Origin of the sequence: Demequina ureilytica, from assembly GCF_048553575.1 — a bacterium.
Classification (GTDB): Bacteria; Actinomycetota; Actinomycetes; order Actinomycetales; family Demequinaceae; genus Demequina.
Map to the genome: position 1 here is coordinate 339,096 of NZ_JBLZIE010000002.1, position 183,743 is coordinate 522,838.

159 protein-coding genes, 4 tRNA genes, 1 other RNA gene, 1 pseudogene and 1 riboswitch (1 of these 166 only partly in view) are annotated in these 183,743 nt (G+C 67.7%); of the genes and pseudogenes, 64 read left to right on the forward strand and 101 right to left on the reverse strand.

Annotated elements, in window-relative coordinates; all coding sequences use genetic code 11:
* On the forward strand, positions 1 to 33 hold the 3' end of the coding sequence (locus tag ACNI3K_RS08340; RefSeq protein ID WP_419391420.1) for an acyl-CoA thioesterase. 846 nt of this gene lie to the left of the window's left edge; only the last 33 of its 879 coding nucleotides appear in the window; its start codon lies beyond the left edge, outside the window; it ends in the stop codon at positions 31 to 33.
* Between the two features lie 16 nt (positions 34 to 49).
* Here ACNI3K_RS08340 and ACNI3K_RS08345 read toward each other — a convergent pair whose 3' ends face one another.
* From ACNI3K_RS08345 to ACNI3K_RS08355, 3 genes are all read right to left on the reverse strand, one after another.
* Complete coding sequence (locus tag ACNI3K_RS08345; protein ID WP_419391421.1) at positions 50 to 1,573, reverse strand: sugar transferase; 1,524 nt, start codon at positions 1,571 to 1,573, stop codon at positions 50 to 52.
* Between the two features lie 71 nt (positions 1,574 to 1,644).
* Complete coding sequence (locus ACNI3K_RS08350) at positions 1,645 to 2,898, reverse strand: glycosyltransferase (RefSeq protein ID WP_419391422.1); 1,254 nt, start codon at positions 2,896 to 2,898, stop codon at positions 1,645 to 1,647.
* Between the two features lie 185 nt (positions 2,899 to 3,083).
* Entirely contained in the window at positions 3,084 to 4,478 is a 1,395-nt protein-coding gene (locus ACNI3K_RS08355; protein ID WP_419391423.1) for a hypothetical protein, read from the reverse strand.
* Between the two features lie 71 nt (positions 4,479 to 4,549).
* Between ACNI3K_RS08355 and ACNI3K_RS08360 the strand changes: the two genes are divergently transcribed.
* The 5 genes from ACNI3K_RS08360 (at position 4,550) to ACNI3K_RS08380 (ending at position 10,454) form a co-directional block, all read left to right on the forward strand.
* Positions 4,550 to 5,212 carry a YveK family protein gene (locus tag ACNI3K_RS08360; protein ID WP_419391424.1) on the forward strand — a complete coding sequence of 221 codons (663 nt, stop codon included), beginning with the start codon at positions 4,550 to 4,552 and terminating at the stop codon, positions 5,210 to 5,212.
* Between the two features lie 131 nt (positions 5,213 to 5,343).
* Positions 5,344 to 6,438, forward strand: a complete 1,095-nt coding sequence (locus ACNI3K_RS08365) for a glycosyltransferase (RefSeq protein ID WP_419391425.1) — start codon at positions 5,344 to 5,346, stop codon at positions 6,436 to 6,438.
* A complete protein-coding gene (locus ACNI3K_RS08370) occupies positions 6,435 to 7,451 on the forward strand; it encodes a glycosyltransferase family 4 protein (RefSeq protein ID WP_419391426.1) in 1,017 nt (338 codons plus the stop codon). Before ACNI3K_RS08365 ends, ACNI3K_RS08370 begins: the two co-directional genes overlap by 4 nt.
* The gene (locus ACNI3K_RS08375; protein WP_419391427.1) at positions 7,448 to 8,326 is read left to right on the forward strand and encodes a glycosyltransferase family 2 protein; all 879 of its coding nucleotides are present in this window, start codon (positions 7,448 to 7,450) and stop codon (positions 8,324 to 8,326) included. Before ACNI3K_RS08370 ends, ACNI3K_RS08375 begins: the two co-directional genes overlap by 4 nt.
* 19 nt (positions 8,327 to 8,345) lie before the next feature.
* Entirely contained in the window at positions 8,346 to 10,454 is a 2,109-nt protein-coding gene (locus tag ACNI3K_RS08380) for a glycoside hydrolase family 16 protein (RefSeq protein WP_419391428.1), read from the forward strand.
* Positions 10,455 to 10,464: 10 nt separating this feature from the next.
* Here the strand turns inward: ACNI3K_RS08380 and ACNI3K_RS08385 are convergent, their stop codons facing one another.
* A complete protein-coding gene (locus ACNI3K_RS08385) occupies positions 10,465 to 11,490 on the reverse strand; it encodes a glycosyltransferase family 2 protein (protein ID WP_419391429.1) in 1,026 nt (341 codons plus the stop codon).
* Positions 11,491 to 11,633: 143 nt separating this feature from the next.
* On the opposite strand from ACNI3K_RS08385, the gene ACNI3K_RS08390 reads away from it, so the two are divergent.
* Complete coding sequence (locus ACNI3K_RS08390; RefSeq protein WP_419391430.1) at positions 11,634 to 12,962, forward strand: oligosaccharide flippase family protein; 1,329 nt, start codon at positions 11,634 to 11,636, stop codon at positions 12,960 to 12,962.
* Positions 12,963 to 13,026: 64 nt separating this feature from the next.
* Here the strand turns inward: ACNI3K_RS08390 and ACNI3K_RS08395 are convergent, their stop codons facing one another.
* The 3 genes from ACNI3K_RS08395 to ACNI3K_RS08405 are packed head-to-tail and all read right to left on the reverse strand — an operon-like array spanning position 13,027 to position 16,080.
* Positions 13,027 to 14,022, reverse strand: coding sequence for a sulfotransferase (locus tag ACNI3K_RS08395; protein ID WP_419391431.1), 996 nt, complete (start codon positions 14,020 to 14,022; stop codon positions 13,027 to 13,029).
* Positions 14,019 to 15,014: a DUF6473 family protein gene (locus ACNI3K_RS08400; RefSeq protein ID WP_419391432.1), complete on the reverse strand. Its 996-nt coding sequence runs from the start codon at positions 15,012 to 15,014 to the stop codon at positions 14,019 to 14,021. The genes ACNI3K_RS08395 and ACNI3K_RS08400 overlap by 4 nt, the downstream gene beginning before the upstream one ends.
* 1 nt (position 15,015) lies before the next feature.
* Positions 15,016 to 16,080: a glycosyltransferase family protein gene (locus ACNI3K_RS08405; protein WP_419391433.1), complete on the reverse strand. Its 1,065-nt coding sequence runs from the start codon at positions 16,078 to 16,080 to the stop codon at positions 15,016 to 15,018.
* Positions 16,081 to 16,247: 167 nt separating this feature from the next.
* On the opposite strand from ACNI3K_RS08405, the gene ACNI3K_RS08410 reads away from it, so the two are divergent.
* The 4 genes from ACNI3K_RS08410 (at position 16,248) to ACNI3K_RS08425 (ending at position 20,933) form a co-directional block, all read left to right on the forward strand.
* Positions 16,248 to 17,306: a glycosyltransferase family 2 protein gene (locus ACNI3K_RS08410; RefSeq protein WP_419391434.1), complete on the forward strand. Its 1,059-nt coding sequence runs from the start codon at positions 16,248 to 16,250 to the stop codon at positions 17,304 to 17,306.
* Between the two features lie 338 nt (positions 17,307 to 17,644).
* Entirely contained in the window at positions 17,645 to 18,919 is a 1,275-nt protein-coding gene (locus ACNI3K_RS08415) for a quaternary amine ABC transporter ATP-binding protein (protein ID WP_419391435.1), read from the forward strand.
* Positions 18,919 to 19,863, forward strand: coding sequence for an ABC transporter permease (locus ACNI3K_RS08420; protein ID WP_419391436.1), 945 nt, complete (start codon positions 18,919 to 18,921; stop codon positions 19,861 to 19,863). Before ACNI3K_RS08415 ends, ACNI3K_RS08420 begins: the two co-directional genes overlap by 1 nt.
* Before the next feature lie 140 nt (positions 19,864 to 20,003).
* On the forward strand, positions 20,004 to 20,933 hold the full coding sequence (locus ACNI3K_RS08425; protein WP_419391437.1) for a glycine betaine ABC transporter substrate-binding protein: 930 nt from the start codon (positions 20,004 to 20,006) through the stop codon (positions 20,931 to 20,933).
* A gap of 260 nt (positions 20,934 to 21,193) precedes the next feature.
* Here the strand turns inward: ACNI3K_RS08425 and ACNI3K_RS08430 are convergent.
* The 8 genes and pseudogenes from ACNI3K_RS08430 to ACNI3K_RS08465 form a co-directional block, all read right to left on the reverse strand.
* A pseudogene (locus ACNI3K_RS08430) lies at positions 21,194 to 21,674 on the reverse strand (acyl-CoA thioesterase).
* 222 nt (positions 21,675 to 21,896) lie between these two features.
* Positions 21,897 to 23,579 (reverse strand): energy-dependent translational throttle protein EttA, encoded by a 1,683-nt coding sequence (gene ettA, locus ACNI3K_RS08435; RefSeq protein ID WP_419391438.1) that lies wholly within the window; start codon positions 23,577 to 23,579, stop codon positions 21,897 to 21,899.
* A gap of 157 nt (positions 23,580 to 23,736) precedes the next feature.
* Positions 23,737 to 24,264, reverse strand: coding sequence for a single-stranded DNA-binding protein (locus ACNI3K_RS08440; RefSeq protein WP_419391439.1), 528 nt, complete (start codon positions 24,262 to 24,264; stop codon positions 23,737 to 23,739).
* Positions 24,265 to 24,437: 173 nt separating this feature from the next.
* Complete coding sequence (locus tag ACNI3K_RS08445; protein WP_419391440.1) at positions 24,438 to 27,365, reverse strand: S-layer homology domain-containing protein; 2,928 nt, start codon at positions 27,363 to 27,365, stop codon at positions 24,438 to 24,440.
* A gap of 73 nt (positions 27,366 to 27,438) precedes the next feature.
* On the reverse strand, positions 27,439 to 28,923 hold the full coding sequence (locus tag ACNI3K_RS08450; protein ID WP_419391441.1) for an RICIN domain-containing protein: 1,485 nt from the start codon (positions 28,921 to 28,923) through the stop codon (positions 27,439 to 27,441).
* Between the two features lie 317 nt (positions 28,924 to 29,240).
* Complete coding sequence (proC, locus tag ACNI3K_RS08455; protein ID WP_419391442.1) at positions 29,241 to 30,068, reverse strand: pyrroline-5-carboxylate reductase; 828 nt, start codon at positions 30,066 to 30,068, stop codon at positions 29,241 to 29,243.
* On the reverse strand, positions 30,065 to 31,411 hold the full coding sequence (locus tag ACNI3K_RS08460) for a GTPase (RefSeq protein WP_419391443.1): 1,347 nt from the start codon (positions 31,409 to 31,411) through the stop codon (positions 30,065 to 30,067). The genes proC and ACNI3K_RS08460 overlap by 4 nt, the downstream gene beginning before the upstream one ends.
* Positions 31,408 to 32,997 carry a zeta toxin family protein gene (locus ACNI3K_RS08465; RefSeq protein WP_419391444.1) on the reverse strand — a complete coding sequence of 530 codons (1,590 nt, stop codon included), beginning with the start codon at positions 32,995 to 32,997 and terminating at the stop codon, positions 31,408 to 31,410. The genes ACNI3K_RS08460 and ACNI3K_RS08465 overlap by 4 nt, the downstream gene beginning before the upstream one ends.
* 199 nt (positions 32,998 to 33,196) lie before the next feature.
* Between ACNI3K_RS08465 and ACNI3K_RS08470 the strand changes: the two genes are divergently transcribed.
* Positions 33,197 to 33,269, forward strand: a tRNA-Arg gene (locus ACNI3K_RS08470).
* 91 nt (positions 33,270 to 33,360) lie between these two features.
* Here the strand turns inward: ACNI3K_RS08470 and ACNI3K_RS08475 are convergent.
* Positions 33,361 to 34,785, reverse strand: coding sequence for an FAD-dependent oxidoreductase (locus ACNI3K_RS08475; RefSeq protein ID WP_419391445.1), 1,425 nt, complete (start codon positions 34,783 to 34,785; stop codon positions 33,361 to 33,363).
* Between the two features lie 83 nt (positions 34,786 to 34,868).
* Here ACNI3K_RS08475 and ACNI3K_RS08480 point away from each other — a divergent pair, with 83 nt between their 5' ends.
* Together ACNI3K_RS08480 and ACNI3K_RS08485 are read left to right on the forward strand one after the other, a co-directional pair.
* A complete protein-coding gene (locus ACNI3K_RS08480) occupies positions 34,869 to 35,231 on the forward strand; it encodes an ArsR/SmtB family transcription factor (RefSeq protein WP_419391446.1) in 363 nt (120 codons plus the stop codon).
* Positions 35,232 to 35,357: 126 nt separating this feature from the next.
* The gene (locus ACNI3K_RS08485) at positions 35,358 to 36,074 is read left to right on the forward strand and encodes a GTP pyrophosphokinase (RefSeq protein ID WP_419391447.1); all 717 of its coding nucleotides are present in this window, start codon (positions 35,358 to 35,360) and stop codon (positions 36,072 to 36,074) included.
* A gap of 45 nt (positions 36,075 to 36,119) precedes the next feature.
* Here the strand turns inward: ACNI3K_RS08485 and ACNI3K_RS08490 are convergent, their stop codons facing one another.
* The 6 genes from ACNI3K_RS08490 to ACNI3K_RS08515 form a co-directional block, all read right to left on the reverse strand.
* Positions 36,120 to 37,145, reverse strand: coding sequence for a LacI family DNA-binding transcriptional regulator (locus tag ACNI3K_RS08490; RefSeq protein ID WP_419391448.1), 1,026 nt, complete (start codon positions 37,143 to 37,145; stop codon positions 36,120 to 36,122).
* A gap of 10 nt (positions 37,146 to 37,155) precedes the next feature.
* Complete coding sequence (locus ACNI3K_RS08495) at positions 37,156 to 38,673, reverse strand: sugar ABC transporter ATP-binding protein (protein WP_419391449.1); 1,518 nt, start codon at positions 38,671 to 38,673, stop codon at positions 37,156 to 37,158.
* A gap of 62 nt (positions 38,674 to 38,735) precedes the next feature.
* Positions 38,736 to 39,755: an ABC transporter permease subunit gene (locus tag ACNI3K_RS08500; RefSeq protein ID WP_419391450.1), complete on the reverse strand. Its 1,020-nt coding sequence runs from the start codon at positions 39,753 to 39,755 to the stop codon at positions 38,736 to 38,738.
* Positions 39,752 to 40,798: an ABC transporter permease gene (locus ACNI3K_RS08505; RefSeq protein WP_419391451.1), complete on the reverse strand. Its 1,047-nt coding sequence runs from the start codon at positions 40,796 to 40,798 to the stop codon at positions 39,752 to 39,754. Before ACNI3K_RS08505 ends, ACNI3K_RS08500 begins: the two co-directional genes overlap by 4 nt.
* Positions 40,795 to 42,333, reverse strand: coding sequence for a sugar ABC transporter ATP-binding protein (locus tag ACNI3K_RS08510; RefSeq protein ID WP_419391452.1), 1,539 nt, complete (start codon positions 42,331 to 42,333; stop codon positions 40,795 to 40,797). The genes ACNI3K_RS08505 and ACNI3K_RS08510 overlap by 4 nt, the downstream gene beginning before the upstream one ends.
* 123 nt (positions 42,334 to 42,456) lie before the next feature.
* Positions 42,457 to 43,467 (reverse strand): ABC transporter substrate-binding protein, encoded by a 1,011-nt coding sequence (locus ACNI3K_RS08515; RefSeq protein WP_419391453.1) that lies wholly within the window; start codon positions 43,465 to 43,467, stop codon positions 42,457 to 42,459.
* Between the two features lie 362 nt (positions 43,468 to 43,829).
* Between ACNI3K_RS08515 and ACNI3K_RS08520 the strand changes: the two genes are divergently transcribed.
* The gene (locus tag ACNI3K_RS08520; protein WP_419391454.1) at positions 43,830 to 44,924 is read left to right on the forward strand and encodes an NADH:flavin oxidoreductase/NADH oxidase; all 1,095 of its coding nucleotides are present in this window, start codon (positions 43,830 to 43,832) and stop codon (positions 44,922 to 44,924) included.
* Positions 44,925 to 44,982: 58 nt separating this feature from the next.
* On the opposite strand, the gene ACNI3K_RS08525 is transcribed toward ACNI3K_RS08520, so the two are convergent.
* From ACNI3K_RS08525 to ACNI3K_RS08550, 6 genes are all read right to left on the reverse strand, one after another.
* Complete coding sequence (locus ACNI3K_RS08525; RefSeq protein ID WP_419391455.1) at positions 44,983 to 47,175, reverse strand: FtsX-like permease family protein; 2,193 nt, start codon at positions 47,173 to 47,175, stop codon at positions 44,983 to 44,985.
* Positions 47,172 to 47,858 carry an ABC transporter ATP-binding protein gene (locus ACNI3K_RS08530; RefSeq protein ID WP_419391456.1) on the reverse strand — a complete coding sequence of 229 codons (687 nt, stop codon included), beginning with the start codon at positions 47,856 to 47,858 and terminating at the stop codon, positions 47,172 to 47,174. The genes ACNI3K_RS08525 and ACNI3K_RS08530 overlap by 4 nt, the downstream gene beginning before the upstream one ends.
* Complete coding sequence (locus ACNI3K_RS08535; protein ID WP_419391457.1) at positions 47,851 to 48,381, reverse strand: PadR family transcriptional regulator; 531 nt, start codon at positions 48,379 to 48,381, stop codon at positions 47,851 to 47,853. The genes ACNI3K_RS08530 and ACNI3K_RS08535 overlap by 8 nt, the downstream gene beginning before the upstream one ends.
* Positions 48,382 to 48,519: 138 nt before the next feature.
* Positions 48,520 to 49,287: an ABC transporter permease gene (locus ACNI3K_RS08540; protein ID WP_419391458.1), complete on the reverse strand. Its 768-nt coding sequence runs from the start codon at positions 49,285 to 49,287 to the stop codon at positions 48,520 to 48,522.
* On the reverse strand, positions 49,284 to 50,174 hold the full coding sequence (locus ACNI3K_RS08545) for an ABC transporter ATP-binding protein (protein WP_419391459.1): 891 nt from the start codon (positions 50,172 to 50,174) through the stop codon (positions 49,284 to 49,286). Before ACNI3K_RS08545 ends, ACNI3K_RS08540 begins: the two co-directional genes overlap by 4 nt.
* Positions 50,171 to 50,527 (reverse strand): GntR family transcriptional regulator, encoded by a 357-nt coding sequence (locus tag ACNI3K_RS08550; protein WP_419391460.1) that lies wholly within the window; start codon positions 50,525 to 50,527, stop codon positions 50,171 to 50,173. The genes ACNI3K_RS08545 and ACNI3K_RS08550 overlap by 4 nt, the downstream gene beginning before the upstream one ends.
* Positions 50,528 to 50,673: 146 nt before the next feature.
* Between ACNI3K_RS08550 and orn the strand changes: the two genes are divergently transcribed.
* The 3 genes from orn to ACNI3K_RS08565 all read left to right on the forward strand — a co-directional run bounded on the left by orn (position 50,674) and on the right by ACNI3K_RS08565 (position 52,355).
* Positions 50,674 to 51,279, forward strand: coding sequence for an oligoribonuclease (gene orn / locus ACNI3K_RS08555; RefSeq protein ID WP_419391461.1), 606 nt, complete (start codon positions 50,674 to 50,676; stop codon positions 51,277 to 51,279).
* Positions 51,280 to 51,355: 76 nt separating this feature from the next.
* Positions 51,356 to 51,428 (forward strand) — tRNA-His (locus ACNI3K_RS08560).
* Between the two features lie 141 nt (positions 51,429 to 51,569).
* Positions 51,570 to 52,355 (forward strand): DUF4126 domain-containing protein, encoded by a 786-nt coding sequence (locus tag ACNI3K_RS08565; protein ID WP_419391462.1) that lies wholly within the window; start codon positions 51,570 to 51,572, stop codon positions 52,353 to 52,355.
* Positions 52,356 to 52,402: 47 nt separating this feature from the next.
* Here the strand turns inward: ACNI3K_RS08565 and ACNI3K_RS08570 are convergent, their stop codons facing one another.
* Positions 52,403 to 53,155 (reverse strand): ABC transporter ATP-binding protein, encoded by a 753-nt coding sequence (locus tag ACNI3K_RS08570; RefSeq protein ID WP_419391463.1) that lies wholly within the window; start codon positions 53,153 to 53,155, stop codon positions 52,403 to 52,405.
* Between the two features lie 61 nt (positions 53,156 to 53,216).
* Between ACNI3K_RS08570 and ACNI3K_RS08575 the strand changes: the two genes are divergently transcribed.
* From ACNI3K_RS08575 to ACNI3K_RS08585, 3 genes are all read left to right on the forward strand, one after another.
* On the forward strand, positions 53,217 to 53,882 hold the full coding sequence (locus ACNI3K_RS08575; protein ID WP_419391464.1) for an ABC transporter permease: 666 nt from the start codon (positions 53,217 to 53,219) through the stop codon (positions 53,880 to 53,882).
* Complete coding sequence (locus tag ACNI3K_RS08580; protein WP_419391465.1) at positions 53,879 to 54,610, forward strand: ABC transporter permease; 732 nt, start codon at positions 53,879 to 53,881, stop codon at positions 54,608 to 54,610. The genes ACNI3K_RS08575 and ACNI3K_RS08580 overlap by 4 nt, the downstream gene beginning before the upstream one ends.
* 133 nt (positions 54,611 to 54,743) lie before the next feature.
* Positions 54,744 to 55,745, forward strand: coding sequence for a glycine betaine ABC transporter substrate-binding protein (locus ACNI3K_RS08585; protein WP_419391466.1), 1,002 nt, complete (start codon positions 54,744 to 54,746; stop codon positions 55,743 to 55,745).
* Between the two features lie 56 nt (positions 55,746 to 55,801).
* On the opposite strand, the gene ACNI3K_RS08590 is transcribed toward ACNI3K_RS08585, so the two are convergent.
* Positions 55,802 to 55,877: transfer RNA gene (locus ACNI3K_RS08590), tRNA-Lys, on the reverse strand.
* Positions 55,878 to 55,998: 121 nt separating this feature from the next.
* Between ACNI3K_RS08590 and bcp the strand changes: the two genes are divergently transcribed.
* The 3 genes from bcp (at position 55,999) to ACNI3K_RS08605 (ending at position 57,043) form a co-directional block, all read left to right on the forward strand.
* A complete protein-coding gene (gene bcp, locus ACNI3K_RS08595; protein ID WP_419391467.1) occupies positions 55,999 to 56,469 on the forward strand; it encodes a thioredoxin-dependent thiol peroxidase in 471 nt (156 codons plus the stop codon).
* 39 nt (positions 56,470 to 56,508) lie between these two features.
* Positions 56,509 to 56,590: transfer RNA gene (locus ACNI3K_RS08600), tRNA-Leu, on the forward strand.
* A gap of 111 nt (positions 56,591 to 56,701) precedes the next feature.
* Positions 56,702 to 57,043 (forward strand): TraR/DksA family transcriptional regulator, encoded by a 342-nt coding sequence (locus tag ACNI3K_RS08605; RefSeq protein ID WP_419391635.1) that lies wholly within the window; start codon positions 56,702 to 56,704, stop codon positions 57,041 to 57,043.
* 72 nt (positions 57,044 to 57,115) lie between these two features.
* On the opposite strand, the gene trxA is transcribed toward ACNI3K_RS08605, so the two are convergent.
* The gene (gene trxA, locus ACNI3K_RS08610) at positions 57,116 to 57,496 is read right to left on the reverse strand and encodes a thioredoxin (protein WP_419391468.1); all 381 of its coding nucleotides are present in this window, start codon (positions 57,494 to 57,496) and stop codon (positions 57,116 to 57,118) included.
* Positions 57,497 to 57,622: 126 nt separating this feature from the next.
* Here trxA and ACNI3K_RS08615 point away from each other — a divergent pair, with 126 nt between their 5' ends.
* The gene (locus ACNI3K_RS08615) at positions 57,623 to 58,165 is read left to right on the forward strand and encodes a DUF4916 domain-containing protein (protein ID WP_419391469.1); all 543 of its coding nucleotides are present in this window, start codon (positions 57,623 to 57,625) and stop codon (positions 58,163 to 58,165) included.
* A 275-nt stretch (positions 58,166 to 58,440) separates the two neighbouring features.
* Here ACNI3K_RS08615 and rdgB read toward each other — a convergent pair whose 3' ends face one another.
* The 10 genes from rdgB to ACNI3K_RS08665 all read right to left on the reverse strand — a co-directional run bounded on the left by rdgB (position 58,441) and on the right by ACNI3K_RS08665 (position 66,092).
* Entirely contained in the window at positions 58,441 to 59,061 is a 621-nt protein-coding gene (gene rdgB, locus ACNI3K_RS08620; RefSeq protein WP_419391470.1) for an RdgB/HAM1 family non-canonical purine NTP pyrophosphatase, read from the reverse strand.
* Between the two features lies 1 nt (position 59,062).
* Positions 59,063 to 59,812, reverse strand: a complete 750-nt coding sequence (gene rph / locus ACNI3K_RS08625; RefSeq protein WP_419391471.1) for a ribonuclease PH — start codon at positions 59,810 to 59,812, stop codon at positions 59,063 to 59,065.
* A gap of 49 nt (positions 59,813 to 59,861) precedes the next feature.
* Positions 59,862 to 60,632: an MBL fold metallo-hydrolase gene (locus ACNI3K_RS08630; protein WP_419391472.1), complete on the reverse strand. Its 771-nt coding sequence runs from the start codon at positions 60,630 to 60,632 to the stop codon at positions 59,862 to 59,864.
* A complete protein-coding gene (gene murI / locus ACNI3K_RS08635; protein WP_419391473.1) occupies positions 60,629 to 61,429 on the reverse strand; it encodes a glutamate racemase in 801 nt (266 codons plus the stop codon). Before murI ends, ACNI3K_RS08630 begins: the two co-directional genes overlap by 4 nt.
* Positions 61,422 to 62,063, reverse strand: a complete 642-nt coding sequence (locus ACNI3K_RS08640) for a DUF2017 family protein (protein ID WP_419391474.1) — start codon at positions 62,061 to 62,063, stop codon at positions 61,422 to 61,424. The genes murI and ACNI3K_RS08640 overlap by 8 nt, the downstream gene beginning before the upstream one ends.
* The gene (clpS, locus tag ACNI3K_RS08645) at positions 62,060 to 62,347 is read right to left on the reverse strand and encodes an ATP-dependent Clp protease adapter ClpS (RefSeq protein WP_419391475.1); all 288 of its coding nucleotides are present in this window, start codon (positions 62,345 to 62,347) and stop codon (positions 62,060 to 62,062) included. The genes ACNI3K_RS08640 and clpS overlap by 4 nt, the downstream gene beginning before the upstream one ends.
* 72 nt (positions 62,348 to 62,419) lie before the next feature.
* Entirely contained in the window at positions 62,420 to 62,710 is a 291-nt protein-coding gene (locus tag ACNI3K_RS08650) for a DUF3039 domain-containing protein (protein WP_419391476.1), read from the reverse strand.
* An 81-nt stretch (positions 62,711 to 62,791) separates the two neighbouring features.
* Positions 62,792 to 64,375, reverse strand: coding sequence for a hypothetical protein (locus tag ACNI3K_RS08655; RefSeq protein ID WP_419391477.1), 1,584 nt, complete (start codon positions 64,373 to 64,375; stop codon positions 62,792 to 62,794).
* The gene (locus ACNI3K_RS08660) at positions 64,357 to 65,130 is read right to left on the reverse strand and encodes an ABC transporter ATP-binding protein (RefSeq protein ID WP_419391478.1); all 774 of its coding nucleotides are present in this window, start codon (positions 65,128 to 65,130) and stop codon (positions 64,357 to 64,359) included. The genes ACNI3K_RS08655 and ACNI3K_RS08660 overlap by 19 nt, the downstream gene beginning before the upstream one ends.
* Positions 65,127 to 66,092, reverse strand: coding sequence for a calcium/sodium antiporter (locus ACNI3K_RS08665; RefSeq protein WP_419391479.1), 966 nt, complete (start codon positions 66,090 to 66,092; stop codon positions 65,127 to 65,129). Before ACNI3K_RS08665 ends, ACNI3K_RS08660 begins: the two co-directional genes overlap by 4 nt.
* Positions 66,093 to 66,251: 159 nt before the next feature.
* Here ACNI3K_RS08665 and ACNI3K_RS08670 point away from each other — a divergent pair, with 159 nt between their 5' ends.
* Both ACNI3K_RS08670 and ACNI3K_RS08675 read left to right on the forward strand, forming a co-directional pair.
* Positions 66,252 to 67,328, forward strand: a complete 1,077-nt coding sequence (locus tag ACNI3K_RS08670; protein WP_419391480.1) for a fatty acid desaturase family protein — start codon at positions 66,252 to 66,254, stop codon at positions 67,326 to 67,328.
* A 61-nt stretch (positions 67,329 to 67,389) separates the two neighbouring features.
* Positions 67,390 to 68,442, forward strand: a complete 1,053-nt coding sequence (locus ACNI3K_RS08675) for a DUF389 domain-containing protein (RefSeq protein WP_419391481.1) — start codon at positions 67,390 to 67,392, stop codon at positions 68,440 to 68,442.
* A gap of 28 nt (positions 68,443 to 68,470) precedes the next feature.
* Here the strand turns inward: ACNI3K_RS08675 and araA are convergent, their stop codons facing one another.
* The 4 genes from araA to ACNI3K_RS08695 form a co-directional block, all read right to left on the reverse strand.
* Positions 68,471 to 69,994, reverse strand: coding sequence for an L-arabinose isomerase (gene araA, locus ACNI3K_RS08680; protein ID WP_419391482.1), 1,524 nt, complete (start codon positions 69,992 to 69,994; stop codon positions 68,471 to 68,473).
* The gene (locus ACNI3K_RS08685) at positions 69,991 to 70,713 is read right to left on the reverse strand and encodes an L-ribulose-5-phosphate 4-epimerase (protein ID WP_419391483.1); all 723 of its coding nucleotides are present in this window, start codon (positions 70,711 to 70,713) and stop codon (positions 69,991 to 69,993) included. The genes araA and ACNI3K_RS08685 overlap by 4 nt, the downstream gene beginning before the upstream one ends.
* Before the next feature lie 562 nt (positions 70,714 to 71,275).
* Positions 71,276 to 71,643: a transfer-messenger RNA gene (gene ssrA, locus ACNI3K_RS08690) on the reverse strand.
* 80 nt (positions 71,644 to 71,723) lie between these two features.
* A complete protein-coding gene (locus ACNI3K_RS08695) occupies positions 71,724 to 72,284 on the reverse strand; it encodes a TetR/AcrR family transcriptional regulator (RefSeq protein WP_419391484.1) in 561 nt (186 codons plus the stop codon).
* Between the two features lie 137 nt (positions 72,285 to 72,421).
* On the opposite strand from ACNI3K_RS08695, the gene ACNI3K_RS08700 reads away from it, so the two are divergent.
* Positions 72,422 to 75,010, forward strand: a complete 2,589-nt coding sequence (locus ACNI3K_RS08700; RefSeq protein WP_419391485.1) for an MMPL family transporter — start codon at positions 72,422 to 72,424, stop codon at positions 75,008 to 75,010.
* A 116-nt stretch (positions 75,011 to 75,126) separates the two neighbouring features.
* Positions 75,127 to 76,116 carry a serine hydrolase domain-containing protein gene (locus ACNI3K_RS08705; protein WP_419391486.1) on the forward strand — a complete coding sequence of 330 codons (990 nt, stop codon included), beginning with the start codon at positions 75,127 to 75,129 and terminating at the stop codon, positions 76,114 to 76,116.
* A gap of 33 nt (positions 76,117 to 76,149) precedes the next feature.
* Here ACNI3K_RS08705 and ACNI3K_RS08710 read toward each other — a convergent pair whose 3' ends face one another.
* From ACNI3K_RS08710 to ftsE, 5 genes are all read right to left on the reverse strand, one after another.
* A complete protein-coding gene (locus ACNI3K_RS08710) occupies positions 76,150 to 78,069 on the reverse strand; it encodes a DUF2207 domain-containing protein (RefSeq protein WP_419391487.1) in 1,920 nt (639 codons plus the stop codon).
* Between the two features lie 43 nt (positions 78,070 to 78,112).
* Positions 78,113 to 78,577 carry an SsrA-binding protein SmpB gene (gene smpB / locus ACNI3K_RS08715; protein WP_419391488.1) on the reverse strand — a complete coding sequence of 155 codons (465 nt, stop codon included), beginning with the start codon at positions 78,575 to 78,577 and terminating at the stop codon, positions 78,113 to 78,115.
* A 76-nt stretch (positions 78,578 to 78,653) separates the two neighbouring features.
* On the reverse strand, positions 78,654 to 80,021 hold the full coding sequence (locus tag ACNI3K_RS08720) for a peptidoglycan DD-metalloendopeptidase family protein (protein WP_419391489.1): 1,368 nt from the start codon (positions 80,019 to 80,021) through the stop codon (positions 78,654 to 78,656).
* Positions 80,018 to 80,929, reverse strand: a complete 912-nt coding sequence (ftsX, locus tag ACNI3K_RS08725) for a permease-like cell division protein FtsX (protein WP_419391490.1) — start codon at positions 80,927 to 80,929, stop codon at positions 80,018 to 80,020. Before ftsX ends, ACNI3K_RS08720 begins: the two co-directional genes overlap by 4 nt.
* Before the next feature lie 10 nt (positions 80,930 to 80,939).
* Positions 80,940 to 81,632, reverse strand: a complete 693-nt coding sequence (gene ftsE, locus ACNI3K_RS08730) for a cell division ATP-binding protein FtsE (RefSeq protein WP_419391491.1) — start codon at positions 81,630 to 81,632, stop codon at positions 80,940 to 80,942.
* Between the two features lie 184 nt (positions 81,633 to 81,816).
* Here ftsE and ACNI3K_RS08735 point away from each other — a divergent pair, with 184 nt between their 5' ends.
* Positions 81,817 to 82,239, forward strand: a complete 423-nt coding sequence (locus ACNI3K_RS08735) for a hypothetical protein (protein WP_419391492.1) — start codon at positions 81,817 to 81,819, stop codon at positions 82,237 to 82,239.
* An 18-nt stretch (positions 82,240 to 82,257) separates the two neighbouring features.
* Here ACNI3K_RS08735 and prfB read toward each other — a convergent pair whose 3' ends face one another.
* The 10 genes from prfB to pflB form a co-directional block, all read right to left on the reverse strand.
* Positions 82,258 to 83,367, reverse strand: coding sequence for a peptide chain release factor 2 (gene prfB, locus ACNI3K_RS08740; protein ID WP_419391493.1), 1,110 nt, complete (start codon positions 83,365 to 83,367; stop codon positions 82,258 to 82,260).
* A 78-nt stretch (positions 83,368 to 83,445) separates the two neighbouring features.
* On the reverse strand, positions 83,446 to 84,081 hold the full coding sequence (locus ACNI3K_RS08745; RefSeq protein ID WP_419391494.1) for a hypothetical protein: 636 nt from the start codon (positions 84,079 to 84,081) through the stop codon (positions 83,446 to 83,448).
* Between the two features lie 42 nt (positions 84,082 to 84,123).
* Positions 84,124 to 84,657 (reverse strand): hypothetical protein, encoded by a 534-nt coding sequence (locus tag ACNI3K_RS08750; RefSeq protein ID WP_419391495.1) that lies wholly within the window; start codon positions 84,655 to 84,657, stop codon positions 84,124 to 84,126.
* A 154-nt stretch (positions 84,658 to 84,811) separates the two neighbouring features.
* Positions 84,812 to 85,015, reverse strand: a complete 204-nt coding sequence (locus ACNI3K_RS08755; RefSeq protein WP_419391496.1) for a hypothetical protein — start codon at positions 85,013 to 85,015, stop codon at positions 84,812 to 84,814.
* Between the two features lie 204 nt (positions 85,016 to 85,219).
* Complete coding sequence (adhE, locus tag ACNI3K_RS08760) at positions 85,220 to 87,946, reverse strand: bifunctional acetaldehyde-CoA/alcohol dehydrogenase (RefSeq protein ID WP_419391497.1); 2,727 nt, start codon at positions 87,944 to 87,946, stop codon at positions 85,220 to 85,222.
* 278 nt (positions 87,947 to 88,224) lie between these two features.
* Positions 88,225 to 88,356 (reverse strand): MFS transporter small subunit, encoded by a 132-nt coding sequence (locus ACNI3K_RS08765; protein WP_419391498.1) that lies wholly within the window; start codon positions 88,354 to 88,356, stop codon positions 88,225 to 88,227.
* Positions 88,357 to 88,358: 2 nt separating this feature from the next.
* The gene (locus ACNI3K_RS08770) at positions 88,359 to 89,756 is read right to left on the reverse strand and encodes an L-lactate MFS transporter (RefSeq protein ID WP_419391499.1); all 1,398 of its coding nucleotides are present in this window, start codon (positions 89,754 to 89,756) and stop codon (positions 88,359 to 88,361) included.
* A gap of 112 nt (positions 89,757 to 89,868) precedes the next feature.
* Positions 89,869 to 90,303, reverse strand: coding sequence for a rhodanese-like domain-containing protein (locus tag ACNI3K_RS08775; RefSeq protein ID WP_419391500.1), 435 nt, complete (start codon positions 90,301 to 90,303; stop codon positions 89,869 to 89,871).
* 43 nt (positions 90,304 to 90,346) lie between these two features.
* The gene (gene pflA, locus ACNI3K_RS08780; protein WP_419391501.1) at positions 90,347 to 91,174 is read right to left on the reverse strand and encodes a pyruvate formate-lyase-activating protein; all 828 of its coding nucleotides are present in this window, start codon (positions 91,172 to 91,174) and stop codon (positions 90,347 to 90,349) included.
* A 90-nt stretch (positions 91,175 to 91,264) separates the two neighbouring features.
* The gene (gene pflB, locus ACNI3K_RS08785; RefSeq protein ID WP_419391502.1) at positions 91,265 to 93,541 is read right to left on the reverse strand and encodes a formate C-acetyltransferase; all 2,277 of its coding nucleotides are present in this window, start codon (positions 93,539 to 93,541) and stop codon (positions 91,265 to 91,267) included.
* A 231-nt stretch (positions 93,542 to 93,772) separates the two neighbouring features.
* Here pflB and ACNI3K_RS08790 point away from each other — a divergent pair, with 231 nt between their 5' ends.
* On the forward strand, positions 93,773 to 95,158 hold the full coding sequence (locus ACNI3K_RS08790; RefSeq protein ID WP_419391503.1) for a glycosyl hydrolase 2 galactose-binding domain-containing protein: 1,386 nt from the start codon (positions 93,773 to 93,775) through the stop codon (positions 95,156 to 95,158).
* A gap of 2 nt (positions 95,159 to 95,160) precedes the next feature.
* Here the strand turns inward: ACNI3K_RS08790 and ACNI3K_RS08795 are convergent, their stop codons facing one another.
* From ACNI3K_RS08795 to ACNI3K_RS08810, 4 genes are read right to left on the reverse strand one after another with little or no spacing between them, the layout of a single operon-like run.
* A complete protein-coding gene (locus tag ACNI3K_RS08795; RefSeq protein WP_419391504.1) occupies positions 95,161 to 95,619 on the reverse strand; it encodes a pilus assembly protein TadG-related protein in 459 nt (152 codons plus the stop codon).
* Positions 95,616 to 96,092, reverse strand: coding sequence for a pilus assembly protein (locus ACNI3K_RS08800; RefSeq protein ID WP_419391505.1), 477 nt, complete (start codon positions 96,090 to 96,092; stop codon positions 95,616 to 95,618). Before ACNI3K_RS08800 ends, ACNI3K_RS08795 begins: the two co-directional genes overlap by 4 nt.
* Positions 96,085 to 96,483: a TadE family protein gene (locus tag ACNI3K_RS08805; protein ID WP_419391506.1), complete on the reverse strand. Its 399-nt coding sequence runs from the start codon at positions 96,481 to 96,483 to the stop codon at positions 96,085 to 96,087. Before ACNI3K_RS08805 ends, ACNI3K_RS08800 begins: the two co-directional genes overlap by 8 nt.
* Positions 96,455 to 96,616 (reverse strand): hypothetical protein, encoded by a 162-nt coding sequence (locus ACNI3K_RS08810; RefSeq protein WP_419391507.1) that lies wholly within the window; start codon positions 96,614 to 96,616, stop codon positions 96,455 to 96,457. The genes ACNI3K_RS08805 and ACNI3K_RS08810 overlap by 29 nt, the downstream gene beginning before the upstream one ends.
* 310 nt (positions 96,617 to 96,926) lie before the next feature.
* Between ACNI3K_RS08810 and ACNI3K_RS08815 the strand changes: the two genes are divergently transcribed.
* From ACNI3K_RS08815 to ACNI3K_RS08825, 3 genes are all read left to right on the forward strand, one after another.
* Positions 96,927 to 98,354 (forward strand): recombinase family protein, encoded by a 1,428-nt coding sequence (locus tag ACNI3K_RS08815; RefSeq protein ID WP_419391508.1) that lies wholly within the window; start codon positions 96,927 to 96,929, stop codon positions 98,352 to 98,354.
* 1,172 nt (positions 98,355 to 99,526) lie between these two features.
* The gene (locus ACNI3K_RS08820) at positions 99,527 to 99,709 is read left to right on the forward strand and encodes a hypothetical protein (RefSeq protein ID WP_419391509.1); all 183 of its coding nucleotides are present in this window, start codon (positions 99,527 to 99,529) and stop codon (positions 99,707 to 99,709) included.
* Positions 99,710 to 99,775: 66 nt separating this feature from the next.
* Positions 99,776 to 100,915, forward strand: coding sequence for a hypothetical protein (locus ACNI3K_RS08825; protein WP_419391510.1), 1,140 nt, complete (start codon positions 99,776 to 99,778; stop codon positions 100,913 to 100,915).
* Here ACNI3K_RS08825 and ACNI3K_RS08830 read toward each other — a convergent pair.
* The 4 genes from ACNI3K_RS08830 to ACNI3K_RS08845 all read right to left on the reverse strand — a co-directional run bounded on the left by ACNI3K_RS08830 (position 100,876) and on the right by ACNI3K_RS08845 (position 106,852).
* Positions 100,876 to 101,508: a hypothetical protein gene (locus ACNI3K_RS08830; RefSeq protein ID WP_419391511.1), complete on the reverse strand. Its 633-nt coding sequence runs from the start codon at positions 101,506 to 101,508 to the stop codon at positions 100,876 to 100,878. The genes ACNI3K_RS08825 and ACNI3K_RS08830 overlap by 40 nt on opposite strands.
* A gap of 213 nt (positions 101,509 to 101,721) precedes the next feature.
* Positions 101,722 to 102,474: a hypothetical protein gene (locus ACNI3K_RS08835; RefSeq protein WP_419391512.1), complete on the reverse strand. Its 753-nt coding sequence runs from the start codon at positions 102,472 to 102,474 to the stop codon at positions 101,722 to 101,724.
* 211 nt (positions 102,475 to 102,685) lie between these two features.
* Positions 102,686 to 103,492, reverse strand: a complete 807-nt coding sequence (locus ACNI3K_RS08840) for a hypothetical protein (protein ID WP_419391513.1) — start codon at positions 103,490 to 103,492, stop codon at positions 102,686 to 102,688.
* A 582-nt stretch (positions 103,493 to 104,074) separates the two neighbouring features.
* Positions 104,075 to 106,852 (reverse strand): DNA methyltransferase, encoded by a 2,778-nt coding sequence (locus tag ACNI3K_RS08845; protein WP_419391514.1) that lies wholly within the window; start codon positions 106,850 to 106,852, stop codon positions 104,075 to 104,077.
* A 254-nt stretch (positions 106,853 to 107,106) separates the two neighbouring features.
* Here ACNI3K_RS08845 and ACNI3K_RS08850 point away from each other — a divergent pair, with 254 nt between their 5' ends.
* Together ACNI3K_RS08850 and ACNI3K_RS08855 are read left to right on the forward strand one after the other, a co-directional pair.
* Positions 107,107 to 108,480: an S-layer homology domain-containing protein gene (locus ACNI3K_RS08850; protein ID WP_419391515.1), complete on the forward strand. Its 1,374-nt coding sequence runs from the start codon at positions 107,107 to 107,109 to the stop codon at positions 108,478 to 108,480.
* Between the two features lie 188 nt (positions 108,481 to 108,668).
* Positions 108,669 to 108,866 carry a hypothetical protein gene (locus ACNI3K_RS08855; protein ID WP_419391516.1) on the forward strand — a complete coding sequence of 66 codons (198 nt, stop codon included), beginning with the start codon at positions 108,669 to 108,671 and terminating at the stop codon, positions 108,864 to 108,866.
* 161 nt (positions 108,867 to 109,027) lie between these two features.
* On the opposite strand, the gene ACNI3K_RS08860 is transcribed toward ACNI3K_RS08855, so the two are convergent.
* From ACNI3K_RS08860 to ACNI3K_RS08870, 3 genes are all read right to left on the reverse strand, one after another.
* The gene (locus ACNI3K_RS08860) at positions 109,028 to 110,557 is read right to left on the reverse strand and encodes a replication initiator (protein ID WP_419391636.1); all 1,530 of its coding nucleotides are present in this window, start codon (positions 110,555 to 110,557) and stop codon (positions 109,028 to 109,030) included.
* A gap of 653 nt (positions 110,558 to 111,210) precedes the next feature.
* Entirely contained in the window at positions 111,211 to 111,792 is a 582-nt protein-coding gene (locus tag ACNI3K_RS08865) for a recombinase family protein (protein ID WP_419391517.1), read from the reverse strand.
* Positions 111,793 to 111,957: 165 nt separating this feature from the next.
* On the reverse strand, positions 111,958 to 113,064 hold the full coding sequence (locus ACNI3K_RS08870) for a hypothetical protein (protein ID WP_419391518.1): 1,107 nt from the start codon (positions 113,062 to 113,064) through the stop codon (positions 111,958 to 111,960).
* Positions 113,065 to 114,003: 939 nt separating this feature from the next.
* Here ACNI3K_RS08870 and ACNI3K_RS08875 point away from each other — a divergent pair.
* From ACNI3K_RS08875 to ACNI3K_RS08895, 5 genes are all read left to right on the forward strand, one after another.
* A complete protein-coding gene (locus ACNI3K_RS08875; RefSeq protein WP_419391519.1) occupies positions 114,004 to 114,606 on the forward strand; it encodes a hypothetical protein in 603 nt (200 codons plus the stop codon).
* Positions 114,607 to 115,188: 582 nt separating this feature from the next.
* Positions 115,189 to 116,589 (forward strand): 3'-5' exonuclease, encoded by a 1,401-nt coding sequence (locus ACNI3K_RS08880; RefSeq protein ID WP_419391637.1) that lies wholly within the window; start codon positions 115,189 to 115,191, stop codon positions 116,587 to 116,589.
* Complete coding sequence (locus ACNI3K_RS08885; RefSeq protein WP_419391520.1) at positions 116,586 to 117,287, forward strand: DarT ssDNA thymidine ADP-ribosyltransferase family protein; 702 nt, start codon at positions 116,586 to 116,588, stop codon at positions 117,285 to 117,287. The genes ACNI3K_RS08880 and ACNI3K_RS08885 overlap by 4 nt, the downstream gene beginning before the upstream one ends.
* Positions 117,284 to 119,299 carry an ADP-ribosylglycohydrolase family protein gene (locus tag ACNI3K_RS08890; RefSeq protein ID WP_419391521.1) on the forward strand — a complete coding sequence of 672 codons (2,016 nt, stop codon included), beginning with the start codon at positions 117,284 to 117,286 and terminating at the stop codon, positions 119,297 to 119,299. The genes ACNI3K_RS08885 and ACNI3K_RS08890 overlap by 4 nt, the downstream gene beginning before the upstream one ends.
* 201 nt (positions 119,300 to 119,500) lie before the next feature.
* Entirely contained in the window at positions 119,501 to 120,823 is a 1,323-nt protein-coding gene (locus tag ACNI3K_RS08895) for an ApeA N-terminal domain 1-containing protein (RefSeq protein WP_419391522.1), read from the forward strand.
* A 561-nt stretch (positions 120,824 to 121,384) separates the two neighbouring features.
* Here ACNI3K_RS08895 and ACNI3K_RS08900 read toward each other — a convergent pair.
* The 4 genes from ACNI3K_RS08900 to ACNI3K_RS08915 form a co-directional block, all read right to left on the reverse strand.
* Complete coding sequence (locus ACNI3K_RS08900; RefSeq protein WP_419391523.1) at positions 121,385 to 122,287, reverse strand: type II secretion system F family protein; 903 nt, start codon at positions 122,285 to 122,287, stop codon at positions 121,385 to 121,387.
* Complete coding sequence (locus tag ACNI3K_RS08905; protein ID WP_419391524.1) at positions 122,284 to 123,144, reverse strand: type II secretion system F family protein; 861 nt, start codon at positions 123,142 to 123,144, stop codon at positions 122,284 to 122,286. The genes ACNI3K_RS08900 and ACNI3K_RS08905 overlap by 4 nt, the downstream gene beginning before the upstream one ends.
* Before the next feature lies 1 nt (position 123,145).
* Entirely contained in the window at positions 123,146 to 124,375 is a 1,230-nt protein-coding gene (locus ACNI3K_RS08910) for a TadA family conjugal transfer-associated ATPase (RefSeq protein WP_419391525.1), read from the reverse strand.
* A gap of 63 nt (positions 124,376 to 124,438) precedes the next feature.
* Positions 124,439 to 124,636 (reverse strand): hypothetical protein, encoded by a 198-nt coding sequence (locus ACNI3K_RS08915; RefSeq protein WP_419391526.1) that lies wholly within the window; start codon positions 124,634 to 124,636, stop codon positions 124,439 to 124,441.
* Between the two features lie 240 nt (positions 124,637 to 124,876).
* Here ACNI3K_RS08915 and ACNI3K_RS08920 point away from each other — a divergent pair, with 240 nt between their 5' ends.
* Positions 124,877 to 125,422 carry a hypothetical protein gene (locus ACNI3K_RS08920; protein ID WP_419391527.1) on the forward strand — a complete coding sequence of 182 codons (546 nt, stop codon included), beginning with the start codon at positions 124,877 to 124,879 and terminating at the stop codon, positions 125,420 to 125,422.
* A 44-nt stretch (positions 125,423 to 125,466) separates the two neighbouring features.
* Here the strand turns inward: ACNI3K_RS08920 and ACNI3K_RS08925 are convergent, their stop codons facing one another.
* Positions 125,467 to 125,745, reverse strand: coding sequence for a helix-turn-helix transcriptional regulator (locus ACNI3K_RS08925; RefSeq protein WP_419391528.1), 279 nt, complete (start codon positions 125,743 to 125,745; stop codon positions 125,467 to 125,469).
* 105 nt (positions 125,746 to 125,850) lie between these two features.
* On the opposite strand from ACNI3K_RS08925, the gene ACNI3K_RS08930 reads away from it, so the two are divergent.
* From ACNI3K_RS08930 to ACNI3K_RS08965, 8 genes are all read left to right on the forward strand, one after another.
* Complete coding sequence (locus tag ACNI3K_RS08930; RefSeq protein ID WP_419391529.1) at positions 125,851 to 126,813, forward strand: sodium-dependent bicarbonate transport family permease; 963 nt, start codon at positions 125,851 to 125,853, stop codon at positions 126,811 to 126,813.
* 188 nt (positions 126,814 to 127,001) lie between these two features.
* On the forward strand, positions 127,002 to 127,700 hold the full coding sequence (locus ACNI3K_RS08935; RefSeq protein ID WP_419391530.1) for an SOS response-associated peptidase: 699 nt from the start codon (positions 127,002 to 127,004) through the stop codon (positions 127,698 to 127,700).
* Positions 127,701 to 127,737: 37 nt separating this feature from the next.
* Positions 127,738 to 128,277, forward strand: coding sequence for an SRPBCC domain-containing protein (locus tag ACNI3K_RS08940; protein ID WP_419391531.1), 540 nt, complete (start codon positions 127,738 to 127,740; stop codon positions 128,275 to 128,277).
* Between the two features lie 172 nt (positions 128,278 to 128,449).
* Entirely contained in the window at positions 128,450 to 129,658 is a 1,209-nt protein-coding gene (locus ACNI3K_RS08945) for a PTS transporter subunit EIIC (RefSeq protein ID WP_419391532.1), read from the forward strand.
* Positions 129,659 to 129,694: 36 nt separating this feature from the next.
* Positions 129,695 to 130,003: a PTS lactose transporter subunit IIB gene (locus ACNI3K_RS08950; RefSeq protein ID WP_419391533.1), complete on the forward strand. Its 309-nt coding sequence runs from the start codon at positions 129,695 to 129,697 to the stop codon at positions 130,001 to 130,003.
* Complete coding sequence (locus tag ACNI3K_RS08955) at positions 129,993 to 130,451, forward strand: PTS mannitol transporter subunit IIA (protein WP_419391534.1); 459 nt, start codon at positions 129,993 to 129,995, stop codon at positions 130,449 to 130,451. The genes ACNI3K_RS08950 and ACNI3K_RS08955 overlap by 11 nt, the downstream gene beginning before the upstream one ends.
* Positions 130,448 to 131,488: a zinc-dependent dehydrogenase gene (locus ACNI3K_RS08960; protein ID WP_419391535.1), complete on the forward strand. Its 1,041-nt coding sequence runs from the start codon at positions 130,448 to 130,450 to the stop codon at positions 131,486 to 131,488. Before ACNI3K_RS08955 ends, ACNI3K_RS08960 begins: the two co-directional genes overlap by 4 nt.
* A gap of 43 nt (positions 131,489 to 131,531) precedes the next feature.
* A complete protein-coding gene (locus ACNI3K_RS08965; RefSeq protein WP_419391536.1) occupies positions 131,532 to 132,293 on the forward strand; it encodes a DeoR/GlpR family DNA-binding transcription regulator in 762 nt (253 codons plus the stop codon).
* A gap of 215 nt (positions 132,294 to 132,508) precedes the next feature.
* On the opposite strand, the gene ptsP is transcribed toward ACNI3K_RS08965, so the two are convergent.
* The 6 genes from ptsP to ACNI3K_RS08995 form a co-directional block, all read right to left on the reverse strand.
* On the reverse strand, positions 132,509 to 134,191 hold the full coding sequence (gene ptsP, locus ACNI3K_RS08970) for a phosphoenolpyruvate--protein phosphotransferase (RefSeq protein WP_419391537.1): 1,683 nt from the start codon (positions 134,189 to 134,191) through the stop codon (positions 132,509 to 132,511).
* A 13-nt stretch (positions 134,192 to 134,204) separates the two neighbouring features.
* Complete coding sequence (locus ACNI3K_RS08975; RefSeq protein ID WP_419391538.1) at positions 134,205 to 134,474, reverse strand: HPr family phosphocarrier protein; 270 nt, start codon at positions 134,472 to 134,474, stop codon at positions 134,205 to 134,207.
* Between the two features lie 28 nt (positions 134,475 to 134,502).
* Positions 134,503 to 136,578: a PTS fructose transporter subunit IIABC gene (locus tag ACNI3K_RS08980; RefSeq protein WP_419391539.1), complete on the reverse strand. Its 2,076-nt coding sequence runs from the start codon at positions 136,576 to 136,578 to the stop codon at positions 134,503 to 134,505.
* 17 nt (positions 136,579 to 136,595) lie between these two features.
* A complete protein-coding gene (gene pfkB, locus ACNI3K_RS08985; protein WP_419391540.1) occupies positions 136,596 to 137,543 on the reverse strand; it encodes a 1-phosphofructokinase in 948 nt (315 codons plus the stop codon).
* Positions 137,540 to 138,301 carry a DeoR/GlpR family DNA-binding transcription regulator gene (locus ACNI3K_RS08990; RefSeq protein WP_419391541.1) on the reverse strand — a complete coding sequence of 254 codons (762 nt, stop codon included), beginning with the start codon at positions 138,299 to 138,301 and terminating at the stop codon, positions 137,540 to 137,542. Before ACNI3K_RS08990 ends, pfkB begins: the two co-directional genes overlap by 4 nt.
* A 406-nt stretch (positions 138,302 to 138,707) precedes the next feature.
* Positions 138,708 to 140,234, reverse strand: a complete 1,527-nt coding sequence (locus ACNI3K_RS08995; RefSeq protein WP_419391542.1) for a histidine kinase N-terminal 7TM domain-containing diguanylate cyclase — start codon at positions 140,232 to 140,234, stop codon at positions 138,708 to 138,710.
* A gap of 288 nt (positions 140,235 to 140,522) precedes the next feature.
* Between ACNI3K_RS08995 and ACNI3K_RS09000 the strand changes: the two genes are divergently transcribed.
* The gene (locus ACNI3K_RS09000; protein WP_419391543.1) at positions 140,523 to 141,233 is read left to right on the forward strand and encodes a LytR/AlgR family response regulator transcription factor; all 711 of its coding nucleotides are present in this window, start codon (positions 140,523 to 140,525) and stop codon (positions 141,231 to 141,233) included.
* A gap of 16 nt (positions 141,234 to 141,249) precedes the next feature.
* Entirely contained in the window at positions 141,250 to 142,581 is a 1,332-nt protein-coding gene (locus ACNI3K_RS09005; RefSeq protein ID WP_419391544.1) for an ATP-binding protein, read from the forward strand.
* Positions 142,582 to 142,666: 85 nt separating this feature from the next.
* On the opposite strand, the gene ACNI3K_RS09010 is transcribed toward ACNI3K_RS09005, so the two are convergent.
* The 7 genes from ACNI3K_RS09010 to ACNI3K_RS09040 form a co-directional block, all read right to left on the reverse strand.
* Positions 142,667 to 143,686, reverse strand: coding sequence for a glycosyltransferase family 2 protein (locus ACNI3K_RS09010; RefSeq protein ID WP_419391545.1), 1,020 nt, complete (start codon positions 143,684 to 143,686; stop codon positions 142,667 to 142,669).
* Positions 143,687 to 143,696: 10 nt separating this feature from the next.
* Positions 143,697 to 144,389 carry a GtrA domain-containing protein gene (locus tag ACNI3K_RS09015; RefSeq protein ID WP_419391546.1) on the reverse strand — a complete coding sequence of 231 codons (693 nt, stop codon included), beginning with the start codon at positions 144,387 to 144,389 and terminating at the stop codon, positions 143,697 to 143,699.
* A 9-nt stretch (positions 144,390 to 144,398) separates the two neighbouring features.
* The gene (locus ACNI3K_RS09020) at positions 144,399 to 146,816 is read right to left on the reverse strand and encodes a glycoside hydrolase family 3 C-terminal domain-containing protein (RefSeq protein WP_419391547.1); all 2,418 of its coding nucleotides are present in this window, start codon (positions 146,814 to 146,816) and stop codon (positions 144,399 to 144,401) included.
* Between the two features lie 140 nt (positions 146,817 to 146,956).
* Positions 146,957 to 149,950, reverse strand: a complete 2,994-nt coding sequence (locus tag ACNI3K_RS09025) for a glycoside hydrolase family 3 C-terminal domain-containing protein (RefSeq protein WP_419391548.1) — start codon at positions 149,948 to 149,950, stop codon at positions 146,957 to 146,959.
* 253 nt (positions 149,951 to 150,203) lie between these two features.
* Positions 150,204 to 150,617 (reverse strand): hypothetical protein, encoded by a 414-nt coding sequence (locus ACNI3K_RS09030; RefSeq protein ID WP_419391549.1) that lies wholly within the window; start codon positions 150,615 to 150,617, stop codon positions 150,204 to 150,206.
* Positions 150,618 to 150,765: 148 nt separating this feature from the next.
* Positions 150,766 to 153,144, reverse strand: a complete 2,379-nt coding sequence (locus tag ACNI3K_RS09035) for a glycoside hydrolase family 3 N-terminal domain-containing protein (RefSeq protein WP_419391550.1) — start codon at positions 153,142 to 153,144, stop codon at positions 150,766 to 150,768.
* Positions 153,145 to 153,503: 359 nt separating this feature from the next.
* Complete coding sequence (locus ACNI3K_RS09040; protein ID WP_419391551.1) at positions 153,504 to 154,361, reverse strand: biotin--[acetyl-CoA-carboxylase] ligase; 858 nt, start codon at positions 154,359 to 154,361, stop codon at positions 153,504 to 153,506.
* A gap of 55 nt (positions 154,362 to 154,416) precedes the next feature.
* Between ACNI3K_RS09040 and ACNI3K_RS09045 the strand changes: the two genes are divergently transcribed.
* The 4 genes from ACNI3K_RS09045 (at position 154,417) to ACNI3K_RS09060 (ending at position 157,420) form a co-directional block, all read left to right on the forward strand.
* Entirely contained in the window at positions 154,417 to 155,988 is a 1,572-nt protein-coding gene (locus ACNI3K_RS09045; protein WP_419391638.1) for an acyl-CoA carboxylase subunit beta, read from the forward strand.
* On the forward strand, positions 155,985 to 156,224 hold the full coding sequence (locus tag ACNI3K_RS09050; protein ID WP_419391552.1) for an acyl-CoA carboxylase subunit epsilon: 240 nt from the start codon (positions 155,985 to 155,987) through the stop codon (positions 156,222 to 156,224). Before ACNI3K_RS09045 ends, ACNI3K_RS09050 begins: the two co-directional genes overlap by 4 nt.
* Positions 156,203 to 156,811 (forward strand): SanA/YdcF family protein, encoded by a 609-nt coding sequence (locus ACNI3K_RS09055; protein ID WP_419391553.1) that lies wholly within the window; start codon positions 156,203 to 156,205, stop codon positions 156,809 to 156,811. Before ACNI3K_RS09050 ends, ACNI3K_RS09055 begins: the two co-directional genes overlap by 22 nt.
* Before the next feature lie 87 nt (positions 156,812 to 156,898).
* The gene (locus ACNI3K_RS09060) at positions 156,899 to 157,420 is read left to right on the forward strand and encodes a MarR family winged helix-turn-helix transcriptional regulator (RefSeq protein WP_419391554.1); all 522 of its coding nucleotides are present in this window, start codon (positions 156,899 to 156,901) and stop codon (positions 157,418 to 157,420) included.
* On the opposite strand, the gene ACNI3K_RS09065 is transcribed toward ACNI3K_RS09060, so the two are convergent.
* Positions 157,417 to 157,893 (reverse strand): MarR family winged helix-turn-helix transcriptional regulator, encoded by a 477-nt coding sequence (locus ACNI3K_RS09065; RefSeq protein WP_419391555.1) that lies wholly within the window; start codon positions 157,891 to 157,893, stop codon positions 157,417 to 157,419. The two genes, ACNI3K_RS09060 and ACNI3K_RS09065, sit on opposite strands and share 4 nt — an antisense overlap.
* 171 nt (positions 157,894 to 158,064) lie before the next feature.
* Between ACNI3K_RS09065 and ACNI3K_RS09070 the strand changes: the two genes are divergently transcribed.
* Complete coding sequence (locus tag ACNI3K_RS09070) at positions 158,065 to 159,756, forward strand: MFS transporter (protein ID WP_419391556.1); 1,692 nt, start codon at positions 158,065 to 158,067, stop codon at positions 159,754 to 159,756.
* A gap of 12 nt (positions 159,757 to 159,768) precedes the next feature.
* Here the strand turns inward: ACNI3K_RS09070 and arfA are convergent, their stop codons facing one another.
* Positions 159,769 to 161,277 (reverse strand): arabinosylfuranosidase ArfA, encoded by a 1,509-nt coding sequence (gene arfA / locus ACNI3K_RS09075; protein WP_419391557.1) that lies wholly within the window; start codon positions 161,275 to 161,277, stop codon positions 159,769 to 159,771.
* Between the two features lie 151 nt (positions 161,278 to 161,428).
* Here arfA and ACNI3K_RS09080 point away from each other — a divergent pair, with 151 nt between their 5' ends.
* The 3 genes from ACNI3K_RS09080 to ACNI3K_RS09090 all read left to right on the forward strand — a co-directional run bounded on the left by ACNI3K_RS09080 (position 161,429) and on the right by ACNI3K_RS09090 (position 166,176).
* Positions 161,429 to 162,103: a Maf family protein gene (locus ACNI3K_RS09080; protein WP_419391558.1), complete on the forward strand. Its 675-nt coding sequence runs from the start codon at positions 161,429 to 161,431 to the stop codon at positions 162,101 to 162,103.
* Between the two features lie 159 nt (positions 162,104 to 162,262).
* Entirely contained in the window at positions 162,263 to 164,056 is a 1,794-nt protein-coding gene (locus ACNI3K_RS09085) for an acetyl/propionyl/methylcrotonyl-CoA carboxylase subunit alpha (protein WP_419391559.1), read from the forward strand.
* Between the two features lie 29 nt (positions 164,057 to 164,085).
* A complete protein-coding gene (locus tag ACNI3K_RS09090; RefSeq protein ID WP_419391560.1) occupies positions 164,086 to 166,176 on the forward strand; it encodes an endonuclease/exonuclease/phosphatase family protein in 2,091 nt (696 codons plus the stop codon).
* A gap of 10 nt (positions 166,177 to 166,186) precedes the next feature.
* Here ACNI3K_RS09090 and ACNI3K_RS09095 read toward each other — a convergent pair whose 3' ends face one another.
* On the reverse strand, positions 166,187 to 167,587 hold the full coding sequence (locus tag ACNI3K_RS09095; RefSeq protein ID WP_419391561.1) for an NAD(P)H-quinone dehydrogenase: 1,401 nt from the start codon (positions 167,585 to 167,587) through the stop codon (positions 166,187 to 166,189).
* 115 nt (positions 167,588 to 167,702) lie between these two features.
* On the opposite strand from ACNI3K_RS09095, the gene ACNI3K_RS09100 reads away from it, so the two are divergent.
* Together ACNI3K_RS09100 and ACNI3K_RS09105 are read left to right on the forward strand one after the other, a co-directional pair.
* Positions 167,703 to 168,503, forward strand: coding sequence for a purine-nucleoside phosphorylase (locus tag ACNI3K_RS09100; RefSeq protein WP_419391562.1), 801 nt, complete (start codon positions 167,703 to 167,705; stop codon positions 168,501 to 168,503).
* A complete protein-coding gene (locus ACNI3K_RS09105; protein ID WP_419391563.1) occupies positions 168,500 to 170,215 on the forward strand; it encodes a phospho-sugar mutase in 1,716 nt (571 codons plus the stop codon). The genes ACNI3K_RS09100 and ACNI3K_RS09105 overlap by 4 nt, the downstream gene beginning before the upstream one ends.
* A gap of 58 nt (positions 170,216 to 170,273) precedes the next feature.
* Here ACNI3K_RS09105 and ACNI3K_RS09110 read toward each other — a convergent pair whose 3' ends face one another.
* Positions 170,274 to 172,625, reverse strand: a complete 2,352-nt coding sequence (locus ACNI3K_RS09110) for an ATP-binding cassette domain-containing protein (protein WP_419391564.1) — start codon at positions 172,623 to 172,625, stop codon at positions 170,274 to 170,276.
* A gap of 256 nt (positions 172,626 to 172,881) precedes the next feature.
* On the reverse strand, positions 172,882 to 173,580 hold the full coding sequence (gene deoC, locus ACNI3K_RS09115; RefSeq protein WP_419391565.1) for a deoxyribose-phosphate aldolase: 699 nt from the start codon (positions 173,578 to 173,580) through the stop codon (positions 172,882 to 172,884).
* A gap of 89 nt (positions 173,581 to 173,669) precedes the next feature.
* Positions 173,670 to 173,733, forward strand: a riboswitch (guanidine-III (ykkC-III) riboswitch).
* 11 nt (positions 173,734 to 173,744) lie between these two features.
* On the opposite strand from deoC, the gene ACNI3K_RS09120 reads away from it, so the two are divergent.
* The gene (locus tag ACNI3K_RS09120) at positions 173,745 to 174,059 is read left to right on the forward strand and encodes a DMT family transporter (protein WP_419391566.1); all 315 of its coding nucleotides are present in this window, start codon (positions 173,745 to 173,747) and stop codon (positions 174,057 to 174,059) included.
* A 71-nt stretch (positions 174,060 to 174,130) separates the two neighbouring features.
* Here the strand turns inward: ACNI3K_RS09120 and ACNI3K_RS09125 are convergent, their stop codons facing one another.
* Positions 174,131 to 175,198, reverse strand: a complete 1,068-nt coding sequence (locus tag ACNI3K_RS09125; RefSeq protein ID WP_419391567.1) for an adenosine deaminase — start codon at positions 175,196 to 175,198, stop codon at positions 174,131 to 174,133.
* Positions 175,199 to 175,353: 155 nt separating this feature from the next.
* Here ACNI3K_RS09125 and ACNI3K_RS09130 point away from each other — a divergent pair, with 155 nt between their 5' ends.
* Complete coding sequence (locus tag ACNI3K_RS09130) at positions 175,354 to 176,862, forward strand: phosphatase PAP2 family protein (protein WP_419391568.1); 1,509 nt, start codon at positions 175,354 to 175,356, stop codon at positions 176,860 to 176,862.
* 34 nt (positions 176,863 to 176,896) lie between these two features.
* Here ACNI3K_RS09130 and ACNI3K_RS09135 read toward each other — a convergent pair whose 3' ends face one another.
* The 6 genes from ACNI3K_RS09135 to ACNI3K_RS09160 are packed head-to-tail and all read right to left on the reverse strand — an operon-like array spanning position 176,897 to position 183,664.
* The gene (locus ACNI3K_RS09135) at positions 176,897 to 177,910 is read right to left on the reverse strand and encodes a hypothetical protein (RefSeq protein WP_419391569.1); all 1,014 of its coding nucleotides are present in this window, start codon (positions 177,908 to 177,910) and stop codon (positions 176,897 to 176,899) included.
* A gap of 2 nt (positions 177,911 to 177,912) precedes the next feature.
* Positions 177,913 to 179,223, reverse strand: coding sequence for a thymidine phosphorylase (locus tag ACNI3K_RS09140; protein WP_419391570.1), 1,311 nt, complete (start codon positions 179,221 to 179,223; stop codon positions 177,913 to 177,915).
* Positions 179,220 to 179,621: a cytidine deaminase gene (locus ACNI3K_RS09145; RefSeq protein WP_419391571.1), complete on the reverse strand. Its 402-nt coding sequence runs from the start codon at positions 179,619 to 179,621 to the stop codon at positions 179,220 to 179,222. The genes ACNI3K_RS09140 and ACNI3K_RS09145 overlap by 4 nt, the downstream gene beginning before the upstream one ends.
* A gap of 7 nt (positions 179,622 to 179,628) precedes the next feature.
* Positions 179,629 to 180,924 carry an ABC transporter permease gene (locus ACNI3K_RS09150; protein ID WP_419391572.1) on the reverse strand — a complete coding sequence of 432 codons (1,296 nt, stop codon included), beginning with the start codon at positions 180,922 to 180,924 and terminating at the stop codon, positions 179,629 to 179,631.
* Positions 180,921 to 182,147 (reverse strand): ABC transporter permease, encoded by a 1,227-nt coding sequence (locus ACNI3K_RS09155; RefSeq protein ID WP_419391573.1) that lies wholly within the window; start codon positions 182,145 to 182,147, stop codon positions 180,921 to 180,923. Before ACNI3K_RS09155 ends, ACNI3K_RS09150 begins: the two co-directional genes overlap by 4 nt.
* Positions 182,144 to 183,664 carry an ABC transporter ATP-binding protein gene (locus ACNI3K_RS09160; protein WP_419391574.1) on the reverse strand — a complete coding sequence of 507 codons (1,521 nt, stop codon included), beginning with the start codon at positions 183,662 to 183,664 and terminating at the stop codon, positions 182,144 to 182,146. The genes ACNI3K_RS09155 and ACNI3K_RS09160 overlap by 4 nt, the downstream gene beginning before the upstream one ends.
* Positions 183,665 to 183,743 lie beyond the last annotated feature (79 nt).

Sequence of the window (183,743 nt, forward strand, 5' to 3'; positions counted from 1 at the left end):
TCTCAGGAGGGCATGATCCGCATGCCCTCCTGAGGGCGGGACGACTGCGTCAGCCCGCGCTGTCACCCGGGGCGACGACCGCCTTCACCGTCCGCAGCAGGATGATGATGTCGGAGATCAGCGACCAGTTCTCCACGTAGTACAGGTCGAGCCGCACTGACTGCTCCCAGTCAAGGGTGCTGCGTCCGCTCACCTGCCACAGGCCGGTCATCCCGGGCCTGGCCAGCAGCCGGCGTCGTGCCGTGTTGGTGTAGAGCGCCACCTCCTGCGCGATCTGCGGACGGGGACCGACCAGACTCATCGATCCTCCGAGGACGTTGAACAACTGCGGGAGCTCGTCCAGCGAGTACTTGCGCAGCACCCGTCCCACGGGCGTGATCCGCGGATCGTCCTTCACCTTGAACAAGGGCTGTTCCGCCGTCCCCTGCTTCGCGAGCAGGTCCGCGAGCTCTGCGTCGGCGCCGACCCGCATGGACCGGAACTTCAACATCTCGAACGTCGAGCCGTAGTGTCCGATCCGCTCCTGCCGGTACAGCACCGGGCCGGGGCTCGACATCCGCACGAGCACGGCGAGAGCGAGCAGCACCGGAGAGAACAGCACGATCAGCGTGGAGGCCGCGATGATGTCGAAGGCACGCTTGAAGAGCCGCTGGTCCCGGCCCAGACGCGGAGTCTCGACGTGGATGAGCGGGAGTCCGCATGCGGGCCGGGTGCGGATCCTCGGTCCGGCGACGTCCGTGATGTTCGGCGCCAGCATCAGGTGCTCGCGACCGGGTTCGAGGCTCCAGCTGATCTCCTTCACCCGCTCCGGCGACAGGTCGTCCGTGCCGGTCACGATCACCGTGTCGGCACCGCACGAGACCATCGCTGATCGGACGTCGGCCACCAGCGAGTTCGCGTTGTCGGACGTCATGCACGCCCCGACTACGCGGTAGCCAGCCGCGGGCGCCCGCTCGAGCTCGCCGTGAATCTGACGCACCGAGGACTCGGAGCCCACGAGCAGCACGTGCGTACTCCAGCCCCCGCGGCGCCGCTGGGCCTTGAGCCACTGACGCCACAGCGCGCGCTCAAACAGCAGGGTGGCGAAGCCGGCCGGCATCGCGACCGCGATGAGGCCCTGGATAGACGGGTGGGGCGAGAAGACCGCGACGACAGCAATGGCCGCGACGACAGTGATGGTCGCCTGCCACATTCGTCTGAACTCCGTGGCCCCCGCACCGGTCACCCGATGGCTGCGAGTGTCCTCCATCGTGAGGCCCATCAGCCAGGCCGCGATCAGCGCCACGCTCGACACCACGGTGCGGAGGTCCACCTCCGCCATCCACAGCGCCATGGTGCCGGCCACGGTGGCCGTGACCACCGCCGAATCGGTCAGCTGGAGGATCCGCTTGTACCGGCGGCTCCAATGCGGGACCTCCGATGAGCCGCCCCTGTGACGCGCGCGCGTGCCGCCGCCGCCAGCAGCGGCGCCCGGGCTGCCCGCCCCGGCACCAGGTCTCGCGATCGCGAGGCCCCCATCGCGTCTGTCTCCGACCCCCGCCTCGAACGGATGTATGGGTTCTGTCGTAGTCACGTGTCTATCCCCCCCAGCTGTGTTGTGACACTCGCCGCCCGCGCCCTGATGGCGAGGCGTACGTCGGCTGATTAGCGCGCGATGTCCCCTTCCCTCGCTCGAGTCCCGATGGGTCGCTTGCGCCGATCGGCGACGTCCCGATGAACGGTGGTTGCCGGCCGCGCCAGCCTTCGGATGCGCCGTCGCGGCACTGCCTCGCGATACACCGCCGCGTACTCGGCGGCGGCCCGTGACGTGGCAAGCCATGCCGTGCCGCGGGCGGACTCGCTCCGAGCACGAGCGAGCTCCGTCGGATCCGCCATCAGGCTTCGCAGGGCTGCGGCCATCGCGTCCGGATCACCCGGCGGCACCAACCGGCCTGCGGCTCCGTGCTCGAGGATCTCGGGGACGCCCCCGACCGCGGTCGCCACGACCGCGCAGCCCGCGGCGCGGGCCTCCGAGACGTTGAGGCCGAACGGCTCGGCCAGTGCGGCGCTTGCGAAGATCTCGGACTGCTCGAGCTGCACCCACGGTGTCAGCGACGGGCCGAGGAAGTGAACCGAGTCCGTCAGCCCTGCCGCGCCTGCCTGCGCCTCAAGCACGTCTCGATCAGGGCCCCAACCCACGATATTCAGGTGCCACTGCGGGTAGTCGCCGGCGACGAGTTCGAAGGCCCGGATCAGGTCGTGGACGCCCTTGCGGCCGTGGAGGCCGGAGACGGCCACGATCCCTGGGCGGCGGAGCAGACCGAGGTCGTCGGGTGGCAGCTCTTCTCGGGCCGAGCCGATCGTGCCGTTGAGCACCACCCGGAGCTTGCGCTCGGGCACTCCCCGCTCGATCAGCAGTGCGCGCTCGGCTTCGCTCACGGCGACCATGACCTTGCCCGCCCTCATCAGCCACCAATGGGCATCGAACGAATTGTGCACCGTCGTCACAGTCGTGACACTCGTCACACGGCTCACGGCCCACGCCGCGACCGCAGAGGACATCATGTGTGCGTGGATGACATCCGCGTCCGTCTCCCGCACGAGCGACAGGAGGCGACTCACCGCCTGCGTGAACGATGCCACCGAGGTCGGCTCTGGCTGCTCGACCACCCGTACACCGTGGCCGCGCAAGAGTTCGTCATACGCCCCGGGCGCCGCCGCGAACCACACGTCCATTCCGGAATCGGCCTGGCAGCAGGCGAGATCCACCGCGACGTGGACACTGCCATTGCCCCGCTTGCCATGCTTGAGTGCGTGGATCACGCGCAGCGGGCGCTCCGAGCGCATGCCGGCCGCGTCGGCCGGCGCCGCTTGCGCGCCGCCGGCCTTCGCCCCCCCGGGCACTGTCCTCTTCCTCACGGTGACCCCCCCACACATCGCGACTGCTGTCTCGCGAAGCCGCTACGCGCCCCCTGTGTGACCTAGGTCACATTCCGGGAATATGGTACAGACGCTACTACGGCAGCCGTTTCGCGCAAGTTAAATGCTGGCAACCAGCGTGCGACGACGGAATGAACCGTCTGTAGACCCGCCGGAGGAGCGAGTCAGCGACGCGCGCGTGCCGGTCCGGCCTGAGCGTGAGGCAGTCGCACGCGCGAAGGTGAGCCAAGCGCGCGCACCCGGCCCGCGCGTCGGGCGGTGGAGGCCGGGCCCCTCGGCCGCGACTGCGCCACGCCATGAGCGAGAATCCCAAGGCCCAGCCACAGGATCCCCGACGAGTCCGAGAGGTCAGGGCTCGCGATGACCTTCCCGATCACGGCGGCGACGAGCGCCCACACCACGGGTGCGTGGGAGTGCAGTCTCAGCGCGGGGAGCGTGATCGCCAGCAGCGCCGCGACGAACAGGATCATGCCGATGACCCCCACCGCGCCGAGCAGGGTGAACACGAGAGAGGACGCCCGGACCGAACCCAACCCGATGCCCAGGCCCCAGGTCCGCATGAAGATGTCGAAAGATCGCGCATCGGACGTGGAGCGATCATCGAAGGAGGTCGACTCGAGCTTCTCGTCGACCTCCGCCGTGAACAAACCGACGAGCACGGGCAGCGCCAGCACGGCGCCCGCGATCACCCCGAGCGCCCCGACCGCGTTCGCACGCGACACGCGCAGATCGAGCCGCACCAGCCGCCATGCCATCACCGCGACTGCCAGCACGACCAGAACGGCGCCAGCCACGAGGAACGTGGTCGACGTCGAGACGAGCCCCAGGAAGATCGCGGCGGCCGCGAGCGCCACCGCTGCGACCCGGCGGGCTCCCCGAGTCTGCGAGGCCAGCGACACGCCGTAGGCCGCGGCCGCTATCGCCGAGCCGGCCAGGCCCGCCGGCTCGGAATGAATCCCCCGGAACCGCGGCACGCCACCGGGCGCCTGCTCGATGTAGAGAAACGACGGAGAGTTCGCGAACACCCCCTCGGGAAACGGGACGCCGGCGTGGATCGCCAGGTAGCGCCACAGCGCGAGCGCAATCCCCACTCCTAGCGGGATCGCCAGCAAGGACGGGGCCGTCGTGCGGGACCGCGCCAGGATGACGATGATCACGATCCCGAGTCCGAGGTAAAGCAGTTGGGCGATGTTCGACGAGTTCACGACGCCGGGAATCAGTGCCCAACGTCCCTCCGTCACGGTCTCCATCCCGGCGAACGCAAGCGGCGCGAGCAGCACCACCAGCGCTGACCACGCCAGCAGGACCAGAAGCAGCGTCACGCCGGGGATCTCGGCCAGACGCGGCGCGCCGGGCGCGCCCGAGCGCGCGAGCCACTGCAGGGCGAGCAGCGCCGCGCCTCCGAGCGCGACGGCATAGAAGGTCGGGAGCGCCTCGCCGCCGGCAACCACGGCGGCGCCGGCCGGTGTGATCGCGCCGATGGCCAGTGCACGCTCATACCTGCCGCTGACGATTCCGTAGACGACGGCGAGGGCCGTCGTGACCATGAGGAACGCCATGGTCGGTACGCTAGCGTGCACAACAGGCTCTCCGTCAGGGTTCTCGGAGCCTTGCTCGTCGGGAGGTGACGATGGATCTGAGGGATCTGACCCGTTTCGCGCTGGCCGGGTGGAAGTGGATCGCGCTGTGCGTGGCCCTGGGAGTGGGTCTCGCCGTCGCCTACCTCGGCTCCACACCGTCCGTGTACCAGGCGAGCGCGGCCGTGGTGGTGCTGGCCAATGGGCCCCAGTCGATCACCGAGGCGGAGCAGGGCGTCAACATGAGCGCACAGCTCGCCAACACCGTGGCGACGATCATCGACTCCCCCGCGGTGCTCGAATCGGTCAGCACGGAGTCGCTGTCCGTCGGCGAGCTGCTCGATATGACCGCTGCGCAGGCGCCACCACAGACGTCCTCCATCGAGATCGTCGTCGAATCGACGAACCCCGAGGTCGCCGCGTCAGTGGCGAACGGAGTCGCTGCCAGCGCCACAGAGATCGTTCCCGAGATGCTGGGCGACGACGGCGAGGAGGGCAAGCTGCCCGTCATCATCGAGGTCATCCGCCCGGCCACGGAGCCGGGCTCGCCTTTCTCCCCGAACGCCCAGGGCGTCATGGTGATCGGGACGGCGCTCGGTCTGTGCGCCGGACTGGCGATCGCGATCGGCCTTGGCGCCGCGAAGCCTCGACAGCGTGCGCGCCGCGTCATGATCCGGCGTTCTCGTCGCAACACGAAGGACACGATGCTCAGGTAGCGTCGACCTACGCGACCCGGCCACGTTCGGCCGAGGAGCAACCCCGGGGGGCACGGGGAGTGGCAATGGGGGGCTGTCATGCAGGGAAGCAGTACACGTATCGCGGTGACACCGGGGCTGTGGGTGCGCGCATGAGCGGCGTCCTGGTGCACGAGTGGATCGCCCAGTCGGGCGGGAGCGAGAACGTGCTCGAGGCCATGAGCACCATCTACCCGGACGCGGACATCGTTTGCCTGTGGAACGACTCGACCGGCCGGTTCGACCCTCAGCGGCTTCACGAGACCTGGCTCGCGCGCACCCCGCTGCGTCAGAGCAAGGCCGCCGCCCTGCCCCTGATGCCGCCCACCTGGAGGCGTCTGCGAACCGAGGAACACGAGTGGGCACTCATCAGCTCGCACCTGTTCGCACACCACGCGTACTCCGCTCAACCCGAGGTAGAGCGGTTCGTCTACGTCCACACTCCCGCGCGCTACATCTGGAGCCCTGAGCTAGACGCACGCGGGGCGGGGTTGCCGGTGCGAGCCGCCTCCGCATCGTTCAAGCGCATCGACCGCCGCCGCGCACGTGAGGGCGCGTGCTTCGCAGCGAACAGCGCCTTCGTGCGCGGCCGCATCCGCGCCGCGTGGGGGATCGATGCCCGTGTGATCCATCCCCCAGTCGAAGTCGAGGCCATCCAGGAGCGCGACTGGCCGTCCGAACTGGACGAGGCGGATCGGGCAACGCTGGACGCACTGCCGGACTCGTTCGTGCTCGGCGCATCCCGGTTCATCCCGTACAAGCGGCTAGACCTCGTGATCCGGACGGGCGAGGTGGCGAACATGCCCGTCGTGCTCGCGGGCAAGGGACCCGAGCACGCGCGCCTGCGCCAGGCGGCGTCAGCGGCATCCGTCGACGTGCGGTTCGTGCTTGCGCCGTCCGATGCGCTCCTGAGGGCGCTCTACTCCCGCGCGAGCCTGTTCGTGTTCCCCGCCATCGAGGACTTCGGCATCATGCCGGTCGAGGCGATGGCGGCGGGAACCCCGGTGCTCGCCCAGAGGGTCGGCGGCGCCGCCGAGAGCGTCCTACCCGGGATCTCGGGCGCGCTCACGGCGTTCGAGTCAGATGCGGACATCGCTCGCGCCCTGTCCGACGCGCTGGCCGTCGAGCGGTCGACGGTGAGGGCTCACGCCCTGCGCTTTTCACGGTCGCGCTTCGACGGCGAGATCCGGGAGTGGGTGGGGCGGTGACGGACGTGATGGTGAACGGAGCATTCCGGGGGCAGCGGGTGACCGGCCAGCAGCGATACGCCACGGAGATCGCTGACCGGCTGCTCTCACTTCCAGGCATCGAGGAGGCTCAGCCGAGCGGCCGGTGGTCGGGCACCTCCGCGCGTGAATGGGCCTGGACTCTCGCGCGCCTGCCGGGGCTCGCGCGCGGGTCGACGCTCGTCTCGTTGACCTCCCGCGCGCCGCTGGGGACCCGACAGGTGCTCGCCGTCCACGACCTCTTCGTCCTCACGCATCCGCAGTGGTACTCGCGCCGCTACGTCGCCACTCACGCGCCGGCCCTCCGGGCGCAGATCAAGGCCGCACACGCGGTGGTCGCCGTGAGCGAGCCCGCCGCCGCGCAGATCGAGGCGCATTTCGGGGTGGACGTCGTGGTCGCACCCAACGCCCCGAGCCAGGTCTTTCTCGACGGCGGACACACGGGAGACGCCGTGCTGGACAGGATCAAGGTGGCGGCAGGCAACTACCTGCTGGCCGTGGGCAGTCTCGACCCCCGCAAGAACCTGGCGCGCCTCGCCGCCGCCTACGGACGTCTGACCGCCGCTGAGCGCGCTGACACTCCCCTCGTCGTAGTGGGCGCGGGCGCCGGAATCTACCGGAGCGCCGATTTCGACTGGCCCGACGGCATGATCGGTGCCGGCTACGTCTCAGACGACGAGCTCGTCACTCTCTACCGGGAGTCCACAGCCGTGGTGTTCCCGTCACTCGCGGAAGGCTTCGGGCTGCCGCTCGTCGAGGCCGCTGCGGCAGGAGCACGCGCACTTGTCATCTCCGACATCCCGGTGTTCCGGTGGATCTGTGGCGAGGGCGCGGAGTACGTGGACCCCCGGTCTGAGGACTCGATCCTCCACGGCCTGCGCGCCGGGATCGAAGGTCACTCCCCCGCGATCGACATCGATGGAACCCGTTTCGACTGGGACGCCTCGGCGGCCGTGGTCGCGCAGGCGTGCGGGCACTCCGGAGGCACACGATGACCACGCTGCGCACCGCCGTCGTGCTCGCATCGGCCGGGCGCCCTGCCCTCCTCGCCGCCGTGATGAACGACGTCGATGGGCAGACGCACGCACCCGCCCAGCGCATCGTGTCCGTGCCGGATGCCGACAGCCTTCCGGCCGAGACCCGCGGGTGGACCACCGTGACCGGCACGCGCGGCCTCGCCGCACAGCGCAACTCCGGGCTCGACGCCGTCGACCCGGACATCGACGTGGTGGTGTTCTTTGACGACGACGCGGTGGTGCGCGCCGACTACCTCGAGCGTGCGGTGGAAGCCTTCGAGAGATCCCCCGAGGTCGTGGCGTTGACGGGGCGGGTGTTGCTCGACGGCGCCGCGCACTCCTCGGGCGAGGTGTCGGTGGAGGATGCCGACGCGGCACTCGCGGCGTCCTGGGAAAGGCCCACGACAGGTTCCATCGCACGACGGCGCACGCTGTACGGCTGCAACTTCGCGGTGAGGCGTTCGCTCGCCCAGGACGTGCGGTTCGACGAGCGCCTTCCCCTGTACTCGTGGCTCGAGGACCACGACTTCGCGCGCCGAATGCTGCCGCACGGTTCCCTCGTGACTGCGGACGATTGCGTGATCGTCCACCGCGGCGCCACCTCGGGAGGGCGTACCAACCACGTCCGGCTCGGGTACTCGCAGTTCATGAATCCCGTCTACCTCGCCCGCAAAGGGAGCTTTCCGCTGTGGCTGTCCGCGTGGGAGATTTTCAGGCCGGTGTCACGCAACGTCGTCTTGGCCGCCGTGGGACCACAGTCGCATTGGCGCCGCGAGCGCGTGCGCGGGAATCTGCTCGCGCTGCGGGATGCTGCGCGCATGCGAATCAAACCCGAGCGCATCATTGACCTGTGAGGAAGGGGGCCGGACCAGGATGAGGATTCGCACCGTGATCATCACCGCCGTTGCGGCGGCGGTGACCATCGCCCTCGTGGCGATGGTGCTGATCGTCAATCGTGCCGCTCCCGCGTCCGTGCCCGACATCGCGGTGACAGCCTCGTCGACCGATGCGGGCACGCGCGCGAGCGAGCTCGTGACGGCGGCCATCGCGACGCCCGCGCCGTCCCCGACCCCGGCGCCGGGCGTAGTCCCCTCGGTCGCTCCCGCCCCCAGCCCCGGCGTCGAGTCCTCGTCGCCCTCGTCAGGCGCAGCGACGTGGCGCTCCGACGGCGAGACCGAAGGGGCGTGGGTGACGCTCGAGTGGGACATTCCTACCCCGGTCAACCGCATCCGTGTGGACGGGGCCGAGGACGGCTTCGTGACGGCGCTCGTGACCTTCGACGACGGCAGTAATGTCCTCCTCACCCCAGATCTCAGCGGCAACGTCCTGGTGAACATCCCCGAGCGCGAGGCAAGCGAGGCGACGCTCACGTTCATTGAGGCGGCCGAAGGTGCGGATTCCGTCGGGCTCCGGGCATTTGTGATCGACGACTCCGGCGAGGACGTGGACGCGGTGCAGACGTCAGCGGTGACCGGATCGGACGGCTCGGGCGACCACCAAGCGGTGACGGACGGCGACCTCGCTGCCGGTGACGTGGGGCAGACATGGCGTCCGCAGGAGTCGCCGGCGTGGCTCGGGCACACGTGGCCGCGCCCGGTCACGGTGTCGAGCGTCCAGGTCGCCGGAGGGGTGTACGGCTTGTCCACGCCGGCGACCCTGGTGTTCAGCGACGGCAGCTCGGTGCCGGTGGCCGGGATCGGCCCCGGAGTGCAGCCGGTCACCACGGTGGCGTTTACGCCCCGCACGGTGTCGTGGGTGAGGCTCGAGTTGGAGTCGACCGCCATGGCGGTGGCCGAGTTCGCGGTCTACGGCCCCGGCACCACTCCCCCGTCGTGGCCGGCGGAGGAGGGCGTCGAGGTCGCGCCACCGGCTCCGCAGGACTGCGGGAGCACCGGCACGCCAATCGGCCAGCCACAGGACTCGGCCCTTGCCCTGGTGTGCCCCGCTCCGGGCGCCCAGGTGGGGCCGGAGGCCACGGTCGTCGTCAGCGGGCCCGCCGGCCAGCTACTGACGGCCTCTGCGTGGGTGTCCGACGGCGACGGCGAGGGGATCGAGGAGATCGAGAGGATGGTCGTGGGTGACGACGGCCTCGCCAGGCTGGAGATCGAGACGTCACAGCTGCTCTCGGGGCCCTTCGCCATCCGGCTCGAGGTGCCCGGGTCCGACGTCCCGCTCTACGTCCAGCTGTTCAACACGGGCGGCGTCGACGCCCCTGCGGACGGCCACGCACCCGAAGGCATGACCCTCCAGTTCGAGGACGACTTCGACGACCCCTTGTCGGTGACCTGGAACGGGCGCAGCGCCCGCTACGCAGGAACCAAGCCCGCTGGCGGGAGCGGATCCGAGTTCGGCGGTGCCGTCTTCATGGATCCGGCGCGCGATCGCGAGCTCCTCGCGACCCTCGAAGGAAGCTTGCGGATCCGCGTCGAGCCGCTCGGCGGAGTCGATCCGTGGGGATGGGACCGCACGTTCGCGAGCGGGCTGCTGTCCTCGACGAGGGTGGGCGGTTCGGGCTTCTCGGCCCAGTACGGCTACTTCGAGGCCAGGATGCTGGGCCCGGCGGGCCGGGGCACGTGGCCCGCGTTCTGGATGCTCGACACCGAGTCCGCGATCCATCCCGAGGGCCCGTCGGGCGAGGTGGACGCCGTCGAGTTGTACGGCCACCAGACCAGCAGCACCTGCCACACGCTCCACAACTGGCCCGTCGTGGAGCGCGAGGGCGTGGGCCCGCACTGCTCCGAACACCTGGGGCAGGGCGACTGGGCGCTCGAGTGGCACACGTTCGGCGTCAAGATCCGCCCCGGTGGCGCCGACTTCTTCATCGACGGCGAGCACGTCAAGTCCGAGGAAGGACTGTTGAGGGATGACCTTCCGTACTACTTCATGCTCAATCTGGCCGTCGACGGCGGCTGGCCGGTCATGCTCGACCCCACGGGCGGCACGGCAGACCTGTACGTCGACTGGGTGCGGGTGTACTCATGACGAGCCGAACTCACCCGGGCGCGACCGCCGCAGCGCGGCGAAGGAACCCGGTCCCTCCTTGCCGGAACCGCGCGGCGATCAGACGCCGGGCGAGCGGCCTCGGCGCCATCAGGGTCGCGAGCGACCATCCCGACACCATCACCCGGTGCGCGATGCCCTCGGGGCCGGGCGCGAACGGCGCGCTGAGCGCATTGCGGAACATCCGCCAGGCGGAGTCCGTCGGGATCGGTCGCTCGTGCGGGCGGAGCCGACGATGAGCGACGCGCAGCTGCAGAAGGTGGCGCCCCCGGAAAAGGGGCCGCAGATCGTCCAGCTCGGACCCCGAGACCTCGAGAGCAAACAGGTGACGTCGATAGGCCTGATCGATCTGCTGCGCGAACCGGCCCTCGTCCGAGAGCAGGAAGCTGCGGTTCTCGCCGTGCTGTCGGTAGCGCACCAGGGGCGTGGACAGCGTGACGACGTCGCCGAGAAACGGCGCGGCGGCGAGGGTCGAGGAGTCGGTGTCCTCACCGCACCGGCCGTCCAGCGGGAAGAGCCGCTCGAGGAACTCGCGCGAGTACGCGTTGCCGGAGCCTGGGGGCGTGGGGTAGGCGCTCGTGGCGCGCATCCACGTGCGGATCTGGTCCGGCGTCGGCACACGGTCGAAGGCGGGGAACACGCCACCGGCGGGATTGCCGTGCCTGTCGATGCGAGTCATCGGAAACTGAACCTTGCTGATGCCCGGCCCCCACGCATCGGCGATGTGCTGAGCAACCGAAGGCTCCAGCACGTCGTCGGAGTCCAGGAAGATCACCACGTCGCCCGTCGAGGCGGCGAAGCCCGTGTTGCACGCGACGCGCGGACCGGCGTTGTCCTGGAAGATCGCGGTGATGCGGGTGCCGTAGCTCTCGATGACGTCTCGCGAGCCGTCGGTGGAGCCGTCGTCGACCACCACCACCTCGACATCCGGCCAGCGGACCGCCAAGGCGCTGTCGATGGCCGCCCCCACGAACGCCTCGTAGTTGAAGTTCGGCATGACGACACTCAGTCGACGCATCGGGCCCCCCTCGATGGTGAACGGACCGCGTCCGGGCGCCCCGAGGAGCGTCGCAGTCCGTCGTGCCAGCAGTCTATTCCGCTCCTCGCGCTGGCGTGGGTCACCGGCTCGAGCGATCCACGCCGAGGGGAGGAGAGAATCTCGTGACCACCACATCGCAGGCGGGGCCGAGCTACCGGCGGGCCACGCTGATGATGACCGCAACGAGCATGCTCGTCCCCCTGGGCGGTCTGGTCACCGCGCCGGTGCTCGCCCAGGGACTCGGGACCGACGGGCGCGGAGAGTTCGCGGCGGCGCTCGCGCCCGCATCGCTCATCGTCGGTGTCGCGACCCTCGGCTTGCCGGAGGCGTTGACCTACTTCCTTGCCAAGCGACCCAGCATCACGCGGCGGGCGCTGCTGTGGAGCTCGCTCGCCACGGTAGGCCTCGGCGTGTTGAGCGTCCTCGTCGTCTGGTGGGCGCTGCCGTTCCTGTCCGCCGGCGACCCCGAGTTGGCACGCCTCATCCTGCTCGCGACGATCTGGAACGTGCCCGCGCTCGTCGTCGGGCTCATGCGCGGTGCTGCCGTCGGCCGGCAGATGTGGGGAGTCGTCGCGTGGGAACGGATCGCGATGACCGTTCTGCGCGTCGGGGCGCTCGTGGGCCTGCTCGCGCTGGACCGGCTCACCGTCGAGACCGCCGTGATCGTCGGCATCGCCATGCCCATCGTCTCCGGGCTGGTGTACGTCGGGCTGCTCGCGCGCCCACCTCGCGACGAGGACCAAGAGGTGGAGGATCCACGCGTGGTCGGGCCGATGTTCCGGTACGGATCCGTGGTGTGGCTGGGCGGCATTGCCACCATGGTGATCGCCCGCCTGGCCTCGCTGCTGATGCTGCCGCTGTCAGACGCCGAGCAACTGGGCCTGTACGCCGTCGCGACCACCATCGCGGACGTCCCGCTGCTGGTGGCGATGGCGATCCAGGGAACCCTGTTCGGGGTGAGCAGCAAGACCACGGACCCGTCACGTGTCACCACGACCGCGCGCCTGACGCTCATCATCGGCGCCGCGGGATGCGTCGTGATGGCGGGCACGCTCCCCCTGTGGCTGGGACCGCTGTTCGGCGAGGGGTTCGTCGATGCGACGGCGCCCACGATCATGCTGCTGGTGTGCGCGCTCATCGTGATACCGGGCCTCATGGCGTCGAGCGGTCTCGGCGCGTGGGGCCGGCCGGGCCTCAGATCTGCCGCTCTCATCGTGTCGCTGGTGGTGAACGTCGTCGCGTTCCTGCTGCTGGTGCCGACCTACGGTGCAGTGGGAGCCGCGTGGGCCGGAATCGCCAGCACCACCGCGCTCACCGCCTTCGCGGTCGTCACCGCTGCGCGCGTCATGCACGTGCCCGTGAGCGACTTCCTCGTCCCGCGGCGCGCCGACGTGGTGCGGTGCTGGACAGAGCTCACGAACGTGGTGCGCCGCGTCAGCCGCCGCGCATGATGCGGTCGCGCCTGGCCGCCTGCACCTGGCGCGGCCAGGCGGGAGGGGAGGGGTCCGTCTGTGATCACCGCACTCGTGCGAGACGCAGGGGTTCGGGCAGCGCCGCAGGCGGAGTCCACGCGAGACCGTAGAGCCTCTCCCACCAGGGGCCCGCCTCGGCCTCGATGCGGTCCGCGTCGTGAGGATCGAGTCGCTGCCGCCATGCTCCGGCGACGGCTCGGCTGTCGCGTTGGAGCGCGTGCTGGCGGTGCTGCGTGGGATCGACCTGCGTGGCCGTGGAATCGGCCTTCACCTTGCGCGCGATCCGCTCCGTCCAGTCCAGCCCGAGGTAGTCGAACAGGCCGGTGAACTGGGGAATCGGCTCGTTGCACACGTTCTCGTGCGAGAGATACAGCCAGTCCGGGTGCTCCTCGTGCAGCATCAGCGCTGCCTGCGCGAAGATCTGCCATTGCAGGATGAGACTTCCCAGGCGATCGTCGGGGTTGGCACGATGTCGAGCGATCTCCTTGTCAAGAGGCCCGGTGAAGCGGTCGCGGAGCCCGGGCTGCCGGAGCAGGCTGTCGACCTCGTCGGGCCATCCCAGCTTGAGGTAACTGCTGATCATTCCCGCCGGGTGCCGCACCATCATCACCACGAGCGCATCGTGGCGCGCCGCGAGCCATTCCGCGGCAAAGAAGGCGAGCGGATCCTTGAAGAGCGTGCGCCGGGCACTCAGGTAGCGCATCGGCGCTGTGGAAGCCTCGTGCACCGCCAGGTGCGCGGGCAGCTCGGAGCGAAAGCCGGTGCCCAGTCGCAGGGCCCTGGCGCTTGCGCGCACCCGGCCGCGCAGCCTTCCCATCTGCACCAACGCGGAGACATCGGGGACCGCGTCGACCGCGGCCGCGGGGTCGATGTAGGCGTAGCGTTCTGCCAGGTCCAGCGGGTGCGGCGCCTCGTCGTTGAACGGTTCGTAGAGATAGAAGACCTCGCGAGAGCTGCCCACCGTGGACCCCACCCAGGTGGTTCCCGAGCGCGGGCACCCGGTGACGACGATGGGGCGGCCTTCCGTGCGCTCGCTCACACCGCGCCTCCCGTCTTGGGCAGCGTTCGTACGGCCGATGCGCGGGCGAGGGCACGGCGCACAGGCGCGGCGAGTGCGCGGGCGGTGTCCTCGTGCATCTCGGGCGAGGGGTAGTAGGCGTTCTCCGCGCGCTCCTCGGCAAGGTCCTGACGGTCGCGGCCGAAGTCCACTCGCACCGGTGCGCCCGTGAAGCGGCTGACCAGTGGCTGAGGCGATCCGCGCCGGGTCGTGGAGTCGACGTAGTCGCCAGCGAGCGGGCGGATGGCGCGCACCATGGACCGGTTCACGAGCTGGGGATAGTCACCGAACATGGCGTTGACGTCGTCGTACCGCTGCCACCACCACCGGGCTCGGTCGGTGCGATGCCAGCCCGGTCGCCGTCGCGACATCCATAGGAGAGCGGTGGGCGCCGTGATGCTCGCGAACAACTCGCGATAGCTGTCGATCCAGTTGCGCCGAGTCTCCGCAAGCACACGTCTCACCTCCGGCGGTCCCTTGACGATCCTCACCGCCTTACGCACGGGACCGGGCAACCACGCCAACCGTGCATCCGCCTCCGCCAGCAGCGATCCGTAGGCGTGCGCGGCCGCCACCCTGTCCCCCGTCGAGCGGTCCGTGAGGTACTCGAGCCCGCCACTGGCGAAGCGCGAGTTGTCCTCGCTGCGCGCGGACATCACCTGGACCACCACCAGCGCGGCATCGTTGATGACGGCGAGCAGCTCGGGATGACGTGTGAAGAATCGCGGCCCGGCGCCCCCGTAGCCGAGGTTGACGACCGGCATGCCCCACTGCTCCTCGAGCAGCGCGGGGTAGGGCCGCTCGCAGAAACAGCCAAAGGTCTGCGCGGCACCCAGGCAGACGATGTACTGGCCCGGCCTCAATGCTGCCGGCTCGGGTCCCCGAAACCACAGACCGGATCGATGGTCCTGGTACAGCCGGTAGTCGACGATCTCCCAGTCCCGATCCTGATATCCCGACAGGTGCTCGACCACGTCAGACCTCCTCGCTTCGCGCGGCATGAGCAGTGGCCGGGTCTGGCCCCTCGATGGTGACTCCGAGGAAGCGCCCGTACGCCTCGCGGCATGCAGCATCGCCGAACTCGGCAATCGCCTGGGGCGTCAGGTCGACCGTACGCATGGTCGACCACTCGCGTGCCAGCTCGTTCACGCGCGGGCCGATGTCCGCATCGTCCGCGAATGACACGATGCCAGTCATGCGCCGCTGTGCCCACGCGATGAACGGAGTCTCGCGCGCGAGCACCAGTCGCACGTGCCCCACGCCGGCGAAGAAGGCGCCGCTCACGAGGTTTGCCCCCGCTCGATGAGGCAGGAGCAGCACGTCTCGCGCGCCGAGGGTCGCGAAGAACTCGTCGTCGCTGAGAAAGCGGTCGTCGATGGTGACGGCGCCTTCCAGAGCGCGCCTCGCGACGATGGCGCGCAGCCTGGCGATGTAGGCGGGATCCCCGGTTCCCGCGATCAGCAGCGGCACGTCAGGCGGCCAGCCCTCAAGCACGGCATCGAGGCACTTGTAAGGGCGGATCGCTCCCATCGCGGCGATGGAAGGCACGCTGTGCGAGGACAGAGGCGGCGAGCCGGTGGGCTCCGCGTACAGCGGGTGCGGCAGATACGTCGCGCCGTACCGGGCGGCGAAACTCGGATCGTGGACCACGCGCGAGTCAGCGACGCGGCGCAGGAGGCGAATGGCTCGGGTGGACAGCCATCGCAAGGAGTCCTTGACGTCGTGCACATCGTGATCGTGGACCACGTAGACCACTCGCGCGCGGGCGAGAGCGAGCGTGACCACGTAGACCGCGAACTGAGCGGCGCCAAGAACGCTGACTCGGCGCTGCGCCTTCCCCTTCTTGAACAGCCTGTTCTCGAGCCAGTGGACGAGCACCACGTTGCGAGAGTTGGTCAGCCCCCAGCATCGCCCCTTGAGTAGCGCCCCGAGCGACAACGGTCGGACTTCACAGCCGAGTCCACGCAGCACCTCCTGCTGGCGCGCGATGTACGGGTTCTCGGTGTTCGAGAACGGGCTAACGAAGACGATTGGATGCACGAGCGCCTACCTCCCGGTCCCCCACTCAGGCGGTGCACGTGGCGCGCCCGGAGCGCACCCGTGAGCCCACATTATCGAGCGCACGCCACTTGGTCGAGAGCGGACGCGGCGCCCGCCCACGATGGGCCCCTTGGCGAGCCCCGGAGGCGACCCGTACATTGATCGGCATGGGGGGACAGTTGCAGACGGACGCGCACGAACGCGTCTCGGCGAGCTGGGCCCAGATCGTGCGCCATGGGGTGGTCGAATTCTCAGCGGCGACGGTGCGACGGTTCTGGAAGGCCCGCGAAGTGAGCGCGGTGCGCATCCGGCCATCCCTCGCGCACGCCCGCCTGGTCGCGGTCATCGTCGCGCAGAACGAGGCGCCCCGCTTCCCGTACCTGATCGACTACTACCGCCGCGCGGGAGTCGAGCACTTCATCGTCATCGACAATGAATCGACGGACGGGCTGCAGGACTACCTCATGGATCACGAGGACGTGACGGTCTATGCGGCGCATGGGGCGTACGGGAGCGCGCGCTACGGCAACGACTGGATCAATCACGTCGCCGGACGGCACTGCCACGGCAAGTGGGTGCTCTACGTGGACGCCGACGAGATGCTCGTGGTGGCGGGGCCATCACGGAACCTGCCGGAGGTGTGCGACGCCCTCGAGCGCCAGGGCCGGCGCTCTCTCCACACCCTCTTGCTCGACGTGTACAGCGACCGGCCCGCATCGGGCAACATCGTCGAGCCCGGAGCCGATCCGCTCGACACCTGTTCTCTCTACGACACCGCGGGCTATCAGGGTTTCTTCGACCCCGTGTCCCTCACCACGTGGATCAAGGGAGGGCCCCGCGCACGGCTGTTCTTCGACGACATCCACGACGGCCCGGCGCTCAACAAGACCCCGCTCGTGCGCTGGAAGCGTTGGTATGCGCTCGCACAGTCGTCGCACCGGCTCGTGCCTCGCGCGCTCAACCGTCAGTCAGAGCACCTCGAGGGCGCGCTGCTCCACTTCAAGTTCACGTCGATCAACGCGTCGAAGTTCACCGATCCAGGCAATGTCGCGCGCCATACCGCGGAGTACTCTGCATACTCCGAGATCGACTCCGTGGATTTCGTCGGACCGGCGACTTCGACCTACGAGAGCGTCGACGATCTTGTCTCGAATGGGCTCGTTGCACCCCTGGACCCATCACTTGAGTCTGAGAAAACGCGGCCTTTACCAAACCGTGACACTTGACGCTTCAACTGCGAGCTACCAGGGCCTTCTCTAAGCCCGCCCCGTCACGATGGCACCCTTCTCGCACCAGGCACTTGAGTTGCCCCGGCGGGGTTGATAGCGTCAAGTAGCCGTTTCGGGGTCCGCGTCAGTCACGACCGAAGCGCCAATGACAAGCCCAGGCCTCGTGGCTGCGCCCAATCGTGGAGCGCGCCGTGGTGGCGAGCAATGGCGGCGGCACCTCGTCGAAGCCATGCGGGCCCGTGACTGCCGTAAGACGGCTGCGAGCCTCCTCGTCACAAAAGGGACCGCAATCTACTCCCGTGTCACCGACAACGCACGGGGAGCTGAGGTAACCAGTGAACGACAGCATCGCATTGAGCGCTGACGGACTGTACAAGGTCTTCGGCCGGAACGCCGATGACGCAGTGCGCCGCCTTCGCGACGGCTCTTCCCGCGACGACCTCGGCGGCGCGACCGCCGCCGTCATCGACGCCTCCTTTGAGGTGAAGCGCGGCGAGATCTTCGTGGTCATGGGGCTCTCCGGCTCCGGCAAATCCACCCTTATTCGCATGCTCAACGGACTGTTCACTGCCACGGCAGGTTCAGTGGAGATCGGCGGCGACTCCGTGACGGGTGCGAGCACCTCACAGCTGCGCGACCTGCGTCGCCACCGCGTGTCGATGGTGTTCCAGCACTTCGCTCTCCTGCCCCACCGCACGGTGATCGACAACGTCGCGTACGGACTCGAGATCCAGGGCAAGTCGAAGGACGAACGGCTGGCTCGCGCCGCTGAGATCACCAAGGTCGTCGGACTCGCCGGCTGGGAGGAGAAGCACCCCTCGGAGCTCTCCGGTGGCATGCAGCAGCGCGTCGGCCTCGCCCGCGCCCTCGCCGCAGACACCGACGTGCTGCTCATGGATGAGGCCTTCTCCGCTCTCGACCCGCTGATCCGCCGCGAGATGCAGGACCAGCTTCTCGAGCTGCAGGCCGAACTGAACAAGACCATCGTCTTCATCACCCACGACCTCAACGAGGCCATGTACATCGGCGACCGCATCGCAGTGATGCGCGACGGCCGGATCGTGCAGATCGGCTCACCCGAGGACATCCTCACGAACCCCGCCAACGAGTACGTCGAGCAGTTCGTGCAGGACGTGGATCGCACCAAGGTGCTGACCGCCGAGTCCGTGATGCGCAAGCCCCGCGTGGTGATCCACGAGAGCGGCGGACCACACGCGGCACTCGCCACCATGCGCGACGAGCAGATGTCCGCCGCCTACGTGACCAAGCGCGACCGCTCCCTCGTGGGCTGGGTCCGCGATCGTGACGTGCTGGATCTGGTGCGCAAGGGTGAGAAGTCCCTCACCCCCGCCATCCAGACGGACCACGGCGCCGTCCAGAAGGACACCGCCCTGGCGGACCTGTTCATTCCTTCCCTCGAGGCCGCGCTACCACTGGCGGTGACCGACGAGCGCGATCGGCTCGTGGGAGTGATCCCGCGGGTGACCCTGCTGGCCACGCTGGGCGGAGAGCCCGAGGCCGCGAGCAGTGCGATCCCGCGCGTGGATCCGATACCGACCGAGGTGGTCGATAAGGCCCTCGGCTCGACCACGACGATGGGAGGTGTGTGATGGAATTCCGTCTCCCCGCAGGCAACTGGATCGACGCCTTCTTCGAGTGGATCGAAGCCACGCTGCCCTGGTTGTTCGAGGCGTTGCGCCAGATGTTCATCTGGATGTTCGACGCTGTCGACTTCGTGTTCGCCACTCCGTCGGAGTGGATCGTCATCGCGGTCATCACGGCGCTGGCTCTGCTCGCTCGTGGGTGGAAGTTCGCGATCGGCGCCGCCCTCGGGCTGCTGTTCATCGTCAGCGTGAACCAGTGGGACAACGCGGTCGATTCTCTCGCGCTCGTCATCGTGGCCGCACTGTTGGCCGTCGCCATTTCGATCCCGCTCGGGATCTGGGCGGCACGTAACGACACCGTCTCGGCCATCCTGAAGCCGATCATGGACTTCCTCCAGACCTTGCCAGCATTCGTCTACCTGATCCCCGCCCTCGCGCTGTTCCGCATCGGCGTCGCCCCCGGCATCTTCGCCACGCTAGTGTTCGCGCTGGCACCCGGGGTCCGACTGACCGAGCTGGGCATCCGCGGCGTCGACAAGGAAGTGGTGGAGGCCGGCCAGGCCTTCGGCGCCTCCCCGCGCCGCATCCTGCGCCAGATTCAGATACCTCTCGCGATGCCGTCGATCATGGCGGGAATCAATCAGATCATCATGTTGTCGCTGTCCATGGTGGTCATCGCGGGCCTCGTCGGCGCAGGTGGCTTGGGTGGCGACGTCGCGCAGGCAATCTCGGCGCTGGACGTGGGGCTTGGATTCGAAGCCGGCCTCTCCGTGGTCATCCTCGCGATCCTGCTCGATCGGTTCACGGCCTCCTTCGGCCAGCGCATGGGGCTTTACTCCCGGTTGGCCAAACTCCGCAAGGACAAGAAGGCCGCAGACGAGCAGGCGCGTCTCGACGCCCAGCAGGCCATCGACCGCGGCGCCGTGCGCGAGCCTGGCACCGCAATCTGACTCAACCCCCGCATCGGCGAGAGGCCGACGCAACCGACAAGACCTCGCGACCGTCACCCACGGTTGCGCGCATCGGGCCGTCTCACACGGCCAGGGATGCTCACGGCGGCGGAGACACCGCACGCCGGGAAAGGAAAAACATGTTCAAGCGCACTTCTGCCGCTTTCGCGGTGACTGCAGCTTCGGGCCTGGTTCTCGCCGGCTGCGCGTCGGCCGACGACGAGGCCACCGAGGAGCCCACCGACGAGACCACCGCCGCAGGCGAGACCTCGGATGCTCCTGAGGCAGGCGGCGACCTCACCCTGGCCGTCTTCAACGGCTGGGACGAGTCGCTCGCGACCTCCCTGCTGTGGGAGGCCGTGCTCGAGGATGAGGGCTACAACGTCGAGCTCGAGTACGCCGACCCCGCCGTCGTCTTCCAGGGCGTCGCGGATGGCGACTACGACATCGTGACCGACGTGTGGCTGCCCCTCACTCACGAGGCCTACATCGAGGAGTTCGGTGACGACATGGAGGAGCTCGGCGCTTGGTTCGACTCTGCCGCGCTCACCATCGCCGTGAACTCGGACGCGCCGATCGACTCGCTCGCTGAGCTTGCCGAGAACGCCGACGAGTTCGACAACCGCATCGTCGGCATCGAGCCCGGCGCCGGTCTGACCTCGACCACGCAGGATTCGGCCATTCCGACCTACGGCCTCGAGGGCATGGAGTTCATCACCTCCTCGACGCCGGCCATGCTCCAGGAGCTGGAGACCGCACTCGAGAACGACGAGAACATCGTCGTGACGCTGTGGGAGCCGCACTGGGCCTACGGCGCATACGACATCAAGAACCTCGAGGACCCTGAGGGCGCCATGGGCGAGGCCGAGGAGATCGTGACCTACGGTCGCACCGGCATCACCGAGGACTTCCCGCAGGTCGCCGAGTGGTTCAGCAACTTCACGATGGACTCCGAGGCGCTGTACGACCTCGAGAACGAGTTGAACGCCGCTGACGAGGGCGACTACGAGCAGGTTGTGGCCGACTGGATCGCCGCGAACCAGGAGTGGGTCGACTCGCTCACCGCGTAAGTCTCACCTGCTTCATCAAGAGCGCCGGCTGCCCCTCGGGGTGGCCGGCGCTTCTGCGTCCCCACCCCTCCCTGTCCGGCACTCATTGTCGGTCTGACGCGTTCGCGACCCCCTGTCCGGCACTCACTGTCGGTCTGACGCGTTCGCGACCCACTGTCCCCCTGTCCCTCCTTAGCGCGCCCATCGGCGGTCAGTGTCGGTTCGGAGGGGTTAGCGAATGTGCAGGCGGACCGTGAGTGTCGCTAGGCCCTGACCTCGGATCAGCGCTTGCGGAACTGCACAGGCTCCTCAACGTGTGGAGCCCAGGCCGCTCGCTCGGCGTCGTTCAGCCGGCGCGGCCGCTCGGAAGCCGCGTCGATCAGCACCAGCGTCGTCGACGCCCGCGCAAAGACCTGCTGCTCCGCTCCCCCGAGCGGCGAGAACACTTCGTAGCAGATCTCGATGCTCGCTCCCCCGAGCCGGCCGATCCACAGCTGCACGTCGAGGGGGCGGCGCAGGAACGGCACGGGTGCGAGGTACTCGATCTGCTATCCAGCGATGAGGGTGATGGTGTCCGCCCCTGGGCCGCCGTGGATGACCGCTGTGGAGGCGACGTCGTCGCCCTCCTCCGCGGCCGCATCGGCCCAGAAGACGCGGATGCGCGCTTCCTCGAGAAGCCTCAGCATCTCCGCATTGTTCACGTGTCCGTACGGCGTCGGGATCGGACCAGCGCAGCGAGATGGGGACGTGGATGCGGCTCATGGCGCCACGGTAGCGGCCACACGACATCCAGGGCCCGCCAGCACGCGCCGAGCACCGGAAACCGACAGCCACTCACCACAGCGACGCTAAGGCGGAGTAGGGGTCAGTGAGTGCCGGACGGCGAGTCCAAACATCCCACAGGCGACAATGAGTGCCGGACAGGGTGTAGCGGGGACGACGAAGCCCCCGGCACCAGCAGGTACCGGGGGCTGTCGAGACACGCTAGTCGCGCGTGAGCTTGCGGTACGTCACACGGTGCGGGCGGGCCGCGTCGGCGCCCAGGCGGTCGACCTTGTTGGCCTCGTACTCCTCGAAGTTGCCCTCGAACCAGTACCAATTCGCCGGGTTCTCGTCGGTGCCCTCATAAGCGAGGATGTGCGTCGTGACACGGTCGAGGAACCACCGGTCGTGCGACACCACCACGGCGCAACCCGGAAACTCCAGCAGCGCGTTCTCCAGCGAACCGAGAGTCTCGACATCCAGGTCGTTGGTCGGCTCGTCGAGAAGCAGGACGTTGCCGCCCTCCTTGAGCGTAAGAGCCAAGTTCAGCCGGTTGCGCTCTCCACCGGACAGCACTCCGGCGGCCTTCTGCTGGTCGGGGCCCTTGAAGCCGAATGCACCCACATACGCACGCGAAGGCATCTCGACGTTGCCGACCTGGATGTAGTCCAGACCGTCTGAGACGACCTCGAAGAGGGACTTCGTCGGGTCGATGCCGCCGCGGCTCTGGTCCACATAGCTGACCTTCACCGTGTCGCCGATCTTCAAATCGCCCTCGTCCAGCGGCTCCAGGCCGACGATGGTCTTGAACAGCGTGGTCTTTCCCACGCCGTTGGGACCGATCACGCCGACGATGCCGTTGCGTGGCAGCGAGAACGACAACCCATCGATGAGCGTACGGTCCCCGAACCCCTTCTTCAGGTTCGTGGCCTCCAACACTACGTTGCCCAGACGCGGGCCCGGGGGAATCTGAATCTCTTCGAAGTCGAGCTTCTTGGTGCGGTCGGCCTCCGCTGCCATCTCCTCGTAGCGGCCCAAACGTGCCTTGGACTTGGTGCGCTTGCCCTTGGCGTTCGAGCGCACCCACTCGAGCTCTTCCTTGAGGCGCTTGGAGAGCTTGGCGTCCTTCTTGCCCTGAACCGCCAGGCGCTCCTGCTTCTTCTCGAGATAGACGGAGTAATTGCCCTCATAGGGGTAGAGACGGCCGCGGTCGACCTCACAGATCCACTGCGCCACATGATCGAGGAAGTACCGGTCGTGCGTCACGGCCATGACTGCGCCCGAGTACTTGGCGAGGTGCTGCTCGAGCCACAGCACCGACTCGGCGTCCAGGTGGTTGGTGGGCTCGTCGAGCAGCAGCAGGTCTGGCTTCTCCAGCAGCAGCTTGCACAGCGCGACACGCCTGCGCTCACCACCGGAAAGCACGGTCACGTCAGCATCGGGCGGCGGGCAGCGCAGGGCGTCCATCGCCTGCTCGAGCTGGCTGTCGAGGTCCCACGCGTCGGCGTGGTCGAGCTCCTCCTGGAGCGTTCCCATCTCGGTCAGCAGGGTGTCGTAATCCGCGTCCGGGTTCGCCATCTCTTCAGAGATCGCGTTGAAGCGGTCGAGCTTGCCCTTGATCTCGGCGACACCCTCTTCGACGTTGCCGAGGACGGTCTTCTCTTCATTCAGCGGCGGCTCCTGCAGCAGAATGCCCACCGAGTACCCGGCGCTCAGCTTCGCCTCTCCGTTGGAGGGCTGCTCGAGACCCGCCATGATCTTGAGGATCGTCGACTTGCCGGCGCCGTTGGGGCCGACCATGCCGATCTTCGCGCCCGGGTAGAACGACATCGTGACGTCATCGAGGATGACCTTGTCGCCGTGCGCCTTGCGCGTCTTGTACATCGTGTAGATGAACTCTGCCACTGCTACTCCGTGAGGTTGTGGGGCGGCGCCAATGCGCCTGCTGACATACCGATCCCAGCCTACGCGGTATGGGCTGTCGGTCTCACGGAACCCCCGCTGGGATGTGAGGCAGAGACCCGCACGCCGGCGAGGGGTGGCCGGCGCGCGGGCTGTCCGGTCACACCAAGGCGGCCGGCCGCTCGTCGGCCTCTTCGACGTCGTCCTCGTCCCCGTCGCCCGGAGCGATGTCGCCGGGCGCGATGTCGTCGTCCAGCCCCTCGTCGACATCCTCGACCGGTTCGGTCCCCTCGCCGGCCGGCTCCTCGTCGCCGCCAGTGACCGTCGCCCGCGTGAAGGACGCGATGCCCTTGGTCAGGTCGTGGCCGACGCACGTCGCGTCGATCTGCAGCCCCCAATGCGTCACCTTCTGGGCATCGGTCCACTCGTTGGTGCGCAGCCGTCCCTCGACGATCACCGGCTGGCCAGTGCGCACCGACTCGGCGACGAGCCGCGCGCTGTCACGGAACACGCGCACCGTGAACCACTCGGTGTTGGCGTCGGTCCACGTGTTGGCGTTGCGATCGAAGTACCGGGACGTCTGCGCCAATCGGAAGGTGCACATCGGCATGCCCTCGCCGTCTCGCGTCACCACGTATCTGGGGTCGGTGGCGACCCATCCGGTCACCGTCATGGTCAGATCCTTCATGCTTCCTCCTCGACTCGTGCCGCGGTCTGCGGCTGAGCCCAGGCTCGCGCCGTATCGTCCCCAGCGCATTGCCGATGCGCGGGCAGGGTGGGCGACGCGGGCGCGCTTTTGCCTGGGGACGCCCAACGGCCCCGACGCCTCCATCAGGAAGCACCGGGGCCGTCGTGAAGTGATCAGCCGTGCACGCGGTACAGGAAAGCGGCGATCGCGTCACGCGTCACTGGTCGGAACGGACGGTAGGTCCCGTCGCTCCACCCTGTCGTGACCCCCTCCTCGACCATCCACGCGATGGCCGCGTGGTGCTCATTCGACGTGGTGGACACGTCGGAGAGCTCCTTCAAAGCCGCCTCCTCATCCGTCACCGCCGGCTCACCTTGGGAGCGATGCAGGAACGCGGCGATCGCGTCGCGAGTCACGGGCTCGAAGGGGCGGAACGTGCCGTCGCTCCATCCCGTCGTGATCCCCTGTTCGACCATCCACGCGATGGCTGCGTGGTGCTCGCTGTAATGCGAGTCGCGCGGGTCGGCGGACACGTCAGAGAACGCGGACAGCGCCTTCGCCTCGTCCTCCACCGCAGGCTCTCCAGCCGCGCGATACAGGAACGCCGCAATCGCGTCCCTGGTGGCGTTGGCGTAGGGCCGGAACTCTGCGGTGCCGTCGATGTCCCAACCCGTGCTGATCCCCTGAGCTGCCATCCACGCAATGGCCGCGTGGTGCTCGTTGTACGAGGACGAACCGGCCTGGTCCGAGACGTCGGCGAATTCGACAGGAAGCGGCGCGCTCGCGATCGTGAACGCGACCGTGGCCGGGATTCCGTCTCGGGTGCCGAGCGCCTGGGTCACGGATAGCTCGTACGACCCCTCCCCCTCGATGGGCTCGTCGAACGTGACGGTCCAGTCGCCCTCGCGGTCAACCGTCGTGCTGGCGAGCGCCTGAGCGCCGTCCGCCACTCGTACCTCGGCACCGGGATAGCCGGTGCCCGCGAGCGAAGCCACCTCGGTGTCGGAGGCCAGCTCGCCCTCGGGCGCATCCGTCACGGACAGGTTGTCTCCGCCCGCGTCGATGTCGACTCGCTGGATGAGGAACTCGGAGGTGTCCAGCGCGTGGTCGACGATACGGGTCTCGCCCACGCAGCCGTTCCAGCCGTTGTTGGCCTCGTCGTAGTTCCAGTTGGATCCGATGACCCACGGATAGCCGTCGTTGAAGGTCATGCCGTCGTGGTCGACGGCGTTGCGGAGCACAGGCACCCCGTCCACGTACATGATCGTCGTGTGCGCAGCCGGGTCGTTGACGACGGCCACGTGGTACCAGTTGCCGGTCATGATCTCGCCCGACCACAGCGACGTGGTGTTCGACCACGGCGTCCCCTCGGACGTGCCCCACTGCATCTCGCGCAGGTTCGACACCGAGAAGAACGCCGGACCCATCTCGTAGTCGTAGCGCTCCCAAGTGATGGGCAACGTCGAGCGGCGTCCGGTGCGGGTGAGCCAGCCACCCCATTGGTTGTCGTCCACGTTCCACTCCTCGGAGAGGTACACGAACGACTCGACGGTGTAGCCATCCTCGAACTCTGCCTTGGTGACAGGCACCTCGTAGTCGGTGGTGATGTAGTTCAAGCGGCCGGTCTGGCGCGACGTCTCGTCGAAGCAGATCGCGCCCATGTCCGCAGATAGGTATGAGGTGTTGTCACGCGTGATAGTGACGTCATCGACCTCGGCGGGCGCATTGATCTGGTCGAGCGGGAGGCGGTGCATGGGGTTCGCGCCCGTCTCATCGGGCACTGTGCCACCCTCGGGCAGCACACCCTCCTCGATAGCGCCGAACCGCCAGTGGGCGAGGGTGCCGTCCACGGTCACGTAGTCCCCGCGGCTGCCCGCGGCCACCAGGGAGCTTCCCCCGTCGCCGCCTTCCCAACCCTCGGACACGATCTCCTTGGAGCGCTCCGACAGGTCGCCCCACTCACTGTCGCCAGGACCGAAGTCAGGGGCAAAGCCCTTGAACCGTTCTTGGAAGTCGATGTCGAGCGTGAAGTCCGCATCCTCGCCGGTCAAGACCGGGGTGTCCGAGGGTGTGATCGAGGCAGCCTCCTTCACGGTCACCCAGGGCGAGATGGTGGCGAAGTCGATGACTCCTGCGTCGAGGTCGAACTCCATCATCCCCATGATCCCGTTGCCACCATCGGCGGCCATCTGCGAATCGAGCAGCAGCTGGTGCACGTCGTTGCCGGCGTCGTTGACGAGCACCCGGCGGGTCTGTCCATGGAAGTGGCCGCTCAGCGTGACGAAGATCTGATCATTGGCACGGATCAGCTCCTCCCACATCTCCTGCCCGAACCAGAAATCGGCCGCGGCACCTGTCGACTTGTCGACGTCGACGATCGCGTGACCGGTCAGGATGGTCGGCAAGGTCGGGTGAGCGTCGAGCACGCCCTGCGCCCAGTCCCAGGTATCGGCCGATGCGAGCCAGCCCAGCGCCAGCACCAGGAACTCCTGGCCTTCGGCCTCGAACACGTAGGCATTCGAGTATCCGTTCTGGTAGGAGGCGACCCACGTCGCGCCGTCATCAACACGACTGGCGGGGAAGTGAGTGAGGTAGTTCGCGGCGTTGGCCTCGGAGCTACGCACGCCCATGTTGGCGACGTCATGGTTGCCGGGCAGAATCGAGAAGTCGACCCCGCCGTCCTCGAGACGTGAGATGGCACGGTCCGCTGCCGTCCACTCAGCGGCGACGCCCTGTTGGTCGACGACGTCTCCCAAGTGCAGGGCGAAGGCGGTGTTGAGCTCCTCGTCATGCTCGGCAACCCACGCGGTCTGGACCTCGAAAGGGTCGGTCCCGTACTTGGGGAAGAACTGGTCCGCGGAGTAGCGCGAGTAGAACTGTGTGTCGGGGAGCACCGCGACGGTGAACCGCGAACCGGTGTCCTCTTCGGACGCCTCGGCGGACATCGGGGCGGACGCGGCCGGCACCAGCTCATCGAGGGGCGCGCTGGAAATCGAATCGGCCACGGCGGGGGTCAGGATGCCTGCGGCTCCGACAGCGGCGCCGGCAAGCATCGCCGTCCAGCCGCGCGCCGCACGGGTAGTGGTCAGTGAGGTCAGCATGTCGTAGTCGTCTCGTCTCGTGTCGCCAGGGGTGAAGTCGTCGTGAACGCGCTCGAGGCGCCGGGGCCGCGGCTCATGGCGCCACCGGTCCCCAGGCTTCGAGCTCGGAGAGCCGCATCCAGCTCGCGTCGGACTTGTGCTCGAACACCGCCCGGAAGCCGGTGGCGAGCACGGGGTCGAAGTCGGTCTCCAGCGCCAGCCGGTCACCGCCGTTCTCAAGAGTGCCCACGGACGTGTCCACCCAGCCGCCGCTCATCGTGCGGTACTGGAAGGTGACCGCACCGACGTTGTTCGACCCCGCTGGCTCGTGGATCGCGGCGCCATCGAGCTGGCGCGGCTGGTCGAAGTAGAACGCCACCCAGTTGGGGTTGATGCGGTTGACCGCTCCCCCGCTGCGCCAGTCGCCGAATCCCTCGGCATCGACGTCACCGTCGGTGAGCCCGGGCTCCGGGTCGGTGCCAGAGAAGCTCCAACCCCGGACGTTGGTGTCTGCCAGGAAGTTCGAGCGCGCCGGCTCGGCGAGGGCGATCTCCAGCGTTGCCTCGAAACCGAGGCCGGCCACACCCTGCACCGTGACTGTGCCCGGCTCCGCGAGCATCTCGGTCGTGACCGCGTCCCAGTCCCAGCGAACGTCTGCGGCGACGGTCGTCTCCGAGCCGCTCACCCGGCGCTCGACCCGCGTCGGGGCGTCCAGCTTCAGTGCCTCGACGCGCACGCCGGCGTAGCTGGAAAGCGTGGCCGGCACGGCGTCGCCCACCGTGCCCACGGTGTACTCCGCGTCAATGACGACCTCTTCCCCAAGCATGCCCACTGAGGTGCCGGTGAAGGCGACGATGCCGTCCTCTTCCCAGACCGCATCGGACGGCGCCTCCCACTCGATGTCCTCAAGCGAGACGGAAGCTCCCCAGCCGTACGTGCCGGTGACGGACACAGGCAGTTCGGGCACCTCACCGGGCGAGACCAAGCCGCCCACCGCATCGGCCGTCGCCACCGTGGGGTGGACCCGCCAGGACTGGTTGGTCCCGAAGTCGTTGTCGTTGTACGTCGCGATCCGCGCGCCTTCTGCGGTCGACCAGTCGTACAGGTCAAGCGCCTGGTCGATGCCGTCCAGAGGGGCGCCGTTGACCACCTTGGACACGGAGCCGTTGCTCGTCACGGTCCACGTGGCGAGCGGAAGCTCGGCGGCCTCCGCCACGGGGATGTCGAGCACCTCCAGCCCGCGCTCGCCGTCGATCCTCGCGAGCACCCGGCCCTCGGCGTTCGCGAGCACGTACGTGTCGTCCTCGACCGGGTGCATGGCGATCGCCTGCGACAGCACTGCGTCGCCGTCGGCGCCGATGCTGCGGCTCTCGAGCGGCCACGTCGCGTCCGCAATCGTGGCTGCCTTCCCGGGAGCGTGGACGCTCTCGACCACGACGGTGGCGACGCCCTCGGCGGCGCTCGGGGCCAGCGGCGCCGATCCATCGTCGGACCCGGCGGCGCTGAGGCCGACGCCGACGAGCGAGGCCAGCGCGGCGGATACGCCCGCGGCGCGCGCGAAGCGCTTCGATAGTTGCATGAGATTCCCGTCTCCTCGTGCGAGCCGCCCGCGCGGCTTGCACCGGCGTCAGGGAACTCGCGCCATCACAAGTGCGCCGCAACCGCTCCCCCGGAGGGTGGGATTGCGGTGTCGACGAGGGGAACGCTAGGTGGCATCGCACGGTGGCGCAAAGCGCAAGGTTACGAAGAAGTGTCCGTTTACCTGGGAATTCACATGCCGCTGATGTGGTATTCACGGCGCCGCAGAAGGCTGCCCACATGAAGGTCTGGTGGCCGCCGTCACGAAAGTTTCATCTGCTGGTCATGGTCCGGCGCGGGCGATCCACGCGAAGGGGGTCAGCCCCGGCCGAGTTCCCCGGCCCGTGCCGTCGCGGCGCGCACGCCTGCGGCCAGCGCATCGTTCAGTCCGTGATCGGAGAAGGCCGCGAGCGCCGCGGCGGTGGAGCCGCCGGGGCTCGTGACCTCGTCCCGAAGGTCGCCTACATCGCGGCCGGTGGAGTCCAGGTACGCCATCGCTCCGCCAACCATCGCCGGCACCATGCGCGCGGCCTGATCCGCCGACAGCCCCTGCTCGACGGCTGCAGCAGACAGCGCCTCGATGACGGCGTAGACGTATGCGGGCCCGGACCCGACGACCGCGGAGAACGCGTCGATCAGCTCTTCGTCCATCTGTTCGACCGCGCCTGTCGGAGCGAAGAGCTCCTGCACCCTCGCGTCAGTCCCGGCCGGCGCACCGGGGGCGACGGCGAAGGCGGTCACGCCCCTGCCGACTGCCACCGGGGTGTTCGGCATGGCGCGCACCACCGCCGCGTGAGACGGGAGGGCCGGGGCGAGGTCTGCCAACCGCACCCCGCCTGCGACGGACACGGCGAGCGCGCCCGGAGCCAGCGCATCGGCGATGTCACGAGCGAGCCCGAGGATCGCGTGCGGCTTCACACCGAGGATCACCACGTCGGCGCCTTCCACCGCGCGCGTGTTCGCGTCAGGATCCTCGGACACGGCAGCGTGAGAGACGTGATCGAGACCGTCGATCCAGGACGGACGCGACGAGCCCGTCGTCAGCCTCAGCTCCGGCGCAGGCTCCACCGAGGCCCACCGCCGGGCCAGCGCGCCCGCCATGTTCCCCGCACCAAGCACCGCGATGACGGGCGCAGCGGCGCTCATGCGCTGTCCTCCTGGTCCAGCTCCGTGAGCTCATCGAGCGCCCGGTAGGCCTGATGGATCGTCTCGGTCGGCTCCAGCACGGCGGGCAGCACCTCGTGGCGCACCGCCCCGCGCCCTACTTCGAGAGTGCGCTTGCGCGCGGCCGATGCGGCGGCAGCCTTCCCGAACAGCGCGCGCCAGCCCCGCACCGGTTCGGTTCCCGGCCACGGCGCGTCGGCCAGCGCCTCTTCGATGCGTCGTGCCAGGTCCTCCGCGTCCTCGACAGCCTCGGACACCACCTGTCGCCATGCGGCTGGCAGGCCTTCGGTCGCGGCGTCGATCCAGTCGAGCCGCTCGCGCTCGACCGTGTGCACGGGGGCGCGCCACTCGGACGCCAGCTCCCCGTGGGCGCCGCGCGCCCGCGCCGCCGCCGCATCCGCCCTCGCATCGACGCCTGCCGCGCGCGCGAGAGCGCGCACCAGCTCGTCCACGTCCGGAAGCTGCGGGTCAGCGTCCTTGGCGAGAGCTCCCGCGAGGGCACGGCCTGCGCTGACGAGGTCGGAACGCACCGCCTCCGCCGCCACCGTTCGCGCAGACACGGCGCCCGCGAGCTCGGCCCGCAGAATGTCGAGCCCCTGCCCGGTGCGCGCGGACACCGGCATCACGGGCACCTGGGTCATGCCGTCCACCGCGAGCAGGCGCTGCAGATCGCGCGCGACCGCCCACGCGTCCTCGGTCGACAGTCGGTCCACGTGATTCAGCACCACTAGCGACGGCCTGTCACGTTCGGAGGCGGCACGCAGATAGAACTGGTGGAGAGCGTGGTCGGCGTACTTCTGCGGGTCGACCACCCACAGCAGCAAGTCGGCCATGGGCACGATCCGGTCCACGATCGTGCGGTTGGCGGCGTTGATCGAGTCGTGGTCGGGCAGGTCGAGCAGCACCATGCCGGACAACGTCACCTCGTCCTCGGAGTCGAGCTGGTCGATCTCGCGTCGCAGCCGGCGGTCGGGGGCGACCTCGAGCCAGTCCAGCAGCGTGTCCGCCGGGTCGCCCCAGACTGCCGCACTCACGTGCGATGTCGTGGGTCGGGCCACTCCGGGCACCGCGAACTCGCGGCCCACGATCGAGTTGAACAGGCTCGACTTTCCCGATCCGGTGCCGCCCGCGAGAGCGACCACCGTGTGGTCCACTCCCATCGCGAGCCGCTGGTCGCAGCGCTCGATGGTCGCGTGCACCCCTTCGCGCACCGCGCGCGGGATGGCCTCAGAGGCCCACTCCATCGACGACCGCAGCCGCGCCACGCGCTCGAGAAGCAGCGTGGTCTCGGAGGGCGGTTCGACGTGCTCGAACTGGACGCTCACATCAGGCCCCGGAGCTCGGCCCGGCGCAGGCGCACGGCCGACGACGCCTCGGGCAGCAGCGACGTCACGTCGGTGGGGCGCATCATGTCCAGCGCCTCGCGGTTGATGCAGTAGCGGCGGGCGCCCGTGAGCTCGGCCCGAGCCAGGTGCAGCGCGTCGCTCAGGCTCGGAGTCACGAGCGTGCCGAGCAGCATGCGCGCGGGCTCGACGCCCAGCGCGGCCGATGCGAGGGTGGCGGCCAGCCCGTCGTCACCGATGACCTCGGCTCCCCGGGAAGATCCCGGCAGCCGCGTCACCTGCTCGCGGACCTTCGCGAGCCAGGCGCGCGTGGCGTCGGCGGCACGGCGTTCGCGCATCACCCGCGCATCGCGCGGATCGCGCTGGTCGGCAAGCCACCGCCCGGGCGACTCTTCACCATGAGACAGCGCCTCCACCATGGCCTCCGACGCGGAGTCCGCGGCGCGCGCCAGGGTGGCCTCGACGGCCTCGATCACCTCGATCTCAATGACTCGCAGCGCCTCATCGCGGAGCTCGCGCGCGCTACGCCGCTTGACCCACGCGCTGTTGCGCAGCTTGTGCAGCGGGCCGCCCTCGTCGCACGCGGTCTCCCAGCGGGCCTCAAGCGACCCGGTCGGGATCTCCTGATACCAGGCGTCGCCCCCTACCGCCTCGGCCCGGGCCGCGCATCGGCGCACCTCCGAGCGCACCTCCTTGGCGGCGGCGGCCTGATCGTCCATCCGCTCGGCGAGCGTCTCGAGCCACTCCTTGAGCGACTCCGTCGCGCCGTGCATGGTGCGCTCCACGATGGCGGACGCGGATGCCGCTGCGACGCCTTCGAGCCACCGGCCCAGCCCGCCCACGACGTCCTTGGGCAGCCGTGCGCCGCCCTCGGTGTCCTCGGGGATGACGAACAGCGGCAGCGACTCGAGGCCTTCGTTCGCCAGCCGGTCGACGAGCTCGCGCCGCACCTGCGCGGCGACGTCGACAGTCACGCGGTTCAGCACCATTGCGATCGAGGCTCCCCGCTCGGCGCCGCGTCGCAGCGCCTCCCACGGCACCGCGTCGCCGTAGCGGGCGGCGGTGGTGACGAAGATCCACAGGTCGGCCGCCTCGAGCAGCTGCTCCGCGACGTCGCGGTTCTCGCCGCGCACGGAGTCGAGGTCGGGCGAGTCGATCAGGGCCAGCCCGCGCGGCACGGCCTCGGTGGACACCACCTTGGCGTCGTGCGCGATCGAGCTCAGGACGTCAGCGTCCAGGGGGTGGTGGAACACGTGCGGCACCTTGGTGGTGGGCCGCAGCACTCCCGACGCGGTGAGCTGCTCGTCGAGCAGCGCGTTCACCACGGTGGACTTGCCCGCTCCGGTCGAGCCGGCCACGACGACGATCGCAGGCGATGCCTCCTCGCGGACGCGCGGGATCAGGTGGTGGTCGAGCTGGTCGAGCATGTGAGCGCGCAGCTCGCGCGTGCTCTCAGCATCTCCGAGCGGGATCGGCAGCTCTAGCCCCGCGACGACGTCTCGCGTGTCCACCAGAGCGTCGAGGAGCGCGCCGGGATGCGACCACGTCTTGATTGGCCGGATCGTCATGCCGGTACGGTCCCTCCTCCTCGCGCAGGCGTGCCGCGAGCGCACTGATCAGGGTACCGTGCCGCAGTCCCCGCTCCTGCCTCGTCCGCCCTGGTTGCGGCCCGCTCCGCATGGCGACCCGGCCGATGCGCCGGCCGGGTCGCTGCGGAGCCTCGCCTGGGTGCCAGTACGCTGGGTAACCGCGCCCCGCGCGCGCCGCGCCCCCGTAGCTCAATGGATAGAGCAACGGCCTTCTAATCCGTAGGTTGCAGGTTCGAGTCCTGCCGGGGGCACTCAAGATCTCGCCCCCTCCTGTCCGGCACTCACGGTCGCCTATGGCGCACATCGGACTCCTGTCCGGCGCTCACCGCCGGGCGGGATCGCCTAGCTGCAGCAGGCGTCCACTGAACCGCTCACCTCGCTCAGCTGGAGCAGTGTCGTTGACGAGGGCACACTGATGAGCTCGACCCCGAGCTCGCCGCTGCGGCCGTGCGCGACCCCGGTGGCGAAGCCCACTGCGGCGGGACTCTTGCTCCCGGGCGTCGAGCAGCACACTCCGGTCTCGGGCAGCGAGAGCTCGACGCGGCGCGCCGCCTCGTGGTCGCCCGCAATCGCGGCCACGACGGACCGCACCTGCTCGTACCCGGTGGCCAGGAGGAAGGTGGGCGCTCTTCCGTAGCTCTTCATCCCGACCATGTAGAAGTCCTTCTCCGGGTGGGACAGGACATCGGCCCCGTGGGGTTCGACGGTCCCGCAGCTGTGGAAGTTGGGGTCGATGAGTGGCGCGAGGCGAGACGGGGACTCCGTTGTCGAGTCGAGGTCAAGCTGCAACTCGCGGGTCATCTCGAGGTCCGGCCGGAAGCCGGTAGCCGCAGCCACGGTGTCCACCGTCACGGACTGGGGGCCGTCCGACCCCGTCGCGGACACCGTCACACGGCCGCCAGGTGCGGGCGTGAGGGAAGACACGGCGAAGTTGCGCAGCAGCGTGATGGCTCCGGCCTCGACGGCTGCCCTGAGCCGGTCACCGAGCGCGCCCCGCTCGGGGAGCTCGTCGGCCGCGCCGGCGCCATACAGTCGCTGCGGCGAGTCCCCGCGGATCGCCCATACGATCTCCGTTCCTGGCACCTCCTCCGCGAGATCGACCAACGCCAGCAGCGTGTTCGCCGCGGAGTGGCCGAGACCAGCGACCAGCGCGCGCTTGCCTGCGAACCTCGCCCGGTCCCTGCCGAGCGCGTCCGGCAGCCCTCCAGCCAGCCACTGCAACGCTTCTCGCTCTCCGACGGCCGGGATGCCCATCGCGCCCAGCGGGTTCGGCGTGCGCCACGTGCCCGAGGCATCGATGACCGCACGGGCGGTGACGTCCTCGGTGCCGGCCTCGGTCTGCAACCGCACCACGAAGGGCAGCCGTTCACGTCCGATGGTGCGGGTCTTGTCCAGGCCCGCACGAGTGACACTGAGCACCCGCGCGCCGTAGCGGATGCGGCCGGCCAGTTCCGGCAGCTGCGACAAGGGCTCCAGATAGCGCTCGACGAGGTCACCACCGGTGGGCACCTCGTCACCTGCGGGCTCCTGCCATCCGTGCCTTGCGAGCAGCCGGCGGGCAGCGGCGTCGGTATCGAACCGCCATGGGGAGAACAGGGGGATGTGCGCCCACTCGCGCACGGAGGACCCCGCCTGGTCTCCAGTCTCGATCACGAGCGGGTCGAGACCACGCTCGAGGGCGTGAGCGGCCGCCGCGAGCCCCACGGGCCCTGCGCCGATGATCACGACCGGTGAATCCTGCACGATCGGTGCATCGTTGGGTGTCATCTCTTCTTCTCCTTTGTGAGCAACTAGGTCATTAATAACAGTAGTTGCTGTTGATAGCAAGAGGAGCATGGCATACTGATGTCATGGACACCATGATCGGCGTAGCACTGCAACGAGACTCCGCACCCGAACGGCTCGTCGAGCGGGCGCGTGCGCTGGCCCCCGTACTGCGAGCACTGGGCGACCCGACCCGCCTGCAGCTCGCACTACTCCTGGCCGAGGCACCCCATACCGTTCGCGAGCTGACGGATGCGACCGGCCTGAGCCAGACGCTGGTGAGCCATCACCTTGCTCCCCTGCGGGACCACGGGCTGGTGACCGTCACGCCTCGCGGGCGGTCCAATGTCTACACACTGTGCTGCGAGTCGGTGGCGGCGCCCGTCCAGCTGCTCGCCACGCTGGCTGCGAGCTCGCCCGAGGGCGAAGCCGCCTGCTGCTCCCGGTGATCGGTCGTCCGAGTCTCGCAACGCGCCTCCAGCATGAGGTGCGCTCCGCTGGGACGTTACTGCCGCATCGGACGTTGACCGAACGGTACCCAAGCAATCCCGCGTCCCCAGGCTGGAGGCAGCACCGTGCACGGTGAAGGAGACCCAGAAGCCGAAGGCTCCGGTCCCGGGGGAGGCGATGACGCGCCGAGCGTTGCTCCCCACGTGCGCGAGGACCTCGCGCGCCTGCGTGACCTCTACCAGTTCGGCATCGACGAGGTGCTGACCAAGGTCGACATCCTCCGCCGCGAATTCGAGCGCAGCCACGATTACAGCCCCATCGAGCACGTCCGCTCGCGCCTCAAGAGCGTCGACAGCATGGTCGCCAAGGCCCAGCGTCTCGGGTGCGAACCGACCGCCGACGGCGTGCGCACAGCAATTTCGGACATCGCGGGCATCCGCATCACCGCCACCTTCGTCTCCGACCTCTACTGGGTGGCGGACATGCTCGCCCACCAGCCCGACCTCACCGTGGTGACCGTCAAGGACTACGTCGCGCACCCCAAGCCCAACGGGTATCGGTCCCTGCACCTGATTGTGCGGGTGCCGGTCTTCCTCTCAGCCACGACCGAGCACATCACCGTCGAGCTGCAGATCCGCACCATGGCGATGGACTTCTGGGCCAGCATCGAGCACAAGCTCTTCTACAAGTACCGCCACGACATGCCCCAGGCGCTCGCCAACGAGCTCGCTGATGCCGCGCGCCTGGCGGCGACGCTGGACGAACGGATGGGCACTCTCCGGGACGAGGTGCGGCCGATGCCGGTGCAGCTCAGCGACGACGCGACACTCAGCGCCGGATAGCGAGCCGACACCGCGCGGAGGCGACAATGAGTGCCGGACGGGGTGCTACGGCTCGTCGTGGCTGACGTCGCGGGTCGACTCGCGCACCATGAGCTTGGTGGGCAGTGGAGTATCCGCCGATTCGTCGGTCCCCTCCTCGAGCGACACCAGCACCTTCTGCATCATCATCTGGCCGAGCGCGACGAAGTCCTGCCGCACGGTCGTGAGCGGCGGGTCGAGGTACGCCGCCTCCGGGAGGTCGTCGAAGCCCACCAGGCTCACGTCCTCAGGCACCGACAGCCCGCGCCGACGCAGCGCCGACATCAGGCCGATGGCCATCTGGTCGTTGCCCACGAACACGGACGACCCCCGGGAGATCTCCATATCGGTGCCGATTACGTATCCGGACTCAGCGGTCCAGTCACCGTGTGGCACCGCGGAGGCGTCGAGGCGACGCGCGGCGAGTTCGTCGCGCCAGCCGCGTAGGCGCTCGATCGCATCCGTCGACTGCTCGGGACCGGCGAGGTGGAGGATCCGGGTGTGGCCACGTTCGGCCAGGTGGCGCACGGCGGCGCGCGCGCCGCGGTACTGATCGATCGACACGAGCTGAGGGCCCCGGCGCGCCGTGGACGCGGCGACGACAAGCGGGACACCCACGTCGAGGCCGCGCACCATCTCGAGCACCTCGGCGTCGTTGACGACCATCACCAGCGCATCGACCCGCTGCCGCAACAGCCCCTCGACCGCGCGCTTGGCAGTCTCGGGATCGCGCTCGCCCGTGGAGACCGTGTCGACGCTGTAGCGAGAGTCGCGCGCGGCCCTGTTGAAATGCATCGCGATCGAGCTCGGCCCGTAGTCCACAGAGCCCGAGGTGATCAGGCCGATGGTGCGCGTCCGCCGCGTCACCAGCGCCCGCGCCGCCGGCGAAGGGCTGTAGCGCAGCTGCTTCATCGCCTGCTCGACGCGCTCCTTCGTGGCCGGGCGCACGTTCGGCATGCCGTTAATGACGCGCGACACCGTCTGATGCGAGACACCAGCGAGGCGCGCGACATCGAAGATGTTCGCCGCGCGGGCTGGCTTGTCTTGCGCCACTGGGATCCCCTCAGGCTTCCGGTAGATCCGGCTGTGCCACCAGGGCCAGCAGAGAATCAGCGTTCAGGGTGTCCGCGGCCACCGTCTCAGCCACGCGCCCGTCCCGAAGCACGGCCACTCGGTCGCCGACGCGCAGCACTTCATCCAACTCGGCCGAGATGAACACCACCGCGAGCCCGTTGTCCGCGAGCTCTCCGACCAGGTTCTGGATCTCGACCTTGGCACCGACGTCGATTCCCCGGGTGGGCTCATCGAGCACTAGAACTCGTGGGGACAAGGCGAGCAGCCGCGCGAGCATGACCTTCTGCTGATTGCCGCCACTGAGCTTCTTGACCAGCGTGTCCGGATTCGCCGGCCGGATGCCCAGCGCCTCGATCCAGCTCGCGGCGAGCTCGCGTTGGCGCGCGGAGGGGATGCGCCGCATGGCACCTTGCTGCGCCTGCACGGAGAGCACGATGTTGTCCCGGATCGACAGCTCGGGCAGCAGGCCTTCGGTCCGACGGTTCTCGGACGAGTAGACAACGCCCAGCTGGAGTGCGCGGCGCGGTGAGTCGAGCCGAACATCGCGGTTCTCGATGCGGATGACTCCTGACTGCGGCCGGTCGACTCCCGTGAGCACACGGGCGAGCTCGGTGCGGCCCGACCCGAGCAGTCCCGCGATTCCCAGCACCTCTCCCGCGGCGACGTCGACGTCCGCATCCGCGATTCCCGGGGCATTCGTGACGCCGCGGGCGCTCAGGAACGGGTCGGGCGGCAGGTCCGGCTCCATCACTCGTTCGCGAGCAGCAAAGTCGGCGACGTCCCGTCCGAGCATCTTCTGCACGAGGTCGATCCGCAGCAGATCCGTCGTGCGGTACTCGCCCACCAGCGCACCATCCCTCAGCACCGTGACGCGATCACAGATCTCGTACACCTGATCAAGGAAGTGGCTGACGAAGAGGATGGCGACGCCCCGCTGCTTCAGGTCTCGGATCACGCGGAACAGCTCGGCGACCTCGTCGGTGTCGAGGCTGGACGTCGGCTCGTCGAGCACAAGCACACGCAGGTCCATCGAGATGGCACGCGCGATGGCCACAAGTTGCTGCACCGCCAGCGAGTGGCTGCCCAGGACGGATGCGGGGTCGATGTTGAGGCCCAGCCCCTCGAGCACCTCGCGGGCGTGGCGACGCATCGCCCCGTTGTCGATCAGGCCGTGACGGCGAGGTTCGCGCCCCAGAAAAATGTTCTCCGCCACCGACACGTTGGGGAGCAGGTCGACCTCTTGGTAGACGGTCGAGACCCCTGCTGCCTGCGCAGCGGCGGGGGTGGCGAAGGCCACCTGCTCGCCCTCGATGCGGAGGGTGCCGTCCGCGAGCGGCAGCACCCCAGTGATGGCCTTGATGAGCGTGGACTTGCCCGCGCCGTTCTCGCCCATGAGGGAGTGCACCTCGCCTGGAAACATGCGGAAGTCCACTCTGTCCAGGGCGGTGAACGCGCCAAAGAGCACTGTCGCACTCTCGAGCTCTACGAGCGGCTTCGCCCCGTCCACGGAGCCATCCTGGCACGGCGGACGGGGCGAAACCACCTCGTGGGGTCGGTAAGGGCCCTTGGTCACCGAGATTTGTCGGAGCGGGCCACGATCGCGCGTTGCACCACGATGAACACCAGCAGCAGAGCACCCACGATGATGTGGGTCCACGACTGCTCGGCTCCCATGAAGGAGATGATCGTCTTGATGGTGCCGTAGACGAACACGCCGATCATCGATCCGAGGACGTAGCCCCGGCCGCCGCTCAGCAGAGTTCCACCGATAACGACGATGGCGATCACGTCAAGCTCGGTACCGATGCCGTTTCGCGGGTACCCGGCGTTCGTGTACGCCGTAAGCACCAGGCCCGCCAGGCCGCCGCAGAGGCCACTGATCACGTAGACCATCACCTTGGTGCGGGCGACGTTCAAGCCCATCAGGCGCGCCGACTGCTCGGAGCCGCCCACGGCGTAGACCGTGCGACCAAACCTGGTGAAGTGCATGACCAGCGCGCCGATGGCGACAGTCAGCAGTGCGATGATGCCGGTCGGCGTGATGTACCAGCCTCCCAGCGACAGGCGCGTTCCCTGAAGCCATGCCATGACCGGGTCGTCGACCCGGATTGAGGACAGGCTCACCACGTAGGCCAGCCCGCGTCCCAGGAACAGCCCCGCCAGCGACGCGATGAATGGCTGCACGTTGAAGTACTGGATGAGCACGCCGATGAGCAGGCCGATCGCCGCACCGGAAAGAAGCATGGCGGGGACCGCGATCACGACTGGTGTGCCGCCTGCGATGAGGCTCGCACCGAAGATGCCGGTGAAGGCCATGACGGAGCCGACCGAGAGGTCGATGCCCGCCGTCACGATCACGAAGGTCATGCCCACCGCGAGGATCATCAGGTACGCGTTGTCCAGCAGCAGTGCGGACATGTTGCGACCGGTCAGGAAGTTGCCGAAGTAGATCTCGGCCCCGACCAACAGCGCGATGAGGATGGCGATAGCCGCGAAGGTCGGAAGCACCGAGGCGTAGCGGCTCGTGAAGGTGCCGAAGAAGCCCTTCGAGGTCGTGTCATCTGTGATGGGGGTGTCGATGGCGCTCATGCCGCGACCTCCTTCCGGTCGTCGGAGTCCTGCTTCTGGCCCCGCCCGAACCGCTGTCCTATCGAGCGGCCGAACTTATGGACTCGGGGAGCCTGAAGGAGCACCACGATGATGACCACAACGGCGAAGAACACCGGGCTCTGCGCAGGTGGGACGCCGAGGAACAGGATGGCTGAGTCGAGCGCCTCCACCGTCAGGACGCCGATCACGGTGCCAGCGATGGAGAACTTGCCGCCCATGAGCGACGTTCCGCCGAGCACGACCGCGAGAATTGCGTACAGCTCGATGAGATAACCCGCAGAGTTGGCGTCGGCGGCCATCGTGTTGGACGCATAGATCACGCCCGCGATGCCTGCGAGCACACCCGAGGCGATGTACGCGCTCCAGATGATGCCGCGCGAGCGCACGCCGGCGAGCCGGCTGGCCTCAGGGTTGATGCCCACCGACTCGGTGAGCATGCCCAGCGCGGTCCGTCGCTCGAGGACGCTGACGATGATCACGGCGGCGACCCAGATGAAGAAGGCGACAGGCAGGATCACCAGGTAGCCGTTCGAGATGAACTTGTAGGGCGCGCTGTTCACGGTGGTGATGAAGCCGCCCGTGATCAGCAGAGCCACACCGCGCCCAGCGAGCATGAGCACGAGTGTCGCAATGATCGGTTGTATGCCTAGCACCGAGACCAGGAAACCGTTCCACACGCCGAGCACGAGCCCCACCAGAACCGCCACGAGGACGGCGACGATCACGGTGCCGAGATCTCCGGGATTGCCCGATCGGTCGAGGATCGTCAGCGCCACGGCGCCCGAGACTGCCATGATGGCGCCCACCGACAGGTCGATGCCGCGAGTGGCGATCACGAGCGTCATGCCGAGTGCCACGAGCATCAGCGGAGCGCTCTCCCGCAGGATGTTGATCGGGTTGCCGTACAGCTGGCCATCCTGAAAACGCATGCGAATGAAGTTCGGGTTCGCGATGGTGTTCACGATGATCAGCGTCACAAGCGCGGCCGCTGGCCAGAACAGGCGGTGTCTGAAGATTGTCACTTGGACACCCTTCCTTCGCCGGAGTTGGCGATGTAGTCAACGAGTCCGTCGAAGTCGACCGACTGGGCGTCGAGCTCACCGATGGCCTTGCGATCACGCAAAACGACCACGCGCTGAGCGATGCGCAGCACCTCTTCGAGCTCGGACGAGATGAAGATCACGGACAGGCCCTTCTCGGACAGCTCCGCGACCTTGCGCTGGATGTCGGCCTTGGCGCCCACGTCGATGCCACGGGTGGGCTCGTCAAGGATCAGCAGCTCAGGAGCCGTGGCCAGCCAGCGTGCGAGCAGCACCTTCTGCTGATTTCCGCCGGAGAGGTTGCCGATCGGCACGTTCGGGTCTGCGGGACGGACACCAAGCGCGCTCATGTACTCGCTCACGACGGCGTCCTGTTCGGCCTTCGACACGCGCTTGAGCCAGCCACGCCGGGCCTGGATGCCGAGGATCATGTTCTCGGCCACGGTGAGATCGGCGACCACGCCCTCGGCGCGACGGTCCTCGGATGAGAACGCGATGCCGTGATCGATGGCGTGCCGCGGATTGTGAATGCGCGCCGACTTGCCAGCGACCGAGATCTCGCCGGTCTCAGCGCGGTCGGCCCCGTAGAGCAGACGCACGAGCTCAGTGCGGCCGGAGCCGAGCAGGCCTGCGAGGCCCACCACTTCGCCGTCATAGACCTCAAGGTCGGCAGGCGACAGCATGCCGCGCTTGCCGAGGCCCGTGGCCTTCACCACGGGCGTCCCGCTGCGGTCCACCTGGCGGTTGGCGCGATCGGAGATCGCTGCCAGGTCGTCGAGCTCGCGGCCGATCATCTCGGCCACCAGAGCGTCCTTGGGGAACTCGGCGGCGAGGTGCTCGCCCACGAACTGACCATTGCGCAGCACGGTGATGCGGTCGGAGATCTCATAGACCTGCTCGAGGAAGTGGCTGACGAACAGGATCGCCACTCCCCTGTCGCGGAGGTCGCGGATGACCCCGAACAACTGCTCGACCTCGCCACGGTCAAGGCTCGAGGTGGGCTCGTCGAGGATGAGCACCTTCGCATCGAGAACCATGGCGCGAGCGATGGCGATCAGCTGCTGGATGGCGATCGAGTGGCTGCCGAGCTCGGCTCGCGAGTCGAGCTTGAGACCAAGATTGCTCAGGTGGCGCTCGGCTTCAGCGTGAGTGCCGCGCCAGTCGATTCCGGTGCGCCCGCGCTTCTCGTGGCCGAGCATGACGTTCTCGCCCACGGACAGATTGGTGCAGAGGTTGACCTCTTGGTACACGGTGGAGATGCCCGCCTCTTGGGCGTCGGCCGTGGCCTCGAACCTGCGCTTGGTGCCGTTGACGACGATGGTGCCGCTGTCAATCTGGTACACGCCGGTGAGGGCTTTGATGAGAGTGGATTTGCCGGCCCCGTTCTCACCCATGAGCGAGTGGACCTCGCCCGGGATAAGCCGGAAGTCGACGCTGTCAAGCGCCAGCACTCCAGGGAATGCGATCGTGATGCCGCGCATCTCGACGATGGGCTGGACTTCAGTGTCCGCGGGCATTGGATATGGACCTCTTCGTCTCGTGGGTGGACCCGACGGGGGACCGGCGCGAGCCGGCCCCCCGACGGGAATCACAGGGACATGCTGTCAGATGACGTCAGTCACCGGACGGATGCCGTGCGATCAGTAAGCGCGCGAGTCGATGACCTCGGCGGCCTGCTCCTGCGTGAAGGACTGGTCCTCCACGTAGTTGACGGGCTCGAGGTCATCGCCGTTGACTGCTGCACGCACGAGCTCGGCAGCCTTCTCACCGAGCATGGGGTTGCACTCGACGATGAAGTTGATCTTGCCGTCGACGAGCGCCTGCATGCCGTCCTTGACCGCGTCGATCGTGACGATCTTGATGTCTTCGCCGGGCACTGCGCCTGCGGCCTCGATTGCCTCGATGGCACCCAGGCCCATGTCGTCGTTGTGTGCGTAGACAAGGTCGATGCCGTCGACGCCGTAGTTGGAGATGTAGCCCTCCATGACGGAGCGTCCGCCATCGCGGGTGAAGTCACCGGTCTGCGAGTCGATGGTCTCGATGGACGAGCCCTCGATGGCCTCGTTGAAGCCCTCGGCGCGGTCGTTGGCCGGAGCCGAACCGGTGGTGCCCTCGAGCACAACCATGTTGGTGGGCTCGTCGCCGAACTCCTCGACTGCCCACTCGCCTGCCTTGACGCCCTCAGCCTTGAAGTCCAGGCCGACCCATGCTGCGTACAGGTCCGGGGAAGCGGTGACGGTGCGGTCCTCGAGAATCACGGGGATGCCTGCGTCCTGCGCCTCCTGGAGCACGTCGTCCCAGCCGTCTTCCACCACGGGGGCGATGACGATGGCGTCGACGCCCTGGTTGATGAAGTTACGCACGGCCGAGATCTGCGCGGCGGGGTCGTTGTCCGCTGCGTTGAAGACCAGCTCGAAGCCGTTCTCCTCGGAGAACGCCTCCTGCATGGACTCGGTGTTGGCGGAACGCCAGCCCGACTCTGCACCGGTCTGTGCGAAGCCGACCGTCAGCATGTCGCTGGTCTCTTCGGTTTCGGTTCCACCGGTAGCAGCGTCGTCGGGCGTCTCAGCCTCGCCGTCGCTCGAGCAGCCGGCCATGGTCAGCGCCGCAGCACCTGCGAATGCGATGGTGGACAAGAACTTTTTCCTCATACCAAGAACCTCCTCGTTCTGGTCCGGCGTCAATGCCGGATGGGGGGTAGTTTCCCTCCGTGCCGCGATGCGGCCCGTGGTGTGAATATTAGCGCTAACATTCGGGGCCCCCGCAACCACCACGCGTCACGATTGAGTAACGAAGGCCCCTCCCCTCACGAACGGGGCCCGTGGTCGTGCTCCTTAGGCGGCTACGGAATGTGAGGGCTCACCTGTGAGCCCTCGCCTTGGAGGCCGATGCTGAGACCGGGCGAAGCCAGGTGCCGCATCGGCCCGGGGTGGGACAGGCTCGCACACGGTAGTGGAATCCCTGGCACGCCGAACGCGTTCTGCGGAGGTCTCCTCCACATGAAAGGTCCTCCATGACTCCCCCGTCCCTGTTCACCCCGCTGGTCCTGCGCGGCACCACCCTCCGCAACCGCCTGTGGGTCGCTCCGATGTGCCAGTACTCGGTCGAGGACCGCGACGGGGTGCCGACGGACTGGCACCTGGTCCACCTTGGCAGCATGGCACGCGGCGGGGCCGGTCTGGTCATGGCCGAGGCGACGGCCGTGCTGCCTGAGGGCCGCATCTCGCCGTGGGACACGGGCCTGTGGAACGACGAGCAGCGGGACGCCTGGGCGCGCATCGTCGCCTTTCTCCACTCGCAGGGCGCTGCCGCGGGCATCCAGCTCGCCCACGCGGGACGTAAGGCGTCGACCCACCGGGGTCGAGAGGGCCGCGGCGCCGTTACGCCCGAGGAGGGAGGCTGGGACCCGTTGGGGCCGTCGGCGCTTGCCTTCTCGGGGCTGGCGGACCCCTTGCCCATGAGCCACAGCCAGATCGCCGATGCGGTCGCTGCCTTTGGCGCGGCGGCCCGCCGCGCGCTCGACGCCGGATTCGACGTCCTCGAGCTGCACGCCGCGCACGGCTATCTGCTCCACGAGTTCCTGTCGCCGCTCAGCAATGACCGCACCGACGAGTACGGCGGATCGCTGGAGAACCGCGCCCGGATCGTCCTCGAAGCCCTCACCGAGGTCCGTCGCGTCGCGGGCGAGGACGTGCCGGTACTGGTGCGGCTGTCCGCGACCGACTGGATGGAGCCCGACGGCTGGACTCTCGAAGACACCGTGACGCTGTCGCGCTGGCTGCGCGAGGCTGGGGCCGATCTCATCGACATCTCGTCCGGAGGAAATGTGCCGGACGCCCGGATCACGGTGGGCCCTGGCTACCAGGTGCCGTTCGCAGCCGAGGTGCGCGAGCGCGCCGACGTGCCGACCAGCGCCGTGGGACTCGTGACGGATCCCGAGCTCGCCCAGCACATTGTGTCGACCGGCCAGGCCGATGCGGTGATGGCGGGGCGTGAGTTCATGCGGGACCCGCACTTCGCGCTGCGTGCCGCCCACGAGCTGGGTGTGCCACTCGACTACTGGCCCGAGCAGTACGAACGCGGCACGTTCGCGGATCGGCCCGCCTGAGTGAGGCACACGGGGGTGCCCGGCGGTGATGGCTACCGCCGGGCACCGCGTGCGGGTCTCACTCGAATCGAGTGACCTCCGTCTGGGTGGCCCGCCGCACGGTCCCGAACGACCCCGTGACGGCCACAGCCGCTATTGAGAGAGAGGCGGCGATCGCGAGCCAATAGCGGCCGTCGGGCCAGCCGACCGACGCGCCGTTGCCGAACCCGGTGATCAACGCCCACGCGACCGCAAAGCCCAGCCCGGCCGAGGCCAGGAGCGTCGCCGCGAGCGGGATGACCGCCTCGATCGCGATGGTCGCGCGCAACTGCCGCATCGGCATGCCAGCGAGACGCAGCAGCCCGAAGGTCCGCCGCCGGTCGAGGGCGGCCGCGATCGTGGCCACGGCGAGCGACAGTCCAGAGATGCCGACCGCGATCCCCATGCCGAGGTATGCCATCACGGCCAGCTCGCTCAGGAGCTGACCCATGCCAGCGTCACCGTAGTCCTCGCGCGTGATCGGCGACAGGACGGTGCCCTCTTGCACGGACAGTGCGGTGCGTGCCCGCTCGACCGACGGCGTCTCACCGTCTGTGACGGCGACGACGTAGGCGACGCGATCCGTGGTGGCGCTGGGTGCCGCCACCGGGTCGTCCACCGCGATGGTCTCGTTCGCGCCGCTGTCCGCCAGCATGCCGAACAGGTCGATGGCGACACCGGGGGAATCGGGAACGCCCACGGCGCCGAGGGTCCGCGCATCCTCTGCCGACATGATCGCACCTTCGACCTCCTCGGCAACGGGCCGGTAGCCGACCACCACGGCCTCGACGCCCTCCACGGATGCGAGTGCTGCTCGCGCGGCGTCTGCGTCGAGGTCGTCCATGGTGGAGGCCAGCACCGCCTCCGGCACGAGCAGCCCTGCACGGTCGCGGGGCTCCAAGATGTCCTGAATGGAGCTCACGGATCCGGCGAAGACGCTGACGAGGAACACGGCGACCACCAGTCCCGCGACCGTGCGGAAGGTCGCCCTGGGGTGGCGCTCGAGGCGACCCGCAGCGACCACCGCGGCGGCGCTGCGCGCCATCGACCGGAATGCGGTGGAGGCCACCCGGGTCACCCACGGACCCGCGATCACGATGCCGACGGCGATCATGGCGAAGCCCAGCAGGAACCCGTACGAGCCCACCTCGGCGAGGTCGCGCCGCTCGGCGGCGATCCAGGTGGAGGCCGAGAACAGGGCGATGCCCACCGCGAGGGTGGTGGTCCTCCACGCCGTGACCGGCTTCTCAGCACGCTCGCGGGTCGCTCCCGGGGCACCGATGTCGTCGCTGTACGCACGCCACCAAGCCGTGGCCGCGCTGAGCGCCGCGATCCCCAGCACGACTCCTGCGGTCCACGCCCACGATGGCGTGAGATCGGCCGCATACGACGTGGTGCCGTTGAGCAGCATCTGCGTCGCGGCAGGCCGCAGCGCCGCCGCCACCGCGAGCCCGAGGGCGCCGCCGACCAGCGCTGTCAACGCCATCTCCCAGGCCGACAGCCACGCGACGGCGCGCTTCCCGGCACCGATCAGCCGCACCGTGGCGAGGCGGTCGCGGCGCTCGGCCGCTCCCAGTTGGCTGACGATCGATATCAGGAGCACGATGGGCACGAGAATGGCAATGGCACCGAGCGCGAGCACCATCTGGAACGTGAGCGAGGAGCTGTAGCGCAGGTCTGTGGGGAATCCCTCGATGATTCGGGTGCCGGGCAGCGGCGCGACGGAATCCCAGGGGGCCCCGGCGAGCACCACCAGATGACTGGGGCCGCTGAGCATCTCACGAGGCAGCTCCCCCACGCGCTGGCCGTAGCGGTCCTCGAGCTGGTCGGCGGGGACCGACTCGATCAGCTCGATCATCGCTGGCGAGGCGTAGTACTCCCCCGGACCGGGGACGGGCATGTCGTGGGGCAACGTGAGATCCGTGTGGACCGCAGCGGCCATGCGCAGCACCGTCGCCGTCGTGCCTTCGAAGTAGTCCTGGGTGGACGCCGCGAGCATCGTCGTGGAGGTGGGCTCGGGGACGACGAGTTCGTCGCTAGCGTCGTACTCGAGCCACTGTCCTTCGGGGTCCGTCCACGCCGCCCGGGCATCGCGATCAGGCATGTGCAGAAACGCCCCCAGCAGGATCAGCAGCAGGCCCACCCCGAGGGCGACGCCTGCAACGATCGCACCCAAGCGGCGGTAGGCAGCTCCACCATGCAACAGCAGCAGGCGGGAGGCGGCCGGCTTCACATCGGCACCTGGACGCTTGCGCCGGACAGCAGCCCGTCCCGCACGATGACCTCGCGGTCGGCGTATGCGGCGGTCCGTGCATCGTGAGTGATGAGGACGACGGTCGTGCCGGACTCGCGCACGACGTCGAGCATCGCCGTCAGCACACTCTCTGAGCTGACGGAGTCGAGAGAGCCGGTGGGCTCGTCCGCGAACAGCACCAGCGGACGGGTGACAAGGGCGCGCGCGATCGCCACCCGCTGTGCCTGGCCGCCGGACATCGATCCGGGCGACTTGTCGACCTGGTCGCCGAGGCCCAGCCGCTCGAGCCATGCGATCGCCTGTGCGTTCGCGGCCCTGCGCGACCGTCCTGCCATCAGCAGGGGCAGTGCCACGTTGTCCGTGGCGGTCAGGTCAGGAAGAAGCTGGCCGAACTGGAACACGAAGCCGATGCGCTGCAAGCGCACCTTGGCCCGCGCATCGGCGCTGAGGGCGGTGAGGTCCGTGCCGTCCATGACGACGGTGCCCGAATCCGGGGTGATCACTCCAGCGAGGCAGTGCACTAGCGTCGACTTGCCGGAGCCCGATGGCCCCATCACAGCAAGCACTTCGCCGCGCTCGACGGTGAGGTCGATGCCGCGCAGCGCGGACGTGGGGCCGAAGGACTTGGTCAGTCCGGTGGCGGTGATGATCGGGTCAGCCATGGCGGCGGATCTCCTTGTCGATGTCGGTGAGCCGGGCGCTCGTGAGGTCGATCCAACGCAGGTCGGCCTCGATCTGGAACAGGGCGTGGTCGATCGCGAGGCGGTCGAGCAGCGACGCCGACGCCTTCGCGGTGGTGAGCTCGCGCATGCGGGCCAGGTGCGCGTGGCGTTGGATGTCCAGCAGCGCGTCGGCATCGTCGTGGAGGACGAGCGCGAGGATGGTCTTTGCGAAGAGGTTGGACTGCAGGGTGGGCGACGGGGTGTCCGGCTCTCGCAACCACTCCGCGAGCCGCTCGCGGCCCTCTGCGGTGACTGCGTAGCGCTTGCGGTCGGGGCCGGCGCCGGGCTCCTGGCCGAGCTGCTCGATGAGGCCGTCACGGATCATCCGAGACAGCGTCGCGTAGATCTGGCCGAAGGCGATCGCCTTCGCGGAGCCGAAGATCGAGTCGTAGCGGGTCTTGAGGTCGTAGCCGTGGGTGGGCCCCGTGCTCATCAGGCCCAGCAGGGCGAGTGATCTGTCCATGTCGACACTATACCTCGGGTGTATACCCTGAGTGTCTATAGGGGATGACCCTGAATTTGCCTCATTGGCAGCACAGCAAAACGGCCGATGCGCACCTCCCGGGAGGTGCACATCGGCCGCGCTTGCGGGTGTGCGCGCTCAGCCGCGCGGCGTCGACCTCCGCAGGAACAGGTGGCCGACCACCCCGCACACCAGCGTGACCGGAGCGGTCCACGCCGCGATCGCCACCAACGAGGTGCCGGTAAGGAACTCCCCCACATCACCCCAGGAATCGGTCGTGGTGACGAGCCACCCGGCACCGACCAGCAGCGCCGCCAAGCCGATGAAGAAGGCGTAGAGCCCGTACGGCCCCCACCGGACCCACACAGTGGCAACGGCGGCGCCGAGGAAGAAGAACAGCAGCATCGCCATGAGGTACAGGAACCACACCGTCATAAGAGATTCGCCTGCGAGCCCCCACGGCGCGAAGAACGTCGCTCCCAGGCCCCAGCCGTCCGTGGCGCGCTCGACCGCCGCGATCGCAGTGACCCCCGTCGAGTACAGCAGCGACAGCAGCACGAAGTACAGGACGGAGCCCAGGTAGTAGTCGCGGCGCGTGACGGAGAATCCGAGCGCGAACTTGAACGTGAGGTTCATCGCCTGCACCGCCACCACCATCATGAACACGACGATCCATGAGATGCCGCCGTTGTACTGGAACGCGTCGGGCTCGAGGTTCTCGACTCCACCCGCCGCGTTGGCGACCATCAGCCAGATCGCGAGGTTGACCGCGAAGATGGCCGCGGTGATCACCCACGGCACCACCAGTGTGGGCACCGGGTTGGCGACGTGCAGCCTCACCACGTCCCAGATGCGAGCGGGAGCGCCGGCGGCCGTTGGCGCGGGCGCGATGTCGGTGGTGGTCATGCGCTCTTCTCCTCAAAATCAGTCCCTCCGCCGGTGCGGCTGACGACGAGTCCCTGCAGTGACACCGGGCTCGCCTCGAGACCGGCCGACGCGGCGGCGCGGCGATCCTCCGCGCTCAGTCCTGACACGGTGACCGAGGCAAGCCCGCCCATGTTGGTGCGATCGAGCACGTCCCGGCCGCTGGCGAATGCCTCGACATCCGCGATGCGACCCACGAGCGTGGTCGCGGATGCCCTGAGCTCGTCCGCATCCGCGTCGATCACGATCCGCCCCTCGTCGATGACGAGCACGCGCTGGAGCAGGTTGGCGGCCTCGTCGATGAGGTGCGTCGAGAGCACGACCGTCCGCGGGTGAGCGGAGTAGTCCTCAAGCAGCAGGTCGTAGAAGCGCTGCCGAGCGACGGCGTCGAGGCCCGCGTAGGGCTCGTCCAGAAAGGTAAGCTCGGCTCGCGACGCGAGCCCGACGATCACGCCGATCGCGCTGCGCTGACCGCGCGACATCTTCTTCATGGGCCGGTCGAGCGGCGCCTTGAACGCATGGACGAGCCGCTGCGCGAAGTCCGCATCCCAGTTATCGAAGAACCAGGGCGCGGCACGCAGCACGTGCTTGCCCTTGAATCCATCCGGGTACACCTGGGACTCCTTGATGAAGCACACCCGGCGCAGGGCCGGAGCATTCTCCACAGGGCTCTCGCCGAAGATGCGCACGGCTCCCGATGTCGCGAACTCCTGACCCGTGAGCAGCTGCATCATCGTCGTCTTGCCTGCGCCGTTGCGGCCCAGCAAACCGTGGATCCCGCCCTCCTCGAGGGAGAACGTCGCCTCCTGCACCGCGTGCACCTTCCCGAACCTCTTGGTGAGCCTGTCCACCTCAACGATGGCTGTCATCGCTCCATCTCCTTCCTGATCATGTCCTGTACGTCCTTCACACTTATGCCGAGCCCCACCGCGCGCTCCGCCACCGGGCGCACGTGGAGTTCGGCGAATTCGGCCCGCCGGTCTGCGAGTAGCCGCGGCCGCGCGCCTGCACTCACGAACATGCCGATGCCTCGGCGCTTGTAGAGAATCCCTGCGTCCACCAGCAAGGTGACGCCCTTGAGCGCCGTGGCCGGGTTGATGCGGTGGAACTGTGCGAGCTCGTTGATCGATGGCACCTGCGACTCCTCCGGCATCGAGCCGTCGAGGATCTGCCCCTCGAGGCTCTCCGCGATCTGCAGGAAGATCGGCCGTCCGTCGTCCACCGTTGTCGCCCTCCACTCGTCGTCGTGCTCGTTGGTTAGTTACTTAACCAACTAACCAACCATGCTGCAGGACTGCTGTCAAGTGCTGGCGCCGCATCGGCCCGAAAATGCCTGGGAAGCTGCACCATCGCCGTACAGTGGGCGCCATGGCTGATATCCCCCTGGTCTGGATCGACTGCGAGATGACTGGCCTCGACACGGCGGCAGATGCCCTGGTCGAGGTCGCCTGCCTGGTCACCGACTCCGAGCTGAACGTGCTGGGCGACGGCGTGCAGGTGGTCATCAAGCCGTCCGATGAGGCGTTGGCGCAGATGAACGACTTCGTGACGCAGATGCACACCGATTCCGGGCTGCTACCCGTGCTGGCAGCCGGGGTCACCATGGCCGAGGCGCAGCGCCTGGTGCTCGAGTACGTCAAGGAGTTCGTGCCCATTGCGGGCAAGTCGCCGTTGGCGGGCAACACCGTGGGCATGGACCGCCTGTTCCTCGAGCGCGACATGCCAGAGTTGATGGCGCACCTCCACTACCGCGTGGTCGACGTCAGCTCTCTCAAGGAGCTCGTGCGCCGCTGGTACCCCCGCGTGTTCTTCAACGCCCCGGCCAAGACCGGCGGGCACCGCGCGCTGGGCGACATCCAGGATTCGATCCGCGAGCTGCGGTACTACCGCGAGACGGTGCTGGTCGAGATGCCGGGGCCGGACTCCGACGCGGCGAAGGCCGCAGCGGCGAAGGTGTCCCCCGCCGCAGAGTAAGCCCCGCCGGGCGGGCCGTCGTCTGCCGGCTCTACGGCTTGGTATGATCTTCGCTGGCCCACTTCGTGGGCCGATGGTGGCTATAGCTCAGGTGGTAGAGCACCTCGTTGTGGTCGAGGGGGTCGCGGGTTCAAGTCCCGTTAGCCACCCGCAGGACAGAAGGGCCGCTCCTCGCCGAGCGGCCCTTTTGCTTTTCCGGGTGGCACCGGTCGGCGGCGAGAACCCGGCGCAACGGGCTATCGTTGACCGGTCACCCACGCGCACCTCTCGTGCGCGGAACGGAGGTACGGATGCTCGCAGCGCTCACCGGCGCAGGCCTGTCCGCAGCGGCAGGTCTCAACGCGTTCATCCCACTGGTGCTCGTGGGCGTGTTCGCACGCTTCACGGAGTTCATCCAGCTCCCCGCGCACCTCGAGTGGCTGCAGTCATGGCCCGCGATCATCATCTCGCTCGGGCTGCTGGTGGCCGAGCTCATCATCGACAAGATCCCTGGAGTGGATCACGTCAACGACCTCATCCAAACCGCCGTGCGGCCCGTCGTCGGCGGCATCATCTTCGCGGCCACCGCCGCATCGACCGTCGTCGACGAGTCGAACTTCTGGCAGGACAACCCACTGATCGCCGGTGTGGTTGGGGCGATCATCGCGCTCTTGACCCACGTTGCCAAGGCCGCATCGCGTCCGGCAGTGAATGCCTCGACCGGCGGCACCGGCGCTCCCCTGGCCTCCTTCGCGGAGGACGCGATCTCGGTGGCGCTGGTTCTCATCGCCATCTTCGTGCCCGTGCTCGTCGTGTTCGTCTTCCTCTTCATGGGGATCGCGGTGTACCGGATCGTCACGACAGGCCGGCGCCGGCGCCGGCACCGGGAGATGCGCCAAGCAGAGGAACGTCTCGAGCGCGAGTCTCAAGAGGCCGAGGGCGGAATGGTCGCGTGGTGGAGATCCAAGTGGCGCGAGCCGCGTCGCCTGTCGCGCTCGGCGCGCCACGCATGGATCGAGGGCAAGGATGGCGGCCCAGGGTCTGACGCGAGCGCCGACAGCGCCCAGACACCCGGCTCACCACAAAGTCCCAAGTAGGCGGAATCAACAGGTCCAGCCCGCGCATCGGCCAGCGGGCCTCAGAACTAGCCGGCGATCGCGCCGAAGTCGGCGAGGAAGTCCTTGACGAACTCGTTCGCGGGGCTGGTGGTCACCTCATCGGGCGTGCCGATCTGTTCGATGGCGCCGCCCTCGGAGAACACCGCGATGCGGTCGGCGAGGATCACGGCCTCGCGAATGTCGTGGGTGACCATCATCACGGTTAGCCCCAGCTGACGCTGCAGATCACGGAACTCCTGCTGGAGGCTGCGCCGGCGCTGCGGATCTACGGCGCCGAAGGGCTCATCCATCAGCAGCACGGGTGGCTCGACCGCGAGCGCCCGGGCCACGCCCACGCGCTGGCGCTCGCCGCCCGAGAGCTCGTGCGGGTAGCGGCCCCCGTAGGTCGAGTGGGGCAGGCCCACCAGGTCGAGCAGCTCCTCAGTGCGGCGCTGCCTGCGGTCCTTGTCCCACCGCAGCAGGCTCGGGACGGTGCCGACATTCTGCGCCACGGTGCGATGCGGGAACAGCCCCACGTGCTGGATCATGTAGCCGATCGAGCGCCGTAGCTGCACGGCGTCCTGGCTCATGACGTCGGAGCCGTCGACGGTGATGGTGCCGGAAGTGGGCTCCACCAGCCGGTTGACCATGCGCAGCGTCGTCGACTTCCCGCAGCCGGACGGCCCCACCAGGCACATGATCTCGCCCGGCGCGACCTCGAGGCTGAGGTCCTTCACCGCCACAGTGCCGTCCGGGTACTCCTTGCGGACGTGCTCGAAGGTGATCCCGGCGTGATCCATCCCGCCACGTTACCGTGCGGGCGGCTGGTCGCCGGGGTCCGCGCCCTGTAGGTTCTCTGAAATGGACGCGCCCGAGAATCCGTGGCTCTCCTTGGATTACCTCGAGCGCAACTGGGACGAGGTGTCCGAGCAGCTCTTCATCCACACCACTCTCACCCTTCAAGCATTGGCGATCGCCGTGGCCATCGCGTTCCCGCTGGCGGTGATCGCGCGGCGCATGCCGCGCCTGTCGGCACCCATCATGGGCGTCAGCGGCGTGCTGTACACGATCCCGTCCTTCGCGCTGTTCGGGCTACTGGCCCCGTTCACCGGGATCGGCCGCACCACCGTGCTGATCGGCCTGGTGGCGTATGCGCTGCTGGTGCTCGTACGCAACATTGTGGTGGGGCTGCAGGGCGTGGACCGAGACGTCACCGACGCGGCGCGCGGCATGGGCTACACGCCCACCCGGCTGCTGTTCCAGGTCGAGCTCCCCAACGCCCTGCCGTCGATCATCGCCGGCCTGCGGATCGCCGCCGTCAGCACCGTCGCTCTCGTGACCGTGGGGGTGGTCGTGGGCTACGGCGGCCTGGGCCAGCTCATGTTCCGGGGCCTGCAGTCCGACTATCGTGCCCAGATCATGACGGCGACCCTGCTGTGCCTGGCCCTTGCGCTGGTGCTGGACCTGCTGCTCGCGCTCGCTGGGCGTCTTGCGATGCCGTGGGCGCGACGAGGGGCGTCCGCGTGAGCACGCTGAGCGAGGCATGGGAGTACCTCACGACGGCCGAGAACTGGACGGGGGCGAGCGGCATCACCACGCCCACCTTCGACGGCGGATGGCGGTTCGCTCAGGACTCGATCATCGCGCTCACGCTCGAGCACCTGTGGATGAGCTTCGCCGCGGTCATGCTCGCCGTGGCCGTCGCGCTGCCGCTGGGCGTTTTCCTCGGTCACGTGCGCAAGGGCGGCGCCGCGACGGTGGTGACGTCGAACGTCAGCCGCGCCGTCCCTACCCTCGCGCTTCTCACGCTGTTCGCGGCCTCGGCCATCGGGTTCGGCAACAACGCCGTGATCCTGGCCGCCGCCATCTTCGCATTCCCGCCGATCCTGTCCAACGCCTTCACGGGCATGGCGGATGTCGATCCCGACATTCGTGAGGCGGCGCTCGGGCAGGGGATGACTCGCTTCCAGGTGGCTACGCGTGTCGAGCTGCCCCTGGCAGTGCCCCTGATCGCCGCCGGACTGCGCACCGCAGCCGTGCAGACCGTCGCGACCGTGCCGCTCGCGGCGCTCGTGGCCGGTGGCGGCATGGGCGTCATCATCAACACCGGTCTGGCGACGCAGCGCTACGGGCAGGTGCTGGCCGGGGCCGTGCTGGTGGCCGCCGTCGCGCTGGCGACCGATGCCGTGATGGCCCGGCTCCAGCATGCGGCGACCGCCGCTCCGCTGCGCGAGGCGGCGACTTCCGCCGCCTGAGCCCGCGCATCGGCCATATTCACCCTCGCGCTCAGGCAAACCTGCGCCTAGCCTGGTAGACACCGGCTGGCGGGAACAACCCCGGCCACCGGGTGGTTGCTCATCCTGATTGACCCCGACACGAGGAGCACACATGCGCACCCGCAATGCCACTTTGGCGGCCCTAGCCGTCGCATCGCTGACACTGGCCGGCTGCAGTTCCGGCTCCAGCGACGACCCCACGCCCGCCGAGACCACGGAGCCGACCACCGGCACCACGGCGACCACCACAGCACAGGAGTGCCTTCCTGTCCCCGGAGAGCAGCTGGTGGTGCTCGAGGACGACATGATGCTCCAGAACTCCGACAACATCATCCCGGCGCTCAATGCCGACATCGCGTCTGACGACGTGATCGCGGCGCTCGACGCCGTCTCCGCCGAGCTCGACACGGAGGGGCTCATCGAGCTCAACAGCGCGGTCGACATCGACCGCCAGACCTCGGAGGAAGTGGCCGAGGCCTGGGTGGACGAGTCGGGCATCACGGTGGAGGAGACCGGCGACGGCAGCTCCATCACCGTGGGCGCCGCGAACTTCACCGAGAACATCACTCTCGCCGAGATCTACGCCGAGGTTCTCTCCGACGCGGGCTACGACACCGAGGTGCGCGAGATCGGAAACCGTGAGACCTATCTCCCCGCACTCACCAGCGGTGAGATCGACATCGTCCCCGAGTACGCCGCCACGTTCGCGGAGTTCCTCGACGGAGACATCGACAACGTCGTGGCCTCGGGCGACATCTCCGAGACCGTCGCGGCGCTGGAGCCGCTGGCCGAGGAGCAGGGTCTGGTCGTGGGTGCTGCGGCTGATGCGCAGGACCAGAACGCCTTCGCCGTCACCCAGGGCTTCATCGACGAGTACGGCGTCACCACGCTCTCCGAGCTCGCCGAATCGTGCGGGCCGATCGTGCTGGGAGGCCCTCCCGAGTGCCCCGAGCGCCCGTTCTGCCAGCCCGGCCTGGAGAGCACCTACGGCATCGAGATCGCGGAGTTCCGTGCCCTCGACGCCGGCGGACCGCTGAGCAAGACCGCGATCACCACCGGTGAGGTGGCCGTGGGCCTGGTGTTCTCGTCGGATGGAGCTCTCGCGAGCAGCTGACACCCCGCTTGACACACAGAAGGCCCGGTCCCTCGCGGGACCGGGCCTTCTGACGTTGGTACACCCCCCGGGACTCGAACCCGGAACCCACTGATTAAGAGTCAGTTGCTCTGCCAATTGAGCTAGAGGTGCTCGCGACGCGAGCGGACAGGCCGCGCGGTGCGAAAGACAACTTTAGCAGGCTGGGGCGAGCGAAGCGAAATCGGGCCGGAGCAGGAATGGTCCACGGCCGCATCGGCGTTAGGTTGTCATCATGACTGACAACCGACTCGCCGCAGGCGACACCGCACCCGACTTCACCGCCGCCACCGATCAGGGCTCGTTCACGCTCTCCGATCACCGTGGCCGGCACGTCATCCTGTACTTCTACCCCGCCGCGATGACGCCGGGCTGCACCACGGAGGCCTGCGACTTCCGCGACTCGCTCGACGCCCTCAGGGCCGCCGGATACGAGGTGGTGGGGGTCTCCAAGGACGAGCCGGCCAAGTTGGCTGAGTTCCGGGAGCAGGAAGGGCTAACGTTCACGCTCGTCTCCGACCCTGACCGCGCGGTCCAGGACGCCTACGGCGCGTGGGGCATCAAGAAGCTGTACGGCAAGGAGGTCGAGGGCTCGATCCGCTCGACTGTGGTGATCGGGCCCGACGGCACCGTCGAGCTCGCGCAGTACAACGTCAAGGCCACCGGCCACGTCGCGAAGCTCCGCCGGGACTTGGGGCTCGACTGACCCTCGACACCTAGACGGCCCGCGTATCCTGGTGGCCGCGCGCGAGTGGCGGAATTGGCAGACGCGCTGGATTTAGGTTCCAGTGTCCTCGGACGTGGGGGTTCAAGTCCCCCCTCGCGCACTTCTCTGGCGTTGTCGTCACCCGGGCCCCGTGAGGGGAGCGGGTGACGACTCCGCTGGACGCTCGGGCAGTTTTCGGGGCGTGGAGGCGCCCGGAGAGGCTGGAATCGTGATGGCACCCGAACAGCTCCATGCGTTGCTGAGACGCCACCAGGAGCGTATAGACGCACGCGTCTCCGAGCTCACCGCCGAGATGGACGCCCTGACCCGTACCCGCCGAGGCGAGTTCGACGACGACGAGCACGACCCCGAGGGCGCAACCTTGTCATCCCAGTGGTCGATGCTGGCCGGACTTCTCGAGTCCGCCCGGGAGGACGCGCGGCAGGCGGACGCAGCTGTGCGGCGCCTTGACGCGGGAGAGTACGGGATCTGCGCGGCCTGTCACCGTGCCATTCCGCCCGCGCAACTCGAGGCCCGGCCTGTGCGCCAGCGCTGCGTGGCCTGCTCTCGCTGACCGCACGCCTCGCGCGCCGGAACATGCGAAGAGCCCCGCACCCATGTGGGGTCCGGGGCTCTTGCACACAGGTCAGTGCGCGTGCTGCTCCTCAGTCTGCTGAGCGGCCACGTCGGCACGGACCTTATCCATGTCGAGGTCCTCGACGGCCTTGACCAGGTTCTGCAGGTCAGGTCCCGCGAGCGCGCCCGCCTGGTTGTAGACCATGATGCCGTCACGGAACGCCATCAGCGTGGGAATCGCGGTGATGCCGAACTGGGCACCCAGCGCCTGCTGGTCCTCGGTGTCGACCTTCGCGTGGGTGATCTCGGGCTTCTCTTCCGCCGACTGCTCAAAGATCGGGGCGAAGCGCTTGCAAGGACCGCACCACTCGGCCCAGAAGTCCACGAGGACGATCCCGTCCTTCGTGACGGTCTGCTCGAAGTTCTCGGTTGTCAATTCAACGGTACCCATGGGGTTCCTTCCTCTTGTCGCTGCGTGTCCCCTTAACGCGAGTCCGTAGGGGGGTATTCCTTTTCTAGGCTCCCACGCTCCGGCGCGGTTGCTGATGAGGCCACGACGACACGGTAGAAAGGAGGCATGACAGACATGGCAGAGATGCCACCCGAGCCTTCCGGGTGGCTGTCCGAGCGCGAGTTGCAGCACGTCCGTGGCGAGCTGCCGCTGCTCTACATCAACGCGGTGCCCGTGCGGGTCGACGCAGCGGGCGAGGTGACCGAGGTGGGGCTGCTGCTGCGAGCCGACGAGGGCGCGATCTCGCGTGCGCTCGTGGCTGGCCGCGTGCTTTTCCACGAGCGCATTCGTGACGCGCTGATCCGCAACCTCGAGAAGGACCTGGGCACCGTGGCGCTACCGCGCATCCCGACGTCGCCGACACCGTTCGCGGTGGCGGAGTACTTCCCGACGGAGGGGTTCGGCGCGTTCCATGACGCCCGGCAGCACGCTGTCGCACTGGCCTTTGTGGTCGTCGTCGACGGTGACTGCGAGCCGAGCCAGAACGCGCTCGACATCGTGTGGCTCAGCCCCGAGGAGGCCGCGAGCGATGACGTCGCGGGCGACATGACAGGCGGTCAGCACAGCCTGCTGCGCCGCGCGCTTGCCCACTGCGGCGTGCTCAACTAGCTGGCCTCGGGTCCGGCCGATGCGACGGCTGAGTCCGCGCGCACTCGACTTGCCGCGGCGCACCCCGGCCGGCCCGCGCATCAGCCGTCCTGGACGCCGGGCCGACCGACGAGACGGACCAACTCTGCCGGGCAAGACCCGCTGAACGGTGCGGGTCGCGCCCGCGCTCAGTTCATCCGTCCACTCGGCCGATGCGGGGGCGGGGTGGTGCGCGGCCTCGCCACGTCGCCGGCCGGCAGTCCGCGCCATATCAGGCACAGGCCGCGGTGGGACGATCAGGCGCGCGGTTCGGACAGCACTGCGGCCACGTGCGGCGCCATCGCCCGGAACGCCGCGCCACGGTGCGACAGCTCGTTCTTGCGCTCAGGCGCGAGCTGCGCGTTGGTCACGCTCTGACCATCGGCCACGAACGCCGGGTCGTATCCGAAACCCCCGGCCCCACGCGCCTCGCGCACCACCGTGCCACGCATGTGGCCCACCTCGACGAACTCGCGTCCGTCGGGGGTCACGAACGCTGCGGCGCAGACGAAGGACGCGGTGCGGTGCTCGTCGGGCACGTCCGCGATCTGGTCGAGGAGCAGCGCGAGGTTCGCGGCGTCGTCGCCGTGGGACCCCGCCCACCGGGCGGAGAACACTCCCGGCGCGCCGCCGAGCACGTCGACCGCGATGCCCGAGTCGTCGGCGAGGGCGGGCACACCCGTCGAGGCCGCGAGCGCCCGCGCCTTGATGAGCGCGTTGGCCTCGAACGTGACGCCGTCCTCGACGGGCGACGGCGCGTCCAGGTCCAGCGCCGATGCGACCTCGTCCCGGTGCACATGCGGCAGCAGCGGCGCGAGGATCGCCCAGATCTCTTCAACCTTGTGGGCGTTGCGGGTGGCGATCGCGAGGCGGGTCATGTCAGCCCGCCGCCTTGTCAACATCCAGCGCCCGGGCCTGCAGGCGGGCCAGGTCGGCGTTGCCGGCGGTCGCGAGCGCAAGCAGCTCGTCGAGCTCTGCCTTGCTGAACGTCTTGCCCTCGGCGGTGCCCTGCACCTCGACGAACCCGCCGTCGCCGGTCATCACCACGTTCATGTCCGTCTCCGCGCGCACGTCCTCCTCGTACGGGAGGTCGAGCATGGGCGTGCCGTCGATGATGCCCACCGAGATCGCAGACACGGAGCCCGACAGCGGCCGCGCGCCGGGCTTGATGGCGCCGTTCGCGCGGCCCCAGGCGATCGCATCTGCCAGCGCGACGTAGGCGCCGGTGATCGCGGCGGTGCGGGTGCCGCCGTCCGCCTGCAGCACGTCGCAGTCGAGCACGATGGTGTTCTCGCCCAGGCCCTTGACGTCGATCACGGCGCGCAGCGAGCGGCCGATCAGGCGGCTGATCTCGTGCGTGCGGCCGCCGATCTTGCCCCGCACCGACTCTCGGTCGTTGCGGGTGTTGGTGCTGCGCGGCAGCATCGCGTACTCGGCGGTCACCCAGCCCTCGCCTGAGCCCTTCTTCCAGCGCGGCACTCCCGCCGTGAACGAGGCGGCGCACAGCACGCGCGTGCCGCCGAACGTCACCAGGCACGAACCCTCCGCGGAGTCGAGCCACGAGCGCTCGAAGGTGACGGGGCGGAGCTGGTCAGGAGTGCGCCCATCGGCGCGAGTGAGGGAGGTCATGTCCCCGAGCCTAACGGCGGGCGCGGGCCGAGCGAAGCGCAGCTGCGGCTCAGAAGCCGTGCACGTGGCCCGGCTTCGCCAGGCATGCCAGCGGCACGTGGCGGCGCACAGCGTTGAGGGTGGGGTGCGGGTCCACCCACGACGCAATGTGCGTGACGATCAGGCCGGAGACGCCGGCCTCTGCGGCCATGCGGCCCAACTGGTCGGCCGTCATGTGGACGCCTTCGGGGTTGACCTCGCGCGTGCCCCAGCCGGCCTCGCCCAGGATCAGTCCCGCGCGAGCTGCCAGCGCGTCCACCTCGTCGCAGCGGTCGGTGTCGCCGGTGAAGAGCAGGTGCGAGTCCCCCACGGAGATCAGGTACGCGAGGGCGGGTACGGGGTGGCGGGCGCGTGCGGCGGTGATGGTGAACGGGCCCAGGCGTGCCACGTCGCCGTGCGCGAGCGGGGAGAAGTCGAACACGTCCATGTCCGCGCCGTCGGGGTCGCCCGCGACCTCGTGGACACGTCGATCGAGACCCTCAGGCCCGAGCAGCGGGATGAGCGGCAGACCCTCGTCGCGGGTGGGTCCATAGCGACGCAGCACGGACAGCGCGCCGAGATCGGCGCAGTGGTCGGGATGGCCGTGGGACACCAGCACACCGTCGGCACGCGCCGGGTCGCAGTATCTCTGAAGCGGCCCGATGGCCCCCGAACCCAGGTCCATGATGAGCCGCCACATGCGCCCCTCGTCGTCCTCGGCCTCGAGCAGGTAGCAGGACGCCGGAGAGTGCGGTCCCGCGGTGGAGCCCGCGCACCCCACGATGGTGAGCCGGATCGTCACAGCGCCTCCACCCGCGAGACCACCGGCCCGAGGAATCGCTGTGCGAGCGCCTCGAACCGCGCGCTCTCACCGGTTGCGAAGAACCGGTGATCCGCCCGGGCGCCGGAGCCGCGTTCGAGGCCCTGCGCGGTGAGCGCGCGGTAGACGTCGATCGCTGTCTCGGTGGCGGAGTCGACGAGGGTCACGTCCGGCCCCATCACGTACCCGATCGCGCCCTGCAGCATCGGGTAGTGGGTGCAGCCCAGGATGAGGGTGTCGACGTCTGCCGCCTCGAGCGGGGCGAGATACTCCCGCGCGACCTCGATGACCTCGGGCCCCGCCGTGATGCCGGCCTCGACCAGATCGACGAACCGTGGGCAGGCCTGCGAGTGCAGCGCGACGTCCGGGGCCGCGGCCAAAGCGTCGTCATACGCTCCTGAGGTGATGGTCGCCGTGGTGCCCACCACGCCGATCCGCCCGGACTTGGTGAGGGATACCGCTCGGCGGACGGCCGGGACGATCACCTCGACGACGGGCACTCCTCGCTCCTGTGAGAAACGCTCGCGGGCGTCGCGGAGCACGGCGGCCGATGCGGTGTTGCACGCGATCACCAGCATCTTCACGCCGTCCTCGACCAGGGAATCCATGATCGACAGGGCATGCCTGCGCACGTCGGAGATAGGCAGCGGACCGTAGGGCCCGTACCTGGTATCCCCCACGTAATGGATGGACTCGTGCGGCAGCTGGTCCATGATCGCTCGGGCGACCGTCAGACCCCCGACCCCGGAGTCGAACACCCCGATGGGTGCGTCACTCACGTTCGTCCTCCTCCATCGCGAACTGCACCAGCGACTCCTGCAGCCACGTCAGCGCCTGGTAGAGCATGCCGAGCCAGATCCGCTCGGGGTCCACGTCCAGATCATCCTCCGCGTCCGTCACGATCGCGTGGGTCGCAAGGTCGATCTCATCGTGCAGGCGCTCGGCGTCCTCGTCGCTGTCGAGCCGCAGTCGCGATGCGAGCACCAGCCTGACGTCTGTGAGCGCGGCGGCCGTCGACATCGCGTCGGCGGCGGGCACGGCCCATTCGGGGCCGTCCTCGCTCAGCTGCGCCCACATGGTCCGGAGGCGCTCCACCTTGAGGTTGCGCAGGTCGCCCTCGGTGAGCCGGCGGAATTCATCGGCGACGTCACGGTCGTCCTTCGACGCCGACGGCAACAGGCGCAGCACCGCTGGGTCATCCGGCTCCGACAGGGACTCCTCGAGGCCTCTGAGGTGACGGAAGATCTCGTCCGCCTCGTCGAGCCCGGCCTCGCGGTCGATCGGCGAGTCCATCCCGAACTGCTCTCCGCCAAGCAGGAGCCCGACGTCGGCGATGATGCGCGCGATGACCATGCGCTCCTCCTCGTCGAGCTCTGCCACAGCGGCCTCGCCGCGCGCGGCGAACCCCTTCACTCGCCGCTCCTGCTGAGCGTCGCCCACAGTCCGTAGCCGTGCATGGCCTGCACGTCGACCTCCATCTTCTCGCGTCCGCCGGAGCTGACCACGGAGCGGCCCTTCTCATGGACCTCGCGCATGCGCGCCTCGGCCTCGGGGCGCGAAAAGCCGAAGTAGGTCTGGAACACGTGGGTGACGTAGCTCATGAGGTTGACGGGGTCATTCCACACGATGGTGACCCACACATCGTCCGTGCGGGTTGCCACAGCACCTTCGCGCTCAAGTTCTCCCTGCGTGGACACTCCTCCAGCCTAGGGCCGATGCGCGCGCCGGGTGGGGAGGCCGGGCGTCGCCACGGCGTTCCTCGCCTGGGGTCAGTCCTCCCCGTCGTCGCCGCTGCCGAACCGGCCGTCGATGATGTCCTTGCAGGCCGGGCACACGGGGAACTTGTTCGGGTCGCGGCCGGGAATCCACACCTTGCCGCACAGCGCGATCACGGGGTCGCCCGACATGGCGGACTCCATGATCTTCTCCTTGCGCACGTAGTGCGCGAAGCGCTCCGCGTCACCCGGCTCAGAGAGTTCGCGGGTGTCGACGCGCTCGATGGTCGCGGTGCCGCCCTGCGGGGAGCCGGGCTCCGACTGGGGGTCGAGGGTCTCGCTCATGCCCACCATCCTACGACGCCGGCCGTGCCGCGAGAAGGGCGGCAGGGGCCAGGACCCTCCACACCATGACGATCCGCACCATCACGAGACGGCCGCAAGCAGCCGGCCGGCGCGCCGGTCGAAGAGCGCCCCCGCCGCCCGCAGCCCCGCGACGGCGCCCGCCGTGCCGAGCCCCACCCCGGCGACGAGCGCGAGCCAGCCCCAGCGCGCATCGGCCGTCAGGGACAGCACGAACGCGATGGTCACCAGCGGGAGCGCTGCCGCCATGGCTACGCCGGACACGAGTTGGGCGACGAGGCTCGCGCCGACCGACCCGACCTCCGCCCCGAAAGGGTTCTCCCCTGGGCCGGGAGCGCGGTAGGGCAGCAGCACGGAGGTCACCGCGGAGATGCCCAGCGTCACACCCAACGCTCCCACGCACGCGCCCACGAGGCCTGGGGTCGCGTACCACTGATCGGTCCACGCGAGCACGGCGACTGCGGCGAGGCCGACGAGTGGCACGGACCACACCAGCACCGCCTGCGTGCGTCCCCGCATCGCGGCGCGGCCGATGCGGCCCGCGACGATGTCGACGTGGAGCGCGGTCGAGTCGTAGGCGACGTCGTTGTGACGGCCCCAGCCGATCGAGGCCGCGAGCATCACGGGCGCAGCGAGCGCCCAGCGCTCGTCGAGGCCGAGGATCGGCACCACGAGCACGAAGAACACGACGGGCAGCGTGACGACTCCGATCGCGCTCACGATGTAGCGGGCGTCCGTCCGCCAGTAGACGAGCGACCTCGCACGCACTGCCGAAGCGACGCCGTCGCCGCGGCCGCCGCCGCGCGCGTCGAGGATCGCGTCGCCGCGGCGCCTCGTGCCGGCGCCCCTGAAGGTCGGGTGCACGAGGGTGAAGGCGACATTGGCCCGCCAGGCCTCGTGCACGACGACCACGGTCAGCGCAAGTAGGGCCAAGCGCCATACCGCCCCCGCGGGGTCGCCCTGCGCGAGCGCCCCGGGCGCGGCCATGCCCGCGCCCACCGGGGTGCGGCCAAGCCACTCGAGGATCACCGGTACCTCGTAAGCGAGCGCCGAGTCGAGCCCCGACCGGAAGGTGATCCACGCGGCCGGGGCGAGCAGCACGAACGCCACGGCCGCTCCAACGAGGGCACCCAGTCGCGCGCGCCGGGAGGACAGCAGCCGTCCGGACCACGCGACACACACCCGTGCGCTCACGGTCATCAGCGCGACCGTCAGCAGTCCGCCCACACTCGCGACGGCGAGCACCGCGGTGCTCTCGTAGCGCCACGCGCCGGCCAAGATCAGGAACACCGCCACGAAGAACAGCGTGGGGAGCGTGAGCGCCGCCGCGATGGTCAGCCCCGGCATCAGCCGACGCGCGGACACTCCCAGACTCGCGAACCGGCCGGGATCCAGGGTGTCCTCGAGGCCGGTCACGAGCAGCGGCACCGTCACCCAGCCCACGGCGCACACCGCGGCGAAGGCCACGAGGATCGTGGCGCGCGAATCCGACGTCTCGAAGGACAGGAACCGCTGCACCCAGAACGTCGCGGGGATCAGCGACAGCGACCACACCGCGCCCCCGACGAGCAGCAACGCGCGCCACCACTCGCGCCGCAGCTGGTGACGCACGACGCGAAACTTGAGCCCTAGGACTGCCGCAACCACGTCAGATCCCGCCCATCGGCCCCGCCACCCACGAGCCCCACGAACCGCTCCTCGAGATCCACTCCCCCGCGCACCTCATCGACGGTGCCGGCGGCAAGGATTCGCCCGCCGCCCACCACCGCGACGTGGTCGCAGAGCCGCTCGACGAGAGCCATCACATGGGACGACAGCACCACGGTGCCGCCGGTGTCCACGAACGACTGCAGGATGCGCCGGATCGCACCCGCGCTGACGGGGTCCACGGCCTCGAACGGCTCGTCGAGCACCAGCACTCGGGGCGCGTGCACGAGAGCGCACGCGAGCCCGATCTTCTTGGTCATGCCGGCGGAGAAGTCCGTGACGAGCGTGGAGCCCGCCGCGCTCAGGTCGAGTGCCGCGAGCAGGTCGTCACGCCGTTCGCGGACCACGTCCCGGGGCATCCCCCGCAGCAGGCCTGCGTAGCTGATCAGCTCGGCACCGGTGAGCCGGTCGAAGGTGTGCAGGCCGTCGGGCAGCACGCCGATCATCGGCTTGGCCTCGTCCGGCCGCGTCCACAGGTCGATCCCGTGCACCGAGACGGAGCCGGAGTCGGGCTCGAGCAAGCCAGTGGCCATCGACAGCGTGGTGGTCTTGCCAGCACCGTTGGGGCCCACCACTCCGTAGAAGCTGTGCGTGGGGATGTCGAGGTCGATGCCGTCCACCGCGAGGGTGGCGCCGAAGCGCTTGGTCAGCCCGCGCAGCGACAGCGCGGTCGCGCGCTCGTCGGTCGCGGTCACGTGGGGTTCAGCACGAGGTAGGCGGTGTAACCCAGCCATACAGCTAAGAACACGGCCCCCTCAACGCGGTTGATGCGGCCGTTGCGGTGCAGCCTGAATCCGAAGACCAGCAGCAGCACGGTCATCAGCATCACCATCGACAGGTCCCGATAGAGCAGGTCGGTGCCCACCGCAGCCGGGGCGATGAGCCCCGCGATGCCCACCACACCCAGGGTGTTGAAGAGGTTCGAGCCGATGATGTTGCCCAGCGCGAGGTCGTTCTCGCCCTTGCGGGCGGCCGCGAGCGACGAGGCCAGCTCGGGGGCAGAGGTGCCGATCGCGACGACTGTCAGGCCGATCACGAGATCGGACCAGCCGAGCTCGGTCGCGATCTCGGTCGCTCCCCACACCAGCAGGCGCGAGGAGAGCACGAGCAGCACCAGCCCCACGCTCAGCCAGATCCATGCGGCGCGCTTGGACAGCCCCCGCGACTCGGTCTCCTGGTCCACGTCGTGGGCGTAGTTCTCGTCGGGCTCCTGCCGGGATTGCAGGATCGACCATGTCAGCAGCACGACCAGCAGCAGCACCAGCACGCCCGCGTCGCCACGAGAGAGCTGGCCGTCGCTCATCAGCAGCCACGCGACGAGCGTCACCACGATCAGCAGCGGCATCTCCTTGCGAAGTATGCCCCGCCTCACGACGACGGGCAGGATGAGCGCCGTCACGGCCAGCACGAGCCCGATGTTTACGATGTTCGAGCCGAACGCGTTGCCGAGCGCGATCTCCGGAGACCCCTGCGCGGCCGCGAACGAGGACACCACGATCTCCGGGGCAGACGTGCCGAACCCGATCACGATCATGCCGATCAGCAGCGGTGCCATTCCCAAGAACTTCGCGACGGTCGCCGCGCCCATCACGAACTTCTCCGCGCTCCAGGCGAGGATTCCGAGCCCGACGAGCGTGGCGAGGGCGGGAACAATCATGGGCACGACAGTACCGGCGCGAGGCGACTTGACGCGGCGAAATCCCCCGCGTGGGGGGTGCCTCTCAACCTACGGTCGCGTAGGGTAGGTGCATCAATGTGTTCAGTTTCCGCTCGGACGCGCTCGACAGCCGTACCGACGACCGACCCCTGGAGTGACATGACGGAAACGCCGCGCAGTGCGCCCGCCCAGATCCCCAGCAATCCCATCACGCACCGATTCGCGGAGATTGCCGCGACGGTCCGCGACACCGGGCTGCTGTCTCGCGCCTACGGCTTCTACGCCACCTTCGGGGCCGCGCTGGCGCTCGCACTGGGTGGAGTCATCGCCGCGTTCATCCTGGTGGGCGAATCGTGGTGGCAGCTGGCTGTCGCCGCCGCCTTCGGGATCGTCCTCACCCAGTTCGCGTTCCTCGGGCACGAGGCGTCGCACAAGGCCGTGTTCGTGTCCGGCAATGCCAACGACCGCCTCGGCCGCATCCTCAGCACCATTGTGGTCGGCATTAGCCACCAGTGGTGGATGTCCAAGCACTCGCGTCACCACGCCAACCCCAACAAGCGCGGCGCGGACCCCGACATCGAGCAGGACACCATCACGTTCGTCGAAGAGGACGCCGCGAAGACCAAGGGAGTCGTCCGCTGGATCAATCAGCGTCAGGGATGGCTATTCTTCCCGCTGCTGACGTTCGAAGGCCTGAACCTCCACTACCGGTCCGTCGCATCCCTGGTCACTCAGGGCTCGCGCCGCCAGAAGTGGATGGAGCTGCCGATGATCGCGCTGCACTTCGGCCTGTACCTGGTGCCGCTGTTCCTGATGCTCCCGCTCGGCATGGCGTTCGCCTTCCTCGGAGTGCAGATGGCCGTCTTCGGCGTCTACATGGGTGCCTCGTTCGCTCCGAACCACAAGGGCATGATGATCGTCCCCGACGACGTCAAGATGGACTTCTTCTCCAAGCAGGTGCTCACGAGCCGCAACATCCGTGGCGGCTGGGGCATGAACATCTTCATGGGCGGGCTGAACTACCAGATCGAGCACCACCTGTTCCCCAACATGTCGCGCCCCAACTTGGCCCGCACGCGCATGATCGTTCGCGAGTATTGCGACACGCACAACGTTCCTTACACGGAGACGGGTCTGATGGAGTCCTACGGGATCGTCATCGAGTACCTGAACCGCGTGGGACTCGCCGCGAGGGACCCGTTCGACTGCCCCGAGCGCTCCGCGATGGGCCGCTGACCCGTCACGGCTCCGACGCATCTGCCGCGCACAGCGCGGGCAGTGCGGACACACTGGGACCATGTCCTTCCTGAGCGACTTCCGCGCCTCGTCTGACTCCGTGGCGCGGATGCGCCGAGACGTGCTGTTCGAGCACGACGACAACGCCAGGCGCTACTCGAAGTTCTGGGCGCTGATGCTCCTGTCAGGCGCACTCGCCGCCGCCGCAGTCCTGACCGAATCGCTCGCCGCCCTCATCGGCGCGATGATTGTCTCTCCCTTCATCACCCCCATCACGGCCGTGATGCTCGCCGCAGTGCTGAGCCAGCGCACCAACCTGCTGCGCTCGGTGGGGCAGGTGCTCGCCGGCGCGGCCGCCGTGATCGCCATCGGGTTCCTGCTCGGGCTGCTCTGGGAGGCGCCGGTCACGGCGGAGACCAACTCTCTCGTGGCGGCCCGGGTGGTGCCGATAGCGTTCGACATCGTCGTGGGTGCGCTGACCGGCGTGATCGCGGCGGTCGCACTGGTGCGCGAGGACATCTCCAACTCGGTTCCGGGCGTCGCCATCGCCGTCACCCTGATCTCCGCTCTCGCCGTGACCGGGACGCTCCTCGAGTCCGGTCAGTACTCCCAGGCGTGGGCGGCCTTTATGCTCTTCGGCGCGAACGCCAGCGCGACCGTCGCGGCGGGCACGGTCACCATGGCGGTGTGCGGCGTGAGGGCGTCGCTGGGCTTTCCGCTCGACAAAGGCTCCATAGACGCGGAAGACGACGATCCTCGCCGCGTGGACCGAGGGCCATGGAGCCGCGTCATCACGCTGGGAGTCATGGCGCTCGTGATCGCGGCACCGCTGATCGCCTCGGCGATCCATCTCACGGCCACGCAGGGCACGCAGGACACAGCGCACGAGGTGGCCCGCGAATGGGCGCTGGGCCACGACCTCGAGTTCGTGGGAATCGATGCCACGGGCGAGCACCTCACCATGAGCTTCGAAGGCCCCGCCCCTTTCCCTGCGACGGAGGATCTCGCCACCGCGCTCGAGGCGCGGGGACTGGACCCTGCCCAGGTCGAGGTGCGGCTGATGCCCGTCACCACACACATGCTGCGTGACGGGTCAGCCGCCCCCGACCGGTGAGGAACTGCGCCTACAAGCCCTGCGCTCGCTACAGACCCTGTGCCAGGCGGTAGTAGGCGGCGTTCGCGCGCATCTCGGCGGCGAAGCCGGTCAACGTGGTGGACTCGTCGATGACCAGCAGCTCGACCTCGGTCATGGTCGCGAAGTCGCGGAACACCTCGACCCCGACCTGGTTCGACATCACCGTGTGGTGAGCGGCGCCCGCCTGGATCCACGCGGTGGCCGAGGTCTGGAAGTCGGGCTGCGGCTTCCACACGGCGTGACCCACCGGCAGGTTCGGCATCGCGGACGGCAGCGCGACGTTCTCGACGACGTTGGCCACCAGGCGGAACCGTTCCCGCATGTCGCTCATGGCGACGACGATGGCGTCTCCAGCATCGGCCGTGAAGACCAGGCGAACCGGGTCCTCCTTGCCGCCGATGCCGAGCTCGGCCACCGTGAGGCGCGCCTTCTCGCTCGACAGCGCCGGGTTCACCTCAAGCATGTGGGCGCCGAGGATCAGCTCGTTGCCGGGCTCGAGGTGGTACGTGTAGTCCTCCATGAGGCTCGCGCCACCGGGAAGGCCCGCGCCCATCACGGCGGCGGTGCGCACCAGGATCGCGGTCTTCCAGTCGCCCTCGGCGCCGAACCCGTAGCCGTCGGCCATGAGTCGCTGCACCGCGAGGCCAGGCAGCTGTCGCAGCTCGCCCAGGTCCTCGAACGTGGTGGTGAAGGCCGTGAAGCCGCCCTCCTCCAGGAAGGACCGCAGGCCCAGCTCGATGGCGGCACCGTAGCGAAGGGAGTCCTCACGCTCGCCGCCAGGCCGCAGGTTCTCGTCGACGTCGTACAGGTCGACATACTCGGCCACCAGTGCGTCGATGTCCGCGTCGGACTGCGCGTGAACCACCTCGGCGAGCTCGTTGACTCCCCAGGTATTGACCTGGACGCCCAGCTTGATCTCGGCCTCGGTCTTGTCACCCTCGGTGACAGCGACGTTGCGCATGTTGTCGCCGAACCGCGCGAGGCGCAGGTTCTGCGTCGCAAAGCGGCCCGCGGCCGCGCGCACCCAGGTCCCCACGCGCTCCTGCGTGGCGGGGTGCGAGGCGTGTCCGGCCACCGTCGTGCGGGGGATGGACATGCGGGTCTCGATGTAGCCGAACTCGCGGTCGCCGTGCGCGGCCTGGTTCAGGTTCATGAAGTCCATGTCGATCTTGTCCCACGGCAGGCCCACGTTCGCCTGGGTGTGCAGGTGCAGCAGCGGCTTGTCGAGGGCGCCGAGACCCGCGATCCACATCTTGGCCGGGCTGAAGGTGTGCATCCACGCGATGATGCCGATCACCTTGTCGTTGGCGTTGGCCTCGAGCATCGCCTGGCGGATGCCGTCGCGAGACTTCACGACCGGCTTCCACACGATCCGCGCGGGAACCGCAGCGGCTCCATCCAGCGTCGCGGCGACCTGCTGCGACTGCTCGGCCACCTGGCGGAGCGTCTCGTCCCCGTAGAGATCCTGGCTCCCCGTGAGGAACCAGACTTCGTACTCGGAAAGGTCGGGAATGACTGAACGAGTGCTCACTTCGATTCTCCTTCTGCGGGCTTCTCGCCGCGCTGTCCATAGACATTCTGATAGCGATCGAAGAGGGCATCGATCTTGTCCTGAGGAAGGGGAATGAGTTCCCCGCCCTGACGTGCAATGTGGGTGGTGCGAGCCACGTCCTCGCACATGACGGCAGCCTTGACCGCGGCCTTGGCGTCCTTGCCGATGGTGAACACGCCGTGGTTCTGCATCAGTACCGCGGGCGAGCGGTGGCCCTCGAGAGTGGCGACGATTCCCCGACCGATGCTGTCGTCTCCGATGATCGCGAACGGCCCCACGGGCACGGGTCCACCGAACTCGTCTGCCATCCCGGTGATGTGGCACGGGATCTCCTCGCCGCGCGCCGCCCACGCGGTGGCGTAGGTGGAATGGGTGTGCACCACTCCGCCCACCTGCGCCATGTTGCGGTACACGTAGGCGTGCGCCGCGGTGTCGGATGACGGGTTGCGCTCCGAGCCCGGCGATCCCGGGACGGCCTCGCCGTCGAGAGTGCACAGGATCATGTTCTCGGGGGCGAGCTCGTCGTAGCTCACGCCGGAGGGCTTGATGACGAACAGCTCCTCCCCGGGCACGCGGCCTGAGACATTGCCGCCGGTCCACACGACGAGCTCGTACCGCGTGAGCTCGCTATGCAGACGGGACACATCCGCCCGGATGCGATCGATGGATTCCTGAACGGCGGAGCTGAACTGGCTCACTGGAGTGCCTCCTGGCGGGACTGCTGTGTGCGATTTATGGCGCCGCGAAAGCCGCCTTCTGAGCATGCACGCGGACGAGAGTTCCTACGGTACAGGCCGGCGACATTGTTGACCGGGACGGAGGTCACAGCGGCGGTCACCGATGCGCATTCACGGTTCGCGTTGTCGAGCCCGGATGCGTTGGGCGCGCCATCAGGGGGCGCACCTCCGTGGGGCGTCATGGCGTGAACGTTAACAGCGAAGGGCGGATCGGGCAACGCGACACACGCATGGCAGTCAAGGTCCCGACAGGCGCATGCAGATGGCGCGCGCCGATGGTCTCCTCCACCGGCGTCCCCGGATCGGGCTGATGCTGCTGGAGCAGATCGATCCGAGCCGTCTGCAGCCGCTGGAGCCACACTTCGCACGCGACGTGGACGCCGGCGCACAGGGTGAAGGGGGGGTCCGAAGGCGCGCTGTTCCACAGTCGCCGCGCTGGCCCGACCAGGTCGGGATGCACGAAAGGCCGCCGCTCTCCGGCGAAGGAGAACGGCGGCCTTTCGGTCACCCACCAGGGATGAAAACGTGGAGATGGCGGGAATCGAACCCGCGTCCGCGTGTACGACGTCAGGTATTCTCCGGGCGCAGTCTGAATGATCATTATCTCGGACCCGCACTGTCTTCAGACAAACTGTGCGATAGCCCCAGCCACCTAAGAGTCCCCCACCCCCCGGTGACGAGGAGGTGGAGCAAGTTCCCTAAATGACGCCAGGGACCAGGACGGGAACAAGCCTGGGCTGACGGACTTCTACGCTCGCTTAAGCAGCGAGGGCGAAGTCGGTGCGCTTGGAATCGGCACCTATTGGTTTGCCACGATCGTTAACGAGATAACGTGACGTCCTCGGCCCGCTTCCCCTGAGGAAAGCACACACGTCGAAACCGATCATCCCCTGTGCAGTTGTCCCTCTAGTGTACGCCCGTACCCCCGTATGTATCAACGACCGATGCGGTCGCTGGGCAGGTCGGCCCGGTCACCTAGTGCCGTACGGGTCGGGCGGCCCCATGATGATGCGCCACACCCACAGCGCCGCGTCGCCCACCGGTGCACGCGGCTCCCGATCAAGCCATGCGCCGATGACCCCCACGATGGACCCCGTGACACCTGCGGCGATCACGTCGATGGGGACGTCGCGATCGCGCTCGGCCACCGTTTGCGCCGAGTCGTAGATGGCGTCGTGGATGTGCTGACGCAGCCGGGCGAGCACCACTCCGGAGCCGGGCTCCGTGAAGACCCGCCGGTAGAGCTCGGCATGAGCGTCGATGTGCGTGAGGAACGTGACGAGCACCTGAGGGGGCTCGCGCGACCACTCGTCGATGCAGCGCAGCTGCGCGCCCGCCTCCTGTGCCACCAGGTCGAGGGCGTCCGCGAGCAGCGTCTCCTTGTCCGAGTAGTGCTGGTAGAAGGTGCTGCGATTGACGCCAGCGCGCTGGGCAATGTCGCTGATCGAGACGTGATCCACGCCGCGCTCGCGCGCGAGCGCGAACAGCGCCTCCTGCAGGCTGCGGCGAGTTCTCGCGATGCGTGCGTCCACCACGTGATTGTGCACCCTGGTGCGCGCCTTCACCAACTGATAACCGACACCTGTCGTGTAAATCGCGGATGCGGGTTACACTTTCCGCAGGCATCGTCGCCGCTCACTCGTCCCCTTCCCTGAGAAAGGCACTAGACGTGGCCAACCTCCTCTTCCGCCTCGGCCGTGGCTCCGCTGCGAGGCCATTCGTCGCGATCGTCGCATGGCTGGTGGCGCTCGCAGCCGCCGCTGGCGCGTTCCTCACCTTCGGTGGCACCCTCACCGACAGCTTCACCATTCCGGGCACCGAGACTCAACGGGTCTCCGACCAGCTCTCGGAGGAGATCTCCGGGCTTGACGGCGCCTCCGCCCGCGTGGTGTTCGAATCCGAGGACGGCTCCGCGCTCGACGAGCAGCAGCAGACACGGATCAGTGAGGCCCTCACTGAGGCGACCGACATCGACTCCGTGTCCAACGTCGTCGATCCGTTCGCGACCGCCGCAGAACGCGCCGAACAGGTCGCCCAGCTCGAGTCGGGTGCCGACGAGATCGACAGCGCACGCGCTGAGATCGCGGCCGGGCAGGAGCAGATCGATTCCGGGCTCGCTGAGCTAGAGGCCGGTCAGGCACAGCTCGACGAGGCCCAGGCGCAGCTCGACGCCGCCATCCAGCAGGCACAGGACGCGGGCGCCTACGAGCAGCAGCAAGAGCAGTTCGAGGCGCAGCAGGCCGAGCTCGACGAGCAGCAGGCGCAGATCGACGCGGGCCTCGAGGAGATCGCCGCGCAGCAGGCAGAGCTCGACGCAGGCCTGGCCGAGCTGGAGACGCAGGCAACGCAGGTCGAGCTCGGGCGGCAGCTCGCCGAGGACGCCTCTGGTATTCGCACGGTGTCCGAGGACGGATCCACCGCGCTGGGTGTGGTGCAGTTCTCCGCCAGCGGATTCGACCTGTCCCAGGAGGACAAGGACGGCGTCATCGAGACGATCGAGTCGGCACCCATCGACGGTGTCGACGTGTACTTCTCCGCCGAGATCGCCACGTCGGTGGACGGCATTCTCGGCATCGGCGAGATCATCGGCGTGATTCTCGCGCTCATCGTGCTGCTCGTGATGATGCGCACGTGGCTCCCGGCCATCCAGCCCATCGTGACGTCGGTCATCGGCGTGGGCGTGGGTGTCGCGACCGCGTTGGCCTTCTCCGACGTCACCGAGATGTCCTCCGTGACCCCCGTGCTGGGCGTCATGCTGGGGCTCGCCGTGGGCATCGACTACTCCTTGTTCATCGTCAACCGCCACCGCAAGCAGCTCAAGCAGGGCATGGACGTCCTCGAGTCGGTGGGGCTCGCGAACGGCACCTCCGGCAACGCGGTGGTGTTCGCGGGATCGACCGTGCTGATCGCGCTGCTCGCGCTCAACGTGACCGGGATCCCGTTTCTGGGCGTGATGGGATCAGTGGCCGCATTCTGCGTGGCGATCGCGGTGCTCGTCGCCGTCTCCCTTACCCCGGCGCTGCTCGGCCTGACCGGCATGAAGGCGATCTCCAAACGCTCCCGCGACCGCATCGGCCACCCCGAGGAGGCCGTGCGCCCCGTGACGCCTATGCGCACCGGTCGCGCGGTGCTCGCTCTCGTCGTCGCCGCCGTGGCGCTTGCCGTGATCGCGATCCCGTCCGCCTCCATGCGACTCGGACTTCCCGACGGCACCCAGGAGCCCCAGGACTCGACCCAGTTCCAGGCGTACACGACCATCGACGAGCGGTTCGGCGAGGGCCTGAACGGCACGCTGCTAGTCACGGCCGACCTCCCCGAGGCCGTGTCGGAGCAGGGCGTGCTCGCCGCGCAGGTGGCGATCCAGGATGCGATCACCGCCCAGAGCGACGTGGTGGCAGCCGCGCCAGCGGGCGTCTCCGACGATCGTGACTTCATGGCCTTCCAGGTCATCCCCAGAGAGGGCCCGTCCAGCGAATCCACGGAGGAGCTGGTGAACGCGCTTCGCGCGCTGTCGCCGCTCGATGTCGAGGTCGATGGCGCGGACCTGAGCGACACAGTTATCGGCGTGGCCGGCTCGGCCTCGGGCAACATCGATGTCTCCGAGAAGCTCGACGAGGCGCTGCCGCTGTACCTCGCGGTCGTGGTCGGGCTGTCCCTCATCATCCTCATCGTGGTGTTCCGCTCGCTGCTCGTGCCGTTGATCGCCACCGCGGGGTTCGTGCTGTCGTTGTTCGCCTCGTTCGGCGTGATCACGGCCGTGTACCAGTGGGGATGGCTGTCCGACATCTTCGGCGTCCACTCCCCGGGGCCGGTCCTCAGCTTCCTGCCGATCCTGCTGACCGGAATCCTGTTCGGTCTCGCGATGGACTATCAGCTGTTCCTCACCTCGGGCATGCGAGAGGCGTACGTCCATGGCGCGAACGCGCGCCAAGCCGTCGTCGCCGGCCTGCACAACGGCCGCGCCGTGGTGACGGCGGCGGCGATCATCATGGCCTCCGTCTTCGGCGGGTTCGTGTTCTCGCACATCGCGATGATCCAGCCCATGGGGCTGGGGCTCGCGACCGGGGTGCTGCTGGATGCGTTCGTGGTGCGCATGGTGATCGTGCCCGCCCTGATCCATGTCGCCGGCGAGCGCGCGTGGTGGCTGCCGGCTTGGCTCGATCGGATCCTGCCGAACGTGGACGTCGAGGGCTCGGCCCTCGAGCGCTCGCACCCGGTCACGGCCAGCGGCACCGCGGACACCTCACCGCGCGACTGACCCCATTCGCTCGAAGTCCGTCGGGGGCGCCACTGAGGCGTCCCCGACGGACCTCCACCCCAGACCGTCCTCGCGGACGATGCCACGGGCTCGCTGGCCCGCCTAGCGTGGTCCGCATGGCAGCCGACCGCGTGACCACCCACCTGGAAGCGACCCGTTCCCGCCTCTACGGCAGGCACGAGCGGATCCTGATCGCCGCCGTGGCCGACGGCGAGGGCACGCACCACACGTATGGCGCACCTGAGGACGTCGATGCGGAGATCGGCTCTGTCTCCAAGGGGCTCACTGGCCTGCTCTACCGGGACGCCGTGGAGCGCGGGCACGTCACTCCCGACACCACCCTGGGCGATGCGCTCGAGCGGCCCGAGGGCGCCTACGCAAAGGTCACGCTGGGGGCCTTGGCGACCCACGCATCGGGCCTGCCGCCCCAGCCGCCTTACGGGGGCCCTCGCACGCTCATGCGCCGCACCTGGCGCATGTGGCGTCACGGCGAGAACCCGTACGGCGAGTCTCTCGACGCGCTGCTGGACGAGGCCGCCGACGTGCGGCTCGGCCGGCCCCGGTTTGCGTACTCGAACCTGGGCTACGAGTTGCTCGGCGCCGCTCTCGCGCGCACGGCCGGGACGTCCTACGAGCAACTGCTGCGCACGCGGATCGCCGAGCCCCTCGGAATGACCGGCGTCTCCGTGCCCGCGACGCCCGCATGCCTATCGCCTCTCGCGCTGCGTGGGCGTTCCAAGGGCGGCCGGCCGCACGAGCCCTGGACGGGAGAGGCCATCGGTCCCGCTGGCGGGGTCCGCGCGACAGCAGGAGATCTCGAGGCGCTGCTGACCGGTCTGCTCGAAAACCGCGCCCCCGGGGTCTCCGCGCTTGACCCGGTGGCCGAGGCTGCCGGCAAGTCGCGCATCGGCGCCGCCTGGCTCACCACTCCGGTGGGCGGCTCGTCGGTGACGTGGCACAACGGTCGCACCGGCGGCTTCGCCTCGTGGGTCGGCGTCGACCGCGATGCCGGGGTGGGGCTCGCGATCGTGTCCGCCACGGCGGCGAGCCTGGACCGGGAGGGTTTCAGGGCTCTGGCGCGGCTGCGCGACGGGGCGAGCGGCTAGGTCGCGCCCGCGCCGATCACAGCCCCGCTGGCCTCACCAGCCGCCGCCACCGCCGCCAAAGCTGCCGCCTCCCGAGAAGCCGCCGCCGGAGGAGAACCCCGAGCCGCCGCTCGTCCCCGCCGCCGGCGTCGAGATGGCAGAGTCCGTCAGCGACGTGAAGTCCTGCATCTGAGTCCCGAAGCTCTGGTGGTAGAGCCAGAACCCGGCGCCGTAGTGGGCGCCGTACCAGGTGGGCGACGGCACGTCGTAGCCCTCCCGCGCCAGGGCCGCGAACTTCTCGGACCACTTGTCGGCAATCCCGAAGGCGATCGCGTAGGGCAGGTACTGGCTGAAGATGTCATGCCCCTCCTCGAAGCGCAGCCGGTGCCCGTCCGCGGTCTCCAGGAACAGCTTGAAGCCCTTGGTCTGGGCGAGAATCCGGGTGCCCTCGGCGGTCCGGGCGGAGGCCTTGCCTGTCAGTGCCAGCATCACGATCGACACGATCACGAGCGGCAGCCCCACCAGTGCCCACCTGCTGTTGGCGGCGAGCACGATCGTGGCGATCACGCCGGCGACGAGACCGCACACGCCGATCACGGCCCATGCCACGCGGGCCGACTGCGGGTTCCGATGGAACCAGCCCCGGTCCGTGACGTCTGCGTACATCTCCTTCTGCACCTTCGCGAGGTCGGCCGCGAAGGTGGCCTTCAGGTCCGTGAGAGTCACCTCAGAACGGTCAAGGAAGATCGCGTCGAACAGCGTGCGCCCATAGGCCGGCATCGCGTCGTCCCCGTCGCGGAGTTTCACCAGTGTGTAGTCCTCGGGCTCCTGCTCGTCTCCCACCGGGTCGATGCGCAGGTAGCCGCGCACCGCCTGATCCACGATGGTGGCCGTCACGTCACGGACGTCGGCTTTCTCGTCGAGGAGGGTGCCGAGCTGGCCTGGGCGCAGGCCCGCAGGCGGCTCGAACTGGACCGCGACGGGCTGTCCGCCGGCCACCGGGCGCGTGGCCCCATCGGCTCCTGACACCGGGCCGAGGCCCGGGGTGAGGCCCGCATACTGCCGGTCCACCGCGGTGCGGCGGAAGTACAGCGCCAGCGCGCCAAGCCCGGCGGCGAGCATCGCGAGGGCGATTCCCACGGTCCACGGCGTGATCGCGAAGGCCCGCACGATGTCGTTCTCGATGCGCGTGTTCTGCGTGGTGTCGAAGGACCCACTCGGGTACAGGGCTGCCACCGACACCGGTTCGCCCGGATCAAGGTCGCCGGCCTCGAAGGTGACCGACTCGCTCGGCTCGCCCACCGCCTCACAACCGTCACGGCTGCCCTGCGGGCCCGCGAAGCACGCGACCTCGGTGGCGGCGATCGGGGACTCCACAGTGATCGACACGTCACGGATGGGCGTCTCCCAGCCGCTGCCGATGGCGTCCCAGTAGAACTCGTCGCCTGCGAGCGCCTCGTCAGTCTCGCTGGCCTCCGTGGCGTCCATCGCGCGCGCCACCGAGTACGTGATCACGTAGGTCTGGACGCCCGAGACGTCGTCGACGTCCTCGTCCCCGATCCTCACCACCAGCGAGCCGCCCTGCGAGTCGACGTCGAGCTCATCGGGCGCACCCGACGGGCTGGTGGCCGTGATGTCCGTGACGTCGAAGAGCCGCTCGTAGCCGTCCTCAATGGGCTGCGCGGTGGGAAGGGTGAAGACCACCCCGTGCCCGGGCTCGTCGCCGAAGTCGAAGTCGATCTCGGTGCGCACGTCCACCGACCCGTCCTCGTGGAGTGCGTACGTCGCATCCCACTGGAGCACTTCGCGTCCCGGGTGGTCGTCCGGTCCAACGACGTCACCGGCCGATGCGGCCGCGGGCAAGGCGGACACGGCAAGCGCGAGCGCACTGGCGCACGCGACGGTCGCGGCGCGCAGGAGGGCGACGGGGGTAGCCGCGGGGCGCGCGGCGGTGAAGACGGCGAGGGAGGGCATGCCTCCATTGTGCCGAGGCTCGGCGCCGCCCGTGACCGAGTTCTTACGTGTTGCGACGCAGGCTCATGGCCCGCTGCGCCTCACGATCGTCCTGCTTCTGGCGCAGCGTCTGACGCTTGTCGTACAGCTTCTTACCTCGTCCGATGCCGATCTCGACCTTGGCGCGACCCTTCACGAAGTACAGCCGCAAGGGCACGATGGTGAAGCCCTTCTCACGGGTCTTGATCATCAGCTCGTCGAGTTCGGTGTGATGCAGCAGCAGCTTGCGACGGCGGCGAGGCGCGTGATTGGTCCAGGTCCCCTGGGTGTACTCGGGGATGTGGATGTTCTCGAGCCAGGCCTCGTTGTTGTCGACGTAGATGTATCCCTCGCCGATGGCTGCGCGGCCTTGGCGCAACGCCTTGACCTCTGTGCCCTGCAGGACGATCCCGGCCTCGTAGGTCTTGTCGATGAAGTAGTCGTGGGTGGCCGACCTGTTGGTCGCGACGATCTTCTGCTCGTCTACCATGACTCACCTCCTCGATCTTCCGTACGCTTGTCGACACGGACGTTCGAGTATAGAGGCCCCGCCCCGGGGACGGTTGTCACGGGAAGTTCGGAAGCAGCGTCTCCGGGTTGACGACGTTGCCGCTCACGTACACCTCGAAGTGCAGGTGGCATGCGGTCGAGGAGCCGGTGTTGCCCGAGTAGCCGATCAGGTCGCCCCGCGCCACACGCTGACCGCCGCCGACGGCGAAACGAGAGAAGTGGTTGTAGTTGGTGATCACGGACTTGCCGCCGATGATCCCGTGGTCGATGAGCACCTGATTGCCATAGCCGGCCTTGTAGGTCGCCCACTCCACGGTTCCCGCAGCCGACGCGTAGATCGGCGTGCCGCAGTAGGCGCGCAGGTCAGTGCCGGCGTGCAGGCGGGCGTAGCCGTAGATCGGGTGGATGCGGGTGCCGAACGAGGACGTCTTGTAGGGCACCTTGGTGGGGAACGCCAGCGCCCCCTTGGTGAGCTTGTCGCTCGGCGCCGCCGCCTCGTTCCGGGCCCGGGCCGCTGCGGCCTTTCTGGCCGCCTCGCGCTCCTCCGCCTCGCGCTTCTTCGAGTACAGGTCCAGGACCTGATTGCGCAGCTGCTGCTGGAGCTCCTCGTTCTCCGCCTGTTGAGCCATGAACGCGGAGCGCTGCGACTCGAGATAGTCCCTCAGCTCCTGCTGCTCGTCGAGCAGCGCCTGCACCTCGTCGCGCGCCTCCTCAGCGACGTCGCGCGCCGCCTGGAGGGTGATGACCAGCGCATCCGCCTCGGCCTTCAGTTCGACGATGTACTCGCGCACCGCCTCTTGACGCGCTCCCCTGTTGCGGTTGACCGCGGCGATCTCCTCGAGCTCGCCCAGCGCGTTGCTCTGCACCCGCGCCGCGGACTGCTGTGCCGTGTATTCGTCGATGAAGTCCTGGGTATCAGAGGATCCGAACACGATCGCCAAGCCGGCGGACTCGTCGTTGCCCTTGTACGTCTCGCGTGCGATCGCCGCGACGAGCGCCTCGAGGTTCGCGGTGCGCTCGTCGTCCTCGGCGATCTGTTCGCTAATGGCGCGATCCTGGGCCTCGGCGGCGATCAGCTTGTCGGCCACGATGCCCTGCTCGATGATCGCGGACTCGACCTCGCGCTCCGCCTCTTCGAGCTGGGCCTGCAGCACGGGGAGCTCCTCCTCGAGCGCGCGAAGCTTCGCGTCTGCCTCGACGATTCGGGCGTCGGTGTTCTCGAGCTCGTGCTGCAGCTCCTCGGCGCGCCTCTCGGCCGCCTCACGCTCACGCTCGGTCTCGTCGATCTTGTCCTGGTAGTCGTCGGACGACTCCTGCTGGAAGCCCTGCGGCACGAGGGCCGAGGCCCCGACGGCGTAGCCGCCGAGGATGGCGGCGGCCAGCATCGCGACGATGAGAAGAGACAGGCGGCGGGTGGCGGTCATGCGCGCGTGTACCTCCCGAGCGTGGCAAGCGAGGCGAGGGCCGCAAGGCCCACCGCGATGGCAAGAAGCCACGGAGCCACTGTCCAGACGTCGTCGCGACCCACGTAGTCGACCCACGCGATCGACCCGTGCAGCCAGTCCTCGATGAAGTAGCGCGCGGCGAGCCACAGACCAGCGATGGCCATGACGGCACCCAGCGTCGCCGCAACAGCGCCCTCGAGCATGAAAGGCATCTGTATCAGGCTCTTCGATGAACCGACCATGCGCATAATCGTAGTCTCACGCCGGCGGCTGAGCGCACTCAGCCTGATGGTGGTGGTGATGAGCAGCACGGCGGCGAGCATCATCACCGCGGCCAGGCCGGCCGCGATGAATGTCGCGACGCCGAGGAACCGGAACAACTCGTCGAACACCTCGCGCTGGTCGTTGACCTCCTCGACGCCCGGCAGGCCCTCGGTGGCGTCGGCGACCACCTGGAACTGCTCGGGGTCGGTGAGCTTGACGCGGAACACGGGCCCCAGGTCGGCGGGCTCGAGCTGCGAGTACACGCCGGTCTCGTCCGCGCCCACGATGTTCTCGAACACCTCTTCGCGCGTCTCGTAATAGACCTCGTCGACGATCTCCGCGACGGAGCCCTCCTCAAGCACGGAGCGGATGTCCTCCTCCTGGTCCGGCGACACCGGTCCGGCCGCGCACTGCTCGTAGAGCGAGTTCTCGGGGCACAGGAAGATCGACACCTCGACCTCGCCGTACCAGGCATCGCGCAGCTGCTGCACCTGCATCTGGGTCAGCGCGGCGGCGCCCACGAACGTGAGCGACACGAACGTGACGAGGACGACGGACAGCGCCATCGTCGAGTTGCGGCGCAGGCCGCTCGCGACCTCGCCCAGGATGAATCGAATTCTCATGACGCGCGCCTCACACCGTCTCCAGGCCGTATACGCCGCGGTCCTGGTCGCGCACGAGCCGGCCGCCCTTGAGCTCGATCACGCGCTTGCGCATCTGGTCCACGATCTCGTCGTCGTGCGTCGCCATCAACACCGTGGTGCCCGTGCGGTTGATTCGGTCCAGCAGCCGCATGATGCCCACGGACGTGCCGGGGTCGAGGTTTCCGGTGGGCTCGTCGCACAGCAGGATCGGCGGGTGGTTGACGAAGGCGCGGGCGATCGCGACGCGCTGCTGCTCGCCACCGGAGAGCTCGTGCGGCATGCGCCGCTCCTTGCCCGCTAGTCCCACCAGTTCGAGCATCTCGGGCACGTTGGTCTGAATGTCGCGCTTGGACTTGCCGATCACCTGGAGCGCGAACGCGACATTCTGGTAGACGGTCTTGTTGGGCAGCAGGCGGAAGTCCTGGAACACCGCGCCGATCTCGCGGCGCAGGTGAGGCACGCGCCAGCTCGACAGGCGGTTGAGGTGACGCCCGGCGACGAACACGTCGCCCGCGGTCGAGCGCTCCTCGCGCAGGATGAGCTTGAGAAAGGTCGACTTGCCGGAGCCCGAGGAGCCCACGAGGAAGACGAAGTCGCCTCGCTCGATCTCCACGGAGACGTTGTCGAGAGCAGGCCTCGCTCCACGCGTGTAGACCTTGCTGACGTTATCGAGTCGAATCATGCCACCGGACGCGAGGGGTCGGACTCGCGCTCCCTGCAGGGTAAGAAGCCCCGCATGCCCCTCACAGTAGGCGCGCCGATGCGCTCCGTGCGACATGAATCACACACGCTCGGTCCGGTCGATCGCTCGCGCCCGGAGAAACCTCCCGGATACCATCGAAACACCTGAGGATGGGAGGGCCGAGATGACCGATCAGGCGTCCATGACGGCGCCCCCGCTGGCGCCGGAGGTGGAGGCGGCCATCGCCGACTATCCCCGCCCTGTCAGCGACCGCATCGTCGAACTGCGCGGCCTCGTGTGGGAGGTCGCCGCCGCGGAGCCCGCGATTGGACGAGTGATCGAGACTCTGAAGTGGGGGCAGCCCAGCTATCTCCCGGCGCAACCCCGCACCGGGACAACCGTGCGGATCGACCGCATCGGCCCCGGCGCTGATGTGGGAGTGTTCACGCACTGTCAGACCAGCCTCGTCGAAGAGTTTCGCGCGGCCCATGGCGACCTGCTCGAGCACGACGGCACCCGCGCACTCGTGGTCCCTGCGGAGGGCCCGTATCCGGCACGGGAGCTGCGCGAGCACATCCGTTCAGCGCTGCTCTATCACCGGCGCTGACTCGCCGGCCCGCGGCCCTCAGTCCGCGTCGACCTGCTGACGGCGCCAGCGGATGCCAGCGTCGATGAACCCGTCGATGTCTCCGTCGAACACGGCTTGGGGATTGCCCACCTCGTGCCCGGTGCGCAGGTCCTTCACGAGCTGCTGGCCGTAGAGGAAGTACGAGCGCATCTGGTCGCCCCAGCTCGCCTTGATGTCACCGGCGAGCTCCTTCTTCTGCGCTGCCTCCTCCTGCTTCTTGAGCAGCAGCAGCCGGGACTGAAGCACGCGCATGGCGGCCGCCCGGTTCTGGATCTGGCTCTTCTCGTCCTGCATCGACACGACGAGCCCCGTCGGCAGGTGGGTGATGCGCACCGCCGAGTCGGTGGTGTTGACGGACTGACCGCCCGGGCCCGAGGAGCGGAACACGTCGACCTTGATGTCCGTCTCGGGCACCTCGATGTGGTCGGTGCCCTCGATGAGCGGGATCACCTCGACGGCGGCGAAGCTGGTCTGGCGCTTGTCCGCGGACCCGAACGGGCTGATGCGCGCGAGCCGGTGGGTGCCGGCCTCGACCGACATGATGCCGAAGGCGTACGGGGCCTGGATCTCGAACGTGGCCGACTTGATGCCCGCGCCCTCCGCGTACGAGGTGTCAAGCACCTTGGTCGAGTAGCCGTGGCGCTCGGCCCACCGCAGATACATGCGCAGCAGCATCTCGGCGAAGTCGGTGGCGTCGTCCCCACCCGCGCCGGAGCGGATCGTGACGACGGCGTTGCGCTCGTCCCACTCCCCCGTCATCAGGGTGCGGACCTCCATGGCCGACAGGTCGGCATGGAGCTTCAGGAACTCGGCGTCCGCCTCGGCAAGAGTCTCGGCGTCGTCGCCCTCGACGGCCATCTCCACGAGCACCTCGAGATCGTCGATCCGGTCCCGGAACGACGTCAATCGGTCGAGCTCGGCCTTGGTGTTGCTGAGCTTCTGGGTCACCGCCTGCGCGTTGTCCTGGTCATCCCATAGGTCGGGCGACTGCGCCTGGTCCTCGAGCTCCGCGAGTTGCGCGCGCAGCGAGTCCGGATCGGTGACGGCCTCGATCTGGTCGAAGGTCGTACGCAGTGCTGAGATCTCTGCAGGAAAGTCGGTAGCCACGACGGTCCAGTCTAGTGGCGGCGGCGACCGGGGGTGGGTCCGCCGCTCATGGCGGTCCGTCGGGAGCGAGACGCAACATCAGCAGAAGAACTCGAAGCGGCCCGGCTCCGTAGCTGAGTCGACGTCTCCCCCGAGGTGGAATGCGAAGACCCCCTCACCAGAGGCACCCGAGGCGTCGTAGCTCGCATCGGACAGGGATCCGACGCTGAATCCTTGAACCTCGCTCATCGCCGACCATTGGCCACCTTCGCCGGCGTCGAACGTCACTGTCACGAGGTCCGGCGGATTATCGGCCTCCCCCACTCCGAAGACACCGGCGATGGTCACCATGCCGGAATAGGGGCCGGTCGCATCTGCGCCGTACTCGAAGCCTCCGTCGTTGCGGCTACACTCCATCGACTCGGCCTCGTAGCGCACGTCGCCGAACTCGACGTAGCTCACTTGCCCCGAGCCGTCGTCCGCGCCGGCTTCAGCGCTCGGATCGGCCGCTGCGGCACTGGAGGGGGTGGGTTCAGGTTCGGCTGAGGTCGAACTCTCCGACGACGGTGTCGACGTGGCCTCGACTGGTGGGCTCGGGCTCTCGTCGACGGCGGAGCCACCCTCACCGACACCACCCGCGTTGTCTGTCCCGCACGCAACTATCGCGAGCGCCAACGCGGCCACGCCCGCTGATCTGAGGGTGAGGCCGATGATGTGGTCAGTGGGGTGCGACATGTCGTCCTCAGTGTAGGGCGGGCGGGTGAAAGGTCGTGCGGCTTAGGGCCCGGTGCAGACGAGGTCGAAGGTACCCTCTGCCGTCTCTCCCAGGTCGTCTTCAAAGACGGCGGAGCCGCTCGCGGTGCCCGCCTCCTCATCCACGTCGAGGCTGAGGAACTCCCCGTAGTCGCCGTTCGAGTCCGTACGCCACGTGGTCCCGTCGATCGAGAAAGAGATGCTGTCCACGGGGTCGCCCGCGCCAAACGCGGCAGTGATGGGGCCCGGGTCGGCGGCCCCGGTCATCGCTAGGGCCACCACGTCGCCCCCACGCGAGCAGAGAATCGTGTACTCGTGGGTGGTGCCCGCGAGGACTACCGTGCTGTTGTCGGGTAGCCCCTCGCCCTCGGACTCCGAGCCCTCGTCGTCGTCCGCGCCTCCTGAGCCGGGTTCAGCGTCCGTCTCGGTCTCGGCGCTGGTCTCGATTTGCAAGAAGCCCTCATCGCTGTCTTCTCCGTCGTCGCCCGCGCTGCACCCGCTCAGCAGGAGAGCCGCAGAAGCGAGTGCAATCGTGGTGGCTGAGGTGCGAAATGCCATGCTCGTGCGCTCCATCCGGTAGGAAGTCGTGCCAGAGCGTCCGCCCTGGCCCGCCACCCTTCCGGGTATGCGCCTGCACCGCAACCCCTTCTTCCACACGAAGAAAGCCCCGCCCCTCGTGGCACGGGGACGGGGCCTAGGGCGCACGCGGAGGCTAGTCCTCCTCGTTCGTCTCCTCTTCGAGTTCGTCGGCACCTTCCTCGACGCCCTCTTCGATGTCCTCGGCGCCCTCCGAGATCTCCGCGGTGGTCTCGTCGACCACGTCTCCGGCGTCCGTGTCATCGCCGCACCCTGTGAGGCCGAGGGTCAGGACCCCGGCTCCTATGAGAACGGCTGCGTGCTTGCGAATAGCGATCATGCTGCACTCCTCTCGTGGGTTCATAGGCGACAACCGCATCGGCCGTACCCGCATTCCACGAGGCAGGCGGCCCATGCGGCACGCACGAGAGCCCCGGTGCGTGGAAGACGCGCCGGGGCTGTCGTTCGCGCCGGCTGTGTCCTGACCGGCGACGGTTAAGGGTTTGCGCTCGCGGGGCGGGCTACCGCCCCGCGAGCGACCCGGTTACTTACTGGCCTTGCGAGACCGCGACTTCTTGGCGGGAGCCTCGGAGTCGTCGGGGGCGGAGGCCTCCGTGACCGCGCGGCCCTTCACCTCTTCGTACTTGATGCCGTAGTAGGCGGCCTCCATCATGACCTTCATGTCTGCGAGCATCGGCACGCGCGGGTTGGCCGGCGCGCACTGGTCCTCGTAGGCGTTCATGGCGAGGGTGTCCAACGAGGACATGAACTCCGCCTCGTCGACGCCGACCTGCTGGAAGGAGCGCTCGATGCCCAGCTTGTCGCGCAGCTCCTCGACAGCCACGGCGTAGGCCTCGACGGCCTCCTCCGGGGTGGAGTGTGCGAGACCGAGCATCTTCGCGATCTCCTGGAACCGCTCCGGGGCAACGTAGGTCTCGTACTTGGGCCATGAGGTGGGCTTGGTGGGAACGCGGCCGTTGTAGCGGATCACGTGCGGCAGGTAGATGGCGTTGGTGCGGCCGTGCGCGACGTGGAACATCGAGCCGGTGGTGTGGCTCATCGCGTGGACGAGTCCCAAGAACGCGTTGCCGAACGCCATGCCGGCGATCGTCGCGGCGTTGTGCATCTTCTCGCGCGCCTTCACCGCGGTGCCACCCACGGTGACGGACTCCTCGATGTTCTCGAACACCAGGCGGATCGCCTGCAGCGCGAGGCCATCGGTGAAGTCGTTCGCGTAGACCGACACGTAGGCCTCGGTGGCGTGGGTGAGGGCGTCCATGCCGGAGTCGGCCGCGACGCGCGACGGCAGGTTCGCCGTCAGCACGGGGTCGATGATTGCCACGGTGGGCGTGAGCGCGTAGTCGGCCAGCGGGTACTTGCGCCCGGTGTCCGTGTCGGTGATGACCGCGAACGGCGTCACCTCGGCGCCGGTGCCCGACGTGGTCGGGATGCAGACCAGCTGCGCGAGCTCTCCCAGCTTGGGGAAGGTGAACGCGCGCTTGCGCACGTCGAAGAACTTCTCCTTGAGGTCGGAGAACACGACCTCGGGGTGCTCGTACATGAGCCACATGACCTTCGCGGCGTCCATGGGGGAACCGCCGCCGACGGCGATCAGGGTGTCGGGCTTGAATGCGCGGAGCACCTCGGCGCCGGCCTTGACCGTGTTGATGGACGGCTCGGGCTCGACGTTGTCGATGATCTGCACGGACACGCCGTTGCCACGACGGTGGAGGACGTCCAGGATCTTGTCGACCACGCCGATGCGGGTCATGGTCGCGTCGGTGATGATCGTGACGCGCTCGACGTTCGGCATGTCCCGCAGGTACTGGATCGCGTTGGGCTCGAAGTACGTCTTCGCGGGCACCTTGAACCACTGCATGTTGTTGTTCCTCCGGGCGATGCGCTTGACGTTGATCAGGTTGAGCGCCGTGACGTTGGAGCTCACGGAGTTCTTGCCGTACGAGCCACAGCCCAGCGTCAGCGACGGCATGAGCGCGTTGTAGATGTCGCCGATCCCGCCCTGGCTGGAGGGGGAGTTGGTGATCACGCGTACGGCCTTGACGCGGTGGCCGAACTCCTGGATCAGCTCCTGGTCCTCGGCGTGGATCGCAGCGGAGTGGCCCAGCCCGTGGAACTCGACCATCTGCTCGGCGAGCGTGACGCCCTGCTCCGTGCTCTCGGCACGCAGGACGGCCAGCACGGGGGCCAGCTTCTCGCGCGTCAGAGGCTCGGCCTCGCCCACGTGGGACACCTCGGCGAGGATGATCGAGGTCTCTTCCGGGACCTCGAAGCCCGCCTGTGCGGCGATCCAGTTGGGAGACTTGCCGACGATGTTGGGGTTGAGCTTGGCGCCGGCGCAGTTCTCGCCGCCCGCCTGCACTCCGAAGATCAGCTCCTCGAGCATGACCTTCTCCTCCGGCGTCACGCGGTAGGCGTGCAGGCGGTCGAACTCCGTCAATGCCTGGTCGTAGATCGACGCGTCGAGGATGACGGCCTGCTCCGACGCACACACCATGCCGAAGTCGAAGGCCTTGGAGACCACGATGTCGTTGATGGCGCGCTTGACGTTCGCCGATTCGTGAACGTAGGCGGGGACGTTGCCCGCACCCACGCCCAGCGCGGGCTTGCCGCAGCTGTACGCGGCCTTGACCATCGCGTTGCCGCCGGTCGCGAGGATCATCGCGACGCCGTCGTGGTTCATGAGTGCGCTGGTGGCCTCGAGAGAGGGCGCCTCGACCCACTGAATGCAGTTCTCGGGGGCGCCGGCCGCGATCGCCGCGTCCCGCACGATGCGCGCGGCGGCCACGGAGCACTTCTGAGCGCTCGGGTGGAACGAGAACACGATGGGGTTGCGGGTCTTCAGCGCGATGAGCGACTTGAAGATCGCGGTCGAGGTGGGGTTGGTGACCGGAGTGAGGCCAGCGACCACGCCCACGGGCTCGGCGATCTCGGTGATGCCAAGGATCGGGTCCTCGTTGATGACGCCCACGGTCTTCATGGTGGCCATCGAGTGCGTGACGTGCTCGCACGCGAAGATGTTCTTCACGGCCTTGTCCTCGAACACTCCGCGGCCGGTCTCCTCGACGGCCATCACGGCGAGGGCACCATGCTGGTTCAGCGCCGCGACAGACGCCTTCTTCACGATCAGGTTCACATCGTCCTGCGTGAGCGATGAGTAGGCCGCGAGCGCCTGGTGGGCGCCTGCGACAAGGCGGTCGATCTCGTCGGAGACCACGGTGGTGGTGGTCGCTGACTCGGTGGTGGCGGTCATCTCGATTCCTTCCGGGCGAGGACGCGGGGTGCGCCCTGATGGTTAGACGCTATGCCCGCGAATCACGGTTTCTCAGGGGCGTTGGTCCCGGGGACCTAGGGCCCACGGCCGATGCGGGGGCGAGCTGGCACGGGGCGCGAAAAGGGCGGCACCTCCGCCGAGGAGGTGCCGCCCTGGCGACCGCATCGCCGCCTGCCTCCTGGAGGGACATGAGTGCAGGATTGGAGCAATTCCTGGCACCCATGTCCCTCCAGCGCGCTGGGGGTAGGTGCGGGACGTTAGCCGGTGAAGAGCGCCGCGGCCTTGATGGCCGTCTGCGTCACGCCGTACACGAGGCCGGAGCCCACGACCACCCACAGCCCGAGGGCCAGGGGGTTGGTGCGGGGCGAAGCCGTCTTCTTGTCGGTCATGATCATCCCTTCGTCTCGGCGAGCGTGGGCAGCTCAGCTGCATCCGTGGAGGCGTCCTGGCTGGCGTCGAGGTCTTGTACCGGCGCGGCATCGGTGTTCTCGTGCCACTTCGCGGCGACGGGCTTGACCAACAGGTTCGCGATGAAGCCCACCACCAGCACGCCCACCATGATGAGGAGCGACGGCCGGTACAGGTCCCCGCCCTCGAGGCCCTGAGCCTCCAGATTGTCGAGCACCGAGTTGACGATCAGCGGTCCGGCCACGCCGGCGGCGGACCACGCGGTCAGCAGTCGCCCGTGGATGGCGCCCACCTCGAACTCGCCGAACACGTCCTTCAGGTAGGCCGGGATGGTGGCGAAGCCGCCGCCGTAGAAACTGATGATCAGCACCGCAAGCGCAACGAACAGCACCATGGCCGAAGGACCGGCGAGCGCGATGGTCACGTAAGCCACGGCACCCACACCGAGGTACATGACGTAGGTGAGCTTGCGGCCCAGCACGTCGGACAGGCTCGACCAGCCGATGCGGCCGGCCATGTTGGCGAGCGACAGCAGCCCCACGAACCCGGCAGCTGCTGCGGCGGTGATGGCGGGGAAGAAGTCCTCAACCATGGGCTTGGCGTTCTCCAAGATGCCGATCCCGGCGGTGACGTTGGTGAACAGCACCACCCACAGCAGCCAGAAGGAGGGGGTCTTGATGGCGTTCGTAGCGCTCACCTGGCCGCCACTCGAGACCTTGGACCGGTGCGCGGAGGGCTCGTAGCCGTCGGGCTTCCAGCCCTTGGGGGGCACCCGCACCACGACGGCACCAGCCAGCATCAGCAGGAAGTAGATCCCGCCGAGCGTGAGGAAGGCCGGCACGAGCGCATCGGCCGGCGTGTCCGCGTAGTTGCTGAGCAGGAACTGCGAAAGCGGCGCGGCGACCATCGCGCCACCGCCGAATCCCATGATCGCGAGTCCCGTCGCGAGTCCCGGGCGGTCCGGGAACCACTTGATGAGCGTCGAGACGGGCGAGATGTATCCCATGCCGAGCCCGATGCCGCCGAGGACGCCGTAGCCGAGGTAGACCAGCCACAGCTGACCCATCGAGACGCCCAGCGAGGCCACGGCGAAGCCGCCGGCCCATGCGAAGGCGGCCAGCACCATCGCGGCCCGCGGGCCGGTGCGCTCCATCCAGCGGCCACCGAAGGCCGCGGACAGGCCGAGCATCACGATCGAGATCGAGAAGATCATGCCGATCTGCGTGTGGCTCGCGTCGAAGCGCTCGATCAGCGCATCCTTGAAGACGCTGAAGGCGTAGACCTGGCCGATGCTCAGGTGCACGGCGAGTGCCGCGGGCGGCACCATCCAGCGGTTGTATCCGGGCGGAGCAACCGTGCTCTCGCGACTCAGAGTGGACATCATCGTTCTCCCTCCGGGGAACTGGTTCGATGCCCACTATCGTTCCGGCCCTGTGGACCCTTTCCCAGGGACCTAGGTCACCCGAAAGAGGGGGCCTGGAGGGAGGGGAGGTCTACCCGGTCGCGATGTCACCGGTCTCGACGTCACCGGTCCAGGCGCCGATGCCGCCCTCGAGCCCGATGGTCTCGGTCAGCCCGGCCGTGGTCATCTGGTCGATGGCTAAGCGGGAGCGGTTCGCGGACTGGCAGTAGACCGCATAGGCGCCGTCCGCATCCAGCTCAGCGACCGCATCGGCAAAGGTAGGAGACGAGACGTCGATGTTGATCGCGCCGGGCAGGTGGCCCTCCGCGAACTCGCCCGGGGTGCGCACGTCGATGACGGTGACACCGTCTCCGTCGGCGGCCTGCGCAAAGGCCTCGCTGTCCACGTGTGTGCCGTCGAAGACGGGCGGCCCTTCGGTGCCAGCGTCCTGACCGGTCGAGCATGCGGACAGGACGAGGGCGGCAAGCACGCCCAGCACGGACGCGCGCAGAGTGCGAATGTTCATGTAGTCGATCATACCCCTAGGGGTATCAAGCCGCACACGGGTGTCAGGCCACCGTCACCGGTAGCCCATGCGACTCCAGCTGACCCTTGACGCGCGCGATGAGCTCATCCGACGGGGGCTTGGCGTCCGCCAACAGGTACGGCTCCCCCGTCGCTTCCCACTTGTACTGGCCCATCTGGTGGAACGGCAGGATCTCCATCCGTTCCACGCCGTCGAGGGTGGAGACGAAGGCGCCGATCGCGTCCACGTTGTCCTCGGCGTCCGTGAGCCCCGGGACGAGCACGAACCGCACCCACATCTTCTTGCCCAGGCGCGACAGCCGCTCGGCGAAATCCAGGGTGGGCTGCAGCGGCCGGCCAGTGACCTGCTTGTAGGTCTCCGGCAGCCCTGATTTGATGTCGAGCAGCACCAGGTCGATGTCGTCGAGGTCCTCGTCACTCAGTCGCGAGCCCAGCAGGCCCGCGGTGTCGAGGGCCGTGTGAATGCCGAGTTCATGTGCTTGGTGGAACACGTGGGTGACGAACTTCGACTGCAGCAGGGGCTCGCCGCCGGAGATCGTGAGCCCGCCACCGGTCACGTCCATGACCTTCTGGTAGCGCGTGAGGCGCTGCATCACCTCGTCGACGGTGTGGCGCACACCGTTCTTCATGCGCCACGTGTCGGGGTTGTGGCAGTACTGGCAGCGCATGCCGCAGCCGGCCATGAACACGGTCATGCGGGTACCGGGGCCGTCGGCGCCAATCACGAGGTCCCACGAGTGCACGGACCCTGCGGTGTGGTCGACGATCCTCTCGGAGGCGGCCATCTCTGCGTCCGCTACGTCCATGGGTGGTCCGGGCTTGAGTTCGACCGATACGGGGCTGTCGGTCATCGTGCACCTCCAAAGGCGCGAGTGAGGGGACTATTGCGGTCGAGGTGCACCGTCCGGGTGTCGGGACGGTGCACCCCGCCTGTCAGCGGCTCAGAGGCCGCCGTGGAAGGTGCGCGACAGCACGTCGAGCTGCTGCTCGCGGGTGAGCCGCACAAAGTTGACGGCGTATCCGGAGACCCGGATGGTCAGCTGAGGGTACTTCTCCGGGTGCTCCATGGCGTCTTCGAGAGTCTCGCGGTTCAGCACGTTGACGTTCATGTGGAATCCGTGAGAGATCGAGTACGCGTCGAGCACGCCCACCAGGTTCTGAATCTGCTCTGGCTTGTCGCGGCCCAGGCCCGCGGGCACCACCGTGGTGGTGAGAGAGATGCCGTCCTCGGCGTCGGCATACGGCAGCTTCGCTACCGACAGCGCCGAGGCGACGATGCCGTGAGTGTCGCGACCGTTCATCGGGTTCGCACCGGGTGCGAACGGCTCGCCCAGCCGGCGGCCATCAGGCGTATTGCCGGTGGCCTTGCCGTAGACCACGTTCGAGGTGATGGTCAGCACCGACTGCGTGTGCTTGGCACCGCGGTACGTGGGCTGCTCGCGCACCTTCGACATGAAGCGCTCCACCAAGTCGACCGCGATGTCGTCGACCCGGTCGTCGTCGTTGCCGAACGTGGGGAACTCGCCCTCCACTTCGTAATCGACGGCGAGGCCGGTCTCGTCCCGAATGGGGCGAACAGTCGCGTACTTCATGGCACTGAGCGAATCGGCCGCGACGGACAGGCCGGCGATTCCGCACGCCATGGTGCGCAGGATCGACCCGTCGTGCAGCGCCATCTCGAGGCGTTCGTAGGCGTACTTGTCGTGCATGTAGTGGATGCAGTTGAGCGCGTCCACGTAGGTCTCGGCGAGCCAGTCGAGCAGCCCGTCGAACGCATCGAGCGTCTCGTCGAAGCCGAGCACCTCGCCCATGAGCGGCGCGCTCACCGGCGCGACCTGTGCGCCCGAGATCTCGTCGCGACCGCCGTTGATCGCGTACAGCAGCGCCTTGGCCAAGTTGACTCGCGCTCCGAAGAACTGCATCTGCTTGCCAACCTCCATGGCGGACACGCAACACGCAATGGCGGCGTCGTCCCCACACTGGGAGCGGATCAGCTCGTCGGTCTCGTACTGGATCGCGGACGTGTCGATCGATACCTGCGCACAGAAGTCCTTGAACCCCTGGGGCAGCTTCTCTGACCAGAACACCGTGAGGTTCGGCTCAGGAGCCGGGCCCAAGTTGTACAGGGTCTGCAGGAACCGGAACGAGGTCTTGGTGACTAGCGGGCGGCCGTCGTCGCCGATGCCGCCGATGGACTCGGTGACCCACGTCGGGTCGCCCGAGAACAGCGCGTCGTACTCCGGGGTGCGCAGGAACCGCACGATGCGGAGCTTGATGACGAAGTCGTCCACGACCTCTTGGATCTCGGACTCGTCGAGAGTGCCCTCTGCCAGGTCACGCGCGGCGAAGACGTCCAAGAACGTCGAGGTGCGACCCAGCGACATCGCGGCGCCGTTCTGCTCCTTGACCGCGCCCAGGTAGGCGAAGTAGAGCCACTGCACGGCCTCACGGAAGTTGCTGGCCGGGCCAGAGATGTCGTAGCCGTAGCTGGCGGCCATCTGCTTGAGCTCACCCAGCGCGCGTACCTGCTCGGCGTTCTCCTCGCGGTCACGGATCACGTCTTCGGTGGAACGTCCCATGTCGAGGATGCCGCGCTCGGCCTTCTTGGCCGCGATGAGCGCGTCCACGCCATACAGCGCCACCCGGCGGTAGTCGCCGATGATCCGGCCGCGCCCATAGGCGTCGGGCAGGCCGGTGACGATGTGCGAGCGGCGAGCCGCGCGGACGTTCGGCGGGTAGACGTCGAACACGCCGGCGTTGTGGGTCTTGCGGTAGTCGGTGAAGATCTTCTCGAGCTGCGGGTCGACCTCGTAGCCGTAGGTCTCGAGGGCGTTGGCGACCATGCGCCAGCCGCCGAAGGGCATGATGGCGCGCTTGAGTGGCGCATCGGTCTGCATCCCCACGATGACGTCCTCACCCTCGACCACATAGCCGGGTGCGTGGGCGGTGATCGACGAGGGGGTCGTCGCGTCGACGTCGTAGACGCCCTTCTCGCGCTCCTGGGGGAACAGCGCAGTGATGGACTCCCAGGCGCGAACGGTGCGCTCGGTGGGGCCCTCAAGGAACGAGGAGTCGCCCTCGTACGGGGTGTAGTTGGCCTGGATGAAGCCACGCACGTCGATGCCGTCGGACCACGGCCCGCGCGCGAACGAGCGCCATTCGGCCTCGTGTGCGGCGGAGTCGGCGGCTGCTGTGGTGGGGATGTCGGTGGCGGTCATGATGAGTCCTCCCTGGTGGGGCCCGTTCCGTGGGTCACGGTCCGAACCGAGCCATGTACTGCACCGTGGCGTCCTGGTCGGGTGCCATCGGCGATAGTTCGACGCTATGCCCGCGCATCGGCCCTGGCCTGGGACCTACGGCCCTCACCGGACAGGTCTGCAGCGACCGGGGAACCCGTGCGAGACTGTCGCTCGTCCCCCCGTCCGCGTCGATCCTTCCCGGAGCCGCCGTTGTCAGCCGTCACCTTCGTCTCCAATCCCATCCACGAGGGCTGGACCCTGACGCATACCGGTGGCGACGCCCCGTCCGACGTGGAGCGCGTGTCGATCCCCGCTCATGTCCCCGGCTCCGTGCCGCTGGACCTGGACCGCGCCGGGCTGCTGCCGGACGGCCCTCGCGAGGACGGCACGGCCGCTGACTGGATGAACTGGTGCGAGTGGCGCTACGCCACCCAGTTCGCGGCCACACCCGCGACGCCGGGCGAGCGTGTGGACGTGGTCTTCGACGGCCTCGACACCGTCGCCACGGTCAAGCTGAACGACATGGAGATCGCGCGCACCAAGAACATGCACCGGTCCTACCGGTTCGATGTGCGCGAACTGGTGGTCGGCGGCGCGAACGAGCTCACCGTGGACTTCGTGTCCGCTCTCGCGTATGCGCGCGGGGTCGACGCCGATGCGCGCCGCGGGGACGTCACGCGCGCCTACCGAGGAGTGCGCAAGATGGCGTGGGGGTTCGGACCATTTGGAGCCAAGGCCGCGCACACCGCTGGCATCTGGGGCGGCGTGCGGATCGAACGCTGGCGCGTGGCGCGGCTCGACGAGGTGCGCCCGCTGGTCACTCTCGACGGCGACTCTGGGCGTGTCCAGGTGCATGTGCGCGTGGAGCGCGCCGCGGGAGAGCCGCTGACCGTCTACGCCTCCCTCGCGGGCGCGGAGTCCAGCGCCCAGATCCCGCCGGGCGAGGTGTCGGGCGTCGTGACCGTCGAGGCGCCGAACATCGAGGCCTGGTGGCCTCACGGCCACGGCCCGGCGCGGCTGTACGACCTGGTCGTGGACCTGCACTCGACCGACGAGCGCCTGGACACGCACGCGCGTCGGATCGGGTTTCGCTCGGCCGTCCTCACGGGAGCGGTCAATGCGGCCGATGCGGGGGTAGAGATCCCGGATACGCCTCAGGTCTCCCCTCGCACCGAGCGGGTGAGCGTCACGGTCAATAGTCAGCCGCTCGACCTGCAGGTCGAGCGGTGGATGCCGCTCGACACGGTCCTGTCCCGGATCGCCGCCGAGGATGTGCGCGCACGGATCGAGCAGATGCGCGACGCCGGGGCGGGCGTGATTCATGTCGACGGCGTGGGCGTCTACGAGTCCCCCTTGTTCTACCAGACGTGCGACGAGCTGGGCCTATTCGTAGTGCAGGATCCTCCGTTCGTCGGCGACGGCTATCGCGCCGGTGCGCCGGTCCAGGGCGAGGCCATCGAGGAGACCCGCGAGCACGTGGCGCGGCTCGCGCCACACCCGTCGCTGCTCACCTACGGCACCGTCGAGGACCGCGCGTACGGGTCACTGGTGTCGGGCATCATCGCGGTGCTGGACCACGACCGGCTCACCACCTAGCGCTAGCCTGCGCGGGCACGACCCTCCGCGGCGAGCAGGATGCCGTCGCGGAACGCCGCGAGCGCCGTGACGTCGAACAGCGGCCACACCCGCCGCGTGACGGCGACGCTCGCCGTGCCGTCGGCCGACGCGCTCACCTCGGCAACCGCCACCCCGTCCACCCACGGTCGCGGATCGGCGGCGAGCCACGCGGCCGCTGCGTCCCGCATTGCGCCCTCGTCCAGCGAGACGTCCCCGCCGGTCGACGAGTAGTAACTGCCGGCATCGACCTCATCCGCAGCCGCGAGCGCGAGCTCGTCCGCAAGCGACGCCAGCCGCATCCGATCCACGTGCAGCTGGGTCGCCGCCGCCATGACCAGAAGCGCGACCACGGCGATGACCACCCAGCCGAGCGTCAGCAGCGTGACGTTGCCATCATCGGCCTGCGAGCGTGATCGCAGTTCCCGCAACCATCGGCTCATGGGGCGAACCCTTCGACGGGAGAGCGGCCGACCGCGGTCACCTCGACCGCGAGCGGCACCACCTCGACGACCACTCCCGGCACGCCCGCGAGCGGCACATCGACCCGCACCTCGGCGGTGATGGCTGAGCCGGGCTCGAAGCACGGGTCCGAGTCGCAGGCGAGACCGACGGTCGGGTCGCCGCGCACGGCGAAGTCCTCCAAAGCCATCGCCACCGCCGCCTCCGCGCGCGCGACCGAGGCAGCCCGAGCATCGGCCGGCGAGGCCCCGCTCTCCAGAGCGTCGAGGCCCGCGACCACCGCACCCCGCGCGGCTGCGCGGCTCGCCCCTTCTACGGCGAACGCGGCAGCCTGCAGTTGCGAGGCTGCGACGACCACGTAGATGACGGGCACCAGGATCATCACCGTGACTCCGAGGAACTCCACCAGGGCTGCGCCGGAATCATCGCCCCGCGGGCGCTCCCGCCTAGCCACGGCCGGCCTCGTCGAACGCGCGCGCTTCGACCCGCATGGTGCCCGGCCCCCACATGCCCACCAGCGGCACGTCGGCCTCGATCGTGACGACCACGACGTCGGCACCGTCCGAAGAAGAGTGGTCCGCTGTCGCAACGATCTCCGTCGCCCCAAGCGCCGATCGCGCCATCTCCTCGCTGCGCGCGACGCCGTCGGCAAGCGTTCGGTCTGCGCGCGCGGCGTGACGCGCCCCCTCGTACGCGCTGGAGGTCAGCGTGTTGCGCACGTGCAGAGCGAGCACGAGCTGGAGCACCGCGAGCCCGATGAGCACCACCAGGGTGCCCACGAGCACGAACTCGACCGCAGCGGATCCCTGCTCGCGGTCAACCGCCCGTGACGGATTCGATCGCATCGGTGAACAAGCCCTCGAGCGCTGGCCCCGCGAGTGCCCAGATCGCGGCCACCAGCCCCGCGGTCATGAGCGTGATGAGCACCCAGCCGGGCACATCGCCACGCTCCGGATCGTCATCGGTCAGTCTCGTCATCAATTGTTGGATCACGCTGTCCCCCTTTTGTCGTGCTGCATGGCGCCATCGTTTAACCCCCGAGGTCGATCGCGACCAAACCGGGGAAGACTGCGAAGACAAACTTCGTAACAGGGTAGGTTTTATCCTGCCTGGTACATTTGCGCTGGACGCCCCTGCCGCAAAGCCGAACCCGTCACTCGGGTGCCTTTGGCCCGCTTCCCCCTCCCGCGGACCGCACACCTGGTGCAGGTTCGGCCCGATCCGGAAGGTCTACCTGCCTACCCCCTTTGAACTCTGTTGGTTGCGGCTTGCCGGTAGGGTCGGCGGCGTGACGAGCCAACAACAACGCGCAGCGATCTACGCGCGCATTTCGTCAGACCTCTCTCAAGAGGCTGCCGGCGTACGTCGGCAGATCGAGGCGTGCCGAGAACTTGCAGCGCAGGAGAACTACGAGATCGTCAACGTCTACCAGGACAACGACATCTCGGCGATGAACGCCCGCAAGTTACGTCCCGGCTTTGAAGGGCTCATGGCGGAGGTTACGAGAGGCAGGCTTGACGCAGTCCTCGTCTGGCAGACCTCGCGGCTGGTGCGCTCGCGCCCCGACCGCGCAAGAGTGATCGAGACATTCCGCGAGGCATCCACGTCAATCGTTCCGGTCAAGGGCCCGCGTATGGACCTCACATCGGCCTACGGGCGACTAATCACCGATCTGATGACAACCTTCGACACAGCCGAGTCGGAGGTAAAGAGCGAGCGAGTCATCGCGGCAGCTGCGCAACGCGCCGCGGATGGACGTCCCGCATCGAAATTGGGCTTTGGTTGGCGCAAGGGCGCAGATGGCGCGTATGAGGTCGATCCCGGCGAAGCCGAAGTGGTGAAGCGCATCATTAACGACGTGCGCGCTGAGGTGCCATTGCGCGCGATTTGCAGGGCACTGAACGCCGAGAAAGTGCCCCTGCCGCGTTCGGGCGTAGCTTGGCAACCGGTAACGGTGCGATCGCTCGTGCTTCGTGCATCGAACGTCGCACAGCGGGTCCACCACATTGGTCGCCCCACCGAAGTCTTCTACGAAGCGCGTTGGCCGCCGCTCGTGGATACCAGGGCTTGGGAAGAGGCGTGTGCGGTCCTCAAGTCCCCCGACCGATTCACCCGTGTCCAGCGGGGCGCGCCGCGCAAGTGGCTCTTGTCGTACGGCGTGGGCGTCTGCGGCGTCTGCGATGGCCCCCTGCGGGGGAAGGCCATGAAGGACGGTCGCACACCCGCCAGGCCCACCTACCAATGCGATCGCCGCGGATGTGTTTCGCGCGGGTTGCTTCAGGTGGACGAGAGCGTGAGGGCTGCGGTGATTGCACGGCTCAGCCAGCCAGATGTCGTGGCAGGAGTAGAAGCCGCGCTGGCTCGCCGGCAAGACGACGACGGAGCCGCCGCATCCAAACTCAAGAATGTAGAAGTCAAACTCGAAGACGCCGCAGTGTTGTACTCCAATGGCACGATCACTGCCCTGCAGCTTGCGACGATCTCAGACAGCCTGGTGCCCGAACGAAACCGGCTCGCCGCGCTCATGCCTACGAGCGCGCCGAGCGGGCTGTCTGCCGTACTCGCGGCAGCGGGAGGAATCGAGGCGGTGTGGGACGTTGCGACCGTCGTGGAGCGGCATGCCCTGCTCGAAGAACTCGGTGCTTGCGTCACGATTTTGCCAACGGGCGGAGGCCGCTTCAAGCCCGCAACGCTCACGGTCGAGTTCGCGTTCTAGTCGAGATTTGCAGTGCCCACAACCAGGACAGAGCGAAGCTCGCGCACAATGCACAGTCTCGTCGAGTCCGTAGGAGAGGGGCACTAAAGCGGCGCGTGCCCGTTCCCAACGGAATGACAGACTCAGAGAGTCGATCGGCCCTGAACCGGCAGCAAGTCCGCACCAATATGCGCCGGACGCGTGGACATCAGCGGGTCACGAGGTGAGATGCCCGAAGCGCCGTCACCGCGTAAGTCCGCTCCGCGTCTGTCTTGATCCGGCTGTGGCGCGCGTAAACGCCCTGTCGGCGAAACGCACGAGCCGACCATGGTGGAGCGTCGCGCCTGTCACGGTCTAAGCGGCTTGGTCCTCCCGTTGCCGCGATTCAACACGCTCAATTAGGTCAACTATGGTTTCAGCTAGACGCGCGACGCGCGCGTCCGGGTGTACAGCGACGTTGTTGTCGTCCATTTTGGTGCTTCACGCTCCGCGTGAGGCGGGTGCCGTCATCCGCTGGCAACCCGGCGCGATACCGCACGCCTGCCGTGTTGGGGCCATCCATGGCATCCCCGACTAGCGTGCGCGGCCAAGAACCGGTGTCTGCTTGCCACAGCATCCGGCGAGCCGACGCGTTGAGCCGCTCCGCAGCTCAACATCGCGTCAACTTCTAGCCAACGGTAGCCGCACGTCGTCCTTGCGCTCTGGAACTACACGCGGCGCGTATTCATACGTCCTTCTTCTTCGTCACGGTCCGAACAGGGCGTTCAATGCGGCGTGGATACCTTGCACCCGGGCAGATCGCCCTGCCAGTCCGCTGTCCCGGACTGCGACGAGATTTGGGAGTGCAGATGGTCGATCCATACGCCTTCGTAAGACGGCTTGCCCTCTTGTGGCCACAGGGTCGCGGGCTGGTCCAGGATGCTCCGAGTCCTTTGACCATGGGCTCGACCGATGTCCCTCGCACCCCAGTCTCGGCTGGGACGCCGTCGGTCCGCCAGGCAATCGGCGGTGACCCGCGAGTCGCGGCTGTTCTGGGAATCTTGGCCGGTGACACGGCGAAAGAATCGCTAGTCGCGGCCCGCGACTCATGCACAGTTTCTGCAGCGGAGCTCTCCGCCTTCGCGAGAGGTGGCCGCCGAGTGATCGCGCAAGCGCGCCCACGGCTTCACGAGCGCGGTATCGAGGTCGACGGGATGACCACCGTTGTCGAATCGTTGCTCGCCGGCCACGCAGACATCTCAATGGCAGCACAGCGCCTGGGAACAAACCGCAAGATGCTTATCCGCTACAAAGCGCGCTACATCGCCGCCGGCCGTATTGAACTCAACAGTACTTTCGGTCCAAGTGCCGGGGTGACGAGTTCTCCGAGTGCCTAAAGGATGCCCGCCGCTGTGGGATGTCAGTCCTGCACGGGACGATCTTCGCGGACAGGGAGGTGGCGGATGGGTGAGCGTCTAGTGGTGGCACCCGGGGAGCTCGATGGTGCGTGGGCGGGAGCCGACATCATTGTTCCTGGCTTGCCGTCTCGGGTGAGGTGGACGGTGCGTTCGGACGCCACCCTTGCCGCGCTGGAGCAAGCGTCGAGAGCGATCGGCCGTGTCGAAGGTGCCTTCAGAAACACGTCTAGCTCGATCGGGGGCATCTACTACGCGCTAGCGATATCCGCCGCATCATCGGCTTCGCTGGTCGACGGGAAGGTGCAATGGTCGCGGGTGCGCCAGCATTTCTTGCACGATCACCGGGACGTGAAGGGCCTTTCGGGCGATGCGCTTGCGGCGGCACTGCTGCGGCAATCAGTGGGTCTGGGTAACGCGACGGCACATGGCCACCGCGACCCCGTGCGGCGGTACCAAGGGGCGTTGGATGCGTGGCCGTCTGCGATCGGATCGGAGGGGCCGTTGCCGCGGCGGTTCGCCAGAGAACTGGCGGCAGACCTCGCCTCCTGGGTGCCCCACGGAAGCGAACCCCCGATGGCCAGGGCCGCGCTCGCGATGATGACGGTTGCTGCTGTCGACCCCGATTGCGGGTCAACGGGAATCGCGGCACGCATGCTGTTCTCAACCGTGCTTGAGGACGCCAAGGGTGTGGAGGAATGGATGTGCCCGCCCATCTCGTGGGGTTTCCTCGCGGAACCTAAGGATTCGTGGCAAAGGGTTGCGTCTGTCTTGGCCGTCGAAGGTGAGCCGGACCCGCATGCTGTGGATCGTGCGCTCGGCGAGGTTTTTCTCGCGGTCGCGCGAAGCGGCGCAGCGTCGCGCTACATGGTCGAACACGCAGGGCGGTACGCGATCGAGCAGGCTGGTGGCCGCCACAGCAAGACCTTTACGCCCAGGCAGAAGCTCCTGATCGACGCGCTGGTGGGGTTGCCCGCGCTCACTGCCGGTCAGGCGGCCAGGGTGTCGGGGCTTACGGAACGTGGGGTGCAACGGTCACTCAAGGTGCTTGTGGCGGCAGAGATCGCTGAAGTGCGCCGCACGCGCAAGGGCGAGGAGTTCTTTGTCGCGACACGGCCGATGACGATGTGGCTCGATGCCGTGAACTGCTACCCGCTACCGGGCGAGCCTTGGCCAAAGGTGCAGTAGATCCACGCTCTGGTGGCGAGGTCCATGAATCTGGTCGCATCCCCGACGCGGCGCAGGTCCTCTAGTGCCTGCCGGTAGTACTCAGAGATGAGTGTGTGCCGCGGGTACAGCATGTCGTCAGTCTCGTTGATGGGGGTGGCTGTTCCGAGGCTCAGCATGGGCCGTGGGAGGCCGTGAGCCACGACGACGCCGGCCGCCCAAGTCCGGGCGAGAGTGTCGTCCGTGCCGCCTGCGATGGCGGCGGCCGCGAATGCGTACGCGCGCTCCACCACGCAGACGATTCTCGGATCCGGAGCGAGATGGCCGGGGAGATGTGGAAAGCCTCCGTTGGCCAGATTTCGCAGTGCCAGATCTCGAACGTGTCCGTGGATCCGGCGTATCTCGCGCACTCGGCTGATGAGGACTTCGCGCGAAAGCGTTTTCGGCTCGACCGACGAGTTGATGAGACTGTGTGGAAGGCAGAGATCTGCGAACTGCACGGCAGTCGCGTCGATCTCGAGGTCGACCGCGATGTAGGTGTCCCACTGGCGTCGGCGCACATGCATGGCGTCCGCGCGTCTCCACAAGGCAACGAACGCCGCCGGGTCGAGCACGGTGGTCGCATGGGTGCCGCGCAGTCCGAGGCGGCGGCGCACGCCGAGGGTGTCGTACCGAACTGTCTGCGCACCCGCAGGGGGCAGATGCCGCGCCGGGTGTAGGTCATCGCCTGACCTCAGTGCTGGGCCGGGTGCGCCCCAGAGCAACGGAGAGCATGCCTCTGTGTCGAGCTCGGGTGGCGTGGCGGTTGATGTCGTCATGCGCGACTCCTAGTCGATGTTCGGGTAGAGCCGGAGGGCGACGGTGACGGGCATCGCGTCCAACGCCGGGAAAGGGTCCTCTGGACGCTCGGATGTGACCAGTAGGTCGTGCAAGTGCTGTTGTGCGTCCGCGTTGTCGAGAGCGACACCGGCCTCGTCGTGGGCCCAGTGCGCCCAAGCCTCGTCTCGATCCAACTGCTGCCCATCCCGCCAGTACTCGGCGTATTTCCCGGGGGCAAAGACTGCTGCGCCCTGGCGGCGATGCAGGCGGCCCTCGTTCCAAAATTGCGCCTCTTCGCCCCACGACACCGCTGGAGCGTTGTCACGGTGCAGCAGGCCGCGGTCATTCGTGTGGGCCCAGTGCTCTGGGTCGCGGTAGATCGCTGGTAGGCCGCCGCCACGGCGCACACGGCCGCCAGTCGCCCACACCTTTAGGTCCGGCGCGATCAGGGCTGGTCGGTCGCGATCGGCTCGACCGAGGCGTCCGTGGCGGTCGAGCCAGCGGACATGCGTCCACGGCTGTGCAGACTGTCCCCAGCTCCCGTAGGGAAGTCCACGGTCATCCTCGAATCGATATGCACCGCTGGGCGTGGGGTGCAGCAGGCCGGCGCTGAGCGCGCACCGCCGGCACTGGTCTCGTTCGTGGTCAACGGTGTGGAGGCCCCTCACCGAGCACCCGAAACTGTCGAACCGAGCGGGGTCCAGAATCCGGGCGAGGTAACGCGCAGTTCCAAGCGCAAGGTCTTGGCGGCTTAGGCTCATGCGAATCATCGGCCGTCCCGTACCGTTAGCCGGCCACGCGGGAACGCGGCAGCCCGCGCGCCGGCCGGCCGGGACCGCGCCCGGTGACCGCCTCGTCGGCGTCCGTTCGCTTGTCTGCTCACGCCTCGTGTCTCCTGTCGTCGTGCCACGGGTAGTTGATACGCGACCCGGACAGCCTGTTCTGCGCTCTGGAGTCGCTCCACCAGGGCTCCTAGTTGGGGTGGAGGCGTAGCTGTACGGCCAGCGCAATGGGGTCGATTTCTTGACGTGCAACATCGACGGCACCCGCGTCGACAAGGGCGCTCCACGCCTCCGCGTTGTCCGGAGCCAACGTCGGACGATCTGCGGCTTCGGTGTAGTGGCGCAACACGCTCCAGCGGCTACGCACGTCATCAAACTTCTGGCCGCGGAGGAAGTACTCTCCATTGGTGGCTTTGAAGCCGTCCATTGAGACAAAGGGTTCGCGGGCAGGCCCGTCAATTCGGTGCAAAGCGCCGCGCTGCCAGTACTCGTCAGGTCCCGATGCCCAACCTGCGTACGGACGCGGATACTGAATTGCGGGACCGCTCGTACGGTTTCGGACGCCGTTGCTCCAGAATTCAAGAGTGCCGTCAGCGTGCACTCTTGCTGGGCCGTCTTCCCTGGAGAGCCGCCCGTTGATGTACCACTCCTCGACGGCCTGCTCACTCTCAGGGAGCCCACTCAACCGGTGACGTCGCCGCACCGGCCGGCCTCGATGGTCGCGCGTGGCGAGCCCATCGACATCGGGCTCCACGTACAAGACCTCGCCAGGTTCGCGCGCTATACGTGCTGGAGCGCCCTCGCGGTGGAGATCTCCGCCAAACCACCATTCCTCGACGCCGTCGTCATAGACAACAGGGGGCAGGCCGCCGAGGCGTTCAAGGTCGCCAGCAGCGTTGCAATAGAAACGCACACCAAAGAGCGGGGAGTATCTAGAACCATCACCACACTCCTCGCGCAGCGCATCTCGGTTCCATATGGCAATCGCTGCTTGCACCCCACGCCCCCAATCGCTCCGTCTGTGGACGACACTAGGAGCCAGGGCTGACACGGCTTCGAAGGCATGAGTTCCGTGAGTTCGAGCGCGCGCGAGCCGACACAGGTCCATTCAGGTGTGAACCTCAGCGCCGTTTACACGCGCTCGGGTCGCCCCTGGCCTCGTCGTGTGCAATCTCGTCACCGTTGCTACGCCCGACACCATGCGCAAGTCGCGGTCTCGCACCAGCGCTAGGGAATCTACCTTCTCCGCTCGCGGCTCGAGCGCAGGGAGAGGGCTGAATCCGCGCTGATCGCGGTTCTAGCGGACTGCTATCTCGTCGGCGCGGTACTTGCCGATCAGACCGAGTAGCGAGCCGAGACAAAGCGCTACATCGGACTCAGGGTCCTCGCCCGCTACCGACCCGGTTCCGTCGCAGACACTGACGCCGAACATGTAGTTGTCGCTCCACTCGCACTCACCGCTGCGCGCAAGGAACCGCCACACCACATCCCGGGGTTTGGCTCTCGAGTTGGCGGAGGTGACCATTGCCGAAACCGAGGCCGGTAGCCGTTCCTGCAGTCGCAGCCGGCGTTGGCGACACTATTTGCGCCGACGGCCCTTCGGAACACTCAGTTGCTCGGCGGCGGTCAGTTTCGCGTACGAGGCGAACAGAGCCTTCAGACGTGCCTCGTTGTCGGTGTTGCCGCTGAGGCCGAACACGACGTCGACCGCCTTGTCGAGTTTCCGGTGTGCGGTGAGTAGCGCCGGGTCCATCGCGAGTGGTTGGTAGTGGTCGGCGAGCGAACGGCCGGGGTGTAGCGCCCGGGCCGCAAGCACTGCCTTGCCGCCCGCAATGATCGCTGCGCGCTGGTCAGTGTTTGGCTGCGGCAGTGGAAAGGTGTTCCAGGTAAGGGTGTTCGAGAATCGCAGGTCCGATTTGATGCGACCGCCGACTGCCTTCTGCCAAGCGATGAAGCCGGCGGACGAGAGCAAAGCGAAGGCGTAGCCGTCTGGGTCAGAGCACTGGAAGTTGGCGTCACCGTTGATCACTTCGGTGTTGAGGTGCGCTACAGGGAAATAGTTGCGTGACTGGCTCACGTGGCGCGGGATGGCCACGTATCCGCCTTGGGGTAGTCGAATCTCCTGAAACAGATGAGGTGTCCCAGCAGACTGCTTTGTGCTGGCCTTGTTGGACTTCTCCCGCATGGCACGCACACCCTCGAGCCGGCGCGTCAGCTCCGCGGAGGCCGGCACGTCGGCGGGGTCCAGATCGCGCAACCAAAGGCACCACCGGTCAATCCCCTGAACGAGCTCCTTTGCTCCTACGAATCGCCGGAGGTACTTCGCCGCCACGGCATCACGGCGCACGTTATCAATCTCGTCCGCGGAGACGAGCAAGTACCCGTCGTCGGTGGGCTTTGACCCATACTCAACAGGCGGCAACGCGGCAATTGGCCTGCGCCGAGGTAGGACAAGGGCGTTCGCACCGTCTGCCAGATACGCATTGATCCGATCTCGCACCTCGACTCGCTGCGCGGGCCCGCGGATATCTTCGTAGTCGAACAGCGTGGCCGGTCGGCGGGGGTGCCTATCGAAACCGACAATCGTGCAGTGTACGGCCGCGGCGCTTGGTGCCTCGGAGGTCCAAGCGAACGTGCGGTGGGCGAACTTGATGCGCCATTCTTGTTGGAACAGGTAGCCGAACAGAGTGGGAGCCTGTTCGCCTTGGGTGATGGAGTTGGTGGATACGAACGCAAACTCACCCGCATAGTCGTCACGCTCGAGCAACGCAGCGGCTTTGACATACCAGGCAGTCACGTAGTCGAGGTGACTCGCGTGGTTGCCTCCCCAGGCCAGTGCGAGGTCCTCAGTCTGGTCGACGGTGCGCGTGGACTTCCCGAGGAACGGCGGGTTGCCGAGGACGTACAGGTGTTTGGTGGGCGCGACTACTCGCTCCCAGTCGGTGCGGATCGCGTTGCCGACGTACATCGTGTCGACCTTCGTCAGCGGGAGGGTGTCCGGGCCCTCGCCGAGCGCGAGAGCCATCGCTTGATTGGCTTGGTGCTCGGCCAGGTGGAGTGCAGTGCGAGCGATCGCAGCTGGCCACTCCTCGATCTCGATGCCATGGAAGTGGTCGAGGGTGACGGGGAGCTGCTCTTCGAGGAAGAACATCTGGTTGGCCTCTTGCTTGCCGCCGAGCGCCTGCAGTCGCTCGAGAATCTCCAAGTCCAAGCGCCGCATCTCGCGGTAGGAGATGACGAGGAAGTTGCCACAGCCTGCGGCGGGGTCGAGGAAGCGTAGCTCACCCATCTGCTTGCGAAGTGCCCGTAGCTTGGATGCGTTGTGGAAACTCTCGTCGAACCGGCTGCGCAAGTCGTCTAGAAACATGGGGCCAATGAGCTTGAGGATGTTGCTCTCGGTCGTGTAGTGCTCGCCCAATTCGCGACGGGCCTTCTTGTCCTTCACGGCCTGGAACAGTGAGCCGAAGATGGCGGGACTGATCTCGGCCCAGTTGAACGCGCAGCACTGCAGCAGCACCGAGCGCATCGACGAGCTGAATGACGGTATCGACAGTTGCTCCTCGAAGATCCCGCCGTTGACGTAAGGGAAGCGTTGGATCAGTTCGTCGAGGTGCCTGTTACGGGCGTCAATAGGGCGATTCATCGCCTGGTAAAGCTGAGCAAGCGCGCTACCGAGGTCGGAGCCGTCAGGGTTGGTACGCATCTCGATGAACTCGAGGAACTGGTCACGCTCCCAGACCGCTGCATCGTCGGCGTAGAGCGCGAACAGCGTGCGCACCATGAACACTGAGGCTTCGTGGTCCGTGAAACCGGAACCCTCGAGCTCGCCCCAGAGGTCCGCCATGAGTTGAGCGGCGCGTATCGACGCCTTCTCTTGCTCGGCGGAGCCGAAAGTCCGGGTGCCGTAGCCGGCGAGGAATGCTAGGTCGTCGGCGTGACTCGGCATGTCGTCGAGATCGAACTCGACTGCGTCAGCGAGAGGGCGCTCGAGATCGAGGATGCGGAAGCGCCTGAAGTCGGACGTGATGACGTAACGCGGCATCTCGACGTCGGTAAGGCCCTCAAGGTAGTCGGTGGCCTGAATTTCCGCGCTCGCGAGATTCTTGCCAGCGGACTTCATCTCAATGACCGCTAGGCCGGGGATGAGAGCGTCGATGTAGCCCTGTTTGCCAGTCGACTGGCGTTGCGCACGGTACTCGTAGAGACCGGCTCGGTTGTCTGTGATGCCAAAAACGTTGAGCAGCTCCCGCACGAATGTCTGCGCCTCACCGCGCTCGTACCCTTCAGCATCCCGCCACGCTCTGGCGAATGCTGCGGCGTTCTTGCGGATCTGCTGGAGCGATGGGGCTTTGGGCATGGACGCGAGGCTATCGGTTATGTGCAGGCGCAGGGACGTGGCGATTTATTAGTGAAAGTTCGTCTCGACGCCCGACGCTGCCTCAAGCGCCCTATGGCGCACCAGGGCCATGCTGCGGTAGGCGCTTCCTCGCTCGGGCACAGAGACTTGGCGGGCGACGGAGGGCACGCTGCGGCCGCCGAACGTCGGGCGCTACGATTAGGTGCCATCCAACGCTGAGGGGCGATACCGTGCGCGGTCAACGATTGACATCGATGCTGGCGCTGAGCGCGCTGGCCTTCACTCTTGCGGTGGCGGCGGCACCTGCCGCAAGCGCGGCCACGATGACCGCCGCTGGGGTGCTCGCTGAGCTACCCGTACGGGCAGAGACGCAGACCACGACGTACAACCGCGACGACTTCGACCACTGGATCGACGCCGACTTCGACGGATGCAACACCCGGTACGAGGTCCTGATCGATGAGGCAGTCGCCGCGCCGTCGGTGAGCGCAGGATGCTTCCTCACCGGTGGCCAGTGGGAATCGTTGTTCGACGGTGTCACCACGACCGACCCCTCGACGTTCGATGTGGACCACATGGTGCCGCTGAAAGAGGCGTGGATCTCCGGCGCGTACGGCTGGACCTCCAAGCAGCGCGAGAACTTTGCGAACGACCTTGGTGTGGACTACGCGCTGATCGCCGTCTCCGCCTCGTCAAACCGCTCCAAGTCCGCTCAGGACCCCGCGAACTGGCTGCCCCCGGCTGCCTCGTACCGCTGCACGTATGCGCAGGAGTGGGTGCTCACGAAGTACCGGTGGTCATTGTCGATCGACTCGGCAGAGAAGGCCGCCCTCGAGTCGCTAATGTCCGGTTCGTGCGGGTCCACCTCGGTGACGCTGCCTACCGTCATGGTGACCGACACGACCCCGACCCACTCGTTCGACGACATCAAGTCCAGTTCGCCGTTCTATGACGAGATCATGTGGCTGGCGAGTGAGCGCATCTCGACCGGCTACACGGACGGAACCTTCAAGCCTTACTCGCCGGTGACCCGCGATGCGATGGCGGCGTTCATGTACCGGCTTGCAGGAGAGCCGACGTTCAACCCGCCCAAGGTGTCACCCTTCAAGGACATCACCACAAGATCGAGCTTCTACAAAGAGATCACGTGGCTGGCGAACACGGGCGTGACCACCGGCTACAAAGATGGGACGTATAGGCCTTTCCAGCCCGTCACCCGTGACGCGATGGCGGCGTTCATGTACCGCCTTGCAGGCGAGCCGTCGTTCTCGGCCCCGTCGAGGTCACCGTTCAAGGACATCACGACCAGGTCGAGCTTCTACAAGGAGATCAACTGGCTTGCCGACGAGGGCATCTCTACGGGCTGGAGTGACGGCACCTACCGGCCTTTCCAGTCCATCGAGCGCAACGCGATGGCCGCGTTCATGCACCGCTTCGACGGCACCGTCGGGGTCGGCTCCAACCTCTACCCATCGAACCCAGGCAACATCAAGAACTGTTCTGATTTCGACACGTGGCGTGAGGCGCAGAACTGGCACGACCGCTACTACCCGTATTACGGAGACGTCGCAGGCCTTGATGGTGACGGCGACGGGTACGCCTGCACATCGCTGCCCGGTGCACCGTAGGGCCGCCTCGTGGGCGTTCCCCGTCAAGGAGCCCTCGCATACGTCCCCTTGGGTCGACTTCGAGGCCTTGCGCGAAGTCGGCGCACCAACCCGCAGTTCCCCAACGTCGACGGGGCCCGCACGCTTCGGCCCGCTCGGCGATACCTAGCCGCCGGGTCACGGCGCATCCACTTCTGCAAGGTCATCGGATGGATACCGAAGTCGTGGGCGAACTGCTCGAGCGTGACTCCGCTTTCACGACCGCGGGCCACGCGGACCACGTCGTCTCGGAACTCTTGGGGATAGGGCTTGGGCACAACAACATCCTTCCAGGCAGCCCCGAAGAGCAAGCCAGATCAGATGTCACCTACTGCTGCGGCAGACCCGGCTGCCCGGAGGCGGCTTGACGTCACTGAACGTGTCGGCAGGTCGTGTCAACACCCGCGACAATCAAGCGACCTCACGTGAGCGGCCGCTGTCGGCGCTCGGCCGCAGAACCAACGCCTATCGGACACGGTGAAACCACCTATGGGCACTCGCGCGGCGGGGCAACCCCGGCGGCAAGGCACTACGGAGGGCGGTCCGAGCGGAATCGCCCGCTCTCGCGCAATCGGTGCCAGCGGGCCTCCGAGAAGCCCCGGTCTCGGCGACCACGACGGACCGACGACTCGACCGTTTGACCGCGCCGTGCGCTGAGCTCAGATCTGTTCGTCAATTGCTCGTGAGCGAACGGATCCACCGTCATCGCCGAAGGTAGTTCGCGCACGGTGGAGTTGAAGAGGCTGCGCCACGTTCGGCACGGCGCGGGCTCCGAACCCTGGGCGGCTCGCGCGGCGAACTCGCGCCGTTGCTCATGGAGTCGCTTGCGCGTGAGCCCGCCCACGCTCCACCCGTCCGTTTTGCCCGACACCTGGCGCGGAACACCCCAATGCGTGTGGTGGTAACCAGCGCAATGACCAGTCGTGGGTTCGCAGTCCGAGCATGGCGAAGTGTTCGCCGCCTCGCCTAAGCGGGACCAGTGGCTCGATGCTCGTCCGCGACGATCCGGGGTCAGTCGGCGCAGGGCACCTGCCATGTAGGCCGCGGTGTTGCGCGCACTTTGGCGAACGGTCGCGGCGAGTTCGGGCGGGTCGAGGATTTCGCCAGGCCCCTGGGCCTCCGAGACCAAGTCGTGAACGACGACATCCGCGAACGCGATCGCTGTGCCTTCTCGTGTCTTGATGCCGCGCCTGGCAAAGGCGCTCTCAATGGTTTCCGCTGTGAGCCCGGAATCCCCAGGGCATCGCAGGAGGGCGTGGAGGTGAAGAGCACCACGAGCCTGCAGGTCGAGCACATGAAGCATCGCGAAGGCGCTCTCGTCGCGCTTGAGGGAGCGACGGACGCTCTTGACCAGCGCCCGCACGTGACCGTTAAACAGCGCTTGACCGGCGTAGTCATACTCATCCTCCGCCAGTGGCACGCCGACGAGGTCCCGATCGCGTTCCTCGCAGTGCTCGACCCCACACGCGCACAGTGCGCTCCCGTGCATGGCTTGAGGAACCTCGTGCAGAGGCCCGTAGCTCGGTCCAGTGGCTGTGATCCAGAAGAACTGGCTCTCATCGTCGGCAGCGTCGATGCCAGCGGCCGCGATCTCCATGGTGTCGCGGAAGTAGACGTTTGCACAGTGTGTGCAGCGCTCATCGCTCCGGGACCCGCACGCGACTGCTACGAACTCATCGTCTGCGCTCCGGCGAGTCGTGATCGGGCGACTACAACGCGAGCGGTCGAGTACCGGCTCAGGTACTTCGTCCTCGGCGATTTGATCTGCGGGCTCTGGTGAGAGGCGTGCCCCCTCGGCCGCAATCTCCCAGGCTCCAACACTCTCGTGGTTCTGATTCGCTATAAGAGATGAGAGGTAGGGCCCCCGCTGATCATCTTGTTTCCGCGGCCGCGCTAGCGACCGGTGCGACGCACCAGGCTGCACATCGAAACCGAGCGCGAGCCACGCGGTGCGGCGGCGTGAAGTGCAGCACACACAAGTGGCTGCACTCACTGATGCACCTGCCCTTTGTCGACCTGTTCGGAGCCGCGGACCCCGAGAATTTCCTGCTCTACCCATCGACCGGCGCACGCACCCGGATAGGATTTCGAGTGCCCGATCTTGGCCGTCTTCTCTCCGAGGGATAGGCAGAAGCTCGCGCAGGTCCGAGGGCACCTAGCACCGTCGAACTTCAGTCGTCGCAATCGCCACCGCCGACACCGCCATCTGCCCCATGGCGGCATCGCGTGCTGCTGCATGGTCGCTGGCACGCGAGGGCGCGACAAGTGGGTCAACCTACGGGGACGGTTGTTAGGAGTTTGCTTGCGGAATCTTGGCTTCCGAGGTGACACGCACCTGATGTCCGCGGTCACGTGGGTTCGTTGAGCCCGAGGTGCACCTGGCCGTCACGCAAGAGTTGCGTCAACCAGGGGTCCGCATGGGCGGCTCACGCGCGTCGTCGTCGGCAGCATAAGAACCGCGACCATTGCGTGCGGTGCGAGGGCCGCGGCGTGAGCGCGGCCCGAGGCACGTACACCAAGTGTGGGCAACCTATAGGGAGGGGCGCAGGCCAGCAGTAGGGGGCACTTTTGCCCCAAAACACGCTCAAATCCGGACAGTTCCAAGCACAACGAAACCGCGTTGCTCTCTTCACCCGTCTTGGCCGCGAAAAGCGGCCGTCTCCGGTCCTAGTCGGCTTCCTCGGAGCACCTCAGACGCGGACGGAGGTGCCACTACTTGGCCGCATACGTGCCCGCGCCCTTCAATGCTGTGTAAACGGTTTGCCTGGAGACCCCCAACTCTCTCGCGACACGAGCGAGCGGAACTCCGAGCCCGTAGATCTTCTCGCGGGCATCATCCACCTGCTCCACGGAGAGTTTCGGGCTGCGGTCGTACACGCCGCGCGCCTTCGCCAGCGCAATGCCCTCGGCCTGGCGATCTCTTGTGTTCGCGATTTCGAGCTCGGCGAGGGCCCCGAGAAGCGTAGTTAGAAATTTGCCATGGGCCGAGTCGGTGTTGAGGCCAGGGCTATCGACGAACTCGACATTGATACCGTCGGCACGGAACTGCTCGATCAGCTTGAGAAGGTCCACAGTCGATCGTGCGAGTCGGTCCGCGCTCTTCACTCGGACTGTGTCGCCATCACGCACGTAGGAGAGCAATGCTTGTAGTTGGCTACGCTCCGTGGATCGTCCGCTCGCCTTGTCGATGAAGAGTGTGTCCACGTCGCCGAGGGCTGCGAGTTGCCGAGCTTCGTTCTGTTCCGCAGTACTCACGCGTGCATAGCCAACGAGTTTCCCGTTGTGTCCAGTCATATCTAAGACCTCCGGACACATTCGTACACCGATGCTCTGACACACCCTGATTGACGCGGGCCCTCCATCGGCCTCGCGCTGTCCACGGGGGTACGCCTGCTTGGACGGTGTGGACCTGCCAACCCGCGCTGAGCCAAGTACCGCCCCTAGGCGCAAATGACTTCGCTAGTCCTTCGACACACGGAAATGGCGGTCCTCAAACCTGGCGATCCATCGCCGCATCGCGGGCAAGTGCGGTACGAGGGAGACGGCCAAGCGTAGGGCCCCGTACACGAGACCAGCACCCACGAATGTTGCGACGGTCGCAACTATGTGGTCGGAGAGGGTAACGAGGAGGCTGGCCTCGAGGCTAACTGTTGGAGAAACAAGGACGAAGCCGACTATCGATACACCCGCGGCGATGAGCGCGAAGCGTGCAGCGGTCGGTCGGCGACGCTCGACTTCGAGAAACGCACGGAACGGGCTGGACTCGTTCACCGGCTCCTTGCGCCAGTAGTAAATCAAGAACGATTCACCCCTTCTGCGCGAAAGTCGACGCCCCAGATAGTTCTCCCACACGTGGCGCTCCAGAGGGCGAACATAGCGCGGCTCAGGGCTCTTACGCTGCTCCTTTAGGCGCGAAGACACTACGACGAAGAAGTTCACTTGGGCGAGGGGTATGGCGAGCCGCTCAAAGTTGACTTCCGGCCTCAGCACCGGGAGGTCTCGGAACTCATGAACCCTTAGGTCAGCGATAGCAAACGAACGCCTTTGACCGATCCGCTGCCAGGACCAGGCTCGGCCGGTGTCGGCGACCCTGAACCTCACGCGAAGGTAGTACTCCTCACCCTCCTCCACTGGCTGCTCTGAAACCACTGAATAAACCGTGTAGGCCTGACTGTTCTCTCCAACGGCGAAGACCTCTGAGGTCTTCATGTCGATTTCGAGCAGGCTCACGCGTCCGTCCCCGTCGTCATACTCGTATACAGACGAGGATGTCTTTCTGGGCGCGTCAGCACTGTTGCCAAATACAAGATTTGCGGTGCGGGCATCGCCATAGAAACGATGCGCTAGGTCGGTCACCGAGTCTTCGATGCGGAATGGAACACCGAGCCGTAAGCCAAGCTTTTCGCGGGACTGCACAGAAGACGTGATGGCAACCTTGAGGCCAATGTCGCAGAACACGACTCGGCGGCCGGGGAAGCCAGGCAGGATCCAGAGGTTTGCGTCGAACTTGAGCACATCGAACTTCGGGGAATCGGACCCGGCCGCGAGAACACTGAAGAACCCCACAAGTCACCTATGAGACAAGGACTCTTTGGCGAAGGATCAACTCAGGGTCAAATCCGGAGGCTATATACCATTCGGGACGCCACTCAAGAACGACCTCGTCCTTCGCCTCGCCGTACCGATCAAGGTCCACCGCGACGGTTCTGAATCCGCGCCTCGAGAACAACGGCAATAATTCTTCAACGCGCTCGCGCCGAACCGTGACGCACGTGGTCTCCAGGCGCGACCGAAGCCACGACGAGATCCGCGAATCGAGTAGAGCAGTCCCTACTCCCGCCCGTCGAGATCGTGGAGCGACCCAGAAGGTAGCGAGTTTCAGTCGCCCAGCACCCTTTGCCGCTTCAGATACGAGCGCGATAGGCTGCCTCGCCCCCACCCACGGCAACGCGACAAAAGCGGTGGGAGGTCCAGCAACTGAAGCTTCGAGTTTGAGCCTCAACTTGAACCAGCCGTCGGGGTACAACTCGTCTACGACTTTGCCCACGGTAGGCGCGAGACGCGAGATGTCCGAAGCGATCACCGGACGCAGCAACAGGGACCCCGTCGGCGTGGCGGGGTCCACATTGGCGTGGAGATTGGCCTCGTTCATCTGCAACAGAGCGTAGACCATGGGCGGCGGAACACTCGTTGAACCGCGCGATCAGGCATATCGGTTGCCATATTCATTCGCGAGATTTAGGAGGTCACCGCCCTCACCAGTCTGACTCGAGTTCGAAGGCGAGCCGAACTAGGCTCGGAACCGGCCCGTCCGCTTTGTATCGCCCGGTGTACTCGCCTGTCGGCACTTCCCGTGGAGGGGAGAGCTCGCGCAGCCAGGCGTGGCGGTGCGACCAGCGCCGTCCGTTGCGTGTCGGGCGAGACGGGGAACCGTCACCGCGCACGGGAGCTCTTGACCCCTGACAGTCACTGCTGTACTCAGCGATCTCGTGGAAGAATGGATACATGACGACCGCGCCAGCGAGTTCACGGCGACCCCCTAATGATGTTGAGCACGTAAGACTGTTTCTTGAGTCCGTCGCTGAGTACCGGGAACTGGCCGAAGCGTTCCCCCTGCCGGCAACCGAAGAGACCATTCCTGCCCCTGCGCATGACCATGCGCGCAAGTGGGCGAGAGTGGTGCGCGCCGCCTCGCTACGCAAGTTCGTTTTGGGCGAGGGTGACAACGTGTACCTTCCCCGTGTGGTCGGGGCGGCACACCGCCTTGCAAAGAGTCATATTGTTCTCCCGCGCCAAGACCAGATGCGCGACTCGCTAAGCACGGGCCTGGCAATGCGCTACTACGGCCTTGAACGGTCTCCTGATGATGTGCTGGATGACTTCTTGAACGGAACCCTTCTCCATACCGACTACGGCAGAAGAGCACGACAGACGGGTGTAAAAGGGTTCGAGATTGAGTCGTCACTTCATGAGTGGACCTCGGCTGCTGAGCAGGTCTTGACGACGATCCACCGGATGGTCGCGCAGGCAGTCGTGGAAGGGCGGCTAGCTGGGATGCACCCCGACGAAGCCCCGTCACGGGAGTTGTGGCCCCCGCCACCCGGCTGAGTCCCGACAAGCGTGCATAACGTCAGCGACGTAGCAAACCCGCGTGTGCTGGGCGATTACGCGTGGTCAGGCACCCTGTGCTCTTCTGCGTGAAGTGGCTACGCTGACGGCACGGTGATTGCTTCAACGCTCAGTTGTCACACTCCACCGTTGACAACGGCAAGTAGTTTGCAACGCCCCGCAACAACAGATTCGCACCTATAACCGCGCAGGTCCCTCGGCGTCCGTACTGGGCCAGGGAAAGCGCAAGGGCCGCAGCTAGCAGTCACAAGGCGGATCAATGCCCTCGACCCTCTCATCCGGAGCCCAGCGCCATGGGCGGCAGTCATTTTTCGCGCCTCTGCTCAGGTGTATTCGGAGCCACGATAGAAGTATCAGGTCCGATAGGGTGCACGGAAGTTTCGCAAATCACTTCCCACGGAACGTTTGTTTCGGCGTCTCCAGCCTGCGAATCGGTAGAGTGCGAAGAGCATCGCGGCTCGTCTCGCTACGCAGGTGACGTGTTGAGGATATCGAAGTTGGGGGAAGAATGGCTCACGATTGGTGTGGCAACCCGCGCGCGCGTCTCGAGGAGAGTGCGTGATGGGGATCCTTCCAACCTCGCAGGGAAGACAGGGGCGGGTAGTTCATCTCTCGCAAAACCAGCACAACGTTGTGCTCGGAACGGCCGGCAGCGGCAAGTCGACTATGGCGGTATTGCGTGCCCTGTATCTCTCATTGCCGTCCACGCGCAATCACGGACCCGTACTTTTGGTGACTTACAACAACACCCTAGTTACATACCTCGAGTACTTGAGCAAAAACCTACCCGCGAACGTGACCGTGCAGACCTATGGACGCTTCGCTAGGGGGTACCTACACTCAATGGGCCTCATGAACTGGCAGGGAATCGCTCAAGGTGACCAGGTACGCAGTCTGATTGACAGCGCAGTGCAGGCGGTGCGCGCCGAAGGCGGAGAGAGCGCCGTGCTCGACCGTGACCACAAGTGGATAGAGGATGAGATCCACTGGATTAGCGGAATGGGGTTCTCTACCGAAAGCGAGTATCAGCAGGCGGCTCGCGTGGGCCGTAAGACCCCCCTCCCGGCGGGCACGCCTCGATCAATCGTATGGGCCGTCCGACAGCAGTACCGCACGCTTAGAACCGCGGCTGGTAGGGACTATGACTGGTATGACATCGCCTCGGCCGTGCGCGGAGCGATCGTCAATGACAGTCGAGAGCCCATGTATCGGCACATCGTCATCGATGAGGGTCAAGACCTTTCGCCGGAAGCGATCAGATCTCTCGCAGAGGTGGTGGATCCTGACGGCTCGGTCACCTTTTTCGGTGACTACCACCAAGCTATCTACGGGCAAGGTCTCTCCTGGCGCTCGTCCGGCTTGGATCTCAACGGCCGACAGGTTGAGAAGTTCAATGACAACTATCGCAACACGCGCGCTATCGCTGAAGTCGCGATCGCAATGGCGGACTCTGGCCACATGAACTCTGGTGATCTCGACCTTGTACCCCCTAGAGCTCCGAAGGCAGCAGGAGGAAAGCCGACATTGATCACGGCTGCGTCTCGAAAGGCCGAGATCGCCTGCATCCGTGAACTCATTGAGGACGCGGCGAATGACCAGTCTGTTGCGGTGTTGACCCACACTAGGGCCGAGGCTGAAGCAGTGGTGCGAGGATTCTCGTATACCAGCATCGCCAAGAACTCTCTAGTTTGGGACGGCAGCCCCGGCATTTATGCCGGCACGCTCTACTCCGCAAAGGGACTCGAGTTCGACTCAGTCTTCCTGCCATTCCTGGACGATGACATCTTCCCCCGTGCAGAAGTTCTGGCTGCCTTTGGCGACAGTGAGGCATGTGCTCGGGAAGCACGCCTCCTCTACGTAGGCATTACTCGAGCGCGGTCCCGGCTGGTAATGTCCCACAGCGGCACAGTCACTCGCTTGCTCCCGGAGAACTCGGGCCTGTGGGAGGTGGTCGCGGCGTGACTTCGGTCGAAGAAGCCCTGTCGAGTCTGCCCGTGACGCGGCTCGCTCACTTCACACCCGCATCCAACCTCGGCGGAATCCTCATTGACGGGCAACTCCGCGCTGCGACAGACCTCTCAGAGGATCGCGTGCAACACCATGCTGTCACCGACGAGATTCGCATTGATGGCCAACGCGACCTAGTTTGCTGCTCATTCGAGTATCCGAACCCGTTCTACTCCGCGATCGCTCGCAAGAAGTCGGGCTTCAAGAACTATCCGACTTGGGTGTGCCTTCTTCTTGACCGCGAGCTCACCACCCGAAGCGGCACGAGGTTCTACCCATGCAATGCAGCCAAGGGCTCGGGCGGGCACGGTGATGCCGGCGGTGATGCGCTGCTTGCGATGTGGAAGTCACCCTCGCCGGTCGGCGCGTATCAACGCCGCACCCTACATCACCCTGCTGTTCCGACGGATCTTCAGGCGGAAGTCCAGGTGCCTGGACCGGTTCCCGTATCGGCCATTCGTGCGATCGTGGTGGAGTCAGCAGAAGTCGCCGACGAGCAGTTCCGTTGGCTCCAACTTTGCGACGCACGGCCTGAGCGTTTTGAGTGGAGAGTTGCCCCACTGTTCTTCAGCCGCGATGGTCTAGCGGTTGCGATACAGAGCGGCACACCCGTAGCTGAGATTGTGTACGAACCGAACGGGGGCGCTCCATGATCTCAAAGCACGAGGGATCCGACTATCAGACGAGCGTGGAGCATGAGAGTCTCGACTTCGGCCCCCGGGACTCAGAAGCCGAGGGACTCGCCGGTGGTCTTACAGCGTCAGACGCGAACACGAACGCCCCTGCGGGATTCGCGCACAATCAGCCGTCGTCTGCCCACGTGGAAGATCACAACGAAGCGGAGCCCCTGTTGACGCGGAGTCTGCTCGACCACGACCGGGTTGTCGGGCTCATCGTCGCCTCAGCAGTGGGCGATGCTTTGGGTTGGCCACAGGAAGACCGTAGCCAGATCATTGGCGGCGACACCGCGCGGTCAGTGCGTCCGAGGCCTGACTTTCGCGGATGGCATAGGACGGCAGGCAGTCAGTACGCACGCTATGTCGACCCGGTCTTTCCGGGAGAGTACAGCGATGACACTCAACTTATGCTCGCAGTCGCCCGCGCGTGCGCCCACGACGATTGGGCGACTTGGCTGACGCGGGTTGAGTTGCCGTTCTGGCCGGTCTACCAGCGAGGAGGCGGACGTGCAATTCTCAGTGCGTCCAGGGCGTGGAGCGAGGGCCGGCCGCCCTGGGAACTCAGTGGCGCTACTGACAAGTCACGATCGCAGTCACGTGGGCGCGTAGCGAGGTACTTCGCCAGTGGCGCTAACGGTGTCGCTATGCGTATCGGTCCTCACGCCGTTGCGACAGCCCACGATCCCGATGAGACTCACCTGATTCGTAGGGTCATCACAGACGGTATAGCCACGCATGGACACCCGCGGGCGCTGCTCGGCGGCGTCATTCATGCGCTCGCGTTAAGGCACGCACTGCTGAAAAACGAGACTCTTGACTATGGCGAGTTGATCTCCTACCTGCGTCAAGATCCGGAATGGCGGGACCCGAGCCACTTCAGAGAGTCCCTTCCGCACGCATGGCTTGAAGCGCGTCAGGCGACGGCTAGCGACTCCGCTCGACTTGAACCAGAACAACTCTGGAATGAGACTTGTGCGGAGGTCGATATCCTTCTCGACTGCGCACAGGACGGGCTAAGAAGGGGTGCCACAGCGAACGACCAGCAGGTGCTCAGTGAGATCGGCGTCTTTGACAAGAGCCGCAGCGGGGCAGGCACAGTCACCGCCGTTGCAGCCGCTTATGTTGCGGCGCGCACAGCCCCGAGACCGATCGGCGGTCTCCTTCGCACGGCATACCTGCGCGGGGCCGACACAGACACTCTGTGTTCGATGACGGGAGGACTTCTAGGAGCCACACACGGCACTGGTTGGTTGCGCGGACTCCTTGAGCAGGTCCAGGACGTCGACTATCTCATATCACTCGCGCACACACTCGTCCATATCGGAGACGGGGGCGAGCCGGCGACCCACTACAGCGTGGCAGAGGATCTCACCAGCGCCGCGTCGACTCGGCGCTGGCAGAAACGCCTCTTCGAAGGGCATTCCGTCCATCAGTCGCCCGATGGGAGGCGCGTTACTGTTGAGCGGATTAGTCCACTCGAGACACGTACGAAGCAGTTCATGGCGCGCGCTGTCCTGCGCACAGATGACGGCCAAACGGTGATCGTCGATCGCACGTCGCGAACGCCAATTCCCGGACTGGGATCGCGCAGAGAGCCCCCGGGACCACGCGTTGAGGATCGGGATACTCGCAGTCTGCCCGGCAGTGACTGGCATCCAGTCCCCCACGCTTCAATAGCTGCAGTCGAACTTCGCGTTCCCGACATTGAGAGCACTGCGAGCTTCTTGGAGCGATTCCTCGACATGAGGATTAACTCGCGCTCCGTCGACCGAATCGTAGTAGACGCCCGCGTGATTCTGGCACCAACGCACGATAGCGACATTGCCGCTTCGAACGCACCAGTGGTCCATGTCCATAGCGATGATCTCAAGGAAACCGCACTCGTTGTCGCTCGAGTCGACGGTGCTGCAACGCACTGGTCGGAAGACGGCGCGGTCCTCTGGATTCGGGAGCCCGGTGGGCTCCGACTCAGAGTCACTAAGCGATGAACCGCTGGGCAGCCGAAACTGACCGCCGCTTGCCGCGCGCCGAGACTGCGGCGTTTCCAAGCGATACACATGATGGCCGTGTGGCGAGCGCGCCGGTAGGCACTTCTAAGCCATGTATTGGGGTGCGCCTAAGTGCTTCGAGCGTAGTCTCGCCCCGATGCGCTGCAGGCCTAGTTCATGACCGGTATGGGTTAGGGCGAAATGGCATCCGGTAACAAACTCGAGGTCGCCCAGCCGCGCCTTGGATGGCTAGTCGATGGCCTTGATACCGAAGACCGCGCGGTGATGCTGCGGGATACCGGCACCGCGATCGAGCTAACAGTACCCACGAGGGGATACCAGGAGCCGGACGGCGGGCATGGTGATTGGTTTGCGGCGGACTCTTTCATTACGAGAATCCCCGCTCCCCCGCCGAGGCTCGAGATGCCCAGTGTGCTCGCCTTCGAAGACGGTGACGGCGCGGTCGCGCTAGCAGGCTGTCAAGCTCGGTCTGGAAGCTCAGGTACGCATGGCGGGCATGGCGTCATCCGGGCCGACTACGCAATATTCGGCGTTGGGTCACTCGCCTACGCGCAGGTGAACGGCATGCGTACCGAACTTCCCTTCCTTCCGCAATGGATGGGGAGACGCAACGTACATGCAGAATGGACGCAGCAAGTAACGAACCGAGCGGGATCGCTCGAAGTAAATGTCGAGCCGCCCGAGCTAATCCGTGTCGCGCGCAACCTCAATCTCGCACTTCGGCGCGGGTATCGTGCGAAGGTGTCGCCGGTGCCGGGGCGCACCCTGTTCGAGGACATCGTCGAGGTCGAGACACGAGTTTCTCGGCCGCGGGCCTGGGACGAGCATCTTGCAGTACACCGAGCTATCGCCGATCTGCTTGCGCTAGCCGCTTGGAAGCCAGCCGGGCACCATCGGATGTCCGCGGTGATCGATCGCGATCCGCAACGAACGATGACTGGGGCGGGGCGGGGTGCTCCTTGGCGGGAGGTGGCGACACATCGCCTTCCGCGGCAGCCATATGTCGAGGAGCGGCAACATTTTCTCTTTGGCTTCGAAGACATCGGTGTGGCGGGCTTGCGGCGTTGGCTCGGCATGCGCCGTTTCTTTGCGAGAGGACTGGATCCCGTAATTGCTCTTGCTCAACGGCCAGAACAAGATCTCCAGACCGTTGTGATGCAGGCGGGTGTCGCAATCGAGGCGCTTGGATACCTTATTTGCCGGCATGAGCACGAGGGTGCTCATCTCAATAGGTGGGACCAGATGCCGTATGCCGAAGCTGCACGTCACTTGGTCGGAGAGTGCACCTCGCAGCCCGTACCCGACGCCGACGAGTGGGTACAGGCATCAAGCGACGCGTACCGCGCGGTCAAGCACGCGGACAACGACATGCCTGACCTTGAGATTGTGTTGACATCAGCGCTCGACTCGTTGTCGGTAGTTAGGTACTGGGTGGCGACTCGGCTGGGATGTAGCGCTGAACGTCTAGAGCATGCTCGTCGTCTGGATCCACTACGTCGTTGACCGCACACTGTCACGGCTCAGGACCGCCGATGGCCTTCATTCTCGCCATTCCCGCTGTTGACTCGAAGCGAGCCGAGAAGGATTCGAGCCGCGTCTAATCTGTGTGCACTAGAACGGATTCGCGATGTAAAACACACGTGCTCGGGACCCGGCGGGGTGGGCTGGAAGCGCCTCGATCAACGTCAAATGGGCCCGCGTAGCGCGAGGGAGGTGGAGTCGACCCGACTCTGGGCTTGGGTTTGATCTGATGTCAGCTAAAGGCCGAGCCCGACCCATACGCGCTGGACGGGCAGCGCGGTTCAGACACTCGGCACGATGTGGAACCCACGACCAACACGTGCGACTGCGATCCCCACGCTTGGCTCTTTGAACTCCTCACCGGCGGCGCTACCGAGTACCTGCTTTCAGACGAGGTCTTGGCGTACCGATATCTCGCTCGGCCGTCGAGCGGGCTTGGCGACACATCAAGCGCAACGCGGTATGAGCACCATATTGAGTGAGCGCCATGGCCATCTGACCGCACTGACATTCAAAGGATGTCCCCCCGCGTACAAGAACCACCTACCCCCTTAAGAACTTTGTGAACACCACCGTGACGGGGAGGATCAGAAACACGACGGGAACCATCATCGCGATCTCACGCCGTCCTCCCTCCTCAACCAGTGACTGGCGACCGTGCGAGCGCGCATCCTGTGCCTGGGCACGGAGCACATTCGCAAGTGGGGTGCCGCGCTCGATCGCAGTGGCGATGCCCTCGGCGAACCGCTCCAGCGCCGGCACCCCCGCGTCCCGCGCCATGCGAGTGAGAGCCGAGGGCAGCCGTTCGCCAGACCGCGCATCGGCCAGCGCAAGGCCGATCTCCCGGCTCAAGTCGCCCGAGGTCGTCCTCGACACCCTCTCAAGCGCCGCCGGCGCGCTCTCCCCTGCGGCGACCGACAACGCCAGCAGTTCCGCAATGGTGGGCAGTTCCGTGACCAGCCGTCGCTGTCGCAACGTGACAGAGCGGGTCAGTGCCGCATCGCGTACGAGCACCCCTGCTGCGGTGAGGACCAGGGCGAACACCGCCGTGGCGAGCACGGGCGCGCCTCGCGTGGCCGTCAGCATCAGCGCCACCGCGACGCCCACGCCCAGTCCCACCGCACCCCAGACCACCTGCTGCGCGCGGAACTGTTCGACCGACAACGTCGATCCCGAGCGCCGCAATCGCCGCGAGACGTCGGCAGAGGGAGCCCCCCAGCGGCTCATCACGCGGCCAAGGTCGCGCACGACGGGAGCCAACAGGCGTTCGACCGCTGGCACCGGCGTGATCGTCTGGTCGCGACGCCGAACATCATCCGCGAGCGTGGTGCGCAGGTACGGCGCGATGCGCGCCTCGAGCGTCGCCCGTCGGGCTCCGGCCCACGCGAGGACAAGCGCGCCACCCGTCCCGAGTGCTACGCCGAGCACGAGTACCGGCCATGTCATCTCAACACCCGCGCCTCTTCGGGCAGGCGCCCCACCCGCATCATCAGCCGGTAGGCGATCACGGTGCTCGCCCCGCCCAACGCGAGGACGATGACACCTGCCGGGGAGTTGTACGCGGCCGCGTTGCTGCCCTGGGTCGCGAGCAGCGCGAGCACTGCCCACGGCGCCGCGACCGCCAGGCGCGCGGCGTTGACGGTCCACGACTGTCGCGCCTCGAGCTCGCCGCGCGTGCGCGCATCCTCGCGCAGGAACTCGGCGAGAGTTCTCAGCACACGCCCCACGTCGGTGCCCCCGACGTCGCGCGTGATGCGCAGGGTCTCGACCAGCCGGTCCGCCACTGGGTCGGACAGCCTCAGCTTGAGAGCGTCCAGGCAGTCGTGGAACCTGCCCGAGGCGCGATAGTCCTCGGCGAACAACGCGAAGGGCTCGCGCAGCGGCTCGGGTCCGCGTTCGCCGAGTTGCCCCACGGCCTCCGGGAGCGCAAGCCCCGCACGGATTCCCGATGCTAGCGAGTCCACTACCTCGGGCCACAGTTCGCGCGTGGCCTGGCTGCGAGCGCGCGCTCGCGCGGCCACCAGCGCAAACGGCAAGCGACCGGCGAGAACCGCAAAGCATGCCCCGATAGGTGCGGACTCAGACATCCCTGCAACAACGATGAACGCCACGAGGGCCAGCCCGACGGCGATCCCGACGAGGGAGGCCGGGGTGACTCCTGCGGCCCCCGCGCGCACAAGCCTGTCCTGAGTCCGTGCCGCCCAGCCGTTGCGCGCGTTGCTCCGTCGTGTCGGCATCGGCCAGAACGACCACCACGCCATGAACATCCCCAGGCCGAGCACCACCCCCCACAGTGCGTCCATGTCATGAGCCCCGCAGCAAGTCGCTGAGCCGGTGGCGGCGTTGCTCGAAAAGCTCCTCGCGCGGCGGGAAGCCGTCGGCACGTTCGAGGCCCGACCGCCCCTGCCTGAAGAGGGTGGAGAGCTCAACGACCCCGGCCTCGGCGCGACCCGAGACGCCTACGATCTCGCGCACGCGCCGGACACCGTTCGCATCGATTCCCAGGTGCACTACCAGGTCGATCGCCGACGCGACGGTGGGCACCACGAACCGGTCGGAGACGTTGTCGCCAGCGAGCAGCGGGAGCGTGCACATCTTGGTGATGGCATCGCGAGCGCTGTTGGCGTGCACCGTGCACATGCCGGGAACTCCCGCGTTCAGAGCAATCAGCATGTCCAGGGCTTCCGCCTCACGCACCTCGCCCACGATGATGCGGCTGGGACGCATGCGCAGGGCTTCCTTGACGAGCCGGCGCAAGGGAATCTCACCGGTGCCTTCGAGGGACGACTGCCGGCACTGCAGCGCCACCCAGTCGCGCGTGGGTACAGCGACCTCGAACACTTCCTCGCACGAGATGACGCGTTCCCGCGACGGGATCGAGCCCGCGAGTGCACCCAGCATCGTGGTCTTGCCCGCCTGCGTGGCACCCGAGATCAGCACATTGAGGCCGGCATCGACAGCGGCCCCGAGGAAGTCGGCGGCCTGCTGGGTGAGTACTCCCAGCCGCACCGTGTCGTTCACGTGCCGCGCCCGCACCACGAACTTGCGGATGTTGACGCTCCAGTGCTTGCGGGTCACATCCGGGATCACCACGTGCAGCCGTTCGCCTCCGGGAAGCGTCGCATCCACAAACGGCGAGCTCAAGTCCAGGCGCCTGCCAGACAGCTTGAGCATCCGCTCGACGAGGTCCCGCACTTGACTCTCGGTGAGCAGCGTGGGCGTCAACTCCGAGACCCCGCCCCGGGCGACGAACACCTGCGAGGGCGAGTTGATCCAGATCTCCTCTACCTCTGGATCCTCGAGGTACCGCTGGAGCGGCCCCAAGCCCGCGACGTTGTCCATGAGCGACCGGGCCGCCGAGCTTGGATCGGTAAGCGCGGGCACCGAGCCGGCGAGCGCCCGGTGCTCCCACGCGGACAGGGCGTCGTCGACCAAGATTCGGACCGCCGCGGCCTCGCGCACGGGATCGAGGCCAGTGGTGCGAATCCGTTCTCGCACCTGGCTTTCAATCTGCTGGAGCGCGTCACTGCTCATGCGCCTTGAGAGTAGAGGTAAACGGCCGGGTGCGGTAGGCCCTGTGAAAATCGCACCGCCGGTCTACGACTCGCGTGAGGCCTGACCCCCACGCTGGAGGAGCTTGAGCACCACCCACACGACCCCAGTACCGATCACACCCCCGACCATCATCGCGATTGCCGCGCTCCCTCCGGCCTCTGGGACGGCGGTTGCCGTCACGCCGGCCGTGGCCATGACCGTGACGAGGAGTCCCGCCATGATTCCGCGACGGACCCTCATGGGCACACCGGGGTGGAGAACAGATCGCTCTCGGGCACCTCGCATCGCAGCACGCTGCCTCCGGACGCGCCCCACCACATGCCTGCCGTCAGCACGGCAACTACGAGCGCACCGGCGCTGACCAGCACTCGCTTTCGAGTCCGTGCCGTGTTCACACTTCCCAGTAAACAACTTGAGGCGGCCAATGCGCGGACCGGGAGGTCCTGCGCCGTCACCACCTGCTACTTATAGGACTCCCGCGTGACCACCGAGGTGCGAGACCGACGCGCGCTGATGCTCGTCGCGTTAGCGATCGGCGCCCTCGGTACCGGCCTTGCACTGACGCGCGCACCTGGCGATGTCTCGCTGTGGATCGGCGCCACGACTGGGTTCGTCGTGTTCGGCGGACTCTGGGTGCTGACAGCAGTGCTCCTCGATCGCGCGACGTCCCCGAGGTGGCTGATGGCCTTCACCGGACCCTGGGTGCGGACAATCGGAGTGCTGGCCGTCGTCTCCCTCGTGGTCGCGGTTGTGCCGATCTGGAGCATGTTGGTGTCTCCACTCACGTGGACCGCGGTCGGGGCGCTCACTCTCGCCCTCGCGAGTCGAGACCTACTTGCCGCTTCTTCGGCGGCGACCATCGCGGTCGCGTCGGCGGTGCTCATCCAGTCGTGGCCGATTGCTCTGCTGACGCCGCCCGTCGGCGCCGCTCTCGTATGCGGGCTCGGGGGCGCACTCCTCATTGCCGTAGCGCTCGTACTGAGCATGCGTGCTCTCTCACGCTCGCATCGGCATCTTGCCCGTTAATCGAAAGCGCGAGGGTCCGCGTATGCGGGAGCTGAACCGGGGTCCTAGCGAACGTCCGAGAGAGCGCGGATCAGATCGCCCACAGTGTGAGACGCGTTCGCCGGGTGCCGCAACGGCCGCTCAGGATGCACCACGTAGTGATTGCGGCGCCCGCGGCGATGCCGATCAAGATACGCCTCTGCCTCGAGGTCGTTCAAGATCGTCACCGCGGACCGGGTCGAGATCCCCACCTGGGCGGCAATGTCACGCACCGTCGCGTCGTTGTCGGCCGCGACAGCCAACAGCACGTGCGCGTGATGCGTCAAGAACGTCCACTCTGCCATCAGTCCATCATCCCAGCATGGCGCGTGGGGTGAGCCACATAAGCGAAGCAGATTTCATGTATTCTCCCGACGGAGGAAGTGGCCTTCACCTATCTTGGGAGAGTTATGTTCGACGCGGCGCTCATCAATCTGCTATCCCCGCCAGTGCTGGCGTTTGCACTCGGCGTACTCGCTGCCGCCATGAGGTCAGACTTGACGGTCCCCGAGGCGATGATGCGGGCGCTGTCCATCTACCTTCTTCTCGCTATCGGGCTCAAAGGCGGCGTTGCCCTCAGTGGCGAGAACGTGGGCGCGGTGATCAGCCCTGTCGCGGCAGCGCTCGTCCTCGGGGCGATCATCCCGGCCATCGCTTATGGGGTGCTCCGATGGGTGACTCGACTGGGGCCGGTGGACCGTGGCTCCATCGCCGCGCACTACGGCTCCACCTCTCTGGTCACCTTCACCGCCGCCCTCGTCTTCCTCGAGAACGCCGCCATCGCCGTTCCCGGCTACGCCGCGACCCTGCTCGCTGTGCTCGAGATCCCGGGGATCCTCATCGGCATCCTCCTCGCCCGCCGGCACCTCGCCAGAACCGCAGGCTGGGGCGCCACGCTCCACGAAGTCCTCACGGGCAAGTCCGTCTTCCTTCTTGTGGGCGGCCTGGCCATCGGGCTGATTATTGGACCCTCCGGGTACGCTCCAGTCGCCCCCGTCTTCACGGACGGATTCCGCGGACTGCTCGTCCTGTTCCTCCTCGCCCTTGGCCTGGAGGTCGGACAACGGCTCAGCACCATCCGCCAGGGCGGCGCAGGTCTCATCGCATTCGCCGCGGTCTTTCCCCTCGCCGCTGGCGGCCTGGGCGTGACGACCGGGGTACTGATCGGAATGGACGCTGGCGGTGCCGCCATCCTCGGCATCCTTTGTGCCAGCGCCTCCTACATCGCGGCACCCGCCGCCGTCCGCCTCGCCCTCCCCGACGCGAATGTGGCCCTCTCGCTCACCGCAAGCATTGGCATCACCTTTCCGGTCAACCTCGTCCTTGGCATCCCCGTACTCGCCGCGTTCGCGCAGTACGTCACCCCCAGCTGAGATGAGGCGATGGCGGAGCCCCGGCACACGGTTCCCGCATTCCCATTCCGAACGATTCGCGCATGCGCCCGGTGAGTGCGTTCTCGCCCGGGCGAACCGTGGTGGGCATGAGGAGCTTATGTGGAACACGGCGGCCGATGCGCGGGCCGGCTGGGCGCGCGTCGCTCCCCCCAGGCACAATGGCTTCTATGTGCGGCCGGTATGCGAACTTCCTCGCGGAGCAGGACCTCATCGACCACTTCGCGATCGCGACCGTGGCGGACGACGCCCGGCTGCTGCCGCCTAGTTGGAACGTCGCGCCCACCCAGCTCGTGCCGATTGTCGCGCCCGGCCGCGCGGAGGACGAAGACTCGGGCCGGCGCCTCGAAGCAGCCAAGTGGGGACTGGTGCCGTCGTGGGCCAAGGATCCGAGCATCGGCGCTCGGATGATCAACGCACGCTCCGAGACGATCGCGGAGAAGCCGTCGTTCCGCACCGCGTTCGCCAAGCGCCGCTGCATCGTGCCCGCGAGCGGCTACTTCGAGTGGCACACCGAGGACGGGACCAAGACCCCGTACTGGATCCACCCGGCGGACGATGCGCCGCTTGCCTTCGCGGGACTGTACGAGTTCTGGAAGGACAAGGCCTTGGGGGACGACGCCCCGTGGCTCGTGTCGACCTCCATCGTCACCACCGCAGCCCGCGACGAGATGCGCGACCTCCACGACCGTCAGCCCGTGATGCTGGTGCCCGAGGGCGTGGACGCGTGGCTCGACCGCGACAGCGATCAGGGCACGCTGTTCGACGTCATCGCCGCCCCGGCACCCAATCTCGCGTGGTACGAGGTCGACCGCGCCGTCGGCAACCCTCGCCACAACGACCCCTCCACCATCGAACCGGTGGAGTAGCGACCGAGAACCTGATCCCCACGGAGGAAACACGAGCATGGTTGAAGCGACAGGCACGGTAGTCGACGGCGAGCACGGCCCCGAGCTCGTCTTCCAGCGCTTGTACCACCTGCCCGCCCGGGAAGTGTGGGCGCACATTGCCAAGTCGGACCTTCTTGAGAAGTGGATCGGCCGCTGGGAGACGGACAAGAACACGGGCCGCGTGATCTTCTACATGACCGCCGAGGCTGGCGAGCCGCAAGGCGAGGAGTGCCTGGTCCGGAGCTGCTCTCCCCCGCATCGGCTGATGGTCGACGTCCGCACCCCCACGGGCACCTGGCACCTCACGGTCGGAATCAGCACGAACCTCGACGGGACCGTGCTCACGTTCGCGCACCGCCTGGGTCGAGACGATCTCGCGAGCATCGGCCCGGGATGGGAGTACTACCTTGACCGGCTGTCCGCCGTGCTGGGCGGCGAGAGCGCCGATGACATCGCGTGGGACGACTACTACCCGGCGATGTCCGAGCACTATGCCGCGATGGTCCCCGAGGGCGGCGTCGAGCCGAGCCCGCCGAAGGATGGCCTGGAGCACTGATCACCCGAGCGCGCCCACTGCCGCCCCCGGAACTGCCCGGTTATATCCGTTTATCTGTTGACAGCGTCGCCCTTCAGCGCTAGCGTGCGGAATTAGTTCAACCGGAACGGGCCCAAACGGGCACGGGTTGGGATTCTTCCGCAAAGAAGCGGGAGGGAAGGGTGGGACACCGATGTCCTTCAGCGACGCCGAGGCGAAGGCCAAAGCGAACAAGAATCGCACCGGAGCCGGGATCGGCTCGCAGGTGCAACGTCTGGGCCGCTTCATGTCGGCCATGATCATGCCCAACATCGGCGCATTCGTCGCGTGGGGACTGATCACCGCACTGTTCATCGAGGCCGGCTGGGTCAACGAGATCGCCGCACTGTTCAACGCCGGCTCGGACCAGGCCCCCGCAGGGGTGATGGAGTGGACCGCCGGCATCGCCGTGCTCGTCGGCCCCATGATCACGTTCCTGCTCCCGTTGCTCATTGGGTACATGGGCGGCAAGCTCGTCTACGAGACCCGCGGCGCCGTCATCGGCGCCGTCGCCACCATGGGCGTCATCGTCGGCTCTGACGTGCCGATGTTCCTGGGCGCCATGATCATCGGCCCATTCGCCGCGTGGTGCCTCAAGCGCCTCGAGGCGACCTGGCAGGGCAAGATCAAGCCCGGCTTCGAGATGCTCGTCGACAACTTCTCGCTTGGGATCCTGGGCGGTCTGCTGGCCGTGCTCGGCAAGATGATCATCGGCCCCATCGTCAGCCGCCTCGTCGAGTGGGCCGGCGAAGGTGTCGACTTCCTCGTCGACAACAGCCTGCTTCCGCTCGCCTCCGTGGTCGTGGAGCCCGCCAAGATCCTGTTCCTCAACAACGCCATCAACCACGGCGTGTTCACCCCGCTCGGCACCGCACAGGCGGAGGACACGGGCCGGTCGCTGCTGTTCATGATCGAGTCCAACCCCGGCCCCGGCCTCGGCATCCTCGTGGCCTTCATGCTGTTCGGGCCGCGCATGCTCAAGGCTGCGGCCCCAAGCGCCGGCATCATCCACTTCTTCGGTGGCATCCACGAGGTGTACTTCCCGTTCGTGCTGGCCAAGCCCAAGCTGATCGCCGCGGCGATCCTCGGCGGCATGACCGGCGTGCTCATCGGCGTGCTGTTCAGTGGCGGACTCGTCGCTCCTCCCTCGCCCGGATCCATCTTCGCGTGGATCGCCTTCACGCCCCCAGGCATCGGCAACTACGTGGTGATGTTCGCCCAGGTGATCCTGGCGGCCGCCGTGTCGTTCTTCGTGGCCTCCATGCTGCTCGGCTTCGGCCGGGAGGCGCGCCGCGAAGACGCGCCCGAGGGCGACTCCTCGGCCGATGCGACCGCCGGCACCACCGCACCCGCGACCGTCTGACGGCGTCCGCATCTACCCCACGAAAGGACAGGTCCGATGCCATCGGTCAACGGCTCAGAGGTCAAGAAGGTCGTCATCGCCTGCGATGCGGGTATGGGCAGCTCGGTGATGGTTGCCAGCACGCTCAGGTCCAAGCTCTCGCCTTACGGCGTGGAGGTGGTCCACACTCCCGTCAACGAGATCCCGGGCGACGCGAAGGTCGTGCTGTGCCACCAAGGCCTCGCGGCCCGTGCGCAGTCCACGGCACCGAACGCGGTGGTGGTGCCGTTCGCGATCTTCATGGGAGACCCCGCATTCATCAAGGTTGAGCAGGCCATCAAGAACGGCGAGACCCTTGAGTCCTGACCGAGCCCTGCTCGACGCCGGCGCCGTCCGCCTTGGCCTCACGGCCGAGGACAAGGCGGACGCGCTGCGCCAGTGCGGCGCGGTGCTCGTCGAGATCGGGGCCGCCACCGAGCACTACGCAGCGGCCCTTCACGAACGCGAGAAGTCGGTGTCCACCTACGTGGGCGAGGGCGTCGCGATCCCGCACGGCACCAACGAATCCCGCGAGCACATCGCGCGAGCGGCCCTCGCCGTCCTCCAGTTCCCCGACGGGGTCGACTGGGATGGCCAGGAGGTCACCGTGTGCGTGGCGATCGCGTCCAAGACTGAAGAGCACGTGGACATCCTGTCCTCGCTTGCCCGGGTCCTCATGGACCCCGCGAAGGCGGAGGCGCTCCGCGGCGCCACCTCCGCTGACGACGTGCTCGACCTGCTGTCCCCCCGAACCACTGAGGAGTCACCCATATGAAAGCCCTGGTCTTCCACGCCCCCGAGGACGTCCGCATCGAGGACGTCCCGGAGCCGGAGCCCGGCCCCGGCGAAGTCAAGATCCGCGTGCGCAACTGCTCGACGTGCGGCACGGACGTCAAGATCTTCCAAAACGGCCACCAGAACCTGTCCCCGCCTCGCATCATCGGCCACGAGATCGCCGGTGAGATCGTGGGCCTCGGCGCCGGTGTAGAGGGATGGGCCGAGGGCGACCGGGTGCAGGTCATCGCGGCCGTGCCGTGCGGCGACTGCTACGAGTGCTCGCGCGGCTGGATGGAGGTCTGCCAGAACCAGACCTCCATGGGCTATCAATACGAGGGCGGATTCGCGGAGTACATGATCGTGCCCCGCGAGGTCATGAAGGTCGACGGCCTGAACAGGATCCCGGACGGGGTGGGGTTCGACGAGGCTTCGGCCGCCGAGCCGCTCGCGTGCGCGATCAACGCACAGTCCATCCTGGGTATCGAGAAGGGCGACACCGTCGTGGTGTTCGGCGCCGGCCCCATCGGGGCGATGCACATCCGGCTGGCACGCGCCAACGGCGCGGGCCGCGTGTTCCTCATCGACGTCAACGCCGACCGCCTCAAGATGACGGCCGATGCGGTCCATCCCGAGGAGGTCATCGACGGCTCCGTCGTAGATGTGGTGGAGCGAGTCAAGGAGCTCACCGACGGCCGCGGCGCGGACTGCGTCATCACCGCCACGGCCGCAAACGTCGCGCAAGAGCAGGCCATCGCGATGGCGGCGCGCAATGGGCGCATCAGCTTCTTCGGCGGGTTGCCCAAGACCAACCCCACCATCACGTGCGACTCCAACCTGGTGCACTACCGGCAGCTGCGCATCTTTGGCGCGAACGGCTCCGCGCCGCATCACAACAAGGAGGCGCTGCGGCGCATTGCGTCCGGAGAAGTGCCCGTGAAGGACCTGATCACGACTCGGGTGCCGTTGGCAGAGGTGCTCGACGCATTCGGTATTGTCAGGCGGGGCGAGGCCATCAAGGTGACGATCGAGCCGTGACCCCTCGACCTCTACCCTGACAACCGTCGCGAGGAGCCCCGCCATGTACGCCCAGGAACGCCAGCAGTCGATTCTTGCGACCGCGCGTTCACGGGGGCGCGTCGAGGTGGGGCTGCTCGCGGAGGAGTTCGGAGTCACGGTCGAGACGGTGCGCCGTGATCTCACGGCTCTCGAGCGACTGGGAGTGCTGCGGCGCGTTCACGGGGGCGCACTGCCCGTGGAGAGGCTCACTCTCGAGCCCAGCCTCGAGACTCGGCAGACTCAGTTCGCGGAGCACAAGCATCGGATCGCCGTGCGGGCGGTCGAGGAGCTGCACGAGGGAGACTCGGTTCTTCTCGACTCCGGCACCACCACGCTCGCCATTGCGCGTGCGCTGCCACCGGGACTGCGCCTCACCGTCATCACCAACTCCATCGACGTCGCCGCGCACCTCGTGCACCGCGAGCGCACGGAGCTGATGATGGTCGGCGGCCGTGTGCGCCGGCGCACCGGCGCCGCGGTGGGCGAATGGCTCACGCGCGCACTCACCGACGTGACCGTCGATGTGGCCTTCGTGGGCGCCAACGGCTTCACGGTGGAACACGGCCTGACGACTCCGGACCAGGCCGAGGCAGCGGCCAAGCGCGCCATGGCGATCGCCGCGCGACGCCTCGTGTGCGTGGCCGATGCGTCCAAGGCCGGACAGGTGCACCTGCACCGGTTCGCGCCCACTGAGCAGTTGGCGCTCATCATCAGCGACGGCTCGCTCGACGACGACACCGTGCAGGACTTCGAGGACGTGGGAGTCGAAGTGGCGCGCGCCTGATCGTCACGCCACGCCCCAGGTCCGAGCAGTGATGCTGCCGTGCACGCGAGGACACCAGCGGCCCCACTCCTGTCCACCTCGGTTGACAGGAAAGCCCGCCCGCCGCGTGGCTGGACCGCGGCGCTGAGCCCGAGACCGCATCGGCCGCCGTCGCGCAGCCGACGCGCTGGGCACGCGCCGCCGAGGCGTTGCCGAGCTCGTCCGTTCGCGCCGCACTAGAGGATTCGGGTGAATTCCTGGTTGGCGGCCTCCCGCACCGCCTCGATCGCGAGGCCCGCCTCGCGCGCCGACCGGGCGGCGTGAGCCAGGCGCTGGCAGTCGGCGAGGTTGTGCATGCTGAGCGCCACCCGCACTGCCGGCACCTTGCTCGGTGCCATCGACAGGCTGGTGATGCCCAGCCCGACCAGCACCAGGGCCAGCAACGGCTCCCCCGCTGACTCTCCGCACACGCCGAGCGGCCGGCCCGCGCGCTGAGCACCTTCGGCGGCGACGGCGATCATGTCGAGGACGGCCGGCTGCCACGGATCCAGAAGGTCAGCGAGCTCGCCCTGCATCCGGTCGGCAGCCATGGTGTACTGCGCCAGGTCGTTGGTGCCGAGGCTGCCGAACTCCACCTCGCCCAGCACATGCTCGGCGCGCATCGCGGCCGCTGGGACCTCGATCATCACCCCTGCCTTGGGGAGACCGTTCTCGTGTACACGGCGGGCGAACCATGCCGCCTCCTCCGCCGTCGCGACCATCGGTGCCATCACGCGAACGTCTGCGGTGGTCTCACGCGCGGCGATGGCTAGCGCCTCGATCTGAGCGTCCAGCAGATCGGGACGCTCCGCGGACATGCGCAGGCCCCGGCGGCCGAGCGCCGGGTTCTCCTCTTCACCCAGGTCGGCGAACGCGAGCGGCTTGTCGGCGCCCGCGTCGAGCGTGCGGACGACCACGCGCCGGCCCTCAAAGGGAGCGAAGACCTGGCGGTAGATCTCCGTCTGCTCCTCGACCGTCGGAGCGGTCTCGGCGGAGAGGAAGACGAACTCGGTGCGGAACAGGCCCACGCCCTCGAGGTCGAGTCCGCCCGCGCGCTCGGCGTCGTCGACACCGCCGATGTTCGCGAGCAACGCCACCGGATGGCCATCACGAGTCGCTCCCGGACCCGTCGCGCGGCTGAACGCATCGATCCGCAGCTCGCGCTTGCGCGCCTGCTCGTCGAGGAAGACTTGACCCGGCTCGATGGTGACGGCACCGGAGTCCCCGTCCAGAGCGACGACGGTTCCGGTGGGAATGTCGGTGGCGCGCGGCACCTGCACCGCCGCGGGAATGCCCATCTGCGCCGCGAGGATCGCGGTGTGGCTGGTGCGGCCGCCGCCCTCCGTGATGATGCCCACCACGAGCGCGCGGTCCAGCACGGCGGTGTCCGCCGGCGCCAGGTCCTGAGCCACGATCACACTGGGCACGGTGAAGGACGGTACGCCGGGTGCAGGCGCACCGAGAACGGCCGCGATGGCACGAGCACCGACGTCACGCAGGTCGGTGACCCGCTCGGCGAAGTAGCCGCCGAGTTGCTCGAACTGCACGGCATAAGACTCGACGGCCTTCGCGATCGCGTTGGCGGGCCCGGTTCCGGCACCGACCTCCTTCGTCGCTGCCTTCATCAGCCCCTTGTCACGCGCAATCAGGGCAGTGGCCTTCAGGATCTGCTGGGCATGCTCGTCGGCACCGGTCGCCCGCTCCTCCAATGAGACCGCGACTGACTCGAGGGCCGCGCGGATAGCAGCGACCGCAGCGTCGGCGTCGGCAGGAGCTGGCTCGCCCACGGGCGGGGGGACCGGCGGTGCCACCTGCACCACCGGTCCGGCGGCCGTGCCCGGACTGACCCCAATGCCGTGGCGGCTCTCCGGAGCGACCATGATCGGCGCCCCCCTACTCCGCGTCGAGGTCGCGCGACAGCAGTGCGACGAGGGAGTCGAGGGCCTCATCTGCCCCGTCTCCTTCGGCAGACAGCACCACCTCTTCGCCGTGCTTGGCGCCGAGGGCCATGACGCCGAGGATGCTGGTGGCGTCCACGGGCTCGTCGCCCGGCCGCGCAATTTCGACGTCGAGGCCCGTGGCGCTCGCCTGCTCGACGAACAGCGCGGCGGGACGCGCGTGAAGTCCGACGGACGAGGCGATGGTGACGGTTCTTTCAGACATGTTCTTGCTCCTTTGTTGACGGGAGGAATCAGGCGGCCGCGGGAGCGGCCTCGGTGGTCAGCGGGTCGTGAACGCCCTTGCGGTCGCGGGACTTGAGCGCGAGCACGATCGCCGTGGTGACGAGCACGCCCGCGGCGAGCGCGACGAGGAAGAGCAGGAAGTTGCCGATGAGCGGCAGCACCCAGATCCCGCCGTGCGGTGCGCGAAGCGTGGTGCCGAACAGCATCGCGAGGCCACCGGTGATGGACGAGCCGACCACGGAGGACGCGATCACGCGGACCGGGTCGGAGGCCGCGAACGGGATGGCGCCTTCGGAGATGAACGATGCGCCGAGCAGCCACGCGGCCTTGCCGTTCTCGCGCTCGGGCTCGGAGAAGAGCCGTGGGCGAAGTGTGGTGGCCAGTGCCATCGCAAGCGGGGCGACCATGCCTGCCGCCATCACGGCGGCCATGATCTTGAGTTCGGGAGCATCCGCGACCGCACCTGCGGCGGCCAGACCTGTGGTCGCGAACGTGTACGCCACCTTGTTGACCGGTCCGCCGAGATCGAAGCCCATCATCGCTCCGAGGATCGCGCCCAGGATGACGGCACTGGTGCCGCCCATCGCGCCGAGCGCGTCGCTCAGCGACTCACTCAGTGCTGCGATCGGGCGGCCCAGCAGCGTGATGAAGAGGCCAGCGGTGATGAGGGTCGAGATGAGCGGGATGACCACCACGGGCATCACCCCGCGCACCCCCTTGTGCACCTTCCAGCTCGACACCCACTTGGCGAGGAACCCGCCCAAGAAGCCGGTAGCGATGCCGCCGAGGAATCCGGCGCCCATGGTCACGGCGATCGAGCCGCCCACGAGTCCGGGCACCAGTCCCGGACGGTCGGCGATCGCGAAGGCGATGAACGCGGACAGGATCGGGACCAGGAATCCGAACGAAGCCCCGCCGATCACGAACAGCAGCGCGGCCCACGAGGTGAGGCTCGCGACCGAGAAGCTCTGGGCGATGTCGTACTCGCCCTCGGCGCCCAGTCCGTACTGAACGATCTCGATCGCGCCCTCCTCACCCAGGGCGACCTGGGCGAGCATGAAGGACAGTGCGATCATGATGCCGCCAGCAGCGACGAACGGGATCATGTAGGAGACGCCGGTCATGAGCCACTGACGGATCTTGACACCCGTGCTCATGCCGCTGTCGGCCTTCGACGTGAGGCCGCTGGCCACGACGGGTCCAGCCGCCTGCGCCGCGAGCGACGGGTCCTTCTCCCACTGGTCGGCCATCGCGGCCGCGCGGGCGACGAGAGTCGGCGCGCCGGAGATTCCCTTCTTCACGCCGACGTCGACTGTCGGCTTGCCCGCGAAGCGGCCTTTGTCCTTCACCTCGAGGTCGTGAGCGAAGATCACCGCATCTGCGTTGGCGATGAGTTCGGGGTCGAGAGGGTCCGAGCCCGCCGAGCCTTGTGTCTCGACGGAGATCGTGTGCCCGGCATCCTTCGCCGCGCGCTCCAGTGCTTCCGCCGCCATGTAGGTGTGGGCAATTCCCGTCGGGCACGACGTGACGGCGACGATCGACAGGGGCTTCTTCTCGGCCGATGCGGGCGCGGCCTCCGCAGGCTTCGCAGGTTCGGCGGACGCCGGGCTTGCCGGAGGCTCTTCGGCGAGGGCTGGGTCGAGCGCCACCTCGTCGTTGACGAGCTGGACCACCTCAGCCTCCGTCGTGGCGGCGGCGAGCGCCTCCTTGAACTCCGACTTCATGAGCGCGCGGGCAAGCTTGGGGAGCATCTGCATGTGCGCGTCGCCACCAGCTTCGGGTGCGGCGATCAGGAAGACCAACGTGGCGGGGCCGTCCTTGGCCCCCCAGTCGATGCCGTCCGACACGCGACCGAACACGAGCGAGGGCTCGGTGATCGCCGCACTACGGGCGTGAGGAATGCCAATGCCGCCGGGAAGTCCCGTGGCCATGGTCTCTTCTCGGGTACGGACATCGGCAAGAAATGCCTCGAGGTCGGTGCAGCGCCCGGAGGCGACGAGTCGTTCGGCGAGGACACGCGTCGCTTCGTGCCGATCTACGCCGGTCAGGTCGAGTACGACCTGGGTCTCATTGATGAGGGGCATGGGTGCATCCTTTCGGGTCATTGACCCAGGCGGTAGGTGAGCGAGGGCGAGGCGTCGACTGCGACGTCGACCGCCCGCAGATCCTCTGGACTGGGGACGCCACTGCCCGCAAGCGCGACGGCGGCTGTTCCCCAGCGGACGGCGACGGCGAGTGCGGCCGATGCCGGCATTCCTGTGGTGAGCGAGTGCAGCAGGCCCGCGAGCATGCAGTCACCCGCGCCCACGGTCGAGAGCGGTGTCACGCTGTGCGCATGCGCGTGAACGGTGTCCTCACGCGTGACGAGCAGAGCGCCGTCCTGGCCGAGACTGACGGCCACGATGTCGATGCCGCCGTCGACGAGGGTCAGTGCGGCGTCGCGCACGTCCTTGAGAGTCGCGAGCTCCGCGCCTACGAGCTCCGCGAGCTCGTCGTTGTTGGGCTTGATGAGGTGGGGCCGCGCCGCCATCGCGGCCGACATCGATGGTCCCGACGAGTCGATCGCCACCCGCACGTTCCGCTCGCGTGCCGCCAGGACCAGTTGCGCGTAGAAGTCAGCGGGCACGCCAGGCGGCAGGCTGCCGCAACCGACGATCCAGTCGGCGTCGACCGCGAGATCCAGGGTGTGGTCGAGCAGAGTCGCAACCTCGGTCTCGTCAAGCGCGGGGCCGGGCTCGTTGAGCTTGGTCGTGGTGCCGTCAGGTTCGAGGATGCTGATGTTCATGCGGACCGCCCCAGACACCGGGACGCTACGGCGCGGTACGCCTTCGGTGTCGAGAAGTTCCTCAAGGAGGTGCCCCTCGGGTCCGCCAATCGGCAGGACCGCCGTGGTTTCTGCGCCCTGGGCCACGAGGGCGCGCGAGACATTGACACCCTTGCCGCCCGGGTCGATGCGGTTCGCGGTTGCGCGGTGCACCTCGCCGGGGTGCAGTGCATCGATCATCACCGCACGATCGATCGAGGGATTGGGCGTCAGCGTGACGATCATGACCTGACCACCTGAGGGCCGGCTGCTCGCATCTCGTCGGTGACATCGTCGGGCAGCCCAGTGTCCGTGACGATCACGTCGATCTCGGACAGGTCGGCGAACCGATGGAGATGGTCGTCGCCGGCCTTGCTCGAATCGGCCGCGAGCACGACGCGACGAGCCGAGTCGATCATCGCGCGCTTGACCTGAGCCTCTGCCTGATCGGGCGTCGTGAGGCCGCGGCGGACCGACATGCCGTTGGTGCCGATGATGGCGACGTCGGCCACCACACCTCGCAGGACTTCGGTGGCCCATTCGCCGACCGCAGCGCCGGTCACGCCCCGGACCCGGCCGCCGATGAGATACAAGGAAACGCCCGAGCGGGAGCTCAGCACGTTCGCGGCCGCGACGGAGTTCGTGATGACGATGAGCTCCCGGTCACGCGGGAGCAGATCGACGATCGCGAGCGAGGAGGAGCCGGAGTCGAGGACCACGGTGGCGCCAGCGGGAATGTGGTCGAGCACGTGGGAGGCGATGCGGCGCTTGACGTCCGCGAGGCGACCGGAGCGCGTCGCGAGAGTGGGCTCTATCTCGAGGCGCTCGACGGGGATGGCGCCGCCGTGCACCCGGCGCAGCGAACCATGCTGTTCGAGAGTGGTCAGGTCGCGACGCACCGTCTCGCTCGCGACACCGAGGTCAAGCGCGAGGGCGGCCACATCGACACGGCCCGCGGCACGTGCCTGTTTCAGGATGCGTTGCTGTCGCTCCGCCGCATACATCGGATCCCCTGTCGCTGATCTTGGCGCCTCATCGGGCCTCTTCCCACATAAAACCACCTACACGGGTGTCAGTCAAGCGTAACGGGCGCCCGATTGTGTGGTTTTGAGTATGGGATGGACCACATCGGCTCCTCGATGTCGCGCGTCCGTCAGTGGAGGAGAGCCAGGAATCCGCTGTGCCCGGATGTCGACGCTGAGTGACCTCTGTGCTGCTAAGACGAGGAGACGACGGGCAAACGACGGCGCTGACACACGACTGTCTGTGCCGTCACATTGACGTGAGCCCGACGGCTTGCTCATCGCGCACTCGGTGATGGGCGCAAGCGCTCTGCGAGACCCCCCGAACGCGAACTGGTGGAGGAACGCGAGGAGCCGTCGTCCGGACCCGAGCGGCGCCTACGTACCGTCACACGGCGACGCGCACGCGATCACGGCCAGCGGCCTTGGCCCCGTACAGCGACCGGTCTGCCCGGATGAGGAGATCGTCGGCGGTGATGCCCTGCCGATGCTCCGCCACCCCAAGGCTCACCGTGACATGCAGAGGCCCCGCAGTCGTCTCGAATCGGTGAGCGCTGCAGCGTGCACGCAGTGCCTCGGCGCGGGCGACTGCTTGCTCCTCGGTCGCGCCGGGCAACACCAGGACGAACTCCTCGCCTCCCGACCGTGCGACCACGTCCTCGTCCCTCACCCCAGCGGCCAGGAGCCGCGCGACCTGCTCAAGTACCGAGTCCCCCACCGCGTGTCCGTGAGCGTCGTTCACCTTCTTGAAGCGATCAACATCGAGCATCACGACGCTGAGGGGCGAACCCGTGGCCTCTGCGGCGGCTACGGCCGCCTCGAGCGACGGCCCCAAGTGGCGACGGTTGAACAAGCCGGTGAGAGTGTCGCGGACCGCGAGCTCTGCGAGCTCCTCCCGGAGCCGCTCGAGCTCGGTGACATCCCGCGCCACGACGACGGCACCACGCGAGCGCCCTTCGGAAGAGTGCATCCGCTCGAGGCGGACGTCGAGCACGGTGCTGTCGTCGAGCACCAGCAACCGCTGGTCGACGCCCGCGAGCAGTCGGAGGTAACGATCGTCCACCACCTCCTCCCACGACCGTCCGAGTGCGGTACGCGGTTCTGCTCCCTTTGCCCGCAGCCGTGCCAGCAGCTCATGACCCCGCGGGTTGGCGTCGATGATGACGCCAGTCGCGTCCACCACGACCACCCCGTCGCTGAGCGCCGCCAGCACATCCCTGGTCGAGACGGGCACGACGTCGAGCCGTGCGCGGTAGCGCGCCACCCAAGACCACAGGCCGGCCGTGATCAAGAACAGCAGTGGACCGAGGTCCAGTTGGCCCCTACCCGACGCGAGCAGCAGCACCGTATTGCCGAGAAGCGGAAGGAGAAGGGCGACGAGGGCGATCGCCAGGACCGCGCGGTGGCCGCGAACCGCCGGGCGCAGGGAAAGCGTCAAGAGCAGGGCTGACATGAGCAGCAGGCCATATGAGTAGGCGGAGTGGAGCCAGAAGATCGGCCCGAACTCGAAGGCGAAGCGGCCACCCGCGTCCAGGCCGACTGTGGGATACACGAGGTGCAGCCACGGGTCTGCGGTGATCGCGAGCACCATCACCGCAGGGTGGATGCCGAGCACGATCATCAGTCGGCGCGTCACGCGTCGCTGCCGCCCGGTCAGCACGAGGACGTAGACAACGGTGCAGCCCACCAGCACCGCCACTCCCGGCAGGATCGCGTAGGCGGCTCCGACGCGCGCGGGCTCCCAATGGCCCCATACGACCACTGCCTGCATGATCGCCCACCACGCACCGGAGAACATTGCCAGCGCCAAGGGTCCAGAAAGCTCGTTCTCCCCGCGTCGGCGCCACTGGTAGGAACCGAGAAGCACCGCGAGAACGGCACCGATCAAGGACGCCGCAGTCATCACGTGGATCACGCGCGCCTCCTGTGGGTCGCTGGGCCCGTTCCCTGGCGCTCTCACCCTATCGAGACAGACTGCGCGGCCTGTAGGCCCGTCGTCTCGGCGCGCCGCGTCCCCCCGCGGTCGGCGCGAAACTGAGCGTCCCGCAAGATTCGCTGGGCGCTCCCTCGCGGCACCGAGCGGCCGCCGCCGCGCTAAGGCGAGAAGGGGGCACCGAGGCGTGAGAGGGGCCCTTGGGACGCGTTGGTAGAATTTCTAGGCGGTCTCGACCGACACCAGGTACCTAGAGGGCGGGAGTGAGACGTGATTCGCGTTGGCATCGTGGAGGACCAGCGGTCCAACCGAGAGGATCTGCTCACCCACCTTGCCCGCTATTCCGAAGAGGAGGGCGTGGAGTTCTCGACCCAAGAGTTCGCCGACGGCGAGGACCTGGCGAGGGGATACCGCCCTGAGTTCGACATCCTGCTGCTTGACGTGGAGATGCCGCGAATGGACGGCTTCGAGGCGGCCCGGCGCGTCCGCCAGTCGGACCCCAATGTGGTGATCATCTTCGTGACCAACATGGCGCAGTATGCGATCAAGGGTTACGAGGTCGACGCGCTGAGCTATCTCGTGAAGCCCGTCCCCTACTTCGCCTTCGCGCAAGAGTTGCGCCGTTCGCTTGGCCGCGTGCACCAGTCCATGCCCGAGATGGTGGTGGTGAACGTAGGCGGCACCCTCACCCGCCTGGATACCAGCCAAATCGTCTACGTCGAGTCCATCAAGCACCGCATCACCATCCACACGCTGAACGGCGAGTACACGTTCAGCGGCACGCTCAAGGCGATGGAGTCCGAGCTCGACGGCAAGGCGTTCTTTCGCTCCAACAACTGCTACCTGGTGAACATGAGCCACGTCACCAGCGTCGACTCCACCGGTTGCACGATGGTGAACGGCGACATGCTCGCCGTGAGCCGTCCCCGGCGCCGTGCCTTCCTGGACTCGCTCGCCGATTACGTGGGCGGGCGCGTCTAGTGAGGACGTTGCGCTGATGGAGGATGCACTGCCGGACATCCCTCGCGCCGTCACCGCCCTCGCGGAGTGGTCGGCGTGCGTGGTCTACATCATGCTGATGCGCAAGCGGCTGTCGCGCATCCCGCTGATAGGTGCGCTCGCAGGCGGGCTAGTCGTGCTGCTCGGCGTCCAGTGGATTGCGGGTCAACTGCCACTGGAGCTGTGGACACTCGGCATGGCGCTCGCCGTCGCCGCAATGTACGGCCTGATCATGCTCTGCGCCGATGCCAGCGCTCGCGAGGGTGGCGACCTGTTGGCGCGCGCCTTCGTGCTCGCGGAGCTGGTGGCCTCGCTCGAGTGGCAGCTCCATGTGTTCTTCTACGGCGGCAGCACCGATGGGTCGGGATGGCTGGTGCTTCTGGGACTTGTGTATGTGGCTGGTTTCGCGGGAGCGTACTGGGCGGAGACCCACCACTTCCCCCACGATCACCGCGTGCCCATCGATACCCGCGGACTGGTGGGCGCAGGGGCGGTCGCCATCGTCACGTTCCTGATGTCCAACCTCAGCTTCCTCACCACGTCCACGCCGTTCTCCGGCCGGCTCGACCCAGAGATTTTCTACATCCGCACCTTGGTGGACCTGTGCGGATTCGTGATCCTGTTCGCTCTGCGCGGCCAGCGTCTCGCCCTCCAACGCGCAGCTGAGGTCAGCGCTGTGAGCATGATGCTGCGCCACCAGCGTGAGCACTACCTGCAGTCCAAGCACGACATTGACGCGGTCAACCGCAAGTATCACGACCTCAAGCACTACATCCACGCCATCCGTGCCGAGGCGGATCCAGAGCGCCGAGCGGGCTTCGTGGACCAGTTGGAGGACTCGATTCGCGGGTACGAGCAGTCGATGCTCGACACCGGCTCTACGGTGCTGAACACGATCATTCACGCCAAGCAGCAGCAGTGCGACCGCTCAGGAATCACGCTCACCTGCGTCGTTGACGGCGTTGCCGTGAACTTCATGGAGCCGATGGATCTGGTGACGATCGTGGGCAATGCACTGGACAACGCGATCGAGGCAACCGGACGGCTCGCGGACCCCGAACAGCGCTTGATCCGGGTGGCCATCCACCGCCAGGAGCGGCTCGCGATGATCAAGATCGAGAACTACTTCGAGGGGCCCGTCACCTTCGTGGACGGCCTGCCGCAGACCACCAAGGCCCAGGCCTCCCATCACGGCTACGGGCTCAAGAACATGCGCGAGACTGCAGAGAAGTACGGCGGCTCGCTCACCGCGCGGGCAGAGGATCGTTGGTTCTCGTTGCGGGCACTCATCCCCGTCAAGGAAGTCGCGGTTGCGCCGGCGCATCGCTAGCCTGCCTATGATCCGGCGCCGCGAGTGCCTGGCACTCGGGCGCCGTGCTCGCGAGGGCTCGTGCTCGGTCAGGTGAGCTACGGTGTTAATTCAATTGGAGTGCCCAGGCCGCACCCCGGTACACCGCCACAGAAGCCTTGCGCCCGGGCCTCCCTGGCAGGTTCACCAGGTGCCCGAGCGTGGTGCGACGCAGGCGGCGGTAGACGGCGGGATCGTCAAAGCGGATCTCACGCCATAGCGCCACCTTGCGCGCAAAGTCCTCGTCGCGCCCCGAGCGCAGCAGCATCGTCGAGGAGATCACACACACGATCTGCAAGTGGTGCAGCATGTAACGGTAGAGCGCGGGCGTGACCTCGTACGGGCTGACCTCGACGTCCATCAACATCCGGTTGACCTTGAGCTGCTGGTCGATGCGACGGATCATCACCTGCTCGTTGACCGACTGGTCTGGGCGCCCGATGAAGTAGCGGTACAGGTCCACATCGAGGTAGTACAGGGTCCGCACGTGGGGTAACGGCTCGTACACGTACAAGTTGTCCACGTAGAAGGTGTGCTCAGGCAGGCGCAGGCCGCAGTCACGCAGCACCTGGGTGCGGTACACCAGCGAGTGCATCATCAGGAACTGACTGGTGCGGAACTTCCCCACCTGGTCCCACGAGAACACCCTGCCCTGCGGCAGCACGTTGCCGTAGCGCACCGCACGCTTGCGCCGACGGCCCACCTTCTCGTACACGAAGTTGCTGACCACTAGGTCCACGCTCGCACCGCGGGCGAGGAAGTTGCGCAGAGTTTCGAGCAGAGCAGCGAAGGCGTCCGCGTCGACCCAGTCGTCACTGTCGACGACCTTGAGATAGGCACCGCGGGCCTCGGCGAGCCCGACGTTGATGGCAGAGCCATGTCCGCCGTTGGCCTTGTGGATGGCTCGCACGACGCGCGGATGTGCGGCTTGATACAGGTCGGCGATCGCTCCGGTGGCGTCCGTCGACCCGTCGTCAACGATGAGCACCTCGAGGTCATTGGCCCCCAGCGTGAGCAGGGAGTCGACGCAGCGCTCCATCCATTCGGCCGCGTTATACGACGGCACGACAACGCTCAGGGTGATCATCCCCGGCTCCCTACGATTGCGGCGTGTGGTCGCCGGAGCCAGTGCCCGCGGCGCGCGTGCCGGTGGAAACCGTACCCTGCACGGCCTCGCTCTCAAGACCAACGCCATCCTCGTCCTCGGGCACGCGCTTGAAGATGATCTTGAAGATCGGGAAGAACACCCAGAAGGAGATCGCAGCGTAGATGATCATGGTCAGCACGTCGGCCGTGGTCTCACCGGTCGAGCCCCAGTCGAGGGTGTCGATGAAGAAGTCGTAAACGGGCGCCTTATAGAAACCCTGTGCAGCGGCAGCGATGAACGTGATAACCACGTAGGCGATGAAATACCACATGGCCGCTCTCCATGGCGAGGTGTTCGACTTGAACGTGACGTTGCGCTGCAGGAAGAAGTTGATGATCTGCGCGATGGCGAGCGTGATCTGCACCGCGAGGAAGTAGGCGAGACCGCCCCCGCCCTCGGGAAGAGCGCCGGCTGGGTAGTCGAACATGTAGTACTGCGAACCGTCCACGTCGGAGCCAACCGGCAGCACCTGGAACGAGGTCTCCAGCAGCGACGTGGTGTTGAACCACGCCCGGAACAGCGGCATCAGCGCGAGCTGGAGCACCGTCACCGCCTGCGAGAACACGGTGAACATCAGGAACTGCGCGAAGCCGGGGCGTCGTTCGACGAAACGCGCCCAGGTGTCCTTGATTCGTGTCAGCATCTGATTCTCCTAGTGGATCGGGGCGCGCTTGACGTCAGCCGCGAGCGCGGTCCTCATGCGCTTGTTATCGGAAAGGTTGCGGAAGAAGGCGCGTACCAGGCGTCCCACTCCGCGGAACAGGTGGCCGTTGACGATCTCGGTGATCGCCTCTGCCATGGGGACGCTCACGGCGCCACCGGTCATCTTGGCCGTGGCGCGGAACGGCATGTTGTACAGGAAGTACAGGTTGAGATCAGGGGCGCCCTTGCGTTCGGATCGGTCGATCAGCGCGCGTAGCACCCGTGCCGCGAGCCGCGCGAGCGGGCTCTTGGCGTGGTGCATGGCCCGCAAAGGGTCGTTCAAAGCTAGGTCTCCGCGCTCGGGACGCGCGGCGGGCAGGTGGCGGCCCAGCAGGCGAGCGAACTCCTCGTCCGGCACGTTGGCCACGTCACCGGCGGCATAGTGCGGCAGCCCCGCGGGCGGCTGCTGAGGCGCGTCCCCGGTGAGGGTATGCGCCGCGGTGAGCCGCGCATCGGCCGCGTGCGCGCCGATGACGATCTCGTACTCACCGGTTTCGTTGACCCACCGGTCACCCACCACGTCGAAGGTGCGGAAGGTGTAGCGGTCAAACGGAATCGTGACCCGAGCACGTTCGCCGCGCTCCAGATAGACCTTGCAGAACCCCTTGAGCTCGACCGCGGGACGAATTGCCCCGTCGGTGAGCCGCCGCACGTATAGCTGCGCAACTTCGGCTCCCGCGCCACTGCCGGAATTCTCTACCGAGAAGGTGGCGCCGGCATCGGTCACCGTCAGCGCGCTGTAGGTGAACGCGGTGTAGCTGAGTCCATAGCCGAACGGGAAGCGCACGGGCACCCCGGCCGTGGAGTAGTACCGGTAGCCCACGAACAGTCCCTCGCGGTACAGCGCGGAGTCGCCAGTGGCGGGGTAGTCCCGCTGCGTCGGCGAGTCGCTGAGCGCCAGCGGATAGGTCTCCGCCAGACGCCCCGAGGGGTTGACGGTGCCGGTGAGCACGTCCACCATCGCGGCCGCGCCCGCCTGGCCACCTAGGTAGCCGTGCACAAGCGCCGCGCAGTCGTCAAGCCACGGAAGTTCGACGACGGCGCCTGCGGACAGCACGACGACAATGCGCTCGTTCACTCCGTGCAGGCGGCGCAGCAGCTCGACCTGGTTGTCGTTGAGCCGCAGGTGCTCCCGGTCCTTGCCCTCGGACTCACTGACCTCATCCAGGCCCAGGTACAGCAGGACGGTGTCTGCGGATTTCGCGGCCGCAACGGCCTCGTCTGCCAGCGTCTGGTCCTCGCCGCCGGTGCGCGCAAAGCCCGGTGCGTAGGCGACGATGTCCAGCTCCGATGCGGCGATGGCGTCGAGTGCTGTGGTGACGGTGGTGGCGTTCACCAACGAGGAGCCGGCGCCCTGATAGCGCGGCTCGGCAGCGAAGTCGCCCACCACGGCCACCCTCTCCCCTGCCGGCAGCGGCAGCACCGCATCGTCGTTCTTCAGCAGCACGATGGACTGCTGGGCCGCGCGGCGCGCAAGCTCGTGGTGATCGTCCTTACCAGCACCCCCGGATTCGCCGCCCTCGATCCACGCCGCCAGCTCGCTGAGCTCGGCGGCGCGTGCCGCCAGGTCCGCCCTGTCGAGTTCGCCCGACTCGAGCGCCGCGAGGATCTGACGCGCGGAGTCCAGTCCCGGTGAGGGCATCTCGAGGCCGCCACCGGCACGGATCGCGGCGACGGGATCGTTGCCGCCTCCCCAGTCCGTGATGACCGCGCCGTCGAAGCCCCACTCGTCCCGCAGGATGTCGGTAAGCAGGTGCTTGTTCTCGTGTGCGTAGGCACCGTTGACGCGGTTGTAGCTCGACATGATCACGCGGGGGCTGGATTCGCGCACCACAATCTCGAATGCCGTGAGGTAGATCTCCCGAAGTGTGCGCTCATCGACCACCGAGTCGCTGGCCATCCGGCGCAGCTCCTGGCTATTGACGGCGAAGTGCTTGGGGCTCGCGGCGACACCCTGTGACTGGATACCGCGCACGTAGCCGGCGGCGAGGGTGCCGGCAAGGAAGGGGTCCTCGGAGAAGTACTCGAAGTTGCGTCCGCACAATGGGCTGCGCTTGATGTTCAGGCCCGGGCCGAGCAGCACGTCGACGCCCTGCTCCGCGGCCTCAGCGCCGAGTGCCCGTCCGACCTCTTCGGCAAGCGCGGGGTCCCAACTGTTCGCGACCGTGGCGGCCGTCGGAAAGCACGTGGCCGGCAACGACGCGGCGATCCCCAGGTGGTCGCCCGAGCCGGTCTGCTTGCGCACCCCGTGGGGCCCGTCGGCGAAGAACAGCGACCGGATGCCCGCATGTGGAAAGGCACGTGACTGCCAGATGTTCTCGCCGCTCAGCAGAGCGGCCTTTTCGAGGTCGGTGAGCTCATTGGACATGGTGGGTACTCCGGTCTGACGGGACGATGCGGTGGTCAGATGCCGCTACGGCGCAGGCCGGTGGCGGAAAGCGGGGGGTGCGGTACCGGACGGGACAGGGGGGCCACGCCCGTCCGGTACCGCAGCTCATGGCGGGGCGGTCACACGGTGGTGCCCGCCCCCTTCGCCGTGCCCGCATCCGCGCGATGGCGTCGTACCCGCAGGATGATCATCACCAGGGCTCCGGCGATCGCGAGGCCTATGACGACCGTGGCGACGATCTGCACGACGACCCACGTGGGCGGCGTGTAGTCGACCGTCGCGCCAGGTGCCAGGCCGTTCATCGCGTTGGAGTTCGCAACCGTGTACAGGATGTCGTGGGTCGAGTCCCTGATGTCGGTCACCGCCTTCGCCGAGCTCGTGTCGCCGAAGGACTTCGACGGCTGGAACGTCAGCGTCAGGTCCGTGCCTGCGTGGATGCTCTCGTTCGGGTTCATGTACGGGTACAAGTTGAAGTCCGAGATAGCGAAGCCGTCGAAGCCCCATTCGTCTCGCAGCACCGTGTCCATGAGCGCTACCGAGCCACCGGCCCAGGTGGCACCGATCCGGTTGAAGGAGCTCATCATTCCGCCCGCGCCGATCGTGGTCTCTTCGACTGTTCCCTCGTTGTCCGCCAGGTACTGGACGTCCATCGTGATGTTCTTGACGCCCATCTCGAAGGGCTTGAGGTAGAGCTCACGGATGGTCTGCTCCGTCGCCCAGGTCGCGATGCCGTTGTTGACGCGATTGGTCTCCTGCTCGTTCATGGCGTAGTGCTTGACCATCGTGTAGACGCCCTTGGTCGCCACGCCATTCGCCACCGAGGTGAGCATCTGGCCCGACAGCACCGGGTCCTCCGAGTAGTACTCGAAGTTGCGCCCGCCGAACGGAGAGCGGTGCAGGTTCACCGCGGGTGCGTACCACCCGTTGATGTCCTTGTGCAGCGCCTCGTTGCCGAGCATCTCGCCCATCGCCGTGCCGAGCTCGACGTTCCACGTCTGTGCGATCAGCACCTCCGAGGGGTACGCGACGCCGTTGATCGCGGAGTTGATGAAGGAGGAGAAGCCCGCGGGGCCGTCCGGCTCCAGCGTCTGCGGCTTGCCGATCGAACCGATCGCGGCGGTCTGGTATGCGCCGTTGAGCAGCATGTCCGTCATCTCACCCACGGTCAGCGAGTCGAGAAGCTCGTCCCACTGCGGGTCGTCCTTGTCCAGCCCGCGCATGTCGATGAGCGACAGCTCCGAGCTCGCGCCGGTCGTCGGCATGTCGCCCTCGAACGCCTCGGCGGCCGCGTCGACGTCCCACGCCTCGAAGCCCTCGACGATGGCCTCGTCGGCCACGTAGAGGTCCTCGGTGGGCGCGGTCGGGAAGGTGCCGGCGAAGTCCGCACGGGACATCACCTGAATCTTGCCGTCCTCGCCCTCGGTGGAGAACTCGGCGGAGACATCGTCGAACTGGTTCGTCGTCGCGACCTCATCGCTGGCGCGGGGGTTCGACTCGTCGTAGACAACGGTCTCGTCCACGGTGTACGCGATGGGCTCGGTGCCCTCCGCGATCGTGTGCGAGTCGTTCTGGACGCGGATCTCGTAGTCGCCCTGCTCGAGGATGTAGGACTGTGCGTCCTGGTAGTCGTAGGACGCCATGTCCTCGACCGCGAAGGACACGGTGACGGTCTCAGAGGCGCCCGGCTCAAGCACCGACGTCTTCGCGAAGTCGGTCAGCACGACCTCGGCCTTCTCGATGCCGCCCGTGGTGTAAGGAGCGTTCACGTAGACCTGGACGGCGTCCTTGCCCGCGACGTCGCCGGTGTTGGTGACGGTGACGTCGACCGAGATCTCGCCGTCCACGTCGCCGAGTTCGGCGCCCTCGACCTCCCACGCGAAGTCCGTGTAGGACAGTCCGTAGCCGAACGGGTAGACGACGGCCTCGTCGTAGTCGATGAACCCCTCGGCCGCTGCCGTCTCGTAGTAGCGGTAGCCGATGTAGATGCCCTCGGCGTAGTTCACGAAGGGCGCGTCATCCGTCACAGTCGCGTTGGACGTGGCGCTCTCCGTCGCGGACACCGGGTAGGACGCCTCGATGTTGTCGTAGACGAACTCGCCGAAGTTCACGAAGGTCGGGTCGGCGGTGAAGTCCGAGGCCCACAGGTCCACGGTGTGGCCCGAGGGGTTGACGTCGCCGCTCAGGATGCTTCCCAGGCCGTTGAAGGCAGAGGCCCCGGGCGATCCCGCGAGCAGGATCGCGTCGACCCCGGCGTCGTCCTGGAGCTCGCCGAGCTCGAGCGTGGTGGAGGCGTTGACGACCACCACGACGGTCTCGAAGCTGTCCTGCGCCAGCGCGATGAGGTCCTTCTCGTCCTGGTTCAGCTCCAGCTGGTGCTGGCCCTCCTCGGCGCGGGGGTCCACGTTGTCGGGGTTCGGGATGTCCAGCATGTCCTGCGCGAGGTCGCCGCCCTCGCCGCCGGGACGGCCGATGAAGACCACTCCCGCGTCGTCGTACTCGGCAAACGAGGAGGAGACGGCCTCGTAGCCCTCGATGGGCATCTCGCCGATCGTGAAGGTGGAGTCCAGCGGCAGGTCCATCTCAATGTGGCCGCGCCGGTTCTCCGCCGCGTACTCGTCGATCGCCGTGTACGCCTCGTCGTTGATTGTGAAGCCTGCGTTCTCGAGGCCCGTGCGGGCATCGACGGCCGTGTTGGTGTCGACCGAGCCCGAGCCGGAGCCTCCGTAGACGGGGTCCGCAGCTGCGCGGCCAAGCATGGTCAGGGCGGCTCCACCGTCCAGCGGCAACGCTCCGGCCTCGTTCTTGGCCAGCACGATGCCCTCGGCGCCGATCTCCTCGACCAACTCGCGGGCTGCTGCATCCACCGCGTCCATGTCCGCGTAGTCGGACTCGTAGTACGTGGTGTCCCAGTCGGCAGACTCGTCGGAGTTCGTGAACGTGTAGGTGCCGGAGCCGAACTGGGACGCGACCCATCCACCCGCGGTCACGAGCGCCATGTTCGCGACGACAGTGATGATCGTCACCAACGCGATGATCGGGATCCAGATCGACAGGTACTTCTTGTTGGACATCGGCGCCTTGGCGGCGGAGTCCTTCGACGCTCGTGCGTTCACGTCGTGTCTCCTTCAGTGAGGTGGAGCGTTGGGGCTCAGGGAAATCTCGGGGGGCCGACGCGGCGACCGCTGGTGCGATTGGCGAGCCTGGTGCGGTTGTCGCGACGGCGGGGGGGGGGGGGGGGGGGGGGGGGGGAGAGGAGGNCGACGCGGCGACCGCTGGTGCGATTGGCGAGCCTGGTGCGGTTGTCGCGACGGCGGGGCTCGCCCGGCTGAACGTCAGCCGGGCGAGCCCGCTGGGGGTGGAACAGGGTTACTCGGTCACCTGGGTGATCTCGCCGTCCTGGTTGATCTGCCAGGTCTCGCCGGTCGCGGCTGACTCGGCCTCGATGGTGTAGTCGCCGCCGTCGATGTTGACCGTGCCGGTAACGCGCTCAGCGGCGTCCGTGGGGACAAATGGCATCACCATGAGGCCGTACTTAACGGTGGGGCTGTCGACGTCGCTGGCCAGCATGACCTGTGCCCAGTCGTCGTCGGCCAGCGCCTCGTCGACGGCAGCCTTCGCGGTCTCGAGGTCCGTGGCCACGTCCACAGCGGCCTCCTCGGAGACCTCGGTGTCGGTGCCCGCATCTGCGTCGGACTCGTTCGCGCAAGCGCTGAGACCGAACGCGCCGGTGGCGGCGATCAGGACCGCGAGGCCGCCGGCCCGCATCTTCTTGGTGTTCATGACTGCTCCTTCTTGGGTGTCAGGCCGGGGGAGGGCCCCTGCCCGGGTCTTGCTGTGATGGGCACCGGGGCAACGCCCCAGACCGATCAGATGTCCCAGGTGTGGCCGGCGAATCGCTCCGCCGACCACACCCGGATCCTGGTCTTGCCTATTCCGAGATCGCGCCCGACCAGTTGAGGCCGAAGCCGTAGTCGTACGCGTTGCCGTTCGCATCGGTGTAGGGCGTCATGTCCTTCGCGACGTCCTCCAGCTGTGCCTCGACCGTGTCCATGTCTGCCGGAAACTGGATCGGCAGACGGCCCTGAGGCTCGTGCTGACCCAGTGCAACCTCGACGATGGCCTGGTCATTGGTGCCAAAGCTGACCAGGATCGCGTCCGAGTCCGCTTCGAACTCGGCGGGGATGATTGGGTTCGTGGCCTTGAGCGCGACGATCACGGGGATGTCGTTGCCGCTGGCCTCGACTGCCGCCACCGCACGTTCGAAGGCGTCAAGGTCGGCCTCGTTCGAGATGCGCGAGGTGTTGCCCAGGTACGAGCGGTTCTCCTGCGTGCCGTCCTCGAGGATGTCACCCGAGATCGAGACCTCACGGACGTTCTCGCCATCGGCCGTGTAGGGGCCGTACTGCAGCGAGAACGGGTACCACTCGCCCGTCTCTGCATCCTGACCCGCAGCGGAGAAGTTGTCGCCGTTGTATGGGCTGTCCATTCCCACCAGGACCAGATCGACGTCGCTCAGGTCGGGGGCCGTGTAGCTTACGACCTGACCTTCGTCGTCCAGCTCCACCTCGTCGGTGACGACCGCGCCGAAGAACTGCTCGGCCACTTCGAGGTCGATGGTCGGACCCTCGGTGTAAGCCGGCGGCCCGAACAGGCTCGCCACGCCGAGGTCGTAGGACTGCGGGATGTAGACAGTCGTGTCAGACCAGTCGGACCCCTCGGCGATCACGCCGTCGTTCTTCAGCATGACGACCGAGTCGAGCTGCGCCTGGTAGCCAGCCTCGACCTTGTCCTCGGACGCGAGCACTGCCGCAGACTCCTCGGGGTCCAGGAACGCCGACTCGTAGAGCCCGGCCTGGAAGGTCATGTTGAGGATGCGGGCACCCGACTCCTGGAAGCGCGTCTCCGCGTCGATCTCGAGCTCGCCGGTCTCGAACCGCTCCTGCCAGAGCTCTGCGCCCTCGAGGAGGAAGGTCGCGTCGTTGACGCCACCGAACATGTCGTGACCGGTCTGCAGCACCTTGACATAGCGCTCCGCCGGGGTCATGTCCTCGGCGCCCCACGCGGTGGCGATGAATGCGCCCTCGTCGTTGGCTCCGGTCATGACGCCCCAGTCGGTGACGACGACGCCGCCGAACGAGTTGTCGTCACGGAGAACCGCCATCAGGCCCTCGTCGTAGGCCGTACCTACGCGCTCCCCGAACAGGGGCTCGCCATCGCCGTCCACCGAGATGGAGTACGAGGTCATCACGGCCGCCGACTCCAGCGCGCCCTGGAACACGGACACGTGCTCGTCAAGGTTGTCGCCGGGATACACGCCGTACTTGCCGGTGAAGGTGTGCGACTCGCGGCCGCCCTCGCCGGGGCCGTCGCCGGGCCAGTGCTTGATCATCGCGTTGACCGACTCGGCGCCCCACTCGGACTCACCCGCCGTTCCCTGGAAGCCAGACACGTAGGCACCCGTGAGCTCGGCGGCCTGCTCGGCGTCCTCACCAAAGGTGCCGCCGACGCGGAGCCAACGGGGCTCGGTGGCCAGGTCGACCTGCGGGCTCAGCGCCGTGGTGATGCCCAGTGCGCGGTACTCAGCGGAGGCCATCTCACCGAACTGCCGCGTGTACTCGGAGTCGAACGTCGACGCGAGGCCCAGATTCGAGGGCCAGCGCGAAACATCGGCACCTTCAGCGTTGTATCCGCCAGAGCCCGCCGTCGAGCGCGGGTCCGAGGCGAAGTTCACCGGGACGTAGACGCCCTCGTCGGTCGCCAGCGTCTCGACGAATGCCTGCATCTCGTTGACCCACGGCACCGTGCTGTCCGCGTCGGAACCTGCGGCGTTCAGGACCGCACGAAGGTTGGAATCCTCGAGGTACGTCTTCTGCTCGTCGGTCAGGCCGTCGGCAGGCGAGCGCTCGTGCGAGCTGAAGAGCATCAGCCCCGCGATCTGCTCAACCGTCATCTGCGACGCAAGGTCGGTCGCGCGCTCTGAAGCTTCGAGACGCCAGTCCTCCCACACGTCGAGCTCACCATTGGCGTTCATGTCCTTGAACGCGTAGGTCGAGCCGTCGATCTCCTCTTCGAGCAGTGTGACGCCACCGTCCGCGCTGTAAGAGAGGGTCGGACCGTCGCCCGGGTTGTCGACAACCACAAAGTCCGTGGTGCCGTCGGAGACCTCGCGCTCGGTGTACTCGCCGGCGACTTGCGCCGTCTCGCTGGGCTGAGGCTCGTCCGTCTCGTCCGAGCTGCACCCGGCAACGGAGATCGCAAGACCCACGCCCGCAATCGCGGCGATCCCTCTGATAGGCATGACCTTCATTGGCCTGTCCTTTCCTGTTCGTCATCGTTGACCGGCCCGAGAAACCATCGTCGACGGGCTGGTGCCCGCTGAGCGGGCCGACCCTGCACCCGGTCCACCAAGTGGGCCGAGGAACGTGTCCCAGAAAGTCTCCGTAGTTCACCACCGGGACCGGGGCGGGATCGCACAACCTGTGCGGCCGGTCGCACGTTCTGTCGCCAGATGTCGGCGCCGTGACATTGCCGTGACCATTCCGTGACATCCGCGGCTCCGCGACCGGCAGTCCCCACCAGGATTCGGTGGAGCCCCGCGACCGCCCGCCACCCTCCATCAGCGCGCTAAGGCGGGGAGGGGGGCGAGGTTGAGAGGGACGGGTTGGTTCAGGCGCGGCGCACGCGCACGTCGCCCGCGTGCACCTCGCGGACCTCGCTGCCCGTGTCGACCAGCAGCGCCCCGGACTCGGACAACCCCACGGCGGTGCCGGTGACGGGAGAGCCATCGGGCACGTCCACGGCGAGGTCCCACCCGATGGTGGCGCACACGCGCTCGACTTCGCGGCGGACGCCGTCGCCCTCGGACTCGCCCTCCCACGCTGCTACTGCGTCACGCAGGTGCGCCGCCAACGAGCGCATCAGCCGCACGCGGTCCACGTCTGTCGCGCCGAGCGTCGCGAGAGACGCTGCGTGCGGGACGGGAAGCTCCGCCGACGACTGAGACACGTTGATGCCGATGCCGGCCACCACGGCGTTCTGGCCCGGAACGCCCTCGCAGAGAATGCCGACGGCCTTGCGCCACCGCCCCCAACCGGGGATGTCCTTGGCGCCCGCCTCGACCACCACGTCGTTGGGCCACTTGAGCGCCGCGCCCACGCCTAGATCACGCAGCGCCCGCACGGTCGCGAGCCCGACGACCAGCGGCGCCCACCCCAAGGCGGCGGGCGCGATCGCCTGGGGTCGCAGCACGAGGCTCACCGTCAGCGCCGCGCCCTGCGGCGTCGCCCACGTGCGCCCTGCCCGCCCGCGCCCGGCGGTCTGGTGGTCGGCGACGATGCCGCTCAGGTGCGGCCACTCCTCGGGCGACTCCCCGACGGCACGAAGCAGTGCGGTGTTGGTGGACGGCGAGGAGGCTACGACATCGAGCCGCGACAGCTGGCGGGTGGGGCCCACGATCCCGGCGAGATGCTCGGTCGTGAGCGGCTCGCGGGACGCGGCCACCGCTGCGGGCGAGGGGAGGATCACCCGGCTAGGCTAACGGGCAGACTTACCGAGGAGGAACGTGTCGGATTCCCAGTCCATGAAGTCCACGGCAGGCGCCCTCGAGCACCTGCGCGGCAAGCTCGACGAGGCCGTGGCGCAGCGCGAGGCCACCGCCCGGGACAAGCAGCATGCCCGTGGCAAGAAGTCGGCCCGCGAGCGCGTCGAGCAGCTCCTTGACGACGGCTCGTTCGTGGAGATCGACGCCCTGGTGCGGCATCGCAGCCGCAACTTCGGGCTCGAGTCGAATCGGCCCCCCGGGGACGGCGTGGTGACCGGCCACGGCACCATTGACGGCCGTCAGGTCGCGCTTTACTCACAGGATTTCACCGTGTTCGGCGGCTCGCTGGGTGAGGTGCACGGCGAGAAGATCGCCAAGATCCAGGACTTCGCGCTGCGCACCGGAGTGCCGATGATCGGCATCCTCGACGGCGGTGGCGCCCGCATCCAGGAGGGCGTCGCGGCCCTCACGCAGTTCGCGGAGATCTTCCGCCGCAACGTCGCGAGCTCGGGAGTGATCCCGCAGATCTCGATCATCCTCGGCCCCTCGGCCGGGGGTGCGGTGTACTCGCCCGCGTTGACCGACTTCATCGTCATGGCGGACGGCACGTCGCAGATGTTCATCACGGGTCCCGACGTCATCAAGTCCGTGACCGGCGAGAACGTCACCTTCGAGGAGCTCGGCGGTGGCCACACCCACAACGCCAAGTCCGGCGTCGCGCACTATCTGGCCTCGGACGAGGACGATGCCATCGAGTATGTCCAGCACCTGCTGCAGTACCTGCCGCAGAACAACCTGTCGGACCCGCCGTCGTGGGAGCACGAGGCAGACCTCGAGCTCACCGAGGAGGACACGGCGCTCGACACCATCGTCCCCGACTCGGACAACCAGCCCTACGACATGTCCACAGTGGTGCAGACCGTGCTGGACGACGGAGAGTTCTTCGAGATCCAGCCGCTGTTCGCCCCCAACGTCATCGTGGGCTTCGGCCACGTCGAGGGCCACTCCGTGGGAATCGTGGCCAACCAGCCGCAGTCCATGGCCGGCACGCTCGACATCAATGCCTCCGAGAAGGCCGCGCGGTTCGTTCGCACGTGCGACGCCTTCAACATCCCCGTGCTGACCTTCGTGGACGTGCCGGGGTTCCTCCCCGGCGTCGACCAGGAGCATCAGGGCATCATCCGCCGCGGTGCCAAGCTCATCTACGCCTACGCGGAGGCGACCGTTCCGCTCATCACGGTCATCACGCGCAAGGCCTACGGCGGCGCCTACATCGTGATGGCGTCCAAGCAACTCGGTGCGGACGTGAACCTCGCGTGGCCGACGGCGCAGATCGCGGTGATGGGAGCCGGCGGCGCGGTGAACATCCTTCAGCGCCGCGCGCTCGCCAAGGTTGCCGAGGACGGCGGCGATGTCGAGGCCGAGCGTGCCCGGCTCACCGCGGAGTACGAGGACCAGATCGTCAACCCATACGACGCCGCCGACCGTGGCTACGTGGACGCCGTCATCGAGCCGTCTCAGACGAGGGCGAACATCGTCCGCTCACTGCGGGCACTGCGGACCAAGCGCGCCTCCTTGCCTCCCAAGAAGCACGGGAACGTGCCGCTGTGAGCTGGGGCCAAGAAGACTCCGCGGCAGGCTTGCGCGTGCTGCGCGGATCGCCGAACGACTCCGAGGTGGCAGCGCTTGTCGCCGGAATGGCGGCCATCTCGCAGGCCGCAGAGGAGGAGCCCGAGCCGGGTGCGCCCACGTCCGCGTGGATGGACCGGTCGCGCACGATGCGCGGACAGCACCACTCGCTGCCCCTCGCCCGCGGCGGGGCGGCATGGCGCACCTCGCTCAGGTGAGCGCTCGACTGCTGGCGCTCGGAGTGCTAGCCGCGGCCCCTCAGCTGTATGCGCGCGCCAGCACGCACCGCGACCGTGGTCCCGCCGCGACCGGCGACTTCCGCCCGGCCGATGCGGCCCTCGTCCTGGGTGCACGCGTCTGGGAGGACGGCCGGCCGTCATTGTTCCTGCGTCAGCGGGTCGAGGCTGGGGTCGCGCTCTACGAGCGTGGGCTGGTCGAGCACCTGGTCCTCACGGGATCGGGGCGCAACCGTGAGGGCCTGGACGAGACCGCATCGATGCAACGCACCGCGCTCGAGCTCGGGGTTCCCGCCCAAGACCTGGTGCGCGACAAGTCGGGCCACGACACCCGCGCGTCGGCCCTCAACGCGCGCGACCAGTGGGGGCTGTCCTCGGTGATCGTGTGCTCGCAGGAGTTTCATCTCCCGCGGGCGATGTGGCTGTGCCGCAGCATGGGTCTCGCCGTCCAGGGCGCCTACCCGCCCGTGCTGATCCGGGAGCACACGGCCTTCGGCTACGCCCGCGAACTGCCTGCCTCCTGGAAGGCAGCAATCGAGATCGCGCGCGAGCGGCCGACCCCCACGTAGTCGCTGAACCCGTTGCAGTGACGGCGCCCCCGCAGCACGCGCACCGGGCGCCGAACGGTTGAACTCTCAAGCGGTTAGAATCGGTGCATGACAGCCGAGACCGCGCACGCAACCTCGGCGGCCCTTTCGGCCGCCGACGAGTTGTTGTGGCGCCGATTCTCCGCGGTGCTGGCCACCGTGCCCGCCACGCTCGATGAGCAGCTGCGAGCGACGAGCGGGCTCAACCACTTCCAGTACACCATGCTCGACGCGCTGTCTCACCAGGAGGGGCGCCGGCTGCAGCTCGCTCAGCTCGCCAAAGCCCACGATGCGTCGCTGTCGCGGCTGTCTCACTCGATCACGCGGCTCGAGGCGGCCGGCTATGTCGAGCGGACCACGTGCGACCACGACCGCCGCGCGAACTGGGCGGTGCTGACCGACAAGGGCGCGGACGTGGTCGAGCGCACCCGGGAGGGCTACACGCGCATCATCCGCGAGACCCTGCTGAACCGCGTGCCAGCCGACCAGCGCGAGTCCCTCGCCGCTCTTCTCACGGCGCTCCTGCCCGCGGCCGTGGCCGACGAGTGCTCGAGCCTGGACGCTGACCTCGAGGCGCAACTGGACGTCTAGTCTGCGATGGGCGCGCCCCCGGGAGACACACCCCGCTGAGGACGCGAGAGCGACTCCAGGATCCCCTCGAGTTGGTGCAGCTGCTCGGTGGACAGTTGGCTGATGCTGTCCAGAAAGTCCCGCTCCACCTGAGCCACGATCGCGTCCACGAACGCCTTGCCCTCTGCCGTCGGGCTCAACAACCGCACCCGCCCGTCGTCCGGGTGGCGGGTGCGCTCGACCCATCCTCTGTCCACCAGGCGCTGCACGACCCCGGTCGCGATGTTCGGCCGGACTCCCACGAATGCGCCGACGTCGGAGGTGGGGCGGCCCGGGTACGCGTGAATGAAGATGATCGCGCGGAACTGAGCGAGCGTGAGGTGCTGATCGATCAGCGCCTCGGCCTGGCTGCGCATCTGTGCCCGCATGAGCTCGCCCTGCAGCGCGACGATGCGTTGCTCGAGCGCGCCGCGCCCCTCAGCCTCGTCAGCCATCTGCCACCCTCCACGCCCTCGTCACGGTGATGTCGTGCCCCGAACCTACCGGGGGTGCGCCCGGGCCGAAAGGCCGCCACGCATCGGCGCTTGATACTTCGCCCCACACGAACTATTGTTGCATCCGTCCCCGCCGCCGGGGTCCCCACTCTTCTTCTGCCTGGAGGCACCATGCCTACGCCTGCCGCGACGCCCGTCACCCTCGACGATGCCCTCGCCGAGGGGATCTCCGAGCGCACCTTCCGCCGTCGCTGGGCGATCCTCGCAACGCTGTGCCTGGGACTGATGACAGCCATGATCGCGAACATGAGCCTGAACCTGGCTCTGCCGGACCTCGCGGTCGACTTCTCGCTCACACAGCTCGAGCTCACGTGGGTGGTCGAAGCATTCGCCCTGGTGTTCGCCGCGCTGCTGTTCATCGCCGCAGCCATCGCGGACCGCTACGGGCGCAAGCGGACGATGATGGCGGGCCTCGTCATCTTCGTGCTCGCCTCGCTCTACGCACCACTGTTCGCCGCCACTGGCGGCGAGCTCATCGCCTCCCGCGCGGTGATGGGGATCGGCGGCGCGCTGGTGATGCCCACCACGCTGTCGCTGGTGAACGTAGTGTTCCCCTCCAAGGAGCGCCCCAAGGCCATCGCGATCTGGGCGGCAGTCGCCGGCGTAGGCATGATGATCGGCTCCGTGCTCACCGGCATCCTGCTGCACTTCTTCGACTGGCACTCGGCCTTCATCTTGGGCGCCGTGTTCGGCGTCATCTCCCTCGTCGTCACGTGGCGCATCGTGCCCGAGTCGGTCGACGAGAAGGTCACGCCCGTGGACTGGGTGGGCGGTGCCCTCGTCACCGCCGCACTGGCCGGGATCGTGTACACGATCATGGAAGCGCCGTCTCACGGTTTCGAGGACACCACGACGATCATCGCGGCCGTTGCGGGCGTCGCCGCGCTCGCCGCGTTCATCTGGTGGGAGAACCGCGTCGCGTACCCCATGCTCGACCTGAGCCTGTTCCGCCGCGCCCGCTTCACGCTGTCCGTGATCTCCGTGACGCTCACGTTCTTCGCGATGATGGGTGCCTTCTTTGGCATGACCCAGATCTTCCAGCTGGTGATGGACTACGACTCGCTCATCACGTCGGTCGCGTTCATTCCCGCGATGCTGCCCATGATGATCGTGGGGCCGATGGTGCCCAAGTTGGTCGAGAAGGTCGGCACGCGCTGGACCGTCATCCCCGGCCTGCTGCTCATCGCCGGCGGCTTTGGCCTCATGACCACGTGGCCCACGGTCCCGTCCTACTGGGACTTCTTGATCGCGATGTCCCTCGTCACGCTCGGCATGGCGCTAGTCATGACCCCGGCGACCAACATGATGATGTCCTCTGTGCCGCGCAACCGCTCCGGGATGGGATCCGCGATGAACGACACCACGCGAGAGCTCGGGGCATCGCTCGGCATCGCGGTGCTCGGCTCGCTCATCGCGAACCAGTACGCCTCCAACATCTCCTCCGTCGCCGCGGACCTGCCCGACGAGGCCGGCGGAGCCGTGGGCGACTCCCTGGCCGGGGCCATCGCGGTCACTGACGGGATGGCGGTCGAGGGCGGGTCGATGGCAGATGCCGCGGCTCAGATCGCCTTCGCAGCCCAGGAGGCGTTCATGGACGCCAACCAGCACGCCATGATGATCTCCGCGCTCATCGCCATGGGCACCGCGATCCTGATGCTGATCGCGCTGCCCCGCGGGGACAAGTCGCTGTCCGGGGAGCCGGGAAGCGCACTCCAGGACGACGTCTCGGCTGACGAGGCCGAGAACCCAGCCCCCGCATCGGCCGCCGGCGCTGCCCCCCACTCGACCGCCCCGTCAAAGTAGGAAGCTCGGGACTCATTCGACCTCGAGAGACACCGCGGCCCACGCCACGGGCGGGAGCGTAAACGTCAGCACGCTCCCGTCCAGCCGGGTCTCGAGCGCGCGCGGCACGACCCGGTCGGGCTCGTCGAGCGAGTTCGCGGCATAGACGTCGGGGTCGGACAGCACGTGAGCCTCGCCCACCCGCGTGGCACCGAGCGACGCCACGTCGACACTCACCTCGATCGACTCGCCCAGCGACCGGTTCACGGCGAACACTGCGGCGACGCCCTCGTCTCGCGTGGCGACGGCCGTGACGGCGGGAACGTCCCCGTGCCGCTCGGTCGACACCGACGGGCACTCCACCGTCACGGCGAGAGCCTCCCCCCGAGCGAGCCTCGACGTCAGCGCGAACGGGTAGAACGTGGTCTGGCGCCAGGCCGGGCCGCCAGGCTCGGTCATGATCGGCGCGATCACGTTGACCAACTGAGCGAGCGAAGCGCTCGTTACCCGGTCCGCGTGCCTCACGAGCGAGATCAGCAGCGAGCCGAACACCACCGCATCGAGCACGCTGTAGCGGTCCTCGAGCAGGCGCGGGGCCTCGGGCCAGTGCTCGATGTCGGTGATCTTCTCTTGTTCCATGAATCGCCGCATGTACCAGACGTTCCACTCGTCGAACGAGATGCCCACGGTGCGGTCCGAGCCCGCGGCCTCGCGCGCCTCATCCACGATGGCCGCGACCTCCTCGATGAACGCGTCCATGTCGACCGCGGAGGCCAAGAAGCTCGCCGCGTCGCCGTCGTGCTCCTCGTAGTACGCGTGGCAAGAGATGTAGTCGACCTCGTCGTACGCGTGACGGAGCACCGTGCGCTCCCAGTGACCGAACGTGGGCATGCTGCGGGCGGATGATCCGCACACCACCAGTTCCAGGTCGGGGTCAACCTGCCTCATCGCGCGCGCCGTCCGCGCCGCCAGCTCACCATATGAATCGGCGTTCCGGTGACCTAGCTGCCACGGCCCGTCCATCTCGTTTCCGAGGCACCACATGCGCGCCTGGAACGGCTCGTCGCGCCCGTTCGCGCGCCGGGCCTCCGACAAGTCCGTGCCGCCGCGGATCCGGCAGTACTCGAGCAGGTCGAGCGCCTCCTGCACACCACGTGTGCCGAGGTTGATCGCCAGCATCAACTCGCTGTCCACACGCTCGAGCCACGCAGAGAACTCGTGGAGCCCCACCTCGTTGGTCTCGGTGGAATGCCACGCGAGGTCGAGCCGGCGCGGCCGCTCCTTGCGCGGCCCCACGCCGTCCTCCCAGCGGTACCCGGACACGAAGTTCCCGCCCGGATACCGGATGGCGCTCACGCCGAGCTCGCGCACGAGGTCGATCACGTCCCCGCGAAACCCGTCGGCGTCAGCGGTGGGGTGTCCGGGCTCGTAGATTCCCGAATATATGTGGCGGCCCAAGTGCTCGACGAACCCCCCGAAGAGTCTCCGCTCCACGGGGCCGATGCGGCCGCCGGGTCGGATGGTCAGGTTCGCCTTTGCCACGGATGCTCCTTCGCTCGCGCCGAGCGCGATCACGCGCTGTCGCCGTAGAGGCTACCGGCGAGCGGGCCGAGCCCCACGTGCCTGAGCGTCCGCGCACCGCCAATTGCCATGGAACTTTCATGCCCGGTGACGCCGCGGCTAGCCTTGCCCCATGCTTGTCCCCTTCGTCCTCGCCTCTCAGTCCCCTGCGCGCCTCGCGACGCTGCGCTCGGCCGGCATCGAGCCGCAGGTGATCGTGTCCGCCGTCGACGAGGATGCGGTGCTGGCTCGGGCTCGAGCCGAGTTCGCCGCTCGAGCTGAGGCGGGCATCGGCGCTCCCCTCGAGCTGGCCGATCAGCCGTACCTGCTCGCTCGCGCGAAGGCCGACGACGTCGTGGAGCGCCACCGTCCCGATGCCATCGTCCTGGGCTGCGACTCCATGCTCGAGTTCGACGGCGAGATCCTGGGCAAGCCCGGCACGGCCGAGGTGGCGCGCGAGCGCTGGCGCGCGATGCGCGGGCGCACGGGAGTACTCCACAGCGGCCATGCGCTGGTCGACAACCGCAGCGAACGCCGGGCCGAGACGGGACAGCCCACGCTCGCGGGCGACACGTCCTCGACCGTGGTCGAGTTCGCGGACCTGTCCGACGCCGAGATCGACGCCTATGTGGCGACGGGAGAACCGCTGGGCGTCGCGGGGGCATTCACGGTCGATGGCCTGGGTGGGCCGTACGTGGAGCGCATCGTGGGCGACTTCCACGGCGTGGTGGGGGTATCGCTGCCCCTGCTGCGCAGGCTGCTGCGCGGCCTGGGCGTCGACATCCACGAGCTGCGGACCGCGCGCTGATTGTGCACTCGGCACAACCTACGGGGTCGTAACCCAAGGAACCCCCAAGTTCATTGTAGATAACCGACAAAGGCACTGCTGCGGCCTTAGTCCGCGCACCAAAGTTCTCGGTACCCCGGCCCGCGCACCCCGGGCGAGCCCCGGGCACGCGCTACCGTGATGGACGTGTCTGCCTTCTCCTCTGTCCTCATTGCCAATCGTGGCGAGATCGCCGTCCGTGTGATCCGCGCGTGTGCGGACGCGGGGCTGACGTCCATCGCCGTCTACGCGGAGCCCGACAGGGATGCCCCGCACGTGCACCTCGCGGACGAGGCCTATGCGCTCGGAGGGTCCACTGCAGCCGAGACGTACCTCGACATCTCGCGGATCATCGACGTGGCGCTCCGCTCTGGTGCGCAGGCTGTCCATCCGGGATATGGGTTCCTCGCGGAGAACGCGGGGTTCGCACGCGCCGTCATCGAGGCCGGCCTCACCTGGATCGGCCCGTCGCCCGCTGCGATCGACGCACTGGGAGACAAGGTCTCGGCGCGCCACATCGCGCAACGCGCCGGCGCCCCGCTGGTCCCCGGCACCAAAGACCCGGTCGCTAACGCGGAAGAGGTCCTCACCTTCGCGGACGAGTTCGGCCTTCCCGTGGCGATCAAGGCGGCCTTCGGTGGCGGCGGCCGCGGCCTCAAGGTCGCCCGCACCCGCGAGGAGATCCCCGAGATGTTCGACTCCGCGACCCGCGAGGCGGTCTCCGCCTTCGGCCGCGGCGAGTGCTTCGTCGAGCGGTTTCTCGACCGCCCGCGTCACGTCGAGACCCAGTGCCTGGCGGACCGCCACGGCAACGTCGTGGTGGTGTCCACTCGCGACTGCTCGCTGCAGCGCCGCCACCAGAAGCTCGTCGAGGAGGCCCCCGCGCCGTTCCTGACGGACGAGCAGAACGCCACGCTGGTCCGTTCGAGCGAGGCGATCCTGCGCGAGGCCGGGTACGAGGGTGCCGGAACCTGCGAGTTCCTGGTGGGCGTCGACGGCACCATCTCGTTCCTCGAGGTCAACACCCGCCTCCAGGTCGAGCACCCGGTGACGGAGGAGGTCACGGGCGTGGACCTGGTGCGCGAGCAGTTCCGCATCGCCGCAGGAGAGTCCATCACGGACCTCGCCCCCGTGACCCGCGGCCACTCCATCGAGTTCCGCATCAACGGCGAGAACCCCGCGCTCAACTTCATGCCCTCCCCCGGCCGCCTTCACACCCTGCGCTTCCCGACCGGGCCCGGTGTCCGGATCGACGCCGGCGTGCGCGAGGGCGACACCGTCTCCGGGAACTTCGACTCGATGATCGCTAAGGTGATCGTCACCGGATCCACGCGAGAGCAGGCGATCGCCCGTTCTCGACGCGCGCTGGCCGAGATGGTGGTCGAAGGCATGCCGACGGTGCTGCCCTTCCACCGCGCGGTCCTCGACGCCCCCGAGTTCGTGGCCGCACAGGGGGACTTCGGCATCTACACCACCTGGATCGAGTCCGAGTTCGCAGACACGGTCGCGGCGCTGGGCGGCGCCGGCGCCGGCGCGGATCAGGAGCACGAGGCGGAGGCCACCGAGCGCGTCATCGTGGAGGTCGGCGGCAAACGTCTCGAGGTCGTGCTGCCCGCGTCGCTCGCCCAGGCCGGCCGCGCGGGAGCCCGCCGCGGCGCACCGGCTCGACGCGGTGCCCGCCGCACCGGAAATGGAGCGGCCCGATCCGCGTCCGGCTCGACGCTCACGTCGCCCATGCAGGGCACGATCGTGAAGATCGCCGTCGAGGAGGGCGCCGTCGTTGCCGAGGGCGACCTCGTGGTGGTGCTCGAGGCGATGAAGATGGAACAGCCGCTGCTCGCTCACAAGGCCGGGGTGGTGACCGGCCTCCAGCATGCCGTGGGCGCGTCCGTGAGCTCCGGCACCCTCATCTGCGATATCGCCGACGCCACCTGACCGCGCCGCTCGGCAGGTAGCGTGTCCCTATGATCTCCGCTCAGCGTCGCGCGCTCTTTCTCGTAGCAGTGGCGTCATGGCTGCTGCTCGACTCGATCCGTACCGCCGGCCCGCTGCTGGTCCCTCTCTACGAGGACTCCCTGATCATCGCGGTGGCCGCCGCCATCGGCACCTTCGCGGGCGGCGGCGTGCTGGCGTGGCTCGCGGCCATGGTCGGTCGCCACTTCGGTCATGGCATCGTGGTGCTGTACCTGCTGGGAGTGCTGGCGGTGCTGCGTCTCGGGCTGCCCTTCATCGGCGGCGGCTGGCTCATCGCCGCGGGCCTGTACCTGGTGGCCTTCGCCATCGCGGGTGTGGTGATGACCACCCGCGTCGCCATCGGCAACGGTGGGTCGGGGACGGCGCTGGCCGGCACTGCGCTGGGCGTGGCCGCAGCCGTGGTCGAACACACCGTCCTGCGCACGTGGGACGCCGTGTGGCGCGAGGACCTGCTGGGCTGGATCGCGATGGGCCTCGTCGCGGCGCTCGCCATCGCCGCGGGTGCCCTGGGTCGCACTCTCGAGCCGGCTCCTTCTTCTCGCGGGTGGTGGGCGTTCGGGCTTCACTGGTCATTGCTCGTCTTCGCGTTCGCCAACGTCGGCTGGGTGAACGCCCAGACCGACCTGCGGATGTCTGCGGGCGCCGCGATCACCATCGTGTCCCTGTGCCTGGGAGCCGGGCTCGCGGCGCAGGTCCACCGCGTGTCCCGCGTCGTCACTGCAGTCATCGCAGCCGTGGGCGCAGTCGCGCTCGCGGTCGTGATGCTGCTGCCGGGAACGGACGCCGCCCTCGCTCTCCCGGTCGCAACTGCTGCGACGACGCTCGCCGCCGCTCACGCGCTGCGACCCGCCGCCAGCACGCCGGCAAGGCGGCTCGTCGCTGCCCTCGTTTTCGGTCTCGCGATGATCGGTCCCGCGCTCGTGATGCAACTCGACTACGAGATCTCGCTCGGCGTGCCGCCGCTCACCGTCGCCGTCGCGGCTGGCGTCGCCGTGCTGACCTATGGAACGTGGCGGGCGTGGTCCGCAGACGGCGCGGCGGACGCCCGGGCTGCGGGTCTCGAGCCAGACCGCACGCACGGCACTGACGACTCCGTCCTCGAGCCGGACTCCCACTCCCCCGATGTCGCACCCGAGGGCAACACCCGCCCGTCCGGGTGGATCGCACCGGGCGTGCCGCTCGCGGCGGCGCTCGGCGTGGTCGCCGCCATCGGGGTGGGCGCGTGGACGCATACGACGTACGAGCAGCCGCGCGTGTACTCGGCCGATTTCATCCAGGCGCCGTACGTCACGTCCTGGAATGTCCACTTTGGCGTCACCCACGAGGCCGGCGCAGGACCGCGAGTGGACCCCGACGAGATCGCCGCAGCGCTGCAGGGCACTGATGTCGCGATGCTCCAGGAGGTTCAGCGCGGCTGGCTCCTCGGAGGCGGGACCGACATGGTGGAGTTCCTCGCGGGCGAGCTCGACCTCCCCTACTCCTTCGCCGCGGCGCACGACCGCCAGTTCGGCAACCTCATCCTCACCTCTCGCCCCCACGCGGATCCCCGCACGCTCGAGCTGTCGTACGGCGACGGCCCCCAGGGTCGCAGCGCGCTCGCGGTGGACTTCATGGGGGCGACGTACGCCTCCGCGCATCTGCAGTCCACGGACGACGCGGACCAGACGCGGGTCACCCAGGTGGAGGAGCTCCTCGCATGGTTGGACGCGCCCCAGCCCACCGTCGTCGGCGGCGACTTCAACGTCGAGCCCGGCTCTCCGGTGCACCGGGCGATGATCGACGCCGGCTTCGCCAGCGCGCAGGAGGAGATCGGCGTCATCGGCCCCACCTACGTGGGCCCCGACCTCACGGGCGAGCAGGCGGCGCAGATCGACTACCTCTTCGGGCGCAACGTCGAGTTCACCGAGTTCGAGTTGCGCTCGCTGCCGTGGTCCGATCACTGGCCGCTGACCGCCCGTGCGAGCACCGGCGCGCTTGCGCCCACGGACCCCGAGGCGGATCTCAACGAGGTGCAGCCCGCACCTGCGCCCTCACCCTCGCCGAGCGCATCGGCCAGCCCGAGCCCGTCGCCAAGCGACTAGCTCGCACCCGTCAGCGCTCGCTGGGCTCCTGCATGTGATGCAGGCGGCGCGCCACCTCCGAGGTGGTGCCCGACAGCGAGGGATACACAGTGAAGGCGCTCGCGACGTCATCCACCGTGAGGTGATGGGCCACTGCCAGCGACAGCGGGAAGATGTGCTCGCCCGCGCGCGACCCCACGATGACCGCGCCAAGAATCTGCCCGGTGACGGTGTGACCGAAGATCTTCACGAACCCCGTGTCGATGCCGAGCATCTTCGCGCGCGGATTGCGGGCGAGGTCGAGCTTGGAGACCTCGTAGAAGATGCCGCGCTCGATCAGCTCGGCCTCGGTGGCGCCGACCGATGCGATCTCGGGGGCGGTGAACACGTTCGCGGCGACGGTTCCCAGGTCGAGCGGGTGCACGGCGTCGCCGAGCGCGTGCGCCATCGCGATGCGGCCCTGGGTCGCCGCGACCGAGGCGAGCGGCAGCACCCCGGTGCAGTCTCCCGCCGCGTAGACACCCCGCGCGGTCGTGCGCGAGACGCGGTCCACGCGGATGTTGCCACGTTCGTCGAGCTCGACGCCCGCCTCTTCCAGCCCGATGCCGTAAGTGTTCGGCACCGATCCCACGGCCATCAGGCAGTGCGATCCCTCGATCACGCGGCCGTCGGTGAGGGTGACACGGACCCCGTCACCCGTGTTCTCTACGGCCGCAGCCCGCGACTCCCCCAGCACCGTCATGCCGCGCGAGGAGAACACCTCCTGGATGAGATCGGCGGCCTCCGGGTCCTGGGTCGCGAGCACCCGCTCACCAGATGAGATGAGAGTCACCTCGCAGCCCAGCAGCCGGTATGCCCCAGCGAATTCTGCGCCGGTCACGCCCGAGCCCACGACGATGAGGTGCTCGGGAAGGGCATCGATGTCGTACAGCTGCTTCCAGGTGAGGATCCGCTCTCCATCGGGCTCCGCCGTGGGCAGCGTGCGCGGCCGCGCGCCCGTCGCGATCAGCACCGCATCGGCTTCGATGATCTCGCCATTCACCTCGACCTCGGTGGGGCTGAGCAGCCTTGCCTCGCCGTCGATGACCTGGATGTCGTTGGTCGCCATCCTCGTGGCGATGTCGTGCGACTGCTTGAGCACGAGCTTGCGCACGCGCTCGTTGACCGCAGCGAGGTCCACCACGTGCTCCGCGAACTCCCGCGTGCCGGTGCCGTCGGCGTCCCGGATGCCCAACTGCGGGGCGCGATCGGCGATGGTGCGCCACTCGGCGGTCGCAATGACCGTCTTGGACGGCATGACGTCCGTCAACACGGCGTTTCCGCCGAGGCCCTGGCGCTCGATGAGCACCACCTCGGCTCCCTCCTTGACGGCGACCAGCGCCGCCTCGTATCCGCCCGGGCCGCCGCCGATGATCACAATGCGAGTTGCCATGCGTCCATTGTTGCGCAACTCCTCGCGCGCGCCGAAGATCCGGCGTGAGACGCAGTCAGCCGCCCAGCTTGCGCATCGGCCGTGCACAAGTGCGTCCCGGCGATAGTCTCGAGGTATGACTGATGCATTCACCCGAGCCTCCGAGGCCGCCGAGACCCTGCGCGCCGCCACCGGCGTCGACCACTTCGATATCGCCCTGATCCTGGGCTCCGGTTGGGGCGGCGCGGCCGACCTCATCGGGGAGGAGATCTCGTCCGTGCCCGCGGCGGACCTGCCCGGGTTCGACGCGCATGCCGTTGCCGGCCACTCCGCGGACATGCGCGCGCTGCGCACCGAGGACGGCCGCCACATCCTCGTGCTGGGCGCGCGTCAGCACTACTACCAGGTGCGGGATGCGGGCAAGGTCGCTCACGCGGTGCGGATGGCCGCCGCTGCGGGGTGCAAGCAGCTGGTGGTCACCAACGGCTGCGGGTCGACGCGCCCCGAGGTCGGTCCTGGGTCCGTGGTGCTGATGTCCGATCACATCAACTTCACCGGCGCGACGCCGCTCGAGGGCGCCACGTTCGTCGACATGACCCAGACGTACTCGCCGCGCTTGCGCGACCTGGCGCTGTCGATCGACCCTGAGCTGCCCAGCGGTGTCTACATCCAGTTCTCAGGCCCTCAGTACGAGACTCCGGCCGAGGTGCGCATGGCGACCACCCTCGGGGCGGACCTCGTGGGCATGTCCACCGCTCTTGAGGCGATCGCGGCCCGCGAGGCGGGGCTGGAGATCCTGGGACTGTCGCTCGTCACCAACCTCGCCTCCGGGATCGGCGGCGACAACCTCAACCACCAGGAGGTGCTCGACGTGGGTTCGTCTTCAGGACCGCGCATCTCGCGGCTGCTGGCCGACATCGTGGAGGGAATGCGATGACGGACATCGCCACGCTCGCCGAGGAGTGGATCGCCGACGACCCCGACGCCGACGCCCAGGCGGAGCTGGAGGCGGTGCTCGCCGCGCACAGGGCGGGGGACGCCAAGGCGAGCGACGACCTCGCCGACAGGTTCCGGGGCCCGCTCGAGTTCGGCACGGCCGGACTGCGCGGGCGGCTGGGTGCCGGCCCGAACCGCATGAACCGCGCCGTCGTGATCCGCGCGGCGTCCGGCCTCGCTCGGTATTTGACCGATGCGCTCGTCCAGCTCGGCATCGAAGGTCCGGCCCGCGTGGTGGTCGGCTACGACGCGCGCCACGGCTCTCGCCAGTTCGCGGTCGACACGGCCGCAGTGATGACGGCCGCCGGCCACGATGCGCTGCTGCTGCCTCGCACGCTACCGACGCCGGTGCTCGCGTATGCGACTCGGGCGCTCGACGCCGACGCGGGCGTGATGGTCACCGCATCACACAATCCGCCGCAGGACAACGGCTATAAGGTCTACCTCGGTGGACGCGTGGTGCCCGGCGACGGCCAAGGCGCGCAGATCGTGCCGCCCTACGACGCTGAGATCGCGGCGCGCATCGCGGCCGTCGAGACCGTCACCTCGGTGCCGCGCGCGGAAGCCGGCTGGACCACGCTGGACGAGGATGTGGTGCACGACTACGTGGCCGCGGCGGCAGCGGTGGCGGGGCCTCCCGCGCAGGCCGACGCAGCCGCGCGTGCGGCCGTGCGGATCGTCCTCACCCCCCTGCATGGTGTGGGCGGCGACACCGTCGAGGCGGCGCTGCGCGCCGCAGGCTTCACCGACCTGCACACGGTTCCCGAGCAGGCCGAGCCCGACCCCGACTTTCCCACGGTCGACTTCCCCAACCCCGAGGAGCCCGGCGCGATCGACCTGTCGCTGGCCTTGGCTGAGAAGGTCGACGCCGACGTGGTCATCGCCAATGACCCGGATGCCGACCGCGCGGCGGTCGCCACCGTCCTGGACAGGCAGTGGCGCATGCTCCATGGCGACGTGGTGGGCTCGCTGCTCGGCGAACGGGTGGCGGCCCGCGTGGGCCACGGCGAGGCGCCCGGCTCGGCTGTGCTGGCCAACTCGATCGTCTCCTCCCAGCAGCTCGCGCGCATTGCCGAGCACCACGGACTAGCTCACGCGAACACGTTGACTGGCTTCAAGTGGATCGCCCGCGAGCCCGGGCTGGTGTTCGGCTACGAGGAGGCACTGGGGTACTGCGTGGCTCCGGACCTGGTGCGCGACAAGGACGGCATCAGCGCGGCCGTCATGGTGGCGGACCTGGTCGCCGAGCTGAAGGCCGCGGGCCGCACCCTGGCCGATGCGATCGACGACCTGGCACGCGAGCACGGCGTCTATCTCAGCCGGCAGGTCTCGGCGCGGTTCACGGATGTCGCGGAGATTCCGGCGCTGATGACCCGCCTGCTGGACTCGCCGCCTGCCACCCTTGCGGGCTCGCCCGTGACCAAGACGGACGACATGAACGACGGCTTCCAGGGGTTGCCGCCGACGAACGGCTTGCATCTCGCAACCGAGTCCGGCGCGAGAGTCATCATCCGTCCGTCGGGAACCGAACCGAAGGTCAAGGCCTACCTCGAGGTGATCGCACAGGTGGACGGAGACGTGGGCTCAGCCCGCGAGCGAGCGGAGCGAGCAATGGCGGACCTGGAGACCGACGTTCGCGCCCTCCTCGCCTAACCCTCCCTGTCCGGCACTCACTGTCGCCTAGGGCGAGTGCTGGCGTCCTCTCCGGCACTCATTGTCGGGTGACGTACTCCTTGAGGTGCTGACCGGTGAGCGTCGAGCCGTCCTCGACGAGCTGGGCCGGTGTGCCCTCGAACACGATCCGACCGCCGTCGTGTCCGGCACCCGGTCCCAGGTCGATGATCCAGTCCGCGTGCGCCATCACCGCCTGGTGGTGCTCGATGACGATCACGGACTTACCGGAGTCGACCAGCCGGTCCAGCAGCCCGAGCAGTTGCTCGACGTCCGCGAGGTGCAGCCCGGACGTGGGCTCATCGAGAACGTAGACGCCCCCGGCATCGGCCATCGACACCGCGAGCTTGAGACGCTGACGCTCCCCGCCTGACAGGGACGTGAGGGGTTGGCCGAGCGTGAGATATCCGAGCCCGACCTCCGCAAGCCGCGCCAGCACCTTGTGGGCCGCAGGGGTCCGGGCCTCGCCTTCTGAGAAGAAGGCCGCGGCCTCGTCGACCGACATCGACAGCACCTCGTGGATGTCGCGGCCGCCAAGCGTGAGTTCGAGCACTGCGGCGTGGAACTGCTTACCGCCGCACTCCTCGCAGGTGGTGGTGACCGTCGACATGGGACCCAGGTCCGTCTCGATCACGCCCGAACCTTTGCACGTGGGGCACGCACCCTCGGAATTGGCGCTGAACAGCGCGGCCTTGACCCCGTTGGCCTTCGCGAACGCCTTGCGGACCGGCTCCAGCAGGCCCGTATAGGTCGCGGGGCTCGACCGGCGCGAGCCGCGGATCGCGGTCTGGTCGATCGCCACGACGCCCTCGCGCCCCGCGACCGAGCCGTGGATGAGCGAACTCTTGCCCGAGCCGGCGACCCCAGTCACCACTGTCAGCACGCCGGTGGGGATGTCCACGCCCACGCCCTGAAGGTTGTGCGCCGATGCGCCGCGCACCTCGATCGCGCCGTTCGGCTCGCGCACCTCGTCCTTAAGGGAAGCGCGGTCCCCCAGATGGCGGCCGGTGAGAGTATCCGCGTCACGGAGGGCGTCAACAGTGCCCTCGAACACAACCTCGCCTCCCGCGGAGCCCGCGCGCGGCCCCAGGTCCACCACATGATCGGCGATCGCGATCGACTCGGGCTTGTGCTCGACGACCAACACCGTGTTGCCCTTGTCTCGCAGCCGCAGCAGCAGCCCGTTCATGCGCTGGATGTCGTGCGGATGCAGGCCCACGGTGGGCTCGTCGAAAACGTAGGTGACGTCGGTGAGCGCGGACCCCAGGTGACGGATCATCTTGGTGCGCTGCGATTCGCCGCCCGAGAGCGTACCGGTGGGCCGGTCCAGCGACAGGTAGCCGAGCCCGATCTCCACGAACGACTCCAGAGTCTCCCCCAACGCCGCGAGCAGCGGGGCGACGGAGGGCTCGTCCAAGCCGCCCGCCCACTGGGCGAGCTCGGAGATCTGCATCGCACACGCATCGGCGATGGAAATACCGCCGATGCGCGACGATCGCGCACCCTCCGACAGCCGCGTCCCTTCGCACTCGGGGCACGTCTGGAAGGTGACTGCGCGCTCCACGAAGGCGCGGATATGCGGCTGCATCGACTCCTTGTCCTTGGACAGCATCGACTTCTGGATGCGCGGCACCAGGCCCTCGTAGGTCATGTTCATGTTGTCGAACTTGATCTTGCGTGGCGCCGCGTAGAGGAAGTCCTCGCGCTGCTTCTTGGTGAAGTCCTTGATGGGCTTGTCGGCCGGCACCACGGCCGTGAAGATGCGCACGTACCAGCCGTCGGCGGTGTAGCCGGGCACGGTGATCGCACCGGCGTTCAGCGATTTGGACTCGTCGAACAGCTGGGTGAGGTCGATGTCGCTGACGTGTCCCATGCCGTCGCATCGCGGACACATGCCGCCGGTCTGCGTGAAGGCAACCTTCTGGGTCTTCTTGCCCCCGCGCTCGATGGTGATCGCCCCCGCTGCCTTCACCGACGGCACGTTGAACGAGTAGGCATTAGGGGACCCCGCGTGAGGCTGGCCCAGGCGACTGAACAGGATGCGCAGCAGCGCGTTGGTATCCGTCGCGGTGCCGACCGTCGAGCGCGCGTTGGCGCCCATGCGCTCCTGATCCACGATGATCGCGGTGGTGAGGCCCTCGAGCGTGTCCACGTCGGGGCGATCCATGCTCGGCATGAACCCCTGCACGAACGCGGGATACGTCTCATTGATCATGCGCTGCGACTCGGCGGCGATGGTGCCGAACACGAGCGAGCTCTTGCCCGAACCCGAGACCCCCGTGAACACCGTGAGGCGCCGCTTGGGGATCTCGACCGAGACGTCCTTGAGGTTGTTCTCCCGGGCGCCGCGCACTGTGATGAAGTCGTGGCTATCCGCCGTGTGGTCGGTCATGGTGGTCCTCCCCTGGGGCGCGGCCGTCGCTGCGACACGATTGTGCCACCCGCGCTCTGTCCGGCACTGGTTGTCGCCTACGCGCGTTCGCGGCCCGCTGTCCGGCACTCACTGTCGCGTACGGGCGGCCGATGCGCGGGCCGGCTCGGTCGGCGCGCGACACTGAGTGCCCGCCAGGATTCACGGGCGCGCCAAAACCGGCGCTCAGCGCCCGCTAGGGCGCTAAGGCGGGAAGGGGTGCGGAGAGGGCGAGGAGTTAGTAGCCCGCGGGCTCCGGAGCGGTGGCCGGGACCGAGTCGCCGTCCAGTCCATCCAGGACCGCACGGGTGCCCGACAGCCCCAAGCGCGTGGCGCCGGCGTCGATCATGGCGAGGGCCGCATCGGCCGTGCGAATGCCGCCCGAGGCCTTGACGCCCAGGCGCCCACCCACCGTGTCGGCCATCAGCCGCACGGCCTCGACCGTCGCGCCGCCGGCGGGATGGAAGCCGGTCGAGGTCTTGACGAAGTCTGCGCCGGCGGCCTCGGAGGCGCGGCACGCGCCCACGATCGCCTCGTCGGTCAGGGCAGCAGACTCGATGATGACCTTGAGAACCTTGCCCTCGGGCACGGCCCCGCGCACGGCGGCCACGTCGGCCTCCACGTCGTCGAACCGGCCGTCGTTGGCTGCGGCGATGTCGATCACCATGTCGATCTCGTCGGCGCCCTGCGCGATGGCGAGCGCGGCCTCTGCGGCCTTCACTGACGAGTGGTGCTTGCCCGACGGGAAGCCGCACACCACCGCCACCGCGAGGCCCTCCGGCACGTCCACCGGCAGCATCGACGGGGACACGCATACGGAGAACACGCTCAGTTCGGCGCCCTCCGCCACAAGCGCCTTGACGTCGGCGGGGGTCGCCTCGGGCTTCAGCAGGGTGTGGTCGACGTAGCGGGCGAGTTCGTCGCGAGAAAGGGTCATGGCGTTCCTCCAAAAGATCATAAGGGTCTGGGTCCAGCCTACGCGCGCCGCCGTGTTGCCACCCGCGCGGGCGCGTGGGATCCTCGAGGCCAGAGCCGGAACCCGGCTCCCGGACGAGGTGACGTACCCGGTGGCACGACAAGACGTCTCAGGAGGAAAACGTCATGTCGTGGATCGTGCTCATCATCTCTGGGGTGCTCGAGGCCGTCTGGGCGACCGCGCTCAGCCGAAGCGAGGGATTCTCCCGCCTGTGGCCGTCCGTGATCTTCGGAGTCGCCCTGATCGCGAGCATGGGCGGGCTCGCGTACGCGCTCCGCACCCTGCCCGTCGGCACCGCGTATGCGGTCTGGGTAGGGATCGGCGCGGCACTGACCGTCATCTATGCGATGGCCACCGGCGCCGAGTCGTTCTCTGTCGTCAAGGTGCTGCTGATCCTCGGGATCGTGGCTTGCGTCGGGGGCCTCAAACTCGCTCACTGACTCCCCGGCGACAATGAGTGCCGGACAGCGGTCGCCGAGGAGCCAGATGCGACAACCAGTGCCGGACGGGGCTAGAGGTCGACGCCGAACCCTTCGAGGATCAGCTCGGCGAGGTCGCCGCGCTCCTCGTAGGGCAGGAATGCGCCCCACGCGGCGGACAGCGTCGCCTCGAGCAGGTCGTCCTTGGTCCAGCCAGCCTCCACGAGAGCGGCGAACTCGCCCGACATCGACACGCCCGAGACGAGGCGGTTGTCCGTGTTGATGGTCACCGCGAAGCCGAGATCGCGTAAGGAGTGGATCGGGTGGTCCTCGATGGACGTCGCCGCAGCCGTGTGAAGGTTCGACGTGGGGCACAGCTCGAGCGGGATCTGCTGGTCAAGCGCGTGACGAGCAATCAGGCCGAGCTCGGGCTCGTCGGTGCCGAATCCCTCGATGTCTTCGTGGATTCGCGCTCCGTGGCCGATCCGGCGGGCACCCTGGAACAGGGCGTCGTCCACCGAGTCCGCGCCTGCGGCCTCACCGGCGTGGATGGTGACCGGCATATGCGCAGCGCGCAGCGCGGTGAAGGCGGCGGCGTGGTTGCTCGCAGGGAACCCTGCCTCGGGGCCTGCGATGTCGAAGCCCACACAGCAGCGGTCGCGATTGACGATCGCGAGCGCGGCGATCTCGTCAGAGCGGTCCAGGTGGCGCATCGCGTCGAGCAATGCGCCGGCACGGATGGTGCGGCCCGCCTCGGCGGCCTCCCCCACGCCCTCCTGGATGCCCGCCTGCACGGCCTCGACGACCTGCTGGAGTTCGAGGCCCCCTGCGACGTGCTGCTCGGGTGCGTAGCGGAGCTCGGCGTAGATCACGCCGTCGGCGGCGAGGTCGATGACGGCTTCTCGCGCCACGCGGCGCAGGTTGTCCTCGGTCTGCATCACGGCGGTGGTGTGGGCGAACGCCTCGAGGTAACGCACGAGGTCGCCGGAGTTCGCGTTGTTCACGAAGATCGTCGCGAGCTCGTCGGGGTCGGTCGAGGGCAGCTCGTGGTCGATCTCGGCCGCCAGCTCGATCAGAGTCGAGGGTCGCAGGCCTCCGTCGAGGTGATCGTGGAGGAGGACCTTGGGGAGGGAGACGATGTCATCGTGGGTGAGGCTCATGTGACCAGGCTAGTCGTGGTGCGGCCGTGCTGCAGTCACGCCAGCGGCAAGCTGTCGCCGATGGTCCCCGGGCGGGGACCTCGCCCGGCGCGCGATGCCCACGCTCGGTAACGTGGAAGGCCCATTCACGACGCAGCAGCCCGTGGGAAGGAACGATGCCGCACCCCGACGAGACCCCGCCGCCGCACCCCATCGACGCACGCCCGCCCAGCGAGCCCGATGCATTGGTCTCCGCACACGTGGATGACGCTGATATGTCGCTCGCCGGGGGGCACCGCTTCACCCGCCTCGCCGCGCTGGGGTTGGCCGCAGTCCTCGCCGGCGCGGTGCCCTTCCTGGTTCTCATGACTCTGGTCCAAGCGGAATGGGCACCGCTGGTCAGGCTCGACGTCGAGGTGGCGGAGGGCCTCAACGAGGTCGCCAACGAGTCCCCGATCCTGGTGACGGTGCTGGAGTACATCACCGAGATCGGCGGTGGCGCGACAGCCGCCTACGTGCTCGGCGTCACTGCCGCGTTCATGCTGGTGCGCCGCCAGTACCGGCTGGCCGCCTACCTTGCTGTCACCGGACTAGGCCTCGCCGTCCTGGCACCTGTCACCAAGGCTTACGTCGACCGTGTCCGCCCAGACGTCGCCCTCCCAGTCTCCGAGCTTCCGACGAACGCCAGCTTTCCGAGCGGGCATGCGATGACCGCAACAGTGGTGTGGGGAGCGGTGGCGTTGGTGGCGCTGTCCGTCATCCGCCCCTCTCACCGACCAGCGCTGGTAATCGGCACGGTTGTGTTCATCCTGCTCACGGGGTTCACGCGGCTCGCCTTGGGCGTGCACTTCGTGAGCGATGTCGTCGCCGGATGGGCTCTCGGCGCCTTGTGGCTGGCCATCACTACAGCCACATTCCGGCGATGGCTGCGATATCGCAACGAGCCACGCGAACCCGGCCTTGGCGAGCAGCCCACCCTGGGCCTGCGTGCGGCGCCGGTGAAGGAGAGCATTCTCCCTCAGGGCCGGCGCTCGATCATGCAGCTGGCCGTCGCGGGGCTCATCATCGCGATCGTCATCGCGGGCGCAGGGATCGCGGCCTTCGGCTCGTCCGCAGGGAACGCCGTGATGGAGTGGGACACGCGGGTCACCCAGTCCGTTCTCGACTCGAGGACGCCCGAACGGGTGGATGCGGCGCACGCCGTCGCGGGACTGTCGGGCACCTGGGGCATCGTTGCGGTGGCGATCACCGGCATCATCATGGGGCTCGCCTTCAGGGGCAGTTGGCGACCCGCAGTCTTCGTGATCGTGGCCGTCGTCGGCGAGCTCGTGCTCTACCTGATCACCAGCCAGGCCGTTGGCCGGGCCCGGCCTCTCGACAACGACTACACGTCGAGCCTGCCCCAGGGCGGGAGCTTTCCTTCCGGCCACGTCGCCGCGGCGGTCGCCAGCTACGGCGCGCTGTGCGCGCTCGCCATCACCTACCTGCATAGCCGTTGGCGCTGGCTCGCCGTCGCGCCCGTGGTCGTGATCGTCACCGCGATCATGGTGGCGCGGGTGATGCTGGGCGCGCACCACGTGCTCGACGTTCTGGGCGGGCTGCTTCTCGGCGTGCTGTGGCTGTTCGCGGTCGTCCGAGTATTGCTCTCGCCTCCGTACGCCGCGGTGCCGGAGCGGCGTCCCTAGAGACCGGCCCTTATGGCGGCACACCTGCGGACCGTCAGGAGCGGCGGCGTGCCTTCGGAAGTACCATCCAGCTCGCGCGCGTCCATTGCCCGTATGCGGGCTCCTTGGGTCCCGCGCCGTACATGCGCGCCTCGGCGAGCGGCAGCACCCGTCCCGAGCCTGGCTCGTACACCTGGAATCCGTGCTCCGTGCGGCCCGTGAGCAGCACCACGTGGCGCGGCATGACCGTCGACAGGCCCGAGCGCGAGTCCCCGGAGGTGTACAGCGGCACCGGGATGCCGTCGCGCAGGGCAGCCGATGCGTGGGCGATGGCCGCGGCTACCGCGTCGGGGTCCGAATCGTCCAGCACCGCTCCGCGGAAGGCGAGGCCAGCGAATCGCGTCTCGTCGTCGACCCGCCACGGCGGCGTACCGAAGGCTCGCGGCCATGGCGCGCCAAGCACCGCCCGCCGGGTGGTCTGCGCGTGTAGCACCCGTTGCAGCGCGTGCCAGCGTTCGTCGATGGTGCGCGCGCCGGGCTCCCCGAGCGTGATTGCAAGGACCTCGCGGGGCAGGTAGTCGCCGAAGTGCCTGCCGGTCATGAGCCACGCTGCCACTAGCGGGTCGCCCATCATCAGCATCATCGCCATCACGGCAGCGCCGCAGGTGGTCTCGTCGACCTGCGTGGCCTTGACGTTCCCGAACCGCACGTGCCCCAGCCCCGCGCCAGCCGGATGCCGGATCGCCTGTTGCGCGGTGCGCGGAAAGGTGTCCCACGCGGCAGCGAAGCCGGCGATCGCGGTGATGGGCGCGCCCGAGGCAACGGCGCGTTCGATGAGCCCCGCGTCGTCGCCCAGCGCGGCACGCGAGGTGTCGAGCGCCTTCGCATCGGCGGCCGATGCGCGGGCACGCACTCGCGCATACGCGCGGGTGAACACGGTGTCGGTATCGGGGCCGCCGCGCTGCGCGCGGCCGGCGGCATGCGCCGCCGAGTACCGGTCCGACCACCGACCGCGCAGGCCGAACGAGGCCGCGACGGACGCGGCCACGGACGTGGCGGTCCAGCCCACGCTCAGGTGGCCGTGCCCACGCGGTCGAGCACGATCTGCCTGTCGACGCCGGCTTCTGCCGAGATCTCGACCGCACCGTCGCCGCCGCAGGCCTCGGCCAGAGCCGCGATGCCCCGTGGCATCCTGGTGTCCGTCTCGGTGTGCAGCGTCATGATGACGTCGCCCTTGGAGACCCGTTCGCCCAGCGTGCGGTGCAAGGTGACTCCGGCCGATGCCTGGACCGGGTCCTCCTTGCGGGCGCGCCCCGCTCCCAGACGCCACGCGGCGACGCCCACGCCCAGTGCGTCGAGCCGAGTGATCACGCCGTCGGCCTCCGCGCGCACCTCCTCGATGTGCGGCGCGGTCGGCATGGTCGCATCGACGTCGCCGCCCTGAGCCGCAATCATGCGCCGCCAGGCGTCCATCGCGCGCCCGTCCTTCAGCGCCTCGGCCGGGTCAACGTTGGTGATCCCCGCACCGGCAAGCATCTCCTTCGCAAGAGCAACGGTCAGCTCGACCACGTCGGCCGGACCGCCCCCGGCGAGCACCTCGACGGACTCGGTCACCTCGAGACCGTTGCCGATGGTCCGCCCGAGCGGGGTCGACATGTCGGTGATCAGCGCGGAGGTGAAGACTCCCGCATCGGTCCCGAGTTCGACCATCGTGCGCGCGAGCTCGCGCGCCTGATCGAGGTCCTTCATGAACGCCCCCGAGCCGACCTTGACGTCGAGCACCAGCGTGCCTGTGCCCTCGGCGATCTTCTTGGACATGATCGAGGTGGCGATGAGCGGGATGGACTCCACGGTGCCGGTGACGTCGCGCAGCGCATAGAGCTTCTTGTCCGCGGGGGCGAGGCCGGAACCCGCCGCGCAGATCACTGCGCCCACGTCGCGCAGCTGAGCGTGCATCTGCTCATTGGACAGCGAGGCCTGCCAGCCCGGGATCGACTCGAGCTTGTCGAGAGTGCCTCCGGTGTGGCCAAGGCCTCGGCCCGAGAGCTGCGGCACGGCCACTCCGTAGGCGGCGACCAGCGGGGCGAGGGGAAGGGTGATCTTGTCGCCGACGCCGCCGGTTGAGTGCTTGTCCGCGGTGGGCTTGCCCAGATCCGAGAAGTCCAGCCGCTCGCCCGTGGCGATCATGGCGGCGGTCCAGCGCGCGATCTCCTGGCGGCTCATGCCGCGTTGGAGGATCGCCATGGCGAGCGAGCTCATCTGCTCGTCCGCGACGGCGCCCCGCGTGTAGGCGTCGACGACCCAGTCGATCTGGTCGTCGCTCAGGGTGCCTCCGTCGCGCTTGACGCGAATCACGTCGACGGCGTCGTGTCTCTCAGTCATGACACCCTTCCCAGGTCGTCGGGCCCGAATGCTCCGGGCAGGAACTCGTCCATCGTCAGGACACCGTCGGCCGTGTCGACCAGCAGCGCGCGGCCGCCGTGCTCGAACAGCAACTGCCGGCAACGCCCGCACGGAGCGAGCAGGCTGCCGTGAGCGTCCACGCAGGTGAAGGCCACCAGCCGCCCGCCGCCGTGATCGGTGTGGAGCTTCGAGACGAGCGCGCACTCGGCGCACAGCGTGAGGCCGTAGCTCGCGTTCTCGACGTTCGCTCCCACCACGGTCTCGCCGGACTCGGTCAGAGCGGCGGCGCCCACGGGAAACTTCGAGTACGGCACGTACGCTCGGGTCGAGACCTCGCGTGCCGCGGCGCGCAGGGCCTCCCAGTCGATGTCGAGCATGGCCCTCCTACTTCTTGTACGGGGTGCCCTCGGCGGCCGGCGGGCGTGCATGGCCCACGAGTCCGGCGACGGCCAGGATGGTCGCGAGGTACGGCGTCATCGCGAGGAACTGGGACGGGATGTCGGAGCCGATGATGCCCAGCTGCACACGCAGCGCGTCTGCGAAGCCGAACAGCAGGGCCGCAGCCAACGCGCCCTTGGGGTTCCACCGACCCAGGATCATGGCGGCGAGCGCGATATAGCCCTTGCCTGCGGTCATCTCCTTGCCGAACGCGAGGCCGGAGGCCACCGTGAAGAATGCCCCGCCCAGCCCGGCGACCGCGCCGCCCAGCACCGTGTTGCGGATGCGCGTGCGGTTGACCTTGATGCCCACGGTGTCGGCGGCCTTGGGGTGCTCCCCGACGGAGCGGACGCGCAGTCCCCAGCGCGAGCGGAACAGCATGATCTGTAGCACGATCACGGCCGCGTACATGATGTAGACAAGCAGGTTCTGGTTGAACAGCACCGGACCGATCACGGGGATGCCGGACAGGATCGGGATGTCGATGCGGGCCATGCCCAGCGACCGGTTGAGGTCGGGGTTGTCGGTCATCACGGTGCTGTAGAAGAAGCTCGTGAGCCCCAGCACCAGCAGGTTCAGGACCACTCCGACGACGATCTGGTTGACCCAGTACTTGGTCGCGAAGATCGCGAGCAACAGCCCCACCAGGCCACCCGCCAGCGGAGCCGCGATCATCCCCACATAGGCGTTGCCAGCCATCGAGCCCACGAGCGCCGCGAGGAATGCGCCCGCCAGCAGTTGTCCCTCGATCGCGATGTTGATGATGCCAGAGCGCTCGCACAGCGTTCCCGCGAGCGCTCCGAACACGAGCGGCACCGCCAGGAACAGCGCGCTCGTGAGCAGCCCGGTCAGCTGGATCGTGGTGTTGTCGCGCCCGGCCCCGGCCCAGGTCAGCAGCGCCCCCATGACGGCCATGCCGAACACGATGGGGAGCCACAGTCCGACCTTGCGGTACTGGTTCGCGCGGTACGCCGTCCAGCCTGCCAGCAGAAGAGCAATGACGGAAAAGGTGATGGCAGCGATTTGTGCGGGGAGGCTCAGGCTCGGCAGCTTCACGAAGTCCGAGTTGGTGGCGATGACGAAGTTGGTCTGCGATCCCGCCGTCGTGGTCAACCCGAAGATCAGCAGAGAGATGAGTGCGACAACACCCAGGATGATGGAGGATCGCCACGACTTGGTACGGGGCGGCACAGGTGCGTCGCCCGCGGTGGGCGAGGTGGGTGTTCCGACCGTGGTGGTCATGCCGCCACCTCCTTCTCGTGGGCGGGGGCGGGCAACCGGAAGATCGACCTCACGAGCGGCGGCGCCGCGATGAAGAGCACGATCAGCGCTTGGATGACGAACACGATGTCGACGGGCAGCCCGGCCTGGACCTGCAGGGTGGGGCCTGAGGCGCGCAGCCCGCCGAACAGGATCGCCGCCATGACAGTGCCCAAGGGTCGCGAACGCCCCAGCAGCGCGACCGTGATCGCGTCGAAGCCGAGCGACCCAGCCGTCGCGGTGGTGAGCACCTTCTCGGTGCCGAGCACCTGCGCCGAGCCGGCGAGCCCCGCCAGCGCACCGGCGATCACCATGACCAGGACGTAACTCTTGGCGACGCTCATGCCCGCAGTGCGCGAGGCGCGCGGGTTTGCCCCCACGGCGCGGAACTCGAAGCCCAAGGTCGAACGCTCCATCAGCCACCAGACTCCCGCCGCGCACGCGAGGGCCAAGAGGAACCCCAGATGCAGGTTGAAGCCCGACCCGAGGATCAGCGGGTACTGCGAGGTCTCGTCCACGACTGGAGTGATGGGGTTGTTGCTGTCCGCACGCTGGAAGGACTCGAGCGTCAGCAGCCATGCCACGAAGTTGAGGGCGATGTAGTTGAGCATGATCGTGACGATGACCTCATGCGCGCCGGTGCGGGCCTTGAGGAAACCGGGGATGAACCCCCAGACCGCACCGCCGATGGCGGAGCCGACGACGGCGACGAGCAGATGGATCCCCCATGGCAGGTCCCAGGCGAACCCGACGTACGCGCCGAGGGTCGCTCCGATGAGGAGCTGGCCCTGGGCGCCGATGTTGAACAGTCCCGCGCGGAACCCAATGCCAAGGCCCAGCCCGGCGAAGATCAGCGGTGTCGCCATGGTCAGGGTCTGCGTGAAGGGCCGGATGAATGCGGTGAAGCTGTCCGCGTCGAGGTTCACCACGGCGCCCTGGAAGATCGCCGTGTAGGCGGCTCCGAGAGCCGCTCCCATGGCGGCGAAAGTGTCTCCCGGTCGGGAGAAGAAGTAGACGGACGCCTCACGCACGGCCTCGTCGGCGAAGATCACCAGGAGACCGCCGATCGCGAGCGAGGCCACCACGGCCATCACGACCACGAGCGTCGAACTCTCGAGGATCTCGCGCAGCACACCCCGCGATCGGTCGCCGCCGGACTCCGCGGAGTCCTGCTCGGGCTTCTCTGTCACGCTCGAGTCGCTCACGCGGCCTCCTCCTCGCCATGGGCCCCGGCCATCATGAGGCCGAGGGTGTCGCGATCCGTCTCCGGGGAGACGATGTCGACGACCTTGCCGTGGTACATCACCGCGATGCGGTCCGCGAGGGCGTAGACCTCGTCGAGCTCCGAGCTGACGATGATGACCGCCACACCCTTGTCGCGCTCCTCGATGAGACGCTTGTGCACGAACTCGATCGACCCGACGTCGAGGCCGCGCGTGGGTTGCGAGGCAATCAGCACCTTGAGGTCTCGCGCCAATTCACGGGCCAGCACCACCTTCTGCTGGTTGCCGCCCGACAGCGAACCGGTGAGTGCCTGGGTCGAGGTGGTGCGCACATCGAACCTCTCGACCTGCTCCTCGGCGTGTTCGCGCACGACCTTCGGGTCGATCGCACCGCGACGAGAGTACGGAGAGCGGTCGTAGAGGTCGAGGATCAGGTTGTTGGCAACCGTGAAGGCGGCGACCACGCCGTCCTCGGTCCGGTCCTCGGGGACGAAACCGATGCCCGCGTCGAGGTTTTGACGGATCGACCGGCTCTTCAACTCATTGCCGTCGAGGGTCACGCGGCCGCTAGTGATGGGGAGCAGCCCGAGGATCGCCTCGGCGAGTTCGGTCTGGCCGTTGCCCTGGACGCCCGCTACCGCGAGGATTTCGCCGCCGCGCACCTCGAGAGAGACGTCTTCCACGCGAGTCACGCCGGTGGCCTCGTCGACCATCGTCAGCTTCTCGACGCGCAGCATGGGCTCGCCCGGGTCGGCCTCGCCCTTGTCGACGGTCATCGAGACGTCGCGCCCGACCATCAGCGAGGCGAGCTCCTCCTGCGAATCGGTCGGCTTGGCCGTGCCGACCACCTTTCCGCGGCGGATCACGGTGATCGTGTCGGCGACGGCCTTGACCTCGCGAAGCTTGTGCGTGATGAGCACCACGGCGGTGCCGGAGTCGCGGAGCTGGCGGACAATCTCGAGCAGCTCGTCGGTCTCCTGGGGGGTGAGGACGGCGGTGGGTTCGTCGAGGATCAGCACCTCGGCGTCGCGCGAGAGGGCCTTGATGATCTCGACGCGCTGTTGGGCACCCACTGACAGGTCCTCGACGAGCGCATCCGGGTCGACGTCGAACCCGAACTTGTCGGACAGCTCGCGGACCTTGCTGCGGGCGGCGTCGAGGTCGAGCAGCTTGACGGGGCCCTTCACCTGCTCGTGGCCGAGCATGACGTTCTCGGCGACGGAGAACACGGGGACCAGCATGAAGTGCTGGTGGACCATGCCAATGCCCGCAGCCATGGCATCGCCCGGGCCCGCGAACGTCCGCACCTCGTCGTCGAGAAGGACCTCGCCCTCATCGGCGTCGTACAGGCCGAACAGCACGTTCATCAGCGTGGATTTGCCCGCGCCGTTCTCACCGAGGAGCGCATGCACCGTGCCCGGCTCGACGAGCAGGTCGATGCTGTCGTTGGCGGTGAAGTCACCGAACTTCTTGGTAATACCGCGGAGCTCAAGTTTCACGCCGTCGTCCTCCTCAGCCCGTGCCGCGGTCGCGGCCTGTCAAGTCAAGCACGAGGGGCGTGCCGCGTCTACGCGGCAC

What these genes read in the sequence shown, in the direction of transcription:
- ACNI3K_RS08355 (WP_419391423.1), bottom strand. Translation starts at nt 4,478, where the DNA reads ATGGCGTTCCTCATGGTCACGACGGCCCTCGCCGTCGTCTACGGAATC.
- ACNI3K_RS08360 (WP_419391424.1), top strand. Translation starts at nt 4,550, where the DNA reads ATGGATCTGAGGGATCTGACCCGTTTCGCGCTGGCCGGGTGGAAGTGG.
- ACNI3K_RS08365 (WP_419391425.1), top strand. Translation starts at nt 5,344, where the DNA reads ATGAGCGGCGTCCTGGTGCACGAGTGGATCGCCCAGTCGGGCGGGAGC.
- ACNI3K_RS08375 (WP_419391427.1), top strand. Translation starts at nt 7,448, where the DNA reads ATGACCACGCTGCGCACCGCCGTCGTGCTCGCATCGGCCGGGCGCCCT.
- ACNI3K_RS08380 (WP_419391428.1), top strand. Translation starts at nt 8,346, where the DNA reads ATGAGGATTCGCACCGTGATCATCACCGCCGTTGCGGCGGCGGTGACC.
- ACNI3K_RS08385 (WP_419391429.1), bottom strand. Translation starts at nt 11,490, where the DNA reads ATGCGTCGACTGAGTGTCGTCATGCCGAACTTCAACTACGAGGCGTTC.
- ACNI3K_RS08410 (WP_419391434.1), top strand. Translation starts at nt 16,248, where the DNA reads ATGGGGGGACAGTTGCAGACGGACGCGCACGAACGCGTCTCGGCGAGC.
- ACNI3K_RS08420 (WP_419391436.1), top strand. Translation starts at nt 18,919, where the DNA reads ATGGAATTCCGTCTCCCCGCAGGCAACTGGATCGACGCCTTCTTCGAG.
- ACNI3K_RS08425 (WP_419391437.1), top strand. Translation starts at nt 20,004, where the DNA reads ATGTTCAAGCGCACTTCTGCCGCTTTCGCGGTGACTGCAGCTTCGGGC.
- ACNI3K_RS08440 (WP_419391439.1), bottom strand. Translation starts at nt 24,264, where the DNA reads ATGAAGGATCTGACCATGACGGTGACCGGATGGGTCGCCACCGACCCC.
- ACNI3K_RS08445 (WP_419391440.1), bottom strand. Translation starts at nt 27,365, where the DNA reads ATGCTGACCTCACTGACCACTACCCGTGCGGCGCGCGGCTGGACGGCG.
- ACNI3K_RS08450 (WP_419391441.1), bottom strand. Translation starts at nt 28,923, where the DNA reads ATGCAACTATCGAAGCGCTTCGCGCGCGCCGCGGGCGTATCCGCCGCG.
- proC (WP_419391442.1), bottom strand. Translation starts at nt 30,068, where the DNA reads ATGAGCGCCGCTGCGCCCGTCATCGCGGTGCTTGGTGCGGGGAACATG.
- ACNI3K_RS08465 (WP_419391444.1), bottom strand. Translation starts at nt 32,997, where the DNA reads ATGACGATCCGGCCAATCAAGACGTGGTCGCATCCCGGCGCGCTCCTC.
- ACNI3K_RS08475 (WP_419391445.1), bottom strand. Translation starts at nt 34,785, where the DNA reads ATGACACCCAACGATGCACCGATCGTGCAGGATTCACCGGTCGTGATC.
- ACNI3K_RS08480 (WP_419391446.1), top strand. Translation starts at nt 34,869, where the DNA reads ATGGACACCATGATCGGCGTAGCACTGCAACGAGACTCCGCACCCGAA.
- ACNI3K_RS08500 (WP_419391450.1), bottom strand. Translation starts at nt 39,755, where the DNA reads ATGAGCGCCATCGACACCCCCATCACAGATGACACGACCTCGAAGGGC.
- ACNI3K_RS08510 (WP_419391452.1), bottom strand. Translation starts at nt 42,333, where the DNA reads ATGCCCGCGGACACTGAAGTCCAGCCCATCGTCGAGATGCGCGGCATC.
- ACNI3K_RS08515 (WP_419391453.1), bottom strand. Translation starts at nt 43,467, where the DNA reads ATGAGGAAAAAGTTCTTGTCCACCATCGCATTCGCAGGTGCTGCGGCG.
- ACNI3K_RS08520 (WP_419391454.1), top strand. Translation starts at nt 43,830, where the DNA reads ATGACTCCCCCGTCCCTGTTCACCCCGCTGGTCCTGCGCGGCACCACC.
- ACNI3K_RS08530 (WP_419391456.1), bottom strand. Translation starts at nt 47,858, where the DNA reads ATGGCTGACCCGATCATCACCGCCACCGGACTGACCAAGTCCTTCGGC.
- ACNI3K_RS08535 (WP_419391457.1), bottom strand. Translation starts at nt 48,381, where the DNA reads ATGGACAGATCACTCGCCCTGCTGGGCCTGATGAGCACGGGGCCCACC.
- ACNI3K_RS08540 (WP_419391458.1), bottom strand. Translation starts at nt 49,287, where the DNA reads ATGACCACCACCGACATCGCGCCCGCGCCAACGGCCGCCGGCGCTCCC.
- ACNI3K_RS08545 (WP_419391459.1), bottom strand. Translation starts at nt 50,174, where the DNA reads ATGACAGCCATCGTTGAGGTGGACAGGCTCACCAAGAGGTTCGGGAAG.
- orn (WP_419391461.1), top strand. Translation starts at nt 50,674, where the DNA reads ATGGCTGATATCCCCCTGGTCTGGATCGACTGCGAGATGACTGGCCTC.
- ACNI3K_RS08565 (WP_419391462.1), top strand. Translation starts at nt 51,570, where the DNA reads ATGCTCGCAGCGCTCACCGGCGCAGGCCTGTCCGCAGCGGCAGGTCTC.
- ACNI3K_RS08570 (WP_419391463.1), bottom strand. Translation starts at nt 53,155, where the DNA reads ATGGATCACGCCGGGATCACCTTCGAGCACGTCCGCAAGGAGTACCCG.
- ACNI3K_RS08575 (WP_419391464.1), top strand. Translation starts at nt 53,217, where the DNA reads ATGGACGCGCCCGAGAATCCGTGGCTCTCCTTGGATTACCTCGAGCGC.
- ACNI3K_RS08585 (WP_419391466.1), top strand. Translation starts at nt 54,744, where the DNA reads ATGCGCACCCGCAATGCCACTTTGGCGGCCCTAGCCGTCGCATCGCTG.
- bcp (WP_419391467.1), top strand. Translation starts at nt 55,999, where the DNA reads ATGACTGACAACCGACTCGCCGCAGGCGACACCGCACCCGACTTCACC.
- ACNI3K_RS08605 (WP_419391635.1), top strand. Translation starts at nt 56,702, where the DNA reads ATGGCACCCGAACAGCTCCATGCGTTGCTGAGACGCCACCAGGAGCGT.
- trxA (WP_419391468.1), bottom strand. Translation starts at nt 57,496, where the DNA reads ATGGGTACCGTTGAATTGACAACCGAGAACTTCGAGCAGACCGTCACG.
- ACNI3K_RS08615 (WP_419391469.1), top strand. Translation starts at nt 57,623, where the DNA reads ATGACAGACATGGCAGAGATGCCACCCGAGCCTTCCGGGTGGCTGTCC.
- rdgB (WP_419391470.1), bottom strand. Translation starts at nt 59,061, where the DNA reads ATGACCCGCCTCGCGATCGCCACCCGCAACGCCCACAAGGTTGAAGAG.
- rph (WP_419391471.1), bottom strand. Translation starts at nt 59,812, where the DNA reads ATGACCTCCCTCACTCGCGCCGATGGGCGCACTCCTGACCAGCTCCGC.
- ACNI3K_RS08650 (WP_419391476.1), bottom strand. Translation starts at nt 62,710, where the DNA reads ATGAGCGAGACCCTCGACCCCCAGTCGGAGCCCGGCTCCCCGCAGGGC.
- ACNI3K_RS08665 (WP_419391479.1), bottom strand. Translation starts at nt 66,092, where the DNA reads ATGATTGTTCCCGCCCTCGCCACGCTCGTCGGGCTCGGAATCCTCGCC.
- ACNI3K_RS08670 (WP_419391480.1), top strand. Translation starts at nt 66,252, where the DNA reads ATGACGGAAACGCCGCGCAGTGCGCCCGCCCAGATCCCCAGCAATCCC.
- ACNI3K_RS08675 (WP_419391481.1), top strand. Translation starts at nt 67,390, where the DNA reads ATGTCCTTCCTGAGCGACTTCCGCGCCTCGTCTGACTCCGTGGCGCGG.
- ACNI3K_RS08705 (WP_419391486.1), top strand. Translation starts at nt 75,127, where the DNA reads ATGGCAGCCGACCGCGTGACCACCCACCTGGAAGCGACCCGTTCCCGC.
- ACNI3K_RS08710 (WP_419391487.1), bottom strand. Translation starts at nt 78,069, where the DNA reads ATGCCCTCCCTCGCCGTCTTCACCGCCGCGCGCCCCGCGGCTACCCCC.
- smpB (WP_419391488.1), bottom strand. Translation starts at nt 78,577, where the DNA reads ATGGTAGACGAGCAGAAGATCGTCGCGACCAACAGGTCGGCCACCCAC.
- ACNI3K_RS08720 (WP_419391489.1), bottom strand. Translation starts at nt 80,021, where the DNA reads ATGACCGCCACCCGCCGCCTGTCTCTTCTCATCGTCGCGATGCTGGCC.
- ftsX (WP_419391490.1), bottom strand. Translation starts at nt 80,929, where the DNA reads ATGAGAATTCGATTCATCCTGGGCGAGGTCGCGAGCGGCCTGCGCCGC.
- ftsE (WP_419391491.1), bottom strand. Translation starts at nt 81,632, where the DNA reads ATGATTCGACTCGATAACGTCAGCAAGGTCTACACGCGTGGAGCGAGG.
- ACNI3K_RS08735 (WP_419391492.1), top strand. Translation starts at nt 81,817, where the DNA reads ATGACCGATCAGGCGTCCATGACGGCGCCCCCGCTGGCGCCGGAGGTG.
- ACNI3K_RS08745 (WP_419391494.1), bottom strand. Translation starts at nt 84,081, where the DNA reads ATGTCGCACCCCACTGACCACATCATCGGCCTCACCCTCAGATCAGCG.
- ACNI3K_RS08750 (WP_419391495.1), bottom strand. Translation starts at nt 84,657, where the DNA reads ATGGCATTTCGCACCTCAGCCACCACGATTGCACTCGCTTCTGCGGCT.
- ACNI3K_RS08755 (WP_419391496.1), bottom strand. Translation starts at nt 85,015, where the DNA reads ATGATCGCTATTCGCAAGCACGCAGCCGTTCTCATAGGAGCCGGGGTC.
- adhE (WP_419391497.1), bottom strand. Translation starts at nt 87,946, where the DNA reads ATGACCGCCACCACCGAGTCAGCGACCACCACCACCGTGGTCTCCGAC.
- ACNI3K_RS08765 (WP_419391498.1), bottom strand. Translation starts at nt 88,356, where the DNA reads ATGACCGACAAGAAGACGGCTTCGCCCCGCACCAACCCCCTGGCCCTC.
- ACNI3K_RS08770 (WP_419391499.1), bottom strand. Translation starts at nt 89,756, where the DNA reads ATGTCCACTCTGAGTCGCGAGAGCACGGTTGCTCCGCCCGGATACAAC.
- ACNI3K_RS08775 (WP_419391500.1), bottom strand. Translation starts at nt 90,303, where the DNA reads ATGAACATTCGCACTCTGCGCGCGTCCGTGCTGGGCGTGCTTGCCGCC.
- pflA (WP_419391501.1), bottom strand. Translation starts at nt 91,174, where the DNA reads ATGACCGACAGCCCCGTATCGGTCGAACTCAAGCCCGGACCACCCATG.
- pflB (WP_419391502.1), bottom strand. Translation starts at nt 93,541, where the DNA reads ATGACCGCCACCGACATCCCCACCACAGCAGCCGCCGACTCCGCCGCA.
- ACNI3K_RS08795 (WP_419391504.1), bottom strand. Translation starts at nt 95,619, where the DNA reads ATGAGCCGATGGTTGCGGGAACTGCGATCACGCTCGCAGGCCGATGAT.
- ACNI3K_RS08805 (WP_419391506.1), bottom strand. Translation starts at nt 96,483, where the DNA reads ATGCGATCGAATCCGTCACGGGCGGTTGACCGCGAGCAGGGATCCGCT.
- ACNI3K_RS08810 (WP_419391507.1), bottom strand. Translation starts at nt 96,616, where the DNA reads ATGACGAGACTGACCGATGACGATCCGGAGCGTGGCGATGTGCCCGGC.
- ACNI3K_RS08820 (WP_419391509.1), top strand. Translation starts at nt 99,527, where the DNA reads ATGACCACCGTTGTCGAATCGTTGCTCGCCGGCCACGCAGACATCTCA.
- ACNI3K_RS08825 (WP_419391510.1), top strand. Translation starts at nt 99,776, where the DNA reads ATGGGTGAGCGTCTAGTGGTGGCACCCGGGGAGCTCGATGGTGCGTGG.
- ACNI3K_RS08835 (WP_419391512.1), bottom strand. Translation starts at nt 102,474, where the DNA reads ATGAGCCTAAGCCGCCAAGACCTTGCGCTTGGAACTGCGCGTTACCTC.
- ACNI3K_RS08845 (WP_419391514.1), bottom strand. Translation starts at nt 106,852, where the DNA reads ATGCCCAAAGCCCCATCGCTCCAGCAGATCCGCAAGAACGCCGCAGCA.
- ACNI3K_RS08850 (WP_419391515.1), top strand. Translation starts at nt 107,107, where the DNA reads ATGCTGGCGCTGAGCGCGCTGGCCTTCACTCTTGCGGTGGCGGCGGCA.
- ACNI3K_RS08855 (WP_419391516.1), top strand. Translation starts at nt 108,669, where the DNA reads ATGGATACCGAAGTCGTGGGCGAACTGCTCGAGCGTGACTCCGCTTTC.
- ACNI3K_RS08860 (WP_419391636.1), bottom strand. Translation starts at nt 110,557, where the DNA reads ATGGGTAGAGCAGGAAATTCTCGGGGTCCGCGGCTCCGAACAGGTCGA.
- ACNI3K_RS08865 (WP_419391517.1), bottom strand. Translation starts at nt 111,792, where the DNA reads ATGACTGGACACAACGGGAAACTCGTTGGCTATGCACGCGTGAGTACT.
- ACNI3K_RS08875 (WP_419391519.1), top strand. Translation starts at nt 114,004, where the DNA reads ATGACGACCGCGCCAGCGAGTTCACGGCGACCCCCTAATGATGTTGAG.
- ACNI3K_RS08880 (WP_419391637.1), top strand. Translation starts at nt 115,189, where the DNA reads ATGGGGATCCTTCCAACCTCGCAGGGAAGACAGGGGCGGGTAGTTCAT.
- ACNI3K_RS08890 (WP_419391521.1), top strand. Translation starts at nt 117,284, where the DNA reads ATGATCTCAAAGCACGAGGGATCCGACTATCAGACGAGCGTGGAGCAT.
- ACNI3K_RS08895 (WP_419391522.1), top strand. Translation starts at nt 119,501, where the DNA reads ATGGCATCCGGTAACAAACTCGAGGTCGCCCAGCCGCGCCTTGGATGG.
- ACNI3K_RS08900 (WP_419391523.1), bottom strand. Translation starts at nt 122,287, where the DNA reads ATGACATGGCCGGTACTCGTGCTCGGCGTAGCACTCGGGACGGGTGGC.
- ACNI3K_RS08905 (WP_419391524.1), bottom strand. Translation starts at nt 123,144, where the DNA reads ATGGACGCACTGTGGGGGGTGGTGCTCGGCCTGGGGATGTTCATGGCG.
- ACNI3K_RS08910 (WP_419391525.1), bottom strand. Translation starts at nt 124,375, where the DNA reads ATGAGCAGTGACGCGCTCCAGCAGATTGAAAGCCAGGTGCGAGAACGG.
- ACNI3K_RS08915 (WP_419391526.1), bottom strand. Translation starts at nt 124,636, where the DNA reads ATGAGGGTCCGTCGCGGAATCATGGCGGGACTCCTCGTCACGGTCATG.
- ACNI3K_RS08925 (WP_419391528.1), bottom strand. Translation starts at nt 125,745, where the DNA reads ATGGCAGAGTGGACGTTCTTGACGCATCACGCGCACGTGCTGTTGGCT.
- ACNI3K_RS08930 (WP_419391529.1), top strand. Translation starts at nt 125,851, where the DNA reads ATGTTCGACGCGGCGCTCATCAATCTGCTATCCCCGCCAGTGCTGGCG.
- ACNI3K_RS08935 (WP_419391530.1), top strand. Translation starts at nt 127,002, where the DNA reads ATGTGCGGCCGGTATGCGAACTTCCTCGCGGAGCAGGACCTCATCGAC.
- ACNI3K_RS08940 (WP_419391531.1), top strand. Translation starts at nt 127,738, where the DNA reads ATGGTTGAAGCGACAGGCACGGTAGTCGACGGCGAGCACGGCCCCGAG.
- ACNI3K_RS08945 (WP_419391532.1), top strand. Translation starts at nt 128,450, where the DNA reads ATGTCCTTCAGCGACGCCGAGGCGAAGGCCAAAGCGAACAAGAATCGC.
- ACNI3K_RS08950 (WP_419391533.1), top strand. Translation starts at nt 129,695, where the DNA reads ATGCCATCGGTCAACGGCTCAGAGGTCAAGAAGGTCGTCATCGCCTGC.
- ACNI3K_RS08960 (WP_419391535.1), top strand. Translation starts at nt 130,448, where the DNA reads ATGAAAGCCCTGGTCTTCCACGCCCCCGAGGACGTCCGCATCGAGGAC.
- ACNI3K_RS08965 (WP_419391536.1), top strand. Translation starts at nt 131,532, where the DNA reads ATGTACGCCCAGGAACGCCAGCAGTCGATTCTTGCGACCGCGCGTTCA.
- ptsP (WP_419391537.1), bottom strand. Translation starts at nt 134,191, where the DNA reads ATGGTCGCTCCGGAGAGCCGCCACGGCATTGGGGTCAGTCCGGGCACG.
- ACNI3K_RS08975 (WP_419391538.1), bottom strand. Translation starts at nt 134,474, where the DNA reads ATGTCTGAAAGAACCGTCACCATCGCCTCGTCCGTCGGACTTCACGCG.
- ACNI3K_RS08980 (WP_419391539.1), bottom strand. Translation starts at nt 136,578, where the DNA reads ATGCCCCTCATCAATGAGACCCAGGTCGTACTCGACCTGACCGGCGTA.
- pfkB (WP_419391540.1), bottom strand. Translation starts at nt 137,543, where the DNA reads ATGATCGTCACGCTGACGCCCAATCCCTCGATCGATCGTGCGGTGATG.
- ACNI3K_RS08990 (WP_419391541.1), bottom strand. Translation starts at nt 138,301, where the DNA reads ATGTATGCGGCGGAGCGACAGCAACGCATCCTGAAACAGGCACGTGCC.
- ACNI3K_RS09005 (WP_419391544.1), top strand. Translation starts at nt 141,250, where the DNA reads ATGGAGGATGCACTGCCGGACATCCCTCGCGCCGTCACCGCCCTCGCG.
- ACNI3K_RS09010 (WP_419391545.1), bottom strand. Translation starts at nt 143,686, where the DNA reads ATGATCACCCTGAGCGTTGTCGTGCCGTCGTATAACGCGGCCGAATGG.
- ACNI3K_RS09015 (WP_419391546.1), bottom strand. Translation starts at nt 144,389, where the DNA reads ATGCTGACACGAATCAAGGACACCTGGGCGCGTTTCGTCGAACGACGC.
- ACNI3K_RS09020 (WP_419391547.1), bottom strand. Translation starts at nt 146,816, where the DNA reads ATGTCCAATGAGCTCACCGACCTCGAAAAGGCCGCTCTGCTGAGCGGC.
- ACNI3K_RS09030 (WP_419391549.1), bottom strand. Translation starts at nt 150,617, where the DNA reads ATGAACACCAAGAAGATGCGGGCCGGCGGCCTCGCGGTCCTGATCGCC.
- ACNI3K_RS09035 (WP_419391550.1), bottom strand. Translation starts at nt 153,144, where the DNA reads ATGAAGGTCATGCCTATCAGAGGGATCGCCGCGATTGCGGGCGTGGGT.
- ACNI3K_RS09045 (WP_419391638.1), top strand. Translation starts at nt 154,417, where the DNA reads ATGAAGTCCACGGCAGGCGCCCTCGAGCACCTGCGCGGCAAGCTCGAC.
- ACNI3K_RS09055 (WP_419391553.1), top strand. Translation starts at nt 156,203, where the DNA reads ATGGCGCACCTCGCTCAGGTGAGCGCTCGACTGCTGGCGCTCGGAGTG.
- ACNI3K_RS09060 (WP_419391554.1), top strand. Translation starts at nt 156,899, where the DNA reads ATGACAGCCGAGACCGCGCACGCAACCTCGGCGGCCCTTTCGGCCGCC.
- ACNI3K_RS09065 (WP_419391555.1), bottom strand. Translation starts at nt 157,893, where the DNA reads ATGGCTGACGAGGCTGAGGGGCGCGGCGCGCTCGAGCAACGCATCGTC.
- ACNI3K_RS09070 (WP_419391556.1), top strand. Translation starts at nt 158,065, where the DNA reads ATGCCTACGCCTGCCGCGACGCCCGTCACCCTCGACGATGCCCTCGCC.
- ACNI3K_RS09080 (WP_419391558.1), top strand. Translation starts at nt 161,429, where the DNA reads ATGCTTGTCCCCTTCGTCCTCGCCTCTCAGTCCCCTGCGCGCCTCGCG.
- ACNI3K_RS09085 (WP_419391559.1), top strand. Translation starts at nt 162,263, where the DNA reads ATGGACGTGTCTGCCTTCTCCTCTGTCCTCATTGCCAATCGTGGCGAG.
- ACNI3K_RS09090 (WP_419391560.1), top strand. Translation starts at nt 164,086, where the DNA reads ATGATCTCCGCTCAGCGTCGCGCGCTCTTTCTCGTAGCAGTGGCGTCA.
- ACNI3K_RS09095 (WP_419391561.1), bottom strand. Translation starts at nt 167,587, where the DNA reads ATGGCAACTCGCATTGTGATCATCGGCGGCGGCCCGGGCGGATACGAG.
- ACNI3K_RS09100 (WP_419391562.1), top strand. Translation starts at nt 167,703, where the DNA reads ATGACTGATGCATTCACCCGAGCCTCCGAGGCCGCCGAGACCCTGCGC.
- ACNI3K_RS09105 (WP_419391563.1), top strand. Translation starts at nt 168,500, where the DNA reads ATGACGGACATCGCCACGCTCGCCGAGGAGTGGATCGCCGACGACCCC.
- ACNI3K_RS09110 (WP_419391564.1), bottom strand. Translation starts at nt 172,625, where the DNA reads ATGACCGACCACACGGCGGATAGCCACGACTTCATCACAGTGCGCGGC.
- deoC (WP_419391565.1), bottom strand. Translation starts at nt 173,580, where the DNA reads ATGACCCTTTCTCGCGACGAACTCGCCCGCTACGTCGACCACACCCTG.
- ACNI3K_RS09120 (WP_419391566.1), top strand. Translation starts at nt 173,745, where the DNA reads ATGTCGTGGATCGTGCTCATCATCTCTGGGGTGCTCGAGGCCGTCTGG.
- ACNI3K_RS09125 (WP_419391567.1), bottom strand. Translation starts at nt 175,198, where the DNA reads ATGAGCCTCACCCACGATGACATCGTCTCCCTCCCCAAGGTCCTCCTC.
- ACNI3K_RS09130 (WP_419391568.1), top strand. Translation starts at nt 175,354, where the DNA reads ATGCCGCACCCCGACGAGACCCCGCCGCCGCACCCCATCGACGCACGC.
- ACNI3K_RS09140 (WP_419391570.1), bottom strand. Translation starts at nt 179,223, where the DNA reads ATGACTGAGAGACACGACGCCGTCGACGTGATTCGCGTCAAGCGCGAC.
- ACNI3K_RS09145 (WP_419391571.1), bottom strand. Translation starts at nt 179,621, where the DNA reads ATGCTCGACATCGACTGGGAGGCCCTGCGCGCCGCGGCACGCGAGGTC.
- ACNI3K_RS09150 (WP_419391572.1), bottom strand. Translation starts at nt 180,924, where the DNA reads ATGACCACCACGGTCGGAACACCCACCTCGCCCACCGCGGGCGACGCA.